Origin of the sequence: Bacillus tuaregi (assembly GCF_900104575.1) — a bacterium.
Taxonomy (GTDB): domain Bacteria; phylum Bacillota; class Bacilli; order Bacillales; family Cytobacillaceae; genus Bacillus_BD; species Bacillus_BD tuaregi.
Window position 1 is genome coordinate 2,712,295 of record NZ_LT629731.1, and the last position, 230,686, is coordinate 2,942,980.

Sequence of the window (230,686 nt, forward strand, 5' to 3'; positions counted from 1 at the left end):
CAGCCTTGTTATGATGGTTCATTTTCATTTTGTTCGTTTACTTTTTCTTCCTTGTGAATCTGATGCAGTAAAGTATCAATACGGTGTCCATAATCGATGGATTCATCAAATTCAAACAAGATTTCAGGTGTTTTACGCAAACGAATTCGTTGTCCAATTTCAGAACGAATAAAACCTTTTGCTTTTGCAAGTCCTATTAACGTATTTTCGCGCTGCTTTTCGTCACCTAAAACTGAAATATAAACGGTTGCCTGCTGCAGGTCACCCGTAACCTGTACATCAGTAACAGTAACAAAGCCAATACGGGGATCTTTAATTTTGCGCCCGATAATTTCACCAAGCTCTTTTTTCATTTGCTCCCCAACCCGATTTGCTCTAACGCTCATAATCTCACCTCGTTTACTCAAATTCGCTTGTCGAATTTGCGTCCGGATTTTTATCGATCTCGCTCGATAAATTACCTTTAAAAATCCGAGACATCCGCCGGAGGCTTAACTTCATTCAGCAGGGGTTTGAACCCCCAATGAATCGAAGCTTAATTTGCATTCATCTCTTAACTTTAGAAGTGAAGGACTTCTGCTGAATGAAGTTAAAGCCATTCTATATCGGTGATGGTTCGTTCCAATTCTGGAAACGAATCAATAAACTTAAGGGCATTCTGCAATTCCTTTTCTACCCCTATTTGGGCAGACGCAACTGCAGTTATAGCCATTTTACTTCTTTGCCAGGTATCTTGAAAGTCCACCTCAGCAACTGAAACATTATATTTTTGCTTTAACCGTGTCATAACTCTTTGTAGGACTGCTCGCTTTTCTTTTAAGGAATGAGCATCGTAAATAATAAGTTCGAAGGCGGCAAGCCCAACTATCATTAACGTCCCACTTCTTCCATTATATATGCTTCAATTACATCATTTTCTTTAACATCATTAAAGTTCTTAATGGTAATTCCACATTCATAGCCTTGACTAACTTCCTTCACATCATCCTTAAAACGTTTTAGGTCATCAATTTCCCCTTCAAAAATGACGACTCCATCACGAATTAAGCGTATTCCACTATCACGGGTAATCTTGCCGTCCGTAACATAGCTTCCAGCAATCGTTCCCACTTTTGATACCTTGAAGGTTTGACGAACCTCTGCTTGCCCGATAATTTTTTCTTCGAATTCCGGATCAAGCATCCCTTTCATCGCTGCTTCAATCTCTTCAATTACTTTATAGATAATACGGTGTAAACGAATGTCAACATCCTCTTGATCGGCAGCTCGTTTTGCATTGTTATCCGGGCGGACGTTAAATCCAATCACAATTGCATTTGATGCAGCTGCAAGCGAAATATCGGATTCGTTAATAGCTCCAACTGCAGTATGAATAATCTTGATATTTACACCTTCAACATCAATTTTTTGTAACGATGCCGCAAGTGCTTCAGCAGACCCTTGCACATCTGCTTTTATAATGATGTTAAGTTCCTTCATTTCGCCTTGCTTCATGTGCTCAAATAAGTTATCTAGACTTATTCTTGTTTTTTCACTGCGCTGTGCTTGTAGAGCGGATGATGCTCTTAACTCACCAACATGACGAGCTGTTTTTTCATCCTCAAAAACAACGAAACGATCGCCTGCTTGTGGAACTTCATTTAATCCAGTAATTTCGACCGGTGTGGATGGACCCGCTTCCTTTACCCGGCGTCCTAAATCATTCACCATCGCACGGACGCGTCCAAATGTATTCCCAACTACAATTGGGTCTCCCACTTTTAACGTTCCATTTTGTACAAGCAGGGTAGCGACTGATCCACGGCCCTTATCTAATTGTGCTTCGATAACCGTTCCGACAGCTTTTCGATTTGGATTTGCTTTATATTCTTCTACTTCACTTACAAGTAGAATCATTTCAAGTAAGGAATCAATTCCTTCACCTGTTTTTGCAGATAACGGAACAAAAATAGTGTCTCCACCCCATGCTTCCGGAATAAGACCGTGTTCTGTTAATTCCTGCATAACCCGGTCAGGATTTGCAGTTGGCTTATCGATTTTATTAACAGCAACAATGATTGGTACTTCAGCCGCTTTTGCATGGTTGATTGCCTCAACTGTCTGTGGCATTACACCATCATCTGCCGCTACAACGAGAATAGTGATATCCGTAATTTTTGCACCTCTAGCACGCATTGTTGTAAACGCAGCATGTCCAGGAGTATCTAAGAACGTAATCCTTTTCCCATTATCAACCACCTGATAGGCACCAATATGCTGTGTGATACCACCAGCTTCACCTGCTGTTACCTTTGTATGACGAATGGAATCAAGCAATGTTGTTTTCCCATGGTCAACGTGACCCATAATCGTCACAACAGAAGGTCTTTCAACAAGTTCAACTTCCTCATCATCTGTGAAGTAAACTTCAAGGTCTGTTGTATCAATTTTAATCTCTTCTTCTACTTCTACTCCGTATTCGCCGGCGATTAGCTCGATGGCATCCTTATCTAGATCTTGATTAATGGTTGCCATAACACCAAGTAAAAATAGCTTTTTGATGATTTCTGACGGTTCTCTATGCAGTTTTTTCGCAAGCTCAGCCACTGTCAAAGAGTCAGAAAACGTAATTTTTGCTGGTAATTCTTTCTCTTTCTTCTTCTCAGGCTGTCCATGTTGCTGTTGCTTACCTCTATGTTGGTTGTTTTTATTTTTATTCTGGTTATGATTATTTTTACCCTTATTCTTATTAAAGCCGCCTTTTTGATTACCTTGTGGGTTTTGACCTTGCTTTTTAGGTGTTGATTTAATCACATCTTTCGTTTTTACCGCCGAACGATTGTCTGTTCCAGACTGTTGCTGCTTTGTATTTCCTTGCTGCCCGGTTGATTCAGGTTTTTTGTTATCCTTTTTTTGAAAGTGACCATCAAGCTTTTTCACAGCATCATCCTCAAGTGTTGTCATATGATTTGAAACCTCTATATTCATGTCTTTTAACTTCGTAATAACTTCTTTACTTGAAATATTTAATTTTTTAGCGTATTCGTACACGCGCAATTTACTCATACTTTCACCCCCGCTGATATTTAATCGAGCAGCGTCATCAATTTTTTTGCAAATCCCTCATCTAGTATTGCTACAACAACACGCGCTTCTTTCCCGATAGCATGTCCAAGTATTTCCCTGTTCTCAATAAGCTTATAGGGAACTCCGTAGGATTTACATTTATCTGTTATTTTCTTCGCTGTATTAGCAGAAGCATCGGCCGATAATAAAACAAGCTTTGCTTTTCCACTTCTAATTTCTTTTACGGATAACTCTTCTCCCGAAATAATTTTCCGCGCTCGATTGGCTAATCCAAGCAATGATATCCATTGTTGTTCATTCATTAGGATACTCCATTCTGCTTTTCGATTAGCTGTAATAATTCATCATAAATCGTATCATCTATTTTTACCTGTAGATGATTGGCTAAGACATTTTTCTTTTTTGCAGCTAGAACGGTTTCTTTATCCAAGGAAAGGTATGCGCCTCGACCAGATTTTTTACCCGTTAAATCGACTGACACTTCTCCTTCTTTAGAGCGAACGATTCGAACCAGTTCTTTTTTCGGCTTCATTTCACCAGTCACGACACATTTACGTAAGGGTACTTTTTTTCGATTGATCACCTTCATCCCTCCTTGGATTTTTTATTTTTCTGCTCCATCGTCATTCAAATCTAAACCGGTTTCCTCATTCTCTACCGCTTCAAAATCATTCGTTAATTCAAATTCGACATCATCATCTGCTTCTTCTTCAAAGCTTAGAAGAGTTTCCTCACGCGGGAATATTCCAGCATCCCGGGCATCACTTTCTGATTTAATATCAATTTTCCAACCAGTCAGTTTGGCAGCCAAACGTGCATTTTGACCACGTTTACCGATGGCAAGCGATAACTGATAATCTGGCACGACAACAGTTGTTGCTTTATCTGCTTCATTAACAATAACATCAAGAACTTTAGAAGGACTTAATGCATTTGCAACAAACACAACAGGGTCATCTGACCATTTGACAATGTCTATTTTTTCACCCTTCAATTCATTGACAATCGCCTGGACACGGGATCCTTTTGGACCAACACATGCCCCGACTGCATCTACTTCAGAGTTATCAGAGTGAACAGAGATTTTCGAGCGATCACCAGCTTCACGAGCGACTGATTTTATTTCTACCGTTCCATCATAAATTTCAGGCACTTCGATTTCAAATAACCGCTTTAATAACCCAGGATGTGTTCGAGAAACAAAGATTTGTGGGCCTTTCGTTGTTTTTTCCACTTTTGTTAGAAAAACCTTGATACGATCGTGCGGCTTATACCTCTCATTGGGCATCTGTTCATTGCTTGGGAGGATGGCTTCAATTTTACCTAAACTGACATAGATAAATTTAGGATCCTGGCGCTGAACAATTCCAGTCATGATATCCTCTTCACGATCAATAAATTCTGAGTAAATAATACCACGTTCTGCTTCACGAACACGTTGAGTCACAACCTGCTTAGCTGTTTGCGCTGCTATTCTACCAAAATCCTTTGGTGTAACCTCAAGTTCCACCACATCTTCAAGTTGGTAGTTTGGATTAATCCGACGTGCATCTTCCAACGATATTTCAAGACGAGGATCAAACACTTCATCCACAACTTCTTTACGAGCAAATACTCGCATCGTCCCAGCGCCTAAATTAATATCAATTCTTACATTTTGAGCTTGATTAAAATTTCGGCGATAAGCAGAAATAAGCGCTGCTTCTATCGCTTCCATTATCACATTACGAGAAATTCCTTTTTCCTTTTCAAGCAATAACAGAGCATCAAGTAATTCACTGCTCATGAGAATGGTTCCCCCTTAATTTACAGTTGTTCCTTTAGCTATGAAAAGCTGACAGCAAGTCTAGCCTGCGCTACCTTTTCATAAGGAATGTTCACACTTTTCTTTCTTGTTTTTATTTTGATTTCTACCGTTACAGTTATTCCATCAAAATGTGTTAAAAGCCCTTCAAATTGCTTTTCACCATCGATTGGTTCATAGGTTTTAATAAAGACGTTTTTCCCAATCGCTTTTTCAAAATCCTTATCCTTTTTTAGAGGGCGCTCTGCTCCAGGTGAAGAAACTTCAAGGAAGTAATTATGCACAATCGGATCAACCTCGTCGAGCTTATCACTAAGCCGCTCACTCACCAATCCACATTCCTCAATATCAATGCCGGCTTCTTTGTCAATATAGACTCTAAGAAACCAGTCTTTACCTTCTTTAACATATTCAATGTCAACAAGTTCAAGTCCCATATCATCCAATATTGGTGTGACTAATTGACTAACCGTTTCCGTCACTTTGCTCATATTATCCCTCCTTTGCATTTTAGCACCATTATTTATAGGTGAATGTAGAAAACTCCTGTATTTTGCTTACGCCTTCTTCCCATTACATGAAGAGGGCCTGGAGCACAGGAGTTACAAAATCAACCGTATTGTTTAAACAGGGCCGTTTCTAAAAGCAATAACTCACCAGGATATGTATAGACAATACGAAAGAGTGGGTTTCCCCACTCTTAATTACCAGAGTTATCCTTAGTATTTCCACTAAAACTATACCATATCCAAAAATTTAATGCAAACCATTAAAAGGGGAAGGGGCTCGCCCAGCAGACGAGCCTGTGAGGAGGCTTGGGCAGTTGCAACGGACTACACAGAAAAGGAGAGACCTCGTCTCCCCTTTTCAGAAAAATCGCTAGAACAATGACAACTGATTTTGATCTGGCATTGCTTCAAGACAGCCTTGACTATCCAGGTACTCCATAATTGTCTTTGAGACCTTTCCTCTTTGCTGCAGATCTTCTTTTGATAGAAACTCTCCATCTTCACGTGCCTTTACGATATTATATGCCGCATTTGTACCAAGACCCGGAATGGCATTAAACGGGGGAATAAGTGAATGACCATCAATAATAAATTCCGTAGCACTTGAACGGTATAAATCGACATTCTTAAAAGAAAATCCCCTTTCGCACATTTCAAGGGCAAGCTCTAATACCGTCAATAGATTCTTCTCCTTTGTCGAAGCATCGAGGCCCTTTCCATTGATCTCATCAATCTTTACTTTGATTGCAGCAGACCCTTTTGCCATTGCTTCAAGGTCAAAATCCTCAGCGCGGACTGTAAAATAGGCAGCGTAATACAATATCGGATGATGGACTTTAAAATACGCAACACGTACACCCATCAATACATAGGCTGCTGCGTGAGCCTTCGGGAACATATACTTAATCTTTTTACAGGAATCAATATACCATTCTGGAACCTCGTTCTTACGCATTTCAGCTTCCATTTCATCTGTCAGGCCTTTTCCCTTCCGCACAGATTCCATAATCTTGAAGGCTAGTGACGGCTCCAGGCCTTGATAAATTAAATAGACCATAATATCATCACGGCAGCCGATAACTTCAGGAAGTGTACAAATATTATTTTGAATCAGCTCCTGTGCGTTTCCAAGCCATACATCCGTACCATGTGAAAGTCCAGATATCTGCACGAGCTCAGAAAACGTTGTCGGCTTTGTATCTTCTAACATCTGCCTAACGAATCGAGTACCAAACTCGGGAATACCAAGTGTCCCTGTTTTACACATAATCTGTTCTTCTGTTACACCCAATGATTCTGTACTACTGTATATCTTCATTACTTCAGGATCATCCGTTGGGATGGTTTTAGGGTCAATCCCACTTAAATCCTGGAGCATTCTAATGACGGTTGGATCATCGTGTCCAAGAATATCCAGCTTCAATACATTATCATGGATGGAATGGAAATCAAAATGAGTTGTTTTCCATTCTGAATTTCGGTCGTCGGCCGGGAATTGGATTGGCGAAAAATCATATACATCCATATAATCCGGGATAACAATGATACCGCCCGGATGCTGTCCAGTAGTACGTTTTACTCCTGTGCAGCCAGAAGCAAGTCTCTCAATTTCTGCTCCGCGCAGTTGAAGATTATGATCATTCTGATAGGCCTTTACATAACCGAAAGCCGTTTTATCCGCCACAGTACCAATCGTCCCTGCACGGTAGACGTAATCCTCACCAAATAACACTTTTGTATAGTTATGGGCGCGCGGCTGATACTCTCCAGAAAAGTTCAAGTCAATATCCGGAACCTTATCTCCTTTGAAGCCTAAGAAGGTCTCAAACGGGATATCCTGCCCTTCCTTTTTATAGTTTGCGCCACAGTTTGGACAATCCTTATCCGGCAGATCAAAACCAGAACCGACAGAACCATCATTAAAAAATTCCGAGTGCTTACATTGCGGACATATATAATGCGGCGGCAGCGGATTAACCTCCGTAATTTCAGTCATCGTGGCAACGAAGGACGACCCTACTGAACCACGGGAACCAACCAGATAACCATCATCAAGTGATTTTTTCACCAGCTTATGAGAAATCAAATATATAACGGCAAACCCATGTCCAATTATACTCTTTAATTCTTTTTCAAGCCTTGCCTCAACAATTTCCGGTAACGGTTCCCCATAGATTTGCTTGGCCATACTATAGCTCATATTCCGAATTTCGTCTTCGGCCCCTTCAATTTTAGGTGTGTAAAGGTCATCTTTAATTGGCTTAATCGCGTCAATCATATCGGCAATTTTATTAGTATTATCCACCACTATTTCCTTTGCTTTTTCTTTGCCGAGAAAAGCAAACGCTTCGAGCATCTCATTCGTTGTTCTAAAATGGACATCCGGTAATTGATGGCGATTTAACGGGTTAGCTCCCCCCTGTGAGCTGATTAATATCTTACGGTAGATTTTATCATTCGGATTTAGATAGTGAACATTTCCTGTTGCAACAACGGGAATGTTTAATTTTTCACCGAGTTTGACAATATTATGAATAATTTCCTCTAAAGCCTTTTCATCACGAATAAGTTCAAGTTCAATTAAATGCTGATATACCTCTTTCGGGTGTACCTCGAGATAATCATAAAAGCGAGCAGCCTTTTCAACTTCCTCAGGACCCTTTTGCATCATGCCTTCAAATACTTCACCTTTATCACAGGCAGAGCCAACAATAATGCCTTCACGATACTTTTCCAGCTGTGAGCGGGGAATTCTTGGCACCCGGTAAAAATAATTAATATGGGAGATTGATACTAATTTAAATAAATTTTTTAATCCTATATCAGTTTGAGCTAATAACGTACAATGGTATGGTCTTGCCCTTTGGTAAGCATTCCCTTGTCCCATATTGTCATTTAACTGGTCATGATATTCAATTCCCTTTTCAGCCGTGTCCTTTAACATTTTCATTAAGATATAGCCTGTTGCTTCTGCATCGTAAATGGCACGGTGATGCTGTGTTAATTCAACATCGAGCTTTTTAGCGAGCGTATTTAAACGGTGATTTTTCATCTCTGGATATAGAAAACGCCCTAATTCTAGCGTATCGATTACTGGATTAGCAGCCTTTTCCAAACCTACCTTAGTGTAACCCATATTTAAAAAGCCCATATCAAAGGATGCATTGTGTGCAACAAGGACAGCATCCTCTGCCCATGTATGAAATCTTTTTAACACAGCTTCCACTTCGGGTGCATCTAGCAGCATATCATCTGTAATGTGTGTTAAATTAATGATCGTAGCTGACAGCGGACGGTGCGGGTTGGCAAAAGATTCAAAGCGGTCAATGATTTCCCCACCACGAACCTTTACTGCTGCCAATTCGATGATCGTATCATAAACTGCAGAAAGGCCTGTTGTTTCAACATCAAAAACAACGTACGTATCATCCGCTAATTTACGATGAGCCGAGTTATAGGCAATGGGAACCCCATCATCTACTAGGTTAGCCTCTACACCATAGAGGATTTTAATATCATTTTTTTTACCTGCACTAAAGGCCTCCGGGAATGATTGGGCGACAGCATGGTCCGTAATGGCAATTGCTTTATGACCCCATTTCTTTGCTTGACCGACTAAGGTACTGACAGAAGAGACAGCATCCATTTGACTCATCGGCGTATGCAAATGTAACTCAACACGTTTTTCTCCTTCTGGTGCCGTGTCTTTTCTGCTCGGCGGCTTTATTTCATTCACATCATTTCCAATCATGACAAGGTCACGTACAAAGGTATCGTTTTGAATACTACCTCTTACCTTTAACCACATGCCCTTTTTAACATGGTTAAACAATGCGGCATCTTCTTTATCACGCGAAAACATTTTAACAAGAATCGAGCTAGTATAATCTGTGATTTTAAAGGTTAGTAATGTCCTGCCACTACGAAGCTCCTTCGTTTCAGCAGCAAATACATAGCCTTCAATCGAAACCCGGCGTTCTTCATCTGTAATTTCTTCAAGCTTTCTATATTCTGCATCATCTCGGATGGTTAACCCAATCATTACAGGTCCACTGACCTCTGCCACATCATCGGCTTTTTCATCACGCTTTTGCATTTCGATAAGAGCTTGCATTCCTCGCTCTTCATCTTCTTTTTGCTTAGCTAATAAAAATTGTTGATAGGCCTCATCTGCCTGTTCGGTAGATACTTCCGTATCTATTGCAAATAATGGGAAGCCAAACTCTACATAGATTTGTGAGATTAAACTAGCATATTTCCGTTTGATGGATAAACCTTCCATTTCATTTCGAACTTTAATGGTCAGTTTATTTCCTTGTAATTTGGGAATCTGTTCATTCAGCAGCTTGGAAAGTGGTGGTGAAATTCCTTCTATTTCTTGGACACATTTTCGCCAATAATCAACTACCAGCTGTTCAGTATATTGGGGATCTAATACTTTAATTGAGTAGGAAACCTGAGCGATATATGAAAACGTTGTTTCAAGTTTATGGATAAAAGTACTTAAGATATTATAAGGTAAAATTTTCTCGAATAAAAAGTGAAAATGCCATTTTCTAGCTTTCTTTTCAACCACCAATTTTTCAATTTGGGCTTTCGAGAAATATGGAACAACGGCATCTTCAGTAAGGTTTAATTGCTGGAGTAAGAGCTGAAAACGCTCATTTTTTCCTGAGTCAACACTCATTTCGATATCTCTCCTCCCATTATGTTTTCGACAGTATTTTCAAACACAAATTGTATTATAGCATATTACACTCTTTTTTAGGGGAAATTCCCTGACTGAGACGAGAGTAAAATTCTAAAAAAAGAGTTAACGCTTGAAATTGCGCCAACTCTTTTTTATCTATTATAAAGTAGAAAGGATTTCAGTAACCCTTCCAATTAATTCACTTTGATGAATCTCAAACATTTCTCCGGTATGACGAACCTTAACTTCAACAATTCCTTCACTTGCTTTTTTACCAACCGTAATACGTACAGGTAAACCGATTAAATCACTATCCGCAAACTTAACACCTGGACGCTCTTGACGATCATCCAGTAATACGTCATAGATTTGCTTTAGTTCATGATATAGATTGTTTGCAAGTGAGCTTTGCGCCTCATCCTTCATATTGACCGCAACAAGGTGAAGGTCAAATGGAGCAACGGCAACTGGCCAGATAATACCTTTTTCGTCGTTATATTGTTCAACAATCGAAGCCATTGTTCGAGAAATCCCAATACCATAACAACCCATAATGAACGGTTGAGCTTTTCCATTTTCATCTAAATAAACTGCATTCATTGCTTCGCTATATTTCGTACCTAATTTAAACACATGTCCTACTTCAATACCTTTTGCAAACAAGATCGTTCCTTCACCATCTGGAGACGGATCACCTTCGATAATAAAACGTAAATCTTCATAACGGGATACAGAGAAGTCACGTTCTGGATTGACATTAACATAATGGTAATCCTCTTCATTCGCACCACATATTCCGTTCACGATGGCTTTTACAGCATGATCTGCGATAATCTCTACTCCCTTTGCATTTACTGGACCGAGTGACCCAATCGAACAGCCTAGAACCTTGAGAGTTTCCTCTGGTTCAGCAAGTTCAACAATATCCGCATCATACATATTTTTTAACTTAATGTCATTGACTTCATGGTCACCACGTACTAAGACAAGAACAAACTTCTCATCCACTTTAAATAATAAAGACTTAATACACTCTGCAGCTGTGACATTTAAGAATGCAGAAACATCAGCAATTGTTTTTTGATTTTCTGTTAATACCTTTTCTAATGTCTGCAGAGGCTCATTACTTCTTTCATATGTAGTAACAACCGGTGCCATTTCTATATTTGCGGCATATGAGGATGTATCTGAATATGCAATTGTATCTTCACCGATATCCGATAAAACCATAAACTCATGTGTCCCTTTCCCACCAATCGAACCTGAGTCGGCAATAACTGCACGAAAATCTAAACCGCAGCGGGAAAAAATATTAGAATACGCCTGGTAATATTGATCATAAACCTCATCTAAGCTTTCCCTGGAAGAGTGGAAAGAATAAGCATCCTTCATAATAAACTCTCTACCACGTAATAAACCAAATCGTGGTCTTTTTTCATCACGGAACTTTGTTTGAATTTGATACAAAGAAAGTGGTAAACGTTTATAAGATTTTATCTCATCTTTAACTATGCTTGTGATTACCTCTTCATGTGTCGGTCCTAACGCAAACTCACGGTTATGACGGTCGTGTAATCGCATGAGCTCAGGACCATATGAATGCCATCTGCCAGACTCCTGCCAAAGCTCAGCCGGTTGCATAGTTGGCATGAATAATTCAACCGCTCCAATTGCATCTAATTCTTCACGGACAATCTGTTCCACCTTTTGCATAACCCGTTTCGCTAACGGTAAATAGCTGTATATGCCACTTGCATTTTGGCGGATATAGCCAGCACGTAATAAGAGCTGGTGACTTTTTATTTCAGCATCTGCTGGAACTTCTCTAAGAGTGGGAATAAGCATCATACTTTGTTTCATAATTTGCACCTCGGGTATGTTTATTAATGTAATTTTCTCTATTTCCGTATCTATGATTAATAATACGTACAGATAAGTGGAGGGCCCAAAACATCGCCCCCCACTTTGTAACTTGCCTTATTACAAAAAGAATCGCTGGATATCATTCCATGTTACAACAAGCATGAGGAGCATCAGGAGGGCAAAACCAAGAAAATGTATCATTCCTTCCTTCTGGCGGTCAATTGGCTTTCCACGAACAGCCTCAACAGCAAAGAAAAGCAATCTTCCGCCATCCAATGCAGGTATAGGTAAAAGATTCATAATACCGAGGTTAATGCTTAACATCCCTGCCCATCTCATCAAGTAATAAATGCCTGATTGAGCAACCATATCTGTTGATTGATAAATGCCAACCGGACCTGATAAGGCGTCAATTGAAAATTGACCGGTTAATAATTTACCAAGCGCTGAGAAAATTTCTTTCGTCCAAAAATAGGTTTCTGTCGCCCCATACGTAATGGCTTTCAGTGGTGATTTTTCAACTGGACTATATACCCCGATGATTCCAATCGTAGTACCATCCTCTAATTTTTGTGTATTTGGGGTAACTGGAATCTCTAACTCTGTACCATCTCGTTTGATCAGAAAGGTCAGTTCTTTCTCTGGACTTTTCCTAATAACTTCAACTACATCTGACCAGTTTGATATTTCAACACCGTCAATGGTTTGAACTACATCGCCTTCCCTCATACCTGCAGACAGTGCTGCGCCATCCTCTGTCAACTTTCCTAGCATCGGATCATTTGCAGGTATTCCCTGCAATAATGCAATTAAAATAAAAATGAAAAAAGCTAACACAAAATTCATCATTGGACCGGCGAAAATAGCCATCGTTCGCTGTCCCAGTGTTTTCGAAGCAAACTGACGATTATATGGGGCAATCTGAGACTCTGTACCGTCCTCCACAATAACTGCGTTAGGAAGAATCTCAAACCTCTTCATAACCTCATCATCATCACCCTCAAGAAAACCCTTTATGAACAGGTCATGTTCAATATCTGCATATTCCACTTCCATGACGATAGCATTCGGAAATTTATCCTTATTATTTAAAATAATTTTTTGCACCTTTTCGTCATGATCCAAAATTAATCCAACTCGATAGCCTGGTTTGATTTCTATTACTTCGGGATCTTCACCAGCCATTCTGACAAATCCACCGATAGGCAGCAATCGAATCGTATAGACCGTTTCACTTTTCTTAAAGGAAAAGACCTTTGGCCCGAAACCAATTGCAAATTCACGACATAGGATACCTGCTCTTTTCGCAAAAACTAAGTGTCCTAATTCATGGAAAAACACAAGTGCCCCAAAAATAACGATGAAGGCTATTACTGTTGTCAATGTATAACCACCTTTATTTAAAGATAGAGTAAAGAAAATGAACGATTATAGTGTCCTCACCTTAATTATAGCAATGAAAGAACAAAACTCCTTGTTTCACGGTCAATTTCCTCTATTTCCGACAAACTTGGACTGATAATCTTGCTGTGACGTTCTAGGGCTTGTTCGACCAAATCCTCGATTTGTAAAAAAGTGATTCTTCCCTTTAGAAATGAAGCAACAGCAGCTTCATTTGCAGCATTTAGCACAGTAGGAACAGATCCTCCAGCCTTGCCTGCCTCATAAGCAAATTTCATGCAGCGATAACGGTCCATGTCCATTTCCTGAAAATGGAGCTTCCCAAATTCAGCCAAATTCAGTCTTTGAGCAGATTCAAGTGGGATTCTATCTGGAAATGTTAATGCATACTGAATTGGAACTCGCATATCAGGGCTGCCTAGCTGAGCAATGATACTGCTATCATGGAATTCTACCATGGAATGAATAACACTTTCCTTATGGAGAAGTACATCGATTTTTTCATAGGGAAGCTCAAAAAGCCAATGGGCTTCAATAACCTCTAAACCTTTATTCATCATGGTGGCAGAATCAATCGTAATTTTTGCACCCATTGACCAATTAGGATGATTTAAAGCTTCTTCCACTGTAACATGTTGAAGCTCCGCTCTCGTTCGATCTCTGAAACTACCTCCTGAAGCTGTGAGAATGATTCTTTCTATATTCTTTCGCTGCTCTCCTTGTAATGCCTGAAATATCGCTGAGTGCTCACTATCTACCGGCAAAATATCCACACCATGTTTATTGGCTGCTGCCATAACAAGATGTCCAGCTGTCACCAATGTTTCTTTATTCGCAATGGCAATCGTCTTTTTGGCTTCAATAGCATACAAGGTTGGCTGCAACCCTACACTCCCCATTACTCCGTTAACCAAAATATCCGCAGGCTCATAAACAGCCACTTCACTCATTCCATTGTCTCCGAATGTAAAGGAGATATGCGGAAACTCCGCTTGAAGTAATTCGGCATCCGCTTTATCCAAAGTTGAGACAAGTTCAGGCGATAAATCATGGATGATTTTCCTGGCTAGTGGGATATTTTTACCGACTGACATCGCTACTAAAGAAAATTCTTCCCTATGCTTCATAATAATATCTACTGTTTGAGTACCAATTGAACCCGTTGCACCTAATAAACTGATGTTTTTCATGAAAGAACACTCCTAATCTGCAACAAAACCTTACTATTTTTTAAGATATTAACGTAAATGAAAAGACATTCCAACGGAAAAAGATTTAATTCCTATAATAAATTTAAAAAGTGAATCAACGGCCAGACAAAAATGAGGCTATCAAAGCGATCTAAAACCCCTCCATGACCAGGCAAAATAGACCCTGAATCTTTCACATGATAATGGCGCTTTAAAGCTGATTCAACAAGATCGCCAATTTGTCCAAATACAGAAAGAAAAATGGTGACAACCCCAAGCATTAAAAGGGATATATCCATATCTCCAAATAAACCAAAGGGTATGCTTACAATCACGGCACTCACGATACCACCGATAGATCCTTCGATTGTTTTATTGGGACTGATATCAGGCCAAAGCTTCCTTTTACCCATAGCACGCCCCGTAAAATAAGCACCTGAATCAGTTGCCCAAATGATAAATAATGAATAAAAAATATAAACAAGACCTGCTTCACGCGTTTCAATAAAATAATAAAAGCCCATTCCTATATACAAAATGGCCATGATAGAGAAGGCCACATCATCGTAACTAAACCGATTCTTTGTCGCAACCATATAGGCAAATAAGAGTAAAGCAGTCATTAATAGGACTTCAATTTTCGTTATATGGAGAAGGTCCAATATATCTGAATATTTAATCGGAAGGAGAAAAAACCATAATGAAAATAATGAAATAATACCAGAGAAGGAAAGCAATTTCAGTTTTCTCATTTTTAAAAGTTCATATAAGGCAATTGTTGCGAATAAATAAGCTAGAATCACAAATGGTATTCCCCCGACCAATGTCAAGGAAATAAGAATTGCCCCAAAAATCACAGCTGTAATAATTCTTTGTTTCATCTAAATGTCAACACCTTTATTAGACCCCACCAAAACGACGTTGGCGTCTCTGAAATGTTTCTATTGCTTCAATTAAATGCTCTTCAGCGAAATCTGGCCATAAAACATCCGTAAACCAAAATTCAGTATAGGCCAGCTGCCAAAGCATAAAATTGCTAAGCCTAATTTCACCACTAGTTCGAATCAATAAGTCAGGATCGGCTAAATCGCTTGTCATTAAATGCTTCGAAAAGACTTCTTCATTGATGTCATCTTCGCTCAGTTTACCATTTTTGTAATCGTTCATAATGCTTTTTACACCTGCAATAATTTCCGATCTACTACCATAGTTTAGAGCAAAATTTAAAATTAAACCGGTGTTATCCTTTGTTTGTTCTATTGCTCTCTCGACAGCATTAAACGTATGAGATGGAAGCTCCTCCTTATAACCAATGACTTTCACCTTCACGTTTTCTGTAATTAATTCAGGGAGGAAGGTGCCGAGAAATTCCTCAGGAAGCTTCATCAAGTATTCAACTTCAGTTTTGGGACGTTTCCAATTCTCCGTTGAAAAAGCATACAATGTAAGTGTTTTTACCCCTAATTGATTAGCCATTTTCGTTACTTTTCGAACAACCTTCATTCCCTCATGATGTCCGGCTATTCTTGGCAAGGCTCTTTTTTTCGCCCAGCGACCATTTCCATCCATTATAATAGCAATATGTTCTGGAATAGGCTGTTCTTGGACTTTTTGTATTCGTTCTCGGAGATTGGAAGAGTTTTTTGTCGTCTTCCATATATTAAATTTACTAAACATTTGTAGCTCCTCCAAAAGGTTAATCTCACCCTCCGACAAAAGATGAATCCCGTCTTAATCATTGGTAGCCAAAACTACCTTGTTCTATAATACCAAAAATTCCTACTGATATCTCTATTATCACGAATTTGCGCCTGCAAAAAGTTAGATTCTCTCCTGTTTACGGTTACCCTTCAATGAGTAAAAAAACCCCCTAATCGATAGAGGGTCCTTTCACTTAAAATAAACAACTATTCCCAGGTTATACTTCCAAAATTTCTTTTTCTTTTTCTTTTGTCATTGCATCAATCTTGCTGATATTTTCATCCGTCACTTTTTGAATATCATCTGAATACCCACGGTGGTCGTCTTCCGTAATATCTCCTGCTTTTTCACGTTTTTTCAAATCATCATTTGCGTCGCGACGAATATTACGAATCGCTACTTTTGCTTCCTCAGCTTCTTTTTTCACTACTTTTACAAGCTCTTTACGACGCTCTTCAGTTAGTGCTGGAATCGAAATTCGAATAATATTCCCATCGCTTGTAGGATTCAATCCAAGGTCAGACTTTAAGATAGATCTTTCAATTTCTCCCAAGATTGTTTTATCATATGGCTGAATAACTAACAAACGTGCTTCAGGAACAGAAATACCAGCTAATTGATTAATTGGTGTCGGTGCACCATAGTAATCAACTGTAATGCGGTCTAATAAAGATGCATTTGCTCTGCCGGCACGGATACTGGCTAACTCACGAGAATATGCCTGAATCGCCTTTGACATTTTTTCTTTAGCATGATCAATAATTTGTGTTGGCATAATTATTTCCCCCTAACAATTGTTCCAATTTTTTCACCCATAACTGCACGTTTGATATTGCCATTTTCCATTATGGAAAAAACAATTAACGGAATATCATTATCCATACATAAGGAAGAAGCGGTAGAATCCATAACAGCTAATCCTTCTTTAATCACATCTAAATAAGATAACTCATCATATTTCTTAGCATTCTGATCGACGCGCGGATCTGCAGAATATACTCCGTCAACGTTGTTCTTTGCCATCAGAATGACTTCTGCCTCTATCTCAGCTGCTCTTAGTGCAGCAGTAGTATCTGTTGAGAAATATGGATTACCAGTCCCAGCAGCAAAAATAACAACACGTTTTTTCTCCAGATGACGAATAGCTCTTCTACGGATATATGGCTCAGCAACCTGTCGCATTTCAATCGATGTTTGAACACGGGTTTCACAGCCGGCCTGTTCAAGACTATCCTGAAGCGCTAACGAATTCATAACGGTCGCTAGCATCCCCATATAATCAGCATTTGCTCTGTCCATACCCATCTCTTCACCAATCTTACCACGCCAAATATTACCACCGCCAACTACTACTGCAACCTCAACACCTAAATCTGCAAGCTCTTTTACTTGTGCAGCAACCGATTTAATGACAGCCGGGAAAATCCCAAAACCTTGATCACCAGCCAAGGCCTCTCCACTTAATTTTAAGACAACGCGTTTATACTTTGGTTTGGTCATAGAAACCTCCATATGTATTATACTATTTATTTACCTGCTTTAAAAATAGGGAACACAGTGTGTTCCCTGAAAAAAGTTCGTATTTATTTTGCACAAAAATTATTTTTTCATTTGGTTCATAACTTCTTCAGCAAAGTTTTCTGAACGCTTTTCAAGACCTTCTCCTACTTCATAACGAATAAATTCGCGAATCTTTCCACCTTTAGATTCAACAAATTGACGTACTTTTTGATCAGGATTTTTAACAAATGCTTGATCAAGTAGGCAAACATCTTCAAAATATTTTCCTAAACGGCCTTCAACCATTTTAGCAACAATATTCTCTGGTTTACCTTCGTTCATTGCTTGCTGAGTTAATACTTGACGCTCATGCTCAACTTCTTCTGCAGATACTTCGTCACGAGATACGAATTTAGGATTTAGTGCAGCAACATGCATGGAAACATCTTTAGCCGCTTCTGCATCGGTTGTTCCTTCTAAGACAGTAAGAACACCAATACGTCCACCCATGTGCAGATAAGCACCAAATGCATCATTATCAGTTTTTGATTTCACTTCGAAACGGCGAAGGTTCATGTTTTCACCAATTTTTGAAATCGCAGCAGAGATATGTGCTTCTACAGTGGCACCATTAGCCATTGTTGAAGCAAGAGCCTCTTCTAAAGTAGCAGGCTTTGCACTAAGTAATTGTTCACCTAATTCTTTTACTAGAGTTTGGAACGCTTCGTTTTTAGCAACAAAGTCTGTTTCAGCGTTAACCTCTAAAATCACGGCATCATTTCCATTCACTACTACAGATGTAATACCTTCAGCAGCAACACGGTCCGCTTTTTTAGCAGCTGATGCAATTCCTTTTTCACGTAGGAAATCGATTGCTTTTTCCATATCACCATCAGTTTGTTGTAGTGCTTTTTTACAATCCATCATTCCTGCACCCGTTTTTTCACGAAGTTCCTTAACCATTTGTGCTGTAATAGCCATTATGTTTTTCCTCCTTAAATAAATATGTATTTTGTTCAATTCATCACTTTTTTTGAAAAAAAGGTGATAAAGGGAGCTTCCCTTCTATCACCTTTCCCTGTACGGTCTAGCCTATTCTTGACAATTCATGAATAACTTAAACGCACGTAAAACAAATTAACAATTAAGCGTTAGCTTCAACAACTTCTGTTTCTTCCCCTTGCTTCGCTTCTAAAATAGCATCGGCCATTTTAGCAGTTAATAATTTAACAGCGCGAATTGCATCATCGTTTGCAGGGATAACAACATCAATCTCATCTGGATCACAGTTTGTATCAACCATTCCAACGATAGGAATATTTAATTTATGTGCTTCAGCAACAGCGATACGCTCTTTACGAGGATCAATAATAAATAATGCATCAGGAAGCTGTTTCATATCTTTAATTCCGCCTAAGAATTTCTCAAGACGCTCTTGTTCTTTTTTCAATTGAACAACTTCTTTTTTAGGTAGCACTTCAAATGTACCATCTTCAGCCATTCTCTCAATATCTTTTAAACGAGCGATACGCTTTTGAATGGTTTCAAAGTTTGTTAGTGTTCCACCTAACCAACGTTGATTTACATAGTACATACCTGAACGAATTGCTTCTTCCTTAACAGAATCTTGTGCTTGTTTTTTTGTACCAACGAATAGAACAGTTCCGCCATTAGCAGCTAGTTCCTTAACCCATTTGTACGCCTCTTCAACCTTTTTAACTGTTTTTTGAAGGTCGATGATATAGATGCCGTTACGCTCTGTGAAAATATATTTTTTCATTTTAGGGTTCCAACGGCGTGTTTGGTGTCCGAAATGTACACCAGCTTCAAGTAATTGCTTCATTGAAATAACTGACATGATAGTTCCTCCTAATGGTTTTGTTTTCCTCCGCTCATTTCATCTCTACATGAAAACTGTCGAAACAGCACCATCCATGTAAATCCGTGAGCGTGTGTATTAACACCGTTTTATAATATATCATATGTATAGAAGACAATCAAGTTATTCTTGAGTATTTTCATGGAATTTAAGCAGCAAGGCGATTTCAGCCTTTCCTTTATTTAAGCGCTTTGCCATTTCCTCTATCGAAAAACCCTGTTGTTTCATAATCAGAATTTGAAATAGTAATGATTCCTTCAACAATTCATTATTGCTACGTTCCTTTATCAACTCTGTTGCTTGTAATTTCCTCTTTAGTTCATCATGTCTGGTCTCTACCACTTGATTGGTCTTTTCAGGCAAAACATCATTCTCGATTAGTTTATTGTTTTGTTTTTGATAGGCTCTAACGGCCTGTATGTTTACTGCGCTTTCTATTCGTGATGAAAAACCAGGCTTTTCCTGCTTTTGTCCACTTGTTTTACTAGCTTGCTTTGACTCCTCAGCCGATAATGCTTTTTGCAGCTGGTTTACATTTGAGAACTGTTTTTCATTTGTGTCCTTTACACGATTAATAAACCGCTCATTCTCCTCTTTCATTTCCAATAAATAGGAGGACATTAATTCTTCCATTTCCATCATTGTTTTTTTTTGATTCTCGTCCACCTTCACCAATTTATTTTGTCTTAAAAATAAGATAATAATACCCATAAGTGAGATAATATTTAAGATGAAACTAATAATAATAAAAAAAATGGTCATAGAATCCCTCTATCCACTGTAATCAATAATCTTTCCCTTATATGGATGGTGTTCTTGTTGAATTACATCTGTTCCCCTACTTAATTTACTTCTTTTTTTGTGATTTTGATTACGTTCATCTTTCTCCTTCATCCAGTTGGTTTTGCCTGCTTCTTCATTTTTCACGGTCCTGCTTTTATTATGTTCAACATCCTTTTGCACCGCTTCACCGGCATGCTCAACTAAATTCCGTCCCCGTTGTTGAAGCTGCTCCTGTAGCTTCCCCGTATCCATTGTTCTTGGAATCGCAATCTGCATTTCAACAGATTTCATACTCATCCCTTCACGCCCTTTTAGACAATATCCTACTTTCGTAACGCTTGTCTTAGTTTATAGATACATTTAGTGTGAATCTGCGATATTCTTGATGTGGATAAGCCCATAATCTGACCAATTTCGGTTAATGTTAATTCTTCCTGATAAAAAAGACTAATGACTAGCTGCTCGTTCTCATTTAATGTAGAAATAATTCCTGTCATTTCTTCAATGGCTTCATTTTTTAATAGAGTTTGTTCAGGACTCTCTCCTCTCTCATCTTTTATTATAAACGATTGCTTACTCTTATCTTCAGGATCCTCTGGTTGTTCATCAATTGATAACATATTAGCAAAGAATTGCTCGTTCATGATCGCGTATACTTCAGCAACTGTAATATTTAATTCGTCCGCTATTTCCTCTTCTGTCACGTGTCGCAGGTATTTTTGCTCCAGACTTTCTATCACAGCATCTATTTTCTTGGCTTTTTCCCTCGAGCTTCTTGATAACCAATCTTCTTTCCTTAAACCGTCTAGGATTGCACCACGAACACGAAAGGACGCATAGGTTTCAAATTTCAAATCCCTATTTGGATCAAACTTCTCCAATGCATCATATAGACCTATCATTCCTAAACTAGTAAGATCATCCCTCGAAACGGTTTTGGGGAGAGAAACAGAAATTCGCTGCACATGATAACTAACGAGTGATAAATACCTTTTCATCAATATATTCGCAGCATCTTTATCACGACAGGTCACCCATTTATCCCAGTATAGCTGTTCATCAAGCGTTGCTGCATGAACCATCTAATTCCTCCTTTTCCTGAGTAAGCAGCTTTTGTCCTTATGTTTTTCTAAAAAAACCTCTCTCATTCGTTGAGAGAGGAAGGTAGAAAAAATTCAGTCTGTAGCTTAAATAGAGAAAAACTTCACAAGCTTACAAATATGTAATTCCCTTATTAACCGTTTTAATCTGCAGAATACAAGTTTTTGGGTCGAACTCGATTGTACGACCACTATTTCCTCCGACATCTTTTCCTACAATTTCTATATTTAAAGTCAGTAATTGTTGTTTTACTGCTTCAACATTTCGAGGTCCAATTCTCATTAATTCATTCCCCGTAGTAAATTGAAACATTTGGGCACCGCCGGCCATTTTTGCTTTTAGTGCTGTTTTTCTTGCACCTTTTTTGATTAAGCAAGAAACAAGCTCATCTAAGGCTGTATCTGCATATTTGGCTGCCGTAAGTGAACCATTTTTAGCTAGTGATGAATCTGGCAGCATTATATGAGCTAATCCGGCGATTTGCTGCAACTGATCATAGACAACCACACCGACACAGGAACCTAATCCGGACGTACGAATTAAGCCCGGCGCTTTTACAATATTCATATCCGCAATTCCAACTCTTATGATTTGTTGAGGGTTATTCATCTAACGCAACCCCAAGTGATTGAAAAATAGTCTCATATGAATCCGGGTCAGGCAATAGAAAAAAGTGGCCATCCACTCGTTCAATATTTTCAACATTTGTTTCATTCAATGCAGTATCAATCACAATGACATAATCACTAAACTGAGACAGCTCGATGAAGCCATAGCTAATAATAGCACCCAGCATATCAATACTTATTGCTGGAACAGAAGGATATAAATGTAATCTGGTAAAATCCGATAATGAGGTTAAATACGAGCCTGCTAAAATATTTCCTAATTCCTGCAGTGCTGATAATGCGATCTCATCATATGAAAGGGTTTCAAATTCTACCTTAACACCAGTCATTTGCTGAATATATTTATTAGCTTGTTCTAGCGGCAGAACAAAAAACATATGACAGGGAGCATCACCTTCAATTCGTAAATAGACTCCAGCAACCACATTCTCCGCTCCACCGGCCATTTCAATCATTTCATCAAAGGTAACCACTTGGACATTTGGTACCTGCATCTCAATTCTCTTATCTAGAATCATAGAAAGTGCAGTCGCAGCATTTCCTGCGCCAATATTTCCAATTTCTTTTAAAATATCAAGATGAGTTGTTGTAATTTTATCAATAAAATTCATATTTTTATCCTTCTGCTTATAAAATATCGCGGTCCAGAATTTTGTATAAGTCAATAATAATCAATAGTCGATTTTCTACCTTCACTACCCCTTTTACATATTCATCTTCCTCAACACCGACTAAATCCGGAGAGGGCTCAATGGCGGCTTCATTGATATCAATCACATCATTTGCGGCATCCACAACCAAACCGACTTCAATATCATCAAGAGCGACAATGATGATTCTCGTCAAATCGGTATATTCACACTCCTCAAGACCAAATCTTTTCCTCAAATCAATGATTGGTGTCACTATACCGCGAAGATTAATGACACCCTTAAGGAATGGTGCTGTACCTGGAATTCTAGTTATATGTTGAACCTTTTCAATTCCATGAACATCATGGACCGAGATTCCGTACTCTTTTCCATTAAGCTGAAAAACAATTAATTTCATATCTTTGGAGACTACTTCAGACATTCGATACACCTCGTTTACGCCACCTTTAAATCCCATATCCTTATGGCAGCTATTTATTTAAGTAAGGCATTGCAATCAACGATTAAGGCAACCTGACCGTCTCCTAGTATCGTTGCACCCGGAATGGCAAATACATTCGTTAAATAATTGCCAAAAGATTTTAAGACAACTTCCTGCTGACCAATAAAAGAGTCAACAACAAGACCGGCCATCTTCTCACCCTTACGAATAATGACAATCGATACATATTCACTTTCTTCTTTCACCACAGGTACATCAAATAAATCCCTTAGGTATAATAAAGGAACGATTTTCCCACGGAAATCAATGACCTTTTGATTATGAGCATTCAGGATTTCATCCTTTTTAATAATGGCTGTTTCAATTATCGAAGAAAGCGGAATAGCATACTTCTCCATTTGGATTTCGACCAACATGACAGAAATTATCGATAAAGTTAGTGGCAATTGAATCGAAAATACAGAGCCTTTACCAGGCATAGAGTCAACGGTGACGCTTCCACCAAGGTTTTCGATTGTATTTTTGACAACATCTAACCCAACACCCCGTCCAGAGATATCTGAAATTTTATCTGCGGTAGAGAAGCCAGAAGCAAAAATTAATTCGTAGACCTGCTTGTCCGAAAGGGTTGCAGCCGTTTGTTCAGATACAATTCCGTTATTTAGAGCAATCTGAAGCACCTTGTCACGATTAATACCGCCACCATCATCTTCAATTTCAATAAACACATGATTGCCGCTATGATAAGCCTTTAACGTGACGGTTCCTTCCTCACTTTTTCCATTTGCTCTTCTAGCTTGCGGTGATTCAATTCCATGATCTAATGAGTTACGGATGAGATGAACAAGCGGATCGCCGATTTCATCTATAACCGTCCGGTCGAGCTCTGTTTCAGCTCCAATAATTTCTAGATTCACCTTTTTTTCCAAATCGCGGGCAAGCTGTCGAACCATGCGCGGAAAACGATTAAATACAGTTTCAATCGGCACCATCCTCATATTGAGGATAATATTCTGCAAATCGGCCGTATTTCTCGAAATTCGATCAACGGTTTCCTGTAATTCCTGGTTTCTAAGCTCGGATGCGATTTGTTCAAGTCGGCCTCTATCAATCACTAATTCTTCAAATAAATTCAAGAGAATATCCAACCGTTCAATATTAACTCTGATTGTTTTGCTCGCAGCAGCTTTACCGGAATTCACTGTTTTATTTTGTTCATGATCGGACTCCTTATGGCTATTTTCGATCGCTTTATTGACTAGGATTGCTGGAGCGTCATTAGCGTCAAGCTTATCCGATTCGGCGGCCAACTCCTTTGCAACCTGTGAAAATTCTGAAGGGGAAACCGTCTTTATTGTAACCGCTTCTACCTCCGATACTTGCATCACTTTCTTTTCGATATCCAATTCATTTTCTTTTGAGACCAATGTAACTGTAAATGATTTCTCAAATTGTTCTTCCTCGAGCTGCTCTACAGGAGGCAGTGATTTGATAACTTCTCCAAGCTTCTCAATGGCTTCAAAAATCATATACACTCTTGCTGCTTTTAATAAACAATCATCCCGTAATGCAATCGTTACCTCGAATGTAGAAAATCCCTGTTCGTGGGATTCCTCAATAACCGTACGTTCAAATTCATCATATTCCAGCTGCACCGCTTGTTTTGGTTCAGCCGTTGCTGCTGCCTCTTTATCAGCTGCTGCAATCAATGGCGAATGTCCGGTTTCAATCAGTTTCAACTGTTCAACAACAATTGAAACATCTCTTTTCCCATCTCCACCTTCTGCGATAGAATGAACCATTGCCTCTAAATCATCAACCGCTAAAAAAACAACATCTAACAATTCAGGGGTAACTGAAATGGTATGATGTCTTATTGCATCCAACACATTTTCCATTTGATGGGTCAGTTTAGCTAAATCATCATAACCCATTGTTGCCGACATCCCTTTTAATGTATGGGCAGAACGGAAAATTTCATTAATAATGTTCATATCCTCTGGATTTTTCTCTAACACAAGTAAATTATCATTACAGGCCTGTAAGTGTTCTTTACTTTCTTCAATGAAAACCTCTAAATATTGATTCATTTCCACTTGGCTCACACCTCTCGGAATCAAAGATATTTCAAAATCGTCTTGGCTATATGTTCGACATTCACTACTTCATCTACAAGTTCTGTTGCAATGGCGGCTCTGGGCATTCCATACACGACACAGCTTTCCTCTGACTCTGCTATCGCCTTAACGTGACCGCTTCTTTTTAATGTGATAAGACCACTTGAACCATCGGAGCCCATCCCTGTCATTATGACAACAATCTTACCGTATTCGGCTAGTTCAGAGGCCGATGAGAACATTAGGTCAACTGAGGGGCAGTGTGTATAGCTTGTTGTTGTATGGTCAAGCTGTACCGCAACTTGTTTCCCAAATTGGTTTATCCGCAATTGGCAGCCGCCAGGAGCAATATATGCTGTTCCATCTTCTAGAACATCACCCTCCTCGGCTTCCTTCACAGTAATGTCTGCCAGTGCATTTAACCGGTTTGCTAGCGATCTGGTAAAACCGGATGGCATGTGCTGGACAATAACAATGGGAGCAGTGATATTTTCTGGTAGGCTACATAAAACTGTTTGCAGTGCACTTGGACCACCAGTTGAAGATCCCATAAGGATAATTTTTTTCGTTAATTGATTCCAATTAGTTGTTATTTTTGAATTATTTAGTTCTATTTTACTATACTTTTCATAAAGGTTAGTAGTCTTTTTTCTTTCTAAAGACTTTATTATTCCTGCTTTCACCTATATACACTACCTTCCTAAAAGGAATCGTCTTAGCCTGGTCACAAAATTTGTCTTGTTATAGTTGGCTGGAGGATAAAAATCCTGCAGACAATACTTTTCTACCATACTAAATAACGCCTTTGAAGCGGGTGCTTTTTCATTGAACTGAGTAAAAGGAGTCTGTCGTTTGACTGCCTGAGGAATGCTGGAATCCTCAGGTAAAATACCAAGCAGAATAGCCTTTTTTTGTAAAAAATGCTGGAGAACCCTAGATATGCGATTAAACGTATCGATTCCTTCTTTTTCTGATTGGGCCCGATTGACAATGATCAGGAAAGGCATTGTATGATTGGCAATCGTAATATATTTCATTGCTGCATAAGCATCCGTTATCGATGTCGGTTCACATGTTGTAACAACAATTACTTCGTCAACTGCTAAAATAAAACGTAAAGATCTTTCACTCATTCCGGCATCCATATCAAAGATTACATAATCATATTCATATAAAAGGATAGAAAATTGCTCAAAAAAAGTGTGAAAGGAATTTTTCGTTATATTTGTAAGCTGGGACAATCCCGTTCCACCCGAAATATAGTGAATACCACCAGGTACCTCAGTAATCATCTGATTAAGTGGCACATTATTTGTAAAGAAATCCGCTATTGAATAAAAGGAGGAAACTCCCATGAGAATATCAATATTTCCCATGCCGATATCCAAATCGAATAAGAGCACTCTATGTCCCTTATTCTTTAACGTGATGGCAAGGTTTAATGATATATTCGATTTACCAACACCGCCTTTTCCACTTATGACGGCAACCGTTTTTGACTGACTATTCGTCTGCAGCTGTTGTAGTTGTTCTCGTAGTTTTTCTGCTTGATCTTCCATATTAATCGACTCCAATTATCCGATGTACGATATTCTCGGGAGTAGCTGGAATAAAATCATCCGGTACATTTTGACCATTGGTTATGTACGCAGCTGCTTTTTGTTTTTTATGGATCATATTATACAGCGAGCCAAAAGTGGATGTTTCATCTACCTTTGAGAAAATGAACTTATTAATCGTAATAAGTGAAAACTGCTGATATATTTCCTCCATATCCTTTTGCTTTGAAGTTACCGAAAGCACAAGAAACGTTTCAATGTCTTTTTGAAAATCAATAATATTTTTCAAATCCTCGACATATTTACGATTTCGGAAATTTCTTCCCGCTGTATCAATCAATACTAAGTCATATTGACTGAATTTTTCTGTTGCTTTATGAAAATCCTCTAGACTATAACAGACCTCTATTGGAACATTTAAGATATTAGCATATGTTTTTAATTGTTCAATAGCAGCAATTCGATACGTATCAGTAGTGATAAAGGCAATATTTTTTTTATGTTTTAAGATACAGGCAGCAGCAAGCTTAGCTAAGGTTGTCGTTTTCCCCACTCCTGTTGGGCCAACAACGAGCAAATACTTTTTAGTAAATGAAATACCACCAAAAGGCAAATGACTTATTTGTTCAATTAAATACTCTTTAGCCCATTTTCGAACTTTATCTCCTGTCATATTACCTCTGTTCACATACCATTGTTCAATAGCTGCTTTCATAAGGGCATCCATTAATTCATCATGGATGCCTTGATTCATCAACCATTGCTTTAACTCTTGAATAGGAGCAGGCAACGGGATGCTTTCACTGTTTCCAAGCTTAACATTTTGAAGAATGGTTTTTAGTTCTGCTAATTCTTTGTGTAGTTCGCTTGAAATGCTGTCATGACTATGATCAGCTTTTTTCTTGATTTGTGAATTCTTTGCTGGTAGCGGTAAATCGATTGGTCGTTGTTTTTCTTTTACGATTGGTTTTACCAGCTCAGCCGGTTTCGCATCAAGGGCAGCGATTACCTCAATACTCCTTTTTTTAAAGAGGCCAAGAAAACCGCCTGTCTGAATCACTCTAGAATTAAGAATGATTGCTTCATTTCCCAGTTCATTACGTACGAGCTTCATTGCTTCCGGCATGGAAGCCGCCTGATATTTTTTTACCTTCAATCTAAATTCACCACCCCAACACTCTGGACTTCAACATTGGCTTCAAGCTCATTATAGGACAGAATCGGAATTTGCGGAAAATAGCGCTCTGTTAGTTGACGTACATACATACGAACAGCAGGTGAACAAAGTACAATCGGCGTTTGCTCCATTAAAGAGAGATGTTCAACCTGTGCGGCTATTGATTCCAAAATTTGTTGTGAAACCGATGGATCCATTGCTAAATAATTTCCATGTTCTGTTTGCTGAATCGCTTCTGCAATTGACTTTTCTACTTTTCCAGATAAGGTTACAACCTTTAATGAGTCATTCCCCTGCAGATATTGATTAGTGATTTGTCTAGCAAGTGATTGCCTCACATATTCAGTTAAGACATCTGTATCAGACGTCACTTTCCCAAAATCTGCTAATGTTTCAAAAATGATTGGTAAATTTCGAATCGAGATGCTCTCTTTAAGTAGTTTAGCCAAAACCTTCTGAACCTCTCCAATTGAAAGTGGATTGGGTGTTACTTCCTCTACAAGTATTGGATAGTTTTCTTTTAGATGGTCAATCAATTGCTTCGTTTCTTGTCTCCCTAATAAATCATATCCATTTGCTTTAATAACCTCTGTAATATGGGTCGAAACAACAGAGGGAGGATCCACGACCGTATATCCGAGAATTTCCGCTTCCTCTTTCATATCCTCTGTAATCCATTTTGCAGGCAAGCCAAAGGAAGGTTCGATAGTATCAATTCCAGTGATCGAATCATCATCTGTTCCCGGGCTCATTGCTAAATAATGATCTAATAAAAGCTCACCATGCGCCATTTCGATTCCTTTTATTTTTAAACGATATTCATTGGGCTGCAGCTGGATATTATCTCTTATCCTTACAACAGGAATGATTAGACCAAGTTCGATGGCGAGCTGTCTTCGAATCATGACAATTCGATCAAGCAAATCTCCACCTTGGTTTGTATCGACAAGCGGAATTAAACCATAGCCAAACTCAAACTCAATTGGGTCTGTATTTAGTAGACTCACAACACTTTCAGGACTCTTCATTTCATCAGCCTCGGTATCTTCCTCAATTTCTGGTACCCGATCCGGATTCTGTTCAGGAATATTCGTAAACCGATAGCCGGCAAAAATTAATAGCCCTGCAATAGGAATCGTCAAAACGTCATTAATAGGTGTAAATAACCCTAAGCAAAGAATCGTCCCACCTGTAACATACAGCATTTTTGGAAAATGAAGGAGCTGTGAGACAATATCTTCTCCTAAATTGCCATCTGATGTTGCTCTTGTTACAACGATACCTGTTGCTGTTGAGATTAATAAGGCAGGTACTTGACTGACAATCCCATCGCCTACCGTTAATAATGAAAAATGTCCTGCTGCATCAGCAATGTCCATTCCCTGCTGCAGGACTCCTATGATAATGCCAAAGATTAAATTGATTAAAACGATAATGATTCCGGCAATGGCATCTCCTTTAACAAATTTACTTGCTCCATCCATGGACCCGTAAAAATCTGCTTCGCGGCTTACTTTTTCACGTCTTTCCCGTGCCTGCTGCTCTGAAATCATGCCCGCATTCAAATCAGCATCAATACTCATTTGTTTCCCCGGCATAGCATCCAGGGTAAACCTTGCAGCTACTTCAGATACTCGCTCAGAACCTTTTGTAATTACAATGAAATTAATGATGACTAGAATCAAAAAGACAACCATACCAACAATGATATTCCCCCCGACAACAAAGGAACCAAATGTTTCAACTACTCCACCTGCGTCTCCATTGGTAAGAATTGCCCGGGTTGTCGAGATATTTAAACCTAAGCGAAACAAGGTTAAGAGTAGCAAAAGGGATGGGAATACAGAGAACTGGAGAGGCTCTGTCATATTCATTGATGTCAATAGCACGAGTAGTCCTAATGAGATATTTATAATAAGTAAAATACTTAATAACCATGTCGGAAGAGGAATAATAAGCATTGCAACAATCATGATAACGCTTATTATGACAATTAAATCTCTTGCTTTCATGTTATTCCCTCCCAATAATAAAGCTCTGGACCCGATTATACTTTATTTCCAAGCTTTAAATAGATTTCTCCTACAATTGCTACTTAACATGCTGTTTCGTTCTGTATACATATGCCAATATTTCAGCTACCGCTTTAAAAAATTCTTCCGGAATCACATCTCCGATTTCACTTTGACTATATAGAGCCCTTGCCAGCGGGCGATTCTCAATCGTGATAACCTCGTTTTCTTTAGCGACAAATTTTATCTTTTGAGCCACAAAATCGACTCCCTTTGCCACTACATACGGAGCATCATATTTGGTTTCATCATATTTCAAGGCAATAGCATAATGGGTTGGATTCGTGATAATGACATCCGCATTTGGAACTTCCTGCATCATTCGACTCATCGCCATTTCCCGCTGCTTTTGCTTAATCTTCGATTTAATTAATGGGTCTCCCTCACTATTTTTGTATTCATCTTTAATATCCTGTTTCGACATTCGGATATTTTTTTCAAAGTCATACTTTTGGTATAGATAATCCAGTAAAGCTAAAAATAGTAAGGCACTACCTGCATATAAACCCATTTTAACGGTTAAATCCGCTAGAAAAGCAAAAGCGGAACCGATTGATAATTGTGATAATGTTAAAATGTCATTAAGGCTAATCCAAATAACAAGAAATGTAATAATACCAACAATGCAAATCTTTAGGATTGATTTCAAAAATTCAACCACTGAGCGGAGTGAAAAAATCCGCTTAAAACCCTTAATCGGATCAATTTTTTCCAGCTTCATTTGAATTGCTTCTGTTGAAAAAAGAAAGCCAACCTGAAAATAATTAGCAGCCACTCCTGCTGTTAGTGCAACAAGCATAATAGGACCTATAATAAGAGCGAGTTCTTTTAATAGCTCAATTAAAATATAATGAATGCTTGGTTCTGACAAATCCATTAGCATATAGACCTGGAAGGAATGTTTTAGAAGTGATGTTAGTTTTGATAATAAATAAGGACCGCCAAATAATAAGAATAAAAAGACGGCAAGTAAGCCAACTGCTGTATTCACATCCTGGCTTTTAGCCACCTGTCCTTTTTTTCTTGCATCCTGTCTTTTTTTAGGCGTCGCTTTTTCTGTTTTTTCACCAGCAAAAAATTGCAAATCTAATGTTACAAGCTTCAATGTCTACAAACCCCCAAAGAGATTCAATAACCCTCTCATCGTTGTCAGCATCGTTGAAAAAATTCGCGATACAACAACCATCATTGTGCCCATTACGACCATTAGGATGATAAAGCTAACTCCGATTTTAAGTGGAATCCCCACTACAAAAATATTTAACTGTGGAAATGTCCGAGCCGTAATCCCGAGTGCGACATCAACTAGAAACAAACTTCCAACAATCGGGAGAGACATTTGCAATGCAATCATAAACATACTACTAAATGACTTTAGTACATATTGCCATACTTGCTCGGAGCCAAGCGGCAGCCATGCTTGGTTGAGCGGGATAAAATGATAGCTGTAATAAATTCCTTCGATAATTAAATGATGCCCGTTTACCATTAATAGAAAAAATAAACTAATTATATATAAGTATTGGCCCATCAGTGGACTCTGGGCTCCTGTTTGAGGGTCCATCACATTCACCATTCCAAAACCCATTTGAAAATCAATAAAGCCACCGGCAATTTGAATTGCAGACATAATCAAATAGGCAATAAATCCAAGCAGAATCCCAACTAGAGCTTCCTTTAGGATTAATAAATAATAGTCTCCATTGAGCTCCAACACGGGAGCATCGATCTCAAAAAGCATAATCATCGCTATAAAAAAGCCAAGACCCACTTTAAAAGATGTTGGGATTGTCCGATATGAAAAGAGAGGCATTAATAAGAAAAAGGATGTAACCCTGACAAAAACAAGTAAAAAAGCAGGAAATGCTTCAACAATATCCATCATAGTATCAGCCTATAAACCTAACTAAGTTAGAAAAAATATTGTGTGTATAAGAGATTAAATGACTGAGCATCCAAGGACCAAAGAATACAATTCCAAGTAATACCGCCACAATTTTGGGTATAAATGCTAATGTTTGTTCTTGAATTTGCGTTGTTGCCTGAAAAACACTGACGATCAAGCCAACAACAAGCGCCAGCGCTAGTAGCGGACCACTTATTAATAGAACGACCCAGATACCTTCTTCCGCGATCGCTATGACTGTTTCAGGAGTCATCCTTTTCACCTACTTAGAAACTTTGTAACAGAGATTTCACGACTAAATTCCAGCCGTCTACAAGAACAAATAACAAAATCTTAAACGGTAAAGAAATCATAACAGGAGGAAGCATCATCATCCCCATTGACATGAGAACACTAGCTACCACCATATCTATAACTAAAAACGGAATAAAAACCATAAATCCGATTTGAAAAGCTGTTTTAAGTTCACTAATGGCAAAGGCTGGTACGAGAGCGGTCAAAGGGATATCTTGAATGGATTCTGGCTGCTCGGCCTTTGAATAGTTTAGAAATAAGGCCAGGTCCTTTTGTCTAGTATTGGCACTCATAAACTCCTTAAAGGGAACAACCGCTTTTTCATAGGCTTGTTCCAAATTGATTTCATTGTTAAATAAAGGTGTCAACGCCTCACTGTTTACCTCTTGAAATGTCGGTGCCATAATAAAGAAGCTTAAAAATAGAGCTAATCCGATTATTACCTGGTTCGGCGGCATTTGTTGAGTGGCAAGAGCCGTTCTGACGAAAGAGAGCACAATCACGATACGTGTAAAGCAAGTCATTAAGATAAGAATGCTCGGTGCAAGAGACAGGACTGTTAATAGTAGAATTAGCTTTACAGATGTAGATACATTCTCTGGTGAACTAGTATTAAAAAACTCCATGAACTCATTCATTGCTTGTCCGAACCCTTCTCTTTTTCTATTTCATCGTATAGTTTCTGTCTCCCTTTGGATAGGTCGTATAATTGCTTTTTCATTAGGGCTTGAAAAGCGCTGTCTCCACCTTTTTTATCAGTGGTCCCACCCTTCTTCAAAACCTTCGATATTAGATCACCTGGCTGTGTAAGCTGATCCATTTTTACGTTATAGGCTGAAAGCAGCTCATTAAATTCCTCAGGTTTATCAATTTCTTTAATTAATTGGACATTTTCCCCAACACCAACAACTAGAATTCGATTACCTACTTTTATCAGCTGAACGGACCGATTGGCACCTAAGGTTGTCCCGCCAAGGTTCTCAATAAGCTGTGAGCTTTTAAACAGCTGTCCTTTTTTATTTACAAACTTCAAAATTAAATACAGCAGGGCAATCACAAATATTGTAGCCAATATCATCTTGAAAAAGTCCCAAATGGTTAAACCAATAGGACTTGTTGCCTTATCTTGAGTTGAATCCATATCATCGGCTGTAACATTCTGGTTGATCTCCTGTTGTTCTCCACACGTATCAGGTTGTTCCAAGCAATCCTTTACACTTTGATTTACTTGCTCTGCAGAGGCTTGGACCTGAAACCCCAATAGAGCAAACACACAAAAAAGGACGATGAAACAGAATTGTTTATTACGCAACATCCTGCACCCTCTAGTAATAAGTCTTAGCCAAGCGTCTTCGAGATGGCTTCCAATACACGGTCGGCTTGAAATGGTTTTACAATAAAGTCCTTCGCACCTGCTTGGATAGCATCGATAACCATAGCCTGCTGGCCCATTGCCGAGCACATAATCACTTTTGAATTTGGATTAATATTTCTTATCTCTTTTAATGCTGTAATTCCGTCCATTTCCGGCATCGTAATATCCATTGTAACAAGATCTGGATGCAATTCTTTAAATTTATCAACCGCCTGCTGGCCATCTGCCGCTTCACCAACAACCTCGTAGCCATTTTTAGTTAATATATCCTTAATCATCATTCTCATAAATGCTGCATCATCTACAACTAAAATTCTATGTGCCATAAAACGTCTACCCCCATTGTGATTTTTGTCATTAACTTGTTGAATGTTTGTCTTTTGACATTATTTTAACTTTTTGATGCGGTCAGATTGACTAATAATATCTGTCACTCTGACACCAAAATTCTCATCAATTACTACCACTTCACCCTTAGCAATCAAACGGCTGTTAATTAGAATATCAACAGGCTCTCCTGCAAGCTTATCTAGTTCAATAATTGAGCCAGTTGACAGCTCAAGTATTTCCTTCACCGATCTTTTGGTTCTGCCTAATTCAACCGTTACTTGCAACGGTATATCAAGGAGCATGCTCAGGTTTTTAGGCTCCTGCTCTTGGCCCTGATAAGGCTCAAAATTAGAAAACATAGCTGGCTGCACGTTAGGTTGCACTCCAGCTTGATTTGCAGCACCAAAGTGCTGAGGACCAGCAGGCTGGTTCATACCTTGATTAGAAGCTGTATAGCTCTGTTGATAATAATGCTGCTCCTGTTCATGACTTCCGAAACTTGAAGGAGCATGAGCAGCGGTATTTTGTTGTCCTTGATAGCCTATCTGGTTCTGTGCACCCTGATGAGATTCAAGTTCAGTAGGTGCTGCCGAGTAGCTTTCACGAGCATTCGTTGGCTCATTTCCCCCCTGAATTGTATCTGTCATAGGGTTTAACAGCTCGTCAACAAGCCCTTTGGCAAAGTCAAGTGGAAGCAGCTGCATAATATTAGAATCGATTAATTCTCCAATTTTCAAGCGAAAGGAAACCTTTACCAGCTTATCGTCATTCGGTATTTTCTCGGTACCTGTCCCATGGTGAATGTCTAATATATCAATAGAAGGCGGTGAAATATCTACTCTTTTACTAAAGATGGTAGACATGGATGTGGCGGCAGACCCCATCATCTGATTCATTGCCTCCTGCACCGCGCTCATTTGAATTTCTCCCATTAGCTCTGATGGATTTTTTCCATCACCACCAAGCATTAAATCGGCAATAATAGCGGCATCCATCTGTTTAATGACAAGGAGATTTGTCCCGGAAAACCCTTTCGTATAGCTTACTTGAATGGCAACATATGGCTGAGGAAATTCATCAGATAATTTTTGTTTCGATACAACGGTGACCTCTGGAGTTGTAATATCCACCTTTTGATTTAGTAAGGTAGACAATGCAGTGGCGGAGCTTCCAAAAGAAATATTCCCTATTTCTCCTAAAGCGTCCTTTTGCATTTCGGACAAATAATCATCCATATTTAGATCAGAAGAGACATCAGATATATCGTCACTCCCCCTTAATAATGCATCAATTTCATCTTGTGAGAGCATTTCATTACTCATAATCCTCATCTCCCCCCTTCCAAGTTTCTAACACTTGAAACGCTAATTTTTTATTCATTTTCCCAGGCTGTCCGACAAATTTGGGAACCTCGCCAACCTTTAACAGTAACGGTTCATCAATCAATTGATTTAATTCAATTACATCACCAATATCAAGCAGTAAAAAATCCTGAATGGATATCGTTGCTGTACCTAGCTCGACTGAAACCGGTATTTCAGCTTGCTGAATCTTCTTTTCAATCACCTTAATATGTTCCGGCTCCCTGTCCTTTTTGTCTGTTTGCATCCAATATTGCATCGATAGCTTCGGAATAATCGGCTCGAGAACAACATGTGGAATACAAATATTAATCATTCCACTTGTGTCGGCGATAGCTGTATTAAGCGAAATAACCACCACGGTCTCGTTCGGTGAAACCATCTGTAAAAACTGTGGATTAACTTCAAATTCGGATAGTGTGGGATCAATGCCAATAATCGTTTCCCATGCCTCTTGCAGATAGTCACATGCCTTTTCAAAGATAGCCGACATAATCTTCGTTTCAATTTCGGTTAAATTATCTACTTTATTTAAACTTGTGCCTTTTCCGCCCATCATTCGGTCCATCATAGCATAGGCAATATTAGGATTAACCTCCATCAGGATTCGCCCTTCTAATGGCGGAACATCAAATACATTTAATATCGTCATTTTTGGGATGGAGCGGATAAATTCCTCGTATGGAATTTGGTCAGCAGATGCGACACTGATTTGGACATATGTTCTTAGCTGCGCAGAAAAGAAGGTGGTTAATAGCCTTGCAAAATTTTCATGTATCCTAGTTAAGCTTCGAATTTGGTCCTTTGAAAAACGCAAAGCCCTTTTAAAATCATATACTTTAACCCGTTTTTCATCTTCCTCTTTTTTTAATTCGTCTGCATTCATTTCTCCTGTTGACAATGCTGATAATAATGCATCGATTTCATTCTGGGAAAGCACATCTCCTGACATCAAACTCACCTCCATGCTTTCTGAGATGTTTTATTATTGAAGGAGGAATTGCGTGATATAGACCTTCTCCACTTTTCCTTCCTGCATGATTTCATTGATTCTACTCTTTAAGGTTTCTTCCAGCTGCCGCTGCCCTTCCCTACCCTTAATCGTTGCAGCCGTTTGTTCAGATATTTCCAGGATGATAATATTATTCACTTGAAAATTTCTCTTTTCTAATTCTTCCCTGGCTTCCTTACTGTTAGTTTGGATTTTAAAAGAGATACGTACGAAGCCATTCTCAGCCAGGTTTGTGGTAATTTCCGGAATATCTACAGAAGCCTCCAATACTTCATCAATCGAAGGCACTGCGTTTTTATCCTCGTTATTATGATTTAATATCATTACAATAGCTACGGCTCCAACTAGGGCAATCGCAACAAGAAGGATTAGCATAATCATGACTAGTTTGTTATTCTTCACTATCCTTCACTCCTATCTGTTGTCCAAGCAGGTTTACAGATTGATAGAATTCAGAAATCAACCCCAGCACTCGCTCTTCATTTTCCTTTACGATATATTTACTGCCGTTAGTCAGCGTAATCGTTGTATCTGGAAATGACTCTATTGTTTCTATGTACAACGCATTAATTATAAATGGTTTACCGTTTAATCGCGATACTCTAATCACTGTTAAATTAAGGGTTAAAAGGGAGACCCTTTAACCCTTTCCCTCCCTTAAATTAGCGTTTTAGGTTGACTAATTCCTGCAGTATTTCATCTGATGTCGTTATAATTCTTGTATTCGCCTGAAAACCACGCTGCGCCACAATCATATCGGTAAATTCTTCTGAAAGATCGACGTTTGACATTTCAAGAGCACCTGAAACAAGTGTTCCTGCTCCTGTCTTTCCACCTGGCACTCCAATTGAAGGTTTACCTGCGTTTGAAGATCTTTGAAAGTTATTAGATCCTACTTTTTCTAATCCACCATTGTTAGAAAATTTAGCAATAGCAATATGTCCTTTAGCTTGTAATTCTCCTGCATCATCTATATAAGTAACCGAGCCGTCGTTACCAATACTGAAGCTCTTTGCATTAAGTGGTATTCTTATTGGTATCAGAAATTCATCAGCCACTCCAGTATCACCATCAATTTCTGAATCAGCAGAAACTCCAACTAAATACCTTCCCTCTGCGTTAACAATTGCGCCGGTAGAATCTAAATAAAAATTACCTGCACGTGTATATGTTTCTTCTGTGAGATCGTCTTCGGCTACTATTGTATCCTCTATATCTTCTATATTTTCTGTATCAATAGGTTCATACGATCTTGCAAGGATAAAGTACCCATCACCTGAAATAGCCAAATCCAATGTTCTTGCCGTCGTTTGCAAGCTTCCTTGTGTATCAATTGTATCGATAGTTGACAGCTGTGAACCAAGACCGACCTGCTTAGGATTTACCCCACCAAGTCCTGTATCACCAGACGGTGCACTCGCACCAGAAATGCTTTGGCTCACCAAATCTTGAAATGTTACACGGCCTTTTTTAAAGCCATAAGTATTGACATTAGAAATATTATTTCCAATTACGTCTAATTTTGTTTGAAAGTTTTTCATTCCACTGATTCCGGAATACATTGACCTTAGCATGTTCATTACTCCCTTCAGATATAAGCTACGTCAGTCAGTCAGCAGCTTTTAAGGCCTCCATCATGGTCCAGCCCCATCATTAATCCAATAGTATCGTTCCATTAATATTCGTAAAAATTTGTGTTGAAGCTTCCTCACGGTTCATAGCCGTAATTACTGTATTATTTTTGGCACTGACAATTAAGGCAGCATCTTCTAGCAGTACAAGTGACTCCTTTACTCCCATACTTTTAGCTTGTTTTACTCTCTCATCAATTTGCTCCCAGCGAGCCTCATTAATTGAGATTCCTCTTTGCTCTAATCGTTGTTGAGCATGCTTGGAAATGGTTAATCTATCTTGGGTAGTCTTTAAGGCCATATTAAGCTCTGCTGCAAAGGATGTTCCTTGCTGCCTGCTACTTTGTGTATTATTCACATTCCCTTGAATAAATGGTTGTGTCAACGGTCTGAATACGCGCATGAATACCTCCCCTTTATTCGATTTTAATCATTTGTGAAGCTGAAATCTCAGTGTTATTTGCATCATTTAATTGAAAGGAGGTATTTCCATTTCTAAAGGATACAGATTGAATGATGGCAGAAACTTCCTCCTCTGTCTCATTAACATACGTTACTTTTTTCCCAATCATCATACTGGCTTGAATCATATTTGACTCTGTTGCAGATTCATTAACTTGTGAAATATTGGCAGGTTCAAGGACTGTACCATCGTCAAGAATAAATAGGACATTATCATTCTTATATTGAATACTAGAAACTTTCCCTGACCCTTCGATTAATTCTGTTGTACCATCCTCTAATTCAATAAGCCTATGCCAATTTATCTCTTTGCCAACAAATTGATTGTAAGAAATCAAAAGATTTTGTTGCTGTTGTACGATAAACCTTTCGAGTGTGCTATTCATATTAGTCATTTGTTCTAACGATGAAAATTGTGCCATTTGGGCAATAAACTCTGTATCCTGTACAGGATTTGTAGGATCCTGATTTTGCAGCTGTGTAAGCAGTAATTTCAAAAAATCATCTTTTCCTAGCTCGGAAGATCCTGTTTTCCTCTCTGCCTTCTGGTAATTGGAAAGCCATAAGTTCGCATCAATGGTATTCGCCATTCTCATTTCCCCCTAAGCTTCTACATTTAAAAGAACTTCCTCAAATGAAACGGTAGAATGCTGGTTTCCTGACTCTGTCTTCTCTTCCTGCTCATTAGTCTGCTGTTGTCCTTGTTCTTGATGCTGATCTCTAGTCAAGTATCTGTCCTGTTGAAATTGCTGGGCAATTTCAATTTTTTCAACTTGTAGATTTTGACTCTGAAAAGCCTGCTTAAGACCTTGAAGCTGTGATTCTAATAGTTCCTTTGCATTTGCAGTTGTGGTTAAAATCTTGGCTGTTAGCACAGCATTCTGCTGTGTTAACTCAATACGTAACGAGCCGAGATGCTCTGGATATAGCTTAATAAATAACTTTTGGTTTCCATCCCGCATGTGAAATGAACTTTTTGCTAGGATAGCTTCAAACTGCCTAATAAGCTGATCTTTAGTGACAAGCTGATTGGCTTGTCCTTGAAGCAAGACAAGCTGATCCTGCTTAGCAGGGAAGGTAAAGGATTGAATCTGACCGATTGTTGTTGTCCTTTTGGATAAGCGTTCTTCATTCTGAAAAACCTGTACCTGATTGATTCCAGACCATTCATTTCTTATTGCGCCTTTAGGATTAATCGCTTGATTTACGTCTTTAACAAGCGGGGTAAAGACTTTATCTAATATTTCTGCTTTGCTAATCGAATTTTTCCCGCTACTAATTAACTCTAATTTCTCAACGGTCCTTTGCAAAAGATTTTTCAGCTCGATATAATCCTCACTTGAAGGGTTATCTTGTAAGGATAATTCAAAAAGCTTTAAAGCCTTAGCTAATTGAAGCCCTTGTTGATCCATGTTGATTGATAAGCTTTCACCATTTAAGTCGGGCAGCAGGTGAACAAATACTGCCAAAGCTTCATGTAAATCCATGCTTGGGAGCTTCTCTCTGAAATCTGTAAATTCCTCATCTAGAAAGGAAGGTGCTATAACCATTTCGTCTGCAGTAGCTTCCTGTAACACAGATTGAATGGCTGCTTGTACATCTTTTACATTGATGTTTATGATGTTTAGCAGCTCTGTAATCAAAGTAGAAAAATCTACGTTTGCTTCTGTCAGTAATCTCTCGAACAATTCTGACTCAAACTCCATTTCAGAAAAATCACCGGCTTTTAAGAATTGAACAATCTCTTTCAGCTCATTTGTCGTCAGCCCGAGAGGATTCTGATTTTCTGGCTTTTCCGTTTCCTTTGTATACGCAGGCTGGAGAAGCTCGGATAGTACTTGAGCAAATCCTTGAATCTGACTATGCTGCACCTTTTCATTCTGCAAATAAACGGTGTTTGCTTGACCAAGAGCACTTAGTTTCATGTCCATTTTGTCACCTCCCTTCAAATGAGGTCATAACAGAATTAGCGATAAGTGTTGCTATGTTTAGTCAATAAAGCCGTATATTTAGCTGCATCTTGTGCATTCATTTTTTCAAGAATGGCCGCCACGATATCGGGCTTCAAACTTGATAAGATTTTTAAGGCTTCATCGTCATTCATTTGAACCAGGATTGGTGCTGCTTTTTTAGCTGATATCGTTTCAAAGGTATTGACAATAGCTTGAAATGACTGCTGACCTTCCTTCTGCGCCAGCATCAAATCTTCAATTTCTGCCTGTAAATGCTCTTTTTCTTGCAGAAGTGTTTCAATTTCCTGGTCTTTGCCTTCAATCTTTGATTCAAGCTTTGCGATTGCTGCCTCACGATTTTCAATTTCTAATTCTAATTTTGTTACAGTACTTTCAGCTTCCTTAAGAGCTTGTTTAATATTTATTTCTTCCCTTGTCGGAACAAATGGAATTTTGTCTCGATACTCGTTAGCCTTTTCGAATACGTTAATACCTGCCACAGTTAAGACAAGGACAGCAACAGTTATGGCAAATAATGTAGGAATGACAATCACTACAAGAAACCATTGAAGTTTACTGTACTTCTTCTCTTCCTGTTCTTCCAATAACTTTTCCATGTTCACACCTAACTTCCTCGATGTACATAGTGTTGAATCGAGATATCGTCCATCTGTCTGTCCTCAACATACTTTAATTCCTCAAGGAATTCATGCAAGCCTTTTTCTTTCATTTTTTCATATTTTTTCACTTCTATATTTTTTTGCATCAGCTTTTCCTGCTGAAATAGCATGTGATTACGGGCATTTTGCACCATTTGCTGATATTGCTCAATCGATTTTTGCAGATTGACAATAAACTGCTGATGATGTCTGATTTCCTGTACATGCAATCCGCTCACAAGCTTTATAGACTGATAGCTTTCTAAATCCTCTTTTTTTTTCAGAAGCTCATATAATTTTTGGGCAACTTCTTCAAATCTTTTGACTGAATCATTATAGGCGGAAAGCGCTTCGTTTTTCTCACGTTCCTTTACAGACATAATTTTCTCAAACTTAAATCGGTAGCCCATGAAATTAATCGCCTCTTCCTATTAGTTGATATAATGCATGGATACTGTCCTGCAAGGACATTTTTTCATGGGTTCCTTGTTTTAAAAAGGAAATAATCTGTGGATAGGATTGTAGGGCTGAATCGATTTCCTTTGATGATCCCTTTTTATATGCACCAATATTGATTAAATCCTCTGCATTGTAGTAGGTACTAAGCAGTTCACGTAATCTCTCCGCAGATTTTACATGTTCCCTCTCCACGATATTATTCATCACACGGCTGACACTTTTTAACACGTTAACAGCTGGATACTGACCTTTATTGGCTAAACTACGATCGAGTACAAAATGACCATCAAGAATTCCTCGTACCGTATCTGCTATCGGCTCATTCATATCATCGCCGTCGACAAGCACCGTATAGAATGCCGTAATAGAGCCTGATTCATTTGTACCGGTCCTTTCTAACAGCTTTGGCAGTAACGCAAAAACAGAAGGCGTGTAGCCCTTAGTTGTAGGCGGCTCTCCAATGGCTAGACCCACTTCCCGCTGTGCCATGGCAAAACGTGTGACTGAATCCATCATTAGCATGACATTCAGACCTCGGTCACGAAAATATTCAGCAATCGCCGTAGCTGTCAGAGCTCCTTTTAAGCGCATTAAGGCAGGCTGGTCAGAGGTTGCTACAACGACAATGGAGCGCTGCAAGCCTTCCGGTCCAAGATCCTTTTCGATAAATTCACGTACCTCACGCCCCCGTTCACCAATTAAGGCAATGACATTTAAATCTGCTTTTGTATTTCTGGCAACCATTCCAAGCAGTGTACTTTTCCCAACACCGCTACCGGCAAAAATACCGACACGTTGACCATTTCCAACCGTTAGCAAACTATCAATCATTCTGACACCCACTTCAATTGGTTCAGAAATGGGTGGTCTTCTTAACGGATTGGGTGGTGACTGCTCTGTTGGTACGGTCGAGAGCCCTTTCGGTAAGGGATTCCCATCAAGCGAATTTCCTAAAGCATCAATCACACTTCCAATTAATGCCTGCCCTACTTTAATCTCCAGTGGCTTCAAGGTTGCTTCGACAAGGCTGCCGGGTGAAATATCACTAACGGTCGTATAAGGCATTAGAATCACATTCTCTCCTTTAAAACCAACTACCTCAGCTTGAATCACTTTCCTTCGATGACGAACATGTATAAGACATAGATCGCCAATCGAGCTTTCCGGTCCTTGTGATTCAATCATCAGACCAACCACCTGCTTAACCCTTCCATAGCGCTTGTAACAATCAAGTTGATTGAGTTTTCCTGCAAGCTCAGAGGCTTTCATGTCCATCACTCTCCAGCAGCTCTGCCAGCTTTCTTTTTATTTCCAACAGCTGTGTATCAACACCTGCATCAATACGGCCATATGGTGATTCAAGCAAACAACTGCCTTCTGCTAAATCACTATCAGGATAAATAATAAGATTTGTACGATGCGGAAAAATTGCCTGTAGTTCATCTTTTTTCGAAATGAGATATTCGTAGTTCATAGGATGGACATGAATTTCAACATCCTGAAATTCTTTTACTTCACGAATGGCTTTTTTCACCAACGAAACAAAATAATCCTGATTTCCTTTGATTTCTTTATTCACTATTTTTTCAGCGACGGAGACGGCTAAAGCTAAAATGGTCTGCTCTGATGCATCTAAATAGGCATGATATTCCTTTTTAGCCGATGAAACGATTTGCTCGGCATGATGTAATTTTTCTTGACAGGCTGAATAACCATCAGCCTGTCCTTGCTCCCAGCCAGCACGATACCCTTCTTCTCTTGCTTGATTAGTTAATAGGTCTCTCTCCACTTCCCATGCTTCCCGTTCCTTTTGAACCTGGGCTAAAAGCGCCTCTGATGCTAGCTTTGCCTCGTCCTTAATCCTATCAGCTTCGTGCAATGCCTCTTCCATTACTTGTTCAGAGGCTCTTGTTACGGATTCAGCTTTTGCAGAAAAATCCTCATTTACTTCAGGTAGATTAAACGATTTAATCGAAATGACTTTTTTATCAGCTGCACGTTCCGGCCATTGTGATTTAATGAGCCTAGACAATGATATCATCACCTCCACCGCGGGCTATGACAATTTCTCCTGCATCCTCCAGCCTGCGGATAATGGCAACAATCCTTGACTGTGCCTCTTCTACGTCCCTTAACCGAACAGGGCCAAGATATTCCATTTCCTCCTTGAAGGTATCAACCATTCTTGTTGACATATTCCTAAAGACGGTTTGCTTCACTTCATCACTAGAAACCTTCAATGACAGTAATAGATCTTCATTTTCACAATCCCGAATAATCCGCTGGATGGAACGATTATCCAATGTAACGATATCCTCAAATACAAACATTCTCTTTTTAATTTCCTCCGCAAGCTCAGGATCCTGAATTTCAAGCGCATCAAGAATTGTTCTCTCAGTTGTTCTATCAACACCGTTCAATACTTCTACAACTGCCTCTATTCCGCCTGTTTGCGTATAATCCTGGGTAACTGTAGTCGATAACTTACGCTCTAATATCTGTTCAATCTCGTTGATAATTTCCGGAGATGTACTGTCCATTACCGCAATTCTTTTCGCAATATCCGCCTGCATTTCTTGCGGAAGCTCCGATAATATTTGACCTGCCTGCTGTGCATCTAAATATGACAGTATTAAAGCAATAGTCTGCGGATGTTCATTTTGAATGAAATTAAAGATTTGAGCCGGATCTGCTTTTCTGGCAAAGTCAAACGGACGCACCTGTAAGGACGAGGTAAGCCGGTTTAGGATAACCGTTGCTTGTTCTTCCCCTAAAGCCTTTTCAAGAACCGTTTTGGCATAACCAATCCCGCCCTGAGCAATATAATCCTGGGCAAGAGCAATTTGATGGAACTCTTCCACAACTTCTTCTTTAGACTGGCTGTCAACCTTTTTTACCCCAGATATTTCTAAGGTTAATTTTTCAATTTCTTCTTCACTTAAATGTTTATAGACAGAAGCAGAAACATCCGGACCTAGAGAAATCAGAAGAATGGCCGCCTTTTGTTTTCCACTTAAGTCCTTTTGTTCTTTTCTTGCCATCTTTATTCACTTCCTTTAGTCCTCAGCAATCCATGAGCGCAAGAGCTTTGCAAACTCCTCAGGCTTTTCCTTTGCCATTTTTTCAAGCTGCTTCCTGCGGAGACTGCTTTCTGTTTCATGGCTTTCATTAACATCCGGAACTTCAACAGGCTGGATGAAATCGATAACCTCATCCGCTTCTACCTCCTCGTTCCGCTGTCTACGGGCTTTCATAAACAGGAATACAAGCAAACCAATCACGACAATAAGTACTCCTCCAACTGCATACACCCACCAAGGAATTGAGGATTCTTTGCCTTCAACAAATGTCACCTTACCTGCAAATGGCTGAACAGATACGGATATTTTTTGATTAATCTCTTCATCTGTTAGCTCAGGGTTTTGATTCTTATCAATGGAGGTTCTTACTATGGTTGCCAGCATATTTTTAATGTCCTCGACCCGTTCCTCTGATAATGAATCCAGATTGTCTGCTTCAGGAGGCTCTACCATAACTTGAATGCCAAGGTCTCTTACTTTGAAAGGACTCTCGACAATTTCTTTACGAATTCTATTAATCTCATAATTAATGGTTTCATCAACTTTTTCGTAATCACCGTTGCCAGAACTATTTTCCGTAGCCTGGTAAGTATCACCTGTTGACTCTGCCTGCGGAACTCCCTCAGGAGCATTACCAGAACCGGTATACGCTTCAGTAATTTTTTGTGCGCTGATGGCAATCCCTTCCATGTTCTCGTCATCAACCGGCGTAACAAGATTTTCTTCACGATTTTCCTGTGTAAAATCAATGTCTGCGGTCACAGCGACAACGACTTTATCCTGCCCCATTAGAGTACCTAACATGCTTTGAACCTGTCGCTGTACATCTCGTTCAATTTCCTTTTTTACTTCCTGTTGATTAGCAAAAAGAGAACCAGAAAGATTATTTTCATTTTTTAAGTCAAAATACTCAAAGTTTTGGTTCATGATGACGATATTATCAGTAGGCAGCTTAGGAACGCTTTTTGATACTAATTGATACAATGCCGTAATTTGATTTTGTTCAAACTGATAGCCTGGCTTTGTACTTAATACAATCGAAGCTGATGCCTCACCACTTGTTTCATTGACAAATAAACTTGTTTCAGGAAGGTTTATCATGACTTTCGCGTCATTAATCCCTTCTATCCCTTTGATTAAATTTGCCAGCTCCGTTTGCATGGCATCCAGCTTCATAACATTAAATTCATTTTCTGTTGTTCCCATCCCAGCATTTTGACTAAAAAAGGAATAATCAATACTGCCTGATTTAGGGAGACCTTCTGCAGCCAGCTCTACTTTTAATGTATCTACAATTTGATCGGGAACTTTAATCGTTTGACCCCCATCAGTTATTTCTGATTTAATCCCTCTCCCATCAAGGCTTTCTTTAATTGAACCGGTTTCAGAAGGAGTGAGATTGCTATAGAGAGGCACGAGGTTAGTCCTGGTCGTAAAATAGGTGATAATCCCGGCTGCCAATAAAATACATGCAACAGTACTGATCAATATCGTACGCTGCTTTTTCGAGCGGCTTGACCAGTACTCATTTAACGGATTGATATATTTTTGTAACGTTTCCTTCATGATACTCCCCCGGCTATTAAATCTAAATGGTCTGTAATAAACCGCCAAACTCGTGCAACAATATTTCTATTACACTTGCATTCTCATCATTTCCTGATAGGCTTCAACCGCTTTATTACGTATTTCTAGCGTCATCTGCATTGAAATACTAGCCTTCTGTGATGCAATCATAACTTGATGTAGGTCAACGTTTTGTCCTAGAGCTAATTTTTCTGTCAGTTTATCTGACTCAATTTGTGCCTGGTTTACTTGTTCTATTGATTCCTTCAAAAAGGTCGAGAAGCTTTTCTGTGCTTCAGATGAAGTTCGCGCAGCTTGTGATGTTTTCAACATATTGGCTGATACTGCCGGCGTAAACATTACCGATTTCAAGATTTTTCACTCCTTCTACTTACCTATCTCTAATGCTTTCATCAGCATATTTTTTGATGCGTTAAACACCGTTACATTCGCTTCATATGAACGTGTAGCACTCATTAGATCAACCATTTCTCTCAATGGATCTACATTTGGCATTTGCACATATCCAGCATCATTTGCATCCGGATGTGTTGGATCGTAAACTTGCTGGAATGATGTCTCATCTTCAATGATTTTACTTACTTTAACGCCGTTGCCAGCTCCCTGACTGTCATTCATTTTCATAGCGGTTTGCAGATAAGAAGAAAACTGATTTTCCTTTGCCTGCAGGACAACAGATTTCCGTCGATATGGTTCCCACTGGCCGTTAACATTTTTTGCCCTTGTTGTATCAGCATTTGCCATATTGGATGAAACAACATCCATCCGAAGTCGTTGAGCTGTTAAAGCTGAAGCGGTTGTGTTCATACTATGGAATATCGTCATTACTTCCCACCTCTTATGACATTCTGCAGAGTTGAAAATTTACCACTAATTCTTTCTGTTAGAGCATTATAGTAAATTTGATTTTTAGCTAAATCCGACATTTCCTGATCAATATCCACACTGCTCCCATTTTCGTTATAGGACATGTGATTTTTATTGATGATGGAAAAAGATGTTTCAGTTGGTTTATTAAAGACATAATGTCTATTATCCGTACGGTTTGCTGAAATAGACTGACTGATCGCCTGATCTAGAGCAGTCTTAAAACGAACATCCTTCGCCTTATAATTTGGAGTATCTACATTGGCAATATTTTGGGATATGACCTTTTGTTTTGTTGATGAATAATTAAGGGCATTCTCCAAAGTTGATATTGTGCCTGTGAATAAACGCATCTTAACACACCCCTATATTTCTATAATATTTATTCAGAGAGAAATATGTAGAATTTTGGAGAAAAATAATTAATCTATAGTTATAAGTCTAATTGTAATGAAATCGTAATAATATGTCTATGATTGTAGTGTTAATTTTATTAAGTAAATAGTCCCATTTTAATTTCATCCCCATAAAACCCTTATTATCATTTTAATTCATTAAAACAATACTCACAATACTAGCAAAAACATTATCGTTAAACACTGCAATATACCTATAAATACAAAACTTCATAAGAACACAACAATTAACAATAACTATAAATTCAAGCTTATTCAACAAATTCAACTTATCATTGTTTCATTTGTTGTCATTTGTCGAAAAATTTCTCATCTTTATTAAAAATATTATGTTTAAATAACAAAAATACCCAAAAAAATCATCTGTTTAAGAAACAGATGATTTTTTTGGTTTGCACATGATTAATTTGTTTTTAATTTTTCTAATTCAAGTAAAAACTTATCATTAAGAACCTTAATATAGGTCCCTTTCATTCCTAATGAACGCGATTCAATAACACCAGCACTTTCTAGCTTACGGAGTGCGTTTACAATAACAGAGCGGGTAATTCCAACACGATCAGCAATTTTCGAAGCAACCAAAAGACCTTCGGTACCGTTTAATTCTTCAAAAATATGCTCAATAGCTTCTAGTTCACTATAGGAAAGGGAGCTAATGGCCATTTGAACAACGGCTTTACTGCGAGCTTCCTCTTCAATTTCCTCAGCCTTCTCATGAAGAATTTCCATTCCAACAACAGTGGCACCATATTCAGCAAGAATTAGATCATCATCATGAAACTGCTCTTCTAATCTTGATAGAATTAGTGTACCAAGGCGATCACCACCACCGATAATGGGTACAACCGTTGTTAAACCGTGTTTGAAAAGATCTTTATTCTCAGATGGAAAAGCAGAATAATCACTATCAATGTTAAGATTTGGTGTAGTCTCATTGATGCTGAATAAATTCTTAGTATAATCTTCAGGGAATTGACGATCCTCTAACATTTTCTTCATTCGGTCATTTTCAATCTGCTGATTCACTGAGAAACCAAGTAATTTTCCGCGACGACTGACGACAAATATATTTGCATCAATGACATCACTTAATGTATCTGCCATCTCTTTAAAGTTTACTGATTTACCGGTTGCCTTTTGCAGCATTGCATTAATCTTTCTTGTCTTTGTTAATAAATCCATTACATTCTTCCTCCTATTAACTAACACCCATATTATTCTAATCTATTGTTGTATTCGTTCGTTTCTCATAGCCCTAGTAGCATATACGATAATAGAGTTTAGAGAATAAAACGGCTTAAATCTTTATTCCTTGAAATTGCCCCTAGCTTTTCTTCAACATATTGCGGTGTGATTGTTATTTTATCCATTGTAATTTCCGCTGCCTCAAAGGATAAATCCTCAAGCAGTTTTTCTAATATCGTGTGCAGACGTCTTGCCCCAATATTATCGGTATTTTGATTCACCTCAAATGCCACTTCAGCGATCTTAGTAATAGCATCGTCAGAAAATTCAATTTGTATACCTTCGGTTGCCAATAATGCTTCATATTGTTTAATTAATGCATTATCAGGCTCAATAAGTATCTTTACAAAATCATCTGTTGTTAATTTCGTAAGTTCAACCCGGATTGGGAATCTACCCTGTAACTCCGGTATTAAATCAGAAGGCTTTGCGATATGAAATGCACCAGCCGCAATAAATAAAATATGATCAGTTTTCACTGAACCGTACTTCGTAACAACCGTTGATCCTTCCACAATTGGAAGAATATCACGTTGGACACCTTCACGAGAGACATCCGCGGATGAGCCACCACTATTCTTACTGGCAATTTTATCAATTTCATCAATAAAGATGATACCAGACTGTTCTGCACGATATACCGCTTCCTGTGTAACCTCGTCCATGTCAATTAACTTCTGTGCTTCTTCCTGCGTTAATACTTTTCTAGCTTCATGAACAGCTAGTTTTCTTTTTTTACGACGTTTAGGCATTAGACTTCCTAATGCATCTTGCATATTCAAGCCCATTTGTTCCATGCCTGAGCCCTGTAGCATGTCAAACATAGAGGGCTGATTTTCTTCGACTTCAACTGTTACTATTTCATTTTCCAATTCCCCAGCCTCTAACTTAAGCTGCACATTTCTCCGCTTCTCCTGCAGACTCGCTTCTTCTGTACCACTTGTATCCTGCTGTTCCTGGTTATTGCCACCACCAAACAGCATTTCAAGTGGATTTTTTATCGCTGACGCTTTTTTATTGGAAGGGACAAGCAATTCAATTAACCGCTGATTGGCATTCTTCTCCGCTTTACCTTTTACGCTTTGCATTTTTTCTTCTTTTACAAGTCGTACAGCTGTTTCAATTAAATCCCGAACCATTGATTCCACATCACGACCAACATAGCCAACTTCCGTAAATTTCGTAGCTTCCACTTTCACAAACGGCGCCTGAACAAGCTTTGCAATTCTTCGGGCAATCTCCGTTTTCCCCACACCTGTCGGTCCAATCATAAGGATATTTTTCGGGCTGATTTCATCTCGAATTTTTTCATCTAAAAGACTACGGCGATATCGATTACGAAGTGCCACCGCAACCGCTTTTTTTGCATCATTTTGACCGATAATATATTGGTTAAGTCGTTCAACAATTTGACGGGGTGTTAAATTCATACTAGTTCCCATTATTTGGACTCCCTTCCCACTATAGCTCTTCGACAATAATATTGTCGTTTGTATAGACACAGATTTCTGAGGCAATTTCAAGAGCTGCTTTGGCTATTTCCTTCGCTGTTAAATGTTCACCGGTATATTTTTTTAATGAACGCCCCGCAGATAACGCATAGTTACCTCCTGAACCAATAGCTAAAATACCATCATCAGGCTCAATCACTTCCCCAGTACCTGAAACAAGCAGCAAATCCTTCTCATCCATGATAATTAACATTGCTTCCAATCTTCTTAAAACCTTATCACTTCTCCATAGTTTAGCTAACTCTACAGCTGCACGCTGCAGATTTCCATTATACTCCTCTAGTTTGCCTTCAAATAATTCAAATAATGTAAAGGCATCTGCAACAGAGCCTGCAAATCCGGCTAATACTTTTCCATTAAAAAGCTTTCTAACTTTTCTAGCTGTATGCTTCATAACAACAGCATTCCCAAAGGTTACTTGGCCGTCACCAGCCATAGCACATTTCCCCTTGTGCTGAATCGCAAAAATAGTGGTTGCATGAAATTCCGCCACCAAAAGCCCTCCTTTTTATCACGGTTTATCAGCAAATCATTCTTGGAGCCTATCACATGCATTCGCTGTACACTTTTAAGCTCGTGGATGGTGTGAAAGATATGAATTTCTTAGATATTCATTAGTTACATGAGTATATTTTTGTGTTGACGAAAGAAAAGCATGACCTAATAGCTCTTGAACTGTTCTCATATCTGCTCCATTTTGCAGTAAATGAGTCGCAAATGTATGTCTGATCATGTGGGGATGTATTTTCCCATTAAACGTTGAATCCTCAAGTATCTTATTTAATATGACGCTTATCCCTCTCGTTGTAAGAGGACCACCTCGGTAATTGACAAAAAGATAATCATGATTATCGTGATTTCTCATCAAATGTTTACGTCCAATATGTATGTATTGTTCTAATGCATCATGAGCAAAGCTGCCAAAAGGGACATAGCGATCCTTCTGACCCTTACCGTGAACAAGAATGGTTGATAAAAAGAAATCAACATCCTTAAGCTGTAATTGGCTGCATTCACCTACGCGAATCCCTGTAGCGTATAATAATTCTAGTAAGGCTAAATTCCTTAACCCCAACGGTGTATCTGTTTTACATGCCGTAAATAACTGTTGCATTTCTTCACCATAAAAAAAATTAGGCAACCGTTTCTCTGCTTTAGGGATCGAAACAAGCGTAAAGGGATTTTCTTCAATTATTTTTTCCCTCAGCAAAAACTTATAAAAGCTACGTAAGCTGGATATTTTTCTTGCCACTGATTTACGGGCTAATTCTAATTCATACAGTTTCGTTAAATAGATTCGTATGTCTGAATAGGTTACTTCCTTTACTCCGTTAATATTTTGTTCACTCATGAACATAAAAAAATCTTTTACATCATGCTCATAAGACCCAATTGTATATTGTGAATAATTTCGTTCAATTTGTAAATATTCAATAAACAACTTTAACATAACGTTCACATTTTCAGTCATACCTGCTCACCTCATATAGGCTACTATACTATACCATATTATAGCAGCCTCAGCAATTAATTCACAAACTGTTCTTAAAGTTCTGAATTGTTTCCAACGCACGCTTTGCATGTTGTTCATTTCTTTCCTGCTTCCCTTTGATTCTCACTGGAAGTTCAGGAAACAAGCCAAAATTAGCATTCATCGGCTGGAAGTTCTTCGCATTAGTCGTTGTAATATAATGTGCCATACTACCAATTGCTGTTTCCACAGGAAAAGACACTGTCTCTTGCCCATTTACTAGTCTTGCAGCGTTTATTCCGGCAACCAATCCACTTGCTGCCGATTCAACATACCCTTCCACTCCTGTCATTTGACCAGCAAAAAACAAATCTTCACGGAGTTTAAATTGATAGGTTGACTTTAACACTTTTGGTGAATTAATAAAGGTATTTCGATGCATGACACCGTAGCGTACAATCTCCGCTTGTTCAAGACCGGGGATTAATTGCAGCACTTCTTTCTGTGCTCCCCACTTCAAATGCGTCTGAAAGCCAACAATATTATATAGTGTTCCAGCGGCGTCATCCTGGCGCAATTGAACAACAGCATAAGGTCTTTTCCCTGTTTTCGGGTCCTCAAGTCCAACTGGCTTCATAGGACCGAATAACATCGTTTTTCTCCCTCTTTTAGCCATCACTTCAATTGGCATACACCCTTCAAAGAAAACCTCCTTTTCAAACTCCTTCAAAGGTGCTGTTTCTGCCGTAATTAAAGCATTATAGAAGCGATCGAATTCTTCCTCTGTCATCGGACAGTTTAAATAAGCAGCTTCGCCTTTATCGTAACGGGATTTTAAGTATACCTTGTTCATGTCAATACTATCTTTTTCAACGATTGGTGCGGCAGCATCATAAAAATATAAATAATCCTCTCCAGTCATTGTCTTCAGTTTTTCAGCAAGTGCTGAACTTGTTAATGGACCAGTCGCAATAATGGTCACTCCCTCAGGTATCTCCGTTACCTCTTCGTTCATAACCGTCACATTTGGATGGTTTTTTACACTATCCGTAACATGCCCCGCAAATTCATGGCGATCAACGGCTAACGCACCTCCAGCTGGTACAGCGCATTCGTCGGCAGATCGTATGATCACTGAATCAAGCTGACGCATTTCCTCCTTTAATACACCTACTGCATTCGTTAAATTATTGGCTCTTAAGGAATTACTACAGACAAGCTCAGCGAATTTATCTGTATGATGTGCCGGGGTTTGTTTAACAGGTCTCATTTCATATAATCGGACTGAAATCCCCCTTATCGCTAATTGCCAGGCTGCTTCACTTCCTGCAAGCCCCGCACCAATTACATTTACAAATTTATCTGACATACTAAACCTCCTAAAGTAAAGAACATAAACCTTTCATCACAATCACTCAACAAAGCTGAGAATTTATTTCTTCAAGTAAAAAACTTATCCAATTCGCTTATAGTCTTTTTATTTACATTCACTCTGCATTTTACACAAAATCTGCAAGAGAATAAAGTTTCAAGTGATGATTTATGTCGATTTTTATATAATTTTGTCAAAATAACAGCAATTAATCAATTTTCATTTGTCACATAGGAAAAGAGTGAGTATTTTACTCACCCTTAACTTTGCGGCTCTTCTTTATAATCACATTCCACGCATTGTACCTGTATACCCTTTTTAAGCTTCTTTTCTACTAGGAGCGCTTCACATTTAGGACATTTGCGAGGTAATGGCTTATCCCAAGAAAGAAAATCACATTCTGGAAAGCGATCACAACCATAGAATATCCGTTTTTTCTTACTTTTTCTTTCAATTATATTACCTTCATTACATTTCGGACACTTGACACCTATTTCCTTTACAATAGCCTTTGTATTTCGACAGTCAGGAAAATTGCTACATGCCATGAATTTTCCATAGCGACCCATTTTAAATACCATCGGATTTCCACATTGCTCACAATCTTCACCGGCAGGCTCATCTTTAATTTCTACATGTTCCATTTCTTTCTCAGCTATTTTAAGCTTCTTCTCAAACCCTTGGTAAAAATCATCAATGATTTTTACCCAGTTTATTTGACCCTCTTCAATGTTATCCAAATCTTGTTCCATTTTAGCCGTAAATTCCACATTAAGTATTTCCGGGAAGAAATCAAACATTAATTCTGTCACAATCTCTCCGAGTTCAGTCGGAATAAAGCGTTTATTTTCTAGGGCAACGTAGCCTCTCTTTTGAATGGTATCTAATGTCGGTGCAAATGTTGAGGGACGCCCGATTCCAAGCTCTTCAAGAGTTCTTACCAGCCTTGCTTCTGTATATCGCGGAGGTGGCTGTGTAAAATGCTGCTTAGGATCGATATCCTTCTTCAAGACCACGTCACCTTCACGCAAATCAGGAAGTAAGCGGTCTTTTTTCTCCTCGGCATTATCATCCGTTCCTTCTACATAAACCTTCATAAAGCCAGGAAACTTGATTTTTGAACCCGTTGCTCTGAATATGACAGGACCATTCTTTAAATCAACACTCATTGTATCCATGACAGCAGCAGACATTTGACTTGCTACAAATCGTTCCCAAATTAATTTATACAGTCGCAATTGATCCCGAGAAAGGAATTCCTTTAGGCTACTCGGTTCACGTAAAGCACTTGTCGGGCGAATAGCTTCATGGGCATCCTGTGCGTTTGCATTTTTCTTTTCCTTACGCTGTTCTTCCTGCAAATAGTTCTTACCATAGGTGGTTTCGATATATTGTGCAGCTTCTCCCTTTGCTATATCAGAGATACGGGTAGAATCTGTTCTCATATATGTAATAAGACCAATTGTACCTTCACTTCCAATATCTATACCTTCATAAAGCTGCTGCGCAAGCATCATCGTCTTTCTAGCTCTGAAATTCAGCTTTCTTGCTGCTTCCTGCTGTAATGAAGAAGTCGTAAAAGGGGCAGCCGGATTTCGGCGACGTTCTTTTTTCGTCACATTTTCGACAGTGAACCGGTTACCATCCATTTGCTTTAAGACTGCTTCTACATCTGACTCAGAGCCTAGCTCTACTTTCTTCTTATCTATCCCGTAAAACGATGCCTCGAAGCTCTCAGTCCCTTTTAAAAACTCACCATTGATTGTCCAATATTCTTCAGGGATAAATGCTTTAATCTCTTTTTCTCTATCAATAATCAAACGAACAGCGACCGATTGAACTCTACCAGCACTCAAACCCTTTTTTACCTTTTTCCATAATAATGGGCTAATGTTATATCCTACTAGTCGGTCTAGGATTCTTCTCGCCTGCTGTGCATCCACTAAATCCATATTAATTGGACGAGGATGCTTAAACGACTCTTTTATAGCATCTTTTGTTATTTCATTAAAAACAACTCGACAATCAGAGTTTACGTCTACGTTTAAACTATTCGCTAAATGCCAAGCAATGGCTTCCCCTTCGCGATCAGGGTCAGCTGCAAGATATACTTTCTTTGCCTTTTTTGCAGCTGTTTTTAAATCCTTCAAAATAGGACCTTTACCTCGAATCGTAATATATTTCGGTTCAAACTGTTTTTCATAATCAATACCCATTTGACTCTTAGGTAAATCCCTAATATGTCCCATCGATGCTTTTACTTTATATTTCTTCCCTAAATACTTCTCAATCGTCTTAGCCTTTGCAGGTGATTCAACGATTACAAGAAACTCTGACATTCCAAAATCCTCCTCAAGAGGGATTATATCCGCACTATTTCTATCCTTATAGCTGTAAACTTAAAATATTCATTATTATTGTCCAAATTCATCTCGTCTGTCAACAAAAGCCGTTAAATTATTTGCAATATTTCATCTTTTATATGACTATTTTCAAAATGACCATGGTTTTAGGCTATAAAAATAAGTATTAAAAGTCTATTCCATTTGTACATTTATCATCCATTTACACGGATATTTTCCGACCTTTTTCGTAATCTTTAACTAGATGATTTACTTCATTATAATACATTTTTAGAAATTCAGTAATGACATAACTTATGTTGCAAAATGTATAACAGATTAAAAATAATTTCAACCTTTTTATTGAATATTTCACAAAAAGTTGGGGAAAACGAAACAAAAACAGTTATTTTTCTTCATTATATTAATAGCTAAAAATTATATACATACTCTAACTTATAACTCTTCTAAAATATCCTGCGCTGTGATAACAAGTTTGGCACCTTGTTGAATAAGGTGATTCGTTCCAAATGAATACGGAGTAAGAATATGTCCGGGAATAGCAAATACATCCCTTCCTTCTTGCAGTGCGTAATCTGCTGTAATCAATGAACCACTCCTTTTTTTTGCTTCGACAACAAGGGTTCCCTGACTGATTCCTGCAATAATACGATTTCTCATCGGAAAATGCCATTTTTGAGGAGGGGTATGTGGAGGATATTCAGATATCACCAAATGTGTCTGCATCATTTCCTGTGCAAGCCTTTCATTCTGCTTAGGATATATATATTCGAATCCACCTGCAATAACACCAATTGTCTTACCGCCAAGACGAATAGCAGTTTGATGTGCTTCTGCGTCTATTCCGGCAGCAAGACCGCTTACTATGACCGTGTCCTGTTTTATTAACTCTGGAAATAATAACTCGATAGACTTTTTCCCAAATGCTGTTGCCTGTCTAGAGCCAACGACAGCAAGCCGTTTCCTTTTCGAATTTAATAGGTCTATATCACCTTTTACATAAAGGACCCAGGGAGGCTTATACGTTTCTTTTAACAGCATAGGATATTCATCATCAAAAATAGTCAAAATATTAATCTGCAACTGCTCATAAGAGTGAATCCTGTCGATAGCATTCTCTAATTTTAAGTCATGAAGGATGGAAGGAGCGGTTTTTAGCGCGCAGAGCAGGCTCTTAGGATGGGAATCATAGAGGGAGTTTAACTGGGGGTCTTTTTTAAGAATTGTAAAAATACTATCCCAACTCGCCCCTCTGCAATGGTGGAGATGAATCAGTCTTTGTTTGAAATTCATAATAATCCTCCTCTTATCTAAGTATTTAATTCTATAAAAGGTCAGTTGCACCTTCTAAACTAATGGAAACGGGAAAAAGCCCCCCATTTTCGGGGGACTTAGTCCTACAATTACCTTATTAATGTGTTTTACATTTTTCGTAAAGACCCTTTTCCTTTAAAACAGTAATTAACGTTTCTCCCATTACAGAAGGGGTGTCGGCCACTTTGATGCCACATTCATTCATCACACGAATTTTTTCATCTGCCGTACCTTTACCGCCTGAAATAATCGCTCCTGCATGACCCATACGTTTTCCTGGAGGTGCTGTACGACCACCAATAAAGCCAACAACCGGCTTTGTCATATTAGCTTTTACCCATTCTGCAGCTTCTTCTTCAGCTGTTCCACCGATTTCACCAATCATGATCACTGCTTCGGTTTCTGGGTCCTCATTGAATGCTTTAAGAACATCGATGAAGTTTGTACCGTTAACAGGGTCTCCGCCAATTCCCACAGCCGTTGTTTGGCCAATACCAGCCTGTGTTAATTGATGAACCGCTTCATATGTTAATGTTCCAGATCGGGATACAACACCAACGTGGCCTTTTTTGTGAATGTATCCTGGCATGATACCAATTTTACATTCATCAGCTGTAATCACTCCCGGGCAGTTAGGTCCGACTAAGCGGGTTTTCTTGCCTTCCATATAACGTTTCACTTTTACCATATCCAGTACTGGAATATGCTCAGTAATACAAATAGCGAGCTCAATCTCAGCGTCTACTGCTTCAATAATAGCATCGGCAGCAAAAGCAGCAGGAACATAAATAACTGATGCAGTTGCACCTGTAGCATCTACAGCATCTTTCACTGTGTTAAACACGGGTACGCCTTCAACCTCTTGTCCACCCTTACCTGGTGACGTACCTCCAACAATTTTAGTACCATATTCTAACATTTGTTTTGTATGAAAAAGGGCAGTGGATCCTGTAATCCCTTGAACAATTACTTTTGTATCTTTATTAATAAATACGCTCACGTCTATTCTCCTTTCTATTACTTCACTAGTGTAACGATTTTTTGTGCTCCGTCAGCCATTGACTCAGCAGGAACAATATTAAGACCTGATTCACGTAAAATTTGTTTACCAAGATCTACGTTTGTACCTTCTAAACGTACAACAAGCGGCACTTCAAGACCTAATTGCTTCGCAGCTTCGACAACACCCGTTGCAATAACATCACACTTCATGATTCCACCAAAGATATTAACAAAAATACCTTTAACATTTGGATCAGAAAGGATAATTTTGAAAGCTTCTGTTACCTTTTCAGCTGTGGCACCGCCCCCAACATCAAGGAAGTTTGCCGGATCTCCGCCATAATGTTTAATAATATCCATTGTTGACATGGCAAGTCCAGCTCCGTTTACCATGCAGCCTATGTTCCCATCTAGAGAAACATAGCTTAAATCATATTTAGATGCTTCGATCTCTTTTGGGTCTTCCTCTTCAAGGTCACGGTATTCAAGAACATCTTTTTGTCTATATAGTGAATTTGAATCAAAGTTTAATTTTGCATCAAGTGCCATTACTTTTCCATCACCTGTTACAACAAGCGGGTTGATTTCAGCAATTGAGCAATCCTTTTCAACATAAGCATTGTAAAGTCCCATCATAAACTTTACAGCCTGGTTGATTAGATTATGCGGAATATTAATATTAAAGGCGATTCTGCGTGCTTGATATGGCATTAATCCCAACACCGGATCAATTTCTTCTTTAAAGATTTTCTCTGGAGTCTTTTCTGCCACTTCTTCAATCTCAGTTCCACCTTCTTCAGAGGCCATTAAGGTCACTCTTGAAGTCGCGCGGTCTAATACAAGACCAACATAGTACTCTTTCTTAATGTCACAGCCCTCTTCGATAAGTAAGCGTTTGACTTCCTTGCCTTCTGGACCTGTTTGATGCGTGATAAGTGTTTTACCCAGAATTTCAGTTGCGTATGTACGAACCTCATCCAAATTTTTTGCGACTTTTACACCGCCAGCTTTTCCTCTTCCACCTGCGTGAATCTGCGCTTTCACGACACAAACATCGGATCCAAGTTGCTTCGCTGCTTCCACTGCTTCTTCGACAGTAAATGCAACTTTACCATTTGGAACCTCTACCCCATACATTCTGAGGATTTCTTTTCCTTGGTACTCATGAATATTCATTTCCCATCCTCCTATCAAACTAGTAGAAAGCATCTGTATAAAACAGCTACTTCCTTTTCCAATAGTTTTTCACTATTGAATAAAATAAAAATATACTGCGCTTTCATACATTTTATATTAAGGTAACGGAACTTGTCTACAATAATGAATCAAAAATTTACTTTTTTTTAAATATTCGGACACTTTTAGCGTTGTAACCGTTTTCAATTCTCTTAAACTATAGTGAAATAGAAAAAATATTATTTTATATATAAATATTCTATAGTTATAAATAAAATACTACGATACTATCTATATATTTCAATATACCATTAGTTTTATTTATTCACCTTCGAATCTAACTGATAGATGAAGGCAAATACCTCTGCAACTGCCTGATAAAGCTCATCAGGAATCTTATCATTTATATTTAACTTTCCTAATAACTCTACTAAAGAAGGATCCTCCTGTATTGGAATTTGATGTTTTTTGGCTTCTGCTAGAATTTTGTCGGCTGTCAGTCCCTTTCCTTTAGCGACAATCCTTGGAGCATCTGATTGATGCTCCTCATAGGAAAGGACAACCGCTTCTTTTCTTTTCTCAAACTGATTCGTCATATTCGTACATCCACTCCTGAATAAGAACTTTGACCTGTATATAATGATGATGCTTTTAACTGTTTTATATTTTGCTCTGACGGCCTTACAAAGCTGACAGCTGACAGAGTAAAGCGGAATGCCTGCAAATTCTCCGTTAGTATATTGATATAAGGTATCGCTAGTTGCTTTAGATGGGGATGTTCATTAACAACGGTCAATGTAATGATTCGATTCTGTACCTGCATATCTATCATTGTTTCCTTAAGCTGTTGAAGTTCCAAGTAAAAAAGCACTCGGCAGTATGCCGGGTCCATTTGCCCCTTCTTATTTTTTCTTCCGCTCCACTGCATCGTTAAATCAATTGTTTTGTGCCCAAGTGGAAAGGGTATTTGGAGCGCAAATTGTTCCATTACTTTAACATCCTGGGCAAGAAGCTGAAGACCCGTAATTTTATGGAGCATTCTCTCAGCAAGATTCTTACCAACCTCGGTTACATCCTCCTGGATAAAATTCAATAGCAGTCCTTTTAACGTATTTTGTAAAGAGGTCTCATCAGCTTTTCCATGTACCAGCCTGCCAATTTCATATTCATGTGTATAACCAATCTGCTGCATGAGCTCCTTCATTTTTTCCGCAAGCATTGATGGCTGGACATCCTTTTCGATCCCCTCAGTTTTTTGTACGGAAGAGAAAGAATTCCGCTCATGATTAGATTGCAATAAATGCTCAATCATCCACTTCAATGGCTGAGCTACTTTTGACTTAGATTGCCCAAGAATCCCGTCTAATTCTTCCAGCCCCTCTGTCAGAGATACTGTATCGTTAGCGGCCAATAGTGCCTGAAAGGTTGATTTTGTCATCGGTAGCTCCCTTAAGACCATCTGTTTAATCGCTTCGAAGCCAGATTTGTTTGAATCCACCTCTTTAATCCAAGCGATCGCCTGCTCTATCATATCTTTATCAAACGGTAGCTGCTCCTTAAGAAAATAACGAGTCAATTCAAGATGCTCTCTATCTGCTGGAATTTGGAGTTCCTTTAGTAGCAGAGGTAAGGGGTCGATGGGAGCACTCCCATGCTTAGTGGAAGCTGTTAACACCTTCAACCTTACTTTTCCATCTCCAGGCTGAACCTGAAACCAATAACTCTGATGGGCTACTAAGGCTGCTTCCAATTGAGCGACAATCTTTTGCGAACCAATCTGAAGCGAGGCCATTCCATTCGGAAACAATTTGATTATTTTGCCATTCACTATTTGACCTGGCTGAAACGAAGCTGTTTTTAAATCAGATAATGCTCCATTTTGATTCAGTCCTGATATTAAATTGCTGATTATATTCATACTGTTACCCTCGAGATATGTATTCCTTTATAGGAGCGAAGCTCTTACGATGGATGGGTGTAATTCCATTGGCTTGAATGGATTCCAAATGCTCTTTTGTCCCATAGCCTGCGTGGTTAGCAAAGCCGTAGTTTGGATATTGCAGGTCATACTCCTTTAACATGCGATCTCGTGTTACCTTTGCCACAATCGATGCTGCTGCAATGGAAATACTTAATCCATCGCCTTTAATAATTGACTCCTGCGGGTATGGTGTATCTAGTTTCATTGCATCAATTAAAAGAAATTCAGGTTTTGGCTCTAATTGTGAGATAGCGGACATCATTGCTTTTTTTGTGGCAGCAAAAATATTTATGTGGTCAATTTCATTATTATCAATAATACCAAGACCAATGGCTATAGCTTTAGCTTTTATTTCTTGATACAAATGCTCTCGTTTTTGCTCAGTTAGTTTTTTGGAATCGTCAATACCTGGCAGATAAAAGTCTCCAGGTAGGATAACAGCGGCAGCCACAACCGGACCCGCTAGTGGACCTCGTCCAACTTCATCAATCCCCGCAATCAATTGATAGCCTGCTTTTCTATATTTCTTTTCATATACGGTCATTTCCAGAAATCTCTCGTGCTGCAGCTTCCGCATCCTCTGCTCGCGATGCCATTTATTTATAAGGGTTTGAACTCCTTTTCTTTCATCCTGCTGGAGCTGTCGAAAAAAATCATCCTGTTCATCCTTTATCGCGACCAGCTTCTTTTCTATTTCCTTTATTGTCCATTTCAATTTCATCTACCCCTATTATTTCTTTACTATTATTTTTATCGGTTAAAAAACAAAAAATCAAGACGCTCTCTGAATGAAATCGTCTTGATTTTTTTGTTTAGTTCAAGTAAATTACGCATCTGTATTCGACTCAGAAGCAGCTATTACGGGTTTTTCAAACGATATTGCTCCCATTTTTTCAGTCCGGATTTCTCGGATAATGAGCTCGGTTACTTTATCGTAGTCAACCTCGCCTTTTCCCATTAAACAGCCTCGTTGTTTACCAATCATATCAAAAAATTGAACGATATCTTCTGGAAATTCATCGATATGAAAACGTTCCTTAAAACGGGTTGGATAATTCCCCTCAAGAAAGCGAATCGCATAAATTGCCACATCCTGTAAATTTAAGATTGCATCCTTAATCGCTCCCGTTAGTGCAAGCTTCAATCCGACCTCTGGATCTTCGAATTTTGGCCAAAGAATTCCCGGAGTATCCAATAATTCGAGTTCTTTTCCTACTTTAATCCATTGCTGGGCCTTTGTAACGCCCGGAGTATTTCCCGTTTTGGCGATATTTTTCTTTGCTAAGCGGTTAATTAAGGTGGACTTTCCAACATTAGGAATTCCAACAATCATCGCTCTTATAGCTCGAGGTTTAACCCCCTTCGCTTTCAACCTGTCAAACTTATCCTTTAATATCTCCTGGGCTGCTGACACGATTTCTTTCATTCCTGTACCAGCTTGGGAGTTTATGGCTAACGCCTTTATTCCCTGTTTCTTGAAGTACTCCACCCATTCTTTCGTAACAGCCTTATCCGCCATATCTGCTTTATTTAACAGTACAAGCCTAGGCTTATGCTGAATGATTTCATCAATCATGGGATTACGTGAAGACAAGGGAATGCGGGCATCCACCAATTCAAAAATAATATCTATTAGCTTTAACTTTTCTGTTACCTGTCTTCTAGCCTTAGCCATATGCCCAGGAAACCATTGGATTGTCAACTTACAAAACCTCCTGTTTACTTAATAAAACGTACATCCTCTAACGGCCAATAAATCACACTTGTTTTTCCTAATACTTTTTCCATTGGCACGGTCCCGATATGACGACTGTCTTTACTAAAACGGCGATTATCACCCATCACAAATAATTCACCTTCTGGTACGGTTGACTGGCCAATTTTTTCTTCTAATGTAAATGGTTCCGTCAACGGACCATCAATTACTTGCTTTTTATACTCATCTAGATACGGCTCTTTATATCGCTTTCCATTTATGTACAGCGTATCGTCTTTATACTCGATTGTATCCCCCGGAAGACCAATCACTCGTTTTATGTAATCCTTTTCCTCAGGCGCATGGAATACAATGATGTCAAAACGCTCAGGCGCACCAATTTTATAGCTGAACTTACTGACGATCATTCGGTCTTGGTCATGTAACGTCGGCATCATGGAAAGACCATCAACGACAATTGGAGCAAATAAAAAGTATCGGATAACTGCTGCTAATAATACGGCAATAACTAATGCCTTAATCCATTCCCATAATTCATTCTTTTTCTTTGCCAACGAAATCCCCCGCCATTCTTGGGTATATTTATGAAACAGTCGTAGTCGGATGAATCATATGTACAATAGCAGAACTAGGTTTATTGGAATTTTCTATTGCTTTCATAAAAATAGGACTGTTTCATACCTTCTTCTATATATTTTACAATAGTTTCAGATAAAAATAAAAAAAATCAGCTAGAATCAATAAAAAGGAGCCTGTTACCAAGCTCCTTTTTAACGCTCTATTATCGAATTTCTTTAATACGAGCTTTTTTACCACGTAGGTTACGTAGATAATAAAGTTTCGCACGACGGACTTTACCGCGACGAATCACTTCAAGCTTCGCAATTTTTGGTGTATGAACAGGGAAAGTACGCTCAACGCCTACTCCGTAAGAAATCTTACGAACTGTAAAAGTTTCGCTGATTCCACCACCACGACGCTTAATCACAACACCTTCATATACCTGAATACGCTCACGAGTTCCCTCAACAACCTTAACGTGTACACGTACTGTGTCACCAGGACGGAATGAAGGAAGATCTGAACGAAGTTGTTCTTTTGTGATTTCTTCGATTAATTTATGCATCGTTTTCAACTCCTTCCAACAGATGCTCTTGCATAATAAATAGATTATCTAAACTGCAGCGGAACATCGTTATAAGACTTATAACCATTGGTCTAAGCCACAAAAAATATAATAGCATATAATAGACATGAGTTCAATAGTCATGATGTTTTTCAGATAATAAAATTAACTTAACCTGAAATGATTACTACTTATTTCTTTCTTGCTTCTGGATTAACTCCTGAAGCCATTTTTTTTGCTTATCATCTAATTCAAAATCCTCCAGCAAATCAGGACGCCGTAAAAACGTTCTTTTTAATGATTCCTTGGCCCGCCATTCGTCTATTAAACGGTGATTCCCGGACAGCAGTACATCCGGGACCTTCATATCCCTAAATTCAGCAGGACGAGTGTAATGTGGATGCTCCAAGAGACCTGTACTGAAGGAATCCTTGATATGAGACTGTTGGTTTCCTAAGACATCAGGCAAAAGTCGTACAACGCTGTCAATAATCACCATCGCTCCCAATTCTCCACCTGTCAGAACAAAATCACCAATCGAAATTTCATCTGTCACCACATGCTCTCTAATTCTTTCATCATAGCCTTCATAATGCCCGCAAATAAAAATTAAATGGTCAGCCTGCGCTAGCTCCTCAGCCTTTTTTTGATTATAGCGTGCTCCCTGTGGACAAAGCAAAACAACACGTGGTTTCTCTACTTCTGATTTTACTGTTAAATCCGCTACCGCATCAAAAATCGGCTGTGGTTTCAACACCATTCCGGCTCCCCCACCATATGGATAATCATCCACTGTATGATGCTTGTTATCAGCATAATCACGAAAATTTACAATCCGATAGGAAACTGCCTTTATGTCTTCTGCCCGTTTTAAAATAGAGGTCCCGAGTACGCCAGGAAACATTTCAGGAAACAGTGTCAATACATCAATTTTCATCATGACAAAAGTCCCTCGAGCGGGGAGATAATAATCTTTTTCTCCTCAACGTCAATTTCTTTGACAACTTCCTCAATATAAGGGATTAAGTTCTCCTTACCCTTACCCTTCACAACCCAAACATCATTTGCCCCTGGTGTTAGGATTTCCGTTACTTTTCCAATTTCAGTACCATCAGCTGTCAATACCGTGCAGCCAATGATTTCATGAAAATAATACTCATCCTCATCCAGTGCTCCAAGCTGACTTTCAGGAACCTTCAACAACCCGTCCTTAAACAATTCAATCTGATTAATATCATCATATCCCTCAAAGGAAAGCAGATCAAAGTTTTTATGGGTACGATGAGTTTTGACAATTAATTCAATTGGTTCACTCTGACCCTGTTTAAATAGAAATAAAGAATTTCCTTTTTTATATCGCTCATCCGCGAAATCTGTTTTGGAAATCACACGAACCTCACCTTTAATTCCGTGTGTATTCACAACTTTTCCGACATTAAACCACTTCTCCATTAGAATCCTCACCTCTAACGTATTTCAATCACAATGTCATCCTTAACCACAATGGTTTTCCTGTGTAACAGTTCACTCCAGCAATCACCTTTATTGACGTCTACTAGCCCTTGAACTTCTGTTTCCTTTAATTCGCTTCCCAATGGTAGCATATGTAATTGTTCTAATTGAAACTCTATCAGTTGTACTTTTTCAAGTCTACTTTGAATTTCTTTATCAAATTGATTTTTTAACTCTGACTGCTGGAATTTTTTCTTTTCTAGCTTCTTTTGCTCAAAACGGAGCTGATCACATTCCTTTTGCAGCTGAACTAAATTCATATGATACTTCTTTTCCAGCTCTGCTTTACTTTTCTCGGTTAAAATCTGCTTTACGTTCACGGTCTGTACAAGCTTCATCTAAGCGCCCTCCTCTCATACTCCTATTATGATACAAGATAAGCGAAAGCACACAGATTTTTGACTTTGAAATAATATGTAGATGTAAAACTAAATGATGTTAAAAAAAAGCGCAGGAGCCTTATTGGCACTTGCGCTTTTTCTGTCTTATCGATGAATCTAGGCTTTCCATAACGAGAATCATCAGGGATGTTACTCTTTGATTTCTAAAAAAGCCTTTTTTTGCTGGGTATTTGTTGCTGCTGCATATACGACCGTTCGTATTGCTTTTGCAACCCGTCCCTGCTTCCCAATCACTTTTCCCATATCCTTTTTATTGACGGAAAGCTGATAGGTGATTCGATTATCCTCTTCATGAACATTTACTTGAACATCTTCCGGATAGTCAACAAGGGGTTTTACAATTGCTTCGATAAGTTCCTTCATCATACAGAAGAATTACTTAGCGTTTTTGATATTATGGAATTTTTCCATAATACCTTGCTGTGAGAATAGGTTACGTACTGTATCAGATGGTTTTGCACCGTTTTGTAACCATTTTAATGCAAGTTCCTCGTCAATGTTAATCTGTGCCGGTTGAGTAACCGGATTGTAAGTTCCTACTGTTTCAATAGAACGTCCATCACGAGGAGAACGAGAATCTGCTACAACAATACGATAGAAAGGAGATTTTTTTGCTCCCATACGCTTTAAACGAATTTTTACTGCCATTTTAATAAGCACCTCCGAATAGTTTCACACAAGATAATATGTTATCAATTATTAAAAGCTTTGTAAAGTCTTTTTTCTTGTCAGTTAGTTAAAACTACCAACAAGAGCTTAAAACGGTTTAAACGGAAATTTAAAACCGCCCTTTTTCTTTCCTTTTTGCTGCATGCCTGCCATTTGCTTCATCATTTTTTTCATATCTTCAAACTGCTTAAGCAAGCGATTAACCTCTGGAACAGAAGTCCCGCTACCTTTGGCAATTCGCTTACGACGGCTGGCATTGATAATTTCAGGGTTCACTTTTTCCTGCTTTGTCATAGATTTAATGATTGCTTCTACATGGGCAATCTGTTTGTCATCTATTTGCAGGTTATTCAACCCTTTAATTTTGTTCGCTCCAGGCATCATCTTTAATAATTCATCTAATGGTCCCATATTGCGAACCTGACCAAGTTGATCAAGAAAATCATCAAAGGTAAACGATGCTGTCCGCATCTTTTGTTCCAATTCCTTCGCTTTTTCCTCGTCCACATTTGCCTGTGCTTTTTCAATGAGCGTCAGAACATCACCCATGCCAAGAATTCTCGAGGCCATTCTTTCAGGATGGAACGCTTCAATTGCGTCCATTTTTTCCCCAAGGCCGACAAATTTAATCGGTGTATTGGTAACAGAACGGATAGACAACGCTGCCCCGCCTCGAGTGTCACCATCCAATTTCGTCAAGACAACACCGGTTAAGCCTAGCTGCTCATTAAAACTAGAAGCTACATTTACAGCATCCTGACCGGTCATGGCATCAACAACAAGGAAGATTTCATCCGGTTTCGCCAGCTCTTTTATTTGTTTCAGCTCATCCATCAATGCCTCGTCCACGTGCAGACGGCCAGCGGTATCAATCAAAACATAGTCATGATGATCCTCTTTTGCCTTTTGAATCGCCTGCTTGGCAATGTCAACTGGACTTACTTGGTCCCCTAGTGAAAAAACCGGCATACTCAATTGTTTTCCGAGCGTTTCAAGCTGCTTAATGGCTGCCGGTCGGTAGATATCAGCGGCAACCAGCATGGGATTGCGGTTATACTTTTTACGAAGTAGGTTAGCTAATTTACCTGTTGTGGTTGTTTTACCAGCACCCTGTAGGCCGACCATCATAATGACTGTCGGCGGCCGGTTTGAAACAGCGATTTTACTCTGTTCCCCACCCATCAGTTCTGTTAGTTCTTCCTTTACGACCTTAATAACCTGTTGTCCAGGTGTTAAGCTCTTCATCACTTCCTGACCAACAGAACGTTCGCTAACCTTTTTGACAAAGTCCTTCACAACTTTAAAGTTAACATCGGCTTCTAATAGAGCCAGGCGTACTTCACGCATCATTTCTTTAACGTCTGATTCCGTGACCTTCCCTTTTCCACGAATCTTTTGAATCGTACTTTGCAGTCGGTCGGCTAAACCTTCAAATGCCATGTATGCCGCCTCCTAATCTAATTTCGCAAGCTCATTGACTAATTCAGATAATCTTTGTTGAGACAATGTTGCATCTTTCAGTCCCTCTTCCATTTCTTCAATTAACTTTGTTCGCTCTTGAAATTTTTTGAATAATAACAGCTTTTTTTCGTATTCTTCAAGCATTGTTTCCGTCCGTTTGATATTATCATAAACAGCTTGACGGCTAACATTATATTCTTCCGCAATCTCACCTAGGGAAAAATCATCTAAATAATAGAGAGCCATATAACTGCGTTGCTTCGGCGTTAACAACGATTGATAGAAATCATATAAGTAGTTCATTCTCGTTGTTTTCTCAAGCATCGCTATTCCCCCTATGTTAAGTGAAAAGCCTTTACAAAAGTTAGTCTACACACATCTGACCAAGATGTCAAGAAAATATCTTTACATCTTATAAAAAGCCTTTCACCACTTGTATTCTATTAATTTATTCCGCTTTTTCAACAAGGTCAGCAAACAAGCCATACACATATTGCTCAGCATTAAAGGATTGCAGGTCGTCCATTTTTTCACCTAGTCCAACAAATTTAACCGGTATATTAAGCTCGTTGCGAATCGCTAGTACGATACCACCTTTTGCTGTACCATCAAGCTTGGTTAAGACTATCCCTGATACGTCCGTGGCTTCCTTAAAGGTTTTAGCCTGAATCATTGCATTTTGACCTGTTGTGGCATCTAATACAAGCAGCACTTCATGTGGGGCACCCGGAATTTCCCTTTCAATGACCCGTTTCACCTTTTCTAGTTCCTTCATTAAATTAACTTTATTCTGCAAACGGCCTGCTGTGTCACATAATAGAATATCGGCATTCCGTGATTTCGCTGCCTGTATCGCATCGTACATAACAGCAGCGGGATCCGAACCGGCTGCCTGCTTAATCACTTCAACACCAACTCGTTCTCCCCATACCTCTAGCTGTTCAATTGCACCTGCTCTAAAGGTGTCTCCGGCTGCCATTAATACCTTTTTACCTTCTGATTTAAATTGATGACCTAGTTTACCAATTGTCGTTGTTTTACCAACACCATTCACACCAACGAACAGGATAACCGTTAGGCCGTTTTCCTGAATATTTAAGGAAGTGACAGAAGTATCACCTTTTTCATAAATCGCAATAAGCTTTTCAGAAATCACACTTTGAACTTCATTTGGATCCTGGATATTCTTCCTTTTTACTTCCATTTTCAATTCCTCAATCAGCGTCATCACTGTATCAAAACCGACATCGGCTTGAATAAGGATTTCTTCCAGCTCCTCAAAGAAATCCTCATCAACCTTTCGGTAGCGAGAGACAAGCTCGTTGACACGACCGGAAAAGCTATCACGAGTCTTCGTTAAGCCTTCTTTAAATTTTTCTGTAACACTGTCAGTCTGCTTCGTAATTTTTTCTTTTAATCTTTTGAAAAAACTCATAGAATCACTTCCTTTAAGATAATAATCATTCAATTCCTGCCTTAGAAGGAATCGGTCAATCTATTGTGCAGCGAATTCACCAGTCTCTTCAAGCCGAACGGATACCAGCTTGGATACCCCCGACTCTTGCATGGTTATTCCATATAAAACATCCGCTTCCTCCATCGTTCCTTTACGGTGAGTAATAACAATGAATTGAGATTCCTTACTGTATCGTTTTAAGTATTGACTAAAGCGGTAAACGTTTGCTTCATCAAGAGCAGCCTCTACTTCATCTAGTATACAGAAGGGTACCGGCCTGATTTTTAAAATAGAAAATAATAGGGCAATGGCCGTCAAAGCACGCTCACCACCTGAAAGCAAGCCAAGATTTTGCAGCTTTTTACCAGGAGGCTGGGCAACAATATCCACCCCTGTATTCAATAAATCCTCTGGATTTGTTAACCGGAGATCTGCTCTGCCACCACCAAACAATTCCTTAAATACTGATTCAAAGTGGAAACGAACCCCTTCAAACGTCTGCTCAAATCTTCTTTTCATCTCTTCATCCATCTCATCAATAACCTGAAACAATGTATTCTTTGCCTCATCGAGATCATTGCGCTGCTCGATTAGAAACTCATAGCGTTCTGACACTCTTTCATATTCTTCAATAGCACCTAGATTCACAGTTCCAAGCTCTTCTAGTGCTAATTTGATCAATTTCACCTTCGTACGAGCTTCCTCAATCGGAAGGGTCAGCGGGTATGCTTCCTTCGCTCCTTCAAAGGACAGCAGGTATTCTTCTCTTAAATGGGCCAGTTTATTTTCAAGCTCCACATCAAGTCGATTAAGCTGCACTTCCTCATCCTTCATAAATACAGTCACACCTCTGTGCTGACGTTTTAATTCTTTAATTTCTAAATCGAGGTCGTCTAGCACATTTTGCATGCTCAATCGTTCTTCCCGTCTTTTGGCAATCAGCTCGACTGTTTCATTTTTATCACGAAGCTTTTCAAGTGCAGCTTCCTTTAGCTTGCTTTCACCTGATGAACTCTCTGACATTTCCGAATCCAAGAGCTGTAAATCTTCCTGATAGAAGCGTAGCTTCTTTTCACTGTCCTCAAGTTCCATTGATGCCGCAGAAAACTTTTCTTTAGCATGGTTTACCTGTTCACTTTTAGCTGCGTAAACCGCTTTTAGCTCACTAATTTCTGAAAGCAGCGTATCTTTTGAGGTGGTTTGTGAATTCTTCTGTTCACTTAATTGGTTAATGTTTGTTTCAAGCTCTTGAATGTCTGTTTGCAGCTTTTCAAGTAAAGCCTTCAAGCTTTTCCTACGTGCGGTGATTCTTTCCTCTTCCGTCATAAATTCTTGTTTATTGAGGTCATAGAGGGAGAGACGTTCATTCATATTCTTTTCCTGGAGCTCCGCTTCCCTTAATTCCCCTTTTATCGCCTGCTCCTCAAGCCTTAGCGATTCACCCTGTTTCCGCAGCCCCTCGAGCTCGACCTCCTTATTGGCGACATCCTTTTTCAGTTTTTTGATTTTTACTTCCATGTGAGCCGTTTTCGTTTCCATATCAGCTAATTTTTCCTTCAATTCATCAAGCTCACTTTTCCGCGACAATAAGGAAGCAGAATTTTGTTTTAGAGCCCCACCAGTCATTGAACCACCGGCGTTCACGAGATCACCATCGAGTGTTACGAAGCGGCAACGGTATCCTAAGAGCTTGGCCATTTCATTAGCACCCTTTAAATCCTTCGTAATCACAACCATACCTAAAAGGTTTTTTATCACATCGGCATACATAGAATCATAGCTGATCAATTCTGCTGCAACACCAACAAAATCAGGATGGTTTGCCATTAAGCGCAATTGATTTTCTGCTAGTGCTTTGCCTTTGATGACAGTGAGGGGAAGAAAGGTTGCCCGACCAAATCGATTATTCTTTAAAAACTGAATAGCTTGTCTGCCAGCCTGCTCATCCTTGACAACAATATGCTGCATACTGGTACCTAGAGCCGTTTCAATGGCTACCTCATATTCCTTTGGTACCGAAATCAATTCAGCAACCGCACCTTCAATTCCCTGGAGATTCCCTTCCCGTGCCTTTAATACTTCCTTTACACCTTGAAAAAAGCCAGCAAAGCCTTCCTCCATTTCTTGAAGCATCTCTTTACGGGATTTCGTTTGCTGTAAATATTGATATGCCTGATACAGCATTTTCTCATTTTTTTCATAGGTGCTTTTTAACGATTCAAACTCTTTGTGTTGATTTCGATACAGATGGACTTGGGCTTCTATTTGTTGCTGAACAGCGCTGAGTGTTTGTTTAATGTGGACAATTTGCTTTTGTAGCGCTTCACGCTCGGTAATATATTTAGCATTATCGCCTTCCTGTCTCTTACTTCTTTCACTTACCTGCTTTAGCTGCTGTTCAATCAGATTCAATTCATTTTTTGTAGCTGCCTGAGTATTTAATATCTCAATATACTCACTTTTTCTATCATCGATTATCTGATCGATGTTTTCATTTAGAAGATTGATCTGCGTTTGTTTTTCTTTTAGCTGAGCCTTTATTAATGATGCTTCCTTTTCCAGCTGGATAGCGTGCTTTTCAAGCGTTGCTTTCTGACTAGTTAAGCTCAAGACTTTATTCGTTAATTCCGTTACATTATTCTCAAGCTGAGTCTTGTTTTGCGCAGCATTTTTCTTTCTTTCCTTTAAGACTTCCTTCCTGCCCTCGAGCTTTTCAAGCTCCTCACTTGCATGGAGCAATACGTTCTGTAATTGACTAATGGATTCGTCCATTGCAGCAATTTGATCTCTTAGTTCTTCAAGCTTTGCTTCTTTTCCCTGCAGGAGTGTAGAAAGCTTTATTTCATTTTGCTTGAACTCTTCTACCTTCTCTGACATCGACTTCCATTTCGCATACAGTTCTTCAATTTCAAATACCGTAACGGCAACTTCTACTTTTTCCAGCGCTTCTTTTTGCTCAAGATAATCCTTTGCCATCGAGCTTTGAATTTTTAGCGGTTCAATCTGACTTTCCAACTCATAAAGGATGTCGTTAACACGGTTAAGATTCTCTTCCGTTTCATGTAATTTTCCTTCAGCCTTCTTTTTTCGCGTTTTATATTTTAAAACACCGGCTGCTTCTTCAAAAATGGTTCTTCGATCCTCTGCTTTGCTGTTTAGAATTTCTTCTACTTTTCCTTGGCTAATAATCGAAAACGCTTCTCTGCCAAGTCCGGAATCCATAAAAAGATCGACGATATCCTTTAGGCGACACGCTTGTTTATTAATGAAGAACTCACTGTCACCAGAACGAAAAACGCGCCTGGTAACACTGACTTCGTTATAATCAACAGGCAGAAACTGGTCTTCGTTGTCTAAAGTTAATGTGACTTCTGCAAAGTTAAGAGGTTTACGCGAATCACTTCCAGCAAAAATAATGTCCTCCATTTTTGCGCCTCGTAGCGATTTAGCGGATTGTTCCCCTAAAACCCAGCGAATAGCATCGGTAATATTGCTCTTACCACTTCCATTAGGGCCAACAACGGCCGTAACACCTTGAACAAAATCCACTGCTATTCGCTCAGCAAACGATTTAAAGCCCACAATATCCAATCGTTTAAGAAACACTGTATTTCCTCCTTACTCTGGATGCGTTTCTGTTGAGTTTTCATGTAGATGTGCTTTGAGCTTTTCCAGAGCCATTTGGGCGGCATGCTGCTCGGCAGCTTTTTTCGAACGTCCCGCACCCGTGCCAATTTCTACTCCATTTAATAGAACAACAGAGACGAATTCACGGTTATGTGCCGGTCCTTTTTCAACGAGTATCTTATATTCAATCATACCTGTACTATCACGTTGAACTAGTTCCTGGAGCTGACTTTTAAAATCCATCACATGCGAAAAAGCACCCGCATTCACCTTTGGGTAAACATATTTATCGAGGAATGTAACAACCGTTTCCATGCCTTTATCTAAAAAGAGAGCACCTATAAACGCCTCAAATACATCAGCCAACAGAGCTGGTCTCTCACGGCCGCCGGTTAATTCCTCTCCCTTTCCAAGTAAAATGAATTTCCCAAACTGCAGCTCATTAGCAAACGCAACAAGTGATGGTTCACATACAATTGCAGCCCTTAATTTAGTCAGCTCCCCTTCACTCATCATGGGATATTTCAAAAACAAAAATTTGGAAACCGTTAGTTCCAAAACCGCATCACCTAAAAACTCTAGTCTTTCGTTGTCCTCGTAGGGCTTCCTCCTATGTTCATTCACATAGGATGAATGGGTAAATGCTTGCTTTAATAGCTTGGTGTTTGAAAATTGAACACCAATAGCTTCCTGTAACTCTTTAAATTGTCTTTCATTAGTGCGTATACTTTTTTTCTCTTTTCCATTTTTACGCATGTAAAATTCCACCTTAACTAGAAACTTAACTACCTATAAAAGTTTAATGAATAACGAACAAAAAGGCAAAGAAACTTTTAAAAAATCCTTAAACCATTGGAATAACAATTGTTCATAAAAGAAAGCCCCGTAAGAATACGGAGCTTTGTGTGAATCCAACGATTATTGTTTTGCTTGTATGTAATTCACAGCATCACCGACTGTTGCGATTTTTTCAGCATCATCGTCAGAAATTTCCATGTCAAACTCATCTTCAAGTTCCATAACAAGTTCCACTACATCAAGGGAATCTGCACCAAGATCATCTTTGAAAGAAGCCTCTAAAGTGACTTGAGATTCTTCTACACCTAAACGGTCTACAATGATCTTTGTTACACGTTCTAAAACCTCTGCCATTGGTTATTCACCTCCCCTCAGGTCATTATAGAGTATTTCATATGAATAATCTACCAAAAAATAATTACTCATTAACAAGCTCAAGGCGTGTTAAACACCGTATTTTCCCCTTAATATAGGGTTGTCTTACATGACCATACCGCCATCCACATGAATCGTTTGTCCTGTTATATAACGGCTATCATCCGATGCCAGGAAAACAACCGTATTCGCAATATCCTTTGGTTCACCGAACTGGGCTAAAGGAATCACTTTCAACATTTCCTGCTGGATATCCTCTGAAAGCTTGTCAGTCATTTCAGTGGTAATAAATCCAGGCGCAATAGCATTTACCGTTATCCCTCTCGAAGCAAGCTCTTTAGCAGTTGTTTTAGTTAAACCAATAACACCTGCTTTAGCAGCTACATAATTAGCCTGTCCAGGATTGCCCATCACTCCGACAATGGAAGAGATGTTAATTATGCGGCCGCTCCTTTGCTTCATCATCTGTCTTGTCACTGCTTTTGTGCAAAGGAACACGCCTTTAAGGTTGATATTCATGACATCATCCCATTCGTTTTCCTTCATTCTCATTAAGAGGTTATCCTTTGTAATTCCGGCATTATTCACAAGAATATCAATTTTTTCAAATCTATCAATCGTTTCTTTTATCATATTTGCCACAGAGTCACTATTTGAAACATCACATTGAATAGCAAAGGAGTCTTTTCCCATTGCTTGAATTTCATCAACAACCTCTCTGGCTTTTGCTTCACTGCCAGAGTAATTAACGGCAACATCCGTTCCTTGCCTTGCAAGCTCTAACGCAATTTCTCGTCCAATCCCACGAGAAGCTCCTGTAACTAATGCTTTTTTACCCGCTAACCTCATCTTGACCCCTCCTTCAACGCATCCATAACCTCTTGGCATGTTTTCACATCTGAAACTGCATAAGTGTTTACCGTCCGACTTACTTTTTTGACTAATCCTGATAACACTTTTCCGGGTCCAATTTCAATAAAAGTCGTGACCCCTAAATCAAGCATTCTCCGTACACTTTTTTCCCATTGAACCGGGGAATAGAGCTGCTCGATTAGTTTTTCTTTAATATCTGAAGCGTCGGTCATCTCTCGCGCAGATACATTAGCAATCACTGGAATCTTTGCATCCTTTATGTCCATTTCATCAAGTACAGCTTTAAGCTTCTCAGCCGCCGGCTTCATTAATGCCGAATGAAAAGGTCCGCTTACCTCAAGTGGCAGCACGCGTTTAGCTCCAACTTCTTTGGCTTTTGCCCCGGCAAGTTCAACCCCTTTTCTTGTCCCAGATATAACGATTTGACCCGGACAATTAATATTAGCTAATTGAACAAGATGACCGCTTTCGGTAATCTCATTAGTGACAGCTTCAAGCTTGTCACTATCTAGTCCTAATACGGCCGCCATGGTCCCTTCTCCATTCGGGACAGCGATTTCCATATATTCGCCTCTTTTATGAACCGCATATACACCCTCTTCAAAACTGAAGGCACCAGCAGCTACAAGGGCCGTGTATTCCCCAAGACTGTGCCCAGCAACATAATCGGGTATAATCCCAGATTGTCTGAAATATTCCATTACCGCTATGCTCGTTGTTAGTAAAGCAGGCTGTGCATTAAAAGTCAATGTCAGCTCGGACTGCGGACCTTCAAATATCAGCTTAGATAAAGAATAATCTAGTTTCTTATCTGCTTTCAGAAAAAAATCATTGGTAGGCCCATAAGCCTCTGCTAAAGACTTTCCCATGCCAACAGTTTGTGAGCCCTGACCAGGAAAGATAAATGCTATCTTGCTCATTATTTTCCTCCTAAGTAGTCTTATTAAAGGTCGCTTTCTCAACGGCTGCTTTGATCGTATCCGCAACCTGTCCCTCTACCATTTCACGAGTTTGCCTAACTGCATTGAATATCGCCGTTGCATCAGAAGAGCCATGCGCTTTGATAACAGGAGCTTTTAAGCCAAATAAGCCAGCACCCCCATACTCTGAGTAATCCATCTTCGATTTTAATTGATAGAGATTTGGCTTTAACACCGATGCAGCCAGCTTGCTCTTGAAGCTCGACATAAGGGAGCTTTTTAACATCTTCATTATCGACATCGCGGTGCCCTCAACGGTTTTTAACACCATATTCCCTGTAAATCCGTCTGTAACGGCAACATCACAGACACCCTCCATCAAATCGCGAGCTTCTATATTCCCAATAAAGTTTACATCGATGTTTTTCATTAATTCATATGTATGCTTAGTTAATTCGTTACCCTTTTTCTCTTCCGTTCCAATATTCAATAAACCAACGCGAGGATTAGAAATCCCTCTAACCTTTTGACTGTATATTGAACCCATTATGGCATACTGAAGAAGATGTTCAGGCTTAGCATCAGCATTTGCACCGACATCGAGAAGCACAAAGCCCTCTCCGCCAATCGTTGGCAGTGTGGGGGAAAGTGCCGGGCGTTCTATTCCTTCAATTCTTCCAACAATAAATAAACCCGCAGCCATCAAAGCACCTGTATTTCCAGCCGAAATACACGCATCTGCTCTACCCTCAGCTACTTCCTTGGCAGCCAGTACCATTGAGGCATCTTTCTTTCTTCTCACAGCCCGGACAGGCTCATCCTGACCAGTAATGACTTCTTCTGTATGAATAATGGAAATACGCTCATTTCCCTCTAAATATTCATTTATTTTCTTTTCATCCCCAACAAGGATGATTTGAACGTCAGTATAAGTTTCGACCGCTTTTACAGCTCCAAGGACAATCTCTCTTGGTGCATGATCTCCACCCATTGCATCAATAGCGATTTTCATGATGTCTGTCCACTACTCCTTCTATATCACTTCCACTTATGTTAGGAGCGATACATTTCAAATTCACCTTTGCAAACCAAATGATTATTGACGAAACTTTGTACTTCTACAATTGTCCTGCCCATTTCATTATCAATGTTACTAACCTTCGCCTTCGCAACCACCCGTTCGCCTTCTTTTACAGGTTGAATGAAATGGACATTTGCTTTGGCTGTTAACGCAAGCTCATCATTTATCACCGCAACAGCAAGTGAATTTGCCTGGGCAAATAAGTGATGGCCACGAGCAATATGATTGCGCTTGAATACATGCTCAGGCTTCACATCAAAGATTGAAATAGCTGTTTTATCTAATTCAATATCAATGATTTCCCCTATGACCTCATCGATAGGTAGGGAACGAACTTCATCTTCGAACTTTGTTGCAGCTACATGCTTGATTCGCTCTCTTAATTCCGGAATCGATAGTTCAAGCCGGTCTAAGCGAATGGTTTGTACGCTTACAGAAAATTTCTCCGCTAGTTCCTCATCGGTAATAAACGGATTTTCCTTAATTGTTTCCTGTAAGCTTTTTTGTCTATCCCGCTTATTTCTTTTCATTTTATGACACCGTCCACGATACTAAGACTAGGTACTAAAAGTAGTATATAATTTAAAAAAACAGATTGCAAGAATAAAAGTAAATGAAAACCGAAATGGATTTAAAGATAGCCGAAAATAAAATAACACTCAACTTAAAATAAAAGTTGAGTGGATACATGCTAATCAATCTAATTTTTCCCCATCAAACACACCTGTTTCTTCGAGATAGCTTCGCAGCAGCTGATATTCATCCGCATTCCAAAAGTACGAGGACTCTACTAGTATAGCCGCATCCTGTCTGGCCGTTTCAAGTGCTCGAAAGTCATGAACCATATCGGCCACCTTAAACTCCGGCAACCCGCTTTGTTTTTTTCCAAAAAAGTCACCAGGCCCACGCAATTCAAGGTCCTTTTCACTTAATACAAAGCCATCATTCGTTTCAGTCATGATTTTCATTCTTTCTTTACCAGTCTCTGATTTGGGATCTGCTAACAAAATACAATAGGATTGTTCACTTCCTCGTCCAACCCTTCCCCTTAACTGATGAAGCTGGGAAAGACCAAAACGCTCTGCATCATAAATGACCATTAGAGTGGCATTGGGAACATTCACACCTACCTCTACCACCGTTGTAGAAACCAGTACCTGCAGTTTATTTTCACCAAATTCTTTCATCACAATATCCTTTTCATCTGCCGGCAGCCGGCCATGCATCAGACCAATTTGATAGCGGTTTTGAAAAAAATGAACAAGCGTACCATGTACATCGATGGCATTTTGAACATCTAGCTTATCGGATTCTTCTATTAATGGACAAATGACATAGACTTGCCGTCCCTTTAGTAACTCTTTATTCATAAAACTAAGGACTCTATCCATCATTTCAGGCTTTACCCAATAGGTCTCAATGCTCTTTCTTCCTGCGGGCATTTCATCAATAATCGATACATCCATTTCCCCAAATACCGTAATCGCCAACGTACGCGGGATAGGTGTTGCTGTCATGAATAATACATCCGGATTTACGCCTTTTTCCCTCAGGATACGACGCTGCTCGACCCCAAAACGATGCTGTTCATCTGTGATAACAAGTCCTAGCTTGTTGAATTCCACTTCCTCTTGGATTAAAGCGTGAGTGCCAATTAAAATATCAATATCTCCTGTTTTTAATTTTACAAGTAATTCTTTGCGACGCTTACCCTTCACAGAGCTGGTTAACAGCTCACACGATATCCCAACAGGTTCAAGCAACTCTTTCAATGATTCAGCATGCTGCTCAGCAAGGATTTCCGTTGGCACCATCAGTGCACCTTGAAATCCAGCTGAAACGCTAGCAAATAAAGAAATCGCTGCTACAACCGTCTTCCCTGAACCGACATCTCCTTGCAGTAGACGGTTCATGCGATAAATTGATTTCATATCTGCCAAGATTTCCTTTATCACTCTGCTTTGAGCATTGGTCAACGGAAACGGTAGCTGCTGAATAAAAGCAGCTGTTTTTTCTTCATCATATTCTTGAGATGTCCCTTTTGATTGCTCACGCTCAATTTTTCGAAGGGTCTGCATTTTCAATTGAAATAAAAGAAATTCCTCGTAAACAAATCTTCTCCGTGCTTGTTTTAGATTTCCTTGTTCAAGAGGATAGTGAAGAGCCTTTATAGCATCTCTTCGATTGATTAATTTATATTTTTTCCGGAGAGGCTCTGGTAAGGTTTCCTCAACCCATTGACCATATTGGGAAAAGGCCAATTGTATACAGCGCCTAATCCCCTTTAGCGTCATATCGCCCTTTAAAGCGTACACAGGTTCAAAATCCTTTTTGGTATCGGGCGAACCAACCTTTAGCTCGCTTGCCGTAATCATTTGTCTATGCCCGTCCCATTTTCCTGAAACAGTAATTTGATCGTTTATCGCTAGCTTTTTCTTCAAGTACGGTTGATTAAATAATACAACCTGAATTAAATATCGATCCACCAGAAGACGAATGGTTAAACGGGATCGTTTTCGTCCATAATAGGTAAGAGAAGGCTCGCTGTGAACCTTCCCTTCTACTGTTATTTTCTCATCATGCTTTACTTCCGCTAAATCACGCAGACGATAGTCTTCATAACGATACGGAAAATATTCTAATAAGTCTTTAATATTATATATTTTCATATCAGCTAATGCTGTAGCTGTTTCTTCTCCTATGCCTTTGATGGCAGTTACAGATTGCATTAATGGATTTGTCACTTATTGTATCGGCTTACCAAAGATCTTTGCTTCAAGCATACGACCAGTTGGTGTAGCCGCCAACCCTCCCTGTCCTGTTTCTTTAAGTGCAGTCGGCATCGATTGCCCGATTTTATACATCGCAGCAATCACTTCATCGCACGGAATTCTGCTCGAGATTCCGGCAAGTGCCATATCTGCTGCCACTATGGCATTGGCTGCTCCCATTGCATTTCTTTTTACACACGGGACTTCCACTAAACCTGCCACAGGGTCACATACTAATCCTAACATATTTTTTAGCGTTATCGCCATGGCTTCTGCACATTGATTCGGAGTTCCACCACGCAGTTCTACAATAGCCGCAGCAGCCATGCCTGCCGCCGAGCCAACCTCAGCCTGACAGCCGCCCGCAGCCCCTGAAATTGACGCATTATTGGCTACAATAAAGCCGAATGCACCAGCTGTAAATAGATAGGCAAGCATTTGTTCACGGGATGGGTTCAGCTTTGATTTCAGAGCAAATAAAGTGCCAGGCACAACACCTGCAGAACCTGCTGTCGGCGTGGCACAGATGATACCCATTGCAGCATTTACTTCATTGGTTGCCATCGCTTTACTCACGGCATCCAAAATAATGTCCCCTGATAAGAACTGTCCCTTCTCAAGATACTTTTGCATGCGGAGGGCATCTCCACCCGTTAGTCCAGAATGAGATTGTACGCCGTTAACCCCACAGTCCACCGCTTTTTCCATCACGATTAAATTTTGTTCCATTATTGCAAGGATTTCTTTCCTTGAACGCCCGGTAACTTCTTTTTCCCTTTGTATCATGATATCTGAAATTTTCTCACTTTGCTGGTTTGCTAGTTGAACTAACTCTGCAACTGTACGAAACATACTTGCCCCTTCCTTCATCGTTACTTTCTTTTCAACCTTTATGAACTAGTGGAAGGTATCATGCAACCATTAATCTACAATCCTTGTAACGCTTATTATATTCTCTAGCTTCTCTAATTCCCGCAAAATAAAAGTATCCAGATTCTGGTCTACTTCGATGGTCATAAGTGCCTTTTTACCAATTTCTTTTCTGGCAACCTCCATGTGCCCAATATTGATTCTATACTTAGCTAGCACATTCGATACACTTGCAATGGTTCCAAATTTATCCTGATGAAATATGAGAATCGCAGGATGATTACCTGAAAGCCTTAAAACGAAACCATCTAATTCAATCACTTCAATTTTCCCGCCGCCAATAGAAACACCGACAAGCTCTAACTCACCATTTTCATCCCCTATCATGACACGAGCAGTATTGGGATGCTCCCAAACAGCATCCTCTATCAAAAATTGAAGCCTGATTCCTTTTTGCTTCGCAAGACTAATGGAATCAATAATCCGTTTATCGAACGTATCAAAATCAAGGATGCCTCCCACAATCGCAACATCCGTTCCATGTCCCCGATACGTTTGAGCAAACGAACCATAAAAATAAATCTTCGCCCATTTCGGCTCCCTTCCAAATAAGCTACGTGCCACTCGGCCAATTCTAGCCGCACCAGCAGTATGGGAGCTAGATGGTCCAATCATAATAGGACCAATGATGTCAAATACACTTTTGAACTTCACCATACAACCTCCAGGTCTCGAGAATCATAAAGAGACAAACAAAAAATGGGTCTGAGCCTTCTTGATAGTTTATAGCAACAAATCATGTATTGTTACTATAAAAACCAAGAGGATCAAAACCCATTCACAAAGGTCTTACCACGATGGCAAATTATTCAACTGCAATAATAAATGGATATAACGGCTGCTGACCGTTATGCACTTCTACTTCAACCTCTTCAAAGCGCTCCTCAATAAATGAAACAAGGGCTGCAACCTCTTCTTCAGATGCATCGATTCCTTTTAATACCGTGACAATTTCCGAGTCATCATCGACCATTTGCTCAACTAGTTGATTAGCCGTGACTCGCTTATCTTTATTTTTTACGACAATTTTACCGTCTAAAATCCCCATAAAATCATCTTTTTCTATTTCAAGCCCATCGATCGTTGTGTCTCGAACAGCAAAGGTAATTTGACCTGTTTTGACATGCTCTAACGCCTCAGACATATGCTTTTTATTACCAGCTAAATCAGCATTCGGATTAAAGGCCAGCAATGCCGATAATCCCTGCGGTACCGTTTTAGACGGAATCACAAGTACCTCTTCATCACTTACCTCAGCTGCCTGTTCAGCAGCCATGATAATGTTTTTATTATTCGGCAGAATAATAACTTTATGTGCATGCACTTCTTTAATGGCTTTCACAATGTCTTCCGTACTTGGATTCATTGTTTGTCCACCTTCAATCACTGCATGGGCACCAATACTTTTAAATAAATCAGCCACACCGCTTCCCATTGAAACCGCTACAATTCCAAATGGCTGCTTTTCTTTGTTCGCGACGGATGTGGTTTCTTTTACTGCTTCGTGCGTTTCACCCACAATATTGGTATGCTGCTGACGCATATTTTCAATCTTCATATTGATGAGGCTTCCATAGCGTTGACCATAATTTAACACATTGCCTGGTTCCTCCGAATGGATATGCACCTTCACAACCTCATCGTCAGAGATAACTAGTAAGGAATCTCCCAGTTTACTTAAATCCTGGCGGAAGTTTTCTTCGGAGAAAGAATTTTTGTCAAGCTTTTTATCCTCAAGCTTTACCATAAATTCAGTACAATAGCCAAATACGATATCCGCTGTATTTATATGTCCTTGAACACTTTTATGATGCTCAGCGCTTACAAGTTCTTCCATTGAAGGTAAGCTTACAGGTGAATCCGGCAGCTGCTCTCCTTTGAGCTCTGCTTGAAAACCTTCATAAACAAAAACAAGTCCTTGACCCCCACTGTCTACTACTCCTACTTCTTTTAGTACAGGCAACAGGTCTGGTGTGCGGTTTAAGGAAGCTTTCGCTTCCTTGACAACCTCATCCATTATATAAATAAGATCATCACTTTTCTTGGCCGCCTGCACCGCCATTTTGGCGGCATCCTTTGCAACCGTAAGAATAGTTCCTTCAACAGGCTTCATAACGGCTTTATAGGCTGTTTCTACACCAGACTCGAACGCTCTGGCAAATTCTGTTCCGTTAATCACTGCTTTTTGTTCAATTGCCTTAGAAAAACCACGGAACAATTGGGAAAGGATGACCCCTGAATTACCACGGGCACCCATTAGTAATCCCTTTGAAAGGGCTATCCCCACTTTTCCAATATGGTCTTGTTTATTCTGTTTAACCTCTTTGGCACCTGAGGTCATTGATAAATTCATATTTGTTCCAGTATCACCATCTGGAACAGGGAATACGTTTAATGCATCAACATAATTGGCATTAGCAGCTAAATGATTAGCTCCCTTTATGACCATCTCTGCAAAACGTTTTCCGTCCAAAACTGTAATTGACACAATTCTTCCTCCCTCACTACGGATTCGTTACACGAACACCCTGAACGTATATATTTACTGTGTCAACGGCAAGTCCAACTGTTTTATCCAATGTATATTTCACTTTTGATTGTACATTGTGGGCAATCTCAGAAATTTTTGTTCCGTAGCTAACAATGATATACATATCGATATGTACTTTTTCTTCCTCTTGACGCACGATAACGCCGCGGGTAAAGTTTTCTTTTCGTAAAATATCTGTTAAACCATCTTTGATTTGATTTTTTGATGCCATTCCGACAATTCCGTAACAATCTACTGCCGCACCGCCAGCAATGGTGGCAATCACTTCATTTGATATATCTATTTGTCCGTAAGTAGTTTTTAATTCGATGGACATGAGTTTTCCCCCTTTTGGAAATTGCTCCTTGACTAATGACATTTTACTATAAGCTTTCCAATTTTAAAAGGCATACTTATTATGCGTCAATTTTCGCTAAATTATCTTAAAACCTTTAGTGTTGTCTATATATGAGTTTTAGCCTGCATATTTTTGCTTGTCGCGGCTGGGCGAGCGCCCTCCGCATCCAAGATTGTCGAGCTGCGGGCGCTAGCCGCTCGAGGTCTTAAGCCATGTCGATGATGAGGTTAAAGGGCGAACCTCATCCCCGACATGGCTTAAGCTTGTCGCGGCTGGGCGAGCGCCCTCCGCATCCAAGATTGTCAAGTAATTTTTCTTGAAAGGTTTGATTTGAAGTATTGCAAATGGGATGGTTGTGTGATAAATTATTAAGGTATCTTTAATGGATGAAAAACAGAGTATGTCCTGTTTTTCTCATTTTTTCCAGATGGATAAAAGATCTGATTAATAAAAATGTAACTGAACTGTATGAAACGATTCAGTTTTTCTAGTAAGGAGGGAAAATATATGCCACGTAAATGTGTTGTAACTGGTAAAAAAACAACTACAGGTAACGCACGCTCCCATGCAATGAACGCTAACAAACGTACTTGGGGTGCAAACCTTCAAAAAGTTCGTATTCTTGTAAACGGAAAGCCAAAGCGTGTTTGGGTTTCAGCAAGAGCGTTAAAATCAGGTAAGGTTGAACGTGTATAAAAAGTGCGACGTCCTTTTGGGGCGTCTTTTTTTATACGATAAGACGAAGAAAAACACCCATGACTGGGTGCCTATATAATATTGTTATTTATTATTTTCCTGTATTTTATTTATATCCCCAATGGATGGTAGAAAAATGTTGGTCATCCCTTTTTAAAAGTACCTAACATCGCCCGGACAAGACCGCCTAAAAATTTAGGCAACTTAATTGTATAAAATTTCATCGTTACGTCCCTCCTCAAACATATACAAACTCGTACTTGAGAGCTAAACCAGCTAAAGACGACTTTGAATTTTTCAACCACATTATCTTATTCAAATATCAGTAATAAGTACTTTTTATTTAAGCTTTTAATCAGTACTTCTTACAATCATTAATATGCCTTTAGAAAAAGAAAAAGTACCAGAATCACCAAGAAGCTCATTACTAATACATAATGTCGAGCCAATCGAAATATGACGATTGTATAAAGGATATTTAAACCCCGTTAGTGTAATGCCCTTTACTTCACCGGTTAAGGGAATAAAAGAAATATATTTTTTCTCCGTCACCTTTTGAAGGGTATGCTCCCCAGGAGGACGAATGAAAATCGTGTTTTGCACATCAATCATTTCAATATGAATATCCTGATAGTTCATACTATTATCCATGAGTAATTGAATATTTCCAAACATATGATCGAGCCTTCCCCCAGTGGTACCAAACATACGGATGATATGGGGTTCCTGTTTAATAGCCCATTTAAGGGCATGCTCCATGTCGGTTTCATCCTTCTCAGGTTGATATTGATTTAACTCTGTTACTGTACTCTTTATGATGGAGTATTCCATCTCGGTAACAGAATCAAAATCTCCAAATGCTATATCTGGTTTAATTCCATGTTCAATTAACGTATAGACGCCACGATCAACCCCTGCCCAAATAATATTCTGCTCTTGAAAAAAGGAGAGATCCGGCAGAAGATTGTCCGGACCACCACCAATTAAATGTATAATCACAACCTTCACCCCTTCTTCTTTGAAAGAAAAAGAAGCCCGCCTCTAAGCTGACTTCTTCTTTCTTTTTCTTACCCTTTTAATGCAGCAATGGCTTGTCCACGATCAGCCTGACCATAAACAGCTGAGCCTGCAACTAACACCGTAGCGCCCGCTTGAATACAAAGAGGAGCCGTTTCTTCATTCACACCGCCATCAACCTCAATTTCAACATTCAGGCCTTTTTCGTCAATCATTTCCTTTACTTGCTTTATTTTAGTGAGGACTGATGGGATAAATTTTTGCCCGCCAAATCCAGGGTTTACTGACATTAGTAACACCATGTCAATATCCTCAATAATATGTTCAATCAGTTGAACCGGTGTCGCCGGATTTAAGACAACTCCTGCTTTCACACCGAATGATTTAATTAATTGGATTGTCCGGTGGAGATGAACACATGCCTCGACATGAACCGTAATATAATCTGCACCTGCTTTAGCAAAGGCCTCAATATAGTCATCCGGATTTTCAATCATTAAATGAACATCAAGGGGCAGCTTTGTAACAGGTCTAACACTTTCCACAATCAATGGCCCGATGGTGATATTTGGAACATAGTGACCGTCCATTACATCCACATGGATGTAATCAGCGCCTCCCTTTTCAACGTCCTTAATCTCGTCTCCCAATTTAGAGAAATCAGCAGAAAGTATAGATGGTGCAATTTTTATCATCTTTAATACCTCGGCTTTCTATTTTTAATTTCATCTAGAAATTCTAGATAATGTTCATAACGATAGGCTGGCAGTTCCCCATTTTCGTAGCTCGCTTTTACGGCACATCTTGGCTCCGAGATATGCAGACACCCCCGAAACTTACATGCTTTACTGAGGGTTTGAATTTCAGGAAAACAATAATTCAAATCCTCCACTTCAATTTCTGTAAACTCTAAAGAACTAAAGCCAGGAGTGTCTGCGACTAGTCCCTCACCAATGTGAATTAATTCAACATGTCGTGTTGTATGTTTCCCCCTGCCAAGATGGTTAGAAATATCATTTGTCTTTAAGCTCAAATCAGGACGAAGTACATTTAACAAAGAGGATTTACCAACCCCAGACTGACCTGCAAAAACAGAAATTTCTCCTTTTATGTAAGGGAATAGTTCATTTATTCCTTCAGCCGTCTCGGAAGAGGTTAACAATACATCATATCCAGCTTTCCGATAATCATCTGCAAATTGGTGAATCCTGTTTTTTTCAGCTTCATTTGCCAAATCCATTTTCGTAATACAAATCAATGGTCGAATCTGATGATATTCGATCAGAACAAGGAACCGATCTAGTAAAGAAGTGCTGAAGTCAGGTTCGACAGCTGAAAACACAAGGATTGCTTGATCAACATTTGCAATTGGTGGGCGGACTAGCTCATTTTTCCGCTCCTTAATTTCAAGGATATAGCCCTCCGTATCATTATCAGCCTGAAAGACGACCTCATCCCCAACTAAGGGTGTAATTTTGTTTTTTCGAAACACTCCACGACCTCGACATTGAACTAATTTATCATTACTCAAGACATAATAAAAACCACTCAATGCTTTCACAATTTTACCTTCAGGCATAGCAACGCTCCCTTAATGTATTTTTGATGATTCCTTATTCGGGGTATGGAACAGTTTCTTCAAGAATGACATTTTTATCGCGCATTACCTTATAACCAGCTGATTTATCATGAACAATCATTAATTCAATCACTTTTTTAGTGTTTTCTGTAATATAAAACGTCTCATCCGCCTCGGTCATACTTTTGTTCATATCTTCAATAAAAATCTGTACTTCCTGTGGCACCCCATCCACTTCTGGCTCATAAGGAATATCAATTTCCTTGGTCACTGTTTTTGGCGGTATTTCCTCAGGTCCTTTTGATATGATAACCGTTATTTTCGAACCTTTTTTCACCGTTGCACCAGGCTCAGGTGTTTGAGAAATAACAAGACCTTTTGGTATAGTTTCACTGAATTCCTCCTGGGATACATCAGCCTCTAATCCTACAGACTCAGCATAGGTTTTAACCAAGGCTGCATTATAGCCATTTAAATCCTTAACCTCAATCAAAGCAGGTCCTTTTGATATCGTAAATTCAAGGACCGTTTCATCAGGAATTACTTCTTCACCGGAAGGATAATTTTGCTTTAGAATAGTACCAGCAGCAGCTGTCTCGTCAAAAGCCTCCGTTTTTCTAATATCCTTAAAGCCCTTATCCTTTAAGAGGGTAACTACATCATCATATAGTCTACCTGTATAATCCAATAACTCAAAGGTTGGTTTTCCGGAGCTTTCAAAAATGGTAACTTTTGTTCCTTCCTTTACCTTTTTACCTGCCTTTGGTTCTGTTTTTACAACAAAACCCTCTTCCAGCTCTTCATGGCTCATTTCTTTTGTTTCACCTATCACAAACCCAGCTGTCACAAGCTCTGAAACAGCTTGATCCAATTCCAATCCGGATACGTCCGGAATTTCGATATCCTTTGGTGAGAAAAGCGCTGGAAGTACTGTAATCGTTAAGACGGCAAGAATAATTAGTATGCTTAGTACAGAAAATAATATTATAGGCAATTTTTTATTTTTCTTTTTATCCTTACCAGTAACGGTTGCTTTTACTGGTATCGATTCAGTATTCTGTTTGCCATCTTTTTCATGGACAATCGTTTCATCAAGATTAGAATAAGGCCGATCATCTGTAATAATTGGAATTGCCTTTGTTGCATCAATATCCAAAGGAACTGAAAACTTAGGTTCATCTAATCGGTTTGGGTCCAAAGCCGTTCTTATATCTTCAGCCATCTCCTCGACGCTCGAATAACGATGGAAGGGGTCCTTGGCCGTTGCTTTTAATACGATATTTTCTACGCTTTGCGGTATAGAAGGGTTCCATCTTCGCAATGATGGAGTTTCAGACTGTAAATGCTTTAATGCAATGGAAACAGCAGATTCTCCGGAAAATGGTAGTCTGCCAGTTAATAATTCGAACATCACAATCCCAAGTGAATATATATCCGATTTATTAGTTGCGACTCCCCCTCTCGCTTGTTCAGGTGACAAATAATGAACAGAACCAAGAACTGAATTAGTTTGGGTTATACTTGTTGCGCTTAATGCCATGGCAATACCGAAATCAGTAATTTTGACAATTCCACTTTGATCCACAAGAATATTTTGTGGTTTAATATCGCGGTGGATTATATGATTTTGATGGGCATGTAAAATCGCTGAAGTAAGCTGCTGCATAATATCAAGAGCAGCATCAATCGGTATGGGTGAGTGCTTTTGTATGTATTCTTTGAGAGTTTGTCCTTTCACATATTCCATGACTATATAATAGATGGAGTCTTCCTCTTCTCCAACATCAAATATATTAACGATGTTTGGATGTGCAAGGCTTGTCGCCGATTGCGCTTCACGGTGAAAGCGGCGAATAAATTCATCATTATTTGCGAAGTCAAGCCGTAACACCTTCACTGCCACATCTCTATCTAGAATCATGTCATGGGCTAAATAGACATTAGCCATTCCACCGCCGCCAACCATCTCTAATACTTTATAGCGACCACTTATTCTCTTCCCAATCATCATTGGACATCACCCATAAAGCCATCAAGATAATATTCAACGATGATCAACGTGATATTATCCTCACCACCATTATCATTAGCGAGTTTAATGAGCCTATTAGCTTTTTCATCAATCGTAAAATTCGTCTGCAGAATATCGACTATTTCCGTCTCAGACACCTTATTTGACAACCCATCTGAGCAAAGTAATAAACGGTCACCTTCCTCAAACAGGATTGTTTTTATATCCATTTCAACTGAGGTCTCCGTGCCCAAGGCTCTCAACAATACATTCTTACGCGGATGGTTTTCTGCGTCTTCTTTTGTGATTTCACCTGAGCGAACAAGCTCATTCACAAGCGAATGGTCTTCTGTAACTTGAGAGAATCCAGACTCATTTAAGATATAGCAGCGGCTGTCACCAATATGGGCAATCGTGGCAAATAATTCTGTTATAATAGCTGCCACAATTGTTGTGCCCATACCCTCACATTCTGGATTATTTTTTGAATGTTCATAGAGAGAAAGATTAACCTCATGAATATGATTGCTTAACCAGTTTTCAGCTTGTTCAGCGGTTTCAATCATACTTGTTTTTTCCCATTCTTCCTGCAGCTTTATCAAGGCCATTTTACTTGCGACATCGCCAGCACGGTGTCCTCCCATCCCATCTGCTACAATGGCAAGTCGATGACCGGATTGACTATAGAAGATTCCACCGCTATCTTCATTGTGCTGACGGATTTTCCCTTTATCTGTCACGAAAATAGTCCTCATACACTCACCTCGTCTCTTCTTTTCGTTCCTTTGCACGAAGCTGTCCGCAAGCTGCATCTATATCTGAGCCTTGTTCTCGGCGGATTGTGACATTCACCCCTGCATCTTTTAACGTTTTCTCAAATAGAAAAATTTGATCACGTGGTGTGCGAACATAGTCCCGTTCAGGTACATAATTGACTGGGATTAAGTTCACGTGACACTTTATCCCTTTGATTAGCTGCGCTAATTCTTTTGCATGCTCCACCTGGTCATTGACTCCGCCAAATAATCCATATTCGAAGCTAACTCTTCTACCGGTTTTATTAATATAATAACGTACGGCCTCCATCAAATCTGGAAGTTTATAGGCCTTATTAATCGGCATTAAACGGCTTCGTAATTCAGTATTTGGTGCATGGAGGGAAATAGCAAAGTTAATTTGCAGATTTTCATCGGCAAATTGGTAAATTTTCGGAATAATCCCGCTCGTTGATACTGTAATATGTCTTGCCCCAATATTTAAGCCTTGATCATGGTTAATAATTTTCAAGAAGGAAAGCATATTATCAAAGTTATCAAAGGGCTCACCGATTCCCATAATCACCACAGAGCTGACACGTTCGTCTGTCTCGTCAAGGGCCTGTTGAACTTTAACAACTTGAGCTACGATTTCTCCTGCTTCTAAATGCCGCTTGAGCCCTCCAAGCGTTGACGCACAAAACGTACAGCCGATGCGACAGCCAACCTGAGTCGTCACACATACAGAATTACCATAGTCATGCCGCATTAATACCGTTTCAATCGAATAACCATCATGAAGCTCAAATAAAAATTTAATGGTTCCATCTGCCGACTCTTGTTGTACGATAGTATTTAAAGTTGTCAAAGTAAAATGATCGGATAGAATATCCCTTAAATTCTTAGACAAATTGCTCATCTGCGTAAAATCAGTCACTCTTTTTTGGTATAACCAATCAAAAATCTGCTCCGCTCGAAATGCCTTCTCGTTATGCTCCTTTAACCATTCCTTTAACTCTGCAAGCTGCAAGGAATAAATGGAGGGCTTTTGGCTTTGGTTTGTTTGATTCTCGGTTGTTAAATTCTCCATCATTACACCTTCTTCCTTAAACAAGCAATATAAAAACCATCAGAATTCATATGCTGGGGTAAAATTTGTATTTCTCCATCTTTTACAAGCGGTTTTATCACTTCAGGCAATCGCTCTTTAACCGTCTCGTCCCGTTCAAATTCGGGATGCTGCTTTAAAAACGAATCGACCACCTGCTGATTTTCTTCTTGGTCAATTGTACAAGTACTGTAAACTAGAATACCACCTTTTCTTAATAAAGGGGAAACAGATTCTAGTAATGTTTTTTGAATTTTTTGCAGGTGTAAAACATCTGCTTCTTTTTTTGTATATTTAATATCTGGTTTTCTTCTCATCACGCCAAAACCTGAACAAGGGGCATCTAAAAGAATCCGGTCAAAGGATTCCCTTTCATAATGTTGCTGAATGGTTCTGCTGTCAAGCGGTTTTGCTTTAATATTTGTCAAACCTAACCTCTCAGCATTTTCCTTTATAAGCCTTACCTTATGTTCATGTAAATCAAGGGATATGACTTCACCTGAGCCCTTTAACCTTTCAGCAATATGTGTCGACTTTCCACCCGGCGCTGCACAGGCATCAAGAACGTGCTGGTTTTCCTCGATACCAAGCGAAATGGCAACAAGCATCGAGCTTTCATCCTGAATGGTTAGGAATCCCTGTTTAAAAGCATTAGAATGAGCAAGGTTTCCTTTGTAACAAAGAATCGCCTCCGGAACCGTAGGGCTTGGCTCGACTGCATAGCCCTCGTCCACTAAAAGCGTTAAACATTTTTCTCTGGTTACTTTTGTTGTATTTACACGAGCGGTCATAACCGGTGCAGTTAAATTGATTTCACACATTTCTTTTGTGCTTTCGAAGCCAAACTGATGCACCCAACGCTTGACAAGCCAAAGAGGATGACTTGTTGAAACAGCCAGCCTTTCAATTGGGTCCTCAATCATCTCAAAGGAAGGAAGACCTTTTCGTTGAAGACTGCGTAGAACACCATTCACAAGACTAGCGATTCCTTTATGACCACGCTTTTTAGCAATTTCAACTGCCTCATAAATAGCTGCCCTGTCCGGTACTTTATCCAAGTACACCATTTGATAAACCGTCATTCTTAACAATTGTCTTACCCACATCTCCATCTTTTTACTATTTGTTAAAAATGGAGATAAATAATAATCCAGCGTCAGCTTTCTTTGCAGCGTACCATATGTTAATTCTGTTAATAAGCCAATGTCTTTTGTCTCCAGTTCATTTTTTTTGATGACATTATTTAACAGTAAATTACTGTAGGATTGATTTTTTTCAATCATCTCCAAAATCTCAAGTACTGCTTCACGTACATTTTTTTTGCGTTTATTATTCATATAAATCCCCTAATCGAACGCCAGTTGTCAAGTCACTTCCAGCTCCTCTTAAAAATTGGCCAGCAGACATTCTTTTCTTACCTGATGGCTGAAGCTCCAGAACTTTAATGGATGTTTGATTACCGGTTGCCACGATAAATCCATCCTCTTCCAGCTTAATAATTGTACCTGACCTCTCTGTTCCTGCTTGTAATAGTGGAACTTTTTCTGACTGCCAGATTTTAAGAACATTTCCCTGCAATATCGTATAAGCTCCAGGCCAAGGATTTAGTCCACGAATGTGGTTATAAATTACTTCACCATCTAGTGTCCAATCTATTTTTTCCTGGTCTCTTTTAATATTGGAAGCAAAGGTTGCTTCTGCCTCATTTTGTTGAATGGGTGTAAGCTCTCCCTTTAGGAGCTTGGGCATTGTCTCTGATAATAGCTTGGCACCTGCTTCACTTAACTTATCATGTAAGGTGCCAACATTATCATGCTCTGTAATAGGAACCTCTACTTGCGTTAATATATCTCCGGCATCTAATTTTTCCACCATATACATAATGGTGACTCCGGTTTTTTCCTTCCCTTGTAGGATCGCATAATGAATGGGTGCTCCGCCACGGAGCTCTGGAAGTAATGAGGCATGGACATTGATACAGCCATAGCGAGGTGCAGCTAGAAGTTGTTTTGGCAAAATTTGTCCAAATGCTGCTGTTACAATCAAATCTGGCTGTAAATCTAAAATAGGCTGTAGCTCTTCTGGTCGGCGGATTTTTTCCGGCTGAAAAACAGGTATCCCTTGGTTTATCGCCTCTACTTTAACCGGAGGCGGAGTAAGAATTTTTTTCCTACCAACAGGTCTGTCAGGCTGTGTAACAACACCGATTACTTGATAGCCGTCTGCAATGATTTGTCTTAATACCGGAACGGAAAAGTCTGGAGTACCCATAAAAACTATTTTAGTCATTCTCCTTCCACCTCCTGAAGCTCTTTATCCTCTATATATTTCGTAACCTTTGATGTAAACAAAATACCATGCAGGTGATCTATTTCATGCTGGATTGCCCGGGCTAGAAAATCCTCTGCTTCTATAATAAAGCTTCGTCCCTTTCGGTCCTGCGCTTGTACCTTCACATAATAAGGTCGGCTAACCTCCCCATACAAGCCAGGAAAGCTTAAACAGCCTTCCACACCTAATTGCTCACCTTTTGTTTCGAGGATTTCCGGATTGATCATTTCAATCGTGCCTGTTCCATCATCTATATCAACAATGGCTATTTGCTCATCCACACCCACCTGGGGCGCTGCCAAGCCAACACCATCAAACTCAATCATTGTATCGTACATATCATTCAACAACTTTTTTAACTTATTATTAAAAGATGTAACCGGTTTACAAGGCTGCTCTAATATTTCTGCCGGATGCATCACTATTTTTTTTACTGCCAATGTGGTTCCTCCCCTGTTTTTCTATTTAGTTTTTCCAATTTTTCTGAATCATAACATTTAATCTGCAATTTATTAATTACATGAGGATATAAGGGTTCTTGTCAATGGCTATTTGCAGGCCAGATTGATGTATATCCTGTTGGTGATGGTCGAGGACAGCTTTCAAAGCATCAGTTAGATTTGGTTCACGTTTATATTTAATTAAGCATTGATAGCGATATTTATTATTCAGTCTTGGAATCGGTGATGCAACTGGACCAAGAACAATGGCTTCCTTTGACAATCTTGAAGTAAGATATCTTGTTATTTTTTCTGTTACAGAGACGACTTTCATCAATTCCTCATGACTGACAGTGATTAAGGAGATATAGAAAAAGGGTGGATATTTATGAATTTTACGAATCATCATTTCCCGCTGGTAAAATTGATCATAATCCTGGTCCCCAGCAAGCTCAATACTATAATGCTCAGGGGTATAGGTTTGAATCACTACTTCTCCAGCAAGCTCATGTCTCCCTGCCCGGCCGCTTACTTGGGTTAATAATTGAAAGGTCTTCTCGGATGAACGAAAATCTGGTAAATGGAGCATTGTATCAGCTGATAATACCCCTACTAGCGTAATATTAGGAAAATCAAGACCTTTTGCAATCATTTGGGTACCAAGCAATATATCAGCATGACCTTCCTGAAATTCTGTTAATAGCTTTTCATGGGCCCCTTTTCTTGATGTCGTATCAACATCCATTCTTATCACTCTTGCTTGTGGAAAAATTTTCGCAATTTCTTCTTCTACTTTTTGGGTTCCAGTTCCAAAATAGCGAATATGGTCGCTGGCACATTCCGGACACGTTGTTGGAACAATGGATTCGTAGCCACAATAATGGCATTTCATTTGCTGATTGTATCGATGGTAGGTTAAGGAAATATCACAATTTGGACACTGCAGAACATAACCACAATCACGACACATGACAAAGGATGAGTGCCCCCTTTTATTCAGAAATAAAACCGTTTGCTCTTTTTTATCTAAACGATCCTGTAGCTTTTCATGCAATACTCGCGAAAACATTGATCGATTTCCCTCTCTTAGCTCTTCACGCATATCAACAATTTCCACATGTGGCAGATTACGCTCATTCATGCGTTTTGAAAGGGTTAATAACTGATAAACACCTTTTTTCGCACGGGCAAAGGTTTCTAATGAGGGGGTCGCACTCCCTAATACAACCGGGCAATTATAGCGTTTCGCTCTTTCGATGGCGACATCACGTGCATGATATCGTGGATTGTCCTCTTGCTTATAGCTAGTTTCATGCTCTTCATCAATAATAATGATTCCTAAGTTTTCAAATGGAGCAAAAACAGCCGAACGTGCCCCGACAACCACCTTTACTTCTTTACGTTGGATTTTTCTCCATTCATCGTATTTTTCACCCACAGATAATCCGCTATGCAGAACCGCAACCTGTTCTCCAAAACGCCCTTTAAATCGATTGACCATCTGAGGTGTCAATGAGATTTCTGGAACAAGAACAATTCCTTCCTTCCCAAGCTCAAGCACCCGTTGAATCGATTGCAAATAAACTTCTGTTTTTCCACTTCCCGTAACACCGTACAAAAGAAAGACATCATGTTTTTCCTCTTTTAGCGACGACAAAATAGGTTGGATGGCCTGTGCCTGATCACGTGTCAGCTCTAGCGGCATTGTTTTTATAATCTCTCGATCCTTATAAGGGTCACGATATACCTCTTTTGTCGTTTCCGCTAAAATGCCTTTGTCAAGCAGGCCCTTAATGACAGAACTGGAAACCCCAAGCATTGACATGAGTTTTGACCTTTCCAGCGGCAAACCATCAGCGATAAAATAATCAAGTAGTAATAACTGTTTTATACGACGGCTTGGAATTTCTAAGCGATAGGCTTGTAACTTATCCTTTGAAACAGCTGCTCTTATCAACTTTACTTGTTTCTTTTTTATCCGTTCTTTTACCTCGTATAGTACCTCAAGGAGGTCATTGGCGATGGCTTTTTGAATTAGTGAAAGCTCATCCCCTCCGCTCACTTCCTCCCAAGGAATTATATCTTTGTTCATAAAATGCCTTTGTAACACAGGGGAAAGCTGCTCAAGCTGTGAGCGGCTTTTCAATTTAACTTTTTTCTCGTATTTTGCTTTTAATGCAGGCGGAAGCATGACCTGAAAGGCTGAAATCTTATAGCATAATGTTTTTTCAGTTAACCAATCAGAAAGCAAAAGAAGCTCTTTATTCAGTACAGGTTCAATATCCATTAGCTCGCTGATTTCTCTCAGCTTCGGAAATTCCGATTCTTCCACAATATCCATGACAAATCCCTGAACCTTTCGTGGACCAAATGGAACAATCACACGCATCCCAGGCATTAAAACTCTGCTGAGCCTTTCAGGTATAGCATAATCAAAGGGCCTGTTCGTTTGCTTGGCCGGTACATCCACAATGACTTTCGCAACGGTCATTACTGATTTTCCTTTAGAAGCAGATATACTTCATCAATGATTTTTGTTGCAACTTCCTTTTTTGAGAGAATAGGAAATTCCTTTGTCACTCCGTCTTTGCGATAAAAGGTTACAATATTTGTATCCGTGCCAAAACCGGCTCCAGCTTCCTTAACATTATTTGCAACAATCATATCTGCATTTTTACTATTTAGCTTTTTTCTAGCATATTCACTGACATTGTTGGTCTCAGCCGCAAAACCAATCAATAGTTGCTTGTCTTTTCTTTGTCCCAGCTCCATTAAGATATCCTTTGTTCGTTCAAGCTCAATGACCTGCTCGCCAGGCTGTTTTTTTATTTTATGATCGGCATACTCTTTCGGACGGTAATCAGCAACGGCTGCCGATTTAATCACGACATCAGCATCGGCAAATCGATTCATAACCGCTTCATACATTTCCTGTGCACTTTCCACTTGGACCACGTGGATCCCTTCTGGTGGTGCTAACGAAACCGGACCAGAGATTAAAATGACCTCTGCACCTTCTCTTCTTGCTTCTTCAGCAACGGCATAACCCATTTTCCCCGACGAATGATTAGTAAGATAACGAACAGGATCAATCTTTTCTCTTGTAGGACCGGCTGTAATCATAATTTTTTTCCCAGATAGTCTGCCTTCACTCGGAGCAAAGAATCGATTTATTTTCGCTACAATATTTTCCGGTTCTTCTAATCTTCCTTTTCCAACATAGCCGCACGCTAAATATCCCTCACCAGGCTCAATAAATGAATAGCCGTACTCTCTTAAGGTAGCCATATTTTTTTGTACAGCGGGATGGTTATACATATGGACATTCATTGCCGGGGCAATCCAAACTGGTGCAACCGCAGCAAGTAAAGTCGTCGAAATCATATCATCAGCAATTCCGCCTGCTAATTTTCCGATAATATTCGCGGTGGCAGGAGCAACCAATATTAAATCTGCCCAATCAGCTAAATCAATATGGGCAATTTTTTTGGAATCTTTTTCATCAAAGGTATCGGTATATACATCGTTTCGTGATAAAGCTTGAAAGGTAAGCGGTGCAACAAACTCGCAAGCAGATTGACTTAATATCACACGTACCTCTGCACCTTCCTGGGTAAGTTTACTTGTCAAGGCTGCTGCCTTATATACAGCTATGCCTCCTGTCACGCATAATAATATATTTTTACCATTTAGCATAATCTAACCCCCATATACTAAGTTCTGCTAATCTATATACCCGTGCCACTTACTAACACAAAAGAAAAGGCCTGACATGGTCAGCCCTTTCTATCCTTTATTCATACCTTGAACCTAAGTCTCTATCTGCTAAGCGGTAAAATAATCGATCCGCATCAATTTCCTCAAGCGCTTTTCCAACATTTTTATGAGAAATGTAACGATTTAATAAAGTCGTTTCCCCCAATTGCATCTGACGGGCACGCTTAGCTGCTACCGATACTAAAGAATACTTACTATCAATTTTTGTCATTAAAGAATCAATCGATGGATCTAACATACTACTTAACCTCCAGCATTTTTAAATATTTTGGTTCTACTCGTTCTCTTCGGCAATGCTCTGCCACGACAATGGCCTTGATGCGTTCACAGGCAAGCTCGATTTGGTCGTTCTCAACCACATAATCATACAAGTGCATCATTTCAATTTCTTCCTTTGCTACATTTAAACGATTGTTAATGATATCCTCTGTTTCCGTACCTCTTGTCACAATTCGATTTTTCAATTCGGACAAACTAGGCGGCATTAGAAAAATAAATAATCCATCAGGAAACTTTTCACGGACTTGTCGTGCACCTTGTACCTCTATTTCTAGGAAAACGTCCTTTCCCTTATCTAATGTTTCACGTACGTAATCGACTGGCGTCCCATAATAATTGCCGACAAACTGAGCATATTCAAGTAACTTCCCTTGCTCTATCAGATTTTCAAACTCTTCTCGTGTTTTAAAAAAATAATCAACGCCATCTACTTCTCCTTCACGTGGAGATCTCGTTGTCATTGAGATAGAATATTCAAATTTTGTATCCGGCTGTGAAAAAATTTCCTTCCTCACTGTTCCTTTACCAACACCTGAAGGTCCAGATAATACAATCAGTAACCCTTTTTCATGAATCAAAATAAAGTCCTACCCTTCATCCATTATTTCATCCTTATCATTTAAACGATGTGCAACGGTTTCAGGCTGCACCGCACTTAAAATCACATGATCACTATCCATAATTATGACAGCCCTTGTTCTTCTGCCATATGTTGCGTCAATTAATGAACCACGGTCACGTGCATCCTGAATGATTCTTTTTATCGGTGCCGATTCAGGACTCACGATAGAGATAATCCGGTTGGCAGAAACGATATTGCCAAAGCCGATATTAATCAGTTTGATCACCTGATTTTCCTCCTATCATCAGTTATTTAGTTTCACCCTGACGATTATTTTCTAAACAAATACTATTCAATGTTTTGTACCTGTTCTTTCATTTTTTCTAGGATGCTTTTCATCTCAACCACTACTCTTGCAATTTCCGAATCATTGGCTTTAGAGCCTATTGTATTGACTTCTCTATTCATTTCCTGGAGTAGAAAATCAAGCTTTCGACCTATCGGCTCACGAAAAGTAAGAATTTTACCAAACTGTTTGATATGGCTTTTAAGCCTCGTTAATTCCTCGTTTATATCAGCTTTATCGGCAAAAATGGCTACTTCAGTTAAGATACGAGCTTCATCTATTTGACCGCCGACAAATTCGTTGATTCGCTTCGTTAATTTGTCACGATATAATTGTACCACAGTCGGCGCAAGCTCAATTATATTCGTTACCAAATCCTGGAAATTATGTAAATGTATGCTTATATCCTTTTCAAGCGCAGAGCCCTCAGCATTACGCATTTCGATGACTGAATGAGCCGCTTCCTCCACTGCTTCTAGAACGACTCGTTCAAGCTCTTCATCACCGCTCTCTTCTTCTTCGATATGGATAATATCCTCCCTGCTTAATAAATCCTGTAGAGATAGTCCATGCTCAAGAGCGTATTTTTGCTTTATATTTGCAATGGTCTGCACATAATGGTCAAGTAATTCCCAATCGACCATTACCTTTCGATCAACAATTCCTTCTCCCTCAACAGTCACATAAACTTCTATTCTTCCTCTATGTATAGATGAGCTCAATTTCTTTTTAATTTTATCTTCAATTTTATTAAATTGACGGGGCATTCGAATATAAAATTCGGAGAACCGATGGTTTACCGTTTTTACTTCTACAGAAACAGAAGAAGAGTCTGTACTCTTTTTACTTCGTCCAAATCCTGTCATACTCATAACCATTAAGACCACATCCAATCTGCTCCAAATCTAAAGAAGGAGACTTTTCATGCTCATTTCTATCTGTTGTCATGTTGTCATGTTAGCATTTTTTTATGAAAAAGAGGAGGTAGTTTGGCTTTACGAAAGAAAAGGTAATAGAGAACACTCTACTACCTTAGAAATTATAACATATTTTATTTTGATTTTCGCAGTAAAAATGAACCCGCAAGTAAAAAAGTTGGAACTGCCGAAAGTCCTGTTATAATCCACCAATCAGAAGCCACAATCGGTACGGTATGGAATATTGGCTGAAGCGGCGGATAATAAATCACAGCCAGCACCATGAAGAGCGATAAAATAACGGCCCATACTAAGTATTTGTTGCCAAATGGATTACGCGAAAGGATAGATTTTTCACTGCGACAATCAAACACATGAATTAATTGCGCCAGAACAAGCGTGGCAAAAGCAACTGTCTGTGCATATTCAAGCTGTTCAGGATTGTCCTTATACGCAAAAATAAAAGCCAGTAACGTAACCAATCCAATTAAAAATCCTCTCGAAATAATTTTCCAGCCTAGCCCTCTTGCAAATACGCCTTCTTTCGGGTTACGCGGCTTCCGTTTCATCACATCTCCTTCGGGCTGGTCTAAACCAAGCGCCATAGCAGGCAAACCATCTGTAACTAAATTCACCCAGAGAATTTGGATTGGAACAAGTGGTAAGGGTAATGCTAATAACATGGCAAATAACATGACGAGAATTTCTCCAACATTAGAAGCTAATAGATAGCGGATAAACTTCCGGATATTCTCATAGATATTGCGACCTTCTTTAATAGCCGATTTTATCGTGGCAAAATTATCATCGAGCAAGACAAGGGCAGATGCCTCTTTCGCTACATCTGTACCCGTTATCCCCATTGCAACGCCAATATCTGCCGCTTTTATGGCCGGTGCATCATTGACGCCATCACCTGTCATCGCCACGATATGACCTCTATTTTGCAGGGCTTTAACAATTTTTAATTTGTGCTCTGGTGAAACACGGGCAAAAACGGACACATCCTCGACAACAGCCTCAAGCTCCTCGAGAGACATTTCTGAAAGAGCAGGTCCATCGAGCACTTTTGATTGATTCGAAAGAATTCCCAGCTGCTTAGCTATGGCTTTGGCTGTTATAACATGGTCGCCGGTTATCATAACGGTTTTAATGCCTGCATCCTTACATTCTTTAACGGCAAGCTTTACTTCTGGACGCGGCGGGTCAATCATGCCCTGGAGACCAATAATGGTTAGGTTCTTCTCTGCCTCTTTTTCATCGAGAACAAGCGTCTGTGAAGAGATCTCCTTAAAACCAATGGCGATTGTTCTAAGCGCTTTTGATGCTAGCTCATTGATGGCAGATTGAACCGTTTGCTTGGCATCCTGTGATAGCAATTGTTTTTTCCCATTCCATAGAATCGCTTCACTTTTCCCAACGAGAATATCCGGAGCTCCTTTTGTCACGACAAATTGTCTGCCATTCGGATCCTTAATAATGACACTCATCATTTTTCTTGTTGAATCGAACGGGAACTCCTGAACAATTTTAAATTCAGTTAATAGATTTTCACGGTTATAACCCGCTTTCATGGCGGCTACTAGTAGAGCCCCTTCAGTCGGATCACCATCCACAACAAATTCCTTTTTCTTCTGGATTAATTCTGCATGATTACACAACATCCCAAACATGAGCATTTGCTGAAGTGCTTTCTCGTTATTCACATCTATTCTTTCAGCGTTTTGGTAAAATGCTCCCCTCGGCTCGTAGCCAACTCCATCAACAAACCAGGTTTGACCACTGCTCCATAAATGGGTGACTGTCATTTCATTCTGTGTCATCGTTCCTGTTTTGTCAGAACAGATGACAGAAGCACAGCCTAATGTTTCGACAGCTGGCAGCTTTCTGACAATAGCATTTTGTTTTATCATCCGCTGAACACCAAGTGAAAGGGCGACCGTCACAATAGCGGGCAGACCTTCCGGAATAGCAGCAACCGCAAGGGAGACACCTGCCAAAAACATCGTATATAAATCATTTCCTTGAAAAACTCCGACAATTACAACGAGTGTGGTTAATAATAGAGCTGTGACAATTAAGATTTTACCAAGCTGCTCCAATCGTCTTTGCAGTGGAGTTGTCATCGCTTCGGCACTCTGAAGTAAATCGGCAATTTGACCCATCGCGGTTTTCATGCCTGTTCCAACAACAACTCCGATTCCGTTGCCTCGTGTCACCATCGTACCCATAAAAGCCATATTTTCCATATCGCCGATTCCAAGATTTTCTGCGGTAAGTGCTCCTGTCCTTTTTGAAACCGGCAATGATTCCCCAGTAAGCGCTGATTCTTCTATTTCAAGACTTTTTACATCAACCAATCGCAAATCTGCACCAATACGATCCCCGCTAGAGAACTTTAAGACATCCCCAGGGACAATTTCCTTCGATGCAATTTTTATCCATTGTCCATCACGTAAGACTTGTACCTGTGGAGCAGAAAGCTCCTTTAATGCCTGCAAGGATTTTTCTGCCTTGATTTCTTGAAAAAAGCCAAGAAAAGCATTAACGATAACAATGGCAATAATCGCAATCGCATCAATATACTCCCCTAAAAAACCGGAAATTAAGGTAGCTGCCAGTAACACAAGCACCATAAAGTCTTTAAATTGACTGAAAAACAACAGCCATGCAGACTGTTTTTCACCTTCTTCTAGTTCATTTCTTCCGTATTGCTTAAGCCTTTGTTTAACATCTGCAGTTGATAATCCTGACGAGAGGTCTGTATTTAGCGCTTCCTCTACCTCTTTCGTGTTCATCTCATGGTACTTCATCCCGCCATCTCACTTCCCCCTTAATTCGAAAAGCTCTGCCGACACTAGGTGCAAAAGCGTCGACAGGCTTCTCTCTTTTAGTTAGAAACATCCTATTACCGTTCTCTAAGGAAAGCTTATTCACTCTTGTCCAAAAAAATGCTAATATAGTTGCACTTCAATCGAACAACTTGTACAGTTAAATAAAAAGCGCAAGAGCCTTGGTCAGCCCCGGGCAAGCATATGATGAGCCGGCATGAAGGTTGTCAATCTACTCCTTTGTTACGGATTGTCATAGGCCCTTAGTGGGACTTGGCACTTGCGCTAGACTACGATTAAAGTTTATTAGTAAAGGATGTTTTTCATGTCGTTTGATGGATTATTTACACGGGCAATGGTTAAAGAGCTGGCTGACTCTTTGAGAGGCGGTCGGATTAATAAAGTACACCAACCATATAAAAATGAGATAATACTAGTAATACGAGCAAATGGAAAAAACCAAAGAGTGTTACTTTCCGCACATCCAGCGCACGCAAGAGTCCAGATTTCTCAAGAGGAATACGAGAATCCTCCCATCCCACCCATGTTTTGCATGCTGCTGAGAAAACATATTGAAGGATATATATTAGAGGATGTCTGCCAAACCGGACTTGATCGGATGATTATTTTTGATATTAAAGGAAGAAATGAAATTGGGGATACATCCTATAAAAGACTGATTGTTGAGATTATGGGACGTCATAGTAATATTATTCTAGTTGACCGGACCAAAAATATGATTCTGGACAGTATTAAGCACGTTTCATCAGCCATTAATACGTATCGAACCGTTCTGCCTGGTCATGAATATATCCTTCCTCCCGCCCAGGACAAAGCGAACCCATTTGAGGCTGATGAACAGGACTTATTAAGGCGCCTCCATTTTAATGAAGGGAAACTTGATAAACAGCTTGTCAATCAATATGCCGGTCTTTCGCCTTTAATTGCTAAAGAAATCACCTTTCATGCCGGCCTGATTAATCGAGCTACCTTGCCGAAAGCCTTTCTGAATCTAATTGAAAAAGTTAAGCGTCACCAATATTCCCCTTCTATTATGGAGAGCAACCATAAAGAAAATTTTTACTTATTCCCTCTTGAAAGCACGAAGAGTCAACATGTTAAATCCTTTGCAACTCTTGGAGAAATGCTTGACCGCTATTATTTTGGTAAAGCCGAACGCGACCGTGTTAAACAGCAGGCAAATGATATTGAACGCTTAGTGATGAATGAAAAAGAAAAAAACGAGAAAAAAATAGCCAAACTGAATGAGACATTGCAGGAAGCGAATAAAGCACAGCAGTTTCAACTATATGGAGAATTATTAACCGCCAATTTATTTGCTGTGAAAAAAGGAATAAGTGAAATTGATGTTGTAAATTATTATGATGAAACCGGAGCTACTGTTACGATTCCATTGGACCCATTCAAAACACCTTCAGAAAATGCCCAGAGGTATTTTACTAAATACCAAAAGGCGAAAAATGCTCTTGAAATTGTCAAGGAACAAATTGAAAAAGCAAACGATGAAGTTCGATATTTTGACGCCCTTTTCCAGCAGCTAGAAACGGCTTCACCAAAGGATGTCGCAGAAATCCGCGATGAGCTAATAGAAGAAGGGTATATTCGCCACAGACAAAAAAGGCAACTGAAAAAACAAACGCAAAAGCCTGTCCTTGATCACTGCTATGCTTCTGATGGCACCGAGATAATAATTGGTAAAAATAATAAACAAAATGATTACTTGACTAATCGCCTGGCAGCCCGTGATGAAATTTGGCTGCATACAAAGGATATTCCAGGCTCACATGTCGTCATCCGTAGTAAAGAGCCCTCCGAAAAAACCATCCACGAAGCGGCAATCCTAGCTGCCTTTTACAGTAAAGCACGCAATTCAAGCTCTGTTCCTGTTGATTTCACACGGGTACGATACGTAAAAAAACCATCTGGAGCAAAGCCGGGATTTGTCATTTATGATAATCAGCAAACAGTCTTTGTTACTCCTGACGAAGAGGCTGTCCTGAGATTAAAAAACAATAAGAAACAGTAAATGAAACAGGTTAACATATATTAATCTCTACCTAAAAAGAGTGCAGCTGCACTCTTTTTATTCTTTCTCTCCATAGTCCGGCAGAGCGATATTATTGGCACTTAAGTACTTTTCAATGGTTTGGACTATGTTATTTAATGTTTCTAGACGGGCATACCGTTTATTATTACTTGGGATAATATACCATGGTGCATATTCTGTATCCGTTTTCGCAAACATTTCTTCCGCCGCTTCAAGATACAAATCCCATTTTTCTCGGTTACGCCAGTCTTCATCCGTGAGCTTCCAGCTTTTGAGCGGATTGGCTTCACGGGCTTTAAAACGTAACAGCTGTTCAGCTTTACTAATGTGAAACCAATACTTCATGATTAAATAACGGTCATCACTTAAAAGTTTTTCAAAATCATTGATCTCCTTATACGCCCTTGACCATGCTTCTTTTTCAGCAAAACCTTCAATCCGTTCAACAAGCACCCGACCATACCAGGAACGATCAAAAATGGTTATCTCTCCATATCTTGGGAGTTTACGCCAAAATCGCTGCAAATAATGATAGCGGCTTTCATGGGGCTCAGGGGCCGCAATCGGCCATACCTTAAATCCTCGTGGATCTAGATGCTCTGTCACTCTTTTGATTGCCCCACCTTTACCTGCAGCATCCCATCCCTCCATGACAATGACAACCGCAATTTTCTCTTGGTGTAGCAGGTGCTGAAGCCTTAATAGATGCGCCTGTAATCTTAGCAATTTGCTTTCGTACTCTTTTTTACTTTCCACTTTTTTCGCTAAATCTACTTTATCTAACCGAGTAACCACGATTTCCCCCCCTCTCATTGACAACTGTAAATGGACGGTCTCCTTTTATTTATATGATAATCCCTAACTAGCTGCCTATCCAAAATGAAGAAAACCTGACATATTCTATGATGTCAGGCTCGAATATTCCTTTTATTTTCCCCACTCAGCAGGATTCTTACGCCATTCCATGAGTTTAACCCAATCCTTTTGCTCAATATAGCCCTTTTCACTAGCTACCTCGACTAAGGTTGAGAAATCCGTTAACGAATAAGCAGTGATATTGGCATCACGCAATAATTCAAATCCTTTTTCAAGCTGATACGTAAAGATTGAGACAACCCCTAAAACATCACATCCAGCTTCACGTAAGGCTTCCACAGCTGTAATAACACTTCCGCCTGTAGATATCAAATCTTCCACAACGACTACTTTCTGTCCTTCTTCTGCTTTTCCTTCAATCTGGTTACCCTTTCCATGTCCCTTTGCTTTAGAACGAACATAGCACATGGGTAAATCCAGCACCTCACTTACCCAAGCAGCATGTGGAATCCCTGCAGTTGCCGTTCCAGCAACAAGCTCTATACTAGGGAATCTCTCTTTAATGATATCTGCAAGTCCAGCAGCAATTTCCCTTCTAATTTCTGGATAGGAAAGAGTCAATCGATTATCACAATAAATAGGTGAGATGATTCCTGATGCCCATGTAAATGGCTCGTTAGGACGAAGTGATACAGCTTTCATTTCTAATAAACTTTCAGCAATCTTTTTTTTCATAGTTGAACACCTTCCCATGCATGTATAAACTTTTGATAGCTTTCAACAGGCTGATTGGATTTTGTAATAGAACGTCCAACCACCATGTAAGATACACCTGCTTTTTTAGCCAATTCAGGTGTTGCCACCCGCTTTTGATCACCAACTGCATCCTCTTTTAAGCGAATACCCGGTGTAACGGTTAAAAATCTATTACCCAATACTTCCCGAATTATGGCAGCCTCATGAGAGGAGCATACAACACCGTCCAAACCCGACTGTTTGGCTAATTGACCATAATGAAGGACAGACTCTTGCAGAGGAACTTGTATCAGCTGCTCTTTTTTCATTTGCTCCTCCGACGTACTTGTCAGCTGTGTGACAGCAATACAAAGGGGCCTTTTTTGTCCTCCTGAAGTACCAGCTTCCAATCCTTCCAATGCTGCCATCATCATTTCCTGACCACCAGCAGCATGAACATTAACCAAATCACATTGAAGTCTAGCAAGACCCTTCATTGCACTTTTTACTGTATTAGGAATATCATGAAGCTTTAAATCTAGAAAAATACGATGTCCCTTTTCTTTGATATCATGGATAATCTGAGGGCCCTCCTGATAAAAAAGCTCCATACCTACTTTGACAAACAACCTTTCCCCATTGAAAGGCTCTAAAAAATGGGATACTTCAGCTTTTGATGCAAAATCAAGGGCAATAATAACAGGGGTCTTCAATTACTTCCAGCTCCTTCCTGTGCACTGTGAAATATGCTCATATCCTAATCTTTGTAAAAGCTTCGGTAGTTCCTCGATTATGGAAGGGCACACGAAAGGATCCACAAAATTAGCTGTTCCGACAGCAACGGCACTTGCCCCGGCATAAAAATATTCAATAACATCCTCTGCTGATTGAATCCCTCCCATCCCAATGATTGGAAGATTAACCTGTTGACTGACCTCGTAAATCATTCGAATGGCGACAGGCTTTACTGCCGGCCCGGATAATCCACCGGTTTTGTTCGCCAATATCGGACGTCCTGATTTAAGATCAATTCTCATCCCGACTAATGTATTAATCATCGTTAATCCATCTGCTCCACCTGCTTCAACCGCTTTTGCCATCTCTACAATATTGCTTACATTCGGTGATAGTTTTACGTATACAGGAACCGATGATGCTTCTTTCACTTTTCTCGTTAGATTTTGAGCAACCTCCGGAATCGTTCCAAAGGCGATGCCGCCTTCCTTTACATTCGGACAGGATATATTAAGCTCAAGAGCATGGACATTTGGAGCCTTGGAAATTTCTTCAGCTACAATAACGTAATCTTCTTCAGTAGAACCTGCCACATTAGCAATTATCGGAACATCAAACTGTGTTAACCAAGGCAGTTCCTCATCAACCACCTTTTGGAGACCGGGATTTTGCAGTCCGATTGCATTAAGCATTCCGGCAGAGGTTTCGGCCACCCGTGGTGTCGGATTTCCAAAGCGGGGCTCCACTGTCGTTGCTTTTATCATAATAGCTCCTAAGCTGTTTAAATCATAAAGCTGACTGTATTCACGACCAAACCCAAAGCAGCCGGATGCCGGCATTACTGGATTTTTTAAGTTAAGGCCTGGTAATTTCACATTAAGCATGCTCATAGTACAACCTCCCCAGCTCGAAAGACAGGACCATCAAGACAGACCTTTTTATATGAATGTCCGTCTTGATCATTGGTAGTATGACAGACACAGGCAAAACAAGCACCAATCCCGCAGCCCATTCTTTCTTCTAATGAAAGAAATACTTTTTTATCAGGAAAATTTGATTCTAAAGCTTTCAGCATTGGAGTCGGTCCACATGAATAAAGGGTATCAAATGCAATTCCTCTTTCTGCAATCACATCCGTTACAAAGCCTTTCCCACCATACGTTCCGTCCACGGTTGCCACATAGGTCTCGCCAAGCTGAGCAAATTCTTCTTCATAAAAAACAGCAGTTTTGGTCTGAAAACCCAGAACATGTACAACCTTGACACCTTTATCTGTAAGCTGTCGCGATAGTTCATAAAGCGGAGGTACACCAATGCCCCCACCAACTAATAGTGCCGTTTGCCCCAGGCTTGTCTCTGAAAGCGGAAAACCGTGACCAAGCGGACCTAACACATCTACTAAATCACCCGTCTGCTTTTGCGTTAATAAGGATGTTCCTCTCCCTTCCTTTCGGTAAATCATCGTAAATTCTCTGCTTTGTTGATCAATCTTTGCAATCGAAATCGGTCGTCTTAATAGTGGATCTATTCCATTTTCTACCTTTATGTGAACAAACTGACCTGGTTCTTTCATTTGTTGAACAAGCTCACCCTTTAAGGTGAGCTTAAATATAGAATCAGCTATTTCAATCTGCGACACGACTGTGCACAGCTCTTTAGTCATCATGAGAGAACAGCCTCCTTTACATCAACAGGCTGATCCATGGCCTCTGCTGAAAAGTTCATCGATTCAATAACACGTAAAATCGCTTCAGCTGTATCCAATGAAGTTAAGCAAGGAACTCCGTTTTCAACAGATTCACGGCGAATCCTAAAGCCATCGCGCTCAGGCTCTTTTCCCTTCGAGAAAGTATTAATAACAAATTGTGCTTCCCCATTTCTGATAACATCTAGAAGATCAGGACCCTCTGAGCCAATTTTTCTAACAACACTAACTGGAATACCAGCCTTTTTCAAATATTCGGCCGTTCCCTTTGTTGCCATTAAACGATATCCAATTGCAGCATAACGCTTGGCAAGCTGAAGAGCTTCTTCTTTATCTTTATCAGCAATGGTTAACAGAACTGTTCCAAACTTCTGAATCGTAATTCCTGATGCTACTAGTGCTTTATACAGAGCTTTTTCTAATGTATAATCTTTTCCCATTACTTCTCCGGTTGACTTCATTTCTGGTCCTAAGGAAATATCGACATTTCGCAATTTCGCAAATGAAAATACAGGTGCTTTTACGTATACGCCCTTTCTTTCCGGAACTAAACCAGAAACGTACCCCTGCTTAGCTAGAGACTGACCAAGAATCACCTTAGTGGCTATATTAGCCATTGGTACGTTTGTAATTTTACTTAAAAATGGTACTGTACGACTTGAACGCGGATTTACCTCTAGGACAAAAACATCATTATTGCTTACGACATATTGGATATTTAATAAACCGACAATATTTAATCCGAGGGCGAGCTTTTCCGTATAAGATATTAATTTTTCTTTTATCGCAGCTGAAAGACTTTGCGGTGGATATACAGCGATTGAATCTCCTGAGTGGACGCCGGCACGTTCAATATGTTCCATAATTCCAGGAATGACAACATCCTTTCCGTCGCAAATTGCATCCACCTCAATTTCCTTTCCTGTTAAGTAACGGTCAATTAGAACAGGATGCTCTGGATTAATCTTTACGGCATTTTGCATGTAATGAAGCAGCTCTTCCTGCTTGTAGACAATCTCCATCGCTCTTCCGCCCAATACGTAAGAAGGTCTGACTAGAACTGGATAGCCGATTTCGTTTGCGATTTTTAATGCCTCATCTACTGATAAAGCAGTTTTGCCTTTAGGCATCGGAATCTCTAATTGTACAAGAGCATGCTCAAATTTATCCCGATCTTCTGCTCGATCTAAATCCTCTAAGCTCGTTCCGAGAATTTTCACTCCATGCTCAACAAGCTTTGATGCTAAATTGATGGCTGTTTGACCACCAAACTGGACAACAACGCCAACCGGTTTTTCCAAATCAATAATCGATATCACATCTTCCGTTGTTAACGGTTCGAAGTATAACTTATCTGAAATACTGAAATCAGTTGAGACGGTTTCAGGATTATTATTAATGATAATCGCTTCATATCCAGCTTCTTTAATAGCCCATACAGAATGAACCGTTGCATAATCGAACTCAACACCCTGACCAATCCTGATGGGTCCTGAACCTAATACAATAACACTCTTTCGATCTGTCACAATGGATTCATTTTCTTCTTCATAGGTTCCGTAAAAATATGGCGTTTCAGAAGCAAATTCTGCCGCACATGTATCAACCATCTTATATACGGGTATAATCCCTTGCTTCATACGCAAATCATAAATGGAGCGCTCAGTGGAATCCCAGACCTTTGCAATTGCAAGGTCTGATATACCTTTTTTCTTCGCCTTTTCTAACCACTCACGATCAAATGGATGCTTAGAAAGCTCCTTTTCAAACCGTATGATTCCTTCCAGTTTGTATAAGAAGAACAAATCAATTTGGCTCCACTCGTGAAGCGTTTCTATGCTTACACCACGTCTTAATGCTTCAGCGATGTAAAATAATCTTTCATCTCCAGCCTTGCGAATCCGTTTTTCAATTACTTCATCACTAAATTCTTCACCGTTAGGGAGGGCAAAATGATAGACATTACTTTCAAGTGAGCGAATAGCCTTTAATAATGATTCTTCAAATGTCCGTCCAATAGCCATTACTTCACCGGTTGCTTTCATTTGTGTACCTAATAAACGGTTGGCTGATTCAAATTTATCAAAAGGCCATCTTGGTATTTTTGTTACGATATAATCCAAGGCTGGTTCAAAGCATGCATATGTTTTACCTGTGACAGGATTCATCATTTCATCAAGTGTCAGGCCAACAGCTATTTTAGCTGCAAGTTTCGCAATCGGATAGCCGGTTGCCTTTGAGGCAAGAGCTGAAGAACGACTGACACGTGGGTTTACTTCGATAATATAATAGTCATAGCTATTAGGATCAAGTGCAAGCTGAACGTTACACCCACCTTCAATTTCAAGAGCACGAATGATTTTCAAAGATGCATTTCGCATTAATTGATACTCGCGGTCACTTAAAGTTTGGCTAGGTGCTACCACTATTGAGTCACCTGTATGCACACCAACTGGATCGATGTTCTCCATATTACATACAACAATGGCATTATCAGCAGAATCTCTCATAACCTCATATTCTATTTCTTTAAAACCAGCAATACTCTTCTCTAATAGACATTGTGTCACAGGACTATACTTTAAACCGCTTGTGACAATTTCAATGAGCTCTGTCTCATTATGACAGATTCCGCCACCAGTTCCCCCAAGTGTAAAGGCAGGACGAACAATCACAGGATAACCGATCCTTTCGACAAATTGATACGCTTCTTCAAGGTTATGAATAATATCACTTTCTGGAACTGGTTCATTTAACTCATTCATAAGTGTTCTAAATAAATCACGATCCTCTGCCTTTTCAATCGCTGTAAGCTTTGTACCTAAAATTTCGACACCACATTCTTCCAACAAACCGGATTTTGCTAATTCAACTGCAAGATTTAATCCTGTCTGTCCTCCTAATGTTGGCAATAGTGCATCAGGTCTTTCTTTTCTGATAATTCTCTCCACAAATTCAAGCGTCAACGGTTCGATATAGACGGCATCAGCAATCTCTGTGTCTGTCATAATGGTAGCAGGATTAGAGTTTACCAAGATGACCTTATAGCCTTCCTCTTTTAATGCTAAACACGCCTGTGTTCCTGCGTAATCAAATTCAGCTGCCTGACCAATCACAATAGGTCCGGATCCAATAACTAGAATACTTTTTATATCATTACGCTTTGGCATATGTGTTTCCCTCCTGTTTGGCGGTCTCAATTAAATCAAGAAATTGTTGGAATAAATGATTAGAATCCTCTGGCCCTGGAGAGGCTTCCGGATGATATTGAACAGTAAAGGCTGGATAATCCTTATGCTTTAAGCCTTCAATACTTCCATCATTTAAAGCTACCTGTGTGACTTCCAACCTTGTGGCAGCAATTGATTTATCATCAACCGTAAAGCCATGATTTTGTGAAGTAATGTACACTTTCCCTGTAGCAAGATCCTTGACTGGATGGTTTGAACCACGGTGGCCAAATTTCATTTTTTCTGTATTGGCACCACAAGCAAGGGCAAAGAGCTGGTGTCCGAGACAAATGCCGAACAGAGGAACTTTACCAAGAATTCCTTGGATCATGCCGATCGCTTCAGGAACATCTTTAGGATCTCCAGGTCCGTTGGAAAGCATGATACCATCAGGGTTTAACTCAAGTATTTCTTCGGCTTTTGTATGATATGGAACCACAATAACATCACAATCACGTTGATTTAATTCCCTTAGTATTCCATGCTTCATTCCGAAATCAACAAGGACAACTCGTCTGCCTCTACCTGGACTTGGATAAGGAGTTTTTGTTGAAACCTGTTTTACTTGATCACGGCGAATTTCAGTTGCACGCAGTCTTTCCAAAACATCATCGACATTTTCATTCATATTACAGAGGGCACCTTTTAGTGTTCCGTGCTCACGAATCACCCTGGTAAGCTTCCTTGTGTCAATCCCTGAGATGCCTGGGATATTCTTTCTCTTAAAATAGTCATCTAATGATTTTTCACTTCTCCAGTTCGATGGAAAATCAGCTGCTTCCTTCACCACAAAGCCGCTAATCGCAGGAGTGATGGATTCAAAATCATCACGATTGATCCCGTAGTTGCCTATAAGCGGGTAGGTTAACGTAACAATTTGCCCGCAATAGGAAGGGTCTGATAACACTTCTTGATAGCCTGTCATACCTGTATTAAAGACAACTTCTCCCACGCAGCTCGTTTCACTGCCAAATGCTTCTCCAACGAATACTGTTCCATCCTCTAAAATAAGCTTCTTTTTCATACCTCTTCACGTCCTTTTTCCCAAGCTATCCTTCCATCCACCAAGGTGACAACCGGCCAACCTTTACATTTCCAGTCGCTAAATGGTGTGTTTCGACCTTTTGATAAAAAGTTATGCGGATTTATTTTTTCTTCATGCTTTAAATCAAGTAAGACAATATCTGCCGGAGCCCCCACCGTTAACGATCCTCCATCAAGGCCAAAGACCTGTGCAGGCTTACTGCTCAAATATTCAACTAGCTGTGGTAATGTCATAACCCCTTTTTCAACGAAATGGGTATATAAAAGTGGAAAAGCCGTTTCTAACCCCACGATTCCAAATGGTGCAAGCAGCATGCCTTCTGCCTTTTCTTCCTTTGTATGCGGCGCATGGTCTGTCGCAATAAAATCAATGGTGCCATCTAAAAGACCTTCTATTAATGCATCTCGGTCGCTTGAACCACGTAAAGGGGGATTCATTTTGTAATTAGGGTCTAAACCAGGAATATCCTCCTCACATAATAATAAATGATGTGGGGTCACTTCCGCAGTGACATGAATTCCAGCTTGCTTGGCATCTCTAACCGCTCGAACCGATTCCTTTGTGCTAATATGGCAGACATGATAATGACAATTCGCAGCTTCCGCGAGAAGTACATCTCGTGCAATATGTACAGATTCACAAACGGAAGGAATTCCATTGATCCCCTGCTGTTGTGAAAAAACCCCTTCATGAACTGCTCCTTTATTAATTAGTGTATTATCCTCACAGTGAGCAACAATAGCTAAGCCTTCACGTGCTGCTTGCTTCATAGCTGAAAGCATCATACCAGCTGATTGAACACCCACTCCGTCATCAGTTAGGGCAAATACACCCGCTTCCTTTAAAGCTGAAAAGTCGGTTAATTCTTGACCTGCTTCTCTTATGGTAATGGATCCGTAAGGAAGTACTTTTACTGCAGCACTTTCGTCTATACGGTTTCGAAGCCATTCTAACTGCTTCTTTGAATCCGGAACAGGTCTCGTATTCGGCATGGCAGCAATTGTCGTGAATCCACCTTTTGCAGCTGCTTGTGTACCAGTTGCAATCGTTTCTTTCTTTTCGCCGCCAGGCTCACGTAAATGAACATGCAGGTCAATAAAACCGGGTGCAACAACTAAACCTTCTGCATCAATAATCTCATCCGCAGTGACGTTTGTTAGATTTCCTATTTCTTTAATTAAGCCCCTTTCAATCAGAAGGTCACCTTTTGTTAATTCTCCATTAGTTAGCAATTGTCCATTTTTGATGAGCATTGACACGTTCTATTCCCCCTTTATTTTTTTCCAAAGCGCGCTTTATAACGGCCATGCGGACAAAAACACCGTTTTTCATTTGCGTAAAAATCCTTGAGCGGCTGCATTCGACAAGTTCATCAGCTATTTCAACATTTCTATTTACTGGTGCAGGATGCATGATAATACTTCCCTGCTTCATTTTTCGTTCGCGCTCAATCGTTAATCCGTATTGTTGATGGTAATCATTTGCTACTTGTTGATTACTTCCAGCATGACGTTCATGCTGAATTCGTAATAGCATAACAACATCTGCCGTTTCAATGGCTGTATCGACATCCTCATAGCTTCCATTTTCAAGAAAGGCATCGTCAAACCATTCCTGTGGCCCCGAAAAAACTACCTCTGCCCCTAATCTCGTTAAGGCATCAGCGTTGGACCGTGCTACCCGACTGTGTCTCACATCGCCAATAATTGCTACCTTTAATCCACCAAAATGCCTAAACTCCTGTTGGATGGTTAGTAAATCCAATAAGGATTGAGTTGGATGATGTCCACATCCATCGCCTGCATTTATGACCGGTATTCCAACACGACCGACTAGTTCATTAAAATAGTGATCGATTTTATGACGAATGACTACCGCATTCACTCCAATTGATTCAAGTGTGCGAACCGTATCATACAATGTCTCACCCTTCAATACACTTGAGAAATCTGCATCAAATGGAATGACCTCTAATCCAAGCTTTCTTTCTGCCATTTCAAAGCTGGATTTTGTTCGTGTACTAGGCTCAAAAAACAAGTTGGCCACAAACTGCTGCTCTGCCGGCTTCCATTGTTCACCCTCTAAAAAGCTCCGCGCTTCATTTAAAATTTCACTTATCTCTTCTGTGGATAACGATGCAGTCGATAATAAATGGTTCATCTTCATAGCCTCCATTTTTTAGGACTTAGAGCTAGATTCATTCTTACTATCAATGAATCTAGTATTTTCACATGCTCATATCAGATGTTTTGGAATAAAAACTATGTTTAAGCTATTTCATATAGTCAGATAATTTACACCGGACCCATTTTCAAATATTTACACGGTACATGTATTTTCTATTAGAGGCGGCAGGCAAAACTCTGTGTAATCTCATTTTGTGCCGCCTTGTAAAAATTTGTATTGGTTGTGTTTAATGGGATTCAAACATATCTTCTTTTACATCCTCTCTACCAGGCAGAATGAGGTTAAGTATGACACCTATGATGGCAGCAAAGGCCATCCCTTGAAGCTGAAATTGGTCAGACACCTTTATTAATGCTCCCCCGATTCCAAGAACTAATATAACAGAGGAAATGGCAAGGTTTCGGTTACTGCCAAAATCAATTTTATTATCTACAAGCATTCTTAAGCCTGAAGAAGCAATGATGCCAAATAACAGAATTGAAACTCCACCCATGACAGCCTGCGGTATCGTATTAATCAGGGCAGAAACTTTCCCGATAAAACCGAACACTGTCGCAATCACCGCAGCCCCCGCAATCACGTACACACTGTATACCTTAGTTAAAGCTAAAACACCAATATTTTCCCCATATGTGGTTTTGGGAGGTCCCCCGATCAAGGCGGAAATAATCGTGGCAGTACCATCTCCAAGAATCGATCGGTGTAAGCCAGGCTCCTTAATATAGTCACGACCTACTACTTTACTTAACACCAGTTGATGTCCGATATGTTCTGAAATGGTCACAACGGCAATCGGCACCATCAGGAGAATAATATCTAGGGTTACCTTAACGTCGTAATGAACAAATGGAACAATAAATGGAGGCCATTCAAACCATTTCGCTTCCATTACTGGGCTAAAATCGACAATACCGATTAGAAGTGAATAAATATAACCGACAATTATTCCAGCAAGAATGGAAACCATCCCCAAAAAGCCTTTAAAAAAGATAGAAAAGAAAATGGTTGCAGCCAATGTAATAAGGCCAACCGAAAAGTATAGTAAATCATACTCTCCCGTTACCGGTTCGTTCATGGCCATTCCAACCGCAGTACCTGCTAAAGATAAGCCAATTACCATAATAACTGGACCCACAACAATTGGTGGCAGGAGCTTCATAATCCAACGGTACCCCGCTTTTTTAATAATCAGGGCAACAAGACCATAAACAAGTCCGACAATGAAACTGCCAATCATCGCTGCACCAACTCCTCCTCCGCTGGCATTTGCTGCAATAATTGGTGCAATAAAGGCAAAGGAAGATCCTAGGTAGGCTGGAACCTGCCATTTCGTTATCACAAGAAAGGCAAGTGTTCCGAGGCCACTTGATATTAGGGCGATTGCCGGGCTTAAATCAACTAAAACTGGTACTAATACAGTGGCTCCAAACATGGCAAACAAGTGCTGCAAACTTAAAGTCACCCAATGTAGTGGTGATGGAATATCTTTTATATCCAATACGGGTTTATTCATAGCTGTTCCTCCATCTGATTAACTTACGTAAAAACCCTCTTGCTTAATACACAAAGAGGGTAGATAAGGGCAGACTAAAGACAGGTCTTTATTCCATCCCTTTGTCAGCCTCTCAGTGCTGCTTTTAAAAGGGGTATTATTTTTCATATATACTTACTTGATCTAATTGATCAACCTCGTTTAGCTCCACAACAATTTTTTCTGAGCTAGAAGTCGGAATATTTTTTCCAACATAATCAGCTCTTATTGGTAATTCACGATGTCCTCTATCCACTAAGACCGCAAGTTGAATGGAACCTGGACGTCCAAAATCAACAATGGCATCCATTGCAGCACGGACTGTTCGACCTGTATAAAGAACATCATCTACAAGTATAACGGTTTGATCCTGAATTTCTTTCTCAATGTGTAAGCCTTTCACAAGTGGTTCGCGGTCAACCGTTTTAGTTGTTAAATCATCCCGGTATAGAGTGATATCTACCTCACCAACAGGAATGTTCCTGCCTTCAATTTGATTAATTCTTTCAGCGAGACGGTTGGCGATAAAAATCCCTCGTGTCCGAATCCCCACGAGTAGCAGGTTATCGATTCCTTTATTTTTCTCAATAATTTCATGCGCTATTCTTGTTAAAGCTCTGCGTATCGCCTGCTCATCGAGAACGATTGCTTTTTGCGTCATCTGTGACCCACCCTTTCATAAAAACGTCTAACTTGTTATTCTGGCTGTTTAATCAAACGACTATCCTATGAGAAGATAAAAACCCTCTTGCCGATCGGCAAGAGGGTAAACGAATGACATGCTGCGGGATTGGGCACAATGCACCCAATCACTTATCCGTTTCCTTCTCAGCCTCACAGGACCGATTTAAAGGACTTATTTAACTAAAATAAGTTTAATGCACGTGTAGAATTTTGTCAATTAATTTTTGCGTAGCTTTTCTAGCAGCACCTCGTATTCCCGTGGAAGCGGGGCTTCAAATTCTAGGTACTCTTCTGTTCGAGGGTGTGTAAAACCAAGTACTGCCGCATGTAATGCCTGCCCGTTAATATCCAATGTCTTACGTGGACCATACTTCGGGTCGCCTGCAAGCGGAAAACCTATATATTTCATATGTACCCGTATTTGATGAGTCCTACCGGTTTCAAGACGGCATTCAACAAAGGTGAAGTCTTGAAACCGTTCTTGAACTTGAAAATGTGTAACAGCATGCTTGCCGTTTTCAACCACCGTCATACTTTGACGATCCTTTTGGTCTCTGCCAATTGGAGCATCAATTGTACCATAATCATGACTGATATTTCCGTGTACTAATGCTTTATATTTTCTCGTCACTGTTTTTTCAACAAGTTGATTTACTAAGTGTTCATGTGCTTTGTCATTTTTCGCGACCATTAATAACCCAGAGGTATCCTTATCAATCCGATGTACAATTCCGGGACGCAGAACTCCATTAATACCCGATAAATCCTTACAATGAGCCATTAATCCATTCACAAGCGTTCCGGCAGTATGACCAGCGGCAGGATGCACAACCATCCCTTTTGGCTTATTTACCACAATAACATCACTGTCCTCGTAGTAAATATCGAGATTCATCTCTTCTGGAATAACATCGAGGATTTCTGGGTCTGGAATAGAAATCTCAATTTGATCCTCTACATTACATTTATAGTTCGTTTTTATTGGTTTATGATTAACTAATACCAATCCGTCTTTAATCCATTGCTGAACCTGTGTGCGTGACCAATCCGGCTCGAGACTGGTAATGACTTTATCAATTCGTTCCTGCTTTTCATGTTCAAGAACGGTGTGTTCCACTTTCTCCATTAGCTTTCTCCTTATCCTTTTTCTCTTCTAGCAGCATATATATGATTAAGATAGCTACTCCTATGACAAGTGCGGAATCTGCAACATTAAAAATCGGAAAATTATAGCCGAAAGGATACGTATGGATGAAGTCTACAACTTCTTGACGGAATACACGATCAATAAAGTTACCGATCGCCCCTCCCAGCATTAAAGCAAGCGAAAATTTAAAAAGTGGACTTTCCATTTCAGATTTTTTCAGATAATAAATAATTGCAATAATGACAACGACTGTAATCACATAGAAGAACCACATCTGTCCTTGTAATATTCCCCAAGCAGCGCCGCGGTTGCGATGAGAGGTTATGTACAAAAAGTTCTCTACAACGGTTATGCGTTCTCCTAATTCCATATTTTTTACAATAAGCCATTTTGTCCATTGATCAACAATAATGGCCAGTAAAGCTATTATGTAATAAAACACAAAGGTACCCTCCAGAAGATAAGATTTCTCCTTTGCATTTTAGCATAACAAAAAGTAAAACGACAGTAGGAGCTTTACTGATTTTGACTCCTACACATAATCTTTGCCATTTCTGAGAAACTTAATGCTTGCTTATAACATAATTAACCGTTTTGCAGTCTTCTATTGACTTCAATGTTGGAATGATCTGTAATAGCTCCAGTGGCATAAGCTCTCCCGAAACCTCACATGTTCCAAACGTACCTGTTTCGATTTTCTTTAAAGCTGTTTCAATATCTTTTAGTTCAGCTTCAATATAAGGCTTCGCTAGCGGAGAGCAGCATTCCTTATCCAACCGCTGAACTAATTCTTCTTTTGTTTTACGGAGATCTGAATAGATATGATTTGTGGTTAGATCCATGTCCTTCCCTCCGTTCTTGTTGTACCAATTATCATTTCCCGCTTGTACCAATAAACACGGGAAAACATTTGTCAAGGTGAACAACAATTAACGAAGGTGGAATATTTTATCTAATTAATCAAATTCGCCCGTCGAATTTGCGTCCGGATTTTTATCGAGTCGCTCGATAAACTACCTTTAAAAAATCCGTGACATCCGCCGGAGGCTTAACTTCATTCAGCCGGGGTTTGAACCCCGACTGAATCAAAGTACCATTTGCATTCATCCCTCACTTGTAGAGGTGGAGGACTTCTGCTGAATGAAGTTAAACGCTACCTCAGTTTATTTAAAATAGATTTTCAAATCGATTAACACAAAAAGGCAGATATATAAAATCTGCCTTTTTGCAACATATGATTACACTAAATGACTGTAATTCTTCTGCACAACATCTGCACAGCGTGGGCAAAGGGTTGGATGGTTTTCTCTCTCACCAACATTTGGTGTTACTGTCCAGCAGCGGTCACAGGTCTCACCTTCTGCTTTTGAAATGACGATTGCTCCGTGCTCAAGCTTTAAAGCTTCCTCTGGAGCTTTGTCATAGCCATCAACTACCTCAAAGCCGGATACAATAAAGAGCTGCTGTAAATTCTCTTGGATTGAATCTAAAAGATTCTTTGTATCGTCTCTTACATACAACGTTACTTTTGCTGTTAAGGATTTCCCTATCACTTTCTGATTACGTGCCTCTTCCAGTGCTTTTAACACATCATCACGAAGATTCATGAACTTAGACCATTTAGCCAATAATTGTTCTGCTCCCGCCAGTTCTTGTGCTTCAGGAATATCGGTTAATTGCACACTTACCTCTTCTACTTCTGGAATAAAATTCCATACCTCATCAGCTGTATGGGAGAGAATTGGTGCAACTAATTTGGTTAGAGATAGTAAGCTTTCATATAAGACGGTTTGAATGGCACGACGGTCATATTGATCACTTGCTTCGATATATAGGACATCCTTTGCAAAATCAAGATAGAAGGAACTCAAGTCAAGCGTACAGAAATTATTAACTGCATGATAAATACTTGCAAATTCATAATTTTCATAGCTGTTACGAACCTGTTTGATTAACTCATTTAATTTAACTAGCATGAATTGATCTACTTCACGTAGCTTTTCATACGGAATCGCATCCTTAGTCGGATTAAAATCATCAAGGTTTCCAAGTAAAAAGCGGAAAGTATTACGAATTTTACGGTATACCTCTGCCACTTGCTTTAATATTGCATCAGATACACGAACATCTGCTTGATAATCAACTGAAGCGACCCAAAGTCGAAGAATGTCTGCACCTAATTGATTCATCACCTTTGCAGGGATTACTACATTCCCAACCGATTTACTCATTTTTCTGCCCTCACCATCGAGTGCAAATCCATGACTTAATACACCTTTATATGGTGCTTTTCCTGTTACCGCTACACCGGTAGACAAGGATGAGTTAAACCAGCCGCGATATTGGTCAGAGCCTTCTAAGTAAAGGTCCGCTGGGCGCTGTAGGTCATCACGTTCTACTAACACTGCTTGGTGGGAAGAACCAGAATCGAACCAAACATCCATAATGTCTGTTTCCTTTGTAAAGGTACCGTTAGGACTACCCTCGTGCTTAAATCCTTCAGGCAGAAGATCCTTTGCTTCTCGTTCAAACCAAACATTTGATCCATACTCGCGGAATAGGTTTGATACATGTTCAATTGTCTCATCCGTAATAACAGGCTCACCATTTTCAGCATAAAACACTGGAATTGGCACACCCCATGCACGCTGACGAGAAATACACCAGTCACCACGGTCGCGAACCATGTTAAATAATCTTGTTTCCCCCCAGGCTGGAACCCATTTTGTTTCTTTAATCGCTTCAAGCAAATCATCACGGAAATCTTTAATAGATGCAAACCACTGTGCAGTTGCACGGTAGATAACCGGTTTTTTCGTTCTCCAATCATGCGGATAGGAGTGAGTGATAAAGGATAGCTTTAACAGGGCCCCGACTTCTTCAAGCTTTTCTGTTATGGGTTTATTCGCTTTATCATAAAATAATCCGGCAAAACCTTCTGCTTCCTCTGTCATAACCCCTTTATCATCAACTGGGCAGAGAACATCTAGACCATACTTCTGTCCAACATAAAAGTCATCTTCCCCATGTCCTGGCGCAGTATGAACACAGCCTGTTCCGGCATCAATCGTTACATGATCACCAAGCATGACAAGAGAATCACGGTCGTATATTGGGTGCTTTGCTACAATACGGTCAAGCTCACTTCCCTTAACGGATAGAACAGTGACCGGATTTTCCCAGCCGATTTCGCTTGTGACAACCTCAAGAAGATCCTTTGCAACAAGATATTTTTGTCCTTTTTCTTCTACAACAACATAAGTTAAATCAGGATGAACAGAAATACCAAGGTTAGCCGGTATTGTCCATGGTGTTGTTGTCCAGATAATGATTTTAACATCTGTATCCAATACATCTTTACCATCTTTTACTGGAAACCCAACGTAAATCGATGGTGATTTCTTATCTTGATATTCAATTTCAGCCTCTGCAAGAGCAGATTCACTTGAAGGGGACCAATAAACAGGTTTTTTACCTTTGTAAATATAACCTTTTTTGGCCATTTCACCGAATACTTTAATTTGCTGTGCCTCATAGGCAGGCTTCAAAGTAATATAAGGATTTTCCCAATCACCACGAACACCTAGACGCTTGAATTGATTACGTTGGTTTTCAATTTGCTCATAAGCATACTTTTCACAAAGCTTTCTAAATTCGGCAACGGACATTTCTTTCCGTTTTACCCCTTTGTTTGTCAATGCCTGTTCAATAGGAAGACCATGCGTATCCCAGCCAGGCACATAAGGGGCATTATAGCCACTCATGGATTTATATCGAACAATAAAATCCTTTAGAATTTTATTCAATGCGTGCCCCATATGAATGTCACCGTTGGCATATGGAGGTCCATCATGAAGTACGAACATAGGACGGTCCTTTGTTCTTTCCTGTACTAATTGATAAATATCCATTTCTTCCCATTTCTCTTGAATTTCAGGCTCTCTTTTAGGCAGATTGCCTCGCATAGGAAATTCAGTTTTTGGCATTAATAAAGTATCTTTGTAATCCATTTGACTTCCTCCATTACATTCATTAGCTATTTTCATAAGCTGTCTTTACATCACGATAAAAAGAAAAACAAAAAAGCCCTTCTCATCCCAAAAAGGGACGAGAAAGGCTTTATTTCCCGCGGTACCACCCTTGTAGATAGAAAAAATCTCTCTATCCGCTCAAAAGCATTCTTAACGCGAATGACACGCCTTAGCTTAATCCCATTAATCAAATTCGCCCGCCGGTGGCTTAACTTGAGTTATAGTTTCAGTAAGGAACTCAAGGGTGATCTTCCAGACTTAACGCTTATGCCGGGCTTCCACCATCCCCGGTTCGCTTGATAAGCTTTCGATAAGCTGTACTGTCCCTATCAACGTTTAAATGAATATTGTATTAGACATTATATGCTTTTTTCCAGTTACGCGTCAAGCTAAGGAATCTTCTTCCTGAGTTGATTTTAACTCTGTGGAATCAAGCTCATACTCGAGCAAATGATCCCAATCGTCATTATTTAATAAGTCAAGCTGTGCTTCAATCAGCATTTTAAATCGGGTCCGAAATACCTTTGATTGCTTTTTCAGTTCTTCAATTTCAAGCGCAATTTTTCTTGCCTTAGACAGGGATTCATTCACAATGCGGTCCGAATTTTTTTCTGCCTCTTTAATAATCAGCTTGGCTTCTTTTTGAGCATTACGTTTTACTTCCTCAGCAGCTTCCTGTGCAACAACAATTGATTTATTGAGCGTTTCTTCTAGCGAGTTAAAATGACCCATTCTGTCAGTCATTTCGTTTAATTTATCTTCCAGCTCTTTTTTTTCACGAAGAACAATTTCATAATCCTTAATTACCTGGTCAAGGAATTCATTTACTTCATCCTCATCATATCCCCGAAAACCCTTACTAAACTCCTTATTATGTATATCCAATGGCGTTAATGGCATACTGCCACCTCCCAAGTTTTTTCTCTCGTTTGCCCTTTTTATCTTTCGACAAATTCGACTTTATTCCTGCAAAAAAATAATTATTTTTGCCTTCCCACTGCTATACGCCATTTCTCCTTCTTCGTTTTCCCCTCAATTGAGAATAGCTTACCACGACCGTAGCCGCGAACAGATATCGTATCACCTTCACCACACTCAAATGAAGGATTATCTATGCTTGTCCAATTTACTTTTACAAGTCCTGAGCCTATTAAGCTTTGAGACTTTTGTCTGGACAGTTGAAAAATAGCTGCAATCACTGCATCAAGCCTTAACGATGAAACAGTTACAGCATTTTCAACCCACAAATCCTGAGGAAGGATACCCTCAGACAAGACTTGTGTAGATAACTGTACATTTGCCCTTCCCACTGTTTGTAATTGAAGGCGGACATATTCTGCGACCTCTTCAGCACAATAGAATTGCAGGCGGTCCCCAACGATGACAATATCTCCAAATTTTTCCCGTTTTAACCCAAGTGACATCAGACTCCCTAGTAAATCCCGATGAGCGATGCTAATAAATTTCCTTGGATATTCCACTTCATATAATGAAATTTTATAATCACTGTCTTCTGCTTGATAATAGTCTGGAAATAGCAGGGCTCTTTTTCGCTCTGTATGGTCAGAACCACCAAAAAAACCCCACTTGACATCCATATGCTGACCTACAATTTTCTTCACAATTTGCTGCTGGCGCGGATCAAGAAAGTCCGTTAATTTAGGAGCGTATGCTTGCTCCACATACGACTTCCAATTGACCACCTGATTAATAAATTCTCGTTCCTCCGGTCGGAAATGCTGATAGATTGACATGAAATTCACCTAATATTAATGCAATTTTTAAAAAAGGGACCGCGCCCCTTTATATACCACTCTTATCCCTTTACGCAAACCATCTTGCGAGCTGTCCTAAGCCTGCTGTAGCAAAGTTCAATACCATAAAGGCAACAATCGGTGAAATATCAATCATCCCGATAGATGGAATAAAACGACGAAACGGCTCTAAATATGGCTCACATATACGGCCTAAAAACTGACCTATACTAGATGAGCGAGCATTTGGAAACCATGACATTAAAATATAAATAATTAATGCCCAGGAATAGTAATAAATCAATGTTGACACTATGCTAATAATAAATCCCATTTGCTTTTACCACCTCGAATGTTCAAATTCTTTTTCTTGAAGAAATTCAGATATACTGCCGGAAACTTCAACATTATCTGGTGTACAAATAAAAATATCCATGCCGATTTTTTGTATATCTCCGCCTATTGCATAGACAGTTCCACTTAGAAAGTCGACAATTCTTCTTGCCTGGTCATGATCAATGCGCTGTAGATTGACAACAACAGCTTTCCTGTTTTTCAGGTGATCTGCAACGTCCTGTGCTTCTGCATATACTCGAGGTTCAACCAATACCACTTTAGAGGATTTTTGTACGCTTTGTAAGCTAACAACATTTTGCTTAGGCGGAGTTGAGAATGTTTTTTGCTTTTTTTCTGGTTCATATTCTTCTTCATATTGATCCTCTTCGTTATCAGCATATTCATCATCTAAAAAGAAAAAGGTTTTAAATTTAGATTTAATGCTCATCTCTTCGAACCTCCTATTCCTCTCCGACTAAGGCTGTTCCAATGCGAACCATTGTTGCACCTTCTTCAATGGCTACTCTATAATCATTTGACATCCCCATCGATAATTCAGTACAAGGTGCATATTCAAGCTTCAACTGTTTGATGTTTAATTGAATACTTTTCAGCTTTTTAAAGCATTCACGCAAAAATGCTTGATCATCCGTATAAGGTGCCATCGTCATTAACCCGACTACCTCAATATTCGGATATTGTTTTATTTCATCGATAAACGGCCTAACCTCTTCTGGTGCTACCCCGTGTTTGGTTTCCTCACCAGATACATTCACTTGCACTAAGCATTTAATCCTTCGATTTGCCCGTTTATCGATTTCTTTAGCAAGTGATAGTCGATCAAGTGAATGTATATAGTCGACTTTATCGATAATATTTTTAACTTTCCGCGTTTGTAGGGATCCGATAAAATGCCAAGTAGGCTTGTCCTGTAAAGCATCCCATTTAGCCGTTAAGCCTTCCTCGCGATTTTCACCTAAATCAACAACCCCCGAATCCAAAGCTTCCTTCGCCCGTTCAATCGATACGTATTTGGTTACGGCAATGATTCTAATCTCTTCGGGATTTCGGTTAGACTGTACACACGCTTTCGCTATCGTGTCTTTGATTGTCTGTAAATTATCTGCCACTTTCATTTCTTACAGAATTGCCTCCTTCCAGCCGATAAAACTCATCATTCGTCCGGTTTTTCCTTGGTCTCTACGATGTGAATAAAATTGTTCCTTTTGACAGCTGGTACAAAGTTTCGTTATGAGAATATTTTTCTTGGGCAGCCCTGCCTTTAAAAGAATCTCTTTATTACATTCCTTTAAGTCTAGTTTATATTGATTACCACTGATTAAATTATATGGTTTTATCTCGACATCTTCTAGTCTATTTTCCACTAATTTAATAACACGATCATCAACTATATAACAATTTTCGCATATAGAGGGCCCAATTGCCACAAAAATGTCATTTAAATTCAAACCTTCAGATCGAAATACAGAAATCATTTCCTCGGCAATTCCATTAACAGTCCCTTTCCAGCCTGCATGAGCAATACCGACTGCTCCTGAATCAGGGTGAATGAAGTAAAGAGGCACACAGTCAGCAAAGCATAAGGTTAGCAGAATTCCCGGTGTATAGGTGAAAAATCCATCCGTTTGCTTAAACGCATCGTCATATGAAGCTGCCCCCTTCCCTTTGTTAGCTTCGGTGACTTTTTTAATGTTTATGTCATGGGTTTGCTCTCCACCGACCCATGTATTTAAAGGGTAATCTAGTTTATTCGCTAATAGGAGCCGGTTCTCATATACAGCCTGTTCAGAATCATTCACATGAAAACCGACATTTAAACTATGATAGACACCGCTACTTTTCCCCTCATTCTTCGTCGTAAAGCCAGCCGTTAAGTTTGGAAACCTTTGGACCCAGTCATTAAGGACGTAATACTCTTTTTCTTTTAAAACAAAAGGATCCATATTGATACCTCATCTTTTTTTATTAGATTATTCTATCATACAATGAAAACGCATCCCAGTAAAAAACCATTCTTTACGTTTCTTCTTCATTGATTTTATATTCCGAAGATTCCTTGTAGCGAACTAAGATGACATCTTCACCTATTTTCAAAATATTCTTCCAAGGTATTATGATATCCTCATCCTTACCAAAGAATCCAAGGATCTTACCTGAGCCGGAAATCACTATCGCTTCGATTTTTCCTGTTTGTACATCGATTTCAATATCCCCAATATTGCCAAGCTTTTTTCCATCCGCTACATTTACCACGTCTTTTATCTGGAAATCAGAGATTCTTACCATCTGTTTCACTCCCACTATCAGCCTTAATAATGTATATGTGTAGACGTAGCCGAAAAATCACTTAATAAGCTTCAAAAATAAGACGTTTTTTGCCATTAAAAAAGCCGCCCTTATTCGGCAGCTTTAGCTTTGTATATTTTTATTCATTTGTTTTATGGCAGCTTTCTCAAGTCTTGAAACCTGCGCCTGAGAAATACCAATTTCCTCTGCCACTTCCATTTGCGTTTTCCCTTGAAAAAATCGTTTCCGTAGGATAAGCTTTTCCCGTTCATTCAGACGGCGCATTCCTTCTTTAAGGGCGATTTCTTCAATCCAATTGATGTCTTTGTTTTTTTCATCACTCAACTGATCCATAACAAAGATGGGGTCTCCTCCATCATTATAAATCGGTTCAAATAGTGATACCGGATCTTGAATGGCATCAAGAGCAAAGACAATTTCTTCATGCGGGACATCCAATTCTTTTGCGATTTCTTCTGCTGTAGGTTCACGTGATGTTTTACTCATTAATCGTTCCCGTACTTGCAGTGCCTTATAGGCGATGTCCCTGAGTGACCGTGAAACACGTATCGGGTTATTATCACGCAAATAACGTCTGATTTCTCCGATAATCATCGGAACAGCATAGGTGGAAAATTTCACGTTTTGACTTAAATCAAAATTATCAATTGATTTCATAAGTCCAATACAGCCAACTTGGAACAGATCATCAACAAACTCGCCCCTGTTATTAAATCGTTGAATCACACTTAATACGAGGCGCAGGTTCCCGTTAACGAGTTTTTCCCGTGCGGATATGTCCCCTTCTTGTTGCATTTGCTTAAAAAGCAATCTCATTTCTTCGTTCTTCAATACTGGAAGCTTTGATGTATCAACACCGCAAATTTCTACTTTGTTTCGAGTCAATCCATTTCCCTCCTTACAGGAGTTGCTGTACAAAAAACAGTATCTCCCCTGTAAGGAAAAATATGCACGCTCGAAAAATAGCAAATTGAAGCTGAAAATGAAGAAACCTAACTGCCCTCAGGAATTATGCTAATATATCTTTATGAAAAATTTTTTATTTACACCATTTTATTGAACTCTTTTTTGAGTCTCTTTATAATTCGCTTTTCTAATCGAGAAATATAAGATTGTGATATCCCAAGCATATCAGCTACATCCTTTTGTGTTTTTTCCTCGCCTGTACCCAGACCAAAGCGCAATTCCATTATTTGTTTTTCACGATCCGAAAGCTGATGAAGAGCCTTTAACAATAGTTTTTTATCTACACTTGCTTCGAGGTCCTTTGTAATGATATCCTCCTCAGTTCCTAGTACATCAGATAGTAGTAATTCATTCCCGTCCCAATCGATATTTAGTGGTTCATCAAAAGATACTTCGGAGCGAATTTTATTATTTCTCCGTAAGTACATGAGAATTTCATTTTCAATACATCTTGATGCATATGTAGCCAATTTTATTTTTTTTTCTGGATTAAAGGTATTAACGGCCTTAATCAATCCGATTGTCCCAATACTAATTAAATCCTCAATATTAATGCCTGTATTTTCGAATTTTCTGGCAATATACACAACCAATCTCAGGTTCCGTTCAATCAGAATAGACCTAGCCGCTTTATCACCATTCGGGAGTTTTTCTATTAGCAACGCTTCCTCTTCTTTGTTAAGGGGAGGAGGCAGCGCTTCACTACCGCCAATATAGTAGGTTTCATCGGCTTTCAAGCCTAATTTGAACAATAGTTTATACCAAAAATACGAAAGGCGTAGTTTAAGTTTCTTCATCCTTCTTCCTCCTTTTGGCGGTTGATTAATAAAATCATTACCTGTCAAGCCGACTCCGCTTTTCTTTGTCTAGCTCTTCGGCTAGGGACTCGAGTCATAAGCTGTCCCGATGATGAGGTTTAAGTACTACCTCACCCTCGGGCCATCTTATGCCGGTCGTCCCTGTCAAGCCGACTCCGCTTTTCTTATTCCATTGAGCATTTTTGGGTGGACGATGCATTGAAAGCTGTCGTCTGAGGATAATTCCTGCATAGTAAGGGATATGAGCCCTTTTTCTACTTGGATGGTTTCACCATTTTGTGTAATGACCATTTGCTCCGGCTTCAGCGCAAGAATCAGCTGATGTTCCTGTCCGAGCACTTTATATGGAATCACCCTCAAGCGGTTTTCCCATTCCGGTGCCAGTGGTTTGCTTCCCAAGATCACTTCCTCTGATTCTATCGCAATCTCTTTTAATTCCTTTGGCAGCACTTCTATTATTTTTTTGACTGATACAAACATGACTGGCATCTTTGAAATGGGGTCATATAGTTGATTCCCACTATCTACAAGTCCTGTAAAACGATATGATTCGCCTCCTAATACAATCTCCACCAGGACCTTCTGGTTGTGTTGAATCTTTGCTACTTCAATGCGATCCATATTCCTTTTCGAAAACTGCCATGCCAACGGAAAGCCCAGGACTACAAATAACCAGCTTATCGGATCACCAAAACCCTTTATACTTGCCATGAATACGGACGACGAAAGATCTAAATCAAACTGAATAAAATAATGTATGCCCATTAATGAACCGCCAACAAGAAAGGTAGCCAAATAAAACGTCATGAGTCCACTAATAAAATATTTAAATCTCCTATAGCCAAAAACCGTAAGAATCATCACTACTGAAAATAATAATTTGACGATTGGGTGCCCAGAATAGGTATTCAAAGGAGTAATGGATAATAGAATGATGACAGAACCAATCATCCCCCCAGCTAAAATTCTCCAGTAACGGAAATCCCTTTTTAATACCAGCGCAGTTAAATAAAGAAGGAGGCTATCAAATAGAAAATTTAACAACCAAATAATATCTAAATAAACCGCCAATCAGCTTCCTTCCTCCCTATCTATTAATCTGTTACAAAAAAGTATACATTACATTGATTGATGAAGTGTGTCACTTTCTGGATATAAAAAAGCAGAAATTTTCCCTATTCAAACCGTTTTTTGTCATCATCTACTACCCAGCTATCCATACAAAATACAATACACTTCCAATCTATTATTAAGCAAAATAAAAAAGCACAGCCAATGGCTGTGCTTTTTTATTAATTATCTTCTTCGATTACGATTTCTAAGGAAAGTTGGAATATCAAGAACATCTTCACCCTGCTGAGGTGTGCTAACCCTTGGCTGCTCCACCGGAGGTTCTTCCCTTTTAGGCTCCCTCTTCACCGGATTTGCAGCAGGCTTTTGCTGCTGACCAAAAGAAGGGCGTAACGGCTTAGGCTGGATTACCTCTTCATTAAAACCAGTAGCAATAACCGTCACAACAATTTCATCCTTTAAATTATCATTGATTACCGAACCAAAAATCATATTTACTTCTTGGTCAGAAGCACTCGCAACAATATCAGCTGCTTCCTGTACTTCGTAAAGACTTAAGTTTGAACCGCCAGTAATATTTAATAATACACCCTGTGCCCCATCGATAGAAGTTTCCAGTAATGGTGATGATATCGATTTTTTCGCAGCCTCAGCAGCACGATTTTCTCCTGATGCTACACCGATTCCCATTAACGCAGAGCCTTTATTTGACATAATTGTTTTTACATCGGCAAAATCGAGGTTAATTAATCCAGGTACTGCAATTAAATCAGAAATACCTTGAACCCCTTGACGAAGCACATTATCTGCTTCTCTAAATGCCTCAAGCATCGGCGTACTTTTATCTACAATTTCAAGAAGGCGATCATTTGGGATGACAATTAACGTATCGACAGAATCCTTCATACAGGAGATTCCACCTGTAGCCTGTGTAGCTCTTTTTCTGCCTTCAAAGGTAAACGGTCTCGTTACAACACCGACCGTTAGTGCTCCCAAATCCCTTGCAATTTGCGCAATAACAGGGGCTGCACCTGTTCCGGTTCCACCGCCCATACCAGCAGTCACAAACACCATGTCGGCACCCTTTAGGGCTTCTTCAATTTGCTCCTTACTTTCTTCTGCCGCTTTTTTTCCTACTTCTGGATTGGCTCCTGCACCAAGCCCTCTTGTTAGCTTACCACCAATTTGCATCTTCACTTCCGCTTTGGAGAGGTTTAATGCTTGGGCATCAGTATTAACAGCTATAAATTCAACGCCTTGAACACCATGCTCTATCATACGGTTGACGGCATTATTTCCACCACCGCCAACACCAATAACCTTTATCGTTGCTAATGCCTCTACATTTGATTCAAATTCCAGCATGACAAATCCTCCTAATTCGTCGATATTCCTGTTAGCAGTGCATACTCGGATTGCTACATTATATCAGTCTGTTATTTCATTATTATTATTCGAAAAAGTAACCAAAAAACTTCTTCATTTTTGAAGATACTTTTTCTTCCGGTTGTTTTTCCTGCTTTGGTTTTGTCTGTGTCTGCTTAACCGGCCGCTTTTCCTTTACTTCATGGTTAACAGAAGGCGAACTCATCTGTCTACCTTGAATCTTAGCATTCTTATAAGCAAACTTTATTAATCCGACAGCAGTCGTAAAATGAGGCTCTCTCACTCCGATATAGTCAGGAATTGCAATACGAACCCTGTTTTCGAACACAACCTGTGCCAGCTCAAGAATACCAGGTGTATTGGCGACACCTCCGGTCAAAACAAAACCACCAGGTACATCCCTCACCCCAAGACGGTGGATTTCCGCTAGGATTAATTCGAAAATTTCTTCCATTCTAGCTTCAATAATATCACTTAATTCTACTTGGTTAAATTGCTCTTGTTGATCACTGCCAATAATTGGAACACTAAAGACAACATCCTCGGAAGCGTGGTCATAAAAGGCATGTCCATATTTTATTTTGACTTTTTCCGCATCTTCAGAGGAAGTTCGAAGTCCAATTGAAATATCCTTCGTAATATGGTCTCCACCAACAGGAAGAACAGATGTTGCACGTAGTCCTCCTTGTTCAAATAGTGCAATTGTTGTTGAACCGCCACCGATGTCAATGAGTGCAACACCAAGATTTTTTTCATCCTTAGAGAGGGCAAACGCACCTGCAGCAAGTGGCTGTAAAGTTATGTCTAAAATCTCTAAACCCGCTTTTTCTACACAGCGCAGAATATTATGTAGGATGGTCTTAGAACCAGTAATAATCGTACCTTCGACTTCAAGTCTGACACCAATCATACCACGAGGATCATGAATTTCATCCAGGCCATCAACAATAAACTGCTTTGGTATGACGTCAATAATTTCTCTTTCGGGAGGAACAGATACTACCTGTGCCGCCTCTAAAACTCTAGCGATATCCACATCCGATATTTCCCTATTTTCACTCGATACGGCCACTACTCCGTGTGATGGCTGCAGCATGATATGATTACCTGTAATTCCAACAATCACTTGCCGAATATCCATCCCTATCATTCTTTCAGCCTGTTCTATTGCTTTCCTAATAGAATGAACGGTTTCATCTATATCAACAATTGAACCTTTTCGTAATCCTTCAGAGGGAACATTCCCTACGCCGATAATATTTAATGCATCGTTGACCATTTCACCTATGATTACTTTCACACTGGATGTACCGATGTCAAGGCTAACGTAAATTTCATTGCTGTTCATTCTATGGCACCTCCCTTTACAAATACTGTTTGAACAACAAGTCTCTAAATTAAGAAACAACTACCTTTGACGATTTTCGAACCTTTCTTCCATGCTTATTACAAAAGAAGACTACAGTATTTACCGTAATTTTGTTCGCTTTTCCTATATCTTAAAATTATTCGTCAAAATGTAATTATTCCCTTTTTAAATTTTAATTTTTTTACATATTTTCCTTTTTAGCTGTCCACTTTGTAAGAAGAATTCTCCGAATAACAGCAATATTTTGAAAAAGCCTTACACCAAATGCAAAAACTGCTGCTAAATATAAGTCTACACCAAGATGGACACCTAGAAAAGCTAAACTTGCAGCTAAAATAATATTAAAGAAAAAGCCTGACACAAATACTTTTTCATCATAAATATTTTGCAAATGTGCCCTGATTCCCCCAAATAAGGTATCTAGTGCTGCTAGTACAGCAATCGATAAATAATTAGAATATTCAACAGGAATTTTAATATCGGTAAGTGAACCGAGAAATAATCCTATTATTAGTCCGAGAACGGGTAGCCACATGTTTACCCTCCTTTATCAGTCTCAGCCAGCTCCATTTGACGGATGCTAATACTGTCCTTATAGGCTGGTATGATTAGGTTTGCATGAGGCTCAGATATCTTAAGTTGATAATTCTCAACGAAAAAATCGTCTGCTGAGGATGAAACCTGCATGCGATTATGTAGTTTTTCGGCTACCTCCAGACTCTCTACCGTTATTTTGACTTCAATTGGTAAAGTATGAAGGCTGTAGCCATCCACCTTTGTCTGTCCGTTAATATCACGAATCACACTGGAATTTACCAACCTTTGATCTGCAATAGAAATATGCTTGGCACCATATTGATTTAATTCATTGATTAATCTCTGAATTAAATAGGGAGGTATCGACTGTGCCGGTTCTCCAAACAATAAAGCATCATTAATTTGTTCGATATTGATCAAAATTCCCGGGCCTTTTACCTCCGTTAAACCGGCTTCAGACTTTAATTCCATTAATGTTTCATTCAAAATCTGCTCTTTACTTTGTGAGCGCTCTGTTTCATATTTTTCAAGCTTTTCTTCATTCGATTGAATTTCACGAATCAAACTTAGATTAAGCTCCTTTTCCTTCACTAAATCCTCTCGCAGCTGTGATGTATCACGAGTGTCGCGAACAATAGGTTCTTTTACAGTGTGATACTGAACTGCCAGCATAAAACCGATGATTAACGTAATCCCCGTCATACTAAGATAACTCTTTTGCCCCATGTTCCATCCACCTTACTTATCCCGAACAAGCCTTTAACTATTTAATTTTGCGTTAATTTCTATCTCATCCTTTTTTTCTAATGTAAATTGTACATTCTCATTCACAAGAATATCCTTTACCCCACCCTTTAGATTTAATGACTCTGCCATTGTACCTGCATCTCCAATAGCCGTAATAACAAATGGAGCGGGGTGACTTTTCCCATCTACCACTATAACCGGACCATTACATAAAACATAGGAATCATGGGAAAGCCGCTGACCATTAATCGCAATTGCACTGGCTCCAGAAATATTTAGTTCCGTGATGACTTTAAAGATGTGGTGCTCATGGACAATATATTGATTAGGATTATGCTCATTTAAATTATAATCACCATCAGCCAAGGTTACTTGGACACCCTCTCCTTTTACTTTAACCTTACCAAGGTACATACGGTATTTCTCTATGTCCTCTGCTAGATTATAGTAAACTTCTGCTTCATTCGATAATTCCTTTTCTATTTTTAATACCTGCTCTTGCTTTTGATTAAGTTCCTTTTTTAGCTCGAGGTTTTTTTCTTCTTGGGTTATCAATTCGTTTCTAAGCTCCATATCCCGTTCGAATTGACTGCTTGTCATCGTCGTTTTACTTGTTTGTTTATCCGTTAAATGATAGGAAAATGCAATCAAAAATCCAAAAACAAGGAAGACAATCGTTAAGATCACATATCTACCCTTCAAGCTCCTTCTCTGGTTCATCATTCTCAGCTCCTTCCAATTGATAAGCCTTAAAGTATGAGCCAACCTCTAGATTAATCACACCTTTTTGGCTCGGGTCTAGCTGGCTAATAATTGAAGGGTAATGGGACATTTTTTCCGCAAAGGTTCTAATCGTTGCACTTACTTGATTTCCATCATTCATATAAAGAGAAATATGAAACGAGTCTGCTTCTGTTGGGTCGTAATGAATTTCTGAGATTGAATTCAATACTTCGGGTGGTAATTTTTCTAAGCTGAAAATCATTTCCTTTAATGCTTTATCTTCAGAAAAACTAAATAGAATTGGAGCATTTAACGGTAGGTCTGTCGTTTTTTTCTCATGGAGGATATTGCCGTTTTCTAAAACCGGCAAAAAGTATTTTCCTTTCGAGATATAAGATATTCGATTATATTCCTCAACAGTTATGATAATGGAGCTTGGAAGCTTAGTTTCCACCTCCGCCTTTTTCATCTCCGGCAGGTCACTCAGCTTTTCTTCCATTTCGTTATGGCGGACCTTCCAAATATTTGTATCCTTTTTGATTTCGGCAATTGCCATGATTTCTTTATCGGAATGAGCTGTATTACCGTTAATAACAACATGTTGAACGTGGCTTAATGGAGATTGAAAATAGAGAATAAATGCGATTAGAATAAAAAATAGCAGTAGTAAAAGGATTAAGCGTCGGTTGGCTTTTTTTCTCCGTTGTTGTTTTAATTTCGGTATTCGATCTTCAATTGAAACAACATTACCATTTTCCATTCCAATCACCTCACAATCGTGCTTGTCCATTTTTGTTTTATACCTTGGTACCCGTTTTTTTATTAAAAACCATAAACGGCACGAGTATTCATGCCGTTTATGGTTTTTAGCTTTTATTTCAATAGATAATTATAGCACAGTTAATGGAAGTTGCGTTTGGAAGTTTCCTGTTACTTTCTTCCTATTATTTCTACCTCTGTTTCCATTTCTATTTGGTATAATTTAAAAACGGTTTGTTTGACATGTTCAATTAAATTTAATACGTCCTTGGCTGTTGCATTTCCTGCATTAACAATAAAATTTCCATGCATTCCAGAAATTTGCGCACCACCCATTTGATAGCCCTTTAAGCCTGCCTCTTCTACAAGCTTACCCGCATAATTTGGCAGCGGGTTTCGAAAAATACTCCCCGCACAAGGATAATTCCATGGCTGCGTTTCCTTTCGGTAATCTTTATTCTTCTGCATGACTCCAACAATCGTTTCCTTTTCCCCTTCAACAAGCTTAAATCTCGCTTCAAGGACAATCCCCGGACGCTTCTTTTGCAGTACAGAGGTCCGGTAAGAAAATTCCATTTCCTCATTTGATAACCATTTCATTGTTCCATCTTCAAATAGTATATGTGCTTCTGTAAGTATTTTTGAAATATCTGAACCGTGTGCACCTGCATTCATATACACAGCTCCTCCGACAGAGCCTGGAATCCCGCTGGCAAACTCAAGACCGGATAAGCCTTGACGACTTATCTTCATCGCTAGACTAACTAACGGGTAGCCCGCACCAACAGTTAAGATACCGTCTTTAACCACTAAATGGTCTAATCCATTTCCTAGTTTAATTACGACTCCCTCAATCCCACCATCTGAAACAAGCAGGTTGGAGCCCCTGCCGATTGCTCGCCAGCTCACTTGATATTTTCTTATCAATTTTAATGCAGCCTCTAAGCTTTCAATTGATTCTGGCTCAATAAACAAATCGGCAGGACCACCTATTTTAATGGTTGTATGATTGGCAAGTAACTCATGTTCTTTTACATGACAACCCTTAAGTTCTCTAAGCTCATTTAATAACTCATTCATTTTATTGTCCATAAAACCCTCCTGAAAAATAGCTTATCATAGTGTATGCTGAAAACATAAATGGGCTACTTTTTCTTTTCTACAAGCTCTTTCATTAAGAGATAGAGTCTCTTCGCCGCATCCGGAATCCCTAATTCCCTCGCATTCTGTTTCATATCGTTAAGTGTTTTTTCATCCAAAAGAATTCGATCAATTTCCTCAACAAGCCTATGACCAGTTAGATCTTTTTCCAACAACAATTCAGCTGCATGATGATCGCTTAATGCACGGGCATTTTTCTCTTGATGATTATTCGTCACATAAGGACTGGGAATCAGTATACTAGGTATTCCGAGAGAAGTTAACTCAGCAAGAGTTGTCGCGCCTGCTCTTGCGACAGTTAAATCAACTCCGGCTAAAACCTCAGGCATATTATGAATAAATGGTTTTATTATGACATTTTTCGGATTTCCAACTAGTTCTACTTCTTTTTTGACATCTTCATAATGAACATCACCTGTTACATAAAGCACCTGATAAGGTTTCTCTCCCAGTAGCGACAGCGACTTAAGGACCGCCTCATTAATCGGTCTAGCCCCTCTGCTTCCGCCTACAATTAGGACGACAGGCACCGTGCTACTCAATCCTGCTGATAATCTTCCTTTCATGCCATCTTGATGTAATACCTCTGATGCACGCGGATTTCCTGTCAGGACTACTTTTGTCTCCGGGAAATACATTTTCGCTTCCTCAAAGCAAACCGCTATCCGGTCAACATAACGGCTTAAGAATTTATTCGTTAAACCAGGAACACTGTTTTGTTCATGAATGATTGTCGGAATCCCTAGCTTTGCTGCTGCATAGACCACCGGACCACAGACATAGCCCCCAGTCCCAATCACAACATCCGCTTTAAAATCCTTGAGCATTTTCTTACTATCCTTTACACCCTTCAAAAATCGGATAATTGTTTTCACATTTTCAAAGGAGATTTTTCTTTTAAAGCCTGTAATATGTATCGATTTAAACGGAATGCTTTCTCTCGTCACCAGCTTGCTTTCAAGACCTTTTTCCGTTCCGATGTATAAAAAATTTACATCCTTTGCTTCCTTTTTTATTTCACGAATAAGAGCCAGGGCTGGATAAATGTGGCCGCCGGTTCCCCCACCACTTACAACAATATTCATTGTTTCACCTCATAAAACGGATAATTAACAGCAAGTAAACTAAGTGAATACGTTCACTTTAATTTTATCTTTTCTTATTCTACTATATTCCAAACGTTAGAAAGATACCATCAAAAGAATGTTATAAAAACGTAATTATTTATAGAAAAAAAGATATTTGTGTAATAAGCGCAACATAATGATAATCATTTGAAATAACTCTCTACAACCTTAATGTTCTCCCATAAAAAAACTGACCTATATTGGGGTCAGTTCCTAAAGAATACAACAGATTAATACCGTGAATAACGGCTAATATTTAACAAAACGCCAATAGCCAAAAGCATAAGGGTTAATGAAGAGCCACCGTAGCTTAGAAATGGAAGAGTGATACCAGTAACAGGCATTAGTCCTGTTACAACCCCGATATTTATCATCACTTGGATTGCCACCATGGCAATAATTCCTACAGCAAGAAAACTCCCATACAAATCTGGAGCACCTAAAGCAATTCGAATCCCCCGCCAAAGTAACAGTGAAAATAATAATAAGATAAAGGATCCCCCAATAAAGCCTAACTCTTCAGCTAAAATGGCAAATATAAAATCAGTTTGCGGCTCAGGTAAATAAAAAAACTTCTGTCGGCTTTGTCCCAAACCTAAACCAAACAATCCCCCTGGCCCGATAGCGAATAATGATTGAATGATTTGAAATCCACTGCCTAAAGGATCCTGCCATGGGTCTAAAAAAGAAGTAATCCGCTTTATCCGGTAGGGAGCAGATACAACCAACGCCGCAAAACCGGCAACCCCGATTAAGCCAAGAACCGCAAAATGACGGACCCGTGCTCCAGCAATAAAGATCATGACGATACAAGTACCAACCATAACGGTACCAGTACCTAAATCCGGCTGAAGCATAATCATGCCAAAGGCTAAAAAGACTAAACCTAGTGAAGGAGCTAAACCCTTTTTAAAAGAAGTAATATATTTTTGTTTTTCCGATAGAAACTTTGCTAAAAAAGCAATCATCGCTAATTTCATAAATTCTGACGGCTGGATGGAAAAAGCACCAATTCCAATCCAGCTTCGTGAACCATTACGGACATTACCAATTCCAGGTATTAGCACAAGCACAAGCAACACGAAACAGACAATGACCAGTACCTTAGCCCAGGTTCTCCAAGTCCAGTAATCTACATTCATGATGAAAAACATTCCGATAATCCCTACCCCCGCAAACAGCATTTGCCGCTTAGCAAAGAAAAAGGAATCATTAAATTTATAATCTGCCCATATGGCACTTGCACTGTATACCATAATCAGCCCAATCGCTAAGAGAGAAAAAGTTAATATCATTAAAATGATATCAGGAGTCGTTTTTTTTGTCGGCAAAAGACCACACCTCGAAATGCAAGTTATTTGGCCTGTTTAGAGATTGCTGACGATCAAATTCGCCCGTCGAATTTGCGTCCGGATTACCTGAGCTCGCTCGATAAACTACCTTAAAAAAATCCGTGACATCCGCCGGAAGCTTAACTTCATTCAGCTGGGGTTTGTACCCCCGCTGAATCGAAGTACCATTTGCATTCATCCCCCACTTGTAGAAGTGGAGGATGAATGCTGAATGACGTTAAACGAATATGAAAATCTTACATTCTCCTCTAGAGACAAGCCCTTACTTAAGCTTATGCACTGCTTCGATAAAAATGTCTCCCCTTACTTCAAAAGTTTTAAATTGATCCCAGCTAGCGCATGCAGGCGATAATAACACGATATCACCAGGTTCTGAAAGCTGGTAAGCAAGAGGTACAGCTTTTCCAACATTATCGACACGTCTAATTGTTTTTATTCCTGCCTTTTGTGCAGCCCGTTCCATTTTCTCTGCCGTTTGACCAAACGTAATCATGGCTTTAACATTTTTAAAGGAAGGAATTAGTTCATCAAATTCATTGCCTCTATCCAAACCGCCAGCCAATAAAATAGTCGGTTGATCAAAGGCAGCTAATGCATTCTTTGTCGCTAATATATTCGTCGCTTTTGAATCGTTATAAAACAATCTGCCCTCCTTTTCCCCGATGAATTGCAATCTATGTTTAACTCCTGTAAAAGTAGTAAGCACCTCATAAATGGCTTCATTAGCAACACCTGATAGCTTGGCTGCTGATACGGCTGATAAAATATTCTCTAAATTATGGGCTCCAGGTAGCCGAATATCTGCCTGCCTCATAATTTGCTCTCCATTGAATACTACCCATCCACCTTTAATACAGGCTCCTTCTGAAAGCTCCCGTACAGCCGAAAAGGGCACAATCTGAGCCCTTGACTGGCGGGCAATGTTCATAACCTCTTCCTGTTCACTATTCACAATAAAAAAGTCATCACTCATTTGGTTTTTAGTTATATTTGCCTTTGCTTTCACGTATTCTAATCTTGTCCCATGATAATCAAGATGAGCATCATATAAATTGGTTAAAATAGCAATCCTTGGTCTGAAGCTAGGGGTCCCCATAAGCTGAAAAGAGGATAACTCAATGACGATTTGATTGTGCGCCTCAGCAGTCTGTGTAACCTCTGAAGCGACAGTTCCGATATTACCCGCAATAAGCGGATTCTTACTCCCCTTCTGCAGCATTTCATAGACAAGCGTTGTGGTGGTTGTTTTACCGTTAGTCCCCGTAATCGCAATAAATGGCGCCTCAGAAATTTGGTAGGCAAGCTCAACCTCTGTGATAATAGGAATTCCCCGCTCTAATGCCCTTTCAATCATTGGGTTATGATAAGGAATACCCGGATTCTTTACGATTAACTCAAAACCATCCTCAAGCAATTCAATCGGGTGCTCACCGCAAATCACCTTTATTCCCTGCTCCAGCAGGCCTTGAGCTTCAGGATTTTCAGATAATGGCTTATAATCATTGACCGTAACAAATGCACCAAGCTTATGTAATAATAATGCAGCACCTACTCCACTTTTAGCCAAACCAAGCACCAGTATTTTTTTATGCGTATATCTAGTAATTGTTTTCAATTATAACCACACCTCAATATAAATTCCTGTAATGGCAAAAATTAAACCGGCAGTCCAAAATGTCACGACTACCCGCCACTCACTCCAACCTAATAGTTCATAATGATGATGGAGCGGACTCATACGAAAAATACGTTTCCCAGTTGTTTTAAATGAAATCACCTGTAAAATGACGGATAACGTTTCAATGACAAATACTCCGCCAATCACAAGTAAAATAATTTCAAGTTTTGTTAAAATAGCAATCGACGCAATGGCCCCACCTAGTGCCAATGAACCGGTATCACCCATAAAAACCTTAGCCGGATGAGCATTAAACACGAGAAAGCCAAGAACAGCTCCGACTACCGCTACCGAGAAAATCGAAATCTCAATCATCGATTGATTCCAAGCCAATACCGCAAAGGCACCGAAAGCAATGGCAGCTGTACCTGAGACAAGACCATCAAGGCCATCTGTCAAATTCACGGCATTTGAGAAGCCAACAAGCCAAAATACAATAAACAAAGCATAAAAAAAGCCAAGTTCAAGTGAATAATCCGTAAAAGGAATCGACACGGCCGTTGAAAACTCCATCTGCTTTAATAAGAAATAAACAACAACAGATACAATAATTTGTCCAAGCAGTTTTTGCTTCGAGGTTAATCCAAGATTCCTTTTCATAGCCACTTTAATAAAATCATCTAAAAATCCTAAAAGTCCAAAACCGACTGTTACAAACAAAAGAATAAATGTTTTTATGGTAGGCTCACTAAATTTCTCTGTCATCATAAGTGTTGTAATGATGATCGAAAGCAAGATCATGATCCCGCCCATCGTCGGAGTGCCTGTTTTCTTTTGATGCGATTTGGGTCCTTCCTCACGAATACTTTGTCCAAATTTCAATCTTCTTAAAAAGGGAATAAAAATGGGAGATAATAATACCGTTATTAGAAATCCTAGTAAAATGGTAAAAAACAACACTTGCTCTTCCATTTACTCCCCCCTCCCAACATGGCTGTCTTTCAAAAGTTGTTCCAACTTACCCATTACAGCTACATCATATGTGTCTTGTTTAACATTCAGACTTAATTCTGGTAATAAATGAAATTTGGTCTGTTTCATCGATTTTTGTTCTGATTCAAGCTTCTTCTGATAGTATTCAATCATTTCTTTTAACCCTTTCAACAAATCTTTACAATAGAAAACAAGGAATTGATTAGGTGTATACGCTGGCAGCGGTACCTCTTCATCCCATAAAACAGCAATAGCTCCATTATTAATAGCTTCCTTTAATTCTCCTGAAGTCTTAAACAATGGAATAAAAATCCCCTTCGGCTGAGCGAGATGGGCAAAAGAAGTTACGGTTAAGAATGATAACGATAAATCACTAACACCCCTATAATTAGGAAATAATTGCACCAAATCGCTGTAAATTAATCTCATTTCATCTTCTCCTCGATAGCCTCTTTTGCAACAAGCCGATCATCAAAATCTAATACTTCCTTCCCTATCAACTGATAGGTTTCATGTCCTTTACCGGCAATTAAAATGACGTCCCCTTGTGTTGCCTCATTCACTGCGTACTCAATTGCCTGCTTACGATCGATAATACTTGTATATTTTCTCCCGCTGACTCCTGCTTCCATTTCGCGTAAAATCACTTGAGGATCTTCTGTTCGTGGATTATCAGAAGTAAAAACAGGATCTGTTGCCAACTCACAGGCAATTTTCGCCATCAGCGGTCGTTTCATTCTGTCCCGATCACCACCGCAACCAACAACAACAAATATCCGCTTTTTGGCAAACTGCCGAATGGTTTTCAAAGCATTTTCAAGGCTATCCGGCGTATGAGAATAATCAACAATTACGGAAAAGTCCTGACCGGCATTGACAGCTTCAAAACGACCAGAAACCCCCTCTACCTCTTCAATAGAAGCAATGATATCACTAATTTCTTCTCCGGACACAACGGCAGCAGCTAAACTTGCTAAGACATTATACACACTGAATTTACCGATTAACTTCATATTAACCTGATGCACACCTAACGGACTCACTAAAGTAAAGGATGTTCCAGCAGCCGTCATTTGAATATTTTTTGCTTGAAAATCTGCTTCACAATCAATTCCATAGCTCACAACTCTTGCTGCTGTACTATTGATATACTGAACACTTGCTTGATCATCTGCATTTAATACGGCAAACTTTGGTTTGTTAAAGGTATTGCCTAACTGTGAAAATAATAACCCTTTTGCCTGACGGTATTCGTCCATTGTTTTATGGTAATCTAGATGATCCTGTGTGAGATTCGTAAATACTGCCACATCATAATCACAGCCATGAACTCTTCCTTCTACTAAAGCATGTGAGGAAACCTCCATAACGGCAGAGGATACTCCCTTGTCAACCATTTTCTTAAACGTTTTTTGCAGTGTCAGGCTCTCGGGTGTTGTATTTTTTGTTTCAAAGATTTCACTAGAAATTTTTGTATACATCGTCCCGATTAAGCCAGTTTTTTTACCTTGGTCTGAAAAAATTTTTTCAATTAAATGACTTGTCGTTGTTTTCCCGTTCGTACCAGTTATTCCAACTAGATGCAGCTGCTGTGTCGGATGTCCATAATAAAAATCTGCCAATAACGCCAGCGCACGCTTTGTATTTTTTACAACAATAACCGGAATATTTAACGAAAGCTCTTTTTCAGCCAAAACAGCTACAGCACCATTTTTCTCAGCAGAATCAGCATAATCATGTCCGTCTACCGTATAGCCCTTAATACAAACAAATAGACTGCCAGGCCGAACCTTTCTATTATCATTCTCAATTGACGTAACCTCTGGATTTTCACCATCTGTAGGCAAATAAGGATACAAATATTGAAGTAAAGTATGTAATTTCAAATCGCTCAAATCCTCTCAAAATTGAAATGCACAGATGACTTGCTTAAAACAAGCGCGATACTATTTTACATGATAAATGGTAATTAATCTATTTTCATTGATAATCGTAATAAAAAAACGAACTATGTATCCAATATATGAAAGGAGGCGGCGTATATACGAGCCGCCTCACAAAATATATAAATGCTTATAGCAAATTACTCATTTGTATCAGGAGCGTTTCCAAAATAAAGCCTGATGGTTGACCCCTCCTTCAATTTCACACCCGCCTCCGGTGTCTGTCTAACAACGGTGTCTCCATCACCGCTTGCATCAATTTTTAAGTTTAACATTAGCTCACGAATATCTGTTTTAGAGATACCGACAAGCTCAGGTACTTCGATCATTGGTGTATCTAACCAAGTCATTTCTTTTTCTATCTGTTCCTTTCTTGGCTCTACTCCCATAACCCTTAAACTGTCCCCGATTATTTTCCCAACAATCGGTGCGGCTACTGTTCCCCCAAACTGCACGGTTCCCTTTGGATTATCTACTGCGACATACACAACAATTTCTGGATTATCCGCTGGAGCGAATCCGATAAATGATACGATGTGATTGTTTTCGAGATATCGGCCGTTTTGCGCTTTTTGCGCTGTTCCTGTTTTGCCTCCGACACGATAACCATCAACAAAAGCTTTCCCCCCTGTTCCTTGCGCCACTACACTTTCAAGTGCATACCTGATTTTTTCAGAGGTTTCCTTCGAAATCACCTTTCGTTTCGCAGTCGGTTTTTTTTCCATGACCACCTCACCTGTAGTTGGATCAATTAACTCCTTCGCCACAAAGGGAGTATACAGGGTACCCCCGTTAATCGCTGCTGAAACAGCCGTGACCTGTTGAATAGGAGTAACCGAAACCCCCTGTCCAAAAGCAGTGGTTGCTTGCTCTACAGGACCCACACGATCAAGATTAAACAAGATTCCCTTTCCTTCTCCCTGCAGGTCAATCCCCGTTTTTACTCCAAAACCAAAATTCCTCACATATTTAAATAATGTATCTTTTCCCAATCGATCGCCAAGCTCTACAAAGCCAGGGTTACAGGAGTTCTGTACGACCTCCAGGAACGACTGACTGCCATGCCCTCCTTTTTTCCAGCATCTGAGTCTGGCACCGCCAACACTTACATATCCAGGGTCATGGAACTCATCTTTTTCCAAATCAACCTTTCCCTCTTCAAGAGCTGCTGCCAATGTAATAATTTTAAATGTTGATCCAGGCTCGTAGGAGCTCCATATTGGCAGGTTACGATTATAAATTTCCGGCTCCACATTCCTAAAGTCTGCAGGATCAAAGCTAGGTCTAGAGGACATCCCCAGTATCTCACCCGTATTCGGATCCATAGCAATCCCAATCAAACCGTCTGGCTGATAAGTGGCTTCTGCATTATCAAATTCACGTTCCAAAATGGTTTGGATCTTCGAATCAATCGTCAGTCTTAAATCCAAACCATCTATAGGCGGTTCATAATCATCCGCCATGTCATTCATTCTTTCTCCCTTTGCATTCGCATAAAACTTCACTGAACCCTCCGTACCACTTAGCTCTTTATCATAATATAGCTCCAACCCCATTAAGCCCTGATTATCTATGCCGGCAAAACCAAGCACATGTGAGAGATAATTACCAAAGGGGTAATGACGCTTCGAATCTTCACCAATATAGACTCCGTCAATCCCTAAGGCACGAATCTCCTTCGCTTTTTGATGGGAAATTTTTCTTCCTTCAGGAATTTTCACACTGCTTGTCTTTTTTGTAATAAGTCCATAAGCTTTCTCTGTTGACATATTTAAGACAGATGCCAGCTTTCCCGCTGCTTCCTGAGGATTTTTAATTTGGCGGGGAACAACATATACTGTTGGTGCACTAATATTGGTCGCAAGCGCAACACCGTTACGATCAACGATTTCTCCTCTATTAGGTTCGAAGGGAATATTCCGGCTCCACAGTCCTTTTGCCTTTTCAGTCAGCCCATCTCCCAATAATAGCTGAACATATCCTAAGCGCATATCGATGATGGAAAAGACAAGAATCCCGACTAATAATACAATGGTCAATCTCTTCCTGACGGTTACATTTGAAACACGCATAAAAAAGAACGAACCCCCTTTCGTCATGGCTCGTTCCAATATATGCTTGTACCTTTTCTAATAGAACGGACAGTCCGTCCTGAAAATCTATCGTTAATCTTTCACCTGTACCTCGGTCGTCTCCTCGTCTTCTTCGTTCTCTTTGTCTTTACTCATGATGGTTTCAGGATCATTCAATTCCACAATTAAAAATTCACCTGGCTTAATAACCGTGCCTTCCAAAAGATTTTGTTTCACTACATAACCATTTCCAACTGAGTTTAGTTTTAAATCAGCTACTTCAGCCACTTTCATTACATCACGAATAGACCATCCAGTCATATCTGGTGCCGTCAAATCGCCATCTGTCTTAAGGATTACTCTTTCACCCGCTAACAGCGTTTCATCCTTTGCAGGAATTTGACTGATAATTTTTGAACCATTTCCAATTATTATTGGATTTACCCCTTTTTCTTTCAGCACATTCAAAGCTTCGTCTGTTGAAAGCTCTGTAACATTGGGAATCTTCGCTTTCTCAATCGGTTTATTTCCACTTGGTTCAATTTGCAAATACTGGAGGCTTCCTTTCATCACTGGATTGAAAATCATTGATACAGGTTTAGCCCCGTCTGGGTAATCCGATAGATCGGGTTGCTGTACGGCTACATACATAATCAACTCAGGATCATCTTTTGGAGCCATGCCGAGAAAAGAAAAGATGTAGTTGCCTGCACCTGAAAGATAACCACCCTTACCAGGAATCTGTGCCGTACCTGTTTTTCCAGCTACCTCGTAGCCTTCGAGGGCATAAATTTTACCAGTTCCGTTCTCTCCTGTAACCACTGTTTCTAAATATTCTCTTACTTTTGCAGCGGTTTCCGCAGAAATGGGAGTGCCAACTACCTCTGATTTCGTTTCTTTCACTGTTTTTCCAGTGTCTGGGTCAACAATTTTATCAACCACATGCGTCTGCATCATGTTTCCATCATTAGTAACAGCTGTCGCTGCCTGTACCTGTTGTATCGGAGTGATGGCGGTGCCTTGTCCAAATGCAGTTGTTGCCTTTTCAATTGGATAGGTAAAAGCTAGCTTTCCATTGGTTTCATTCGGTAAATCAATACCGGTAACCTGATCAAAACCAAACCGAGATAAATATTCTCGAAATTGATCAAAGCCTAGCTTCTCATTTGCGAGCTTTGCAAAAAGAACATTGGATGACCTCTGTACCCCTTCTAAAAAGCTAATAGTCCCCCAGCCTTTTCCACCATTATGATCGGGAACTCTCTTTGACTTTGGATCAACGATATAGGTGCCTGACTGATAGAATTCATTAGGATTAAACACGCCTTCTTCAACCGCTGCAGCTAATGTAAAAATCTTCATAGTTGATCCAGGTTCAAAGGAAGCTTCAACCGCCTCATTATACCAGCCCTGTTCAATACCCTCCCTTGTTGCAGGATCGAAAGTAGGGCGCTGGCCCATTGCGAGTATTTCACCTGTTTTTGCATCAGCAACAATGGCAACCATCTTTTTCGGCGTATATTCCTTCGCCACTTTATTCAGCGCATCCTCAAGCAATATTTGAATTTTTCGATCGATTGTTAAATAGACATCCTTTCCGTTACGAGCAGGAGTGATTTGTTCTTTACCATCAGGAAGTAAGTATCCCCATAAATCACTTTCAAATTTAAAGGAACCATCCTTTCCTGTTAACACATCATTTAAGCTTTTCTCTAACCCTAGTTTCCCAACGGTTATGGACTTATTGTTTTTTTCTTCTTTTGTTTCCGTGTAGCCTATGACATGGGAAGCAAAAATTCCATTTGGATAAAACCGTTTCATTGTTCTAGTAAAGCCAATGCCAGGCAACTCGAGCTTTTCAATTTTACTTTTCGTTTCATAAGAGATGTCACGACCAGCTAGCCCAAACTCTACTTGAAATCTGTTTTTTTTCTTACCGTCTTCAAGAATGTCATAAATCTTTGATTCTTCTAAATTAATATACTCGCTTAACTCTCTAGCCGTTTTCTTTAGGTCAACGACATGATTAGGTTTCATGTCTTCTGATAAAATCGCAATTAAACTAAACGAACTCCTGTCCTCTGCTATAATTTCTCCGTTCCGATCGTATATCGTTCCACGCTTTGCCTCAATTTTAGTAGCGTCCGCATATTGCTGCTCTGCTTTTGCAGCCAGCACCTGGCCTTTCACTTCACCGGTTGCTTGAATAAAGAAAAAACGAAGTAATAAGACAAAAAAGAGCACGCTAAATATTAAAAATAATATAGCTGCTCCAAAATTAATATTTCGTTGTTTTTTTATCATTAATCCTGCACAACCTTAACATTCTGATTGTTTAGTTCAAGGCCAAGCTTCCTCGCTTTTTCCTTAATTCGGTCATACTGACTTAGTTCACTTATTTGAATGGATAAATCACTATTCGATTTTTGCTGTTCCTGAATCAGGGCTTGTGTATCCTGAATATCTTTATTGAGTTCGTATATAGATGATTGATTGGAGATTATATGAATTGAACCAAAACAAACCAGCGCTCCAAAGGTAATTCCTAAAATTTTTTCACCTGGTGATAGCCATCTTTTCTGTTGTATTTTTTTCTTCGGAGCTTTAGGAGCTATTGTTTGCTGCTGCTTCCGTTGCTCATGTCGAAGCTGTCTTGCTAAATTAGCCATTCATATACCCCTCCAATTACAATTTGTTCTAATTTCTATCATTCATTTATCTTTTTTCAGCAATTCGGAGCTTTGCTGACCGCGCCCGATTGTTTTCTAACAATTCCTCTTCCTTAGGTACGATCGGTTTTCTTGTAATAACTTTTAAAACAGGCTGGTATTCCTCTGGAATAATCGGCAAACCAGGAGGTAAATCAGGTGTCTCACTTGCTTTTTTAAAGGTCACCTTACAGATACGATCCTCTAACGAATGAAATGTAATGACACTGATACGACCGCCAGGCCTTAATATCGAAATAGCCTGTTCTAACGATTTCTCAAACACACCTAACTCATCATTAACAGCAATACGAATCGCCTGGAAGACTCGTTTTGCAGGATGACCGCCTTTTCTACGTGCAGGCGCAGGTATGGCGTCTTTAATTATTTCAACTAGTTGTCCTGTTGTTTCAATGGGATTAATCTCGCGGGCTGCTTCAATTTTGCGAGCAATTTGCTTGGAGAATTTTTCTTCACCATACTGAAAGAATATACGAACAAGCGCTTCATACGACCAATGATTAATCACATCGTAAGCTGATATATCAGCATCCTTGTCCATTCTCATGTCAAGAGGGGCATCGTGATGGTAGCTAAAACCTCTTTCGGGATTGTCAAGTTGTGGGGATGAAACACCTAAATCGTATAATACTCCATCAACACTGTGAACATTTAAATATGCGAGCTGTTCCTTTAGATGAAGAAAATTGCTTTTGATGATGGTTAATTTATCACCATAAGCTGCCAGCTTAGCCTTGGCGTGTTCAATCGCACTTTGATCCTGATCAAAAGCATACAATTTACCAGTTTCAGATAGCTTAGATAGTATCAGTTCACTATGTCCGGCTCCACCTAATGTACAGTCTACATATATTCCATCAGGCTTTATATTTAAGCCCTCTACTGCTTCATTTAATAATACCGTTTTATGATTAAACATTTATGTCCACCCTTCCAATCGAAAAGATCAGGATAATATTTTAATTTCATTCCTGATTATATATCAAACCCTATCATATTTTCTGCAATATCAGCAAAAGAATCCGCTGATTCGCTGAAATACTCGTCCCAAATATCTTTACTCCATATTTCGATTCGATTGGAAACGCCTAATACTACACATTCTTTTTCAAGCTTTGCATAATTTACTAGTGGAGTTGCAATATTAATTCGTCCTTGTTTATCCAATTCACATTCAGTAGCGCCGGAGAAAAAGAAACGAGTAAATGCACGGGCATCTTTTTTTGTTAAAGGAAGAGTTTTTAATTTGTCTTCGATTATCTTCCATTCACCAAGCGGGTAGCCAAACAAACATTGATCAAGACCACGTGTTAATATAAACATTTCGCCTAAATCATTGCGGAATTTAGCAGGTACAATTAAACGACCTTTTACATCAATATTATGATGATACTCGCCCATGAACATACCTGCTACCCCCACTTTCTAAAATTACTTTACCACATCCCTCCACTTTCTACCACTTATTTTTAGTAATTCTCGCAGTTGAAATAAAATCCTTCTATTATGGTACAGATTATGAAATTTTTTTATTTTTGACAAAAAAAAGAGACCTTTTCATTGGGGAAAAGATCTCTAAGCTTTTAGATTTTGATTACTTTGTGCTTACCGTCAAATGTATAAGAAAGATTGGCTAAAGTTGCTAGAAAGCGAATTCCATATTGGTTCATAAAGGGAATAGCATTTAAGATTCGTTCCTGAGGGGAGCCCAAAGGTGTCAATCTATTATTTACTCGAATGTATTTATTCAGAACCACCTGGTGTTTTTCCTGTAACGATAACTCAACCTTTCCTTCCATAAATTCAATCTGTTTAAGCAGCAGTGATTGATTTTTTTCTAACAAAGGGAATAGGCCTTTATCTATCCGCCCTTTTATATCTCGGTAATTTTCAATTAGCTGCTCTTTCGCCTGCTGGAACAGCTTACTAAGCTCTTCATCTTTAACTGTTGATAAATAATCTTCTTTCTGTTTTTCTGTCCCAGAGGTTAAAACCGTATGAAGAGCCAGGCCCAGTTCATGGAGGTCTGTTTCCACTGACCTATCTAAAAGTGTAATATTTAACCTTGGAACAATCGGTGGCATCTTTATCGCATAGCCTTCAAATGCCTTTTTCAATTCTGCCCAATAAGCAATTTCACCCGGACCGGCAATAAAGGCCAATGTTGGAAAAAGTAATTCCTGTGTTATGGGACGAGTCACCACATTATTACTTAATTTCCATGGAAACTCAGAAGCAATTTGCAATAATTCTTCGTATGTGAAGGTAACTGCTCCATTCTTCCCGATAAATTCATTCCTTTCAGCCATATAGTCAAGTAAAATTCTTTCCTTATATCGGTCATCATAATAAAAAATGTTCGCTGCCTGACCACTTATATCTATCGCTTGAAAAAAACCCTCTTTTTCAAGCTCATCCTGAACCTGTTTCACATCATTTGTTATCCTCTGAGCTTGCTGAATTTGAGAAATAAAGATTTCTTTTTCAAGGCAGCGTAAACCAGCATACCCGGAATCGATGATAAGTAATCCGTAATCCTTGAATAGTTCCATTACTATGTAAGCAAAGAAGTCTACGAAGGTTTCTGATTGATTAACCGCTTCTCTTAAACAGGCAAGCAGTTCATTCGTATGCTCAGTTTCACCTAAATTTTCGATGATTTCTTCAACCCATGCTGTACATACCTCTTTGTTAATCGAAATATCCGAAACCATTTTCTTTTCTAACACCTTTTCGGGATAAACAACTTTTTGAACTTTCCCCTCGTTCTCAACAAAGATATGATTTACTTCTTGATAATCATGATCTTCACCAGCTATCCAAAAAATAGGAACAACTGGAATTCCAAGCTCTTCTTCCTTTTGTCTGGCTAACACGATGATGGAAATAATTTTATGAATAGAATATAAAGGACCCGTAAGGATTCCAGCCTGTTGCCCACCAATTACCACAACACTGTCTTCCTGTGTTAGTTTTTGCAATGAATCATTTACTTTTTTTGAGGAAGGAAAGCCTTTCATATATTTTTCTATACACGATGCCAGTTCTTCCCTCATGAAATTTCTTTGTTTTAACTCTAATAGCCGTTCTTTATAATCAGTATCACTCTGATATTGATAATGAAAAAAACGTTGTATCTCAGGTGCTCCGGCTAAATATCCAGTTGCAAACCGATTGGTTGCCGGGAGCTCGAGATTTAACAGCTCCATTTAAGACTTCCTTTCTACAAACAAGATTAGGACATTGAAATAGACATACTAACTCGATGAACAAGTCCATATATTATTAAAATAATATAAATGAATCCAAACAGCAAAAAATTAAACCGCCAATATCCTTTAAAAACCTTGGAAAAATGAATTTCATGCTTTACTTTCCAATGTACAATGACAAATACAATTGCCACAAGCAGCATGATAATAAGTATGACCCATAAGAAGGACGTATCCCAAATGGCCATAATAAAATAATGCACCGATAAAATAAATAAAAAGGTTGTCACATCAATAGCAATTCGGACAGCCTTGCGATGTTGCTTTGTAATAAGCTTGCTAATAACAAACACGATTATATACCCAAGCAACGGAATAGTCACGAATGTTGCAATAATAGAAGAAAAGAATCCTGTCACTTTTTTACTCCCCCACTCTATTTTCCTTCCCTTTAACAGCAAGATAAAAGGCTTCTATGATTGGAGTATTTATGTCTCGTTCAGCGGCCTTTTCTAAAATATATCCAAGAATTGCATCTATTTCTGTTGGGCGATTCTCCATTAAATCACGAAGCATTGAGGACTGGTTTTGAGCTGTTTTTTCACAGACAGCTATTACGTTTTGAAAATATTCCTCACTATTAACTAATGACAAACTGGTTTCAATTTCAGCAAATAAACGTTTAACAATCGCAAAAAAATCAGGATTTTGAATGAGTTCACCGTTATTAACCCCCAAAATGGCAGTTAGTGGATTAATGACAGCATTGACAACTAACTTTTTCGTCAGCATCTTTCCATAATCTTCCTCAAACAAGAATAAGAAGTTATCATCATTCAACATTTTTTTTACTTCCTGACGCATAGGTGATGAATGATGATAGGCTGCCAGCTTTGTTAATCCAACACCTGTATGTATCACTGTATGAGAGTTTATTTTCAACGCTCCATGCTCCACGGTTCCTAATAATATTTTTCCGTGTAATGGCTCCAAGAGTTTAATGTGCCCCATACCATTCTGCAGGAATATAAGAGTTTTATCTGCCTGACTAAAAGCTGTGAGCTGGTCCATTAAATCAGGTAAATGGTATTGCTTTACAGCAATAAAAGTAACGTCTTCTTCCCCCTGCCATTCAGATATTAATTTAACATCTAATTTTATCTGCTTTTCCTCACCACTGTGCATGAAAGATAATCCGTTTTTCCGTATACGTTCTGCCTGCTCTTGAGAGCGGACATACAAGCAGACAGGATGATGCATATGTAAATAGTAGGAAAACAATAAACCAATAGACCCGCCGCCGATAATAGCAATTTTCATATTGAATACCCTGACCCTTCCCAGCCTCTACTAAAGGGACTAATATTTTTCTCTTCATTATTATAAGGGATTTACTATCCATTCGTATAGGAGATTGAAAGAGAAAAAGACCCGCTACCATTTATCAGGCAACGGGTGTTTGACCTAAACAGGGTAAACCGGATGTTTCCTCGAACTAAAGGTCATTTCTTTCGTTTCATATAGAGCAAACCGCGAAATAAGAAATGTTCTTAACTCATGAGGCGCTATGATGTCATCCACAATTAGCTCTGCAGCTAATTTATAAATATCAATTGTTTCTTGATATGCCTTCTCTTTCTCAAGCTTAAACGAAAGTTTTTCCTTTGGATCCTCTAATTCATTTAGTTTATTAGAATAAACTGCATTCACTGCCGCCTCAGGTCCCATAACAGCAATTTGGGCAGTTGGTAAAGCGACACAGCAATCTGGTTCAAAAGCTGGACCTGCCATTGCATAAAGACCAGCACCATAAGCTTTTCGGAGAATAACAGAGATTTTTGGTACTGTTGCTGTACTCATAGCTGCTATGAACTTAGCACCATGACGAATGATTCCGGCTCTTTCAACCTTTGTACCAATCATAAAGCCAGGTACATCCGTTAAAAACAGCAGCGGAATATGAAAGGCATCGCACAGAGTAATAAACCGGGCTCCTTTATCGGAAGAGTCAACGAACAAGACGCCCCCTTTTACCTTTGGCTGATTCGCAACAATCCCTACTACCTTTCCATTTATTCTTGCCAATCCAGTAATTAATTCAGATGCAAATAATCTTTTGATTTCAAAGAAACTATCCTGATCAATTAGCGCATCAATACAATCATACATATTAAAGGGAATATTTTGATTTACAGGGATAATTTTTTCTAAATTAATCCCTTCTTTAGGACTCTTCACAGCAACTTCTGCGGGCTTCCCTTTGAAATTAACCGGTAAATAGCTTAAATATTGTTGGGCTAGTGTGATTGCCTCTTCTTCATTTTGAACCAATATATCCCCACAGCCGCTAATGGAGCAATGCATATTAGCTCCACCCATCTCCTCTAGACTGACCTTTTCACCTATGACCATTTCGGCCATTCTCGGAGAGCCTAAATACATGGAAGCATTCTGTTCAACCATGATGACAAGATCACAAAAGGCAGGTATATAGGCACCACCAGCAGCTGAAGGACCAAATAATACACAGATTTGCGGTACCATACCAGACAGCTTGACTTGATTATAAAAAATCCGTCCTGCTCCTCTTCTGTTCGGGAACATCTCTAATTGATCTGTAATCCGGGCACCAGCTGAGTCGACTAAGTATAGAATGGGCACTAGCATTTTTTCTGCTGTTTCCTGAATGCGAATAATTTTTTCAACTGTACGCGCTCCCCAGGAACCCGCTTTTACCGTCGAATCATTAGCCATTACACATACCGTCTGACCATTAACTTTCCCTATCCCCGTTACAACACCATCAGCAGGAAGACCTTGTTCTAGACAATTAGCAAATCGTCCATCCTCTTCAAATTGACCTTTATCAAACAAGAGTTCCAGTCTCCTGCGAACAAAAAGCTTATTCTGTTGTAACAGCTTTTCATGATATTTTTTTGGTCCTCCAGCTTCTAGCTTTTGTCTCCTTTGCTGTAGTATTTCAATTAAGGTTTGGATGGTAGTCATAATCCCGCTTCCTTTCAGATTAAGTAACCTTTACCGACAGCTTTTTTCAAGTCTTCCTTTTAACGGTAGACTAGCTTAAGGTCAATAGCACATCTCCTTCATTAACAAAGTCACCCACCGTAACGAGGATATTCGTAACCTCTCCAGCTTCTCCACTTTCAATCGGGATTGCCATCTTCATGGACTCTAAGACAAGGACCTCCTGACCCGCTGAAATCCGATCTCCTTTTTGGATCGATATCATTAAGACAGTCCCAGCCATTATCGCTTTAATTTCCTTCATTGTATTACCCCCTTTATTCATCTTTTTTATATTTTGTAACCGTTTTCTGACTACAAAGCAGAATTTTTCAAATAAATAGTATATAATAATACTTACAAACATTATTAATTTATTTAAGTTTAAAACACTTTATTTCTATACGTATTCATTTTAATCAATTTACATGCAATGTTTGCTTCAAAAGGGGGATGAGATCAATGGCGATTGAAATTATTAAACTAAAGGTCAATTACAAAACTCTTGAGGAATTTAAGAAATTCAAGGAATATGGCATTCAGGAGCTCTCCATGACAGAAGATTTAGAGGCGAATATTATTGAAAATGATAGCGAATCACCTTTTTACGGTATTTTTTTTGGTGATAAGCTTGTTGCCAGAATGAGTGTATATCAGGTAAATGCTAAGTATAATCGTTATTTTGAGCCGCCAGTAGATTATTTAGAAATTTGGAAGCTAGAAGTTCTTTCTGAATACCAAGGAAGAGGCTATGGGACGGCACTGGTAGAATTCGCCAAAAGGTTTGGCATGCCGATTAAGACAAACCCAAGAATTAAATCGAGAAGCTTTTGGGAGAAGATGGGGTTCCAATCTGTTAACTATGAGATGGATCGAGATTTAGGAGAAAATCCACTCATTTGGCACCCAAATGGGGTAATGGAAGCTACAAGCTAATCAAAAAAACAAGCAGACAAGGCATTGTCCGCTTGTTTTTTTATTTATCAAGTTTCTCCAAATTTCCGTTTTTATCCATTTGAAAGCGGACCTTTTGTGCAAATTCCTCCTCTTTTAGAACCACCATTTTCCTCGCTCTTTCCATAATTTCAATTAAAGCCTTATAATCATGCTCCATTTCGTAGAGTTCTTTCGACAAGCGATCATTTTCCGCCGAAATATCGTGGAGCTTCTGTTCGAGCGTCATTAATTTTGTTTTGTAAAGCGAAAGATTTTCCTGATAATCTTTAGAATTTTGCGCACGATCATATAGTTTGTTCAAATAGACTACTAAATCTTCAAAAGTTATTTCCTTCATAGACGGTTGGAATGTTTCTTCTGTCTTTTCAGGTGGATTAATCGCCGCCTCTGTTCCTCCATGATTGACATCGTTTTTGACAACGGGACCTCTCTTAGCATCTTTTCGTTGTCTTTTAGCCAACTCAATACCGGACTTATATTGTTTTCTAATGGATGAATTCCAGCGAAAACCGCAGGCTGCGGCGGTTCTTGACAGCCGCTTTCCAACTTCCTCAAAGGCTTGCAGCTGTGTTCCACCTTCACGAATATGGCGAAGTACTACCTCAGCAAGAAGCAAATCCTCATCCTGTGTCCAAGCATCCTGTCGTGTAGTTGACATCAGAAAATCCCTCCTAGTCTTTTTTTATTCATACATATGCTTCTACTAGAAAAGATAGACTGATATCATACCAGTTTTCATTGATTTCTTGAACTTTACTTTTTATTAAGAAAATTCTCTACCTGCTTGTGATGTGCATCTTGTTCCCATAACATTGCACAGCTCCTTACTTCCTCTTCAATTCTTTCAATCACTCCACTTTCCTTCCACCTTCTAATCAGGATTTCTTTATAGGCAGAGGTAACCCCAGATTCCAGCTTCAGAATTTGGCTAACAAACCTTTGTAGTCCAGCCTGTGCATCTCCTTCATACACATCATCCACAAAGCCAAGCTCCTTTAGCTCATCTGTATAATAGAGACCAGCCTCCATGAGCATCTTCAACCCTTTCGCCGGCGCTAGCTTTTCAAGAATCATCGTACCACCGCCCCAGCCAGTCGTAATCGCTAATGTTCCCTGGATAAAGCCTGCTTTAATTCCCTTTCTAGCAATTCGGAAATCACAAGCGGCCGCTATCTCACAGCCACCCCCCACAGCTGTTCCGTTTAATACAGCAATCGTTGGCTTTGGCAAAAGAAACACATCCGTTAAAACCTGAGACATTTTTGACAGCATTCCATATGCCTCTTCTTCCGTATGTAATTGATGAAATACCGATAGGTCTCCTCCTGAGCAAAAAGCTCGGTCACCAGCTCCTGTAATCACAAAAGCCTTTACATCTTGATCATAGGCCTGTTCAACAGCCTTTTGCAATCCATTAATGATTTCATCATTAACCGCATTCCTTTTATCCGCTCTATTAATCGTAAATACTAGAAGCCCGTCCTCGCTTTTTTGAATCAAATAAGGTTCCATCTAGCCTACCTCCCATTCTTTTTCATTATGTAGCTTTTCATATTGGTTCCTTTTTATCTTATTCTTTAAAACAACAAAAGCACAAGAACATTTTTGTTCTTGTGCTTTCATTCTACACGGTAGAATTAGTCGTTAACTACTTCCTTGCCTTTGTATGTTCCGCATGCTTTACATACGCGGTGAGCAAGTTTCATTTCACCACAGTTTGGGCATTCTGTCATACCTGGCACCTGTAATTTAAAATGTGTACGACGCTTTCTTTTCGCAGTTTTTGATGTTCTTCTAAAAGGTACAGCCATTATTCCCACCTCCTTAAAGAGTATTAAGAAAGTTGCGAAGACCTTCCATCTAAATCTTCAACTGCCTCTTTTCTCCTCCTGATTATGAATCAGAAGATTGATCATCTTGATCAAAAAATTTAGCAAGCCCAGCTAGACGAGGGTCAATTTTGTCTTTCTTATCATGTTCATGAATCACTTCCCAATCTTTACCAGATTGAGGAGCACCTTCTTCCGTGCTGTCTTCACAGAAAACTTGCATTGGGACTTCAAGTAATAAAATTTCATGTATAATTGGCATTACGTCAATTACATCATTTTTTACTTGATGAACCTCCTCATCGCTTTCGTAATCATAGCCATTCAGAAGGAATGTTTCGGTTGTTTCAACATTAATTGGATAATTCACGTCAACTAACGTACGAGAACAAGGAAGAATTAAAAAACCGTTTATCCTTAAATGAAAGGTCACTTTTGATGAACTAATATCAGCATAGCCTGTAATATGCATAGGCGATACTTTTCGAATCGATGAGTCGATTTTCATTATTTCATCAGCCTGCACCATTTCATCTATTGGAAATTCCTTACTTCGATGTTTCTGTAACTGACTTAAAGTCCATTTCATTCGAATCACCCCAAGGCAACAAAGGTAATTATAGCTTTCATATAATTATTTGTCAATATTATTTCTTTACAGTAAAACCAGCTATAACATAAGATTTGTACATACTATAGTAGTTTACCCTAATAAGTTGTTTACAACCACCATTTAGATTAAAATGGTAAAAAAATCCGGTTTTAAATTTGTGCAAGAAAAAAGGAGTAGTGAATAAATGAAAGCAGTTGGAGTAGTTGTTGAATATAACCCATTCCACCATGGACATGCTTATCATGTTGAATCTGCCAAAAAGGCAACAGGGGCAAACGTTGTGATAGCAGCTATGAGTGGGAATTTCTTACAAAGAGGTGAACCCGCCATGGTCTCAAAATGGACTCGGACCGAAATGGCCTTAAAGGGAGGAATTGATATTGTCTTTGAACTTCCCTATTCCTTTGCCGTTCAAAAAGCAGATACATTTGCTGTTGGCGCTGTTTCCCTATTAGCTGAAGCAGGCTGTGATTCCATTTGTTTTGGCAGTGAATCTGGCAACATTAACACCTTTTACCAAACCTATCACTTTCTCAGTAGAAACCAGGAAGCATATAACCATAATATTAAACATTTTATCGATAAGGGATACAGTTATCCAAAGGCTTCGTCTATGGCATTCCAAGCGATAGCACCTGCAAATGATTTGATTGACCTTAGCTTACCTAATAATATTCTTGGCTTTCAGTATGTTAAAGCAGCTGAAGCAAGAAAGTATCCTGTGAAAATGGTGACAATCGCTAGAAAAAATGCGAATTATCATGATGAACATTTTACTTCTGCTTCGATTGCAAGCGCAACAAGTATTCGTAAAGCGTTATTTTCAAACGATAGCACGTTAGCAGGTATTCAATCCTACGTCCCCATCGATACTTTTGAAGGATTACAACGATATCAAGAAGACTATGGTGACTTTCATGACTGGAATATGTATTGGTCTTATCTACGGTTCAACCTGCTACAATTAAGTTCCACTGAACTTAAAGAGATATATGAAGTAGAGGAAGGAATTGAAAATCGCCTATTTTCACTTGCACTTAAATGTGAAACCTTCCCACAATTTATGAAGGCCTTAAAAACAAAGCGTTATACCTGGACACGTCTACAAAGAATGCTGACACATATTCTCACTCACTCAACCAAGAGTGAAATGACTGCTGATAGCCATATCACCTATTTACGTTTGTTAGGAATGACCGAAACAGGTCGTAACTATTTAAATCAGTTAAAAAAGACCTGTCAAATTCCTATAATTTCAAAACGATCTTCCTTTACCAATCAACAAATTCAGACGGATACAAAAGCAGCTAGAATTTACGCGATGGGATTGCCGGAAAAGTATAGACAAAAGGCAATTGAATTGGAATTTAATCAGAAGCCAATCTATTTACAAAATCATAGTAGCGAGCAAAAAAATAAAGCGATATAGGTCGCTTTATTTTTTGGGGCTTAATTTTTCTAAATAACTAACTGCTTCATCAAATGTATCAACCGGAATAATTTTCATATCTGTACCAATATTTTTTGCGGTTTGGACTGCAACAAGGTAATTAGAGCTCTTACTCCCCGCTTCATTCGGAGCAAGAAAAATATCAGCTCCAGCCTTATCTGCTGCAATGACCTTTTGCTCAATCCCACCAATTTTCCCAACTGTTCCATCAGGTGAAATAGTTCCAGTTCCAGCTATCTCATAGCCCTTTGTTAAATCAAGCTTGGTTAATTGATTATAAATTTCAAGCGAAAACATAAATCCTGCAGAAGGACCACCTATTTCATCCGTTTTCATATGAACAGCAGGGTCTACCAATAATTCCTTATCATCAACCAGCCCGATACCTATCCCGACTCTTTCCTTATTTTCATTATCTTTAAACGCTTCCACCATAAGGCTTACTTCATTAATTTTATTGTTTCTTTCATACGTGAGCGTAACCTGCTCGCCTGCTTCTAAGCGGCTTACATAGGTGATAAATTCTTCAGAAGAACTAAATTCAAGATCATCCACTTTAAAAATACGGTCAGCAGCTTTTAATTTTCCATCGGCAGGCATGTCTGGTACAACATGAAGAACATAGACCCCCTTATAATGATAATCTATGGGAATTCCCGCTTTTTTATAAGCTACCTCGATGGCGGCAGCTTTAGAAGAATCCATTAGATGCAATTGGCGGATATTGTACTCTTCATCTGTTTCATTCTCTGCTCGAATATCATCCATTGGATACACTTCTACGTAATCCATAAATTTTGCTGTTATGTAGGAATATATATTAGCTCTACCCATTCTAACGGTTGTAAGCATAAAACTTCCTTTTTCATCATATCCGTCCTTCACCTCTATAATTGGCTCAAGCTCCTTTGCCATACCCGGCTTGGAAACATAGTAAGGCAGATAATAAAAAGAAGATACAAGGAAAAGAAATGCTATTATAAGAAGGATACGTATGATGTTTGTTTTTTTCACTCCTGATGCAGCTCCTCCCACATTTTCATGATTCGTTTAATTTCTTCAAGATGCTTTCTCGCTTCCTCTTCACCCTTTTGGATCAATTCATCTATATTGGTAAAGGCTCTTGAGCTGTATTCTTCCACAAGAGGTCTAATCATGACATCTGAAGCAATCTGTCTATGCTCTACCAGCTCCATCTGCATGATATCAAGACTTTGCATAATTACATCGTAGATAGTTGATATATCAGCATTGGTCTTAACACGTGATACATCTACAGCTATTACAATATCGGCTCCCATCTCTTTTACAACCGAAACCGGCACACGGTCAACAACACCGCCATCCACTAATAAACGTCCATTCTGTTTTTCCGGAACAAAAATACCTGGTATTGATATACTCGCCCTTACAGCCTCAGCAATAGGGCCTTTTTGAAATATAACCTTCTCACCTGTCATAAGATCTGTAGCTACAACAGAAACTGGTATCATCAGCTCCTCAAGCCGCTTTCCTTTCGTAAATACTCGAATGAGCTCTTTCACTCGATTACCGGCTATAAACCCCATTTTAGGAACAGTAAAATCTAAATAATACTTCCTTTTGAAAGCCGTAGAAAGCTTATAAAGACGGTCCATTTCTATCCCTGCCCCATAAAAGCAGGCTACAAGTGACCCCATACTGCTTCCAGCAATATAATCAATTGGAATTCCGTTTTCCACCAACACCTTAATCACACCAAGGTGAGCAAAGCCTCGAGCTCCCCCTGACCCAAGTGCCAAACCAATTTTGGGACGGCCCAAAAAAAATCCCCTCCTAAAGAATCGCTGGTATATAATCTTATGGTCTATTTTAATCTTCTATGAGTATATTGATTTATATGAGGACAAGACCGAATAGAAAATATATTCTACATTATTTTACCATCGATTGAATCTGTTGAACAATTCGTTAAACTTGAGGGAGGAAAGCAAGTGTTTCGTTCCAAATTAAAAACCATTTTTTTAGCCTCTTCTGCGTCATTTATGGCGATTTCGCTCATAGCCTTTCCTCAAGAAGCAGTTTCCGCATCCATTCGAGGATTGGATATGTGGCTTCAAATTGTTTTCCCTTCACTTTTGCCATTTTTCATTGTTTCGGAGATGCTAATCGGCTTCGGAATCGTAAAGTTTATCGGAATCTTATTAGAACCTCTAATGAGACCTTTGTTTCGTGTTCCCGGTGTAGGTGGATTCGCATTAGCAATGGGAATGGCTTCCGGTTATCCCGCAGGTGCCAAGTTAACAGCCCGGCTAAGACAGGAAGGTCAGATTACGAAAACGGAGGCGGAACGGCTTGTCTCATTTACTAATTCGTCTAACCCGCTTTTTATATTCGGTGCAGTATCCGTAGGTTTTTTTCATAATGCTAAACTCGGAATTATCCTAGCACTCGCCCATTATCTCGGCAATTTAACCGTTGGGATCATCATGCGGTTTCACGGACCCAATGAAAAGAGAGATGCTGCAAAAAATAAGCAAAGCCTAATTAGAACCGCTTTATCTTCTCTCCATCAAACAAGAATCAAGGACAACCGTCCTATTGGTAAGTTGCTTGGAGATGCCGTGATGTCTTCTGTTCAAACCTTATTGATGATTGGCGGTTTCATCATTTTATTCTCAGTCGTAAACAAGCTTTTATTCCATCTACATATTACCGCCTTTTTCGCCGAAATTTTTGAAGTTCTTTTGCGGGTATTTCAATTACCTGTAGAATTAAGCATCCCCTTTATATCCGGATTATTTGAAATCACCTTAGGAAGCCAGCTTATTAGCAAAATACAAGAAGCAACTCTAATGGAACAAGCTATTATTACCAGTCTAATTCTTGGCTTTTGTGGTTTCAGTGTGCAAGCCCAGGTTGCCAGCATTCTTGCCCAAACAGATATTAACTTCAAACCCTTTTTCTTTGCCAGAATCATACATGGATGTATCGCCGCCTTTTACACGTGGATCCTATGGGGACCAATTTATGAACGTTTCTATGGACATGAACAGCCGTCAAACACAATACCAGTTATCCTACTTGATAAAGAGTCCTCACTCTATATGATATTGGCACAATGGACTAAATTCGGCTCACTCTTCACTATTAGTATGCTCGCTTTATATGTTGTCATCTATGCCAAAAGAATGGTTGTAAATAATAGTTAAAGACGAGCACTAAAATGCGCTCGTCTTTTCATATATGATGTCTTTATTTGTCCTTATTGTCATACTTTTTTCTTAGCGCATTTTCAACTACTTCAGGTACAAGCGCTGAAATATCCGCCCCATGTCGGGCAACCTCTTTTACAATACTTGAACTTAAAAAAGAATATTGATTTCTAGTCATAATAAAGAAGGTCTCTAGATTATGGTCTAGTAACCGGTTCATGGCCGTAATAGACATCTCATATTCAAAATCAGAAACTGCCCGTAATCCTCTAATATTGGCAATTGCCCCAACCTTTTTGGCATAATCAACTAGTAGACCGCTATAAGAGTCTACTTCCACTCTTTCTATCCCCTTTGTGGCTTCTTTGATTAAACCCACTCTTTCCTCAACCGTAAATAATGGATGCTTGGACTCATTGTTCAATACAACGACATATAGCTTATCAAAAATACGAGCACCTCTTGTGATAATATCTATATGACCATTTGTGACTGGGTCAAAGCTCCCCGGACAAATTGCAATTCTCTCCATGATATCCCCCTATTCTCTCCCCTAACTAAAAATGGAGACCGCGATTATGCCATACTTTTCCTGCTTCTTTTTTGTAAAACTGCCAATCGTTTGAGGTAAATCTATATCAGAACTATGTTCACAAATAATAGTACCCTTTTCGTTTAGCAAATTTTGTTCACTTATCATTTCCATAAGCTTTTCAAGCTGTTGTTTTTTATACGGTGGGTCGAGAAAGATGTAATCAAACGAAAGCTCTCTTTTGGTTACAGCTTTAACAGCTCTTTCTGCGTCATTTCTATATATCTCTACCTGATCTTCAAACCCACATTTATGTATATTGTCTCGAATCGTTTGTATGGCTTTCCCATCGCGGTCAACAAATATTACCTGCTGCAAACCTCTGCTTAAAGCTTCAATTCCAAGACCACCACTACCGGCAAATAGGTCTAGACCTACTCCTCCGTCAAAATATGGTCCAATCATATTAAACATTGCTTCTTTTACTTTGTCTGTTGTTGGTCTAGTTGAATGACCAGGAACAGCCTTTAATGCTATCCCTTTACAGCTGCCTGAAACCACTCTCATCTTATCACCACGGCATTATTGATTAGATATACTTTTTTATCCTATCATACAGAAACAAAATAGCCAATCCAACATCTAGCAGATTGTTGAAAAAAGAATCATTAATATGTATATCAATCCTAATTGTGGAAATAATACTAGTAACAACATCATTCGAGGATGTTGTTGCCAACCGCGGAGAAGACTTACGTTTCCCCATAAGTTCTTCCTCCGGTTTCTCCTCTCCCTTTACCTTCTATCCTAATAGGATGTAGAAGGACCCTGCAAATTTTGCAGGGCTTTTTTTATGGTCTAAAACTAACATAGAAAAAAGGGCTCTGAGCCCAAAATCGCCGCCTAGCTAATAAGATAGGTGCAGTTTTAGGAGCTCAGAACCCTTAATCATTAGAGCAATTTCGATCAAATTCGCCCGTCGAATTTGCGTCCGGATTTTTATCGAGCTCGCTCGATATACTACCTTTAAAAAATCCGTGACATCCGCCGGAGGCTTAACTTCATTCAGCCGGGGGTTTGAATCCCCACTGAATCGAAGCACCATTTGCATTCATCCCCCACTTGTAGAAGTGGAGGACTTCTGCTGAATGAAGTTAAATTCCCATTTTATAATCGTATTCCTTTGCTTTATCAGGCTTAGAATTTTCGAACTCAATTTTAATAAATGGTTTTTGGGAAGGCTCTACTTTTTTTACAAAAGAGTAGGACTTCAATTTCGTCATTAGTAAATCTATCTCGTCTGCATTACAATATAGAACAACGTATTTTAATCTTTTTGAAACATAATGAACATTGCCAAACCTTCTAAGCATCTTTGCCTGTTTTAGTGAATGCAGCCAAACAATAAGCCCTTGTCGTTGACTTAACATAGCATTTCCCCTCGTTACCGTTTCTTCATCTAGTCTAGCATAAATATTGAACCATTTTCAATGAATCCATTTCCTAGAAACGAAAAATCGGATTCATCCTATTTGGACAAATCCGATTTCTTTATATATTATGCTGAACAGCCGCAGCTCCCACCTGAGCCGCAACCTCCTCCACAGCTTGATTGCGAATCAAAATAAGGATTTCCAGTTGGAACTTTAATATGCTCGGAAACCGAACGACCAATCAAAATACTGACTTCGTCTAGAAGCTCCTGCAATTCATTTTCCACCCTGCGAAATTCAGCTATGTGATAATCCATATCCATTTCTCGTTTACATTTTCTAACGGTTGACATTACCGTTTTATAGTCAGGATGATATTTCCCGAAACGCTGTACCTCTTCATATTGATCTTTCACCTTAACGAACTCACGGATTTTCCTTTGGGTTTCTTGATTGTTCTTTATATTATCTATACATAAACGATAGCGAGCAGCAATTTCCGATTGCCAGATCATTTTGGCCATTTCCTCGGCATTTTCCAATATCAATACTCTTTCCATTGTAGCAAGCATACTAAGCTCACCTCCGTTTCATATTTTAACATGAAACGGCACGAAAGCGAAGTGGATGTTACTTGTACCATTCAAAAGGTTACTTTTCCCTTTAAGATCATTTAATCGTCAGATCCATTTGCTGTCTTGCTAATGCCTGCTGATTCGGATTATATAACTCTAATGTTACCTGATGCTGACCAGGATTAAGTCCTTTCACGATAAAAGCTGCATTATGATATTCAGCAGTCTTTTTTCCATCAATCGACACAATCAGTTTAGCACCATTTCGAAACGAAACACCCTTTACAATGCATTCAAAATATACATCTTTTCCCTTCACATGATATTTTACAAATAATGGTTCATCTTCAACGACTTTCATATTCGAAGCTTCTACTACCTCAGGCGAAGCAAAGGATACATCCTTTGTTTCAGGCTCAGGTATATCCTTATGACAGGCTGATACACCAAATAGAAGCAGAAAGAAGACAAAACTATGCAGCTTTTTCAATCTTATCACTCCTTACATTTGTTTTTCATAAAACAAATGTTGGTTTGCTTATTACTAATCGTATTGTTTACTAAATTGTACGCTTTTACTCGATACGATGCTGCCATATTTTGAAACAAAAAAAGGAGGCTACCCTCCTTTTTAAGATTGATTATTCATTGATTGAAACATACTAAACATCATTGACGCCATTTGAACCCCATAGGATATTTTTTCAACACGATGGGGTATAGTTTTCTTATAATAATGAAGTGCAGCGATTTCCATTGCTTGTATTTGGGTCGGATCACGGGATATTTTTCGATACCAGACGGGCTGTTCCCGTAAAAATGAATGTAACTCTTTATTTTGTTCCAAATAATTGTAGACATCTTTTCTCATGTCAAATATCCCTCTCACTTAGTCTTTTCTAAAAATAAAGGGATTGTTCTGTTTTTGAGTTTGCGGATTTGATTTATTTTTATTAGCCCCCGCTTGGAACTGTGCGAGCACCCCTTGAACTGCCCCAATAGCTTGGCTTAAATGATTAATATTATGCTGTAACTGCTCTTGATCCATTTTTTTAAAAGCACCAAGAACATTGCTTAGCCAATCTCCTTTTGATTCTTTAGATCCGTGATCTGCTTCAGAACTAACCCGGTCCCACTTTGAATCATTCTCACCTAACAAATACCAGTCCTCATACAATTCCTGCAGCGTGGTCTTCCCTTTCTTAACATCAACTAGAACTCTTGGATTCTTATTAACAAACGCTTTAAATTCCTCGATCGACGGATGAAGCTTTTTATTTTCCATTTGTTTCACCTCAACCCTAACAATTACCTATATTACGATATGTATAGGGATGGAATTGGTGATAAACAAAATAAATCCATTATAGACTGCGTTTAATGCACTTCATTTTCTATTTGTAGTAAGTTTTGCGTAATATGATTCTCATAAACACCTACACCCATATGAGTAAATTGCTTATCTAACAGCTTTTCTCGATGTGCTCGACTATTAAACCAGTCTTCAACTACAGCCGGTGCATCCAAGTAGTAGGGTCCAGCAATTTCTTCTGCTTGTTGAAACTTAACCTCTGCCTCTTCTAACCGCTCTGATAATTCTCGATAGGGTTCTATCGGCAGCACTCCATCGTTATTCTCAGACATATTCTTACTTTGTTCATACGCAACCAGCGCGAGCTTGTCATGCCAAACCAAAGGCTTTAAACCAAAATGAAGCCTTTTCATATTTATCAAGTCAGCAACCTGCATTTCATTATTTTTCGATAGTATTTCCTGCTTGATTCCCTCATTTTTCTGAGTATCCCGCAGCTCCTTATTAGCAGTATCAAAAGGATGAAGTTTAATAAGCGTAGGAATATCCATTAAACGAACACTTGATAGTTTTCCAGTAAATTTATCAATGAATAATTGCATAAAAACATTACCTAATTGAATAAGCGGTCGTGTGTTAATGTCCTCCTCAGAAAGCTCAAAATAATAAGAGGAATTCTTATAATCGAGACTTACAATTGATTCAATGAAATAATTGGCATATATTTCATTTATCGGCTGCCCGATATAAAGCGGTTTTATATTAACATCCTTGCCAATCGCATAAATAGTGGCGACTTGGTTACCTTCAACACCCACTTGAACATAATGACTATCATTACCATTATAAATCCACCAATGAAAACCGTAAGCAGATCTGTCCACTCTTGCCGGTTTTCCCAGCTCCTCCTCTAGCTCGTCAGACGTTTTGCCGATTAAATTAATAAGCCCTTCCGTCTGGATATACTCGCTACCTTTATCAGCTGTTTCCTCAAAGGTTTGGTAAGATTCAGATGTCGAACGACCTTGATTTATTTGGTCCTCCTCTTTATCCTCACTGATATTCATGAGAAAACCTATCACAGTAAAAATCATAATAATAGCGATTACTCGAATAATCGTTTTCAGAAAAGAACCTCCTTTCACAATAATTCATTCCCCTTCGCATTTTCGATTCTTATGTCATTATAACATTTCAAGGAATATGATAATGGTAAAAAACTTAACTTTTGATCCTTTCCAGCAATCCAAAGAAATAAGCCACCGATAATGTTAAAAAAAGGCACCCGTGGGTACCTTAATGTTGGATTTGGTTTGTGTGTTCCGAAATTTCCGAAAGAGCCTCACCCGCCTGATTATCCGTTAATTCCCGGATAGCAAAATCACCAAGACTTACAATGCCGACCAGCTTCTCTCCAACTACTACAGGAAGCCGTCGAATTTGATGCTCTGCCATAAGATTCGCAGCTTCATTTGTTGTCATTTCTGGCGTTATCGTAACCAGCTGGTCACTCATTATTTTCTCCACTTTTGTTGAGCCAGGTTTTTTTTCCGCAACCCCACGTACGGCAATATCTCTGTCAGTTATCATACCGACCAGCTTCTCCTGATCAATAATAGGAATCGACCCAACATTTAATTCCTTCATTTTTACAGCCACTTCATACATATTATCTAATAACGAACAACATTCTACATCATTAGTCATAATATCTCGTATCTTTTCCAATCGTTAAAACCTCCTTTTTTTATTACATTTTCATAAATAGGTAACAGAATCATTTATTAAAGTTTCCAATTTGTTTTTAATTATGCAAAATCTAAAATTCCTGTCGATAACTGATTGAAACTTATTGGTTTTTGCACTATTATTAAATTTGAGTATAATTGGATTTTTGTAAACAATATGATAATTCATCTAACAAAAATGTTTTGCTTGGAGGGGACAAATTATGAAGTTTGAAAACAAAGGTTTCGAAAGTATGAAGGCTGAGCTTAACCGTCTTGATGACGTTATGCTAGACTATGGTCTAGTTCGAGAAGGACAGTGGGATTTTGAAAGAGTTACATACGATCGTAAATTTGAATTAAACGAAGGCGTTTTTTATTTACGTGTTCAAGGCTATGCAGTTGAAGGTGATGTCGGCGCTGGTAAAGCCCTCATTCAGCTAAAGACTCCATTACTTGGTAAGCATTACTATCCACATGGGGTTGAATACGGGGACGGCGAGAGCTTCCCAAAATCATTAGTAGCTCAATGTGAGAAGATCTTAACCAATATTCAATCAGAGATTGCCCATTTTGCTAAATAAAAAAAAGTCAAAAGACGCATACAACACGCGTCTTTTGACTTTTTTTACCGATTAGAATTTATTCCATCGGTGCAGAAATATTCTAAAAACCTAATATCGCTTTAATCACAGAGGTTGTATCACCACCATGGTAAAATACATAAAGTAATAAGTAAACAGCAACACCGGTAATTGCCGTAAAAAACCAAATAATACTTGTAACTGGTCCTAATTTGCGATGCCTGGAAAGATTATTCTTGAGACCTGTAATGAGTGATATGATTCCTAAAACAGCTCCCACCGTCGCCAAAGTAATATGAAAAACTAAGAATATGGTGTAGTAGATTTTGAGATGGTCAGGTCCCCCAAAGCTTGTATTCCCAATAAAAATGGTTCTACTGGCATAGATTATAAAAAAGACAACTGCAAAAATCGCGGCCCATAGCATCACCTTTTTATGCGCTTCAATTTTCCGTTTCCTTATTAAACTCCATCCAATCGCAACCATAATAGCACTGAGCACAATAAATGATGTACTGATTGTTGGTAAAATCGGCAATGTGTAATCCATCTAGTAACGTCCTCTCGACTTTTTTAGATTTATCATTTATGTATACATTACTTCTATATAACTATTATTGTATTAGAGTAGGTATTATTTTTCAATAATAATCAGAATTCGTTCACAAAACATTGCTAATTTATCCTAACATTTTTTAAAAGAGTGTGATGAAAATACTTGACTAAAAAAACCTCTCACATTCTATGAGAGGCCTTTGCGTACTAGCTACAATTATTCAACCGGCTGTGGCTGATATCCATTAAGCTGCTCTGCTTCTGTTTCTTCTTGATCCTTTCGGTACCATTCAAAAAATACACGAGCCAAAACAATCCCATATACAATTTCTTGAATGATCTTCATTAAGATACCACCGAGCTGTTGGTCATGAACTAATGATAGTGATGTAAACATTTCCGGTCCGCTTAAATCTAAGGAAGCAAGCGTTGCTTGGGGAACACATAGCGCTAATGCTTGAGCCCATAGATTAGGGTCTGAGTATGCTGCATACATCGGACTATCATTAAAAATAATCAGTGCACAAGCAGGTAATATCAATGCACCACTTGCAAAGATGTAAGCAACCTTCTTTAATCCAACAATACTTCGATTTTTATCTACTTTGTTCATAAGCGGCCACCACATCGATAAAGCGAGCATAAAAAGTAAGCCAGTGTATGCTTCATGAAGCCACATCGTTGTTTTAATCACATCAAAAACAAAAGGGATATGATACAGAGAAAACGTTACATTGAATAAGACAAGCGCAATAATGGGTCTAGTAAAAAATAATAAAATGGTTTTTATGACTGGTAATGACCAAATATATCTCCAAATCCATACAGGTAAGGCTACAATCAAAATTGGAGGAATAATAAATAGTAATACAGACATCTGAATCATATGAGCATAAAACATCAAATGCCCCATTAAATCAAGCGGTGAACCCTTAATAATATAAATTAACACCATAGCTAAGAGAAACAGTCTGATTTCCAAGCTTGTAAGCCGTTTACTTTCTTCTATCTTATATTTATATTTATCTATTAGGAAAAAGTAACCAACCGTAACAACGATCAGAAAAGTCAAGAAAAACGGACTCCATAATGCCCTAAAACCAAAAATATCAAGCGACAAGTTCTTTCACCTCTCTCATACATAAGGATGAATACCATTCAACATTCTAACTATTAACACTAATTATACTATTTTAATATTATATACTCAAACAAAGTTATTTATCGTAAATGTATAAAAAGGAAATCAGCCATGCCGATTTCCTTTTTATTCTTACCACCAGATAATTGTCATGAACGCAATCACTGTAATGATTGCCACAAACACACCACTGAACATGAAAAGTGCTGGCATTTCATGCCCTTTATGACTCATATGCATGAAGTAATATAACTGATAGGCTACCTGAACACCGGCTAGCAATAATATAAATGGTATTGTAAACCAATTGCTAAAACCATCATAGCCGACAGCTACAAACGCAATGAGAGTAAGGAAGATCATAAGGGCAAAGGTAATCACCTGATGCCTCATTTCCTCGGCATTTTTTTTACGACGATACTTGATATCATTAGGGTTAACTGAATTCATTTGTTCATTGCTCATCAGATTATCCCACCATTCCCATTAAATATACAACTGTGAAGATAAATACCCATACAACGTCAATAAAGTGCCAATACAGACTTGCTGTATAAAACTTTGGTGCATTGTAAAGATTTAGTCCACGTTTAGCATTTCGAATCATCAAGGTCAGAATCCAACCAAGACCAAAGGCGACGTGAGCACCATGGAAGCCTGTTAAAGTATAAAATGCAGATCCAAAAGCACTACTTGTAAATGTATGATGAAATTCATGTACATAATGATTAAACTCATATATTTCAAGCGCTAAGAAGGATGCACCTAATGCCACGGTCACACCTAACCATACCATCATTTTTTTAAACTGAAAATTCTTCATGTGATACATTGCATATACACTTGTTAATGAGCTTGTTAGTAGAATCATGGTGGTTGCAAATACTAACGGTAGTTCGAATATATCCTTCGCCAAAGCATGTTCAGGACTTGGCACCTTATCCTTTAAAGCAAGATAGGTAGCAAACAGGGTGGCAAAAAGGACTGTTTCGCCTCCTAAGAAAATCCAAAACCCCGTAAATTTGTTTTTAGCTTCAAGGGTTTGTCTTTCAGGCGAAGCCGGCCACGTTTCAGTTGTCCATTTTTCTTCCGCGTGCATTATGCCTTCCCCCCCTTATCAAAATCATCCATTAAATCTTCCTTATGAATATGATATCCATGATCATCCTTAGTAGAGCGGAACATCATAGAACCAAATGTTATCACTAATCCGATAATAAATACTGCAATTCCCATTGGGTTTGCAAAAACATCATCTGTTTTCATGTCATACTGATACATGACACCAAAGCCTGCAATAAACAAGCCTAAGCTAATCATAAATGGTATAAATGAAGAATTTGGCATATGAATATCACCAAGCGGCTCTGCCGGTGTCAAATTCTTCTTACCCTCCATCTTTTCAATCCAGTATGGATCCAATCCACGCACAAGTGGAGTTTGTTTAAAGTTATAAAAAGGAGGTGGAGAAGGTAATGCCCATTCTAATGTACGTCCATCTCCCCATGGATCATTTCCTACCTTTTCGTTCTTAACCACTGTGGCAATAACGTTAATTAGCAAAATAATAACGGCCACTGCCATAAGGAATGCACCGATTGTACTAATTAAGTTAGCTGCTTCCCAACCTTGATTTGGGAGGAAGGTAAAGACACGACGCGGCATACCCATTAGACCTAAGAAATGTTGAATAAAGAAAGTTAAATGGAAGCCAATTAGGAATAACCAAAAAGTAACCTTGCCTAACTTTTCATTTAGCATAGTACCGAACATTTTCGGCCAATAAAAATGTGTTCCAGCTAATAAGGCTAGTACAACCCCACCAACAATTACATAGTGGAAGTGAGCAACAATAAAGTAACTGTCATGCAGCTGATAATCAAGCGGTGCCGCTGCCTGCATAACACCTGTAACGCCACCCATTACGAATGAAGGAATAAATGCTACTGCATACAGCATTGGCGTCGTGAATTTAACACTACCGCCCCACATCGTAAAGAGCCAGTTAAAGATTTTAATCCCTGTTGGAACCGCAATAGCCATTGTCGCAACCGCAAAGATTGCATTCGCAATCGGTCCAAGTCCGGTTGTGAACATATGGTGAGCCCATACCATGAAACCGAAAAAGCCGATTAATACGGTTGCAAATACCATGGATGAATATCCAAATAAACGCTTTCTTGAAAAAGTAGAGAAAATCTCAGAGAAAATACCAAATGCAGGTAAAATTAAGATGTATACCTCTGGGTGACCAAAAATCCAGAAAATATGTTCATAGATGATGGTATTACCACCACCGGCAACGTCAAAGAAATTAGCACCGAATAAGCGGTCAAATGTTAATAAGAACAAACCAACCGCAAGCGGTGTAAACGCAAATACAATAAGTGTTGATGCCACAAATGTAGTCCAAGTAAAAAGCGGCATCCTCATAAACGTCATTCCAGGTGCTCTCATATTAATAATTGTCACAAGGAAGTTAATCCCTGAAATTAAAGTACCAAAGCCTGAAATTTGCAATCCAATCGTATAAAAATCAATCCCATGTCCTGGAGATTCAAGTGACAATGATGCGTAAGAAGTCCATCCAGCATCAGGTGCTCCTCCTAAGAACCAAGAAAGATTTAAAAAGATACCGCCAAAAAGGAATAACCAAAATCCTAATGAGTTTAAAAATGGAAACGCAACATCACGAGCACCAATTTGAAGCGGTACAATCGCATTCATAAAGGCAAATAACAAAGGTGTTGCTGCAAGGAATATCATGGTTGTTCCATGCATCGTAATAATTTCATTAAATAATCCAGCACTGACAAAATCATTATTCGGTTCCATAAGCTGGATACGAATCATCATAGCTTCTAGACCACCGATAACGAAAAACAGTGCACCGGCAATAAAATAAAGGTGGGCAATTTTTTTATGATCGACAGTTGTTAAATAATCCCATAAAAAGGCTCCTACCCCTTGTTTCTGAGCATAGCTACTCACAGTTTTACCTCCCCTTAACGCGTTCTCATTCAATTTATTACTGAATTTTCAGATTCATTAAATATTCAGTCAATGCATCGAGCTCTTGTTCCGTAAACTCGCCATATGCACCAGTCATTTTATTTCCTGGTTTAATGCTTTCAGGATCTTGAATCCATTTCTTTAAGTTTTCCTCGTCATGATCCAAAATACCGGCAATAGTCGTACGGTCACCAAAGTTTGTTAAATTTGGCGCAAGTCTTGCTGCTTCTGGTGTTGAATTTGCAGGTGTAACTGCATGACATCCAATACAGCTTTGATTATAAATTTCTTGACCTGCTTGAGCTAAATCTGTAGTCGCTTGTTTTGGCTCAGTAACACTTTGCATATCCTTAACCCAACCGTCAAATTCAGCGCGTGATACTGCTTTTACCTTGAAATCCATTAGCGCATGCGAAGGTCCACAAAGCTCTGCACATTTACCATAGAAAATATTTTTAGCCTCTTCAGCTTTTTGACTGTCAAATTCAAGCCAGAACTTATTGACATTGTCTGTATTGGTATCCATTTTCCCACCAGCAGCAGGAATCCAAAATGAGTGTTTTACATCAGATGCCTTTAAATTGAAATAAACCTTCTCATCTGTTGGTACGACAAGTTCCTGTCCAGTCACAATCTTTTCATTTGGATACTCAAATTCCCACCAATAAAGACTTGCTCGCACATTTACTACTAGTGCATCGGAATCCTTCTTATCCATGGCCTTCGTTTCCGCAAAATTAAATGTAGCAGCAACAGTTGGAACAGCCAAAATCAAGAGTAGGATAATTGGAATAGTAGTCCAAATAATTTCTAACTTGTGATTTCCTTCTACTTGCTTTGGAATTCTGTCATCTTTTCGTCTAAATTTCAAAATGACAAATAAGAAAATTAAGACAACAACGACAATAACTCCTACCATAATAGCAGTACTAAGTAACATTAGATTATACTGCTTTTCCGCCACTTCTCCTGCTGGCTGCAGTGTAGATATAAACGGCTCACCACAACCTGAGAGAACAAGCGCCAGCACCGCTAATAGCGGAAATAGACGCCATTTTGATAGCCTCTTCATAGCGTAAACATACCCCTCTTTCGTGAATAATTTTTTTACAATTAGTAGTGCAAAAAAATATGGATAACTTCTTTCTACCTGCATATGACATAGGAAGAAAGAATTTCCTACCAATTCTTAAAGGAAACGCCACTCATCCCCTTTTCCTGAGTGACGTCCTTTTTTTGTACAATCATGCTGTCTGTCATTAAGAAATAAGAAACTACTATATTTTGAAATAAACTATATGAAAGTCACAATAACCATTGAAACAAACATAATGGTTAAATATTGCAACGAATAAACAAACATAAGCTTAGCCCACTTCAGGTCATCTTTAAATCGATTAGCGTAAATCCCAGTAAGAATCCAGCCTATATTCAAGACGGTTGCTAATACGACGAATGGTATGCCCAATTCCATCATAAAAAACGGAAGCGGTAACAAAGCTAACACCCATAAATAAATGTGTCGTTTTGTCTCCCTGAATCCCTTTACAACCGGAAGCATCGGAATGCTAGCTTTGCGATATTCCTCTACTCGTCTCATTGCTAAAGCATAAAAATGAGGCGGCTGCCAGGCAAACATAATTAGAAATAACATCCAAGCCATAATATCTAAATTTGGATCAACAGCAGCCCAGCCAATTAACGGCGGAACAGCTCCAGACATACTTCCAACCACTGTATTCGAGACATGCTGACGTTTAGACCACATGGAATAGACTACAACGTAACTGAATACGCCCACAATACCGATCACGGCAGCAGAGATTGTCGTTAACAGGAGAAATAGTAATCCAATGATAATAAATAAAAATCCCATAATAGCTACTTTTATTGGATTCATTTTCCCTGTTACGGTCGGTCTAGCCTTCGTCCTTTCCATTAAATGGTCAATATCTCGATCTATGTAGTTATTGAGTGTACAGGAGCCTGCCATAATAAGGGCTGAACCAATTAAAGAAAAGAAAATCGTATCTAGATTGTCAAAGAATCGTTTATCAGTCACAGTAAGTGCTAGCCATATGCCTGTAAACGTTGTAATTAAATTTGAATTCACAATTCCTATTTTTATTAATGCAAGAAAATCCTTCCATACTGTTGTCTCTGGCAGCTTTGTTTTTATGCTATCATCTTCGCTTGTCATAACAGCTTCCGTAATGGTTCTAGAACCAGACATTCTACTTCCTCCCCTTTTGCGTTATACAAGAACATTCACCCAAATCCCCAATTTCTGTTTTCTGCACCATAAAAACTATAGACAATATATAAAACATTAATGAATGTGAAAATATATTAATATACACTATTAATAACACCGTTATGTTGTTAACTGAATATTAAATCATTATTCCTCTCTTCAGTATATTAAATCACACTTTTGACGATTTTTGTGAACTTTTTTTGAATAAATTTTGAAAAAAGTGTGTCTTGCAAGAATATTTTATTTCCATTATTGTTATTTTAGTGCCATAATGAAGGAAATTAAGATAAATTTTGAATTTTTTTCAAACATTTTATCTTCTAAACTTTCTCTCTACCTCTATTTCTAACAAACTATCACATAAGTTTCAACTGTTTTCACGTTAATAACGGTAAAAAATACATTTTAGATACCACATTAACATTTCTCACATTCATTATTTATGAAAAAGGGATTATTTATCACAATTTGTCAATAATTCTGTATGATTGGAATTGTGATATTATTTTGCTTATTTATTTTATTATATCTATTAATGTATTACTATAGCAATAATAAGAACATTTTCTAAGTAGGTGAAAAAATTGCATCGCTCTCTTAAATGGTTTTCTGTATTAACAACCATCGGGATGCTCTTCATTTTATTAGGAGGAGCATTAGTTACAAAAACAGAATCAGGAATGGGCTGTGGCCGATCATGGCCACTCTGTAATGGCCAACTGATTCCAGATGAAATTACCAGTGAATTAATAATCGAATTAGCCCACCGTGTTGTCTCAGGTTCAGTCGGTATCATGCTGATTATTCTTTCCATTATGGCTTGGAGGAAAATTGGTCATATTAGAGAAACTAAATTCCTCGTTATTACTTCGCTCTTGTTTCTCATTTTGCAGGGTCTTATTGGAGCGGCAGCCGTCATCTGGGGACAATCTGATTTTATTCTGGCCGCTCATTTTGGAATTTCGTTAGTTTCCTTTAGTACAGTATTTTTATTAACCCTGCTTATCTTTGAAGTGGATAAAAAATTCGCTGCCGAAAAGCTGATCCTTGATAAACGAATGAGAAAACACATTATCGGTGTAACGCTCTACAGCTTTATCGTCGTCTACACAGGTGCACTTGTACGCCATGTTAATGCAAGTCTTGTTTGTAGGGATTGGCCGCTTTGTCTAAATGATCAGCCAGGACTGCCAACTAATATGTATGAGTGGGTCCAAATGGGACATCGAGCTGCAGCAGGTTTCATTTTTATTTGGATTGCCTATATTATGGTTTTGGCGATTAAGCATTATCGACATGAAAAGATTGTCTATTGGGGCTGGATTATTTCTTTCATTCTCGTCTCATTGCAGGTTACTGCTGGTGCATTCATCGTCTTTCTTCGTGGCAATTTATATATTGCCCTTGGACATGCCTTTTTTATTACCTGCTTGTTCGGAATGCTAAGCTATTTTATCCTTCTCTCTTACAGAAGTAAATTGAATGCACAGGTTATACATCCCGAGACGGAGCAACAGACTGATAAGAATACATCACCATCTTCACCAATCATAACAATGGATTAAAAAAAGAGTTACAGCTTACGCTGTAACTCTTTTTTGCCTTTTAATTGGTCATTTCAATGAGTAAATCTCCAGTCTGTATTGCTTCTCCATTTTGGACAAAAATATCCTTGACCACACCAGAAAACGGAGCTTGTACAGTCGTTTCCATTTTCATTGCCTCTGTAATCATTAAATGATCACCTTTTTCCACTCTTTCACCCTTTTCAACAATAACCTTCACAACCGTTCCAGGCATTGTTGCTGATAGGTGATTTGGATTCTTCGGATCTGCCTTCACCTTTGTTTGAATCGTTGACTTAATGCTATCATCCTTCACAACCACTTCACGGGACTGTCCATTTAACTCAAAATATACAACTCTCGTTCCATCCGCCTGTGGTTGACCAACAGATACTAGCTTTACGATTAGCGTTTTACCTGTTTCGATTTCTACCTGTATTTCCTCACCAAGTCGTAGTCCATAAAGGTAGGTTGGTGTATCTAATACAGAAAGGTCACCATATTGCTGAACCGTTTTAGCATAATCTAAGAATACTTTTGGATACAAGGCATAAGCAATCACATCATGGGCAGTGACTTCTCTACCAAGCTCTTGGTATAATTCATTCCTTAAGGCTTTAAAGTCAATCGGCTCAAGCAATTCTCCAGGTCGAACTGTAATTGGATCCTTTCCTTTTAGAATTACTTTTTGCAGCTCTTTAGGGAATCCACCATGAGGCTGACCTAAAGAGCCCGTAAACAATTCAACAACAGAATCAGGGAAATCGATTGTATCACCTTTTGTTAATACATCTTCTTCAGTTAAGTTGTTTTGTACCATAAATAATGCCATGTCACCAACAACCTTTGAGGATGGAGTAACCTTAACAATATCGCCAAACATTTGGTTTACACGGGAATACATTCTCTTTACGTCATCCCATTGGTCACCTAACCCAACACCTTTAGCCTGCTGTTGTAAATTACTATATTGTCCACCAGGCATTTCATGCTGATACACTTCAGTATGAGGAGCAACCATACCAGATTCAAAATCCTGGTAATATTTACGAACATCTTCCCAGTAATGAGACAGTTCTTCTAATGCTTCTACCTTCACTGCCGGTTGACGTTCGTTTCCTTGCATCGCATAGAATAGGGTATTTGCACTTGGCTGCGAGGTTAAGCCGGCCATAGAGCTGATTGCGACATCGACAATATCGACACCTGCTTCAATAGCGCGTGAATACGTGTAGATTCCGTTACCTGACGTATCATGTGTATGCAAATGAATTGGAATCTCAACCGTCTCTTTCAACTCAGAAATTAATTGATATGCTGCTTCAGGCTTTAATAAACCTGCCATATCCTTAATAGCTAAAATATGAGCACCCTGAGCCTCAAGCTCTCTAGCAATATTTTTATAATAATGAATATCATATTTACTTCTAGTTGGATCTGTAATATCTCCTGTATAACATACAGCAGCTTCCGCAAGTTTACCTGATTGTCTTACCGCGTCAATCGCTACTTCCATACCTTTTACCCAGTTTAAGCTATCAAAGATACGGAAAACATCGATTCCAGCATGTGCTGATTTCTCAACAAATTCGCGAATTACGTTATCTGGGTAGTTTTTATAACCGACTGCATTTGCTGAGCGTAACAGCATTTGGAACATAACATTAGGAATCTGCTTTCTTAATGTTAATAGACGATCCCATGGGTCTTCCTTTAAGAAGCGATAAGCAACATCAAAGGTTGCGCCTCCCCACATTTCCATTGAGAAGAGCTCAGGTAATAATTTTGCTGTTGGCTCCGCAATATGTGTAAAATCATTTGTTCTAACTCTTGTAGCCAATAGAGATTGATGAGCATCACGGAATGTCGTATCTGTTAGTAATACTTCCTTGCGCTCCTTTACCCACTTAACAAGACCATCTGCTCCCTGCGCGTCCAATATTTGTTTCGTACCGTGCTGTATTTCTAGGTCATGCGGAATTTTCGGTACTCTTGGCTTTTCAAAAACAGGGCGTTTCTTTTTCTCAATGCCTGGGAAGCCGTTAATCGTTACAGTTCCAATATAATTTAGAAGTTTAGTTCCACGGTCCTTCCGCTTTGGAAAAATAAACAGTTCAGGAGTTTCATCAATAAAGGATGTATCATAGTCACCATTAATAAACTTATCATGCTTGACGACATTTATTAAAAACGGAATATTGGTCTTAATACCACGAATACGGAATTCATGTAAATTTCGAATCATTTTTGATGCAGCTTGCTCAAAGGTATGTGCATGTGTGGTGACCTTCACAAGCAATGAGTCGTAGAAAGGTGTAATAATCGAACCCTGGTAAGCATTTCCAGCATCTAATCGAACACCAAAGCCACCGCCGGAACGGTATGCCATAATCTTACCTGCATCTGGCATAAAATTATTTAATGGGTCTTCTGTTGTTACACGTGATTGAATCGCATACCCTAATGTGATTATGTCCTTCTGCTGTGGTAGACCTACTTCTTTTCCAAATAAATCATGTCCTTCTGCAACAAGGATTTGCGTTTGAACAATATCAATTCCAGTAATCATTTCTGTAACCGTATGTTCTACTTGAACACGTGGATTTACCTCAATAAAGTAGAATTCACCTTCAGACACTAAAAACTCTACTGTTCCAGCATTTAGATAGTTTACATTCTTCATTAAACTAACTGCTGACTCACAGATCGCATTACGAAGTTCTGTTGATAGTGACACACTTGGTGCGATTTCAACAACCTTCTGATGACGTCGCTGGATAGAGCAATCCCTTTCATACAGATGAACAATGTTCCCTTGTGAATCACCAAAAATCTGTACTTCAATATGCTTTGGTCGATTGACATACTTTTCAACATATACCTCATCATTTCCAAATGCCGCTTTTGCTTCTGACTTAGCACGACTATAGGCTTCTTCTACCTCTGCCATTTCATTAACAATTCTCATTCCACGGCCGCCGCCGCCTAATGAGGCTTTAATAATAATTGGATATCCATACTTCTCTCCAAAGCTTTTTACATCATCTAAGTTGTTTACAGGACCATCAGAGCCTGGAATAACAGGAATATTAGCTTTAATCGCCTGCTCTCTTGCTTTTACCTTGTCACCAAACATATCTAAATGCTCAGATTTTGGTCCAATAAAAATAATTCCTTCTTCTTCACATCTTCTTGCAAAATGAATATTCTCAGATAGGAAGCCATATCCTGGATGGATAGCATCGGTATCACTATTCTTTGCAATCTCAATAATACCTTCAATATCAAGATAGGCGTCAATCGGCTTTTTTCCTTCCCCTACTAAATAGGCTTCATCCGCTTTATAACGATGCAAAGAACTAGTGTCCTCATTCGAATAAATCGCAACAGTGCGAATATTTAATTCAGTACACGCTCTAAATACGCGAATAGCAATTTCTCCTCTGTTCGCAACTAACACTTTGTTAATGCGTCTGCTCACATAAAACACCTCATCTATAAAGATATTTAGATTTAATTAATGAATCTTTCGAAAATAATTGTGAGACTAGTCGTAATAAATGAATTATTATTAGAACAATAACCATACGTACCGTTCATCCCAGCCTATTTGAAAGAATCAATAACCAACCTATATTTAAAGCGCGGGGGAAAATCCCCACGCCTATTTACGAAAGTAATAGGTTTTCCTTGTAGTTTTTTCTGTCTTTTCCGGCTGCGGGTGATCCTTTTTCATTTTATAGTTATGCTCATAATTCACAAACATAGATATATTCAAGAGAATCCCCATCGCTAAGGATAGTTGGAGAAGTGATGATCCCCCATAGCTGACAAAGGGGAGCGGTACACCCGTTAAAGGAATAACGCCTGATATCCCTCCTAAATTGATAAAGGATTGAATACCAATCATTGAAGAAATCCCTATTGCTAATAGACTTCCAAATGGGTCCTTACATTTCATTCCAATAAAGATACCTCTTAATACAATATACCCTAAGCATAATAGGACAAACCCTACACCAAAAATCCCTAGCTCTTCTGCTATGACAGCCATGATGAAATCTGTATGGGATTCAGGCAAATAACCCAGTTTTTGAATACTTTGTCCAAGCCCCAATCCCTTGAGGCCCCCAGACCCAACAGCCATATAAGAATTAGCCAGCTGCCAGCCAATCCCCTGTTCATCTTTAAAGGGATCTTGAAAAGCGAGAAAGCGTCCTACACGGACATCAGAAAAAAGGATTCCACTCATCATGATCAGCAGTGGAATTGCGGCTATTAAACCGATTCCAGCCAGCTTACCGATATTTCGAAAACTCATTCCCGAAGAAAAGATCACCGTTGCTGCAATTAATAATATAATTGCTGCGGTTCCAACATCAGGCTGGATTGCAACAAAAACAACAACAAGTACCAAATAGGCTAACGGAGGGACTACCCCTTTATTAAATTCATTAATATATGATTGTTTTTTAGCATATACAGCTGATAAATAAATAATAACACATAGTTTGACAAATTCTGAAGGTTGAAGGCTTGAGGCGCCAATTTTAAACCAGCTTTGTGCATTCCCAGCCACATGGCCGAAAATAAACAGAGCACCCAAACCGAAGAGGGACAAAAAAACCATTGGTACAAGAATTTTATTACTTTGTAGAATTTTGTATGGAATCAATGCCGTAAAAGTAAAAACCAACGCGGAAATCACGAGGTTCAGCTTTTGCTTTTGATAAAAATAGTCACTCGCAACCTCATACCTTTGAACGGCTGAAACCATACTGGCACTGTAAACCATGATTAACCCAAAAATAACTAGCATGGTTAGAACAATAATTAATGAATAATCATATGATTTAAAGATTTTTTTAAACATCCAACCTCTTCCCTCGTCTTCAAAGTTGTATTATTTATTCTACTATACTATCAAATATCCTGCCTATTGAGAGAAGAAAAATATTTACTTATGAAAGTAAATTGTATTTTTTATATCATACTAGTTAAAACCCACTCACGCAATAATCATTTTTAAATTTTTTTGATAAGTATGTCATTTTTCCTCTATTTATTATAGAATCTGCCTACATTAAAGCCTGATGAATTCGATAAAAAAACTCAAACAAAATAGCCATTGTTTGAGTCTAACACTTATTTCTTTATGGATTCATGTAAAAGCAGTAATTCCTTTTCTAAATCATCCAAGATCGCTTTACCATCATATTCATCTATTAGCCCAAGTCGAACCGCAAAGTCTATTTCACGCGATAAACCAAACATCTGCGTGTCCAAAACATCTTCATAGAGAGGGCATTGTGGCATTGTCAGATTATCCATTTGTACTTTAATTAGCTTTAATATTTTATCAGCATCAGCTTTTAATAACTGATTTGCTTTTTCTTTGTGATCAATAGCCATTTCAGAAGCCAAAGTTGATCCCCCCTATTTTGAAAGCGATTATCCTATCTTTTAAATTTTATACTTTTGGTTTCAAAAATGCAAGGCATTATCTATAAAGATGCGCACGGAAGCAATAGCTGATATCCGTTTCGTGAAGGTACATTCCATGACATAGCTATTTTTTTAAAGTATAATTTGCTTATTAATTCAATAGTGTGAGCACGTGACATTGAACAAAGAGGAGGATATTATGGAGAACATTATATTCATTAATGGAAAGGTCAAATTCCCTATTACACTTGATCCATCTGTTTGGATATTTGACGAGCGTAAGCTAGATTTAGATACATATTTCGATCAACAGGAGACAGCTGTTAATGAATTAGAGGAATATACGAAATCTATTTCCAAGCATTGGGACCGAGAGATAGTGGAGGGCGCACAGCTTCCTGGCACGAAAAAAAAGGAAAAAACATTTATTAAAGAAACTATGTTAACAGGCAGCTTTGGGATTCGTTTTCAGCCTTTTTTAGAAAATGCAGAACCCTCCGATGATGCAAGGTTTGTTGTGATAGAAAGTGATGAGGATGAATATACTCTTCCGATTGAAGAAGCCCAACATATTATTTTAGGATTTTCCACAAAAGGTAAACCTCTTACTGAGGATGGGCCAGTCCATGTATATCTTAATAAAGATAGTAAGGACCATCCTATTAAAAAAATCAAAAGCTTTAGAGTAGAGTAGATACACAACTATGTCTATCAGTCTTAAATGGAAAAGGAGAAAAAGCTTTTACTTTTTCTCCTTTTCATTTATTAAAGTAGGTCAGCTGCTAACTGCGCAATACCAGACCTTTCTCCTTTGACTAATTTAACATGACCAGCAATTTTTTGATCCTTGAACCGTTCGACCACATATGTAAGGCCGTTATTGTACGCATCTAAATATGGATGGTCAATCTGCTCCGGATCTCCCATTAATACAATTTTACTTCCTTCACCTACTCTAGTTAGAATGGTTTTTACTTCATGCTTTGTGAGGTTTTGCGCCTCATCAATAATAATATATTGATCCGGTATACTTCTCCCTCTAATATAGGTTAATGCTTCGACTTCTATAGAACCCATCCCAGCTAGAATAGCTTCAAGTTCTCCAGGTTTTTTTGCATTAAATAAATATTCAAGATTATCATATATTGGCTGCATCCATGGTCTCAGCTTCTCCTGCTTCTCGCCTGGTAGAAAGCCTAGATCTTTTCCAACTGGTACGATTGGTCTTGCCACTAATAGTTTTTTGTAATCTCCAAGGTCCTCGGATTGCATCAAGCCTGCTGCTAAAGCCAATAGGGTTTTTCCTGTTCCAGCCTTCCCGATTAAAGTTACTAAGGGCAAATCATTCCTTAATAATAATTCAACCGCCATTGTTTGTTGGACATTTCGTGGTTTAATTCCCCAAATATGGTCATGATCAAAAACTAACTTTTTCACTTTATGAGCATTTTGGTCAACCATTCCAATTGCCGAGGACGACGAACCAAGTGCATCTTTTAGAAGTATAAATTGATTCGGATAGAATGGATGATTAGCAATTTCAGTTAAGAGCAACTCCCCCTTTTCATAAAAACGATTTAATAAGTCTGTTTCAATAAAAATATTTATATAACCTGTGTAAATATGGTCATTTTCCACAACACGATCGCTAAGGAAGTCTTCCGATAATAGACCAATCGCATCTGCCTTTACTCTTACAAGAGCATCCTTGCTAACAAGGATGACTTGTTTCCCATTTTCCTTTGTTTCCTCTTCCAGGGATAAATTCTTTGCCACAGCTAAAATACGGTTATCATTAGTCTTTTCAATAAAGATCTCTTGAAGCTGATGAAATGAGCGATGGTTAAGCTCAATCCGGATTTCTCCACCATTTTCAAGCGTTATCCCCTCGTGTAATTTTCCTGTTTGCCTCAAACCATCAATCATTCTCGCAACCTGTCGTGCATTTCTTCCGATTTCATCCATATATCGTTTTTTTGAATCTACTTCCTCCAGCACTACAGCTGGAATAATGACTTCATTCTCTTCAAAGGAGAAAATAGAATAAGGATCCTGCAGTAATACATTCGTATCTAACACGTATATTTTACTCAACCCGATGCCTCCTGCTCCTATGCGCTCTATTTGCTGTGATGCGCTCATTTATCTATTGGCAAACTTCGAGATGGTTTTCTGTCTTCTATAATATGTTGTTTACAGCAATCTGTTCACCCTTAACGCAGAGTACTTCTTCTATCCCTTCACAGAGCTGGTCTTGAACGACGGTTAATTTCCAGGATGCCACACCCCTTCATTTATGACTAAAGTAGGACAGTTTGTTCTTTGGTAAAATATATGTTTTTTTGCATAAAGATAGAAGGTAAATTGCACAATAACTAATAATGATTTCAATAATAATTGAAATAATCCCTATTACGTAAAACGGTTGTCATCATTTAGGAGGTGTTTTGAATTGAAGGCATACATCATGCTTCTTTTCAGTTTGCTTATCTTAGCAAGTTGCGGAGGAAATAATGAGGCTGGAAATGATAAGCAGCAGCAAACCATCAATGTGAAGAACAGCACCATCCAGGAGGTAGATAAACAGACAGGTCAAGAGATTTCAAAACATTTAGCAGATCTTGCCACAAGTATTCCAAATGTGAACGATGCCACTGCCGTAGTCCTCGGCAGGTATGCTCTTGTCGGCATTGATGTGAACAAAAATTTGGACCGTTCCGAGGTTGGTTCTATTAAGTATACAGTAGCAGAGAGCCTAAAAAATGATCCAAACGGTGCAAGAGCCATTGTTGTCGCAGACCCAGATATAAATGCACGATTAAAGGAAATAGCTGATGATATTCAAAGTGGAGAGCCGATTCAAGGAATTATGAATGAACTTGCTGATATTTCCGGACGACTCATGCCAGAGGTTCCGGCCGATTTAAAAGATCCAAACCCTAAAAATACACTGCATGAGCAAAAAAATAAGTTAAATAATAATGAAGAGCGGAAGCTTGATCAAAAGCAAGAGGAGCAATCCAATCATCATAAATAATCACTCACGTAAATTCACTCTGCAGAAGTCCTCCATTTCTAAGGAGAATAAAAAAAGCTTAGTTCTACTAAGCTTTTTTTATTGCACTCATAACCTGGTTGTCTAAACGTTTCGCCGCTTTTAGGTCATAGGTTTTATCATATTCTGGCAGGACTGTTAGTTTTGAGCCATAAAACATCACATCTCTAACTTCCGCTACATCCATTTGTACAAGTGCGAGCTTTAATGGGACCCCAGTCATTTTATCTTGTTCTATGCGGGCATCTCCGCTTATCGAGTATGTAGATTCGTTTACCATAACATTAATGACCGCTTTTGGGTTTTGTTTAATATTTGCCACAATTCGCGAACGATTATCAACAGCAAATAAAATGGTTTTTTCATCCTTTGCCATTACCCAGGAAATAGCACTTACATTCGGTCCACTCGTCTCATGGTCAATCGTAGCAAGTAGTACAAAGCGCTCTTTTTGTAGAAAATCAAAAATTGGTTTCGTTAATTCCGGTTCTACTTGATTAGCCATCTTCATCCCCCTTTTTATTACCATCATCATATTATTAAAACAACTAACTTTCAACGATTTCACATACAATTTCAATTTTTTCACGACAAAAATTCGTAACTAATCGAAACATATTATATAATTAACATTATTTCTATGTATAATGGTAATTAAACGAATGATAGGCTGTTAAATTTCCGTTTGGTTTTTTTAATTAGCTCTGTTAAAGCATAGTGTTGATTTTTTAGCAGGTTGATTTTTTAGCAGGTTGATTTTCGTTCCAGGCACGAAGACTCCTGCAGGAGAAGCGAGACAGTCGAGACCCCACAGACACGAAGTGTCGAGGAGGCTCGACGGTCGCCTGCGGAAAGCGAAGTGCCTGGAACGAAAATCAACATCCAAGATTAACAGAGCCTTAAATTAAGAGACAATAGACAAAACAAGAATGATTTTAATCCTTTGAGGTGTTTAAAAATGAGAGTAAAATGCGTTATTTGCGATAAAATTGAATCCATTGAAGATAATTCCTTCCAAGCCAAGCGGCTGCGAAATAGACCCATTTATACGTATATGTGCAAAGCATGTACAAAACGCATCACAGAAAATACGGAAAAGCGAATAGCCACCGGAAATTTTCAGCTTTATCGAACAAAAAAGAATGAAAACGATTGGGAATAAGCCTGTGTCTATTCCATAAAAAAAGCGCCGTGAATACGGCGTTTTTTTAGTCCGGATAGTTCTGGTATCTATCTGGACTTTCATTAATTTGATTAAGCATCACTTCGATTAATTCCTGAGGAAAACGGGTACTCCGTTGTTCTCCTTCAAGGCAATAAGAAATCTGATAAAAGCCGTTTTCCTTCTTCACTTCAATCTCTGAAAGACCTAACTCCTCCATTAATATGGACCTAAACATTTCTTCCGTTTCGGCAGCAGCTTTATCATCAGGTCTTTCTTCTATGACCACTTTTATCGTTAACCAATTATAAATCGCATCTTGAATCTTTTCCATTTAGAATACTCCTAATCAGCATGATACTCATGCGTTTTTATGTCTATGTAGACGTATTTTATAGATAATAAGAATGAGCGCTGCTACAACGAGCCCCTCGGCAATAGGTAGAAAGATGGCTAAAAACGTTAAAAATGTACAACCAAAGATTAAAAATAAATAAATGATGACCGATTTCAACAATGGCAGTTTTTGCGCAAAGCCAAGTTTAAAAACAATAATACTTAAGAGTAAGATTGTGATATACAATAGCCACATTCCAAGATCGGAATTAACATTCACTTTATATAAAGCAGCAAAAAAAGATAATTTTTCCGTAATATCCATAATGTTTTGTCTCCTTCTTTTTTCAAAACTCCTAATCTTAAGATTACTATACTATTTTTCGACAAACCGTTCAACATTCTTAGTTCTCTTATCAAGGATTTATATGTCAATGTCAACAAGCAAAAAAATAAAAGGAGACAAATTGTCTCCTTTTATTTTTTCACATAGATTATGCCTGAACTTCAGCACCTTTTTTCTTTTTTGCTGCTTTTTCACGCTCATTTTTATTAAGAATTTTCTTACGTAAACGAATCGATTCTGGAGTAACCTCACAATACTCGTCTTCATTTAGATATTCCAACGACTCTTCCAACGTTAAAATTCGTGGTTTTTTCATTGTATTTGTTTGGTCCTTCGTCGCAGAACGAACATTTGTCTGTTGCTTCATTTTTGTTATATTAACGGTAAGATCGTTTTCACGATTATGCTCTCCAACAATCATACCTTCATAAATTTCTGTACCAGCATCGACAAAGATAACTCCACGGTCCTCTACTCCCATAATTCCATAAGTAGTGGCTTTTCCATTTTCCATTGAAACAAGTACACCTTGACGTCTGCCACCGACTTGTCCTGGCTGCATCGGCTTATAGCTATCAAAGGTATGGTTCATAATTCCGTACCCACGTGTTAATGTTAAGAATTCAGTAGAATATCCAATCAAACCTCTTGCAGGTACATTAAAGATAAGTCGAACTTGACCATTACCATTGTTAATCATATCAAGCAATTCACCTTTACGGGCACCCATTGATTCCATAACCGAACCAGTATGCTCTTCAGGTACATCAATTTGAACACGTTCAACCGGCTCACAGCGTACTCCATCAATAACCCGCACGATAACTTCCGGTTTAGACACTTGAAGCTCATAACCTTCACGACGCATATTTTCAATCAAGATTGATAAATGCAGTTCCCCACGTCCAGAGACAATCCAGGCATCTGGTGAATCCGTATTATCAACACGTAAACTCACATCTGTTTGTAGCTGTGCACGAAGTCTTTCTTCAATTTTTCTTGAAGTCACATATTTCCCTTCACGGCCAGCAAACGGGCTGTTATTGACGACAAATTCCATTTGTAGGGTTGGTTCATCAATTCTTAGAATTGGTAATGCTTCTTGATGCTCAACAGGACATACCGTTTCCCCGACATTAATGTCTTCCATACCAGAAACGGCAATTAAATCACCCGCATAAGCTTCTTCAATTTCTAATCGTTTTAAACCAAAAAAGCCCATTAACTTTGTTACTCTAAACTGTTTTACTGAGCCATCCAACTTCATTAAGGCAACTGACTGACCAACTTTTATTGTACCGCGAAAAACACGTCCAATTCCGATTCTGCCTACAAAGTCATTATAGTCTAATAAAGCAACCTGGAATTGAAGTGGCTCTTCACGGTTATCAATTGGAGCAGGAATATGGTCCAAAATCGTATCATAAAGTACTTCCATGTTTTCATCTTGTTTTTCCGGATCTGTACTGGCTGTGCCATTAATACCAGAAGCATAAATAACCGGGAATTCAAGCTGGTCTTCGTCTGCACCCAATTCAATAAACAAATCGATTACTTCATCAACTACTTCTGTTGGACGGGCAAAATCACGGTCAATTTTATTAACGACAACAATTGGAGTTATTTTTTGCTCCAATGCTTTTTTAAGAACGAAACGAGTCTGCGGCATCGTTCCTTCATATGCATCAACAACTAAAAGTACACCGTCTACCATTTTCATAATACGTTCCACTTCACCACCGAAGTCGGCATGTCCTGGTGTATCAAGAATGTTTATTCTTTTATTTTTATACTGAATCGCTGTATTTTTTGCTAAAATAGTAATACCACGTTCTCTTTCGATATCATTAGAATCCATTGCCCGTTCTTCTACATGTTCATTTGTACGGAAGGTACCAGACTGCTTTAACAACTGATCTACTAATGTCGTTTTACCATGGTCTACGTGGGCAATGATTGCTATATTACGAATATCTTCTCTCGTTTTCAAAAAACTTCCTCCTACCTATATTTAAGGTCAAACCTTTGCTAGCTAACCAATAGAGTGATTTATATCACAGTAACGAACTTTTAAGCTTAACTGAGATATTATAACACAATAGAGTGGCAAAGAAATAATTTTTTGTGTAAAATATGATTAAAGTTTTTCAAATGATTTAAATTTTTACTCTTATTTCACTTTTTACTGGAGGTGTAATCTTGAAAAAAATTAAATGGTTACCATTATTATTAGCATTTCTTGCAACCGCATGTATGGCAGGGATTGGTATTGCAGTTGCGGAAAGAAGCATAGTAGGAATAACTGGAAGCATGATACTGCTTATTTTTATCATGGGCTTCGGCTTTATGCAAAAGAAAAAAATGAGGGAAAATGGGATTCTTTAATCCCTTTCCCTCATTTTTTCTTATCCATTTGATTGATTTAATTGCTACCAGCTGCCCTTCTGGAGATAATTCTCAAATATTTCATCATAAAGTCCTGGTTTGGCAATAAAAATAGAGCATTGCTCCAGCATGTTGAGTGGTTTTCCTCTTAAATCAGTAACAACCCCACCCAGTTCCTCAACCAATATTTTACCTGCTGCAAAATCCCACGGTGACAACCTTAAAGAGATATAAGCATCAAGTCTTCCAGCCGCCACGTACGCGAACTCAAGTGCGGCACAGCCATATGATCGAGTACCTCTTCCCTTTTTGACTAGCGGTGCAAGAATCCCCGAATCAATTCTATTATTTTCAATTACCCAAGTTGCATTAATCCCAATGATACTATCCGATAATTTTACCTGTTCTAACTGATTAAGACGCGTATCATTCATGTAAGCTCCCTTACCCTTAACCGCATAATATAGTTCATCGCTCACTACATCATAGATTAAACCAATCATCCCGACACCATTTTCATAAATGCCAATTGAAATGGCGAAATTCCGCTGCATATGCACAAAATTCATGGTACCATCAATTGGATCAATCATCCATATGATACCCTCTAATATTTCCGGAGAGTCACCAAACCCTTCCTCTCCAATGATTTTATGCCCTGGATAATGCTGTCGTATCTTCGCAATGAAGAATTGTTCAATAGACTTATCCATTTCTGTCACTAAATCATTACGATTTGATTTAGTTTGTATGTCCAATGTTTTATTAAATGAATTCTTTATCATTTGCGCTGCTTGGTTCATCCAGTTTTTTGCATTTGCCTCAACGTCCGACCAATTTGTCATTCTATACCTCCGCACCATTAGATTCAAAAATTAATTAAGTTTACTTTATTTTAAGCTATTTTTTAAAGAGAACCAACCTTGGAGGGCAAAACATAAAAAACGAACTCTTTTTTACTTACAGAGTTCGTTTCTAAAAAATAACTATATTCTTCATTTTTCTCTCTATCTCCTTTTAAAGAGCCTTTAGCGTAAGAAGTTCCTGTCTAATTTTTTCAAGCCTCGCTTTACTTTCCTTTTTCTTGTTTTCATTATTTTCTCCCATCGCCTCAAATAATACAGCCAGCTCATAATCCATCTCTAATCTTAAAACAGCTTTTCTTTCCTTTTCTATCGCTTTCTTTTTCACTGAATTCATTACTTGCTTCATTGACAGTACACCCCTTCCAAGCATAATTTTTCAGTATTAGAAATCTGATTATTTGTATTATTATATTATGTGGTTCTAACTATTCTTGCAACAAATTTGCACACTCGCCTATCAAGCTACTTACGTTGAATTTGTGGTTGATCCTTTATAAAATCATCTTTCTTCTTGTCTTTAGATGTATGTGATAAAATATTTGTCAGGTATGACACAGGAGGTAAAGGAAATGACATTCACAGGGTTTACAGAATCAGATTTTGAAGTTTTTTCTATAGATGGACTAGAGAATCGTATGGATGCTTTAATCACTCATATTCGTCCAAAGCTAGATGCACTCGGCCAACACTTCGCACCAACATTGTCAGTTATGACTGGCGAAGAAATATATGCCCATGTCGCGAAGCACGCACGCCGAACAGTGAATCCACCAAACGATACATGGGTAGCATTTGCCAACAATTCCAGAGGCTATAAGATGGTACCACATTTTCAGATTGGATTATGGGGATCACACGTCTTTATTTGGTTTGCCATGATTTATGAAGCGCCTAAAAAGGCTGACTATGGAAAGATATTACAAGCAAAGGTTAACCAAATACACCATGACATTCCAAATGATTTTGTTTGGTCCATTGACCATATGAAGCCAGGGGCTTCAAAGCATTCCGAATTGACAGAAGGAGAGCTGACAGACATGTTTGTCCGCTTGCAAACGATTAAAAAATCCGAATTACTTTGTGGTTATCAAATCCCAAGAGATGAGGCCGTCAAAATGTCAGGACAGCAATTTCTTGACCAAGCCCAGTTTGTATTTAACACCCTTATGCCTTTATACAAACTGGTTCATTAAGCACTGCAAATACAATAACGGTAAGATATATAAGGCAATTTGCTAAGCTGGAAACCTAATCCTCCTAAATCAAGTCTAGGAGGATTAGGTTTGTTTTTCATTATATGCAGCAAATTATGAATGCATTCTTATTATTGAATCAGAATCTGCTTCTTTTCCCTTTTTCATCGTACGATAAAAGGAATAACCGCTAACTACCTCGAACTCTGCACATAGTTTTTTTTCCTGCGCTTTGCCCGGTACAATTTCTTTAAACCTTCTGTAAACATCAAGCAGCAGCTCACGTTTAACGCCTTTTTCATAGGCTTGTTCAATCGTTTCAAAAAAACGAATAACATCAATAATTTCTTCTGTTGACCAATCAGGATCAATCGGATATTGATACTCCATCTTTTCATCCCCTCTTTTGTTGTATAAAAGATAAAACAATCCTATTTAATTGTTCTCTTTTCATGTTTATTTTCCTTTATTATTTAGAAACTAAAGAAAAGACATTCTTTAAAAAACATCCATAATACTGGAAAAGGCAATATAAAATTATAAGTTTACCGTAAAAATTTATCTTTGCAAAGAATATTAATAGTGCTATAATTCATATGTTTTATGACTTCAATTCAGGACTAGAACTCTTTTTCTAGACATTAAGTATTATTATAAAAGGGTGTGGTAATAAATTGTCTCAGCAAAATACTCCGTTATTTAGCGGCTTAATTGAACACGCAAAAAAAAATCCAATTCAATTCCATATACCTGGACATAAAAAAGGAAGCGGAATTGCACCTGAATTTCGTGAATTCGTCGGCGATAATGCCTTGTCAATAGATTTAATTAATATCGGACCACTCGATGATCTGCATCAGCCCAAGGGAATGATTAAGGAAGCACAGGACCTAGCAGCAAAAGCCTTTGGGGCTGATCACACGTTTTTTTCCGTACAAGGGACAAGTGGTGCTATTATGGCGATGATTATGTCTGTCTGTGGACCAGGAGATAAAATCATTGTCCCACGTAATGTGCATAAATCCATCATGTCTGCTGTAATCCTCTCAGGTGCTATTCCAATCTTTATCCACCCTGAAATAGATAAAGAGCTTGGCATTTCACATGGGATTACAATCGACTCTGTCCAAAGAGCATTGGAGCAATATCCAGATGCCAAAGCATTATTGGTGATTAACCCAACTTATTTCGGAATTTCTGCCGATTTAAAATCCATTGTTGATCTCGCACACTCCTATAATGTCCCTGTTTTGGTTGATGAAGCTCATGGAGTACATATTCATTTCCATGATGAACTTCCTTTATCGGCGATGCAGGCAGGAGCTGATATGGCGGCTACTAGTGTTCATAAATTAGGCGGTTCCATGACGCAAAGCTCGATTCTTAACGTAAAAGGAAAGCTTGTATCCTACAAAAGGGTTCAATCCATACTAAGTATGTTAACAACGACTTCAACCTCTTACTTATTACTGGCCTCTTTAGATGTAGCACGAAAAGAGCTTGCCACAAATGGACGAGTACTTGTAGAGCGTGCCATTGGGCTTGCAAACTATATCCGCAGACAAATTAATGAAATCGAACATATCTATTGTGTTGGAGAAGAAATATTGGAGTCTGAAGCTGCTTATGATTATGATCCAACTAAATTAATTATTTCTGTTAAAAATCTTGGATTAACAGGCTATGACGTTGAAAAATGGTTAAGGAAAAATTACCATATTGAAGTGGAAATGTCTGACTTATATAACATCCTTTGCATTATTACACCAGGTGATTCAGAAAAGGAAGCAGATGTATTAATTACAGCCTTAAGGCATTTATCAGAAGAACGGCACGAGCTTGCTGAAAAAATCGAAACTCAAGTATTGCTTCCAGAAATACCAATTTTAGCTGTTTCTCCAAGAGATGCATTTTACTCTGAGACCGAGCTTATTCCTTTCGATGAATCAGAGGGTAGAGTCATAGCGGAGTTTATTATGGTCTATCCGCCAGGCATCCCTATTTTCATCCCCGGTGAAATTATTACCGAAGAAAACTTATTATACATTAAAAAGAATCGCGATGCTGGTCTCCCTGTACAAGGTCCGGAGGATTTCGATTTCCGTATGCTTCGCGTGATTAAAGAGCATCGGGCAATTCGCTAAAAAACATAATATATTATTAAGCAAAATAAAAAAGCATGCCGTCTGCATGCTTTTTTATTTGAACAACTATTATTTTTCTTCTTTATGATCATGTTTGCTACAAGTACAAATTGAAGAATAAAGTACCGTGACCTTTTCATCTTCAAAGTAATCAATTGTTGAATTGCAAACTTGACATACGATAGTACCCATCATTTCATCTCCCTTGTATTTAATCCTTCAATTAGTAAGCGTTTTAATTTCTTTATACATATAATAATATAACACTTTTCGAAAATCAACCCTAAATTGTATAACACATTTCGTCTATTTATACTACTATAACAAAAAAACGTTACCAATATTTGAACTATATGCTCAAATATCAGTAACGTTTTTTTGAAGCCTTCAATGAATCTATTAATAATACTGCGGTTCAAACGGCAACGCTGGCAATGTTTCGTTGAAAAATTCAGCCAATGCAGCTGCCTGTTGTCGATCATCGATTTTAAAAATAGCCTGTAGATACTCTATATCTTCAAGATCTTGCGGGTCGAGGAGTGTAGAACGGCCAGTTTGCATACAAATTACTAAAGGTTTGCCAAAAAATAAGTTCGTATAAACAATACCAAAGTCATAACGAGCAACTTCAGTCGTAAAACCTACAAAACGAACTTTTACCTTTTCATCTTCATCGTATAGTTTTTCAAATAGTTCCATTTTCATTTCTCCTCCCTAAAAAAGCTGTTTCTTTAGAATATTATTATATTTTAATATATGTAGTTTATGCAATTTGTTATGAAAATGTTTTGAAAATTGTCATAAGTTTTCAAACAATGTTAGAATAAACATTGGAGGATGTATACATCTTTAATATTCAGTCAATAGTTCATCAAAAGGATGGGGATCGTAATGTCAAGTACAGCATACATCAAGCTAGTTCCAGCTTCCATTAAACAAACAATCACAATGGAAGAGTTAAAGGAAATGCTTGAATACTACAAAGAAATAACAACAAAAACTGGAGAGCAGCTTAGTTGGCCATATAGTCAAGCTGCATTTCCATATGAAATAAAGGAAGAAATTAATAATCATAAAACAGTACTCTGTCTAGCCGCTACCCAAGACCGCTATCATTCTATCTGGCTCAGCATTGAACAGTCACAGGCTGTGAATACTAACACTGATGAAGCACCACAAACCTATATACAGCTCTTACTATCAAACCGTTCTACCCATGGCGATAAAGGGAAAGCAAATGAATTATCTAAATTCCTTGCGAAAAAGCTGCAGGGAGAACTTCAATTATTTAATGGCCGTGTTATGTACTATTACAAACGAAAATAATCTAGCTTAATTCGTCCTAATACCTATGGTAAAAAGAATCCCTGTTTAGACATGCTTTTTACCATAGGGATAGCATAGCCATATGAAAGAAGCCGTATAAACATAGACTAAATATAGTAATCATTACGGTCTTCCTTGTAGATTGGGTAAATTGATTACCAATCACGATGGCAAGATAAATAAAGATAAAAAACATCATCAATTTATAGATAAACCAATCTAAAGATGAAAGCCATTCAATAAAAGTAAAGCCACTCCAAATCATTAACTGAATGATGACAACAGTATATACCCGCATATATAACACCACCATTGATTAAGTACAATGCAAGTCTACTGTAAAATATATGTATGAGCCTTCTTACTTATTTTTCAATTATGTAACAATTAAATAACAATACAGATATTGGCAATTATGTGTGGTATCATATTGCTTACATTCATAAGCAGAATTATTTTGACTGATTATTACGATTTATCTAGTAAAGCGAGGCTTTGAATACATGAGAGGGAAACCCATCCTATTATTGGCTTCTACATTATTGTTAATCATTTCTTGTGACAAAAGAGAGCCGCAGCATTCATTAAATGTTGACCATAATACAAAGCAAATTGTATTTTTTTCCGATGATAAGGCTTTAGAGCAAGAGGTTTCCTATTATGATGCCATAATCGAGTTGAAGCAGGAATATCCAGAGGAGATGAAACACATGAAAATTCTCTCGGCTTCAGAACTGGACGAGTATGGTAATCTCTTTAAAGTCGATCATTGCCCCGCACTGCTTGTATATTATCGCAACAAGGTCATCGTCGAAATAGAAGGGAAAGCTTCAACAGCGGATATTATTTCATCCATTTCAAGGGTTTTATCTTCCTCCTAGAAATGCTGATAATGTCCGTTTTACTATATATGGGGGATAGAGACATGAAAAAAGCTGGCGAAATGCCAGCTTTTTTCATTATTTCACTATATGGATTGGACTGCCTAAAGCAACCTCTGCTGTTTCCATGGTAATTTCACCAAGAGTTGGATGAGCATGTATTGTCATAGCAATGTCCTCAGCTGTCATTCCTGCCTCAATCGCTAAGCCTAACTCAGATATCATGTCAGATGCGCTAGCGCCTGCAATCTGAGCACCAATTACAATCCCGTCGTCTTTTCTTGTAATAAGCTTCATAAAACCGTCTGTGCTATCTAATGAAAGAGCACGGCCATTTGCAGCAAACGGGAATTTCGCTGCTACTATCTTAATCCCTTCATCCTTCGCCTGCTGTTCAGTATATCCAACAGAAGCCAGCTCAGGTTCAGAGAAAACAACCGCAGGAATGCCTAAATAGTCAATTTCGGACGGATGTCCAGCGATAGCCTCTGCAGCAATTTTAGCTTCATATGATGCTTTATGTGCAAGTTGCGGTCCAGGAACAATATCACCAATTGCATAGATATTGCTGATATTTGTACGGCACTGCTTATCTATTTCAATAATGCCGCGATCAGTCATTTTCACACCAATTTGTTCAAGACCCATTTCATCTGTGTTCGGACGACGTCCAACCATGACGAATAAATAATCCGCTTCAATTTTCTGTTCTTCGCCCTTCACTTCAAATGTTACAACAACACCATTATCCGTTTCTTCGACACCTTTTGCACTTGCCTTCGTGAAGAATTCTACCCCTTTGCTCTTCATATTACGTTTAACAAGTGAGGTCATCTGCTTTTCAAATCCAAGCAATATATCATCAGCACCTTCAATAACCGTAACCTGTGTACCGAAGTTTGCGTAAGCACCACCTAGCTCTAAGCCGATAACGCCCCCACCGATTACAACGATCTTCTCTGGAATTTCATCTAATGCTAAAGCACCAGTTGAATTTAAGATACGCTTGGAATATTTAAACGCAGGTAATTCAATTGGACGTGATCCAGTTGCAATAATCGCATTTTTGAAATTATAAGTTTGTGATGAATTCTCACCGATTACACGAAGTGAATTATTATCAACGAAATAAGCTTCACCGTAAGCAATATCAACTTTATTTCCTTTTAATAAACCTTCAACTCCACCAGTCAGCTTCTTCACAACACTTGACTTCCACGCTTGCACTTTAGAAAAATCAACTGTTACATTATCGGCATTAATACCAAACTCAGCTGAATGTTTAGCTGTTTCGTAACGATGCCCCGCTGCGATAAGTGCTTTAGAAGGAATACATCCAACATTTAAGCAAACACCGCCGACTATATTTTTTTCTACAATCGTTACTTTTTGTCCTAACTGCGCTGCACGAATAGCCGCAACGTATCCGCCAGGGCCAGCACCAATTACTATTGTATCTGTTTCAATTGGAAAATCTCCGACTACCATTTATTACGCCTCCATTAGCAATAGTTCTGGGTCATTAAGTAAACGTTTAATATGATTTAAGGCATTTTGTGCTGTAGCACCATCAATCATACGGTGATCAAAGCTTAATGATAAAGAAAGTACAGGAGCTGCTACGATTTCTCCATCTTTAACAACTGGCTTTTCCGCAATTCTTCCGATACCAAGAATAGCCACTTCCGGATGATTGATTACAGGTGTGAACCATTGTCCACCAGCAGAACCGATATTGGAAATTGTACATGATGCACCCTTCATTTCATCAGGAGCAAGCTTTCCATCACGTGCTTTAACAGCAAGTTCATTAATTTCATTTGAAATATTAAAGATAGATTTGCGATCAGCATCTTTTACTACTGGTACTAATAGACCTTTTTCTGTGTCAGCTGCTATTCCAATATTATAATAATGCTTATGGATGATTTCATTATTAGCATCATCAAGCGATGTATTAAGTGCAGGGAATTCACGTAATGCACTCGTTAAGGCTTTAACAACATAAGGTAAGAAAGTTAATTTAATTCCTTTATTAGCAGCAACTTCTTTGAATTTTTTACGATTTGCAACAAGTTTCGTTACATCCACTTCATCCATTAAGGTTACATGCGGTGCAGTATGTTTAGAATTTACCATTGCTTTCGCAATCGCTTTTCGGATACCGCTCATTTTTTCACGAGTCTCTGGGTATTGTCCCTCTGGAATAACAGGTGCTTGAACATTAGCGGTTTCTTCTGCTTTTGTTTCAACAGCTGGTGCATCTTCCGCTACAGCTGCTGGAGCTCCGCCGTTGATGAATGCTTCAATATCTTGTTTTGTAATACGTCCGTTATTCCCGCTTCCAGGAACCATTCGGATATCTACACCTTTTTCACGAGCATATTTACGAACAGATGGCATTGCTACGATATGGCGATTAGGTGCCACTTCCGCTGGAGCAGCTTCTACATTAGAAGCTGCCTCGGCTTTTGGCGGTTCCTCCTGTGCTTTCGGCTGTTCGTCTGATTCATCACCTTTAAATTGTAAGTCCTCATATCCAGGTGCATCAAATTTAATTAGCACCTGTCCCACTGTTGCAACGGTACCTTCACCAACTAATACTTCCTCTACCGTTCCTTCTACTGGAGACGGAATTTCAACAACAGCCTTATCATTTTGGACTTCACACAATACGTCATCCTCTTGGACTTTATCTCCCGGTTTTACAAACCATTTTACTATTTCACCTTCATGGATACCTTCACCTATATCAGGCATTTTAAATTGAAAAGACATTGATCATTAACCTCCTATAGCATCATGTCTAAAGTAGTTGTTCTCTTAATAAAAGCATATGCCCTGTTGTTTGTTATAGCTTACTTTATCATTGTAATACCAGCACAAAACATACAGGGCAATGAATAATGATTAAAACGTTAATACCTTTTTAGCTGTTTCGATTACATCTTTAAAGTTTGGCAGCCAGACAGCTTCTGCCTGCGGGAACGGAAATACTGTATCAGGTGCCGCAACACGCAATACAGGCGCTTCTAAACTTAGGATTGCACGGTCATTAATTTCAGCTACTACCTGTGCGGCAATCCCCGCCTGTTTTTGTGCTTCCTGAACAACGATTGCACGACCAGTTTTTTCAACAGAAGCAATAATCGTATCTATATCAAGCGGTGCAACTGTTCGTAAATCAATCACTTCAGCCGAATAACCTTCTTTTTCAAGTTCTTCCGCAGCCTTTAATGACTCATGAACCATTGCTCCATAAGTAATGATGGAAACATCTTTTCCTTCACGTTTCACCTCAGCTTTACCTAGAGGAATTGTATATTCTTCTTCAGGAACCTCCTGACGGAATGAACGATATAGCTTCATATGTTCTAGGAAGACAACTGGGTCATTATCACGAATTGCAGAGATTAATAGTCCTTTTGCATCATAAGGTGTTGAAGGAATGACTACCTTTACTCCTGGCGATTGAGCCATAAGCCCTTCTAAACTGTCCGCATGCATATCAGGAGTATGAACTCCACCACCAAATGGTGCACGAATGGTTACCGGAGCATGATATTTACCACCTGTACGGTAGCGTAAACGCGCTAATTGACCAGCAATTTGATCAAATACCTCAAAAACAAAACCGAAAAATTGGATTTCTGGAACAGGACGATAGCCTTGCAAGGATAAACCGAATGCTAATCCGCCAATTCCTGATTCGGCAAGCGGTGTATCAAATACGCGATCCTCACCAAACTCCTGATGAAGCCCTTCAGTGGCACGGAACACACCGCCATTTACGCCAACGTCTTCTCCAAAAATTAATACATTTGGATCATTGCGCAGTTCTGTACGTAACGCATCCGTGATTGCTTGAATCATTGTCATTTGCGCCATGGCTTATTTCGACTCCTTTGCTTGATAAATTTCATATTGTTCTTTTAAGTTATGAGGCATTTCTTCATACATAATAGACATTAAGTCTGTTACCTTTTGTTTTGGAGCAGTATCTGCTTTCTTAATTGCCTCTTTTATATCTTCTTTAGCTTGTTCGATTACTTCATTTTCCTTTTCTTCATTCCATAACCCTTTAGCTTCTAAGTATTTACGGAAACGAACAAGCGGGTCTTTCTTCTCCCATTCGTTATCAAGGTCAGAAGTACGATAGCGTGTTGGATCATCGCCTGCCATAGTATGCGGACCATATCGATAGGTTAAAGTTTCAATTAAAGTTGGACCTTCTCCATTAACAGCGCGCTCACGAGCCTGACTTACCGCTGCATATACTGCCAAAGGATCCATCCCATCAACTAGAACTCCCGGGATTCCAGCTGCAACTGCTTTTTGCGCTAGTGTCTCGGCAGCCGTTTGTTTTTCCCTTGGTGTCGAGATAGCAAATTGGTTATTTTGGACAATGAAGATTGCCGGTGCTTTAAAGGCACCTGCAAAGTTAATTCCTTCATAGAAATCCCCTTGTGACGTACCACCATCACCTGTATATGTAATGGCAACAGCCTTTTGCCCACGTTTTTTAAGACCTAGAGCAACACCAGCGGTTTGAATGTATTGTGCACCAATAATAATTTGCGGAACATACACGTTGACACCCTCAGGAATTTGACCACCTTCAAAATGTCCTCTTGACCATAAAAATGCTTGGTATAACGGCAAACCATGCCATACGATTTGCGGTACGTCACGATATCCAGGCAGGATAAAATCTTCTTTCTCGAGTGCAAATTGGGAAGCTAATTGAGATGCTTCCTGACCAGCTGTCGGAGCATAAAAACCTAAGCGACCTTGTCTATTTAATGAAATAGAACGTTGATCAAGTATTCTTGTATATACCATACGGCGCATTAATTCTTGTAATTTTTCATCACTTAAATCAGGCATAGCTGTTTCATTTACAACCTGGCCCTCTTCGTTTAGTATTTGCAGCATTTGAAACTGTTCAGCGATTTTCTCAACTTGAGCAGTTGCATCAAATTGTACATTCTTTGTATTAGAAGCCATCCCAGTCATCCTTTCTTTTCTTTTAGACGTTAATAGAGTATCCAAAAATTAAGTAATCATAGCTTTTCTCGTTTAAAACTTTTTCAATATAGAATACTTACCTTTGTACTACTAGGTAAAGGCAGTTAAATTACTACTAATTGATAATACTCCTGCGGTCTTTCTCAGTTGTAAGTTGTTACAACAATGTTACAACTATATCATAACAACCACTTTCTGTACCAGTATGTTTTTTAAAAAATAATGATACACATTTCGAACTGCACTATTAGTTTACTGATAAAAACGAGGATAGTCAACGGAAATGATTAAAGTTTTTCGTGATTTTTCAAATTAGATTGCTCAGTAATTATCAAACTGTTACAATGCATCCTTTAAACTGTACTATATAACATATCTATTAATTCATATCTGTTATAGGAAAGAATCTGCATAAAAATATACTTTTCCCTTTTATTATTTCAATAAAACAAGTGATATAAAATAATAATTCTTATTGATAATTTGAATGCCGTTAATCTCAAAAACCCTTATTTATCACTATATATACAGTGATTACCCACAGTCACTACCCCTAGCTTCTGTTATTATTTTATTTTTTTACGATATTATGCTTTATTCAACCCACCTCATTTTTATTAACTTTTTATCTTTTCTTTGTTAAAATTGGACTACATGATTTAAGAAGGAAGTGTTTACATATGCTTACAATGGATGATATTATCCGCGATGGACATCCAACTTTAAGAAAAACTGCTGTTGAAGTCAGCTTACCTGCTTCTGATGAAGACAAGAAAATCCTAAATGAGTTATTAGAATATGTTCAAAATAGCCAGAATCCAGATATATCCGCAAAGCATGGTTTGCGTCCTGGAGTCGGTTTGGCAGCACCGCAAATTAATGTTTCAAAAAGAATGATTGCTGTTCACGTGACAGATGAAAACGATAAGCTTTACAGCTACGCCCTCATCAATCCCAAAATAATCAGCCATTCTGTCGAAAAGTCTTTTCTAGCTTCTGGTGAAGGCTGCTTATCTGTCGATGACCCCTATCCAGGCTACGTACCTAGACATGCAAGAGTAACAGTAAAAGGGTATAATGTTGAAGGAACGGAAGTAAAACTTCGCTTAAAAGGACTCCCCGCAATCGTTTTTCAGCATGAAATTGACCATCTAAATGGAATCATGTTTTACGATCATATTGATAAATCAAATCCAATGAAGGAACCTGAAAACGCAATAAAAATTGGACGTTAACCAAAAAGGCAGCTAGCTGCCTTTTTTCTTACAATTAAAATTCTTTAATATCATCCCCGCATCTCTACCTTCAATTAGATTAAATTCCATGTTTCTCCATGCAATGTTTCCTGTTTTTAGACAAAGAATATAACTAAAAAGGAGAATAAATCTTTTTTAAACAGCCATTTCTGCTTTACTTTGTACTAGGATTGTTTAAAATAGAAATAAGGAGATGAGCCACAATGTTAAAGAAGCTGAAAAAAAAGCTTTTAAAACAGTGGAACGATATGTTGCGAAAAAAATCAATTGCCTGATTTATTTGAGCCCTTCACACTTCGAAGGGCTCCTTCCTTATTTTTTTCCAACAGCAAAAGTAAAGTGCACCGCCCATGACCGGAACTTAACTTATCATCATCAAACGGCTATACTAAAAGGAAATTGGAAAGAATGAAAAAACATATATTATGATTGTTTTTTTATAAAAATAATTAGTTGAAAAGGGATTAAGGAGTGATTTGTGTGATTTATAAGGTATTTTTCCAGGAATCAAAAAACCAAGTACCAGTGCGTGAAAAGACAAAAACGATTTATATTGAAGGCGAAACAGTAAGGGAAATACGCCAAAAGCTAAAAGACCATCCTTACAATATTGAATTTGTTAGTCCTATCAATGGAGCATTTTTAGAATATGAACAACAGAATGAAGATTTTAAAGTATTGGAGATATAAATAATGAAATTTGTAAAAAATGATCAGACTGCTGTATTTGCCCTGGGCGGTCTCGGGGAAATCGGTAAAAATACGTATGCAGTTCAATTTCAGGATGAAATCATTCTCATTGATGCCGGAATTAAATTTCCAGAGGATGAATTGCTTGGTATCGATTATGTGATACCTGATTATTCCTACCTAGTAAAAAATGAGGAAAAGATTAAAGGTCTTTTTATCACCCATGGTCATGAGGACCATATCGGCGGGATTCCCTATTTACTTCGCCAAATTAACATTCCAATATATGGAGGAAAGCTGGCATTAGGACTCCTGCGTAATAAATTAGAAGAACATGGCCTTTTAAGACAAGCCAAGCTCCATGAAATTAAAGAGGATGATGTGGTTAAATTCCGCAAAACATCGGTTACTTTTTTCCGTACGACACATAGCATTCCAGATTCATACGGTATTGTAGTCAAAACTCCTCCAGGACAGGTCGTTCATACAGGTGACTTTAAATTTGATTTTACACCAGTAGGAGAACCGGCTAATTTAACCAAGATGGCGGAGATTGGTAAGGAAGGTGTTCTTTGCTTACTATCCGACAGTACAAATAGTGAAATACCAAATTTTACTATGTCTGAAAGACGCGTCGGAGATACCATTCATGATATTTTCCGAAAAGTACAAGGACGGATTATATTCGCTACCTTTGCTTCAAATATTCACCGACTACAGCAGGTAACAGAAGCAGCGATTGCGAACGGCCGCAAGATAGCTGTGTTCGGTCGAAGTATGGAAGCAGCTATCAATATTGGTCTTGATCTTGGTTATATTCGTGCTCCAAAGGATACGTTTATCGACGCCCAGACCATTAACCGCCTACCTGCCGATCGGGTTACGATATTGTGTACCGGAAGTCAGGGAGAACCGATGGCAGCATTATCGCGAATAGCTAATGGTACACACCGTCAAATTCAAATTATTCCTGGTGATACAGTTGTATTTTCCTCATCACCTATTCCTGGAAATACAATCAGTGTTAGCCGTACCATTAATATGCTGTTTAGAGCTGGAGCAGAGGTTATCCATGGAAAGTTAAGTGATATTCATACCTCTGGTCATGGCGGACAAGAAGAACAAAAATTAATGCTTCGTTTGATTAAGCCAAAATTTTTCATGCCTATCCACGGTGAATATAGAATGCAGATTATGCATGCGAAATTAGCCGTTGATTGTGGTGTTGAGGAAGAAAACTGTTTTATTATGGATAACGGAGAAGTACTTGCCCTCAGCGAGGATCAAGCTAGAGTAGCTGGTAAAGTGCCTTCCGGTAATGTATATATTGATGGAAGCGGTATCGGTGATATTGGTAATATTGTCCTGCGTGACCGACGAATCCTCTCTGAGGAAGGGCTTGTTGTGGTGGTGGTCAGCATCAATATGAGGGATTTTAAAATAGCAGCCGGTCCTGATATTATCTCACGAGGATTTGTCTATATGAGAGAATCGAGCGATTTAATTAATGATGCCCAGGCTCTCATTACAAAACATCTAAATAAAGTAATGGAACGACGAACAACACAGTGGTCAGAAATCAAAAATGAAATAACGGATACACTTGCCCCATATTTATACGAAAAAACAAAACGTCGTCCAATGATTTTACCGATTATTATGGAAGTGTAGTACATGATAAGAATGAAAAAAGCACCTAATAGGTGCTTTTTTTATAACACTTTTTTCTCAAATCGGTTGATATCTGCATCTGCCCCGATGACAATAAGAATATCCTTTTCATGGATGATTTCGTTCGCCTGTGGTGAAACAATGATTTCATTACTTCTTTTTATTGCAACGATGTTAATTCCATATTTAGCCCGTATGTCTAAATTAATAATGGAATGGCCATCAATTTTTTCACTCGCAACAATCTCTACGATACTGTGCTCCTCAGAGAGCTCCAAATAATCAAGAACGCTATTGGAAATCATATTATTCGCAATTCGTTTCCCCATATCGCGCTCTGGGTGTACAACGTGATTAGCGCCAATTTTCAAAAGTACCTTTTCATGGTAGTCATTTTGTGCTTTGACCGTAATATTCTTTACCCCGAGCTCCTTTAAAATAATAGTAGTTAATATGCTTGCTTGAATATTATCACCTATGGCAACAATTACATGATCAAAGTTACGTATTCCAAGACTTTTTAATACTTTTTCATCAGTAGTATCACCCACAACTGCGTGTGAAGCAATAGCAGAAAACTCATTGACCCGGTCTTCGTTATTGTCAATTGCCATCACTTCCATTCCTTGTTCAGCAAGTGTACGGCAAATACTGCCTCCAAAACGACCTAAGCCTATTACTGCAAATTCCTTTTTCACAATTCATTCCTCCAACAGTCTTACAAGCTATGTTCTTCATATTTTAGCATAAATACGCTTCATTATATGTATCATTTTTATCATATAATAAAAAGCAAGCAATAAAAAAAACCGGTTTTTTCCCGGTTTTTCTCTTTATTCATTACCTTTATAATCGATATATTGACAAATCATTTTAACAGCTGTATCAATGGCTTTTTCATTCGGGTTAAGCATTGAATGATGAAGGCCATAATCTGATTCAACACCAAGCCAGAACATAAACCCAGGAATTTCCTTTAACATATATCCGAAATCCTCACCTGTCATGGCTTCTTTACATTCTATGACGTTAACGTCTGTTCTCTGCTCAACAAACTCCATAAACTCCCTTGTCAGCTTCGCTTCGTTATAGACCTGGTGATACATAACTCCGAAATCAATGTTTGCTTCACATTGGAACCCTACTTCTATCCCATTGACGATATCTTGAATTCGTTTTTTCACTTTATCCATTGACTCTACAGACAAGGTCCGAATGGTCCCTTCAAGTCTTGCTCTTTCAGCAATGATATTCTGTACAGTCCCACTTGTTATTTTACCTATCGTTATCACTGCACTATCAAGCGGATCAACATTTCTAGAAATAATTGTTTGTAGCTGGGTCACTAACGAACAGGCTGCAATAATCATGTCGTTTGTTTGATGTGGGAATGCCGCATGACCGCCTTTCCCTTTTAAGTCAATGAATAATTCAGATGTATTGGCAAATAACAGTCCTTCTCTTATAGCAATTGTTCCAACCGGATATTCAGGCGCTATATGAAGGGCAAGAATCATATCTGGCATCCATTCCTTCATAATATCCGATTTTAACATTGGCTCCGCACCACCGGGGCCTTCTTCAGCAGGCTGAAAAATAAATAATAAATCATCCTTGATTGGACTAAGAACAAAATGTGTTAATACCCCTAACGCAATCGACATATGGAAATCGTGCCCACATGCATGCATTTCAGTTTCATGCTTGGAGCAAAATTCGAGCCCTGTTTCTTCTACTATCGGCAAGCCATCAATATCTGTTCGATAGCCAATTATTTTTTGCGGCTCTGTCCCTTTAACCTTTACAAAGATACCTGTTTCCCATTTTTTTATTTCCATTCTCTCTGTTGGAAGAGTTTGCAGGTAGGATAAAACATATGCTTGTGTTTTAAACTCTTGAAAGCCAAGCTCCGGAATTTGATGAAGATCACGGCGAATTTGAACAAATGAACTCATTGCATGACACCTTCCTTTCCGTGTAATAGAGTGGGAAAATTCTGTAAAGAAAGCGTGAACTTATACGGTCCACGCCTATGTCTTCATTATAGCTGACGAAGCTCTTGCTTAATTTCAGTTTTTGATTTTGTTTTTTCATCGATTTCTTTAATGACGCGCGCTGGCGTACCTGCTACAACAGTATATGGAGGGACATCGTCAATAACGATCGCACCCGCTGCAACTACTGCTCCTTTTCCTACTGTAACACCTTCAAGTACAACACAATTTGCTCCAATGACAACGTCATCCTCAACAATAACCGGTTTAGCGGATGGCGGCTCAATTACGCCTGCTAATACAGTTCCTGCCCCAATATGACAATTTTTCCCAACAGTAGCTCGTCCACCTAGTACCGCATTCATATCAATCATCGTGCCTTCACCGATAACGGCCCCAATATTGATAGAAGCTCCCATCATAATAACGGCATTATTACCAATTTCAACTTGATCACGAATGATAGCACCTGGTTCAATTCTAGCATTGATATTTTTCATATCCAATAACGGAATAGCTGAATTTCTGCGATCATTTTCAATCACATAATCCTCAATTTGTTCTTTATGCTCTTCAATTACCTGGTTAATTGTTTCCCATTCACCAAATACAACACCACTGTTTCCATTAATAAATGCTTTACTGTTTGAGCCAAACTCTAAGCCTTCTAGATTACCTTTTATGTAAACTTTTACAGGTGTTGACTTCTTACTGTTTTGAATAAATGAGATGATTTCATTTGCATCCATCATGTTCAATTCCCTTACCCCCTATGTTTTCAATATATATATTGCTAGAAATTACTTTATCAAACAAAAGCATTGAAAACAAGCAAAAATAACTGTATCTAGCACCGATTACTCATTAAAAAGGCTGACAAATACAGAGACAATGCTCTGCTTTGCCAGCATTTATTTACGACTGAATAAATAATTGAACCCAGGCTCCATTATAAAAGCCTACACCAATCGCATTGTAGCTTGGATTTAGAATGTTAGCACGGTGACCAGACGAATTCATCCAAGCATTCATAACCTCCTGTGGGGACTTTTGCCCTTTCGCAATATTTTCACCAGCGGATCGATAGGATATACCGAAGGTTTTGAGCATATCAAAGGGGCTGCCATAGTTTGGACTTGTATGAGAAAAATAGTTACTGTTAATCATATCCATGGCTTTTTTCTCGGCCACATTTTTGACATCGGCACGATGCTGAAGGGAACGTAATCCTTGTTTTGCCCGTTCAGCATTTACTAAACGAACGACCTCTTCCTCAAAAGAGCTCACTGAAGCCGCACTTTCCTTTAAGCGAATGACTCCTCCCACTTGCATATTGTAGGGGTTCGTGTCAGGATTCAGCTCCATTAGTCGTTTGTAGTCTAAACCATAGCGTTTGGCAATAAACCAAAACGTATCCCCTTTTGAGATTTTATAGAATTCAAACGGTGGTTCTTTGAACATCGTAATCGATTGAGCATTAGTTGCGGTCGGTATTATACTCAAACTGATTAGGATGGTTAGTAAAAAAGGAACTAATTTTTTCAATAGTATCATCTCCTCACTTTCATTAGTGTAAAAAAAACAAATGAATTTATGAGAAGATATTTGTGGAAATCTATCGGATCAGACCTTTTTCTCCCTCGGCAATAATAAAATCAAAATAAAGCTGATTACTGCAATTAAAAGGACTACATAATAGACAATATGCAGAGAATAGGTTAGCCCATCCTGAAGAAATTGCAGCAAACTGTCAGGCAACAAATTCCTTTCATTTTGATTCAATAGCACTGTTATTGAATCAACAGACAGATCGGCGTTAAAATCCTGTCCATTTTCTTTGAAATAACGCAGGATTTGACTGTTTAATATTCCTCCAAGCAATGCTGCACCTATCGTATTCCCTAAGTTCCTCATAAAAGAATTAGAGGCTGTTGCAATCCCTCTTTGTTCCCAGCTAACAGAACTCTGTATCACAACAATAAATGACGTTGTAGTAAGTCCCATCCCAAGTCCAACCATGAAGGAACCGACAGCTGCCCATAATGGACCGGCATCAGGGGTTAACGTAATAAATAAAATACTTCCCATAATCAGGGCCGCTCCCCCTAAAAGAGAGGTCGTCCGAAAACCAATCTTTAACAGAAGGATACCAGCAAAGGTTGAAGCAATCGGCCAACCAATCGACATGGTTGTTAAGGCAAAACCGGCAACAATTGGTGACCGCTCCATAACACCTTGTACGAACGTAGGCAGATAGCTTGATATACCTATAAGCATGATTCCAGTAGTCATAGATGTCATATTGGCAATAAAGATTGGACGTTCCTTCCAAATGGAAAAAGGCATCATAGGTTCATCCGCCTTTTTCTCTTGGAAATAAAATAAAACAAAGGCAGCTATACTAACCGCTAGTAATGCTATCGATTCAAAAGACATCCATGCCCAGCGGGTTCCTCCCTCTACTAGAACAAACATGAGGCACGATACCGAAATCATGATGAGTACTGCCCCTCTATAGTCAATTCGATGCTTTTTCTTTGCCACATGCTCGTGTAAAAATACACCAACACCAACCATTGCTAGAATTCCAAGTGGTAGATTAAGCCAAAAAACAAATCGCCAGCTCACATACTCAACGAGAATTCCACCCAACGCTGGTCCAGCGATAGCGGATATTCCCCACACACTTGAAAGATAGCCTTGGATTTTCGCTCTTTCTTCTTTCGTATAGATATCACCTACAATGGTTGTCGCAATAGGTGTAATCGCCCCTGCACCCAAACCTTGAATAAAGCGAAAGACAATCAGCATGGTCATGGATTGAGCAAATCCACAAAGAATCGAGCCGATTAGAAAAATAATTATTCCAATTAATAATATGGGTTTTCTTCCAAATAAGTCAGAAAGCTTTCCATAAATTAAAACCGTAACAGCATTCATTAATAAATAACTAGAAAATACCCAGCCATATAACGAAAAGCCACCTAATTCACCGACAATAGCCGGCATTGCGGTTGAGACAATCGTCCCTTCAATTGCTCCTAAAAACATAGCCAGCATAATCGAGGCTAGAACAATCGGTCGATTGGTTTTCTTACTTGACTGTCCTTCAGTCAATGCTTTGTCCATTAAAACAATCCTTTCTATTTAACACTTTCTTTATCTATTTAATAAGCATTAAAACAGAGGATGTCGTTTGACATCCTCCATTAATGGGCATCGTCTTGAAGACCTTCATTTAACAAATGTAATACAGCTCTTCTTGTTAAAATCCCCTCGAACAATCCTGCTTCATTTTCCACACATAAAAAAGGATGGTCAACTAATAGTGCAATAGTATTCTGAATAGAAGCATCAACCGGAAGGTGTGGCACTGTTTTATTCATCACCTGCTCAACACGGCTCTGTTCCAGCTTTTCATACTCAATTCTCTCGAGTCCAAGAATAGATTCCATAATAATGGGGGTAGAAATGAGTCCATGAAGCTTATAATAGGGGTCAAGGACGGGTATAGCTGTATAACCACTTTTTGTTAATACCAGAAGAGCATGCTCCAGACTATTTCCTACTTGAACATGAGCAACCCGCTCAGAAGGAATCATTAAGTTGCGGATATTCAAATTTAAAAACTCATTGCCAAGATTGATCATAGCTGAAAACTCCCTAAACTTTATTATTTCATAACATATATTTTAACACAGTTTACTTTTTTTCGCTTCCTTCACTCAGCCCATTTTGTTATAAATCAGAGACGAAATATCACTAAATGATTGTTTCGATTCATATTAGAAGGCTATCTGTAAAAAAAAAGGGAACCGAATCGGTTCCCTTTTTCTGCTAATTATTGAATTAAATCAAAGATTTCAATTGTTATCATATCGATATTATCGAATTGGTATCTCTTTGGCTTTTCCTTATCAAAATAAACCTCCAACTCAAAGGTTTCAGACTTCGGTTGATACGTAACTTGACATTTCCGTTCACCGTTCACCTCAAAAAAACGTTGTGAAGGTTCTCCATTACTTGATTGTTCCTGCAGGTTCTTCAACCTTGATATAATCCCTTGAAGCTGTGACATGCTCCCTCTCCTTTCAACAAAAGCCAAATATCCTACTACTAGGTTTCTCATTTGACCTATTTCTAAACCATAAATCTAAAGTCTAAATTTTCCTGTACGAAAATGATTTAGCCAATATAAACAGCATAAAATAAAGTGAACTGATTATACAAGTAAAAGATGGAGAAAAATCGAGTTTTTTTTACATAAATACAATAAATTGAACTTTTTTCGACAAGTTTAGATGAATAGAAGCTGTCACGCATTAATTAAAGTAGACTATCATGTTGATAGAGAAAATCATAAGTTAAGTCTATAAATAAATATTCATGAGCATTCAGTGGAAAGGAAAACGTTCTCGTGGTTTCACCCGTTTCAATATCACAGTATAAATCCGACAAAATTCCTTTTTTGTCATTCCGCATTCTAATCATATTTTCTAAAAAATAAGGCCGCCAGCTCCAATTTTTACCTGTATACGCTGGTTGAAGTTCCCATTTCCCGTCATTTTTAAACATATTCGGAGATAGTTGAAAGCCGTCATCATCACATATATACATTCTTAAAGCAACGTGATCCAGGTCTTTACTGAGCGATTTCAATAGCTCTTCAAAATTCATGGATTTACGATTTTTGGTCAAAATTTCCTGAAGCTTCACTTGAAAACTCTCTGTAATCGCAAAAATGGATTCCAGCTTTTTCTTTTCATACACGATAAATTCATGAAATTCTTCCTTTAATTTATCCTTTAAGATATCCCTTGGAATAAAATACGATAACGGTTTTTCCAAGTAAAAGCCTTGATAGTACCTACCACCATGCTGCCAGGCGAATTGAAGCTGATAAATCATTTCAATGTTTTTAAACAAGAGGGTTGCACCGATTTTTCTAGCTAAAATGGATAAAGAGTATAATGTATCCTGATAGGCAGGCGGGGGGTTCATGGAACGAAGCGGCATCAAATCAACCTTTACGATATCAGGCTTTAATTGACCAATTCGATCCAAATGACTACTCTCATCTCCCAATTTATCAATTGCAATCTTGATTCCAAATGTTCGGTAATAATTTAACAAATGATCCATCTCGTCCTTCGATTCATCCATGGCGATTTCTAGGACAATACGTTCTAAGCTAATCCCCTTCTCTTGGAACTTGAGTAAAAACTGCAAGAATTCTTCTCCACTATCATGAATAAGCAGGTCTGCATCTCTGTTCACAAATAACAGTACATCAGGATCTAAGCCAATTGCCAGCTCTAATGCCTTTGCTAGTACGGTATTATCGACTTCTAAGCGATATTCCTCCGGTATGTTATTGTCCTGAAAAAATGGTCCCAGGCTAATGACCTGACCACCACCATTATATCTTCCTAAAATTTCATAACCTATGACTCGATGTTCATCTGCACTGAATACCGGCTGAAAATACGGAAAACAATGGTCTAAGTTGGTTAAGATATCCAATGCGTCCATATTGAACCTCCTCGTGGATAATGAATAATTATACCATACTTTATTTTCCTTCATGTCTGCAGCATAAAATAATGCAAAATTTTGTCCTACAGCTCACGGTTTATGCATATATTTTGGTAATTTACTTCTAATCTTAAAGAACGTTTGATAGTATAGAAGAAGGTAATTTTAATGATAGGTTGGATTATTAGATGTCAAAAAAAATAACACGGAGAACATTTATCAAAAAAACAATAGGCGCTTTATTTGCCTTGGTTGCTGCCGGAGGCGGTGGTTATTACTACGCCAGAGAAATAGAACCACGATTGCTTGATATCAACCGTCATACCATTAAACATCCCCTCATCCCGAACAGCTTTAATCACTTTAAAATGGTTCAATTCAGCGATACACATCTCGGTTTCCAATATACAATCAAACAACTGGATAAATTAGTGGATCGAATTAATCGACTCCAGCCAGATATTGTATTTTTCACTGGTGATTTAATGGATGAGCCGAATAAATATCCAAATAGTGAGCAAATTATTCCTAGTCTTTCAAATATTAATGCCCCCTTCGGGAAATTTGCCATCTATGGAAATCACGACCATGGTGGCTACGGAACGGATATTTACAAGAACATAATGGATAAAAGTGGTTTTACATTATTGCAAAATTCTGCTCAAGAAATCAAGCTGCTTGATGACAGTCGTATTCATCTGATTGGGCTAGATGATGCTATGCTTGGGAAACCAGACTTAGCCTATGCGACCGTAGGTTTACCTCCTGACACATATAAGATTCTCCTCGCTCATGAGCCCGATATGGCTGAATTAGCAGTTGATGAAGGAATTCATCTCCAGCTTAGCGGACACAGTCATGGTGGACAGGTTAAGATTCCATTTTTCGGTGCCCTGGTCACGCCTCCCTATAGCGAGCTATACTATGAAGGCTTCTATAAAATAGGTGAAGCACAAAACCTGTTAACTTTATATGTAAATAGAGGCTTGGGGACTACTAGATTACCCTTTCGTTTCCTGTCAAAACCTGAATTAACACTATTCACCTTGAAACAAGCAAATTAATTGAACGAAAAAGACCGATAAAATAAAATCACCCATAGAAAAGAGCAGCCTTTATTAGCTGCTCTTTTTGTCAAGGAGAATTATTTATTTAGCTACTCTTCTATGTCCTCTATGAACAATTTTGACTTTTCAATTAGAATTGCCTGACTATCAATTTCAGGTTCATTCTCCTTTTTTTGATTATAGTGATACACTCCCTCACGATCCTGTTCCCGCGCTTTCATATTGTCCGACAGTTGAAGTGAAAGGAGATCCTTTAATTTTAGTTTTAACTTTTCTTCAAAGATTGGGAATAGGATTTCCACTCTTTTTTCCATATTTCTTGTCATCATATCTGCAGACGATAAATAAATTTTTTCTTCACCATTATGAAAGAAGTAATATATTCTACTATGCTCTAAAAACCTTCCGACAATGCTGATGACCCTGATATTTTCACTAACCTTTTCAATTCCAGGCTTCAGACAACAGATTCCACGGATGATTAAATCGATTTTAACCCCTGCACAAGATGCCTCATACAATTTGATAATAATCTTTTTATCTGTTAATGAATTCATTTTCGCAATAATATGACCATTGTTAAATTTCTTGTGATAGTCTATTTCTTGATCAATAAGTTTTATAAATTCGCCTCTAATATTATGGGGCGCGACAACCAAATGATGGTAAACGGGTTTTTGTGTATATCCGCTTAAATAGTTAAAAAAATTCGTTGCATCAATGCCAAATTTCCTTTTAGTTGTGATATAGCCAAAATCCGTATATATCTTTGCTGTTTGATCGTTATAATTACCTGTACCAAGATGAATAAATCGCTCAATCATGCCATTTTTTCTTCGAACAACCATTGTAATCTTACTGTGTGTTTTTAAATGAGTCATTCCATAAATGACATGACATCCAGCTTTCTCCAGTTCCTTTGCCCACTGTACATTATTTTCCTCATCAAATCTCGCCTTTAATTCAACTAATACAGTTACCTGCTTGCCATTTTCTGCTGCCCGCTTTAATGCTTCAATGACAGGTGAATCTCCACTCACTCTATACAGTGTCTGTTTTATAGCCAATACGTTCGGGTCATCTGCAGCCTCTGAAACAAAATCAAGAATTGGCTGAAACGATTCATAAGGGTGATGTAGCAACATATCGTGATCCAAAGCATTTTGAAAAATATCTTTGCTACTATCAATTTCTAAAGAAGGAACTGGAATAAACGGTTCATAGATGAGGTCATCCCTCCGTGAAGCAAATACTTTATAAAAGGAGAACAAAAATGTTTTGTCCAATGGTCCTGATATATAATAGACATCCTCTTCTTCAATTTCAAGTTCATTGAGTAAATAGGCTAATATTTGTTCATCTAGATGTTCTTCCTTTATCTCTAAGCGGACTGCTGCACCCCATTTGCGTTTTTTCAATTCTTTTTCAATAACCTGAAGTAAGTCTCTAGCCCCTTCTTCATGAATTTCTAAATCGGCATTTCGCGTTATTCTAAATTGTGTCACAGAGAGAATTTGATAACCATTAAACAGCTTTGAGATAAAATAACAAATAATTTCTTCAAGTAGAACAAAACAAGTTGTCCCATCAATAAATGGTACTTCAATAAAACGCTCTAACAAGGATGGAACCTGTACAATCGCTAGCTGCTGTTTATTAACCTGTTCAGTCATATTTTCAATTTCAATAGAAACTGCGATATTAATACTTTTATTTAATAGCATTGGAAAAGGACGATAGGCGTCTACAGCCATGGGTGTTAAAACAGGAAAGATTTGCTCATCAAAATAAAGCTCTAGATATTTTTTTTGCGCTGCCGTTAATTCATCTACCTTTAATAAATGAATATTTTCTGCTTTTAACTCATCGAGAATTTGTTGTTGAAATGTCTGATCTTGTAGTTTTACTAGGTTATGGGCCCGTTCTGAAATTTTTTCCAGCTGCTGCTTAGGAGTCATACCAGCCTTATTTTCTGGTTTCATAAATCCCACTTTTACTTGATCCTTTAACCCTGCGACCCGAACCATAAAAAATTCATCCAAATTAGAACTGAATATGGCAGAAAATTTTATTCTCTCCAATAATGGATTTCTCTTATCTAGAACTTCTTGCAGCACACGCTCATTAAAAGCAAGCCAGCTGATTTCCCTGTTATTATAATTTGATGGATGATTAAAATGACTGTTATCCAATTAACCCACACCTTTTTTGCAATATTCTACATATATAATATATCAAAAAAATACTAACTTTTTGTTACATTATTGAAAATAAAGTTTTACTAGGAACAGGACTAAACCTTTATCAAGCTTATTTATTCTGAAAAAACTTCAGCGTTATTGTTTTTTCAAGCGCCTTTTCTAATTGGCGGATATGTTTTTCCGTTTCATACTGCTCCACAAACGGATTGCCCTTACAACTAATGACTAATTCAAATGTGTCAGCCGTACGTTTCTTAAGATGCATTTCCTCAACGATTCCTCGTTTCGAAGCATCTAATGCACAAGCCAGCTTAGCAATCGCACCTGCTAAGCGTATTTCTTCCATTTCCGTTTTCGTAAACCATTCCGTAAATGGAAGGTAGTATTGCTTTAATAATGTTTTATTTTTATACGAAGCAATATATGCTAGCTTCAAACGATCTTTATGTAAAAGCCCGTTAATTGATTGGTTAGCTAATAAATAAAAGGTATGCTGGCTACTTGAATCATCATCGATATATTGCCCAAGGTAATAGAGCTGCGCTCCTTTGTTAACGAAATTTCTTAAGGCAGCTTGGTTGTCAGAATGATAATCGGTGCCTATTTCGTCAAGTAAGCTCTCTGCCAGCCTAGCACGATGACGGGCATGTTTTATATCGACATCATAATCAATCAATAATTCCACCACACTGTCATGAATGATTTGATTAGTCGTCAATACTTCTTCACTCATCTCATTAGCACTCATTGAAATTCCATCTCTTAATCCCTTTTTGCTGAACATGAATGAATAGGACTGACTATATTCACATAGTCCGACAAACACTTCAAGTGCAGGAACGATGATATCCGCCCGATCCTTTGAAAGTCCCTCTACCCTTTCACGCTGTTCTATCGTAAGCTGGGCAAGATACATTTGGATTTTCTGTAAATCTGAATAGCACATCACATACTGATGAATCCCAGCAAGGGGATATTTCTTGAAATTTTGATCAATTTGGGCAATATTTCTAGCACTGCCACCAATTGCAATAACTGGAACCTGTAGATTTTTTAACCATGGCAGCTGTGCAAAAGAGGCTTGAATGAAATCAGCCAGATTTTTTCTTTCTTGACTGGTAATGGGATCGTTATGGATGAATTGTTTTTTCAAAGAAACAACACCAAACGGAAAACTATGGTAATGGATTAATTTCCTGTCTTGAAAAAAAGTAATCTCTGTACTTCCGCCCCCCATATCTATCGTGATTCCTGTATCTATTGGAGTAGAACGCGAAACAGCATAAAAACCAAAATATGCCTCCTCTGTTTCAGATAAAACCTTCATATCAAAGCCAGTTTGCTCTTTCACAAGCACTTGGATTTCCCTCTGATTTTTTGCTTGCCTCACTGTGGCAGTTGCTACACAATGGATTTCTATAACCTGATGAAAATGAAGAATCTCTTTAAAGCCTTGCAGTATATTTATTAAAAGGTTGATTCCTTCCTTTTGTAATTCATATTCCGGATTCAGGTATTGATTAAGTCTCGCAACTGTTTTTATATTTTCCTCTTCCTTATAGCTCCCACCTTGACCTTTTGAATAGATAACAAGCCGAATGGTATTGGACCCAATGTCAATCACTGCCCATTTTTTTTTCAGCATCCCTATTCTCCTTTCTTTAAATCCTGTTTCTGAATTCATACGCCTTTTCATCCATATATGTATAATAAACATAATCATGATAATTCTTAAAGAAAAAAGTCACTTTTGCTCGTTTGCTTCATAAGTATAACCATAACCCAAAATGGGCCGGGAGGAGTAAGCGATGCATCACATAGTAAAAAGGGGAGAAACTTTAGCTTCTATTTCAAAGGACTATCGTGTCTCCATTGCAGAAATCTTAAGAGCCAACCCTCATATTACTAATCAGAATATGATTTATATAAGTCAAGCCATCCAAATTCCTGGTTTGCCCAATCCAGAAAGCATTCCCTATCGGATTGTGATTTCCAGAAAAAACAAAACGTTACAGCTCTTTTTGAATAACAATCTAATCAAATCATATCCAATTGCAATTGGGAAAATGCTGACACAAACTCCGGTTGGTTCATTTGTCATAGTAAACCGTCAGCCTAATCCAGGGGGTCCATTTGGAGTCTTGTGGCTTAGCCTTTCAAAAGCAGGCTACGGCATCCACGGTACAAATAACCCCGCTTCCATTGGTCAGGCCGTATCTCAGGGCTGTGTTCGCATGCATAACCATGATGTACTTGATCTTGCCAAACAAGTACCTAATGGCACTACTGTGATGATTCATTAGAAATCAAGCCGTTTTTATCTATCCATTTCTGTATATTAAGCATAATTTTTCGAGAATTTATTTTCTTTTATGGTTAAAAGGGGTATAATAGACCATAATCACATAAATTCATTTTTCTTGACAATATAAAAAACTTATTAACTAGCTGCTCATTCCCAAAAAATTGGAAAGGAGACATCACATTGTCCACAAATAGGGATTTCTCATCAGAACCTCAATTAAATCCAACAATTAAAAACCTCGCACAAGCGATCTTCATTATAAATCGTCATGCTAAGACTGCCCCAAACCCAAAATTTTTATATAAACTTAAATATACTGCACTACACAAGCTGATTAAAGAAGGTAAAGCCAAGAAAGTCGGCCTACATTTTTCAAATAATCCAAAATATAGCCAGCAGCAATCAGATGTCTTGATAGCCTGTGAAAATTATACCTTTCACTTACCTCCGTCAAAGAGTGATTTTACCGAACTCCCTCACCTAGGGAAGTTGGACAAACAGGTTAGGAACCCAAAAGCCTCCCTTTCCTTAACGCAGGCAAAAAAAATTCTATGCTCTTACACTGGTTTAAAAGAAAATGAGCATCAGACCGTTCCGGCAAGAAAAAAATATAACAAACCGATTTTTAAAAAGCTTGGAGAAAGTTATTTTTAAACATTACTACAAAAAAACTTCCACTACTAACGAATGGAAGTTTTTTCTTTTCTTACAAGGCAAATTGATCGATTAGGAGGACTAATTCTGCAATTTCTGGTTTGCTGACTTGGGCATCGGCTCCAACAATTTGTCCTTTATGGCGCAGATCGTCCGTAATGAGTGAAGAAAAAATAATGACAGGTAGCTTCGATAAGTCACTATGTTCCTTAACCTTTTTCGTTAAATGATGACCATCCATTTGCGGCATTTCAATATCAGTAATAACGAGTTGAACCTCCCTTTCAATTGCTTTGCCGCTTTTCACAATACTTTCTAAATAAGCATAAGCATCCCTACCATTTTCAAAGAACTCAATGGAGTAGTAACCAGCTTCCTCTAACGTATCCTGGATCAGCTTACGCAGAAGCGGAGAATCCTCAGCAACCACTAAATGCTTGTTGGATCGTTCACGTTCGCCGAGCTTCTTCAATCTTTGTAAATTGATTCCAGTATTCGGATTAATCTCCACGACAATTTTCTCGAAATCTAAGAGAAGAATCATCTCTCCATATAGCTTGATCACGCCGATAATTTGACTTTCAGCGCCTTGATACATTTCCGAAGGCTTTTCAATTTGATCCCAGGAAATACGATGAATTTGCGATACACTGTGAACATGGAATACAATCTTCTGCTGATTAAATTCTGTAACAATAAATTTATCCTTTTCCGGTGTATCCGAAGGCGAAAATCCAATTGCTTTTGCTACATCAACAACAGGCAGAACCTCTCCCCTTAATTCGATAATCCCTTGAACATGCGGATGTGCATGCGGTACTTGCGTAACAGGTACCGGATTAATAATTTCTCTTACTTTTATCACGTTAATCCCAAATTTATTTGGCCCAATTCCAAATTCAACAATTTCCAGTTCATTTGTACCACTTTCGAGTAAAATCCCTTTATTTTTTTCCATTGCTGTCAACCTACCTATCACATTTTATTGAATTGATTATCTTAACTATAACATGCCCTTAAGTTATATTTGGATAATTTTTAGTGCTTTTTTCACAAAAAAATACATCTGATCGACTTCAGATGTATTTTTGTCAAACAATCAGATATTATTTTTTTACAACAATGGTTCCTGCAATTAAATCATGAAGACCCTGTTTTTTCTCAGTAAGGCCAACCATGATATAGCCGATGAAAAGGATCCCGGATAGAAAGGACATCGCCAAATATCTTCCGAGTCCACGCCAAAATGAAATCCGCTCTCCTCTAAGATTTGTTACCTTTAGCCCAAGCATCTTCTTTCCAATAGTGGCCTGCCACTTTGATGCATGTAACCCAGCAAAATAGGCTACAGCAACACATATGCTCACTATCGATGTTACAAAAATGGAGCCTAAATAGGTAGCTAAAAAGGATAGCGCTTCGTCATCTGTCATCGCTGTATCCATATATTCCGGATCAGCCATAATTAAATACGTGATATCAGAAGTTCCAAAGAAAAATACCAAGATAAGAATCGAAATGATACTCAATGGAATGCCAACAATAATGGAATCAATTAAATAGGCTGCTAGACGAAGCCAAAATCCTCCGTATTCCTTGTTTTCTTCATAAGAATAGACTTCATTAGTTGTCTCCATCTATTCCCCCCCTTTTTTTTACTAGTTTGTTAACTAGACCTCATACGCTAGAGAAAAATGGGCCATGATTCCAGCTCTATCGCTAACCATATGCCCTTTCTCTATCTTCTATAACCAATTAGTCCATTTCATTATAACATTTAATTCAATTCACGCTTTCCATTGTCTAACATTTGTTAAGCTTTCTAAGAATGGCTTAGTTTTCATTCTGCACTATTTAATCTAAGCTTCAATTAAGTTACAATAAATTTAAGTTTAGGAGGTAAAACAGTGGAACATTTAATTAATAAGAAAGTAAAAGAGATTGAAATTTCTGGTATTCGAAAGTTCTTCAACATGGTGGCCGGAACAGAAGGAATGATTTCATTAACCATTGGCCAGCCTGATTTTCCTACCCCTCACCATGTAAAGGAGGCTGGGAAAAAAGCGATTGATGAGGACTTTACTACCTATACTCATAATGCAGGCGATATTGAGCTTCGGAAGGCTGCTAGTCAATATATGAAAGAAAAGTATCATTTAGATTACAAGGCAGACTCGGAAGTAATTGTCACAGCAGGTGCAAGCGAAGCGATTGATATTACCTTTCGTACAATACTAGATGAAGCAACTGAAGTAATTATTCCAGGACCAGTCTACCCAGGCTATGAACCAATCATTAAGCTTTGTGGTGCAAAGCCAATATACGTAGATATTAGAAAAAACGGCTTTCGTTTTACAGCAGAAGTAATAGAATCCTACATAACCGATCAAACGAGATGTATTGTTCTGCCATATCCATCTAATCCAACCGGGGTTAGCTTAAGCAAACAAGAATTAATGAAGATAGCAGACCTGATTGCAGATAAAGATATATTTTTGTTAGCTGATGAAATCTACAGTGAACTCGTATATGACCAGCCCCATGTATCCATTGCCAGTTTTTCACGAGATAAAACGATTGTCATTAATGGATTATCGAAATCACACTCTATGACTGGATGGAGAATCGGCCTATTATTCGCACCGGAAAATATTGCTAAACACATCCTAAAGGTACATCAATACAATGTTACTTGCGCAACTTCAATCTCTCAAAAGGCCGCACTAACAGCCTTAACAGATGGTAAAAATGATGCCTTGCCAATGAAAGAGGCTTATCTGGAGCGGAGAAATTATGTTTATGAACGCTTACGCGAAATGGGACTTGAAGTACAAAAGCCTGACGGCGCCTTTTATTTTTTCGTCAAGCTTCCAACTGAAAAGGTTTCTTCTTTTGATTTCTGTCTTCAGCTAGTTAAGGAGGAAAAAGTGGCCGTTGTACCTGGCAGTGCTTTTTCCAGCTATGGAGAAGGATATTTCAGACTATCCTTTGCTTGTTCCATGCAAACACTTGAAGAGGGGTTAAACAGAATCGAGAACTTCATTAAAAAAATGCAGGCATAATGCCTGCACTTTTTTACCTCAGATAAATCCAGATTTTTACAAACCGCCTTTATATTTACCCTGATTTTTTGAAGCTTTTTCCTTTTTCGCTTTATCTTTATGAATCTTATTTGTATCAGTACTGCCAAATTCATGAGCAAATTCCTGGTTTAAGACCGCTGAATCAAAGCCCTTTTTATTTTTTTGCTGTGGATCATTTTTCTTATTTCGTTTTGCCATTATCATTCCTCCTTGTATCATACAGAATTAGTGTGATACGGAGGGATTTTCTTTATGCAAATTTAATCCTGCCAATATTTATAAAGGGCTTGTGTTCCACTATCTTCCTCACCACGCTGCGCAAGTGAGTCATACATACTTTTCGCTAAAGATAGTCCGGGAGTCTCCATTCCCATTGCATCAGCTTCTGCCAGTGCTATTTTCATATCTTTTATGAAATGCTTAATGTAAAAGCCAGGCATAAAATTGCCGTTAATCATCCTTGGTGCCAAATTTGACAGAGACCAGCTTCCCGCCGCTCCGAAAGAAATACTGGTTAACACCTTTTCCGGATTTAGACCGGCCTTTTCGGCATAAACCATCGCTTCACAGACCCCTATCATATTTGTGGCAATCGCTATTTGATTACACATCTTTGTATGCTGCCCAGCACCTGCTTTTCCTTGATAGACAATATTAGAACCTAGAAGCTTGAAAAGCGGTTCTAATTCGTCGTACACATCTCTGTCTCCACCAACCATGATAGAGAGCCTTGCTTCTTTTGCACCTACATCTCCTCCGGATACAGGAGCATCGACAGCAAAGAGCTCCCTTTCCTTTGCCGCTTGGTATATTTGCTCTGCTAATGTTGGTGTAGACGTGGTCATATCAATGACATATGTATGAGGTTTTGCATGAGCAACAATTCCGTCTTCCCCTAAATAAACCTCTTCTACATCCTTTGGATAACCTACAATGGTAAAAACAACGTTGGCCCTTTCAGCTATTTCCTTTGGTGATGAGGCCCACGCAGCTCCATTTTCTATCAATTCAGTTGCCTTATCCCTTGTTCGATTATAAACGATAACAGGGTATCCAGCCTTTAACAGATGTCCTGCCATACTTCTTCCCATTACCCCTGTACCAATAAATCCAATTCGTGTATTTTCTGGTGTCAGCATTCTATTCTCTCCTTCCATTCAAACCCTATATCTATTGTATCATCGCTGCTTTCAGGAAAGGAATAGTTCTTATTCTTAGAAGGACCATTTCCACTTGTAGAAGTGAAAATAAAGTTATAGTTGGGTAGCAAAACGAGTTAAAAAGGTTTGTGCGATAACTTTATCTTTACTGATGATTTCAACAGAGATTGCCTTTTGATCTGTAATCATTTTTTCTATATCAAAGACGTGTAAATCCATCATCAACGGCATTGGTTCCATATAGATAAAGGATTCTTTACTTTCTGATACATTTAAGGCTTTTCCAGCAAATACTTCCTTTGAACCGTATAAAATTTCCTTTTGACCTAGCGCCGCTGCCAGCTGTTCATCGTGAATACTCACTTTTACTCTATACATTGTTTCATCTGTAAATACCTTTTCATTAATTTTAAAACGAAACTGGAGCTCGTTTTTGTTTGTTAATAATACCTCAGCATGACGATTCAGAATGGAGGGCTCATGCTTGACAGAGCAGCCAGCTGCTAAAAGATAAAAGCCAATAAGTAAGATGGAATACATTTTTTTGCACACCTAAATCACTCCCTATTACCACCATAACCCAAAGACTTAGAGACTAAACCCTCTTAATGAAGAAAAAACCGGCTGGAAGTACCAGCCGGTTGGTGTATTCGTAATAAAAGGATTATTTTTCAACGGCTGCCGTAACAGCCTCAATTACTTCGTTTGTTGTGCTCATTTGCAATGCTTTCTGTGCAAGTTCTTCCATTTCCTTCTTAGAAAGGCGAAGGATTTGTGAACGAGCTTTTAGAATGGAGGTTGCACTCATGGAGAACTCATCAAGTCCTAAGCCTAGTAATAACGGAATAGCTGTTTCATCCCCAGCCATTTCCCCACACATTCCAGCCCATTTACCTTCCTTATGAGCTGCATCAATAACCATTTTAACTAATCTTAATATAGCTGGGCTATATGGCTGATAGAGGTAAGATACCCGCTCATTCATTCGATCGGCTGCCATAGTGTATTGGATTAAATCATTTGTACCAATACTAAAGAAATCTACTTCTTTTGCAAACTGATCGGCCATTACAGCTGTTGAAGGAATTTCAACCATAATGCCAAGCTCGATTTGATCTGATACAGCAGTACCTTCACTAACAAGCTTTTGCTTTTCTTCCTCCAAAATGGATTTAGCTTCCCTGAATTCATCCAAATTCGCAATCATCGGGAACATTATTTTCAGATTTCCATAAGAGCTTGCTCTCAATAATGCACGCAGTTGTGTTCTGAAGATGCCCTGTTCTTCCAGGCAAAGACGGATTGCTCGGAACCCAAGGAATGGATTCATTTCCTTTGGTAAATCTAGATATGGCAGCTCTTTATCGCCACCAATATCAAGCGTTCTCACAACTACTGGTTTACCCTTCATCCCTTCGAGAACAGCCTTATACGATTCAAACTGTTCCTCCTCGGATGGAAGCTCCGTTCTTCCCATATATAAGAATTCCGTACGATACAGGCCAATTCCTTCACCGCCATTATTAATAACACCCTCTAAATCATTAGGTGTTCCAATATTTGCGGCAAGTTCCACATGCTCACCATCTGCAGAAACGGTTTTTTCATGTAACAGTTTAGCCCACTCAGCTTTTTGTTCCTCGTAACGAATTTGTTCTTGTTTATATTGGTCAATTAATTCCTCGCTTGGATTAATGTGAACCTCACCTTTAAGTCCATCAACAATGATGATGTCTCCGTTTTGGATATCCTTCGTTGCTGTTTTTGTACCAACTACAGCCGGTATTTCCATAGAACGAGCCATTATGGCTGAATGTGAAGTACGTCCGCCGATATTAGTTGTAAAGGCTTTTACGTATTTACGATTCAGTTGGGCTGTATCTGATGGTGTTAAATCTTCAGCAACAACGATTGTTTCCTCCGCTATCATACTTGGATTGACAATCTCGACTCCTAGTAAATGCGATAGAATACGCTTTCTAACGTCGCGGATATCGGCAGCTCTTTCCTTCATGTATTCATTATCCATTTGTTCAAACATAGAGATAAACATATCCGTAACTTCTTTTAACGCATACTCAGCATTTACTTTTTCTGATTTAATTTTATCTTCAATTGGAGTCAGCAATTCTGGGTCATTCGCAATAAGTAAGTGTGCCTCAAAAATGGCAGCTTTATCTGCTCCAAGTTCTACATTTGCTTTTTCACGAATTGCCTCAAGCTCTGCCTTTGATGTTGCAATGGCATCCTGTAATCGTTTAATCTCTTGAACCTCATCTGTAATAACCTTCTTTTCAAAAGAAAGATCCGGCTCAACTAAACGATAGGCCTTTGCAATCGCAATTCCACTTGAAGCAGCAATACCTTTTAAGTAATTCATTATTCCGCCAACTCCTCTTTATGTAACGTTTCTACTATCGAACTTAATGCTATTTCCTCGTCTTTGCCGTCCACAGTAATGGTTATGTCTGCTCCTTTTCCAATCCCTAAAGACATAACACCCATAATGGATTTTAAATTAACCTTTTTCCCTTTATATTCAAGATGGATTTCTGAATTAAATTTGCCTGCAGTCTGTACCAGCATAGTAGCTGGACGCGCATGTATCCCTGATTCAGCAATCACTTTAAATTGTTTCTCTAACATTTAAGATCGAACTCCTTCTTAAAAAAATTATTTAAGATGTCAGGGCAAACGGTAAATTTACTATTTTAGGATAGAAGAGATAGTAAAATTCATTCTAGCTTTCATGCAAATAATAACTAGTAAATCTCTTATTTATTATTTATTATCAAAAAGATTTTACTCGTGTTAAATTGTGTATTCCCTATCAAGATATTATCTAATAATACTGAACATCTCATTCAGTAGGATAGCATGTTCTCCATTACCGTGAAAGCTTTTTGATACATGTTCTAATTTTCAATTATTAAACCGCTTACATACAGTAAACCTTGTGGTAGCCCAGCTAAACCACCTTTATTTTGTCTTCTTGTGCAGAAGGAAAATCAGCTTCTTGGCTCTTTTAAATAATGAAAAAGAACATCACCGCCTCGTTGGGCAATTCCACGAAAATGTCTAAAATCCTCTCGTTTGACAAGCACTTGGCGGAAATTGAGAAATTCAGCTTTCTTCACCATATACTCCGTTAGCACTCCATTTTTTAGATCCTCTAAAATTTTTTGGGTCTCTTCTGCATTCACTTCTCCATCACTCCATTTTATTACCATAGTATTATTTTTCCAAAAGATTATAGCCGGCTATGTAAATATAGATTATCATAGTGATTTTACTCGATACAATCCATTCATTACAGGATAAAAAACCTTTACGAATAATAAAAAGTAAGGCAAAATAGGTAGTAAATTCGTAAGTGAAGGAGAGATAACGATTTTGAGAATAGCAGAGGTTGGCAATATCATTGAATTCAAAGAAGGTTTACAGGGGATTGTTGAAAAAGTAAATGAAAATTCTGTAATTGTTGACTTAACGTACATGAAGAACTTTCGTAACCTCGAATTAGATGCAAGAACAGTTGTAAATCATAAGAACTATAAAATTATTAAAGAATCAATAATCTGAGGTGTCAATTTTCATTTTCTGAAAATGAAAATGTTTTCATTGTATTCGTCTATCCATTTTTCACTTAATCCTCCAGCTACCCTTCATAGCAGGAGGATTAACACGAATGAACCAGGGACAAGCAAAGCTTGCCTGTCCTCAGTAGGTACGGACCAATTATGTTTCCTTTCCTTCATTAGCTAGTTCCTTAAATGTTTTTACTTTCCCATGTGGATTTTGATCTTGCTTTCTTACAGTCCATGCTCTTTCTTTCTCTCGTTTTGCCCTCGTCATTTGATTTCTCCTTATCCTTTATTCAACAACTTAGTACGCTGTTGTTACTACTATCATTAACTTTTCGAATCGTTTTTATTAATATAGCTAAACATAAAAAAACTTCTCTTCATCCCCTTTTCTACCCACACCTCGTTATTTTTGGTAAAATAATGGGTGTCTATAAGAAAGGAGCTTTGAAGTGAGAAAATTCCCTATTGATTACCGGATTTTATTCGGCTTAATCATCGCCCACTTTTTTATGTATATAACATTTCAAGACAAAGCCATATTTTGGTATATGTTTACAGCCACGATGTTAATACTAATGAGCTATTCCATTTTGCATGAGAAATCAGATCAACAGGCATCCTTTTTCATGTACAGCATTTACGGCATCCTTTCTGGTATGCTTCTATTTGCCCTTTTTTGGATAGGCCATTTCTTGATTCAATTTTTTCAGTTACCATTCAAACAGGAAATTTCCAAACTTTATACAAGCTTTGCTCCAAAGGAGATCTGGCACTATATAGTCCTTTTACTTTTTATTGTTCCAGGGGAAGAACTATTTTGGCGAGGCTTTATCCAAAAAAGACTGTCTAAATTTTTAAATATTAGGTATAGCATTTTGGTTGCTGCTTTACTTTATGCTTCAGTCCAAATCTATTCAGGTTTTATTATCCATGCTATTGCTGCCCTTATTGCAGGATTATTTTGGGGAGCTCTGTATGCATGGAAAAAAAGTCTGTCATTAGTCATCGTTTCTCATTTAACCTTTGACGTTCTGCTTTTTATTCTTTTACCATTCCGTTAAAAGATAAATTAAGGTAACATGAGTCTGTAACACTGTATCCAGTGGAAAAGGTAAAATAGAATCCACTTAGGAACTACATACTTTGGGAGGTACATACATATGCAACGATTCATGAGATTTTTTATGATAATAGGAATACTTTCTCTATTATTAACTGCTTGTGGAACAAGCTCTGGTACAGAAAATACAAGTAAGTCAGCGAACCAGGCTGAAACAACAGAACAGACGAGTAAGGAATCTGATGCAAGTAGTAATCATGACATAGAAGAAGAGGCTGAAGACACAAAGGAGCCGTCTCAAAAAAATGGAACTGAAGAAAAGAAAGAAGGAGAGTCGAAGGTTCAGCGTCCAAATGAACAGCCACTATCCTATACTTTAAATGGAGAAGCAAAAGAGGAAACAGCACGTTTAACACAAAGTGATAATCAAGAATTCTCACTATACCTCCTTCCTGACTATCAATTAACTGGTGAGGAGCCTAATAAAGACTCCCTTTTTCTAAAAGAAAATGATTATGTATTTATGAGAATTGAAGTATTACCGCTTGATACAGATGTAAAGACGTTAAAAGAGAATACAACTGCACAGCTTAAAGCTGTCAGCGATGATATTAAAGTGATTGATCCCTCTATTGATGAATTTAAGAATGCAACAGCTCTTGAAGCATCAAAGGATGGAGAAATTGTGACTGCCCTCATAATTAATCAGAAGGAAGCAATTGTTAAGCTGACATTATTTACAACAGAGCAAGCAGACCACCGTGACGCTCTTCTGCAAATGGCCAAAACAATTAAAGCTAGTGCAAAAGAATAGCCACACCAAAAAATGAGGATGTTATAGAGCATCCTCATTTTTTGGTGTCCTCATGTTCAGGTTTCATCCATAATAAAATGATAAACAATAAGCTGACATAACCAAATAATGGATATAAATAAGATAGTAAACGGCTGTACTCTATGAGACTTAATAAATAGGCGACAATAAAAATCCCCGAGACAATGACCAGCTTAGGAAACGGTAAATAATGCATTAATTGTTTTTCTAATCCAAAAACATTCCCAATTACAGATGTAAATATTTCACCATATATGATTAGGACAAAAATCCAATGAAGCCCCGGAATTAGATTTTTCATAATAATGGCCATTGGAATTTCATAGGAAGAAAAATTCGGAAGCATAATCAATGTAAAGTGACTCGCAATAAGGATTGCGGTTAACGCTGCACCACCTAGGATTCCTCCCCATTTTATCGTTCGTTCATCCTTTACTTCATTAGCTACAGGGACTAGCACTGCTTGTGCCAGCGCTAGGTTTAAAGCTGTATATAAAAAGGGAGAAGCTACCGCTGACCAGCCATCCTTTACATATGGAATATATAATAATTGCTCCAAAAAGTTTGGCGTACGTAAAGAAAATACCATTAATATGAAACTAAATAAGATCATCAAAGGGACAACAAAGGTATTAACAGCAAACAAGCCTTTAATTCCTACTATCATGACTATAATGGATAAGCCAATCGTTATCACGACGCCAAGCCATTTGGGTAAACCAAGCTGTTCATCAAAAACCGCACCCGCACCTGAGAGCATCACGGCCGTTACCCCTAACAGCATAAGTAATAGTAATAAATTAATAACCTTTGCTAACGTTTTTCCAAACAAATATTCATTAAATTCTTCATAGGACACCGCGTTAATTCGAGCAGAAATGATCATTAACTTAGAACCTAAAAAGATGAGAATATAACCTGACATTAACATTCCGATAAAGCCTATAAAACCAAATCTAGAGAAAAACTCAACAATTTCTCTTCCTGTTGCAAAGCCGGCTCCTACCACTGTTCCTACATAAACAGCGGCAATCTGGACAGCGGCTCCCCAATTTGTTTTCAAATGTCTCCCTCCCTTCCTTCACTATATGATGAAACGGACAAACTATGACGAGCATTTTAAAAAACGCAAACAGAGGCGATAGTCTTGTTAGGATGAATCCTTCCCGCGTTATGACAAGCAAATAGACAAAAAACTACATTTTTGTGCAAACCTCTTGAAAGTCAAAAAAGGTCAGAGTATAATCAAATTACAAAAGGTCAAATATAGTCAAAGTCAAATTTGAAAGGAGAATGTTTATGCTTTGTCAAAATTGTCACGAGCGGATGGCTAATATCAATATGAGACTTGTCTGGAACGGGAAGGAAAAGCAATTGCATCTCTGTCAGACCTGCTATGAAGCGCAAAAACAAAAGTTAACGGCCTTCGGACCTATCAATGGATTTAACGGATTTAATGACATGCCAATAGAAGAACTATTCCAAAATCTAAAACAGAATTCAGTTCAAAATGATCAAGCCTTCCATGCTAATCACAGTCATCATCATTCAGGCGGCTTTCTTGACCAATTTGGTCGTCATTTAAATCAAATGGCGAAGGCCGGGTTAATTGACCCTGTAATTGGACGTGATGAAGAAATTGCCCGAGTGATTGAAATCTTAAATCGTCGCAATAAAAATAACCCAGTACTCATTGGCGAGCCAGGAGTAGGTAAAACAGCTATTGCTGAGGGTCTTGCCTTAAAGATTGAAGCTGGCATTGTTCCTGCTAAATTAAAGAACAAACAGGTCTATCTATTAGACGTGGCTTCATTAGTAGCTAATACTGGTATTCGTGGTCAATTTGAAGAAAGAATGAAGCAATTAATTAGCGAACTACAAAAACGGAAAAACATTATTTTATTTATTGATGAAATTCATTTACTTGTAGGAGCAGGTTCTGCAGAAGGCTCAATGGATGCTGGAAATATTTTAAAACCAGCTTTAGCACGTGGAGAGCTGCAGGTAGTTGGCGCAACCACCCTTAAAGAATATCGTCAAATTGAAAAAGATGCTGCGCTTGAACGCAGATTTCAGCCTGTTCAAGTTGCTGAACCAAGCTTAGAAGCAGCATTAAAAATTCTCACTGGCCTACAGTCTAAATATGAAGCTTTTCATCATGTAACCTATACAAAGGAAGCACTTCATGCTTGTGTTAACCTATCACATCGCTATATACAGGATCGGTTCCTACCAGATAAAGCGATTGACCTCCTAGACGAAGCAGGCTCAAAAATGAATCTGACTTCAAGCTACGCATCAACAGAGGAGATTGAAAAACGGCTAAAGGAAATTGTTCAAGAAAAAGAGGCTGTATTGAAAGCAGAGGAATATGAAAAAGCTGCCAAGCTTCGTGAGGAAGAAAAACAATTGGAGTTAGCTTTAAACACATCAGGAGAACAAGAGCGCCCAATTGTAGATGTACAGCATATACAAGAAATTATCGAAAAGAAAACAGGAATCCCCATTGGGAAATTACATGCTGATGAGC

Annotated in this window: 237 protein-coding genes, 1 pseudogene and 1 other annotated feature (1 of these 239 cut by a window edge); of the genes and pseudogenes, 26 read left to right on the forward strand and 212 right to left on the reverse strand. The window is 38.7% G+C overall.

From position 1 onward, the window contains the following. Positions 1-8 precede the first annotated feature (8 nt). From rbfA to BQ5321_RS15695, 86 genes are all read right to left on the reverse strand, one after another. Positions 9-386, reverse strand: coding sequence for a 30S ribosome-binding factor RbfA (rbfA, locus tag BQ5321_RS15275; protein ID WP_071395296.1), 378 nt, complete (start codon positions 384-386; stop codon positions 9-11). Between the two features lie 203 nt (positions 387-589). After that, entirely contained in the window at positions 590-871 is a 282-nt protein-coding gene (locus BQ5321_RS15280; protein ID WP_071395297.1) for a DUF503 domain-containing protein, read from the reverse strand. Then, complete coding sequence (infB, locus tag BQ5321_RS15285) at positions 871-3,045, reverse strand: translation initiation factor IF-2 (RefSeq protein WP_071395298.1); 2,175 nt, start codon at positions 3,043-3,045, stop codon at positions 871-873. The genes BQ5321_RS15280 and infB overlap by 1 nt, the downstream gene beginning before the upstream one ends. A gap of 20 nt (positions 3,046-3,065) precedes the next feature. Further along, a complete protein-coding gene (locus tag BQ5321_RS15290; RefSeq protein ID WP_071395299.1) occupies positions 3,066-3,368 on the reverse strand; it encodes a YlxQ family RNA-binding protein in 303 nt (100 codons plus the stop codon). Continuing rightward, on the reverse strand, positions 3,368-3,655 hold the full coding sequence (rnpM, locus tag BQ5321_RS15295; RefSeq protein WP_071395300.1) for an RNase P modulator RnpM: 288 nt from the start codon (positions 3,653-3,655) through the stop codon (positions 3,368-3,370). The genes BQ5321_RS15290 and rnpM overlap by 1 nt, the downstream gene beginning before the upstream one ends. A gap of 15 nt (positions 3,656-3,670) precedes the next feature. Continuing rightward, positions 3,671-4,852: a transcription termination factor NusA gene (gene nusA, locus BQ5321_RS15300; protein ID WP_071395301.1), complete on the reverse strand. Its 1,182-nt coding sequence runs from the start codon at positions 4,850-4,852 to the stop codon at positions 3,671-3,673. A 38-nt stretch (positions 4,853-4,890) separates the two neighbouring features. Further along, a complete protein-coding gene (gene rimP, locus BQ5321_RS15305; RefSeq protein WP_071395302.1) occupies positions 4,891-5,361 on the reverse strand; it encodes a ribosome maturation factor RimP in 471 nt (156 codons plus the stop codon). 388 nt (positions 5,362-5,749) lie between these two features. After that, positions 5,750-10,066 (reverse strand): PolC-type DNA polymerase III, encoded by a 4,317-nt coding sequence (locus tag BQ5321_RS15310; RefSeq protein WP_071395303.1) that lies wholly within the window; start codon positions 10,064-10,066, stop codon positions 5,750-5,752. Between the two features lie 162 nt (positions 10,067-10,228). After that, positions 10,229-11,929 (reverse strand): proline--tRNA ligase, encoded by a 1,701-nt coding sequence (locus BQ5321_RS15315; protein WP_071395304.1) that lies wholly within the window; start codon positions 11,927-11,929, stop codon positions 10,229-10,231. Between the two features lie 120 nt (positions 11,930-12,049). Next, positions 12,050-13,315 carry an RIP metalloprotease RseP gene (gene rseP / locus BQ5321_RS15320; RefSeq protein WP_071395305.1) on the reverse strand — a complete coding sequence of 422 codons (1,266 nt, stop codon included), beginning with the start codon at positions 13,313-13,315 and terminating at the stop codon, positions 12,050-12,052. A gap of 65 nt (positions 13,316-13,380) precedes the next feature. Continuing rightward, the gene (gene dxr, locus BQ5321_RS15325) at positions 13,381-14,523 is read right to left on the reverse strand and encodes a 1-deoxy-D-xylulose-5-phosphate reductoisomerase (protein ID WP_071395306.1); all 1,143 of its coding nucleotides are present in this window, start codon (positions 14,521-14,523) and stop codon (positions 13,381-13,383) included. A 92-nt stretch (positions 14,524-14,615) separates the two neighbouring features. Next, the gene (locus tag BQ5321_RS15330) at positions 14,616-15,404 is read right to left on the reverse strand and encodes a phosphatidate cytidylyltransferase (RefSeq protein WP_071395307.1); all 789 of its coding nucleotides are present in this window, start codon (positions 15,402-15,404) and stop codon (positions 14,616-14,618) included. 19 nt (positions 15,405-15,423) lie between these two features. After that, a complete protein-coding gene (locus BQ5321_RS15335; protein ID WP_071395308.1) occupies positions 15,424-16,200 on the reverse strand; it encodes an isoprenyl transferase in 777 nt (258 codons plus the stop codon). 241 nt (positions 16,201-16,441) lie between these two features. Then, a complete protein-coding gene (gene frr, locus BQ5321_RS15340; RefSeq protein ID WP_071395309.1) occupies positions 16,442-16,999 on the reverse strand; it encodes a ribosome recycling factor in 558 nt (185 codons plus the stop codon). Positions 17,000-17,001: 2 nt separating this feature from the next. Next, positions 17,002-17,724, reverse strand: a complete 723-nt coding sequence (gene pyrH, locus BQ5321_RS15345) for a UMP kinase (RefSeq protein ID WP_071395310.1) — start codon at positions 17,722-17,724, stop codon at positions 17,002-17,004. 99 nt (positions 17,725-17,823) lie between these two features. Beyond that, positions 17,824-18,705, reverse strand: coding sequence for a translation elongation factor Ts (gene tsf, locus BQ5321_RS15350; protein WP_071395311.1), 882 nt, complete (start codon positions 18,703-18,705; stop codon positions 17,824-17,826). Between the two features lie 163 nt (positions 18,706-18,868). Further along, entirely contained in the window at positions 18,869-19,582 is a 714-nt protein-coding gene (rpsB, locus tag BQ5321_RS15355) for a 30S ribosomal protein S2 (RefSeq protein WP_071395312.1), read from the reverse strand. 144 nt (positions 19,583-19,726) lie between these two features. Further along, positions 19,727-20,365, reverse strand: coding sequence for a hypothetical protein (locus tag BQ5321_RS15360; protein ID WP_071395313.1), 639 nt, complete (start codon positions 20,363-20,365; stop codon positions 19,727-19,729). 9 nt (positions 20,366-20,374) lie between these two features. Further along, positions 20,375-20,683 carry a hypothetical protein gene (locus BQ5321_RS15365; protein ID WP_071395314.1) on the reverse strand — a complete coding sequence of 103 codons (309 nt, stop codon included), beginning with the start codon at positions 20,681-20,683 and terminating at the stop codon, positions 20,375-20,377. 26 nt (positions 20,684-20,709) lie between these two features. Next, entirely contained in the window at positions 20,710-21,468 is a 759-nt protein-coding gene (locus BQ5321_RS15370) for a FliA/WhiG family RNA polymerase sigma factor (protein WP_071395315.1), read from the reverse strand. 130 nt (positions 21,469-21,598) lie between these two features. Then, positions 21,599-22,096, reverse strand: coding sequence for a chemotaxis protein CheD (locus tag BQ5321_RS15375; RefSeq protein WP_071395316.1), 498 nt, complete (start codon positions 22,094-22,096; stop codon positions 21,599-21,601). Next, positions 22,089-22,727 (reverse strand): chemotaxis protein CheC, encoded by a 639-nt coding sequence (locus BQ5321_RS15380; RefSeq protein ID WP_071395317.1) that lies wholly within the window; start codon positions 22,725-22,727, stop codon positions 22,089-22,091. Before BQ5321_RS15380 ends, BQ5321_RS15375 begins: the two co-directional genes overlap by 8 nt. A 16-nt stretch (positions 22,728-22,743) precedes the next feature. After that, positions 22,744-23,190: a chemotaxis protein CheW gene (locus BQ5321_RS15385; RefSeq protein ID WP_071395318.1), complete on the reverse strand. Its 447-nt coding sequence runs from the start codon at positions 23,188-23,190 to the stop codon at positions 22,744-22,746. Between the two features lie 53 nt (positions 23,191-23,243). Beyond that, entirely contained in the window at positions 23,244-25,307 is a 2,064-nt protein-coding gene (locus tag BQ5321_RS15390) for a chemotaxis protein CheA (RefSeq protein WP_071395319.1), read from the reverse strand. A gap of 20 nt (positions 25,308-25,327) precedes the next feature. Next, positions 25,328-26,011 carry a CheB methylesterase domain-containing protein gene (locus tag BQ5321_RS15395; RefSeq protein WP_071395320.1) on the reverse strand — a complete coding sequence of 228 codons (684 nt, stop codon included), beginning with the start codon at positions 26,009-26,011 and terminating at the stop codon, positions 25,328-25,330. A gap of 9 nt (positions 26,012-26,020) precedes the next feature. After that, entirely contained in the window at positions 26,021-26,887 is an 867-nt protein-coding gene (locus tag BQ5321_RS15400) for a MinD/ParA family protein (RefSeq protein ID WP_071395321.1), read from the reverse strand. A gap of 1 nt (position 26,888) precedes the next feature. Further along, a complete protein-coding gene (gene flhF, locus BQ5321_RS15405; RefSeq protein WP_071395322.1) occupies positions 26,889-28,043 on the reverse strand; it encodes a flagellar biosynthesis GTPase FlhF in 1,155 nt (384 codons plus the stop codon). Further along, a complete protein-coding gene (gene flhA, locus BQ5321_RS15410; RefSeq protein WP_071395323.1) occupies positions 28,040-30,076 on the reverse strand; it encodes a flagellar biosynthesis protein FlhA in 2,037 nt (678 codons plus the stop codon). The genes flhF and flhA overlap by 4 nt, the downstream gene beginning before the upstream one ends. A gap of 79 nt (positions 30,077-30,155) precedes the next feature. Continuing rightward, positions 30,156-31,241: a flagellar biosynthesis protein FlhB gene (flhB, locus tag BQ5321_RS15415; protein ID WP_071395324.1), complete on the reverse strand. Its 1,086-nt coding sequence runs from the start codon at positions 31,239-31,241 to the stop codon at positions 30,156-30,158. Between the two features lie 3 nt (positions 31,242-31,244). Beyond that, positions 31,245-32,021: a flagellar biosynthetic protein FliR gene (gene fliR, locus BQ5321_RS15420; RefSeq protein WP_071395325.1), complete on the reverse strand. Its 777-nt coding sequence runs from the start codon at positions 32,019-32,021 to the stop codon at positions 31,245-31,247. Positions 32,022-32,025: 4 nt separating this feature from the next. Further along, complete coding sequence (fliQ, locus tag BQ5321_RS15425) at positions 32,026-32,295, reverse strand: flagellar biosynthesis protein FliQ (RefSeq protein ID WP_071395326.1); 270 nt, start codon at positions 32,293-32,295, stop codon at positions 32,026-32,028. Positions 32,296-32,308: 13 nt separating this feature from the next. Then, complete coding sequence (gene fliP / locus BQ5321_RS15430; protein ID WP_071395327.1) at positions 32,309-32,974, reverse strand: flagellar type III secretion system pore protein FliP; 666 nt, start codon at positions 32,972-32,974, stop codon at positions 32,309-32,311. Beyond that, complete coding sequence (locus tag BQ5321_RS15435) at positions 32,971-33,651, reverse strand: flagellar biosynthetic protein FliO (RefSeq protein ID WP_071395328.1); 681 nt, start codon at positions 33,649-33,651, stop codon at positions 32,971-32,973. Before BQ5321_RS15435 ends, fliP begins: the two co-directional genes overlap by 4 nt. Positions 33,652-33,674: 23 nt before the next feature. Continuing rightward, a complete protein-coding gene (locus BQ5321_RS15440) occupies positions 33,675-34,037 on the reverse strand; it encodes a response regulator (RefSeq protein ID WP_071395329.1) in 363 nt (120 codons plus the stop codon). A gap of 60 nt (positions 34,038-34,097) precedes the next feature. Beyond that, positions 34,098-35,366 carry a flagellar motor switch phosphatase FliY gene (gene fliY, locus BQ5321_RS15445; protein ID WP_071396939.1) on the reverse strand — a complete coding sequence of 423 codons (1,269 nt, stop codon included), beginning with the start codon at positions 35,364-35,366 and terminating at the stop codon, positions 34,098-34,100. Next, on the reverse strand, positions 35,356-36,354 hold the full coding sequence (gene fliM / locus BQ5321_RS15450) for a flagellar motor switch protein FliM (protein ID WP_071395330.1): 999 nt from the start codon (positions 36,352-36,354) through the stop codon (positions 35,356-35,358). Before fliM ends, fliY begins: the two co-directional genes overlap by 11 nt. A gap of 33 nt (positions 36,355-36,387) precedes the next feature. Then, on the reverse strand, positions 36,388-36,816 hold the full coding sequence (fliL, locus tag BQ5321_RS15455) for a flagellar basal body-associated protein FliL (RefSeq protein ID WP_071395331.1): 429 nt from the start codon (positions 36,814-36,816) through the stop codon (positions 36,388-36,390). Next, positions 36,806-37,024 (reverse strand): flagellar FlbD family protein, encoded by a 219-nt coding sequence (locus BQ5321_RS23805; RefSeq protein ID WP_084786831.1) that lies wholly within the window; start codon positions 37,022-37,024, stop codon positions 36,806-36,808. The genes fliL and BQ5321_RS23805 overlap by 11 nt, the downstream gene beginning before the upstream one ends. Positions 37,025-37,076: 52 nt before the next feature. Continuing rightward, the gene (gene flgG / locus BQ5321_RS15460) at positions 37,077-37,988 is read right to left on the reverse strand and encodes a flagellar basal body rod protein FlgG (RefSeq protein ID WP_071395332.1); all 912 of its coding nucleotides are present in this window, start codon (positions 37,986-37,988) and stop codon (positions 37,077-37,079) included. Positions 37,989-38,067: 79 nt separating this feature from the next. Beyond that, positions 38,068-38,448, reverse strand: coding sequence for a TIGR02530 family flagellar biosynthesis protein (locus tag BQ5321_RS15465; RefSeq protein WP_071395333.1), 381 nt, complete (start codon positions 38,446-38,448; stop codon positions 38,068-38,070). Positions 38,449-38,461: 13 nt separating this feature from the next. Further along, on the reverse strand, positions 38,462-39,097 hold the full coding sequence (gene flgD, locus BQ5321_RS15470; protein WP_071395334.1) for a flagellar hook assembly protein FlgD: 636 nt from the start codon (positions 39,095-39,097) through the stop codon (positions 38,462-38,464). 12 nt (positions 39,098-39,109) lie between these two features. Further along, complete coding sequence (locus BQ5321_RS15475; protein ID WP_071395335.1) at positions 39,110-40,438, reverse strand: flagellar hook-length control protein FliK; 1,329 nt, start codon at positions 40,436-40,438, stop codon at positions 39,110-39,112. 35 nt (positions 40,439-40,473) lie between these two features. Continuing rightward, complete coding sequence (locus BQ5321_RS15480) at positions 40,474-41,076, reverse strand: MotE family protein (protein WP_071396940.1); 603 nt, start codon at positions 41,074-41,076, stop codon at positions 40,474-40,476. 8 nt (positions 41,077-41,084) lie between these two features. Then, on the reverse strand, positions 41,085-41,528 hold the full coding sequence (gene fliJ / locus BQ5321_RS15485; RefSeq protein ID WP_071395336.1) for a flagellar export protein FliJ: 444 nt from the start codon (positions 41,526-41,528) through the stop codon (positions 41,085-41,087). Positions 41,529-41,532: 4 nt separating this feature from the next. Next, on the reverse strand, positions 41,533-42,846 hold the full coding sequence (gene fliI, locus BQ5321_RS15490; protein ID WP_071395337.1) for a flagellar protein export ATPase FliI: 1,314 nt from the start codon (positions 42,844-42,846) through the stop codon (positions 41,533-41,535). Beyond that, complete coding sequence (gene fliH / locus BQ5321_RS15495; RefSeq protein ID WP_159433435.1) at positions 42,833-43,609, reverse strand: flagellar assembly protein FliH; 777 nt, start codon at positions 43,607-43,609, stop codon at positions 42,833-42,835. Before fliH ends, fliI begins: the two co-directional genes overlap by 14 nt. Next, on the reverse strand, positions 43,602-44,618 hold the full coding sequence (fliG, locus tag BQ5321_RS15500; RefSeq protein ID WP_071395339.1) for a flagellar motor switch protein FliG: 1,017 nt from the start codon (positions 44,616-44,618) through the stop codon (positions 43,602-43,604). Before fliG ends, fliH begins: the two co-directional genes overlap by 8 nt. 15 nt (positions 44,619-44,633) lie before the next feature. After that, positions 44,634-46,223: a flagellar basal-body MS-ring/collar protein FliF gene (fliF, locus tag BQ5321_RS15505; RefSeq protein WP_071395340.1), complete on the reverse strand. Its 1,590-nt coding sequence runs from the start codon at positions 46,221-46,223 to the stop codon at positions 44,634-44,636. 69 nt (positions 46,224-46,292) lie between these two features. Next, positions 46,293-46,556: a flagellar hook-basal body complex protein FliE gene (gene fliE / locus BQ5321_RS15510; RefSeq protein ID WP_234978476.1), complete on the reverse strand. Its 264-nt coding sequence runs from the start codon at positions 46,554-46,556 to the stop codon at positions 46,293-46,295. Positions 46,557-46,610: 54 nt separating this feature from the next. Beyond that, a complete protein-coding gene (gene flgC, locus BQ5321_RS15515) occupies positions 46,611-47,069 on the reverse strand; it encodes a flagellar basal body rod protein FlgC (RefSeq protein WP_071395342.1) in 459 nt (152 codons plus the stop codon). Further along, positions 47,069-47,464, reverse strand: coding sequence for a flagellar basal body rod protein FlgB (gene flgB / locus BQ5321_RS15520; protein ID WP_071395343.1), 396 nt, complete (start codon positions 47,462-47,464; stop codon positions 47,069-47,071). Before flgB ends, flgC begins: the two co-directional genes overlap by 1 nt. Positions 47,465-47,929: 465 nt before the next feature. Next, complete coding sequence (gene codY / locus BQ5321_RS15525; protein WP_071395344.1) at positions 47,930-48,709, reverse strand: GTP-sensing pleiotropic transcriptional regulator CodY; 780 nt, start codon at positions 48,707-48,709, stop codon at positions 47,930-47,932. Between the two features lie 98 nt (positions 48,710-48,807). Next, positions 48,808-50,214 carry an HslU--HslV peptidase ATPase subunit gene (gene hslU, locus BQ5321_RS15530; RefSeq protein ID WP_071395345.1) on the reverse strand — a complete coding sequence of 469 codons (1,407 nt, stop codon included), beginning with the start codon at positions 50,212-50,214 and terminating at the stop codon, positions 48,808-48,810. 19 nt (positions 50,215-50,233) lie between these two features. Next, positions 50,234-50,776 (reverse strand): ATP-dependent protease subunit HslV, encoded by a 543-nt coding sequence (hslV, locus tag BQ5321_RS15535; RefSeq protein WP_071395346.1) that lies wholly within the window; start codon positions 50,774-50,776, stop codon positions 50,234-50,236. Positions 50,777-50,851: 75 nt separating this feature from the next. Next, a complete protein-coding gene (xerC, locus tag BQ5321_RS15540) occupies positions 50,852-51,754 on the reverse strand; it encodes a tyrosine recombinase XerC (protein ID WP_071395347.1) in 903 nt (300 codons plus the stop codon). A 61-nt stretch (positions 51,755-51,815) separates the two neighbouring features. After that, the gene (trmFO, locus tag BQ5321_RS15545; RefSeq protein ID WP_071395348.1) at positions 51,816-53,123 is read right to left on the reverse strand and encodes an FADH(2)-oxidizing methylenetetrahydrofolate--tRNA-(uracil(54)-C(5))-methyltransferase TrmFO; all 1,308 of its coding nucleotides are present in this window, start codon (positions 53,121-53,123) and stop codon (positions 51,816-51,818) included. 263 nt (positions 53,124-53,386) lie between these two features. Next, positions 53,387-55,465 (reverse strand): type I DNA topoisomerase, encoded by a 2,079-nt coding sequence (gene topA / locus BQ5321_RS15550; protein ID WP_071395349.1) that lies wholly within the window; start codon positions 55,463-55,465, stop codon positions 53,387-53,389. Between the two features lie 459 nt (positions 55,466-55,924). Further along, on the reverse strand, positions 55,925-56,782 hold the full coding sequence (dprA, locus tag BQ5321_RS15555) for a DNA-processing protein DprA (protein ID WP_071395350.1): 858 nt from the start codon (positions 56,780-56,782) through the stop codon (positions 55,925-55,927). 118 nt (positions 56,783-56,900) lie between these two features. Next, positions 56,901-57,803, reverse strand: coding sequence for a succinate--CoA ligase subunit alpha (gene sucD / locus BQ5321_RS15560; protein WP_071395351.1), 903 nt, complete (start codon positions 57,801-57,803; stop codon positions 56,901-56,903). 17 nt (positions 57,804-57,820) lie between these two features. Beyond that, positions 57,821-58,981, reverse strand: coding sequence for an ADP-forming succinate--CoA ligase subunit beta (gene sucC / locus BQ5321_RS15565; protein ID WP_071395352.1), 1,161 nt, complete (start codon positions 58,979-58,981; stop codon positions 57,821-57,823). Between the two features lie 317 nt (positions 58,982-59,298). Continuing rightward, positions 59,299-59,577, reverse strand: a complete 279-nt coding sequence (locus tag BQ5321_RS15570) for an EscU/YscU/HrcU family type III secretion system export apparatus switch protein (protein WP_071395353.1) — start codon at positions 59,575-59,577, stop codon at positions 59,299-59,301. Beyond that, positions 59,574-60,899 carry a hypothetical protein gene (locus tag BQ5321_RS15575; protein WP_071395354.1) on the reverse strand — a complete coding sequence of 442 codons (1,326 nt, stop codon included), beginning with the start codon at positions 60,897-60,899 and terminating at the stop codon, positions 59,574-59,576. Before BQ5321_RS15575 ends, BQ5321_RS15570 begins: the two co-directional genes overlap by 4 nt. Before the next feature lie 4 nt (positions 60,900-60,903). Continuing rightward, the gene (locus BQ5321_RS15580) at positions 60,904-61,683 is read right to left on the reverse strand and encodes a ribonuclease HII (protein WP_071395355.1); all 780 of its coding nucleotides are present in this window, start codon (positions 61,681-61,683) and stop codon (positions 60,904-60,906) included. 105 nt (positions 61,684-61,788) lie between these two features. Then, complete coding sequence (ylqF, locus tag BQ5321_RS15585) at positions 61,789-62,664, reverse strand: ribosome biogenesis GTPase YlqF (protein ID WP_071395356.1); 876 nt, start codon at positions 62,662-62,664, stop codon at positions 61,789-61,791. 17 nt (positions 62,665-62,681) lie between these two features. After that, a complete protein-coding gene (gene lepB, locus BQ5321_RS15590; RefSeq protein ID WP_071395357.1) occupies positions 62,682-63,233 on the reverse strand; it encodes a signal peptidase I in 552 nt (183 codons plus the stop codon). Positions 63,234-63,460: 227 nt separating this feature from the next. Then, complete coding sequence (rplS, locus tag BQ5321_RS15595; protein WP_071395358.1) at positions 63,461-63,805, reverse strand: 50S ribosomal protein L19; 345 nt, start codon at positions 63,803-63,805, stop codon at positions 63,461-63,463. A 187-nt stretch (positions 63,806-63,992) separates the two neighbouring features. Beyond that, positions 63,993-64,745 (reverse strand): tRNA (guanosine(37)-N1)-methyltransferase TrmD, encoded by a 753-nt coding sequence (trmD, locus tag BQ5321_RS15600; RefSeq protein WP_071395359.1) that lies wholly within the window; start codon positions 64,743-64,745, stop codon positions 63,993-63,995. Beyond that, positions 64,742-65,257 carry a ribosome maturation factor RimM gene (gene rimM / locus BQ5321_RS15605; protein WP_071395360.1) on the reverse strand — a complete coding sequence of 172 codons (516 nt, stop codon included), beginning with the start codon at positions 65,255-65,257 and terminating at the stop codon, positions 64,742-64,744. Before rimM ends, trmD begins: the two co-directional genes overlap by 4 nt. Positions 65,258-65,271: 14 nt before the next feature. Further along, complete coding sequence (locus BQ5321_RS15610; protein WP_071395361.1) at positions 65,272-65,655, reverse strand: YlqD family protein; 384 nt, start codon at positions 65,653-65,655, stop codon at positions 65,272-65,274. A 192-nt stretch (positions 65,656-65,847) separates the two neighbouring features. Next, a complete protein-coding gene (locus BQ5321_RS15615) occupies positions 65,848-66,081 on the reverse strand; it encodes a KH domain-containing protein (protein WP_071396941.1) in 234 nt (77 codons plus the stop codon). 12 nt (positions 66,082-66,093) lie between these two features. Continuing rightward, a complete protein-coding gene (gene rpsP, locus BQ5321_RS15620; protein WP_071395362.1) occupies positions 66,094-66,366 on the reverse strand; it encodes a 30S ribosomal protein S16 in 273 nt (90 codons plus the stop codon). A gap of 108 nt (positions 66,367-66,474) precedes the next feature. Then, entirely contained in the window at positions 66,475-67,827 is a 1,353-nt protein-coding gene (gene ffh / locus BQ5321_RS15625) for a signal recognition particle protein (protein ID WP_071395363.1), read from the reverse strand. A gap of 12 nt (positions 67,828-67,839) precedes the next feature. Further along, the gene (locus tag BQ5321_RS15630) at positions 67,840-68,172 is read right to left on the reverse strand and encodes a putative DNA-binding protein (protein WP_071395364.1); all 333 of its coding nucleotides are present in this window, start codon (positions 68,170-68,172) and stop codon (positions 67,840-67,842) included. Between the two features lie 124 nt (positions 68,173-68,296). After that, positions 68,297-69,283: a signal recognition particle-docking protein FtsY gene (ftsY, locus tag BQ5321_RS15635; protein ID WP_071395365.1), complete on the reverse strand. Its 987-nt coding sequence runs from the start codon at positions 69,281-69,283 to the stop codon at positions 68,297-68,299. 60 nt (positions 69,284-69,343) lie between these two features. Beyond that, a complete protein-coding gene (gene smc, locus BQ5321_RS15640; protein ID WP_071395366.1) occupies positions 69,344-72,910 on the reverse strand; it encodes a chromosome segregation protein SMC in 3,567 nt (1,188 codons plus the stop codon). 12 nt (positions 72,911-72,922) lie between these two features. Then, on the reverse strand, positions 72,923-73,687 hold the full coding sequence (rnc, locus tag BQ5321_RS15645; RefSeq protein ID WP_071395367.1) for a ribonuclease III: 765 nt from the start codon (positions 73,685-73,687) through the stop codon (positions 72,923-72,925). A gap of 162 nt (positions 73,688-73,849) precedes the next feature. Then, positions 73,850-74,083 carry an acyl carrier protein gene (locus BQ5321_RS15650; protein ID WP_071395368.1) on the reverse strand — a complete coding sequence of 78 codons (234 nt, stop codon included), beginning with the start codon at positions 74,081-74,083 and terminating at the stop codon, positions 73,850-73,852. Positions 74,084-74,209: 126 nt separating this feature from the next. Continuing rightward, positions 74,210-74,953 (reverse strand): 3-oxoacyl-[acyl-carrier-protein] reductase, encoded by a 744-nt coding sequence (gene fabG / locus BQ5321_RS15655; RefSeq protein WP_071395369.1) that lies wholly within the window; start codon positions 74,951-74,953, stop codon positions 74,210-74,212. Continuing rightward, positions 74,950-75,897, reverse strand: a complete 948-nt coding sequence (gene fabD / locus BQ5321_RS15660; protein WP_071395370.1) for an ACP S-malonyltransferase — start codon at positions 75,895-75,897, stop codon at positions 74,950-74,952. Before fabD ends, fabG begins: the two co-directional genes overlap by 4 nt. Positions 75,898-75,907: 10 nt before the next feature. Then, entirely contained in the window at positions 75,908-76,909 is a 1,002-nt protein-coding gene (plsX, locus tag BQ5321_RS15665; protein ID WP_071395371.1) for a phosphate acyltransferase PlsX, read from the reverse strand. 41 nt (positions 76,910-76,950) lie between these two features. Then, a complete protein-coding gene (gene fapR / locus BQ5321_RS15670; RefSeq protein WP_071395372.1) occupies positions 76,951-77,508 on the reverse strand; it encodes a transcription factor FapR in 558 nt (185 codons plus the stop codon). 165 nt (positions 77,509-77,673) lie between these two features. Then, on the reverse strand, positions 77,674-79,707 hold the full coding sequence (gene recG, locus BQ5321_RS15675; protein WP_084786832.1) for an ATP-dependent DNA helicase RecG: 2,034 nt from the start codon (positions 79,705-79,707) through the stop codon (positions 77,674-77,676). Positions 79,708-79,722: 15 nt separating this feature from the next. Then, entirely contained in the window at positions 79,723-80,601 is an 879-nt protein-coding gene (gene sdaAA / locus BQ5321_RS15680; protein ID WP_071395374.1) for an L-serine ammonia-lyase, iron-sulfur-dependent, subunit alpha, read from the reverse strand. Between the two features lie 69 nt (positions 80,602-80,670). Continuing rightward, positions 80,671-81,333, reverse strand: a complete 663-nt coding sequence (sdaAB, locus tag BQ5321_RS15685) for an L-serine ammonia-lyase, iron-sulfur-dependent subunit beta (protein WP_071396942.1) — start codon at positions 81,331-81,333, stop codon at positions 80,671-80,673. A gap of 151 nt (positions 81,334-81,484) precedes the next feature. Beyond that, complete coding sequence (locus BQ5321_RS15690) at positions 81,485-83,167, reverse strand: DAK2 domain-containing protein (RefSeq protein ID WP_071395375.1); 1,683 nt, start codon at positions 83,165-83,167, stop codon at positions 81,485-81,487. 16 nt (positions 83,168-83,183) lie between these two features. Further along, the gene (locus tag BQ5321_RS15695) at positions 83,184-83,546 is read right to left on the reverse strand and encodes an Asp23/Gls24 family envelope stress response protein (RefSeq protein ID WP_071395376.1); all 363 of its coding nucleotides are present in this window, start codon (positions 83,544-83,546) and stop codon (positions 83,184-83,186) included. A gap of 528 nt (positions 83,547-84,074) precedes the next feature. Between BQ5321_RS15695 and rpmB the strand changes: the two genes are divergently transcribed. After that, complete coding sequence (gene rpmB / locus BQ5321_RS15700) at positions 84,075-84,263, forward strand: 50S ribosomal protein L28 (protein ID WP_071395377.1); 189 nt, start codon at positions 84,075-84,077, stop codon at positions 84,261-84,263. Positions 84,264-84,406: 143 nt separating this feature from the next. On the opposite strand, the gene spoVM is transcribed toward rpmB, so the two are convergent. The 17 genes from spoVM to BQ5321_RS15785 all read right to left on the reverse strand — a co-directional run bounded on the left by spoVM (position 84,407) and on the right by BQ5321_RS15785 (position 102,198). After that, on the reverse strand, positions 84,407-84,487 hold the full coding sequence (gene spoVM / locus BQ5321_RS15705; RefSeq protein ID WP_071395378.1) for a stage V sporulation protein SpoVM: 81 nt from the start codon (positions 84,485-84,487) through the stop codon (positions 84,407-84,409). A 127-nt stretch (positions 84,488-84,614) separates the two neighbouring features. Beyond that, the gene (locus BQ5321_RS15710) at positions 84,615-85,262 is read right to left on the reverse strand and encodes a thiamine diphosphokinase (protein ID WP_071395379.1); all 648 of its coding nucleotides are present in this window, start codon (positions 85,260-85,262) and stop codon (positions 84,615-84,617) included. Positions 85,263-85,330: 68 nt separating this feature from the next. Next, positions 85,331-85,975, reverse strand: coding sequence for a ribulose-phosphate 3-epimerase (rpe, locus tag BQ5321_RS15715; protein ID WP_071395380.1), 645 nt, complete (start codon positions 85,973-85,975; stop codon positions 85,331-85,333). Positions 85,976-85,977: 2 nt separating this feature from the next. Then, on the reverse strand, positions 85,978-86,859 hold the full coding sequence (gene rsgA / locus BQ5321_RS15720) for a ribosome small subunit-dependent GTPase A (protein ID WP_071395381.1): 882 nt from the start codon (positions 86,857-86,859) through the stop codon (positions 85,978-85,980). A gap of 34 nt (positions 86,860-86,893) precedes the next feature. Next, complete coding sequence (gene pknB / locus BQ5321_RS15725) at positions 86,894-88,870, reverse strand: Stk1 family PASTA domain-containing Ser/Thr kinase (RefSeq protein ID WP_071395382.1); 1,977 nt, start codon at positions 88,868-88,870, stop codon at positions 86,894-86,896. Further along, entirely contained in the window at positions 88,867-89,625 is a 759-nt protein-coding gene (locus tag BQ5321_RS15730; protein WP_071395383.1) for a Stp1/IreP family PP2C-type Ser/Thr phosphatase, read from the reverse strand. Before BQ5321_RS15730 ends, pknB begins: the two co-directional genes overlap by 4 nt. A 4-nt stretch (positions 89,626-89,629) precedes the next feature. Then, positions 89,630-90,718 (reverse strand): dual-specificity RNA methyltransferase RlmN, encoded by a 1,089-nt coding sequence (rlmN, locus tag BQ5321_RS15735; protein ID WP_390622168.1) that lies wholly within the window; start codon positions 90,716-90,718, stop codon positions 89,630-89,632. Next, entirely contained in the window at positions 90,718-92,070 is a 1,353-nt protein-coding gene (gene rsmB / locus BQ5321_RS15740; protein ID WP_071395384.1) for a 16S rRNA (cytosine(967)-C(5))-methyltransferase RsmB, read from the reverse strand. Before rsmB ends, rlmN begins: the two co-directional genes overlap by 1 nt. After that, the gene (gene fmt, locus BQ5321_RS15745; RefSeq protein ID WP_071395385.1) at positions 92,063-93,022 is read right to left on the reverse strand and encodes a methionyl-tRNA formyltransferase; all 960 of its coding nucleotides are present in this window, start codon (positions 93,020-93,022) and stop codon (positions 92,063-92,065) included. The genes rsmB and fmt overlap by 8 nt, the downstream gene beginning before the upstream one ends. Then, positions 93,019-93,504, reverse strand: coding sequence for a peptide deformylase (def, locus tag BQ5321_RS15750; protein ID WP_071395386.1), 486 nt, complete (start codon positions 93,502-93,504; stop codon positions 93,019-93,021). The genes fmt and def (BQ5321_RS15750) overlap by 4 nt, the downstream gene beginning before the upstream one ends. 76 nt (positions 93,505-93,580) lie before the next feature. Next, positions 93,581-95,995: a primosomal protein N' gene (priA, locus tag BQ5321_RS15755; protein WP_071395387.1), complete on the reverse strand. Its 2,415-nt coding sequence runs from the start codon at positions 95,993-95,995 to the stop codon at positions 93,581-93,583. After that, on the reverse strand, positions 95,995-97,200 hold the full coding sequence (gene coaBC / locus BQ5321_RS15760; RefSeq protein ID WP_071395388.1) for a bifunctional phosphopantothenoylcysteine decarboxylase/phosphopantothenate--cysteine ligase CoaBC: 1,206 nt from the start codon (positions 97,198-97,200) through the stop codon (positions 95,995-95,997). Before coaBC ends, priA begins: the two co-directional genes overlap by 1 nt. 97 nt (positions 97,201-97,297) lie before the next feature. Beyond that, a complete protein-coding gene (gene rpoZ, locus BQ5321_RS15765; RefSeq protein WP_071395389.1) occupies positions 97,298-97,519 on the reverse strand; it encodes a DNA-directed RNA polymerase subunit omega in 222 nt (73 codons plus the stop codon). A 1-nt stretch (position 97,520) separates the two neighbouring features. Next, entirely contained in the window at positions 97,521-98,135 is a 615-nt protein-coding gene (gmk, locus tag BQ5321_RS15770) for a guanylate kinase (RefSeq protein WP_071396944.1), read from the reverse strand. A gap of 12 nt (positions 98,136-98,147) precedes the next feature. Continuing rightward, positions 98,148-98,408, reverse strand: a complete 261-nt coding sequence (remA, locus tag BQ5321_RS15775) for an extracellular matrix/biofilm regulator RemA (RefSeq protein ID WP_071395390.1) — start codon at positions 98,406-98,408, stop codon at positions 98,148-98,150. A 62-nt stretch (positions 98,409-98,470) separates the two neighbouring features. Continuing rightward, positions 98,471-99,346, reverse strand: coding sequence for a YicC/YloC family endoribonuclease (locus tag BQ5321_RS15780; protein ID WP_071395391.1), 876 nt, complete (start codon positions 99,344-99,346; stop codon positions 98,471-98,473). 173 nt (positions 99,347-99,519) lie between these two features. Further along, positions 99,520-102,198, reverse strand: coding sequence for a calcium-translocating P-type ATPase, SERCA-type (locus tag BQ5321_RS15785; protein ID WP_071395392.1), 2,679 nt, complete (start codon positions 102,196-102,198; stop codon positions 99,520-99,522). Positions 102,199-102,541: 343 nt separating this feature from the next. On the opposite strand from BQ5321_RS15785, the gene BQ5321_RS15790 reads away from it, so the two are divergent. Beyond that, positions 102,542-104,263 carry an Rqc2 family fibronectin-binding protein gene (locus BQ5321_RS15790; RefSeq protein WP_071395393.1) on the forward strand — a complete coding sequence of 574 codons (1,722 nt, stop codon included), beginning with the start codon at positions 102,542-102,544 and terminating at the stop codon, positions 104,261-104,263. Positions 104,264-104,320: 57 nt separating this feature from the next. On the opposite strand, the gene BQ5321_RS15795 is transcribed toward BQ5321_RS15790, so the two are convergent. From BQ5321_RS15795 to BQ5321_RS16035, 48 genes and pseudogenes are all read right to left on the reverse strand, one after another. Next, a complete protein-coding gene (locus BQ5321_RS15795) occupies positions 104,321-105,079 on the reverse strand; it encodes a polyphosphate kinase 2 family protein (protein WP_390622169.1) in 759 nt (252 codons plus the stop codon). A 132-nt stretch (positions 105,080-105,211) separates the two neighbouring features. Next, positions 105,212-105,835, reverse strand: a complete 624-nt coding sequence (pyrE, locus tag BQ5321_RS15800; protein ID WP_071395395.1) for an orotate phosphoribosyltransferase — start codon at positions 105,833-105,835, stop codon at positions 105,212-105,214. Next, on the reverse strand, positions 105,832-106,548 hold the full coding sequence (gene pyrF, locus BQ5321_RS15805; protein WP_071395396.1) for an orotidine-5'-phosphate decarboxylase: 717 nt from the start codon (positions 106,546-106,548) through the stop codon (positions 105,832-105,834). Before pyrF ends, pyrE begins: the two co-directional genes overlap by 4 nt. Next, positions 106,549-107,454, reverse strand: a complete 906-nt coding sequence (locus tag BQ5321_RS15810; RefSeq protein WP_187143794.1) for a dihydroorotate dehydrogenase — start codon at positions 107,452-107,454, stop codon at positions 106,549-106,551. 2 nt (positions 107,455-107,456) lie between these two features. Continuing rightward, positions 107,457-108,236, reverse strand: a complete 780-nt coding sequence (locus BQ5321_RS15815; RefSeq protein WP_071395398.1) for a dihydroorotate dehydrogenase electron transfer subunit — start codon at positions 108,234-108,236, stop codon at positions 107,457-107,459. Next, the gene (gene carB / locus BQ5321_RS15820) at positions 108,233-111,445 is read right to left on the reverse strand and encodes a carbamoyl-phosphate synthase large subunit (protein ID WP_071395399.1); all 3,213 of its coding nucleotides are present in this window, start codon (positions 111,443-111,445) and stop codon (positions 108,233-108,235) included. Before carB ends, BQ5321_RS15815 begins: the two co-directional genes overlap by 4 nt. Then, positions 111,424-112,529: pseudogene (locus tag BQ5321_RS15825) on the reverse strand (carbamoyl phosphate synthase small subunit). The gene carB and the pseudogene BQ5321_RS15825 overlap by 22 nt, the downstream one beginning before the upstream one ends. Beyond that, positions 112,526-113,809, reverse strand: coding sequence for a dihydroorotase (locus tag BQ5321_RS15830; RefSeq protein ID WP_071395401.1), 1,284 nt, complete (start codon positions 113,807-113,809; stop codon positions 112,526-112,528). The pseudogene BQ5321_RS15825 and the gene BQ5321_RS15830 overlap by 4 nt, the downstream one beginning before the upstream one ends. Then, positions 113,772-114,710 (reverse strand): aspartate carbamoyltransferase catalytic subunit, encoded by a 939-nt coding sequence (locus tag BQ5321_RS15835; protein WP_071395402.1) that lies wholly within the window; start codon positions 114,708-114,710, stop codon positions 113,772-113,774. Before BQ5321_RS15835 ends, BQ5321_RS15830 begins: the two co-directional genes overlap by 38 nt. Before the next feature lie 253 nt (positions 114,711-114,963). Continuing rightward, complete coding sequence (locus BQ5321_RS15840) at positions 114,964-116,250, reverse strand: solute carrier family 23 protein (protein ID WP_071395403.1); 1,287 nt, start codon at positions 116,248-116,250, stop codon at positions 114,964-114,966. Positions 116,251-116,386: 136 nt separating this feature from the next. Then, the gene (pyrR, locus tag BQ5321_RS15845) at positions 116,387-116,929 is read right to left on the reverse strand and encodes a bifunctional pyr operon transcriptional regulator/uracil phosphoribosyltransferase PyrR (protein ID WP_071395404.1); all 543 of its coding nucleotides are present in this window, start codon (positions 116,927-116,929) and stop codon (positions 116,387-116,389) included. A 240-nt stretch (positions 116,930-117,169) separates the two neighbouring features. After that, complete coding sequence (locus BQ5321_RS15850) at positions 117,170-118,078, reverse strand: RluA family pseudouridine synthase (protein WP_071395405.1); 909 nt, start codon at positions 118,076-118,078, stop codon at positions 117,170-117,172. Continuing rightward, positions 118,050-118,541: a signal peptidase II gene (gene lspA, locus BQ5321_RS15855; RefSeq protein ID WP_071395406.1), complete on the reverse strand. Its 492-nt coding sequence runs from the start codon at positions 118,539-118,541 to the stop codon at positions 118,050-118,052. The genes BQ5321_RS15850 and lspA overlap by 29 nt, the downstream gene beginning before the upstream one ends. Positions 118,542-118,662: 121 nt before the next feature. Next, positions 118,663-118,941 (reverse strand): TraR/DksA family transcriptional regulator, encoded by a 279-nt coding sequence (locus BQ5321_RS15860; RefSeq protein WP_071395407.1) that lies wholly within the window; start codon positions 118,939-118,941, stop codon positions 118,663-118,665. Between the two features lie 396 nt (positions 118,942-119,337). Beyond that, positions 119,338-122,109, reverse strand: coding sequence for an isoleucine--tRNA ligase (ileS, locus tag BQ5321_RS15865; RefSeq protein WP_071395408.1), 2,772 nt, complete (start codon positions 122,107-122,109; stop codon positions 119,338-119,340). Between the two features lie 90 nt (positions 122,110-122,199). Beyond that, positions 122,200-122,472, reverse strand: a binding site (T-box leader). 42 nt (positions 122,473-122,514) lie between these two features. Then, a complete protein-coding gene (locus tag BQ5321_RS15870; RefSeq protein ID WP_071395409.1) occupies positions 122,515-123,030 on the reverse strand; it encodes a DivIVA domain-containing protein in 516 nt (171 codons plus the stop codon). 80 nt (positions 123,031-123,110) lie between these two features. Further along, a complete protein-coding gene (locus BQ5321_RS15875; RefSeq protein WP_071395410.1) occupies positions 123,111-123,884 on the reverse strand; it encodes a YlmH family RNA-binding protein in 774 nt (257 codons plus the stop codon). A gap of 70 nt (positions 123,885-123,954) precedes the next feature. Further along, positions 123,955-124,218 carry a YggT family protein gene (locus tag BQ5321_RS15880; protein ID WP_071395411.1) on the reverse strand — a complete coding sequence of 88 codons (264 nt, stop codon included), beginning with the start codon at positions 124,216-124,218 and terminating at the stop codon, positions 123,955-123,957. A 6-nt stretch (positions 124,219-124,224) separates the two neighbouring features. After that, positions 124,225-124,668, reverse strand: a complete 444-nt coding sequence (locus BQ5321_RS15885) for a cell division protein SepF (RefSeq protein WP_071395412.1) — start codon at positions 124,666-124,668, stop codon at positions 124,225-124,227. A 13-nt stretch (positions 124,669-124,681) separates the two neighbouring features. Then, complete coding sequence (locus BQ5321_RS15890) at positions 124,682-125,356, reverse strand: YggS family pyridoxal phosphate-dependent enzyme (protein ID WP_071395413.1); 675 nt, start codon at positions 125,354-125,356, stop codon at positions 124,682-124,684. A 3-nt stretch (positions 125,357-125,359) separates the two neighbouring features. Then, positions 125,360-126,184 (reverse strand): peptidoglycan editing factor PgeF, encoded by an 825-nt coding sequence (gene pgeF / locus BQ5321_RS15895; protein ID WP_071395414.1) that lies wholly within the window; start codon positions 126,182-126,184, stop codon positions 125,360-125,362. A 73-nt stretch (positions 126,185-126,257) separates the two neighbouring features. Further along, positions 126,258-126,527, reverse strand: coding sequence for a YlmC/YmxH family sporulation protein (locus BQ5321_RS15900; protein WP_071395415.1), 270 nt, complete (start codon positions 126,525-126,527; stop codon positions 126,258-126,260). A gap of 123 nt (positions 126,528-126,650) precedes the next feature. Further along, on the reverse strand, positions 126,651-127,433 hold the full coding sequence (sigG, locus tag BQ5321_RS15905) for an RNA polymerase sporulation sigma factor SigG (RefSeq protein ID WP_071395416.1): 783 nt from the start codon (positions 127,431-127,433) through the stop codon (positions 126,651-126,653). A 158-nt stretch (positions 127,434-127,591) separates the two neighbouring features. After that, positions 127,592-128,311: an RNA polymerase sporulation sigma factor SigE gene (gene sigE / locus BQ5321_RS15910; RefSeq protein ID WP_071395417.1), complete on the reverse strand. Its 720-nt coding sequence runs from the start codon at positions 128,309-128,311 to the stop codon at positions 127,592-127,594. A gap of 165 nt (positions 128,312-128,476) precedes the next feature. Next, positions 128,477-129,403 (reverse strand): sigma-E processing peptidase SpoIIGA, encoded by a 927-nt coding sequence (gene spoIIGA / locus BQ5321_RS15915; protein ID WP_071395418.1) that lies wholly within the window; start codon positions 129,401-129,403, stop codon positions 128,477-128,479. Between the two features lie 225 nt (positions 129,404-129,628). After that, positions 129,629-130,768 carry a cell division protein FtsZ gene (ftsZ, locus tag BQ5321_RS15920; RefSeq protein ID WP_071395419.1) on the reverse strand — a complete coding sequence of 380 codons (1,140 nt, stop codon included), beginning with the start codon at positions 130,766-130,768 and terminating at the stop codon, positions 129,629-129,631. A gap of 85 nt (positions 130,769-130,853) precedes the next feature. After that, complete coding sequence (ftsA, locus tag BQ5321_RS15925; RefSeq protein ID WP_071395420.1) at positions 130,854-132,137, reverse strand: cell division protein FtsA; 1,284 nt, start codon at positions 132,135-132,137, stop codon at positions 130,854-130,856. A gap of 202 nt (positions 132,138-132,339) precedes the next feature. After that, positions 132,340-132,693, reverse strand: coding sequence for a small basic family protein (locus BQ5321_RS15930; RefSeq protein WP_071395421.1), 354 nt, complete (start codon positions 132,691-132,693; stop codon positions 132,340-132,342). A gap of 2 nt (positions 132,694-132,695) precedes the next feature. Further along, complete coding sequence (locus BQ5321_RS15935; protein WP_071395422.1) at positions 132,696-133,421, reverse strand: DUF881 domain-containing protein; 726 nt, start codon at positions 133,419-133,421, stop codon at positions 132,696-132,698. A gap of 33 nt (positions 133,422-133,454) precedes the next feature. Continuing rightward, positions 133,455-134,162 (reverse strand): DUF881 domain-containing protein, encoded by a 708-nt coding sequence (locus BQ5321_RS15940; protein ID WP_071395423.1) that lies wholly within the window; start codon positions 134,160-134,162, stop codon positions 133,455-133,457. After that, positions 134,134-134,925, reverse strand: a complete 792-nt coding sequence (locus BQ5321_RS15945; protein ID WP_071395424.1) for a cell division protein FtsQ/DivIB — start codon at positions 134,923-134,925, stop codon at positions 134,134-134,136. The genes BQ5321_RS15940 and BQ5321_RS15945 overlap by 29 nt, the downstream gene beginning before the upstream one ends. Before the next feature lie 170 nt (positions 134,926-135,095). Next, the gene (gene murB, locus BQ5321_RS15950) at positions 135,096-136,004 is read right to left on the reverse strand and encodes a UDP-N-acetylmuramate dehydrogenase (protein ID WP_071396945.1); all 909 of its coding nucleotides are present in this window, start codon (positions 136,002-136,004) and stop codon (positions 135,096-135,098) included. Positions 136,005-136,069: 65 nt separating this feature from the next. Continuing rightward, positions 136,070-137,170, reverse strand: coding sequence for an undecaprenyldiphospho-muramoylpentapeptide beta-N-acetylglucosaminyltransferase (gene murG, locus BQ5321_RS15955; protein ID WP_071395425.1), 1,101 nt, complete (start codon positions 137,168-137,170; stop codon positions 136,070-136,072). Between the two features lie 272 nt (positions 137,171-137,442). After that, entirely contained in the window at positions 137,443-138,543 is a 1,101-nt protein-coding gene (gene spoVE, locus BQ5321_RS15960; RefSeq protein ID WP_071395426.1) for a stage V sporulation protein E, read from the reverse strand. A gap of 283 nt (positions 138,544-138,826) precedes the next feature. Beyond that, a complete protein-coding gene (gene murD / locus BQ5321_RS15970; RefSeq protein ID WP_071395428.1) occupies positions 138,827-140,179 on the reverse strand; it encodes a UDP-N-acetylmuramoyl-L-alanine--D-glutamate ligase in 1,353 nt (450 codons plus the stop codon). Continuing rightward, complete coding sequence (gene mraY / locus BQ5321_RS15975) at positions 140,180-141,154, reverse strand: phospho-N-acetylmuramoyl-pentapeptide-transferase (RefSeq protein WP_071395429.1); 975 nt, start codon at positions 141,152-141,154, stop codon at positions 140,180-140,182. It lies immediately after the preceding gene. Next, on the reverse strand, positions 141,155-141,604 hold the full coding sequence (locus tag BQ5321_RS15980; RefSeq protein ID WP_071395430.1) for a hypothetical protein: 450 nt from the start codon (positions 141,602-141,604) through the stop codon (positions 141,155-141,157). It abuts the gene before it with no gap. Beyond that, positions 141,601-143,061, reverse strand: coding sequence for a UDP-N-acetylmuramoyl-L-alanyl-D-glutamate--2,6-diaminopimelate ligase (locus BQ5321_RS15985; protein WP_071395431.1), 1,461 nt, complete (start codon positions 143,059-143,061; stop codon positions 141,601-141,603). The genes BQ5321_RS15980 and BQ5321_RS15985 overlap by 4 nt, the downstream gene beginning before the upstream one ends. 197 nt (positions 143,062-143,258) lie before the next feature. Then, positions 143,259-145,190 carry a stage V sporulation protein D gene (locus BQ5321_RS15990; protein WP_071395432.1) on the reverse strand — a complete coding sequence of 644 codons (1,932 nt, stop codon included), beginning with the start codon at positions 145,188-145,190 and terminating at the stop codon, positions 143,259-143,261. Between the two features lie 93 nt (positions 145,191-145,283). Then, positions 145,284-147,494: a penicillin-binding protein gene (locus BQ5321_RS15995; RefSeq protein WP_071395433.1), complete on the reverse strand. Its 2,211-nt coding sequence runs from the start codon at positions 147,492-147,494 to the stop codon at positions 145,284-145,286. After that, positions 147,494-147,859 carry a cell division protein FtsL gene (gene ftsL / locus BQ5321_RS16000; RefSeq protein ID WP_071395434.1) on the reverse strand — a complete coding sequence of 122 codons (366 nt, stop codon included), beginning with the start codon at positions 147,857-147,859 and terminating at the stop codon, positions 147,494-147,496. Before ftsL ends, BQ5321_RS15995 begins: the two co-directional genes overlap by 1 nt. A 46-nt stretch (positions 147,860-147,905) precedes the next feature. Then, positions 147,906-148,838 (reverse strand): 16S rRNA (cytosine(1402)-N(4))-methyltransferase RsmH, encoded by a 933-nt coding sequence (rsmH, locus tag BQ5321_RS16005; RefSeq protein ID WP_071395435.1) that lies wholly within the window; start codon positions 148,836-148,838, stop codon positions 147,906-147,908. Between the two features lie 56 nt (positions 148,839-148,894). Next, on the reverse strand, positions 148,895-149,326 hold the full coding sequence (gene mraZ, locus BQ5321_RS16010; RefSeq protein WP_071395436.1) for a division/cell wall cluster transcriptional repressor MraZ: 432 nt from the start codon (positions 149,324-149,326) through the stop codon (positions 148,895-148,897). 176 nt (positions 149,327-149,502) lie between these two features. Further along, the gene (bshC, locus tag BQ5321_RS16015; protein ID WP_071395437.1) at positions 149,503-151,128 is read right to left on the reverse strand and encodes a bacillithiol biosynthesis cysteine-adding enzyme BshC; all 1,626 of its coding nucleotides are present in this window, start codon (positions 151,126-151,128) and stop codon (positions 149,503-149,505) included. A gap of 26 nt (positions 151,129-151,154) precedes the next feature. Then, entirely contained in the window at positions 151,155-151,550 is a 396-nt protein-coding gene (locus BQ5321_RS16020) for a DUF3397 domain-containing protein (protein WP_071395438.1), read from the reverse strand. Between the two features lie 4 nt (positions 151,551-151,554). Next, positions 151,555-152,451 carry a 2-dehydropantoate 2-reductase gene (locus BQ5321_RS16025; RefSeq protein ID WP_071395439.1) on the reverse strand — a complete coding sequence of 299 codons (897 nt, stop codon included), beginning with the start codon at positions 152,449-152,451 and terminating at the stop codon, positions 151,555-151,557. A gap of 144 nt (positions 152,452-152,595) precedes the next feature. Continuing rightward, positions 152,596-154,137: an acyl-CoA carboxylase subunit beta gene (locus BQ5321_RS16030; protein ID WP_071395440.1), complete on the reverse strand. Its 1,542-nt coding sequence runs from the start codon at positions 154,135-154,137 to the stop codon at positions 152,596-152,598. A gap of 70 nt (positions 154,138-154,207) precedes the next feature. Further along, entirely contained in the window at positions 154,208-154,420 is a 213-nt protein-coding gene (locus BQ5321_RS16035; protein ID WP_071395441.1) for a biotin/lipoyl-containing protein, read from the reverse strand. Positions 154,421-154,617: 197 nt separating this feature from the next. On the opposite strand from BQ5321_RS16035, the gene BQ5321_RS16040 reads away from it, so the two are divergent. Continuing rightward, positions 154,618-155,091 (forward strand): N-acetyltransferase, encoded by a 474-nt coding sequence (locus BQ5321_RS16040; protein WP_071395442.1) that lies wholly within the window; start codon positions 154,618-154,620, stop codon positions 155,089-155,091. Between the two features lie 40 nt (positions 155,092-155,131). On the opposite strand, the gene BQ5321_RS16045 is transcribed toward BQ5321_RS16040, so the two are convergent. From BQ5321_RS16045 to BQ5321_RS16060, 4 genes are all read right to left on the reverse strand, one after another. Next, positions 155,132-155,770, reverse strand: a complete 639-nt coding sequence (locus BQ5321_RS16045; RefSeq protein ID WP_071395443.1) for an RsfA family transcriptional regulator — start codon at positions 155,768-155,770, stop codon at positions 155,132-155,134. 95 nt (positions 155,771-155,865) lie between these two features. Continuing rightward, positions 155,866-156,624 (reverse strand): enoyl-CoA hydratase/isomerase family protein, encoded by a 759-nt coding sequence (locus BQ5321_RS16050; RefSeq protein ID WP_071395444.1) that lies wholly within the window; start codon positions 156,622-156,624, stop codon positions 155,866-155,868. A 125-nt stretch (positions 156,625-156,749) separates the two neighbouring features. Then, a complete protein-coding gene (gene rpmF / locus BQ5321_RS16055; protein WP_071395445.1) occupies positions 156,750-156,923 on the reverse strand; it encodes a 50S ribosomal protein L32 in 174 nt (57 codons plus the stop codon). Between the two features lie 82 nt (positions 156,924-157,005). Further along, positions 157,006-157,530, reverse strand: a complete 525-nt coding sequence (locus tag BQ5321_RS16060; protein WP_071395446.1) for a YceD family protein — start codon at positions 157,528-157,530, stop codon at positions 157,006-157,008. Between the two features lie 208 nt (positions 157,531-157,738). Here BQ5321_RS16060 and BQ5321_RS16065 point away from each other — a divergent pair, with 208 nt between their 5' ends. Further along, positions 157,739-158,983: a nucleotidyltransferase gene (locus BQ5321_RS16065; protein WP_071395447.1), complete on the forward strand. Its 1,245-nt coding sequence runs from the start codon at positions 157,739-157,741 to the stop codon at positions 158,981-158,983. Positions 158,984-158,989: 6 nt separating this feature from the next. Here the strand turns inward: BQ5321_RS16065 and BQ5321_RS16070 are convergent, their stop codons facing one another. After that, a complete protein-coding gene (locus BQ5321_RS16070; protein WP_071395448.1) occupies positions 158,990-160,018 on the reverse strand; it encodes a SepM family pheromone-processing serine protease in 1,029 nt (342 codons plus the stop codon). Then, the gene (locus tag BQ5321_RS16075) at positions 160,015-160,806 is read right to left on the reverse strand and encodes a patatin-like phospholipase family protein (RefSeq protein WP_071395449.1); all 792 of its coding nucleotides are present in this window, start codon (positions 160,804-160,806) and stop codon (positions 160,015-160,017) included. The genes BQ5321_RS16070 and BQ5321_RS16075 overlap by 4 nt, the downstream gene beginning before the upstream one ends. Before the next feature lie 171 nt (positions 160,807-160,977). On the opposite strand from BQ5321_RS16075, the gene ylbJ reads away from it, so the two are divergent. After that, positions 160,978-162,195: a sporulation integral membrane protein YlbJ gene (gene ylbJ / locus BQ5321_RS16080; RefSeq protein WP_071395450.1), complete on the forward strand. Its 1,218-nt coding sequence runs from the start codon at positions 160,978-160,980 to the stop codon at positions 162,193-162,195. Between the two features lie 43 nt (positions 162,196-162,238). On the opposite strand, the gene coaD is transcribed toward ylbJ, so the two are convergent. From coaD to BQ5321_RS16130, 10 genes are all read right to left on the reverse strand, one after another. After that, a complete protein-coding gene (gene coaD / locus BQ5321_RS16085; RefSeq protein WP_071395451.1) occupies positions 162,239-162,730 on the reverse strand; it encodes a pantetheine-phosphate adenylyltransferase in 492 nt (163 codons plus the stop codon). A gap of 21 nt (positions 162,731-162,751) precedes the next feature. Then, on the reverse strand, positions 162,752-163,297 hold the full coding sequence (gene rsmD / locus BQ5321_RS16090; RefSeq protein WP_071395452.1) for a 16S rRNA (guanine(966)-N(2))-methyltransferase RsmD: 546 nt from the start codon (positions 163,295-163,297) through the stop codon (positions 162,752-162,754). 22 nt (positions 163,298-163,319) lie between these two features. Next, positions 163,320-163,496 (reverse strand): hypothetical protein, encoded by a 177-nt coding sequence (locus BQ5321_RS24300; protein WP_159433436.1) that lies wholly within the window; start codon positions 163,494-163,496, stop codon positions 163,320-163,322. A gap of 388 nt (positions 163,497-163,884) precedes the next feature. Further along, on the reverse strand, positions 163,885-164,160 hold the full coding sequence (locus BQ5321_RS16100; protein WP_071395454.1) for a YlbG family protein: 276 nt from the start codon (positions 164,158-164,160) through the stop codon (positions 163,885-163,887). A 128-nt stretch (positions 164,161-164,288) separates the two neighbouring features. After that, positions 164,289-164,735 carry a YlbF/YmcA family competence regulator gene (locus BQ5321_RS16105; RefSeq protein WP_071395455.1) on the reverse strand — a complete coding sequence of 149 codons (447 nt, stop codon included), beginning with the start codon at positions 164,733-164,735 and terminating at the stop codon, positions 164,289-164,291. Positions 164,736-164,832: 97 nt separating this feature from the next. Continuing rightward, the gene (locus BQ5321_RS16110; RefSeq protein WP_071395456.1) at positions 164,833-165,228 is read right to left on the reverse strand and encodes a hypothetical protein; all 396 of its coding nucleotides are present in this window, start codon (positions 165,226-165,228) and stop codon (positions 164,833-164,835) included. 141 nt (positions 165,229-165,369) lie between these two features. Further along, positions 165,370-165,609 carry a YlbE-like family protein gene (locus BQ5321_RS16115; protein ID WP_071395457.1) on the reverse strand — a complete coding sequence of 80 codons (240 nt, stop codon included), beginning with the start codon at positions 165,607-165,609 and terminating at the stop codon, positions 165,370-165,372. Between the two features lie 18 nt (positions 165,610-165,627). Continuing rightward, positions 165,628-166,023, reverse strand: a complete 396-nt coding sequence (ylbD, locus tag BQ5321_RS16120; RefSeq protein WP_071395458.1) for a YlbD family protein — start codon at positions 166,021-166,023, stop codon at positions 165,628-165,630. A gap of 92 nt (positions 166,024-166,115) precedes the next feature. Continuing rightward, positions 166,116-167,195: a CAP domain-containing protein gene (locus tag BQ5321_RS16125; protein ID WP_084786833.1), complete on the reverse strand. Its 1,080-nt coding sequence runs from the start codon at positions 167,193-167,195 to the stop codon at positions 166,116-166,118. A 151-nt stretch (positions 167,196-167,346) separates the two neighbouring features. Next, positions 167,347-167,778, reverse strand: coding sequence for a CBS domain-containing protein (locus tag BQ5321_RS16130; protein ID WP_071395459.1), 432 nt, complete (start codon positions 167,776-167,778; stop codon positions 167,347-167,349). A 223-nt stretch (positions 167,779-168,001) separates the two neighbouring features. On the opposite strand from BQ5321_RS16130, the gene BQ5321_RS16135 reads away from it, so the two are divergent. Further along, a complete protein-coding gene (locus BQ5321_RS16135) occupies positions 168,002-168,361 on the forward strand; it encodes a YugN family protein (protein ID WP_071395460.1) in 360 nt (119 codons plus the stop codon). Positions 168,362-168,443: 82 nt separating this feature from the next. On the opposite strand, the gene BQ5321_RS16140 is transcribed toward BQ5321_RS16135, so the two are convergent. The 7 genes from BQ5321_RS16140 to cyoE form a co-directional block, all read right to left on the reverse strand. Further along, positions 168,444-168,911: a DUF420 domain-containing protein gene (locus BQ5321_RS16140; RefSeq protein WP_071395461.1), complete on the reverse strand. Its 468-nt coding sequence runs from the start codon at positions 168,909-168,911 to the stop codon at positions 168,444-168,446. A 222-nt stretch (positions 168,912-169,133) separates the two neighbouring features. Further along, positions 169,134-170,036: a cytochrome c oxidase assembly factor CtaG gene (gene ctaG, locus BQ5321_RS16145; RefSeq protein ID WP_071395462.1), complete on the reverse strand. Its 903-nt coding sequence runs from the start codon at positions 170,034-170,036 to the stop codon at positions 169,134-169,136. A 153-nt stretch (positions 170,037-170,189) separates the two neighbouring features. Further along, the gene (ctaF, locus tag BQ5321_RS16150; protein ID WP_071395463.1) at positions 170,190-170,522 is read right to left on the reverse strand and encodes a cytochrome c oxidase subunit IVB; all 333 of its coding nucleotides are present in this window, start codon (positions 170,520-170,522) and stop codon (positions 170,190-170,192) included. A gap of 4 nt (positions 170,523-170,526) precedes the next feature. Next, a complete protein-coding gene (locus BQ5321_RS16155) occupies positions 170,527-171,156 on the reverse strand; it encodes a cytochrome (ubi)quinol oxidase subunit III (protein WP_071395464.1) in 630 nt (209 codons plus the stop codon). Next, complete coding sequence (gene ctaD, locus BQ5321_RS16160; RefSeq protein WP_071395465.1) at positions 171,156-173,048, reverse strand: cytochrome c oxidase subunit I; 1,893 nt, start codon at positions 173,046-173,048, stop codon at positions 171,156-171,158. Before ctaD ends, BQ5321_RS16155 begins: the two co-directional genes overlap by 1 nt. Before the next feature lie 37 nt (positions 173,049-173,085). Next, positions 173,086-174,141, reverse strand: a complete 1,056-nt coding sequence (coxB, locus tag BQ5321_RS16165; protein ID WP_071396947.1) for a cytochrome c oxidase subunit II — start codon at positions 174,139-174,141, stop codon at positions 173,086-173,088. 222 nt (positions 174,142-174,363) lie between these two features. Next, positions 174,364-175,302, reverse strand: coding sequence for a heme o synthase (cyoE, locus tag BQ5321_RS16170; protein WP_071395466.1), 939 nt, complete (start codon positions 175,300-175,302; stop codon positions 174,364-174,366). A 608-nt stretch (positions 175,303-175,910) separates the two neighbouring features. Between cyoE and BQ5321_RS16175 the strand changes: the two genes are divergently transcribed. Then, positions 175,911-176,891, forward strand: coding sequence for a COX15/CtaA family protein (locus BQ5321_RS16175; RefSeq protein WP_071395467.1), 981 nt, complete (start codon positions 175,911-175,913; stop codon positions 176,889-176,891). 40 nt (positions 176,892-176,931) lie between these two features. Here the strand turns inward: BQ5321_RS16175 and pyc are convergent, their stop codons facing one another. The 3 genes from pyc to BQ5321_RS16190 form a co-directional block, all read right to left on the reverse strand. Then, on the reverse strand, positions 176,932-180,372 hold the full coding sequence (pyc, locus tag BQ5321_RS16180) for a pyruvate carboxylase (protein ID WP_071395468.1): 3,441 nt from the start codon (positions 180,370-180,372) through the stop codon (positions 176,932-176,934). A gap of 183 nt (positions 180,373-180,555) precedes the next feature. After that, positions 180,556-181,764 (reverse strand): FtsW/RodA/SpoVE family cell cycle protein, encoded by a 1,209-nt coding sequence (locus tag BQ5321_RS16185; protein ID WP_071395469.1) that lies wholly within the window; start codon positions 181,762-181,764, stop codon positions 180,556-180,558. Between the two features lie 272 nt (positions 181,765-182,036). Then, positions 182,037-182,315 carry an Fpa/YlaN family protein gene (locus tag BQ5321_RS16190; RefSeq protein ID WP_071395470.1) on the reverse strand — a complete coding sequence of 93 codons (279 nt, stop codon included), beginning with the start codon at positions 182,313-182,315 and terminating at the stop codon, positions 182,037-182,039. A 220-nt stretch (positions 182,316-182,535) separates the two neighbouring features. Between BQ5321_RS16190 and BQ5321_RS16195 the strand changes: the two genes are divergently transcribed. Continuing rightward, complete coding sequence (locus tag BQ5321_RS16195) at positions 182,536-183,030, forward strand: molybdopterin-binding protein (protein ID WP_071395471.1); 495 nt, start codon at positions 182,536-182,538, stop codon at positions 183,028-183,030. 71 nt (positions 183,031-183,101) lie between these two features. Here BQ5321_RS16195 and BQ5321_RS16200 read toward each other — a convergent pair whose 3' ends face one another. After that, complete coding sequence (locus BQ5321_RS16200; protein ID WP_071395472.1) at positions 183,102-184,430, reverse strand: PhoH family protein; 1,329 nt, start codon at positions 184,428-184,430, stop codon at positions 183,102-183,104. A gap of 358 nt (positions 184,431-184,788) precedes the next feature. On the opposite strand from BQ5321_RS16200, the gene BQ5321_RS16205 reads away from it, so the two are divergent. Next, positions 184,789-185,373, forward strand: a complete 585-nt coding sequence (locus BQ5321_RS16205; RefSeq protein WP_139187816.1) for a YhcN/YlaJ family sporulation lipoprotein — start codon at positions 184,789-184,791, stop codon at positions 185,371-185,373. A gap of 67 nt (positions 185,374-185,440) precedes the next feature. Here BQ5321_RS16205 and BQ5321_RS16210 read toward each other — a convergent pair whose 3' ends face one another. Then, on the reverse strand, positions 185,441-185,896 hold the full coding sequence (locus BQ5321_RS16210; RefSeq protein ID WP_071395473.1) for a pyridoxamine 5'-phosphate oxidase family protein: 456 nt from the start codon (positions 185,894-185,896) through the stop codon (positions 185,441-185,443). Between the two features lie 453 nt (positions 185,897-186,349). Between BQ5321_RS16210 and BQ5321_RS16215 the strand changes: the two genes are divergently transcribed. After that, positions 186,350-186,553, forward strand: a complete 204-nt coding sequence (locus BQ5321_RS16215) for a YlaI family protein (RefSeq protein ID WP_071395474.1) — start codon at positions 186,350-186,352, stop codon at positions 186,551-186,553. A gap of 46 nt (positions 186,554-186,599) precedes the next feature. On the opposite strand, the gene BQ5321_RS16220 is transcribed toward BQ5321_RS16215, so the two are convergent. The 3 genes from BQ5321_RS16220 to typA all read right to left on the reverse strand — a co-directional run bounded on the left by BQ5321_RS16220 (position 186,600) and on the right by typA (position 189,225). Then, positions 186,600-186,887 (reverse strand): hypothetical protein, encoded by a 288-nt coding sequence (locus tag BQ5321_RS16220; RefSeq protein WP_071395475.1) that lies wholly within the window; start codon positions 186,885-186,887, stop codon positions 186,600-186,602. Between the two features lie 27 nt (positions 186,888-186,914). Then, positions 186,915-187,214, reverse strand: coding sequence for a YlaH-like family protein (locus BQ5321_RS16225; protein WP_071395476.1), 300 nt, complete (start codon positions 187,212-187,214; stop codon positions 186,915-186,917). Between the two features lie 169 nt (positions 187,215-187,383). Further along, positions 187,384-189,225: a translational GTPase TypA gene (gene typA / locus BQ5321_RS16230; RefSeq protein ID WP_071395477.1), complete on the reverse strand. Its 1,842-nt coding sequence runs from the start codon at positions 189,223-189,225 to the stop codon at positions 187,384-187,386. Positions 189,226-189,434: 209 nt separating this feature from the next. On the opposite strand from typA, the gene BQ5321_RS16235 reads away from it, so the two are divergent. Then, a complete protein-coding gene (locus BQ5321_RS16235; protein ID WP_071395478.1) occupies positions 189,435-189,620 on the forward strand; it encodes a YlaF family protein in 186 nt (61 codons plus the stop codon). Positions 189,621-189,664: 44 nt separating this feature from the next. Here BQ5321_RS16235 and BQ5321_RS16240 read toward each other — a convergent pair whose 3' ends face one another. Together BQ5321_RS16240 and BQ5321_RS16245 are read right to left on the reverse strand one after the other, a co-directional pair. Then, on the reverse strand, positions 189,665-190,465 hold the full coding sequence (locus BQ5321_RS16240; RefSeq protein WP_071395479.1) for an inositol monophosphatase family protein: 801 nt from the start codon (positions 190,463-190,465) through the stop codon (positions 189,665-189,667). A 172-nt stretch (positions 190,466-190,637) separates the two neighbouring features. Further along, positions 190,638-190,832, reverse strand: coding sequence for a hypothetical protein (locus BQ5321_RS16245; protein WP_071395480.1), 195 nt, complete (start codon positions 190,830-190,832; stop codon positions 190,638-190,640). 223 nt (positions 190,833-191,055) lie between these two features. On the opposite strand from BQ5321_RS16245, the gene BQ5321_RS16250 reads away from it, so the two are divergent. Then, positions 191,056-191,679: a YktB family protein gene (locus BQ5321_RS16250; protein WP_071395481.1), complete on the forward strand. Its 624-nt coding sequence runs from the start codon at positions 191,056-191,058 to the stop codon at positions 191,677-191,679. Positions 191,680-191,793: 114 nt separating this feature from the next. On the opposite strand, the gene BQ5321_RS16255 is transcribed toward BQ5321_RS16250, so the two are convergent. Beyond that, on the reverse strand, positions 191,794-192,069 hold the full coding sequence (locus tag BQ5321_RS16255) for a UPF0223 family protein (RefSeq protein ID WP_071395482.1): 276 nt from the start codon (positions 192,067-192,069) through the stop codon (positions 191,794-191,796). Between the two features lie 284 nt (positions 192,070-192,353). On the opposite strand from BQ5321_RS16255, the gene BQ5321_RS16260 reads away from it, so the two are divergent. Then, entirely contained in the window at positions 192,354-193,823 is a 1,470-nt protein-coding gene (locus tag BQ5321_RS16260) for an aminotransferase class I/II-fold pyridoxal phosphate-dependent enzyme (RefSeq protein WP_071395483.1), read from the forward strand. Positions 193,824-193,892: 69 nt separating this feature from the next. Here the strand turns inward: BQ5321_RS16260 and BQ5321_RS23810 are convergent, their stop codons facing one another. Further along, on the reverse strand, positions 193,893-194,018 hold the full coding sequence (locus BQ5321_RS23810) for a GapA-binding peptide SR1P (protein ID WP_390622171.1): 126 nt from the start codon (positions 194,016-194,018) through the stop codon (positions 193,893-193,895). A 204-nt stretch (positions 194,019-194,222) separates the two neighbouring features. Further along, positions 194,223-194,522, reverse strand: a complete 300-nt coding sequence (locus BQ5321_RS16265) for a DUF3055 domain-containing protein (RefSeq protein ID WP_071395484.1) — start codon at positions 194,520-194,522, stop codon at positions 194,223-194,225. 192 nt (positions 194,523-194,714) lie between these two features. Between BQ5321_RS16265 and BQ5321_RS16270 the strand changes: the two genes are divergently transcribed. Further along, on the forward strand, positions 194,715-195,149 hold the full coding sequence (locus tag BQ5321_RS16270) for a DUF1885 family protein (protein ID WP_084786835.1): 435 nt from the start codon (positions 194,715-194,717) through the stop codon (positions 195,147-195,149). A 58-nt stretch (positions 195,150-195,207) separates the two neighbouring features. On the opposite strand, the gene BQ5321_RS16275 is transcribed toward BQ5321_RS16270, so the two are convergent. After that, entirely contained in the window at positions 195,208-195,447 is a 240-nt protein-coding gene (locus BQ5321_RS16275) for a hypothetical protein (protein ID WP_071395486.1), read from the reverse strand. Between the two features lie 205 nt (positions 195,448-195,652). Here BQ5321_RS16275 and BQ5321_RS16280 point away from each other — a divergent pair, with 205 nt between their 5' ends. Continuing rightward, positions 195,653-196,030 (forward strand): hypothetical protein, encoded by a 378-nt coding sequence (locus BQ5321_RS16280; protein ID WP_084786836.1) that lies wholly within the window; start codon positions 195,653-195,655, stop codon positions 196,028-196,030. Between the two features lie 78 nt (positions 196,031-196,108). Here the strand turns inward: BQ5321_RS16280 and lpdA are convergent, their stop codons facing one another. The 4 genes from lpdA to pdhA all read right to left on the reverse strand — a co-directional run bounded on the left by lpdA (position 196,109) and on the right by pdhA (position 201,037). After that, positions 196,109-197,518 carry a dihydrolipoyl dehydrogenase gene (gene lpdA, locus BQ5321_RS16285; RefSeq protein WP_071395487.1) on the reverse strand — a complete coding sequence of 470 codons (1,410 nt, stop codon included), beginning with the start codon at positions 197,516-197,518 and terminating at the stop codon, positions 196,109-196,111. A gap of 3 nt (positions 197,519-197,521) precedes the next feature. After that, positions 197,522-198,808 (reverse strand): dihydrolipoamide acetyltransferase family protein, encoded by a 1,287-nt coding sequence (locus BQ5321_RS16290; RefSeq protein ID WP_071395488.1) that lies wholly within the window; start codon positions 198,806-198,808, stop codon positions 197,522-197,524. A gap of 132 nt (positions 198,809-198,940) precedes the next feature. Continuing rightward, complete coding sequence (locus BQ5321_RS16295) at positions 198,941-199,918, reverse strand: alpha-ketoacid dehydrogenase subunit beta (protein WP_071395489.1); 978 nt, start codon at positions 199,916-199,918, stop codon at positions 198,941-198,943. 3 nt (positions 199,919-199,921) lie between these two features. Continuing rightward, positions 199,922-201,037, reverse strand: a complete 1,116-nt coding sequence (gene pdhA / locus BQ5321_RS16300; RefSeq protein WP_071395490.1) for a pyruvate dehydrogenase (acetyl-transferring) E1 component subunit alpha — start codon at positions 201,035-201,037, stop codon at positions 199,922-199,924. A 701-nt stretch (positions 201,038-201,738) separates the two neighbouring features. On the opposite strand from pdhA, the gene def (BQ5321_RS16305) reads away from it, so the two are divergent. From def (BQ5321_RS16305) to rnjA, 3 genes are all read left to right on the forward strand, one after another. Then, positions 201,739-202,293 carry a peptide deformylase gene (gene def, locus BQ5321_RS16305; RefSeq protein WP_071395491.1) on the forward strand — a complete coding sequence of 185 codons (555 nt, stop codon included), beginning with the start codon at positions 201,739-201,741 and terminating at the stop codon, positions 202,291-202,293. Between the two features lie 501 nt (positions 202,294-202,794). Beyond that, entirely contained in the window at positions 202,795-203,004 is a 210-nt protein-coding gene (locus BQ5321_RS16310) for a DNA-dependent RNA polymerase subunit epsilon (RefSeq protein WP_071395492.1), read from the forward strand. Between the two features lie 3 nt (positions 203,005-203,007). Then, positions 203,008-204,675, forward strand: coding sequence for a ribonuclease J1 (gene rnjA, locus BQ5321_RS16315; RefSeq protein ID WP_071395493.1), 1,668 nt, complete (start codon positions 203,008-203,010; stop codon positions 204,673-204,675). Positions 204,676-204,716: 41 nt separating this feature from the next. Here the strand turns inward: rnjA and BQ5321_RS16320 are convergent, their stop codons facing one another. The 8 genes from BQ5321_RS16320 to BQ5321_RS16355 all read right to left on the reverse strand — a co-directional run bounded on the left by BQ5321_RS16320 (position 204,717) and on the right by BQ5321_RS16355 (position 212,201). After that, positions 204,717-205,373 (reverse strand): potassium channel family protein, encoded by a 657-nt coding sequence (locus BQ5321_RS16320; protein ID WP_159433437.1) that lies wholly within the window; start codon positions 205,371-205,373, stop codon positions 204,717-204,719. 135 nt (positions 205,374-205,508) lie between these two features. Next, positions 205,509-206,630, reverse strand: a complete 1,122-nt coding sequence (locus BQ5321_RS16325; protein WP_071395495.1) for an N-acetyldiaminopimelate deacetylase — start codon at positions 206,628-206,630, stop codon at positions 205,509-205,511. A gap of 86 nt (positions 206,631-206,716) precedes the next feature. Beyond that, positions 206,717-207,427 (reverse strand): 2,3,4,5-tetrahydropyridine-2,6-dicarboxylate N-acetyltransferase, encoded by a 711-nt coding sequence (gene dapD, locus BQ5321_RS16330; protein ID WP_071395496.1) that lies wholly within the window; start codon positions 207,425-207,427, stop codon positions 206,717-206,719. Between the two features lie 157 nt (positions 207,428-207,584). After that, a complete protein-coding gene (locus BQ5321_RS16335; RefSeq protein ID WP_084786837.1) occupies positions 207,585-208,223 on the reverse strand; it encodes a CAP domain-containing protein in 639 nt (212 codons plus the stop codon). Between the two features lie 69 nt (positions 208,224-208,292). Then, positions 208,293-209,798, reverse strand: coding sequence for an MDR family MFS transporter (locus BQ5321_RS16340; RefSeq protein ID WP_071395498.1), 1,506 nt, complete (start codon positions 209,796-209,798; stop codon positions 208,293-208,295). 80 nt (positions 209,799-209,878) lie between these two features. Continuing rightward, entirely contained in the window at positions 209,879-210,319 is a 441-nt protein-coding gene (gene cbpB / locus BQ5321_RS16345; RefSeq protein ID WP_071395499.1) for a cyclic-di-AMP-binding protein CbpB, read from the reverse strand. Positions 210,320-210,510: 191 nt separating this feature from the next. After that, positions 210,511-210,747, reverse strand: coding sequence for a YkuJ family protein (locus BQ5321_RS16350; protein WP_071395500.1), 237 nt, complete (start codon positions 210,745-210,747; stop codon positions 210,511-210,513). Between the two features lie 248 nt (positions 210,748-210,995). Continuing rightward, positions 210,996-212,201 (reverse strand): EAL domain-containing protein, encoded by a 1,206-nt coding sequence (locus tag BQ5321_RS16355; RefSeq protein WP_071395501.1) that lies wholly within the window; start codon positions 212,199-212,201, stop codon positions 210,996-210,998. A gap of 191 nt (positions 212,202-212,392) precedes the next feature. Between BQ5321_RS16355 and BQ5321_RS16360 the strand changes: the two genes are divergently transcribed. After that, entirely contained in the window at positions 212,393-213,268 is an 876-nt protein-coding gene (locus tag BQ5321_RS16360) for a metallophosphoesterase (protein WP_071395502.1), read from the forward strand. Between the two features lie 92 nt (positions 213,269-213,360). On the opposite strand, the gene BQ5321_RS16365 is transcribed toward BQ5321_RS16360, so the two are convergent. Both BQ5321_RS16365 and BQ5321_RS16370 read right to left on the reverse strand, forming a co-directional pair. After that, positions 213,361-215,463 (reverse strand): RNA degradosome polyphosphate kinase, encoded by a 2,103-nt coding sequence (locus BQ5321_RS16365; RefSeq protein WP_071395503.1) that lies wholly within the window; start codon positions 215,461-215,463, stop codon positions 213,361-213,363. Positions 215,464-215,581: 118 nt separating this feature from the next. Beyond that, positions 215,582-217,117: a Ppx/GppA family phosphatase gene (locus tag BQ5321_RS16370; RefSeq protein ID WP_071396950.1), complete on the reverse strand. Its 1,536-nt coding sequence runs from the start codon at positions 217,115-217,117 to the stop codon at positions 215,582-215,584. A gap of 163 nt (positions 217,118-217,280) precedes the next feature. Between BQ5321_RS16370 and BQ5321_RS16375 the strand changes: the two genes are divergently transcribed. Beyond that, the gene (locus BQ5321_RS16375) at positions 217,281-217,775 is read left to right on the forward strand and encodes a L,D-transpeptidase family protein (protein WP_071395504.1); all 495 of its coding nucleotides are present in this window, start codon (positions 217,281-217,283) and stop codon (positions 217,773-217,775) included. Positions 217,776-217,957: 182 nt separating this feature from the next. After that, complete coding sequence (locus tag BQ5321_RS16380; RefSeq protein ID WP_071395505.1) at positions 217,958-218,431, forward strand: YkyB family protein; 474 nt, start codon at positions 217,958-217,960, stop codon at positions 218,429-218,431. A gap of 52 nt (positions 218,432-218,483) precedes the next feature. On the opposite strand, the gene BQ5321_RS16385 is transcribed toward BQ5321_RS16380, so the two are convergent. Together BQ5321_RS16385 and BQ5321_RS16390 are read right to left on the reverse strand one after the other, a co-directional pair. Further along, positions 218,484-219,389: a chemotaxis protein gene (locus BQ5321_RS16385; RefSeq protein WP_071395506.1), complete on the reverse strand. Its 906-nt coding sequence runs from the start codon at positions 219,387-219,389 to the stop codon at positions 218,484-218,486. Positions 219,390-219,537: 148 nt separating this feature from the next. Further along, complete coding sequence (locus tag BQ5321_RS16390) at positions 219,538-220,068, reverse strand: RDD family protein (protein WP_071395507.1); 531 nt, start codon at positions 220,066-220,068, stop codon at positions 219,538-219,540. 270 nt (positions 220,069-220,338) lie between these two features. Here BQ5321_RS16390 and BQ5321_RS16395 point away from each other — a divergent pair, with 270 nt between their 5' ends. Next, positions 220,339-221,493, forward strand: a complete 1,155-nt coding sequence (locus tag BQ5321_RS16395) for an aminotransferase A (protein ID WP_071395508.1) — start codon at positions 220,339-220,341, stop codon at positions 221,491-221,493. Positions 221,494-221,529: 36 nt separating this feature from the next. Here the strand turns inward: BQ5321_RS16395 and BQ5321_RS16400 are convergent, their stop codons facing one another. The 6 genes from BQ5321_RS16400 to BQ5321_RS16425 form a co-directional block, all read right to left on the reverse strand. Beyond that, the gene (locus BQ5321_RS16400) at positions 221,530-221,712 is read right to left on the reverse strand and encodes a hypothetical protein (protein ID WP_071395509.1); all 183 of its coding nucleotides are present in this window, start codon (positions 221,710-221,712) and stop codon (positions 221,530-221,532) included. Between the two features lie 62 nt (positions 221,713-221,774). Continuing rightward, the gene (locus tag BQ5321_RS16405) at positions 221,775-222,653 is read right to left on the reverse strand and encodes an NAD(P)-dependent oxidoreductase (protein WP_071395510.1); all 879 of its coding nucleotides are present in this window, start codon (positions 222,651-222,653) and stop codon (positions 221,775-221,777) included. A gap of 114 nt (positions 222,654-222,767) precedes the next feature. Next, entirely contained in the window at positions 222,768-223,214 is a 447-nt protein-coding gene (locus BQ5321_RS16410; RefSeq protein ID WP_071395511.1) for a hypothetical protein, read from the reverse strand. A 124-nt stretch (positions 223,215-223,338) separates the two neighbouring features. Next, a complete protein-coding gene (ptsP, locus tag BQ5321_RS16415) occupies positions 223,339-225,054 on the reverse strand; it encodes a phosphoenolpyruvate--protein phosphotransferase (protein WP_071395512.1) in 1,716 nt (571 codons plus the stop codon). Further along, positions 225,054-225,320: a phosphocarrier protein HPr gene (locus BQ5321_RS16420; protein ID WP_071395513.1), complete on the reverse strand. Its 267-nt coding sequence runs from the start codon at positions 225,318-225,320 to the stop codon at positions 225,054-225,056. The genes ptsP and BQ5321_RS16420 overlap by 1 nt, the downstream gene beginning before the upstream one ends. A 362-nt stretch (positions 225,321-225,682) precedes the next feature. Continuing rightward, a complete protein-coding gene (locus BQ5321_RS16425) occupies positions 225,683-225,904 on the reverse strand; it encodes a hypothetical protein (RefSeq protein ID WP_139187818.1) in 222 nt (73 codons plus the stop codon). Between the two features lie 163 nt (positions 225,905-226,067). On the opposite strand from BQ5321_RS16425, the gene BQ5321_RS16430 reads away from it, so the two are divergent. Beyond that, entirely contained in the window at positions 226,068-226,256 is a 189-nt protein-coding gene (locus tag BQ5321_RS16430; protein WP_071395514.1) for a YkvS family protein, read from the forward strand. 156 nt (positions 226,257-226,412) lie between these two features. Here the strand turns inward: BQ5321_RS16430 and BQ5321_RS24715 are convergent, their stop codons facing one another. Then, entirely contained in the window at positions 226,413-226,529 is a 117-nt protein-coding gene (locus BQ5321_RS24715; RefSeq protein ID WP_222705865.1) for a DUF6254 family protein, read from the reverse strand. 181 nt (positions 226,530-226,710) lie between these two features. On the opposite strand from BQ5321_RS24715, the gene BQ5321_RS16435 reads away from it, so the two are divergent. Together BQ5321_RS16435 and BQ5321_RS16440 are read left to right on the forward strand one after the other, a co-directional pair. Next, positions 226,711-227,322, forward strand: a complete 612-nt coding sequence (locus BQ5321_RS16435; protein WP_234978421.1) for a CPBP family intramembrane glutamic endopeptidase — start codon at positions 226,711-226,713, stop codon at positions 227,320-227,322. A gap of 99 nt (positions 227,323-227,421) precedes the next feature. Further along, positions 227,422-228,135 carry a hypothetical protein gene (locus tag BQ5321_RS16440; protein ID WP_071395515.1) on the forward strand — a complete coding sequence of 238 codons (714 nt, stop codon included), beginning with the start codon at positions 227,422-227,424 and terminating at the stop codon, positions 228,133-228,135. Positions 228,136-228,169: 34 nt separating this feature from the next. Here the strand turns inward: BQ5321_RS16440 and BQ5321_RS16445 are convergent, their stop codons facing one another. Next, positions 228,170-229,219, reverse strand: a complete 1,050-nt coding sequence (locus BQ5321_RS16445; protein ID WP_071395516.1) for a YkvI family membrane protein — start codon at positions 229,217-229,219, stop codon at positions 228,170-228,172. A gap of 236 nt (positions 229,220-229,455) precedes the next feature. Here BQ5321_RS16445 and BQ5321_RS16450 point away from each other — a divergent pair, with 236 nt between their 5' ends. Beyond that, a protein-coding gene (locus BQ5321_RS16450) for an ATP-dependent Clp protease ATP-binding subunit (protein ID WP_071395517.1) crosses the window boundary here: on the forward strand, positions 229,456-230,686 show its 5' portion. The gene runs 908 nt beyond the window's last position; 1,231 of the gene's 2,139 nt are visible here — the first part of the coding sequence; its start codon is at positions 229,456-229,458; the stop codon falls past the right edge of the window.

Excerpts from the sequence above, each read along its gene's own strand:
- rbfA (WP_071395296.1), bottom strand. The coding sequence starts at position 386 with ATGAGCGTTAGAGCAAATCGGGTTGGGGAGCAAATGAAAAAAGAGCTT.
- BQ5321_RS15280 (WP_071395297.1), bottom strand. The coding sequence starts at position 871 with ATGATAGTTGGGCTTGCCGCCTTCGAACTTATTATTTACGATGCTCAT.
- infB (WP_071395298.1), bottom strand. The coding sequence starts at position 3,045 with ATGAGTAAATTGCGCGTGTACGAATACGCTAAAAAATTAAATATTTCA.
- BQ5321_RS15290 (WP_071395299.1), bottom strand. The coding sequence starts at position 3,368 with ATGAATGAACAACAATGGATATCATTGCTTGGATTAGCCAATCGAGCG.
- rnpM (WP_071395300.1), bottom strand. The coding sequence starts at position 3,655 with ATGAAGGTGATCAATCGAAAAAAAGTACCCTTACGTAAATGTGTCGTG.
- nusA (WP_071395301.1), bottom strand. The coding sequence starts at position 4,852 with ATGAGCAGTGAATTACTTGATGCTCTGTTATTGCTTGAAAAGGAAAAA.
- rimP (WP_071395302.1), bottom strand. The coding sequence starts at position 5,361 with ATGAGCAAAGTGACGGAAACGGTTAGTCAATTAGTCACACCAATATTG.
- BQ5321_RS15310 (WP_071395303.1), bottom strand. The coding sequence starts at position 10,066 with ATGAGTGTTGACTCAGGAAAAAATGAGCGTTTTCAGCTCTTACTCCAG.
- BQ5321_RS15315 (WP_071395304.1), bottom strand. The coding sequence starts at position 11,929 with ATGAAACAAAGTATGATGCTTATTCCCACTCTTAGAGAAGTTCCAGCA.
- dxr (WP_071395306.1), bottom strand. The coding sequence starts at position 14,523 with ATGAAAAACATCAGTTTATTAGGTGCAACGGGTTCAATTGGTACTCAA.
- BQ5321_RS15330 (WP_071395307.1), bottom strand. The coding sequence starts at position 15,404 with ATGAAACAAAGAATTATTACAGCTGTGATTTTTGGGGCAATTCTTATT.
- BQ5321_RS15335 (WP_071395308.1), bottom strand. The coding sequence starts at position 16,200 with ATGTTTAGTAAATTTAATATATGGAAGACGACAAAAAACTCTTCCAAT.
- frr (WP_071395309.1), bottom strand. The coding sequence starts at position 16,999 with ATGCCAACACAAATTATTGATCATGCTAAAGAAAAAATGTCAAAGGCG.
- pyrH (WP_071395310.1), bottom strand. The coding sequence starts at position 17,724 with ATGACCAAACCAAAGTATAAACGCGTTGTCTTAAAATTAAGTGGAGAG.
- tsf (WP_071395311.1), bottom strand. The coding sequence starts at position 18,705 with ATGGCTATTACAGCACAAATGGTTAAGGAACTTCGTGAAAAAACGGGT.
- rpsB (WP_071395312.1), bottom strand. The coding sequence starts at position 19,582 with ATGTCAGTTATTTCAATGAAGCAATTACTTGAAGCTGGTGTACATTTC.
- BQ5321_RS15360 (WP_071395313.1), bottom strand. The coding sequence starts at position 20,365 with ATGACCATTTTTTTTATTATTATTAGTTTCATCTTAAATATTATCTCA.
- BQ5321_RS15365 (WP_071395314.1), bottom strand. The coding sequence starts at position 20,683 with ATGAGTATGAAATCTGTTGAAATGCAGATTGCGATTCCAAGAACAATG.
- BQ5321_RS15370 (WP_071395315.1), bottom strand. The coding sequence starts at position 21,468 with ATGGTTCATGCAGCAACGCTTGATGAACAGCTATACTGGGATAAATGG.
- BQ5321_RS15375 (WP_071395316.1), bottom strand. The coding sequence starts at position 22,096 with ATGAATAACCCTCAACAAATCATAAGAGTTGGAATTGCGGATATGAAT.
- BQ5321_RS15380 (WP_071395317.1), bottom strand. The coding sequence starts at position 22,727 with ATGAATTTTATTGATAAAATTACAACAACTCATCTTGATATTTTAAAA.
- BQ5321_RS15385 (WP_071395318.1), bottom strand. The coding sequence starts at position 23,190 with ATGTCTGAAGTAGTCTCCAAAGATATGAAATTAATTGTTTTTCAGCTT.
- BQ5321_RS15400 (WP_071395321.1), bottom strand. The coding sequence starts at position 26,887 with ATGGAAGATCAAGCAGAAAAACTACGAGAACAACTACAACAGCTGCAG.
- flhA (WP_071395323.1), bottom strand. The coding sequence starts at position 30,076 with ATGAAAGCAAGAGATTTAATTGTCATAATAAGCGTTATCATGATTGTT.
- fliR (WP_071395325.1), bottom strand. The coding sequence starts at position 32,021 with ATGATGGATATTGTTGAAGCATTTCCTGCTTTTTTACTTGTTTTTGTC.
- fliQ (WP_071395326.1), bottom strand. The coding sequence starts at position 32,295 with ATGACTCCTGAAACAGTCATAGCGATCGCGGAAGAAGGTATCTGGGTC.
- fliP (WP_071395327.1), bottom strand. The coding sequence starts at position 32,974 with ATGAATGAGTTCATGGAGTTTTTTAATACTAGTTCACCAGAGAATGTA.
- BQ5321_RS15435 (WP_071395328.1), bottom strand. The coding sequence starts at position 33,651 with ATGTTGCGTAATAAACAATTCTGTTTCATCGTCCTTTTTTGTGTGTTT.
- BQ5321_RS15440 (WP_071395329.1), bottom strand. The coding sequence starts at position 34,037 with ATGGCACATAGAATTTTAGTTGTAGATGATGCAGCATTTATGAGAATG.
- fliM (WP_071395330.1), bottom strand. The coding sequence starts at position 36,354 with ATGTCAGGAGATGTGCTTTCCCAGAATGAAATCGATGCATTATTATCA.
- flgG (WP_071395332.1), bottom strand. The coding sequence starts at position 37,988 with ATGCTAAGGTCAATGTATTCCGGAATCAGTGGAATGAAAAACTTTCAA.
- BQ5321_RS15465 (WP_071395333.1), bottom strand. The coding sequence starts at position 38,448 with ATGCGCGTATTCAGACCGTTGACACAACCATTTATTCAAGGGAATGTG.
- flgD (WP_071395334.1), bottom strand. The coding sequence starts at position 39,097 with ATGGCGAATACCATTGATGCGAACTTATGGCTTTCCAATTACCAGAAG.
- BQ5321_RS15475 (WP_071395335.1), bottom strand. The coding sequence starts at position 40,438 with ATGGACATGAAACTAAGTGCTCTTGGTCAAGCAAACACCGTTTATTTG.
- BQ5321_RS15480 (WP_071396940.1), bottom strand. The coding sequence starts at position 41,076 with ATGGAAAAGTTATTGGAAGAACAGGAAGAGAAGAAGTACAGTAAACTT.
- fliJ (WP_071395336.1), bottom strand. The coding sequence starts at position 41,528 with ATGGGCTACCGATTTAAGTTTGAGAAAATTATGTCTGTAAAGGAACGT.
- fliI (WP_071395337.1), bottom strand. The coding sequence starts at position 42,846 with ATGAAAGCCTCTGAGCTTGCAGGAAAACTCAATCAACTTGATTGTTAC.
- fliG (WP_071395339.1), bottom strand. The coding sequence starts at position 44,618 with ATGGCAAGAAAAGAACAAAAGGACTTAAGTGGAAAACAAAAGGCGGCC.
- fliF (WP_071395340.1), bottom strand. The coding sequence starts at position 46,223 with ATGAAGGAAACGTTACAAAAATATATCAATCCGTTAAATGAGTACTGG.
- fliE (WP_234978476.1), bottom strand. The coding sequence starts at position 46,556 with ATGTTGAAAACATCACAAGCTGCGCGAACTTCATCTGAAGCACAGAAA.
- flgC (WP_071395342.1), bottom strand. The coding sequence starts at position 47,069 with ATGACGATATTCCATAGTATGAACACAACCGCTTCAGCTTTAACAGCT.
- flgB (WP_071395343.1), bottom strand. The coding sequence starts at position 47,464 with ATGCGTTTATTCACAGGCACAATATCAACTTTGGAGAATGCCCTTAAT.
- codY (WP_071395344.1), bottom strand. The coding sequence starts at position 48,709 with ATGGATTTATTAACAAAGACAAGAAAGATTAATGCAATGCTGCAAAAG.
- hslU (WP_071395345.1), bottom strand. The coding sequence starts at position 50,214 with ATGGGAACTAGTATGAATTTAACACCCCGTCAAATTGTTGAACGACTT.
- xerC (WP_071395347.1), bottom strand. The coding sequence starts at position 51,754 with ATGACTGAAAATGTGAACGTTATGTTAAAGTTGTTTATTGAATATTTA.
- trmFO (WP_071395348.1), bottom strand. The coding sequence starts at position 53,123 with ATGTCAGATAAATTTGTAAATGTAATTGGTGCGGGGCTTGCAGGAAGT.
- topA (WP_071395349.1), bottom strand. The coding sequence starts at position 55,465 with ATGTCAGAGTTTCTTGTAATCGTTGAATCACCTGCAAAGGCTAAGACG.
- dprA (WP_071395350.1), bottom strand. The coding sequence starts at position 56,782 with ATGAATTTCAAACAAAGACTGATTCATCTCCACCATTGCAGAGGGGCG.
- sucC (WP_071395352.1), bottom strand. The coding sequence starts at position 58,981 with ATGAATATTCATGAGTACCAAGGAAAAGAAATCCTCAGAATGTATGGG.
- BQ5321_RS15570 (WP_071395353.1), bottom strand. The coding sequence starts at position 59,577 with ATGACGAATCAGTTTGAGAAAAGAAAAGAAGCGGTTGTCCTTTCCTAT.
- BQ5321_RS15575 (WP_071395354.1), bottom strand. The coding sequence starts at position 60,899 with ATGAATATAATCAGCAATTTAATATCAGGACTGAATCAAAATGGAGCA.
- BQ5321_RS15580 (WP_071395355.1), bottom strand. The coding sequence starts at position 61,683 with ATGAAATTGAAATGGACAATAAAGGAAATAGAAAAGAAGCTGGTCGCG.
- rplS (WP_071395358.1), bottom strand. The coding sequence starts at position 63,805 with ATGCATAAATTAATCGAAGAAATCACAAAAGAACAACTTCGTTCAGAT.
- trmD (WP_071395359.1), bottom strand. The coding sequence starts at position 64,745 with ATGATGAAAATTGATGTATTGACACTGTTTCCTGAAATGTTTCCTGGC.
- rimM (WP_071395360.1), bottom strand. The coding sequence starts at position 65,257 with ATGGAGAAGTGGTTTAATGTCGGAAAAGTTGTGAATACACACGGAATT.
- BQ5321_RS15610 (WP_071395361.1), bottom strand. The coding sequence starts at position 65,655 with ATGAAGCTTGTACAGACCGTGAACGTAAAGCAGATTTTAACCGAGAAA.
- BQ5321_RS15615 (WP_071396941.1), bottom strand. The coding sequence starts at position 66,081 with ATGAAGGAACTTATCGAAGCAATTGTAAAACCCCTTGTTGACTATCCG.
- rpsP (WP_071395362.1), bottom strand. The coding sequence starts at position 66,366 with ATGGCAGTAAAAATTCGTTTAAAGCGTATGGGAGCAAAAAAATCTCCT.
- ffh (WP_071395363.1), bottom strand. The coding sequence starts at position 67,827 with ATGGCATTTGAAGGTTTAGCCGACCGACTGCAAAGTACGATTCAAAAG.
- BQ5321_RS15630 (WP_071395364.1), bottom strand. The coding sequence starts at position 68,172 with ATGCTTGAGAAAACAACGAGAATGAACTACTTATATGATTTCTATCAA.
- ftsY (WP_071395365.1), bottom strand. The coding sequence starts at position 69,283 with ATGAGTTTTTTCAAAAGATTAAAAGAAAAAATTACGAAGCAGACTGAC.
- rnc (WP_071395367.1), bottom strand. The coding sequence starts at position 73,687 with ATGCGTAAAAATGGAAAAGAGAAAAAAAGTATACGCACTAATGAAAGA.
- BQ5321_RS15650 (WP_071395368.1), bottom strand. The coding sequence starts at position 74,083 with ATGGCAGAGGTTTTAGAACGTGTAACAAAGATCATTGTAGACCGTTTA.
- fabG (WP_071395369.1), bottom strand. The coding sequence starts at position 74,953 with ATGAGGTTAGCGGGTAAAAAAGCATTAGTTACAGGAGCTTCTCGTGGG.
- fabD (WP_071395370.1), bottom strand. The coding sequence starts at position 75,897 with ATGAGCAAGATAGCATTTATCTTTCCTGGTCAGGGCTCACAAACTGTT.
- plsX (WP_071395371.1), bottom strand. The coding sequence starts at position 76,909 with ATGAAAATCGCTATTGATGCAATGGGTGGAGATCATGCACCAAGAGAG.
- fapR (WP_071395372.1), bottom strand. The coding sequence starts at position 77,508 with ATGAAAAGAAATAAGCGGGATAGACAAAAAAGCTTACAGGAAACAATT.
- recG (WP_084786832.1), bottom strand. The coding sequence starts at position 79,707 with ATGCAATCTGTAACTGCCATCAAAGGCATAGGAGAAGAAACAGCTACA.
- sdaAA (WP_071395374.1), bottom strand. The coding sequence starts at position 80,601 with ATGTTTCGTACAGTTGCAGAGTTAGTTCAACTAGCAAACCAGCAAAGT.
- BQ5321_RS15695 (WP_071395376.1), bottom strand. The coding sequence starts at position 83,546 with ATGTCCATCGAATTAAAAACTACTTACGGACAAATAGATATATCAAAT.
- rpmB (WP_071395377.1), top strand. The coding sequence starts at position 84,075 with ATGCCACGTAAATGTGTTGTAACTGGTAAAAAAACAACTACAGGTAAC.
- spoVM (WP_071395378.1), bottom strand. The coding sequence starts at position 84,487 with ATGAAATTTTATACAATTAAGTTGCCTAAATTTTTAGGCGGTCTTGTC.
- rpe (WP_071395380.1), bottom strand. The coding sequence starts at position 85,975 with ATGATAAAAATTGCACCATCTATACTTTCTGCTGATTTCTCTAAATTG.
- rsgA (WP_071395381.1), bottom strand. The coding sequence starts at position 86,859 with ATGCCTGAAGGTAAAATTGTGAAAGCATTGAGTGGTTTTTATTATGTC.
- pknB (WP_071395382.1), bottom strand. The coding sequence starts at position 88,870 with ATGATGATTGGGAAGAGAATAAGTGGTCGCTATAAAGTATTAGAGATG.
- BQ5321_RS15730 (WP_071395383.1), bottom strand. The coding sequence starts at position 89,625 with ATGAGGACTATTTTCGTGACAGATAAAGGGAAAATCCGTCAGCACAAT.
- rlmN (WP_390622168.1), bottom strand. The coding sequence starts at position 90,718 with ATGATGGAGAATTTAACAACCGAGAATCAAACAAACCAAAGCCAAAAG.
- rsmB (WP_071395384.1), bottom strand. The coding sequence starts at position 92,070 with ATGAATAATAAACGCAAAAAAAATGTACGTGAAGCAGTACTTGAGATT.
- fmt (WP_071395385.1), bottom strand. The coding sequence starts at position 93,022 with ATGACTAAAATAGTTTTTATGGGTACTCCAGACTTTTCCGTTCCGGTA.
- priA (WP_071395387.1), bottom strand. The coding sequence starts at position 95,995 with ATGACCGTTGCGAAAGTCATTGTGGATGTACCGGCCAAGCAAACGAAC.
- coaBC (WP_071395388.1), bottom strand. The coding sequence starts at position 97,200 with ATGCTAAATGGTAAAAATATATTATTATGCGTGACAGGAGGCATAGCT.
- rpoZ (WP_071395389.1), bottom strand. The coding sequence starts at position 97,519 with ATGTTAGATCCATCGATTGATTCTTTAATGACAAAAATTGATAGTAAG.
- BQ5321_RS15780 (WP_071395391.1), bottom strand. The coding sequence starts at position 99,346 with ATGGTTATGAGTATGACAGGATTTGGACGAAGTAAAAAGAGTACAGAC.
- BQ5321_RS15785 (WP_071395392.1), bottom strand. The coding sequence starts at position 102,198 with ATGAAGTACCATGAGATGAACACGAAAGAGGTAGAGGAAGCGCTAAAT.
- BQ5321_RS15790 (WP_071395393.1), top strand. The coding sequence starts at position 102,542 with ATGTCGTTTGATGGATTATTTACACGGGCAATGGTTAAAGAGCTGGCT.
- pyrE (WP_071395395.1), bottom strand. The coding sequence starts at position 105,835 with ATGAAAAAAAAGATTGCTGAAAGTTTATTAGAAATGAAAGCTGTATCA.
- BQ5321_RS15810 (WP_187143794.1), bottom strand. The coding sequence starts at position 107,454 with ATGCTTAATGTGAAATTACCAGGCCTTAACTTAAAAAATCCAGTAATG.
- BQ5321_RS15815 (WP_071395398.1), bottom strand. The coding sequence starts at position 108,236 with ATGATGACTAAAGAGCTGTGCACAGTCGTGTCGCAGATTGAAATAGCT.
- carB (WP_071395399.1), bottom strand. The coding sequence starts at position 111,445 with ATGCCAAAGCGTAATGATATAAAAAGTATTCTAGTTATTGGATCCGGA.
- BQ5321_RS15835 (WP_071395402.1), bottom strand. The coding sequence starts at position 114,710 with ATGAACCATTTATTATCGACTGCATCGTTATCCACAGAAGAGATAAGT.
- BQ5321_RS15840 (WP_071395403.1), bottom strand. The coding sequence starts at position 116,250 with ATGAATAAACCCGTATTGGATATAAAAGATATTCCATCACCACTACAT.
- pyrR (WP_071395404.1), bottom strand. The coding sequence starts at position 116,929 with ATGACGCAAAAAGCAATCGTTCTCGATGAGCAGGCGATACGCAGAGCT.
- BQ5321_RS15850 (WP_071395405.1), bottom strand. The coding sequence starts at position 118,078 with ATGGAGAAAGTGGAACACACCGTTCTTGAACATGAAAAGCAGGAACGA.
- BQ5321_RS15860 (WP_071395407.1), bottom strand. The coding sequence starts at position 118,941 with ATGGATCTAACCACAAATCATATCTATTCAGATCTCCGTAAAACAAAA.
- ileS (WP_071395408.1), bottom strand. The coding sequence starts at position 122,109 with ATGGATTACAAAGATACTTTATTAATGCCAAAAACTGAATTTCCTATG.
- BQ5321_RS15870 (WP_071395409.1), bottom strand. The coding sequence starts at position 123,030 with ATGCCATTAACGCCATTGGATATACATAATAAGGAGTTTAGTAAGGGT.
- BQ5321_RS15875 (WP_071395410.1), bottom strand. The coding sequence starts at position 123,884 with ATGTCAATCTATCAGCATTTCCGACCGGAGGAACGAGAATTTATTAAT.
- BQ5321_RS15880 (WP_071395411.1), bottom strand. The coding sequence starts at position 124,218 with ATGGGATTTATTATTAGCATAGTGTCAACATTGATTTATTACTATTCC.
- BQ5321_RS15885 (WP_071395412.1), bottom strand. The coding sequence starts at position 124,668 with ATGAGCATTAAATCTAAATTTAAAACCTTTTTCTTTTTAGATGATGAA.
- BQ5321_RS15890 (WP_071395413.1), bottom strand. The coding sequence starts at position 125,356 with ATGAAAGTGGCAGATAATTTACAGACAATCAAAGACACGATAGCGAAA.
- pgeF (WP_071395414.1), bottom strand. The coding sequence starts at position 126,184 with ATGGATCCTTTTGTTTTAAAAGAAAAAGAGTATTACGTCCTTAATGAC.
- BQ5321_RS15900 (WP_071395415.1), bottom strand. The coding sequence starts at position 126,527 with ATGGTAAGAATCTCTGATTTCCAGATAAAAGACGTGGTAAATGTAGCG.
- sigE (WP_071395417.1), bottom strand. The coding sequence starts at position 128,311 with ATGAAGAAACTTAAACTACGCCTTTCGTATTTTTGGTATAAACTATTG.
- ftsZ (WP_071395419.1), bottom strand. The coding sequence starts at position 130,768 with ATGCTGGAATTTGAATCAAATGTAGAGGCATTAGCAACGATAAAGGTT.
- ftsA (WP_071395420.1), bottom strand. The coding sequence starts at position 132,137 with ATGAACAGCAATGAAATTTACGTTAGCCTTGACATCGGTACATCCAGT.
- BQ5321_RS15930 (WP_071395421.1), bottom strand. The coding sequence starts at position 132,693 with ATGTGGCTACCCGTTCTCGGACTAATAATAGGATTATTTCTCGGTTCA.
- BQ5321_RS15935 (WP_071395422.1), bottom strand. The coding sequence starts at position 133,421 with ATGGGGCAAAAGAGTTATCTTAGTATGACGGGGATTACGTTAATCATC.
- BQ5321_RS15940 (WP_071395423.1), bottom strand. The coding sequence starts at position 134,162 with ATGAACCAGAGAAGGAGCTTGAAGGGTAGATATGTGATCTTAACGATT.
- BQ5321_RS15945 (WP_071395424.1), bottom strand. The coding sequence starts at position 134,925 with ATGGAAAATGGTAATGTTGTTTCAATTGAAGATCGAATACCGAAATTA.
- murB (WP_071396945.1), bottom strand. The coding sequence starts at position 136,004 with ATGAATGAGTTATTAAATGAGCTTAGAGAACTTAAGGGTTGTCATGTA.
- murG (WP_071395425.1), bottom strand. The coding sequence starts at position 137,170 with ATGAATATTGTTGTAAGTGGTGGGGGAACCGGCGGCCACATTTATCCA.
- mraY (WP_071395429.1), bottom strand. The coding sequence starts at position 141,154 with ATGGAAGAGCAAGTGTTGTTTTTTACCATTTTACTAGGATTTCTAATA.
- BQ5321_RS15980 (WP_071395430.1), bottom strand. The coding sequence starts at position 141,604 with ATGAGATTAATTTACAGCGATTTGGTGCAATTATTTCCTAATTATAGG.
- BQ5321_RS15990 (WP_071395432.1), bottom strand. The coding sequence starts at position 145,190 with ATGCGTGTTTCAAATGTAACCGTCAGGAAGAGATTGACCATTGTATTA.
- BQ5321_RS15995 (WP_071395433.1), bottom strand. The coding sequence starts at position 147,494 with ATGATAAAAAAACAACGAAATATTAATTTTGGAGCAGCTATATTATTT.
- ftsL (WP_071395434.1), bottom strand. The coding sequence starts at position 147,859 with ATGGCTAATTTAGCAAGACAGCTTCGACATGAGCAACGGAAGCAGCAG.
- rsmH (WP_071395435.1), bottom strand. The coding sequence starts at position 148,838 with ATGTTTAATCATAAAACGGTATTATTAAATGAAGCAGTAGAGGGCTTA.
- mraZ (WP_071395436.1), bottom strand. The coding sequence starts at position 149,326 with ATGTTCATGGGCGAGTATCATCATAATATTGATGTAAAAGGTCGTTTA.
- bshC (WP_071395437.1), bottom strand. The coding sequence starts at position 151,128 with ATGGAGCTGTTAAATCTCGAGCTCCCGGCAACCAATCGGTTTGCAACT.
- BQ5321_RS16025 (WP_071395439.1), bottom strand. The coding sequence starts at position 152,451 with ATGAAAATTGCTATTATCGGCGGCGGGTCTATTGGTTTATTGTTTTCC.
- BQ5321_RS16030 (WP_071395440.1), bottom strand. The coding sequence starts at position 154,137 with ATGACTACCATCCAAACCTTAATTGAAATACTACAGCAAAGGAGACAA.
- BQ5321_RS16035 (WP_071395441.1), bottom strand. The coding sequence starts at position 154,420 with ATGAAGGAAATTAAAGCGATAATGGCTGGGACTGTCTTAATGATATCG.
- BQ5321_RS16040 (WP_071395442.1), top strand. The coding sequence starts at position 154,618 with ATGGCGATTGAAATTATTAAACTAAAGGTCAATTACAAAACTCTTGAG.
- BQ5321_RS16045 (WP_071395443.1), bottom strand. The coding sequence starts at position 155,770 with ATGTCAACTACACGACAGGATGCTTGGACACAGGATGAGGATTTGCTT.
- BQ5321_RS16050 (WP_071395444.1), bottom strand. The coding sequence starts at position 156,624 with ATGGAACCTTATTTGATTCAAAAAAGCGAGGACGGGCTTCTAGTATTT.
- rpmF (WP_071395445.1), bottom strand. The coding sequence starts at position 156,923 with ATGGCTGTACCTTTTAGAAGAACATCAAAAACTGCGAAAAGAAAGCGT.
- BQ5321_RS16060 (WP_071395446.1), bottom strand. The coding sequence starts at position 157,530 with ATGAAATGGACTTTAAGTCAGTTACAGAAACATCGAAGTAAGGAATTT.
- BQ5321_RS16065 (WP_071395447.1), top strand. The coding sequence starts at position 157,739 with ATGAAAGCAGTTGGAGTAGTTGTTGAATATAACCCATTCCACCATGGA.
- coaD (WP_071395451.1), bottom strand. The coding sequence starts at position 162,730 with ATGGAGAGAATTGCAATTTGTCCGGGGAGCTTTGACCCAGTCACAAAT.
- rsmD (WP_071395452.1), bottom strand. The coding sequence starts at position 163,297 with ATGAGAGTGGTTTCAGGCAGCTGTAAAGGGATAGCATTAAAGGCTGTT.
- BQ5321_RS24300 (WP_159433436.1), bottom strand. The coding sequence starts at position 163,496 with ATGGGGAAACGTAAGTCTTCTCCGCGGTTGGCAACAACATCCTCGAAT.
- BQ5321_RS16100 (WP_071395454.1), bottom strand. The coding sequence starts at position 164,160 with ATGTTAAGTCAACGACAAGGGCTTATTGTTTGGCTGCATTCACTAAAA.
- BQ5321_RS16105 (WP_071395455.1), bottom strand. The coding sequence starts at position 164,735 with ATGCTTGCTACAATGGAAAGAGTATTGATATTGGAAAATGCCGAGGAA.
- BQ5321_RS16115 (WP_071395457.1), bottom strand. The coding sequence starts at position 165,609 with ATGAGAAAAGATGTCTACAATTATTTGGAACAAAATAAAGAGTTACAT.
- ylbD (WP_071395458.1), bottom strand. The coding sequence starts at position 166,023 with ATGGAAAATAAAAAGCTTCATCCGTCGATCGAGGAATTTAAAGCGTTT.
- BQ5321_RS16135 (WP_071395460.1), top strand. The coding sequence starts at position 168,002 with ATGAAGTTTGAAAACAAAGGTTTCGAAAGTATGAAGGCTGAGCTTAAC.
- BQ5321_RS16140 (WP_071395461.1), bottom strand. The coding sequence starts at position 168,911 with ATGGATTACACATTGCCGATTTTACCAACAATCAGTACATCATTTATT.
- ctaF (WP_071395463.1), bottom strand. The coding sequence starts at position 170,522 with ATGAGCAATGAACAAATGAATTCAGTTAACCCTAATGATATCAAGTAT.
- BQ5321_RS16155 (WP_071395464.1), bottom strand. The coding sequence starts at position 171,156 with ATGCACGCGGAAGAAAAATGGACAACTGAAACGTGGCCGGCTTCGCCT.
- coxB (WP_071396947.1), bottom strand. The coding sequence starts at position 174,141 with ATGAAGAGGCTATCAAAATGGCGTCTATTTCCGCTATTAGCGGTGCTG.
- cyoE (WP_071395466.1), bottom strand. The coding sequence starts at position 175,302 with ATGTCTGGTTCTAGAACCATTACGGAAGCTGTTATGACAAGCGAAGAT.
- BQ5321_RS16185 (WP_071395469.1), bottom strand. The coding sequence starts at position 181,764 with ATGTTTAAAAAAATCTTTAAATCATATGATTATTCATTAATTATTGTT.
- BQ5321_RS16195 (WP_071395471.1), top strand. The coding sequence starts at position 182,536 with ATGGAGAACATTATATTCATTAATGGAAAGGTCAAATTCCCTATTACA.
- BQ5321_RS16210 (WP_071395473.1), bottom strand. The coding sequence starts at position 185,896 with ATGGCTAATCAAGTAGAACCGGAATTAACGAAACCAATTTTTGATTTT.
- BQ5321_RS16215 (WP_071395474.1), top strand. The coding sequence starts at position 186,350 with ATGAGAGTAAAATGCGTTATTTGCGATAAAATTGAATCCATTGAAGAT.
- BQ5321_RS16220 (WP_071395475.1), bottom strand. The coding sequence starts at position 186,887 with ATGGAAAAGATTCAAGATGCGATTTATAATTGGTTAACGATAAAAGTG.
- BQ5321_RS16225 (WP_071395476.1), bottom strand. The coding sequence starts at position 187,214 with ATGGATATTACGGAAAAATTATCTTTTTTTGCTGCTTTATATAAAGTG.
- BQ5321_RS16240 (WP_071395479.1), bottom strand. The coding sequence starts at position 190,465 with ATGACAAATTGGTCGGACGTTGAGGCAAATGCAAAAAACTGGATGAAC.
- BQ5321_RS16245 (WP_071395480.1), bottom strand. The coding sequence starts at position 190,832 with ATGAAGCAAGTAATGAATTCAGTGAAAAAGAAAGCGATAGAAAAGGAA.
- BQ5321_RS16250 (WP_071395481.1), top strand. The coding sequence starts at position 191,056 with ATGACATTCACAGGGTTTACAGAATCAGATTTTGAAGTTTTTTCTATA.
- BQ5321_RS16255 (WP_071395482.1), bottom strand. The coding sequence starts at position 192,069 with ATGGAGTATCAATATCCGATTGATCCTGATTGGTCAACAGAAGAAATT.
- BQ5321_RS23810 (WP_390622171.1), bottom strand. The coding sequence starts at position 194,018 with ATGATGGGTACTATCGTATGTCAAGTTTGCAATTCAACAATTGATTAC.
- BQ5321_RS16265 (WP_071395484.1), bottom strand. The coding sequence starts at position 194,522 with ATGGAACTATTTGAAAAACTATACGATGAAGATGAAAAGGTAAAAGTT.
- BQ5321_RS16270 (WP_084786835.1), top strand. The coding sequence starts at position 194,715 with ATGTCAAGTACAGCATACATCAAGCTAGTTCCAGCTTCCATTAAACAA.
- BQ5321_RS16275 (WP_071395486.1), bottom strand. The coding sequence starts at position 195,447 with ATGCGGGTATATACTGTTGTCATCATTCAGTTAATGATTTGGAGTGGC.
- BQ5321_RS16280 (WP_084786836.1), top strand. The coding sequence starts at position 195,653 with ATGAGAGGGAAACCCATCCTATTATTGGCTTCTACATTATTGTTAATC.
- lpdA (WP_071395487.1), bottom strand. The coding sequence starts at position 197,518 with ATGGTAGTCGGAGATTTTCCAATTGAAACAGATACAATAGTAATTGGT.
- BQ5321_RS16290 (WP_071395488.1), bottom strand. The coding sequence starts at position 198,808 with ATGTCTTTTCAATTTAAAATGCCTGATATAGGTGAAGGTATCCATGAA.
- BQ5321_RS16295 (WP_071395489.1), bottom strand. The coding sequence starts at position 199,918 with ATGGCGCAAATGACAATGATTCAAGCAATCACGGATGCGTTACGTACA.
- pdhA (WP_071395490.1), bottom strand. The coding sequence starts at position 201,037 with ATGGCTTCTAATACAAAGAATGTACAATTTGATGCAACTGCTCAAGTT.
- def (WP_071395491.1), top strand. The coding sequence starts at position 201,739 with ATGCTTACAATGGATGATATTATCCGCGATGGACATCCAACTTTAAGA.
- rnjA (WP_071395493.1), top strand. The coding sequence starts at position 203,008 with ATGAAATTTGTAAAAAATGATCAGACTGCTGTATTTGCCCTGGGCGGT.
- BQ5321_RS16325 (WP_071395495.1), bottom strand. The coding sequence starts at position 206,630 with ATGAGTTCATTTGTTCAAATTCGCCGTGATCTTCATCAAATTCCGGAG.
- BQ5321_RS16335 (WP_084786837.1), bottom strand. The coding sequence starts at position 208,223 with ATGATACTATTGAAAAAATTAGTTCCTTTTTTACTAACCATCCTAATC.
- BQ5321_RS16340 (WP_071395498.1), bottom strand. The coding sequence starts at position 209,798 with ATGGACAAAGCATTGACTGAAGGACAGTCAAGTAAGAAAACCAATCGA.
- cbpB (WP_071395499.1), bottom strand. The coding sequence starts at position 210,319 with ATGATCAATCTTGGCAATGAGTTTTTAAATTTGAATATCCGCAACTTA.
- BQ5321_RS16350 (WP_071395500.1), bottom strand. The coding sequence starts at position 210,747 with ATGTCACAGCTTCAAGGGATTATATCAAGGTTGAAGAACCTGCAGGAA.
- BQ5321_RS16355 (WP_071395501.1), bottom strand. The coding sequence starts at position 212,201 with ATGGACGCATTGGATATCTTAACCAACTTAGACCATTGTTTTCCGTAT.
- BQ5321_RS16360 (WP_071395502.1), top strand. The coding sequence starts at position 212,393 with ATGTCAAAAAAAATAACACGGAGAACATTTATCAAAAAAACAATAGGC.
- BQ5321_RS16370 (WP_071396950.1), bottom strand. The coding sequence starts at position 217,117 with ATGCTGAAAAAAAAATGGGCAGTGATTGACATTGGGTCCAATACCATT.
- BQ5321_RS16375 (WP_071395504.1), top strand. The coding sequence starts at position 217,281 with ATGCATCACATAGTAAAAAGGGGAGAAACTTTAGCTTCTATTTCAAAG.
- BQ5321_RS16385 (WP_071395506.1), bottom strand. The coding sequence starts at position 219,389 with ATGGAAAAAAATAAAGGGATTTTACTCGAAAGTGGTACAAATGAACTG.
- BQ5321_RS16390 (WP_071395507.1), bottom strand. The coding sequence starts at position 220,068 with ATGGAGACAACTAATGAAGTCTATTCTTATGAAGAAAACAAGGAATAC.
- BQ5321_RS16400 (WP_071395509.1), bottom strand. The coding sequence starts at position 221,712 with ATGGCAAAACGAAATAAGAAAAATGATCCACAGCAAAAAAATAAAAAG.
- BQ5321_RS16405 (WP_071395510.1), bottom strand. The coding sequence starts at position 222,653 with ATGCTGACACCAGAAAATACACGAATTGGATTTATTGGTACAGGGGTA.
- BQ5321_RS16410 (WP_071395511.1), bottom strand. The coding sequence starts at position 223,214 with ATGTATTCCATCTTACTTATTGGCTTTTATCTTTTAGCAGCTGGCTGC.
- ptsP (WP_071395512.1), bottom strand. The coding sequence starts at position 225,054 with ATGAATTACTTAAAAGGTATTGCTGCTTCAAGTGGAATTGCGATTGCA.
- BQ5321_RS16420 (WP_071395513.1), bottom strand. The coding sequence starts at position 225,320 with ATGTTAGAGAAACAATTTAAAGTGATTGCTGAATCAGGGATACATGCG.
- BQ5321_RS16425 (WP_139187818.1), bottom strand. The coding sequence starts at position 225,904 with ATGGTAATAAAATGGAGTGATGGAGAAGTGAATGCAGAAGAGACCCAA.
- BQ5321_RS24715 (WP_222705865.1), bottom strand. The coding sequence starts at position 226,529 with ATGACGAGGGCAAAACGAGAGAAAGAAAGAGCATGGACTGTAAGAAAG.
- BQ5321_RS16440 (WP_071395515.1), top strand. The coding sequence starts at position 227,422 with ATGCAACGATTCATGAGATTTTTTATGATAATAGGAATACTTTCTCTA.